Genomic DNA, 178684 nt, shown 5'->3' on the forward strand with positions numbered 1-178684 from the left:
TTCCGGGTAATCGCCCTCCTGCAGATTGACGCTGATGCCCACTCCGGCGATCACGTGCCGCAGCCGCTCGTCCTCCGCATTCGACTCGAGCAGGATGCCGCTGATCTTCCTTCCGTCCACAAGCAAATCGTTCGGCCACTTGATCGCAACCGGCAAGGACGGCTCCAGCTTGCGAATCGTCCGGTTCAAAGCGACGGCGACCAGCAGCGTCAGTTGAGGGGTAAAATGAACCGGAATGTTCGGCCGCAGGACCAGGCTCATCCAGACACCTTTCCCTTTCGGCGAATGCCAGTTTTTCCCCATTCGTCCGCGCCCGGCCGTCTGAACTTCCGCGATCACCAGCGTTCCCTCCGGAGCGCCTTCTTCGGCCAGCCGGTGGGCAATCGTCTGCGTAGAGTCGACAGAATCGTACATTTTGACCGATCGGCCCATAACCGCCGTCGACAGCTCGGCCAGAATGGCCGCTGCGCTCAGCTTGTCCGGCTTGCCCGTAAGCTTATAGCCTTTTCGCGAGACCGCGTCGAACGTATACCCTTGATCGCGCAGGCTGCGGATGTGTTTCCAGACGGCGGTTCGGGTGCAGCCGAGCAGTTCGCTCAGCTGTTCGCCCGATACGTATTCGTTCGGGCGCTGCTCCAGATACGCCAATATTTTATGCTCCATTACATCGTTTCCCGCTTTACTCGATTTTTGGCTTCTTGAATTAAAATATCCCGTTCATTCCGTATTCGCAGCTTGGCCGTTTCCACCAGCAGTTCCTGAAGCAGCGCGCCCAGCCACGGACCGGCTGGTTTGTCCAGCTCGACAGCCAGCTCCGTCCCGTTCACCGCAAGTTCCGTTACCCGATCGGCCGGTATCCGTTCGATCCACCCGGGACCGAGCTCGAGCAGCTGCCGCCAGTTCCGGCCGTCCAACGACTCCGTCTGCCAGGAAGCAAGCTCCAGCCACAGTAAGGCAACCGGCTTCCCGAACATTACGCAAGCGCCGGCCCACGTCTCGAAGCCCGCTTGCTCGTCTTCCATACGGATCTTGTCCAGATGCTGCCGCATCCATTCATCCATCTGCAGCAGCCGGACGATCGCAGCCGATTTTTTGCCGGAAAACTTGAGCCGTTTCATCGCTTCCCGGGCTTGTCCAGAGCTCATCTCCAGCAGGACGAATAAGGCCGTCCACCGTAGCTCGGGCCCTGTTACGCCGGTCAGTTTCACCGCTGCGCACAGTTCCGGTACTAAGTCCCATTCGGCCAGCGGCCAAACTACAGGCTGCTTGAAATGACGGGTTAACCCGCTCTCGGCAAGCAGCTTCACCGCACGATCGGGCGACCGCCCTTCGATCATCTTGTCGAGCTCGGCGCCTACCCGCTCCATCGCCACATGGGCGAGCAGCGGCGCATGACGGAGAAGCGCCTCCCAAGTCGCCTCCTGAAGCGAGAACCCGTATTCGCAAGCGAAACGGATCGCCCGGAGCATGCGCAGCGCGTCCTCGTGAAACCGCTCCAGCGGGTTGCCAACACATCTTACGACTCCCGCCTCCAAATCCGCAGAGCCCCCGAACGGATCGTACCGGGTGCCATGCGCATCCAGAGCCATCGCATTAATCGTAAAGTCCCGGCGGCGCAAATCTTCGTTCAGATCGGAAATAAACTCCACTTCCTTGGGCCGCCGGAACTGCTCGTATTCGGATTCTTTGCGGAACGTCGTCACTTCGAACGTGTGCTGCTCCCGGATAACTGTAACGGTGCCATGGGCAAGTCCGGTCGGGGCGTGACGGGGAAACAGCCTCATCACCTCGTCCGGCAAAGCGGAGGTCGCGATATCGATATCTTTAAGCGGTCGTCCGAGCGCCTTGTCGCGTACGCAGCCGCCCACGAAATACGCCTCGTAACCCGCTTCGCTGAGCGCGCGGAGCACTTCTTTTCCTTCCGTCTCCATCCGTTCCGACATCTCCGTAATGCCCCCGCATCCTTCAGCCGGTCAAGCCCGGCATATTTCGCTCAAATCGATGCTCGGCACCTCGCGCCCCAGCACCCGGTAATAAATCTGCTCGTATTGCGCCGTGATCAAATCGTTGCAGAACGTAAAATGCGCCCGATCGAGACAGGCTTTCGACATCGCCTCATAAAGCTGAGGGTCCGACAGGAGCCGGATCACGTGTTCGGCCATCTGGGTAGTATCGCCGATCGGCGCCAGGTACCCGGTCTCCCCGTGCGTGATCAGCTCCGGAATGCCGCCTGCGTTCGAACCGACCGTCGGAACGCCGCAAGCCATCGCCTCCAGCGCCACAAGCCCGAAGCTTTCCTTCTCCGAAGGAAGCAGCATCACGTCGGCCAGCGAGATCACCTGCGCGACATCGTCCTGCTTCCCGGCGAAGATGACGCGGTCGGTCAGGCCGAGCTCCTTCACCTTGCAGATCGTCTTCGACAGCTCGGGTCCTTCTCCGACGAACAGCAGTCTCGACGGGACCCTTTCGTTCACTTTGGCGAACACGTCCACCACATCGCCGATCCGCTTGACGGGACGGAAGTTCGATATGTGCAGCAGCAGCTTCTCGTCCGGTTTGGCGAAGTCGCGGCGCAGCGTAGCGACATCTCTCGGGTAATATACCCTTTTATCCACAAAATTGTAGGCAAGATCAATCGGCTTCTCGATATGCAGCAGATCGCGGGTCTCGCGGATCAGATCTTTGGAGACCGCCGTAACCGCGTCGCTTCGCTCGATCGCCAGCCTGATCAGGTCGCTGAGCGATTCGTCCTGGCCGAGCACGGTGATATCGGTACCATGCAGCGTTGTGATGATTTTCAGATCCGAGCCGACCATCTCTTTGGCCAAAAAGGCACAGACCGCATGGGGAACCGCGTAATGGACGTGCAAAATATCCAGCTTCTCCATCTTGGCTACCTGGGCCATCTTGCTTGCCAGCGACAAATCGTAAGGCGGGTATTTGAACACGTAGTAGTCGTTAACTTCGACTTCGTGATAAAAAATATTTTTATGAAACTTGCCCAGGCGGAAAGGGATGCTGTGCGTAATGAAATGAACCTCGTGGCCCTTCTCCGCGAGCAGCTTTCCAAGCTCTGTCGCCACGACGCCGGAACCTCCGAGCGACGGATAACACGTAATGCCGATCTTCAGTCGATCGTTTTCCATAGACATCCCCCTCCCCGCGAATCATACGTATACAGGTATTATATTCGATCATCCGTTAAAATAAGTCAACAAGTACCGGAAGCTTGGATACGAACCCTTCGGCATAAGGGATCATCCTTTGCTGGCCGAGCAGCCGGTCTCTCGCCTCGACCCGCTCCAGATACCCCTGGTTCAGCGGAGTCGGCACATAATGATTGCCGGCCGCCGCCGGATCGAACTGGCTCGCATAAGCGCTCAACGCAGCTTTTTTGGCTTCGTATACGCCGCTTACGTCGACCACGATATCGGCTTCGTGCACGTCATTAATGAAATAAAAGTACGTCTGCTGCACCGACACCGCCTCCGAGTCGGGCATATACCGGCGGAGCTTTGCGTTAAATACCGCTTCCTGAACGAGATGGCTGCAGGCGATATGATCCGGATGCCTGTCCTGCCAATAAGGAGCGAACACGATCCGCGGCCGGAACTTGCGGATTTCCAGCGTAATGGCATCGACATAATCCTTCGTCATATACAAGCCGCGGTCAGGCAGCCCCAGATTCGTACGCCCCGCCAGCTTCAGGATCGCTCCCGCCTGCTCGGCTTCCCGGCGCCTTAACTCCACCGTTCCGTTCGAGGACATCTCCGCCGCCGTCAAGTCGCATATAACGACTTTATGGCCGGCCGCCGTATGTTTGGCGATCGTACCCGCCATGCCGATCTCGGCGTCGTCGGGATGCGCTCCGAATATGAGAATATCGGTTTCATAGGACATTTACATCAACCCCGGTTTATATTTATCCACCAGATCCCGCCAGCCGAACTCCCCGCGGTCAAGCGAACGGACAAGCAGCTCCGCCGTAGCGATATTCGTCGCCACCGGTATGCCCTGCACGTCGCACAAGCGAAGCAGCGCGATGATGTCCGGCTCGTGCGGCTGCGCCATAAGCGGGTCGCGCAGGAAGATGACGAGATCCATCTCGTCTTGCGCTACTTTAGCGCCGATCTGCTGATCGCCGCCGAGCGGCCCGGACATGTAGCGGTGTACTTGCAGGTCCGTATTCTCCATAATGCGGGTGCCGGTCGTGCCGGTCGCATACAACGTATGATGCTTGAACACTTCCTCATAGGCGATAACGAAATTGACCATTTCTTCTTTTTTGCGGTCGTGGGCGATTAGTGCGATCTCCATCGGGTTTCCCTCCACTATAGCTGTTGCGTACTGGGACCTCAGCCGGCTTGCCGGCATCAGCCTCCACTTCCGCTAACTAATGTCTGTTCAGTCGATAAAATGCTCGAACCCGTATACGATTCCGGACAGCTCCATCGCTTTTTTGACGGCGATGTTTACCCCTGGCATATACCCTTCGCGATCGTACGAATCGTGACGGATTTTGAGCGTTTGCCCGTAGCCGCCGAAGATAACTTCCTGCTGCGCGAATACGCCCGGGAGACGAACGCTATGTATGCGGAATCCGTTGTACAAGCCTCCCCGCGCGCCGTCGATCGTTTCTTCCTCGTTCGGATTGCCTTGGCGGAATTCCTGGCGATTCAACGCGATCATCTCCGCCGTCTTGATTGACGTGCCGGAAGGCGCGTCCAGCTTCTGGTCGCCATGATACTCGATAATCTCGACATGCGGCATATATTTGGCGGCTTGAGCGGCGAACTTCATCATCAGAATCGCGCCGATCGAGAAATTCGGAGCGATGATCCCGCCGGTTCCGTTATTTTTGCACAGCTTGTCCAATTCCTCGATATCCGCCGGCTTCAATCCGGTAGTTCCGATTACCGGACGCACGCCTTGCCGGATCGCGATGCGGCTGTTGGCCATAACGGAGTGAGGGGTTGTGAAATCGACCATCACATGTGCGTCCGCACCGGACAGTGCTGCCTCCAGATCCGTTCTGACCAACACGCCGCAAGCTTCCTTCCCGACGAGCAGACCGGCGTCGACTCCTTCGTTGGAACGGCTTATAGCCGCCACCAGCTTAAGGTTCGGATCGGTGAGCACCATCTTTACTACTTCTTTACCCATTCTTCCGTTTGCTCCGGCTACTGCTACATGAATGATTGAACTCATCGTCAAATCTCCCTTATCGTTTGCTGCGTCTGCAAATACGTTTTCAGTTGCTGCCGGTATTCCTCGGCAAGTCGCTTGGCGTCCGGATGCTCGGGGTCCAATCGTAACGTCTCGTTCGCCATCTGAACGGCCTTGCCGTATTCCTGCAAAGCCGCATAAGCGGCGGAAAGCATCATATGCGCTTCGACGGACAGCGGATCGAGCTCAATGGCGCGCGTCAAGAGAGGTACGGCCAAATAAGTCCGGTCAGTCCCGTCCAACACCTTCTGTGCATCCTGCATGAGCAGTTTAGCCTGCAGCGTATCCAGATGATAGCTGTATACGTCGCTCTCCGGCTCCAACTGCTTGGCCCGCAACGAATGCTCGATCGCTTTGCCGAACCGGTTGCTTCTCGCAAACGTAACCGACAGCTTATAATGATAATCCGCATTGTCCGGTTCTTCGCGGATTGCCTGCTCAAACCATTCGATCGCCCGCTCGAAATCGGCTTCCAATATCGAAGCGTACGCCTTCTTAATCGGATTGTCGCCGTCCATCGCGTTCCTCCTGATCCATATACGACCGCGCTTGTGCGCCCCGTATGTATGGTTCCGGGGGAGTGCCGCATCCGCCCCTAACCGATAGGTGTGCGGACAGCGGGGAGTTCCTCCGCCCGACTCGATGGTACAGCATATGACGGCTACTCTTGTTCGGTGTTCTTTTTGGTCCAGCGGTCCGCATCGCGCGTACGGAATTTGTTCAACACTTCGTCGTGAGCCTTCGTCAGATCGATCCCCAGCGAATTGGCGAAGCAAATCGTTATAAATAAAATATCGCCAAGCTCCAGCTCGATCGAATTGTCAGCTTCGTCCGGTTTTTTCGGCTTAGGGCCGAATTGATGATTGACCTCCCTGGCCAGCTCCCCGACTTCTTCGGACATCCGGGCCAGCATAGCGAGCGGACTGAAGTAACCTTCCTTGAATTGGGATATGTATGCGTCCACTTCCCGTTGTATCTCTTTTAGCGATTTCTCCGACATAGAGCCCTCCTTTTCACAAATCCGCCAGTCGCAGCGACCGGAACGATTTCCGATCTTGCGTTCTATTTTACATGTTAACGCAAAAGGCAGGCCGAAAACAAATCCTTTTTTCTTCACCCGTCTTCTGAGAATGCTGCCCGCGGTTCCCAACTTGGGGTATACTATTCATTATCTTTACACGTACATCTTATAGTGCGAGTTTAAAAAAGTCTGGTTTTCAGCACCGAGAAGATGGAATAAAGCATAGAAGGGAAAAACGTCGGGAGGGATTCCAACATGAACAAGTATGGCAAAGAGCTTCTGCGGTCCTGGCTGCCGATAACACTCGGAACGGCTATTTACGCATTCGGACTCCATTATTTTATTATCCCGAACGAGCTGATGGAAGGCGGATTGACGGGTATTGCCCTGCTGTTCAACTATTCGCTCGACTTCCCGGTATCCGTCACTACGCTCGTTCTGAATGCCCCGTTATTTTTTCTCGGCTGGAAAACGATCGGCAAAACCGCGATGATCCATACTGTTTTCGGCACGCTGATGCTTGCCTTTTTCCTCCGCTTGATGGAGATTGCGATCCATCGCAACTGGGTCGTCCCGTTTCAGGCAGAAAACGACTTTTTTCTCGCCACACTGTACGCCGGCGTTACGCTCGGGAGCGGGCTCGGCATCGTCTTCCGCTTTGGAGGCACCACAGGAGGAACCGACATCGTAGCCCGGCTGCTCAATAAAACGAAAGGTTGGAGCATGGGGCAAATCATTCTCGTAATCGATGTGCTCGTCATCGGCAGCTCGCTCTTGTACATACCGAAGGAAAAAGTGCTTTATACGCTGGTAGCCGTCTTCGTCGCCTCCAAAACGATCGATTTCATTACCGAAGGCTCGTATGCGGCCATCGCCTTCACCATCATGTCCGACAAAGGAGAGGAGCTGGCCCAGGTGATCACCCGCGAGATGGACCGCGGTGTCACGCTGTTTCTGGCCAAGGGCGCGTATTCGCAAGTGGACAAAAAAGTCGTGTACAGCGTTGTTTCCCGTCAGGAAACGCGAAAGCTGAGAATGATCGTCAAAGAGGTCGATCCGCACGCCTTCATCATCATGTCCGACGTTCACGATGTGCTTGGTGAAGGCTTTCGCGGAAATTGACGGCCCTGTCATCGGCAAAAAGACACGAAGGGAAGGCTTGTCCCTGCGTGTCTTTCCGCATCTATTCGTCTTAATAGCGGTTCTCGAACTTAAATATTCGCCAAGCTGCAAATGCCAGCACCGCGATGATAACCGAGCCGATCGCCATCACCGATGGGAGCGGTACCGGACTGTCGTCTACAGGAATAAACGCCGCCTTGTCCTGCCGGCCGAACAAAGCGTCAAGCGTCAGATGAAACTGGTCGATGCCGCCGCCTGCCAGCTTCGTATCCAGCTCCGGCTTCGACAGCTGACTGCGCAGGAAGGCGAACAGCGAATCCACCTTCTCGACCTCAAACGGCTGCCGGCTGATCAGCAGCGACGGACGGATGATTTCGTACCGTTCGTGCAGCTGATCGAGCTTGGCGGACGCCTCCTGCTTGTCCTTTTTCTGAACGGCCGCTTCCAGCTGACGAGCCGTTTCCTTCATCGATTTATAATATTGAAGCCACATCGGCTGATTGGCATGGGTGAGCGCGTCGGTCGCAAGCCGGATCTTCGCAGCGGCTCCCTTCACTTCTTCCTCAGAGACGTTTACCGCCTGGAAAGACCGCTTAGCTTGTACGATCGCATTCGATAATGCTCCGACCCCTTCCACCGACGTAATTCCGTCGAACCTGATTTGCGTCATCTTATTTCCGACCTCATCCAGCTTATCCCGCGCTTTATCGATGTTGCCGTCCATGATGAACCGGTACATTTCGTCCGCCGTATCATTTAGCCGCTCCACCTGCCGCAATTGTTCCGCCGTGGCCGTCTGGCCCGGACCGGCCGGTTTCTCTTTCCCGCAGCCCGTGAGCAATGCGATCCCCAGGAGCGGGATGAGAATAACGGCCCCTATTCGTTTCTTTCCGAAAACGAACATCGGACATCCCCCCTCGACATCATCTTATGGGGGAATGTCCTCTTTTAGAACAATAGATTACGAGCGACACGATCAAGAAACTGACTGCGGTCAGCATCCACGTGAACAGTTCAATCGCCCTCAGGTCATCGAGCAAAATATCGCGCAACCACGGGTAAATGAGCTCGTTATAGTCAAGAAAATCGTTAAAGAACAGCAAACCTAACGAAATAACAAGATGAGTCGGACGGACACGGAAACGTCCGATAAATAACAACGCTTCAACCGCCATGCCCAGGTGGGAAGCGATCAGCATCCATTCTTCCCATACGAGCGGCTCGCCCTGATAAGCGACGGCCGCGTTCATCGCAACCGCCCATACGCCGTATTTCACGGAAGAGATCGCGCCAAGCGCGGCAATCAGCCCTGCGATATAAGAAAAGGCGGATTTGGGCGCGAACAGTAAAATACCAAGCGACACCGTAAACCATAAGCTTGCCGTCGGACTGTCCGGAACGAACAAGACGAGCCACGGGGGCATAGTCGTAACCGTCTCGACGATCTGATCCCAGTACCAGATGTACCCATATATCGTTCCGAGCACGTTAACTAGAAACACAATAAGCAGAAACGGCCGATAATTCAGCAAAATCCGGTAAAACCAATGCCAAGCGGACAAGTTGCTCCTCCTTTTCCCAGCGGCTGGGGATGAAGCTTAGACGTTCGAGTCGGATGCCGGCTCTCGTATAGTAGCCGTATTTTTTAGCAAAAAGCCTGACCGGCACGATGACGGTCAGGCTTTACGCGGCTGTAACGTTTGTTACTGTTTTTTCTGTTGGGCAAGCCAGTTAGCCAGCGTATCGATATCGGCTGCGGACAAGCCCGCTTTGATGTTGGCATCGTATACAGGAGGCATGCCTGGTGACTTCCCGTTTTTGATAATATCCAAAATCTGATTCTTATCATATTTGTCGCCGATACCGCGAAGAGCAGGCATTCCGCTCTTCCCTTTCAGGTCGGCTGCGTGACAATTCAGGCAAGTCGCTTTTTGGTAGATCGCATAACCCGGATCGTCCTGAGCGACGATCTGCGCGCCTGCGGCCGGTTTTTTCGCTCCGCCGGTTTCGCCGCCGCCCCCGGCTTTTTTCGCCTCTTCCATTTCCTGGTGGCGTTTAATATGCTCGGGGATGATGTTTTTGTCCGTCAATTCTTTTTGATAGTGCGTCCAGGAGACGACTGTCAAGTGAACGACTGCAAGCAGCGACAGGATCATCAGGCTGGCAGCGATCGGACGTCTGTAAAATCTTCTTTCCTTGCCTGTGTCGAGAAACGGCGCAAGCATCAAGCCGCCAAATGCAAGACCCGGAATCGCTAGCGATCCAAGGAAAATTTTGAAATCGTTACCCGAAACGTACGGATATTTCAGCAATTGGTACATAAAGAGGAAGTACCAGTCCGGCATCGGAATAAAGCTCGTATTCAGCGGGTCCGCCGGATACCCGAGCGGTGCAGGCTCCTGCATAACGAGAACGAGTACGCCTACGAGTACGACCGCGCCTACCATCCATTCCTTCAACAGAAAGTTAGGGATGAACGCTTCCGACTTTCCGGGATAGGCCGAATAATCGCGGGGAAGCATCGGATCTCTTTTGCGTACGCGGGAATCCCCGACGTAGACCACTTTTTCGTTTGAATCATGACCGTGTGCCACGCATATGTCCTCCCTTCGATTATAGCGGTCCGGAAATGCCCTGCTTGCGGATCATGAAGAAGTGTCCGGCCAGCAGTGCGAGCAGCGCTCCCGGCAAGAAGAATACATGCAGCGCAAAGAAACGGGTCAAAGTCTGGGCGCCGACAATTTCTCCGCCGTTCACCAGGCGTTGGATGTAATCGCCGATTACAGGCACGGAACCCGCAATGTTAAGCGTAACCTTCGTTGCATAGTAAGCTTTGTTATCCCAAGGAAGCAGATAGCCGGTAAGGCCGAGCCCCAGCATAACGAAGAAAATAAGCATTCCGACAACCCAGTTCATCTCGCGGGGAGCTTTGTACGACCCCGTAAAAAATACGCGAAGGGTATGTAAGAACATCATCACGATTACCAAGCTCGCACCCCAATGGTGCATGCCCCGTACGATTACGCCGAATGCTACTTTGTGCTGCAAGTAATCGACACTCAGGTAAGCATTATTGATATCAGGAACGTAATACATCGTCAGGAACATCCCCGACAAAATCTGAATGACTACGAGGAAGAACGTCAGTCCGCCGAAGCAATACACGAAAGCAGAAAAGTGATGCGCCGGGTTAACGTGCTCCGGAACCTCGTGATCCGCAACGTCTCTCCATAAAGGGGTAATATCGAGACGTTCGTCAATCCAGTTATACATACTCTTAAACATGTGATCGAAGCGCCTCCTTATTTCGTAACTTGCTGGTTCGGCAGCACTTTGCCGAGATACACAAAACCGTTCTCGATTTTAATGTCGTACTCGTCGAGCGGAGCCGGTGCTACCGCCAGATGTTTGCCGCTCTTGGTGTAATGCGCTTCGTGGCACGGACAGAAAAACTCGTTCGGGAACCGCGGATCGGAGTTCCAGTTAACCGTACACCCCAAATGTTTACAAACCGGCGACAAAGCGTAAACTTGCCCTTTGTCATTTTTCATGATCCAAGCTTCAAGCTCGATTTCGCTTTCCACCCAGCCGTCCACTTGATGAACCTGGAACTTGAACGACTTTGGTTCAGCAGTAATTTTGCTTTCTTCCACAACCTTAACAAAGGTTCCTTCTCCGCTCGATTGCAGAACCGGGTCGACGGCAAAACGGATCATCGGAATCGTCATGCCAGCTGCCATGAAAGCGCCTGTTCCACCGAGGGTATACGATAGAAACTGACGGCGGGACATTTCGCGCCGTGTGACCGGTTTGCCGGAAGAGTGCTTGTTGTGAGCGTCATGCATTCGTCTTCTACCCCCTTTTTACGCCATTTATCGCACGTCGTATTACGACATTCATTGCACAACACACTAGGACATACTAATAATAGCCTAGGTCCCTTAGGGCGTCAAGAACGGACAAAGTGCAAAACGGAACCGTTTCGAAACGTTAAAGGCAACATTTAACGAAATTGTCACATCTTCGCCTTACCTATATCGTTCGCAATTTATGGTCCAATCATACGTTCCCGGCACCCGATTCTTCACTTGCCTCCTGTTCCGATTCGGTATTTTTCGTCCCGCTCTGCCACATCGCCTGGACTTCGCGGTTGACGCGGTCGCGGAATTCGGGGCTGCTCTGCACTTGACCGTCCTGTGATTCCGGGCACAGCAGCAGATCCGCATGCCGGATGGCGGCCACTCCCACAGAAGGATGACCCGATATGACGATCACGTAGCGGAAGCCGGCTCCCTTCAGTTTGGCGACTACTTCGCTCACCGCTTCGGCAGCGGCCGGCCCGCCGAAATAATGAAAGGCCGGGTAAGTGACGACCCGCCCCTTATACGGCACCTCCACGCAGTCCATCACATCGCGCAAATATTCGAGCTCCTGCGTCGCCTCCCAAGGCTGCTCCAGACCGGTCAGCCCGGTTACGGGCAGCAGGCACGTGTCCAGATACGGCTTTAAACCGGCCCAGGACGACTTTTCGATATCGCTGAACTTCAAAGCTTGTCCACTCCCTTGATCTTTCTTCTGTCCGGACGCATCAAGCGCCTTCTCTAATTTAGCACAATCGGAGCGGCAGCGCGATAACAGATCCCTTTATTCGTCTATATAAATTGAAAAAAGAAAAGCTTCTAAACGAAGCCTTTGCCACGATGAATGCCCCTGTGTAAGAGGTAGCTAATCTTGATATAGAAACTCGAATTTCTTTTTTGAAGCAACGCTTTGAAGCTTTATTACTTTAGCAAACATAAATTTTCTGGCGATAAAAAAAGACGGTTGAACATAAGTCCACCGTCTGTCTGGCCGGGTCATTCTGCTGGGTTCCGTCACGAACGAAGCTCCTTCAACTGCTGGGTGAGCGTAATAAACGTTTTCTCGTCCCCCCTCGCGAGCGCGTCGTCAATATCCCGGTATAGCCTTTGTTTTTTTTGTTTGACGATTGCTTCATCAAGCACCATTTCGGCGAAAAGCCCAAGCATTGCTGCATAACCGGAAACGTCCATTTTCTCCAAAGGGCAACCCTCCCTAAAGGAAAGCGGGCATTGCAGGAAACGGAAGTTTCAGCCCGGCTGCAAGAATCAGGTGCCGCTCTTAAACTCCATCCCTTTTTGCACGTAGCTTTCCATCGTTCGTTTCATGCGCTGCAAATCTTCTTCCGTCAACTCCCGCACCACTTTGGCGGGCGAACCTAGCGATAGTGTATAAGAGGGGATTTTCTTGTTCTCCGTAACGAGCGAACCCGCCCCTATTAAAGCATATTCACCGATCTCCGCTCCGTTTAGTACGATAGCCCCCATTCCGATTAATGTGCCGCTGCCTATCGTGCATCCGTGAATGATTGCTCCGTGGCCTACCGACACTTCATCGCCTACCAGAAGCGGCTGGCCGGTATTCACATGCCCGACGCAACCGTCCTGAATGTTCGTTCTCCGGCCAATCCGGATCGGGGCCAGATCACCTCTCAATACGGCGTTATACCAGATGGAAGCTTGCTCTCCGATCGCAACGTCTCCGATCAACTGCACGCCCGGGGCCAGAAATACGGTCGGGTCCGCTTGCGGATATCGTTCCTCGTAAGGGTGCATCATGTTCATCGCTCCGTTCCTGTCGTCTATATGGAAATGGAGCGATTGTATCAATGCAGCGTCATGTTGTCAAATTCGATCGGGATCGTCTCCTCATCCGAGACGTATGTTCCCGAGATCAGGCTTTGTCCGAGCCTCGTGACGGCGATCGTTTTGCCTTCCTGCTCGTCCTCGCCGATCCGGATTACACCCAGATGCATCAGCATCTGCAAAATGCGCTGGTCGTAGATCGCCTCCGGCGAATCGTAGTAAAACGGCCGGATCAATTTGCACAAGACGGAGCCGAGCGAAGAGGCGCTGACCCAATCGTCCGCCAGCTTGCCGATCCAGTAGACGAGCGACTGCAGGTTCGGAATCGGCCCCTTGTACAGCTTGAGCCAAAACCGGTATACCTCGGACAAATCCTCGCGTCGCCCTTCCATAACGGACAGCTTGGCTTTATCGGTCAATTCCAGCCTCCCGGGCTGCTCCAACAAGAGATCCTGATAGTAGCAGTAATCGTAGATCAGTGAAAAACGGCTGGGCAAATCGCGGAATTTTCGGCCATAGCCGAATCTCCATCCCCCTTTCGTCACTGGCTCCTCCTTCACGGCCATCCGGTCCAGCAGCTGATGCAGATTGCGCTTATAGATGGAACCGTCTCCGGTAAGGACGACTTCCTCGTGAAACGTATAATGAAGAAAGTGTGCGATATCGTCTACGATCAGCTTATGTTCGTCCCGATAAACGGACGGCTCGTCGGCATAGTTCAGATTTTGGCCGAACGACAGCGCCATCGTATCCGTGAATCGCCTTTTCAGATCAACCGGCAGTTGAAACAAATATTTCGTAGATTGCGAGTAGCCGTTAAACAGCCAGCCTCTGTGCTTGAATTGGGCTATCATCTCCCGCGGATTGCGGCCATCGCCGGGACTGTCGTAATTCGACTGCTGGGCGCGGGCCATCAGCTCCTCCAGACTGAACAGCTCTCTCTTCTCGAATACGAGAGAATTGAGGAACCGGATATCTTCCGTCGACAAAGTGCTTACTTGCCGCTCAAACACGTCTCTCCGGCTCACTCTCGACAAGATCGACTGAATCAGATCGTTTTTGGAGTGACCGTTGCATTCGCATTCGTACGTGCTGGCGATGTTGCTGAGCTGCTGGATATCGGCATAGCAAAGCATGTCGGCCAAATTCATAGCGTACCTCCGTAAATCGGGAAAACGCAGACGGCTTCGAGCTCTGGCCGCGCGACTCCGGTTTACTAACCAGTATCGCTGTTTTTACGAAAAATAAACGTTTTCAGGCAATTTTCGCCAATACAAGCTTCGGATGGGGAAGCAGGAACTCTTTCGATGCCGCCAGGGCTCATAAGAAAAGTCAAAGAGAGAAGGAAAGGAGGAAACGCGGGTAACATCCGGCCGTTCAACTGCATCTTGCAATTGAGCGGCCTTTCGTTTCGAGGTATAAGCAGAATAGACGAGGGTTCATTCCGGCAAATGCGAGGTGCAGTTAAACAAAGGACAAGTCCAGCCGGATTCGGCTTTCTCGAGTACACTGACCGATGTATTCCGCAACGAGCCTTCCGGCATATACGTCAGCAGCCCTTCTATGAGCACGGCAATAAATGCGCCGTGAGAGACGATCAGAATCCGTTTGCCGGCATATTCGGACTCCAGCTCCGCCAGGCAGGCGCTGCCTCTGGCGAATAAAGCCTCGTTCGATTCCACCCCGTGCTCCAGCTGCTTCCAGCCCTCCCCCCAGCAGGCGATCCGCTCTTCCAGGGTAGTGCCGTCCAGCCGGCCGTGAGTCCGTTCGCGGAGACGGGCTTCCAGCGGTACCGGACCCGCTCCCGTCATGGCCGCTATAATGCCGGCCGTCTCCGAAGCGCGCAAAAGATCGCTGCTGACGATCAGATCCCATCGTTCGTCGCGAAGCCTCTCTCCCAGAAGGCGCGCTTGAAGCCTTCCCGCTTCGTTAAGCGGAATGTTGTTCTGTCCTTGGAGCCGGCCTTCCAAGTTCCAGTCCGTCGTACCGTGTCTGATGAATCCGAACGTAGTCAATGCGGTAACCTCCGATGTTCGCAAGCAAATCGAAAGACCTCTGTGAAGAGGTCCGGATTTGGCTGTTTATGCTTTTGTCCGGGAGAGCCAGTTCATGATGAGAATCGTCCCGGTAAGTCCTAGAAACGAGATGACGATCATGTAGTCCGGTACCGAGCGGATGGGGCCGACCGAGATCATATACGGATCTTTCAGACTGGCCGTCATCGTGGATACCGGCATCGTCGATTTCACTTTGCCGCCAACCGTCTGTACGTCAGTCGTCACGCTCGCTACCGGCTTGAGGCCGTACTTGGGAGTCGTGTCCTCCTCGGTCGTCAGGGCAAACAGAAATCCGAACACGAACAGGGTCATGCAGAACGCTACGACAAACGATAAATTACGTCTCATCTTATAGGAAAACGAGTACATCCGCTGGGGAACGGGAATTCTCCACGACTCGTCGGAATAGATCCGTTTCATGACCTGGTTCGAAATCGGCTCGTACATGAGCGGCTTCTCCGGACTTTCCGCCGTGTCGCGGATCAGTTCGGCGCTTTCCGCCCATATTGCAAACTCCTCCCGGCAAGACTCGCAACCGGCGATATGTTCGTCGACAGCCCGGCGCCGTTCGTCACCTTCCGGCATATCCCAGTAGCCGCCCAGCCATTGTTGTACATCTTGGCATTTCATCGCTGATTCATCCCTTCGTACTCTTTAAAGATCGGCTCCATATAAGGCTCGAGCTGTATCTTAACGCTCGCTCTCGCCCGGAACAGAAGCGACTTCACCGAGCTGACGGTTTGGCCTAATATATTGGCGATTTCCTGATAATCCATCTGGTCGTATTCCCGGAGAATCAGCGCAGACCGCTGCTTCTCAGGCAAATTGTTGATCGCTTCCCTAACCATCGACACTTTCTCGTTGCGCAAAACGGTTTGCTCCGGCGTATGCTCCGTCGACGTAAACGTCATGGCGGAGTTCCCTTCCAGAGAAACACTGATACCTTTATTTTTGCGCATCTCGCTTAGTACAGTATTGCGCGCGATCGTATAAAGCCATGTTTTGAACGAGGCTTCCACCTCGCGGAACGAATGCAGGCTGCGGTACGCTTTATAAAACGTCTCGGAACACAAGTCTTCGGCGATCGCTTCCATTTTGGCGCTTTTCAGCAGATGGAAAATGAACGACAAAATTTTGCGCTCGTAACGCCGCATCAATTCCTCATAGTATTGCACGTTCCCGTCCTTGATTTCCCGAATCAGCTGGGAATCGGTCATTACAAGCGCCCCTCCTTGCTTTCCGAGCGACGCTTCCATTCGATAGTCTACTTAGTTTTACTATGACGGAAGCGAAAAGTTGCGCATCGGTTCGTAAAAAATTTATTCCATTATCGGAAATGAAAAATAAAACCTAAGAAGATTATACCATAGGTGGCAGACCTGCTGCTCCCGAATCGCTGTTTGCATCCCTCAGAAATCGTTGGATAATAACATTTCTTCTAATACTAGGAAAACCCCTTCTTGATTCGACAAGAATTTATCCATTTACACAAAAAAAAGACCACCGAAACTCGGTGGTTGCACATAGTGCGATATTTTCGGATAGGAGTGGAGAGAAACCATACTGTACTTTTATTATATGTATACGTTTTCATTTTGTCAACGGTTTTTTTGAAAACGGTTTCTCTTTATTTAGTTTTCAAGACGAAGCAATTCTTACCATTAGACGAAAAAAACGACGAAACGGTTTCATCGTTTCGTCGTTTTTTATAAAAAATTTATTCGCCTACAGCTGTACGGCGTACGAATGCTGTTTCAACAGTTTGATGGACGCGTCCATATCCACCTCATTGCGGAACGACAGCCGGAGAACGCCCGGGACGTCCGCCCTGCTTTCGCTAATATGGAGGTTGCTCAAATTAATCCGGTGGTTGCCGAGCAGCGTGGCGATTTGTCCGATGATGCCGGGGTGGTCCGGAATATCGACGTAGACATCGTAGACAGACGTCAGGACGCCCTTTTTCCTCTCGGGCAGCTGGTTGCGGAAGGCGCCCGCCCGCTCGAACTCGCGCACGATCCCGTCTCCGTCTCCGTTCTCCACGAGAGCGGTCAGCTTGGCGATCTCCGCATTCCAATCGCGCATCAGCTTGAGCATTACGCTGCGGTTGTTCAGCAGGATATCCCGCCACATATCGGGATGACTGGAAGCGATCCGCGTAATGTCGCGGAAGCCTCCGGCCGCCAGGCTCTGATACAGCCCGTCCTTCTCGTTGTAGCCGGCGATCTGGTTAACCAGCGCCACCGCAATCATATGCGGCAGATGGCTGATCGCTCCGACGATCTCGTCGTGCTGCTCCGCATCTACGCGAACGATCTGGGCCCGCGTATACTGCAGCAGATCCGTCAGCTTGTTGTAAGCTTCCTCAGGCGTCGACTCGTCGGGGGTTAATACGTAGAAGGCGTTCTCGTACAAGTTGTAGTCCGCCACTTCCACCCCGGATCTTTCCGAACCGGTCATCGGGTGGCCCCCGATGAAGTGAATGCCGGGTACGGCTCTCTTCCTCGCATGTTTAACGATCGTCGCCTTCGTGCTGCCAACATCGGTTATGATGCATCCCGGCTTCAGACGCATTTGCAGCAGCTCGTCCAGGTAGGGCTCCAGCAGGCTGACGGGGACGCAAAGGAAAATAAAATCCGCGTCCTCGGCTACTTCCTGCATCGAGGTGCTGGCCTCATCGACAACTCCAAGACTCACATATTTCTCAACCTGGGACGGCCGATTGGAGTGTCCGGCCACCCGGATGCCCGGTTTGTCCTTCAAGCATAACGCCAGCGACCCTCCCATTAAACCGACGCCAAATATAGCTACCTTTATCATTTCGAATCACTCTTCATTGTCAAATTTAAGCTTGAACCGCTACCTCGTCCAGCACCTGGGTCAAAGCCGCGATAAACTTGGCGTTTTGCTCCTGGCTGCCGACCGTTACGCGGATTTTGGTCGGAAAGTCGAGCGCATGGCCGCCGCGGATAATAAATCCTTTACGGAGCAAGGCGTCGAACACTTCTTTGGCAGGACGCTGAACGTCTACCATAATGAAATTTCCGTAAGCGGGATAATACGACAAGCCAAGCTTGCGGAATTCTCCGGTCATATATTCAATCCCGGCCGCATTCATCTTGCGGCAGTAGGCGATAAACTCTTGGTCCTTAACGGCTGCTTTGGCGGCCGCTTGAGCGAATCGGCTCGTGTTAAACGGCTCGCGCACTTGGTTGATCGAATGAATGACGTCCGGATGTCCGACGCCGTAGCCGATCCGCAAGGAGGCCAGACCGTATATTTTGGAAAAGGTGCGAAGCGTAATCACGTTTTTATAATGCGGAAGAAGCTCGATTCCGTCAGGGAATTCCTCGGAATCCGTATATTCGATATAAGCCTCGTCCAGGACGACCAGCACATGCTGAGGCACCTGCTGCAGGAAATCGTTCAGCTCTGCGCGGGTAACCATCGTACCGGTCGGGTTGTTCGGATTGCATACCCAGACGATCTTGGTACGTTCGTTGATTTTGGCCAGCATGCCCGGCAAATCGTGCTTGCCGTCTTTTAGGGGAACTTCGATCGATACGGCCCCTTCGATCTCGCAATTGTGCTTGTACTGCGGGAACGTATGAGTCGCCATGACCGTCTCGTCGCCCTTCACCAGATAAGCGCGGGCAATCATCAGGATGACTTCATCGGAACCGGCTCCGAACAAAATCTGGTTCGGCTGAATACCCAGATGGGCGGCCAATGCGGCAGTCAGCTCCACGGCTCCGCCGTCGGGATACAAGCTGACCGAATCGATTTCGGCTTGGATCGCTTCTTTTGCTTTCGGTGAACTTCCGAACGGATTTTCGTTGGAGGCCAGTTTGATAACTTCGCTTAAGCCCAGTTCGCGTTTTACTTCTTCGATCGGTTTCCCTGGCTGGTAAACCGGCAGATGGACGATAGTTGATTTCGGCTGCACGGATTTCACCTCTATGAAAGATTGGATGCTGCTATTTTCGATATAACTAGTATTGTAACGTATTTGAAAGCGGCTTGCTAGTAGAAACGTCAGAGTCGATCCGCCGGCCCCCGTGCAGGCGGCAAAGGAATGAAAAGACCTTCTCCCTGCACGGGGGAGAAGGCGGTTAGAGGAGAGGCGCGCGGCTGTCACGGCTCCAGCTCTCGATTTCTTCACAGAGCGACTGATCGGTGTGCAGACCGCCCCAGTACATTTTCAGTTCTCTGTTCATCCGCGCCAGCTCACCCGCTCCGATGCCCAGCTCGGTAAAAAAGCGGAACCCCGGTATCGTCTCCCGGAACAGCGAGAACCGGGACGGCCGGTACATCGTCTCTTCCCCGACCCATTCGGCGGCAGGCCTTAAGGCGGGCAGACTGTACGTTTGCTTGCGGATGAACGTCTGAGCCTGCTGTGAGGTCAAATAGTGGAGCAGAGCAGCGGCCGAATCTTTCACTTTGGAGCTCCGGTTGACTCCCAGCCCTATGGCCAGCAGCAGCGACCGGGGCGTGCCGAAATGAGGCACCGGGGCGACATCGAACGGGACCCGCTTGTGCTGCAAATAGTTCAAATAGAAAAAGCTGGTGACAATCATCGACGCTTTGCCTTTGGCGAGCAGCATCTCCGATTCGCCCGTCGCTACGCCGTCGGTCAGATGCGCCATATCCCGCTTGATATCCCGGCATGTCCGGAGAATCTCCATCATCCGGGTGCCGGATAAACGTATGGAGCCGTCGGGATTTCGTTCGAACCGGGCATCCGATTGAAGGAGCAGCAGCGGCCAGCGGTTGACCGAATAGAAATCGTAATGGAAGCCGACTCTCTCGTTCGGAACGGCCATCTGCTCCGCCGCGCGAATCAGATCTTGCCACGTCCAGCTGCTGTCCGGCTCGGACAATCCCTTCTCGGTAAAATGCGACCGGTTATAGGCAAGCAGCAGAGGGGAAAAAATAAACGGCTGGACAAGCAATTGCCCTTCCGAAGTAAAAGCGTCGGACAAGAACGGGTACATATCCGGGTTGCGGGGCAGCGGCTCGAGCAGCTCCCTCCCCCCGTTTTCGATGCAATCCCGGAAATCGGTATAGTTCATCATAGCGGCATCCAGAATGCCGCCTTCAAAATAGTTGCCTATATAATGGGAGCTTGTGCTGGTAAGCGGAACGGCTTGCACCCGGACAAACGGATTGTCGGCCTGAAACAGGCCGATCAGTTTCAGCAGGCTCGCTTCGCCGATCACCGACGAGTGAAAGCCGAATTTGACCGTCGTTACGGATTCGTCGGGCGGGGCTATCACTTTGTTGCCGACTCTCGGTATTTTCTCGAGAAGCCCTTCGCCGACAAGCTGCTCCAGCCCTTTGCGGACAGACTGGTTGCTCAGCCCGAACAGCTCGGCCAAAGCTTTCTCGGAAGGCAAATATTCGCCGGACGGCCTCTTGCCGGTAACGATATCGTCACGCAGCCGGTTAACCATATCGCTTAACCGCTCGCGCGGGCTTTTCCGGACTTCCTTATTTTCCATGGGCTACCCTCTTTTGTCGTCGTTACGATTAAGGCTATTATAGCAAGCGTCCTGCAACGCCTGTCAACTTCTGGATCGGGACATTCCGGCCAGCCGGAGAACGTATTTAAGGAAGGATCAGATTACCCTCCGTATGGCGCACCGCTGCGGATTGCTCCGGCAATCCGGACCGGTCGACGCCTTGCTCGATACACGCGGCGTGGAGCATCGAAGAGCCGCCGCCGAATGCAGCCGGGTCTGTCTCGAAGCGCCCGCCCGTAAACTTGGAGCCGACCGCTTTGTAATGATGGCAGCCGCCCCGGATGACGAAATGCGCCATATCGGGCGCCCCTGCTGTACTCGTCAGATTGCCCAGGTTCCATGTCACGGTTTGCGCCGGGTCCGTATGCAGCAGAAACGCTCTGGCGCCGTTTACTCCGCGGAACGCAGCTCCTCCGTCGACGGAGACGGCTTGAGTTCGGCCCGCTCCGGAAGCGGCCACCTCCTCGTTGCCGGACCATCCCCCTGTCAGCTCCAGCCCGCAGTTGACCATACCGCCGCTTTGGATGACCAGCTCGCGGCAGGCGGCTTCCACCTTCCCCGACTCCGTCGATGCCCCGATCAGCCAGCTGTTCTGCAGGGTCAGCTTATGAATGCTGCCTATCGTGATCTGGTCGATATTGCGAATTTCACTATGGACGATTAGCAGATCGGCGTCGACGGGCAGCATTCCGACAGCGGAACCTTCGGTAGGCTTGCGCGCAAGCTCGGCGTGCGGGGTCATCGTAAATCCGCAGCCGTCGATTACATTCGGCCGTTCCGAGCGGGAGGAGCTTCTGGATAACGTGACCGCTCCTTCGGCTGTGCAGCCTCTCATCTGAAGCCCGTCGGCATTGGCCCATATCGAACCGGAATCGGGCAACCCTTCCTTAATATAAGCGCGGCAATCTTCCAATGTCAGATCGGTTAATTTCTTATGAGCGATAATTCGCGAAGCGATATGTTTTCGGACCGTTATCCGTTTGGCGCTGTCCCCCCATGTCGATCCGCTGTTGGCGAACGATAACAAACCCGAATTGCCGGTATAGACGAGGTCGTGCTCAAACTGGCCGTGCGTGACGAAGGGACCATAATCGTCGCCGTCGCCGTGGCAGTTCTCCACCATACAATAGGCGGCGCAAGTAAAATCGTTCAGATGACGGGAATTGCTCGTGTTGCAATCGCGCACATGACCGTACAGGACGTTGATCTGCTGCGTAAGATAGCCGGTTCCTCCCCAGTCCCGTTCTACCGGATTCATCAATTCGCACCGCTCGGTGACGTAAAACGTGTTGTATCTCCTCATAATAACCGGCCAAAACACACCTTCCGCACGAATGTCCGAGACGTCGCATTCAACTGCGAATTCAAAGGCCAGCGGACTCGAGCCGATCTGGTCCCATGTATCGAACGGTCTTACAGTCGTCGAGACGCTGGGCGGTACGGGGACGCCGGTAAACCTCATGTTCCGCACACGGCTGCCGGTGACGGGATTCATTTTTTTGAAGCTGATCGTTCTTCCGGCCTCGAGAGCCCACCCGAGCTTGTAATTTATCCGGATATGGGTCGCATCGATCCGCTCCGTCACCTTCACCATATAGTCCAGCTCGCGCTGGGCGCCTCCGCCCGGTCTACTGTTTACCCGCGCCACCCACCAGTCCCCGACTGCAAAGGCGGCGCTGTCGGCCACCTCCACGACGTCGGTCATTTCGGCCAAATCAGCGCTCAGCGTCACCTGCTGGCTCTCCCCCGACTCAAGACCGCGGAAGCAGATAACGGTTCCCAGCGGATTATCCTTCAAGTTCAGCTCGATTCCTTCGGTCGTAACGGTGTAGCCCCCAAAATCGAGTTCGATCCGGCTGCGGTGAAATACGTGCCTTTTACGGAAATTCAAATTTGAGTGCGCTTCGATGCGGGAAATGGCCGGATTGTTAACCATCGCGTCCAGCGCGTCGTCCGCGGACGATTGTTCGCCGAAAATGCCGAACCAGCGATAATCGCCAATCCCGTTATGCATCGTCTCCCAGCGGCCTCGCTTCTCCGGATCGGAATGCGGATTATGTATCGTGCCTCCGTTATCCGCACTTGCGCTTGTTTCGTTATAACGAACCCATTTCCCCCCGCCGTCGCCTTCTGTATAATAGCCGGCCACATAAACGACCGTCCCGTGCACCCGCTGGTCAGGAGCGAGTTGGAACAAGGCCGGAACGTTCGGAATATGGATCACTGGGTAAACTTCGCCTGCACATACGGTTTGCCGCCCATCTGTATTCATTGCTCTGCCGCAACTCCTTGCTCCCGTTTCATCCGGATCAATGCGATGATGGATTTGTGATTTGAATCTGGTTTGTTTTTGATTATAAGCGCGCCTGCAAGCAGTGTCAACGAAGTTGTAACCCTTTTCCATCTTACTGCCACCTCTTAAAAAAAAGGTCCGTCCGGCCGAAGCCGTCGGGACCTTGAACCATTGCCGGATTATCGAATGAGGATCGAAGCCGAGCTTCCGCCCCAGGCGATGACGACATACTCGCCGGGAGCAAGCTTATCGGTCGGCAGGAACGCCTCTTGCCCTGCAATCGTTTCTACTTTTTTCGCTGTTCCCGATCCGATCGCACGTTCCAAGTCGCCCTTCGTTGCGCTGACTCCCCGTTTGACCAGATACACGTCCGCCGCTTTATCCGTAATGACGGCTATAGGCGACCCTGCCTGAACCGCACCCGGGTTCACGACCGTCAAAGAAGGCCCGAACTCGAAGCTGACCGCCACGTCGTTTGCCAGCGGAACTCCTCTATCATCCGTCAACGTTCCAGCCGGCAAGGTCAGCGTGATCGGGTCCGGCTGACCGGCTGCAAAAGTGAAACGGATTATGGAGTCCATAATCTCGATCGTATCGCCCGCCTCGTACGTATTACTGGTCACCGTGCCTGTTGGCTTGTAGGTGGAATGCGTTACGCTTTTGCCCAAATTCTCCATCGTGCCTAGCGCATTTCGAATCGGCTTATTGAATCCGATATCGACGAACCGGCTGTTGCTGTACACTTGCACCGAGTTTTGGGCAAGCGGCGTTTCCGGCGAGGCGAGAAGGCGAATTTCCTGATCCGGGCTGTAATCGCTCATTAAATAATAACTGTTAACCGCTACGATGACATAGTCTCCTGCAGGGAGCCCCGCCGTATGAAAGGAAACCTTCTGATTGGCTTCCCCAAACGCACGCTGCCCCTGCTTGGCAGCGACCCTATAGTCGAGCATCGAAATATATCGGTCCGTCCCTCCAGGCACCAGGTACAAAAAGCCGCGCTGATCGGCTATCCCGTATACGGTGTCGCCTACCGTGGCGATGCGCAGCTGATTGACATACACGCTTTCGGTTACCGAGCCTTCCAGCGGTATCAGGCTTCGAGGGGAAACTGTACCGGGAGGCGGAACGATTTCGTCGTCGTCGGAGCCGCTGCCCGCAGACGGGCCGGGAACCGGGAGCAGCGGCTTCACCACATCTCCAAGCGTTAATTCTTTGTCGCCGATCTTAATCGGCGTCTGAGCCGTGGCGTCGCTGCCGATCTCGATCCGCTGCGGCTGCTTCTCAAACTGTGCGCCCGGCGCATTGACTACCGCGAGCTGGACGTTTCCTTCGCCGAATACCGACACGGCCGCATGGATGATCAGCGATAAGACATTAGCTTCTTTCCCGATGACAAGCTTCGTTTGTCCGGACAAGCGGTCTATCGTCAGCTTGGAAACCGAACCTTTCGGAATTTCGAGCAAAATACGCTGGGCCAATACTTGAACGGCTTCAAAACTGCCGACCAGCGTAATTTGCGCGTCCGCCGGCAACTGTCCGGTTAACGTCACCTTGCCGACGGCGTGTTCTGTTGTCGCTTCATCGGCTACGATAATAGCCGCCGTATGCAAGCTGATCTCCTGTATGGAGGCCGTTCCCTTCAACACGATGCGAACCGTGCTGATTGTATTGTTGACGGATACGATTCCAAGCACAGTATCGACAAGATGGACGCTGTTGACTCCTCCGCCTAAAATACGGGTTGTGCCGGTCACGGTTACGTTTTTCGGCGTAACGTCGCCCTTGCCGATTCCAGCGGCCAGAATCAGATCGCCTTCGATCTTCATGTTCTGGAGCGTCACTCCGCTTGCCGTTACTTGGATATTTCCTTTTATCGTTTCCGTTCCGCTTGCAGGTCCGTATACTCCAGGTTTATGGTAGATCGGAGAGCTGGAGGCACGATCCAGCATAACGACCGCCTCCGCGCGGGTTACAAGTCCTGCCGGGCGAAAGGCGCCGTCTTCATAACCGTCGACGATCGCATGTTCGGCGAGAATCCCGATCGGAGCACGGCTCCAGTCCGGAATCGAGGCGGCGTCGGCGAATTTCGCAGCGTTGCCGTTCTCTTCTCCATTCATACGGAGCAGCCGTGCGACGATCACCGCCAGCTCCTGCCGGCTCACGCTGGCTTCGACGCGGATGCTGTTATCTTCATACCCTTCGATATTCTTTCACCGCTTTGGCCGCTTCCGCGTATGCCCAGTGATCGTTGGTCAAATCGGCAAATGAGATCGCCGCCGGTTCTTTCCAGCCGTATACCCGGTTGATGAGCGCGAACAGTTCTCCGCGTTTGATCGAATCATCCGGACGCAAACTTCCATCTTCATAACCTTGAATGTACCCTTGATCCAGCCAGGCGGACAGCCGGGCTTGCGCCCAGTGCCCTCGACTGTCGACCGGCGCGTCAGCCGCATAAGCCGATGACCAGCCGGACGTCATCATACTTACGGCAAGAAGTGCGATCGATAATCGCTTTAATCGTTAAAACACGCGTTTGCCCCCCGTTCTTTACGCTAACGTCAAGTTCCCCGTACTATGCCGGATTCCGGCAGCCTCCGCCGGCAAGGACGACCTGTCGACATTTTCTTCGATGACGGAATTGACAAATAAGTAGTTGCCGCCTCCGAAGCCCCCGCCCGATACGGCATACTTCCCGCCCACGAACCGCGATCCGAACGCTTTCAGCTTATGAGTGCCGCCCTCGATATGAAAATGCGCCGTATTCGCATCGGCCGCCGTGCTCGTGCAATCGCCGAAGCTCCACGTAATGACGTTGCCCGGGTCCACGCTTTTCAGAAACGCCTTCTCGCCGTTCGTGCCGCTGAACACCGCGCCTCCGTCGATCGTTATCGACTGGTCCGGCGTATTTTTTGCATTGTTGACGTCGCCGACCTTATCCCACGCTCCGGTGAACAGGAAGCCGCAGTTGATCAGCCCGCCGCCCTGCATGATGATTTCCCGCGTGCCGACCTTCACTTTTCCGCTTACCGGCAAGCCCTTGAACCATGTATTAATCAGCGTCAGCTTGTTGATGCTGCCGAGATTGATCTCTTCCACGTTCGTAAACTCGGTATTGAGGATCGTCAGCTCGCCGTTGCTCGGCGTAAAGCCGACTTGCGTCGTACCGGCACGGATCGGACGGGCCAGCTCGTAGCCTTTCATCATTCCGAACGAGCAGCTGTCGATGATGTTTTTCCGTTTGCCGCGCGACGAGCCTTTGCTGATCGTAATCATTTCTTGCGCCGTACAGCCTCTCATCTGCAAGCCGTCCATGTTGACCCAGATCGATCCGGAGTTGGCCATCTTCGTCCCCGGCTTCGTATACGTAACCACCGCATGGCAATCTTCCAAGGTCAGATCGGTCAGACGTTTGTTCGCCACGATCCGCGAGGCGATATGTTTCTTCACCGTGACGCGCTTCGCGCTGTCGCCCCAGAACGTGCCGCTGTTCGCAAACGACAGCAGCCCCGAGTTGCCGATGTACGTCAAGTCGTGCTCGTATTGGCCGTGCGTGACGAACGGACCGTACTCGTCCCCGTCGCCGTGGCAGTTCTCGACCATGCAGTAGGCCGCGCACGTAAAGTCGTTCAGATGGCGCGCGTTGCTCGTGTTGCAGTCTTTCACATGCCCGTACAGCACGTTGATCTGCTGCGTCAAATATCCGGTGCCGCCCCAGTCGCGTTCCTCCGGGTTGATCAGCGTGCAGCGCTCGGTCAGGAAGTGCGTGTTGTAGCGCCGCATGACGACCGGCCAGAACACTTTCGTCGCGTTAATCCCTGTCGCGTCACACTCTACCGCATACTCGTAAGCGACCGGGTTCGAACCGATCTGATCCCACTCCGGCGTCGGCCGCTGGCTCGTTCCGTTGACCGGCACCGGGATGCCGATGAAGTTCATATTCCGGACATGGCAGCGCACCGCCGGCCGGATTTCCTTATACGTAATCTGACGTCCTGCCGCGAGCTGCCAGCCGGACTTGTAATTGAACCGGACATGGTTGGTCGCCGGGAACACCTCGGTTACCATGATCATGTAATCGAGCTCTTTTTGCGCTCTGCCGCCTGCATTCGCCGAGATGCCTGCATGCCACCAGCTGCCGATCCGGAACGCCGAGGCGTCAGCCACCTGGAACATGTCGGAGTATTCCAGTATGTCCTCAGTTAAAGTGACGGTCTGAGTCGCCCCCGTTGCCGTCCCTTGAAAAAACATCACCGCGCCGAACGGATTGTCCAGCGTGTTCAGCTCCATCCCTTCTGTCGTCACCGTATGGTTGTGGAAGTCTACCTCCAGATTGCTCCGGTGGTACACGTGCCGCTTCGTAAAGTTGAGGTCCGAATGGGCTTCGATCCGGTGGATCGTCAAATCGCCGGCCATCGCGTCCAGCGCTGCATCCGCATTTTGGGTGCTGCCGAATATGCCGAACCAGCGGAAATCCGCCACTCCGCTATGTACGACTTCGAAGCGGCCGCTCATGCCGTTCACGCTATGCACCGTGCCGCCGTTATCCGCCTTTGTGCTGGCGGCGTTCCACCGAACGAGCTTGCCGCCGCTGTCGCCGCTATTATTGTAACCGTTTACAACAACATGCTGGCCATCTTTCAGCAATCCCGGCGGCATGGAGGTCAGCTCGGCTACGCTCGCAACCTGCAAGACGCGCCCTGCCTTCTCGGCATTGGATGGGGGAGCGTCCGCCATCGCCAGCTTGGAGGCGAAAGCGCTGCCTGCCAGCATGGCGCCTCCGATGCCAAGCGTGCGAAGTACGTGTCTTCTGCTGATCGCCTTGTCCTGGCCGGCTACCGCCGCATCCGTCGTTCCCTTGTGTTGCTCCTGATTCATCGCTAACAGCTCCTTTTCATAAGGGGATGGGAATGAAGCAAATCACATCCGTTGTCTTCGTTTCGCCCTACCAATTGACTCGTTTGTGATTTGTTTATAAACCAAAGTTCATCCTTAATATTAAAAAACCACTCGTAAGGTTTAACTCTGGTTTGTTTATTCATTATATCCCCCTCTTGTAAGCGCCGTCAACGATACTTTCTTCGTTTTTCCCCTTAGTTTGCGCGCGTCATTCGAAGAAATGGCATCATTTTCTAATTTGATACTGATTCGTTTTTTGCGATGAAAGCTTCTCTGCTCGAATGCGTGAAGTTAGGCGGACTTGCACCATTTCATAATCCGACCGTACGGGAACGGCTCCCTGCCTTGCAACCGCCTTCAAAAAACTATCGGTTTCCGCGTTGCGGCGCCTTTCTTTTCTTTTGGAATCCCGGGGTATTCATGCTACACTTTTGTAATGGACAACGGCAACCAACCGTGTCATTTCTTGATCCTTTCATAAAAATTGCAATTGAGGAGAAGATCATCATGAACGACTCGAACCAAACCAGACCCGAACACTTGACTTGGACAAAGGAAGATATTTGCGCCCATCTCGGCGATGATTACGACTCTTTCATGGGGGCGATCGTGCCGCCCATTTTCCAGAATTCGTTGTTTACCCGCAAAACGAAAGACCACGGTTATGTTTACACCCGGATCGGAAACCCGACCACCGATATTGCGGAACGCAAAATCGCCGCACTGGAAGAAGGCGAAGCGGCCAAATGTTTCTCCTCGGGGATGGGCGCGATCTCCTCGGCCATCATGTACTGGATGAGTCAGGGAGCGCATGTCGTCTGTGTCCGCAGCGCCTACGGGCCGACACGCGAATTTCTCGGCACTTATCTGAAACGGTTCGGTGTGGAGACCACCTTCGTGACCGGAGACAGCATCGCCGAGTTCGAAGAAGCGATCCGGCCGAACACGAAACTGATTTTCCTGGAAAGCCCGTCCTCCCAACTGTTCTATATACAGGATCTGGAGGCGGTCGCGAAGCTGGCTAGATCGCACGGAATCGGAACGATCATCGACAGCACCTGGGCGACTCCCCTGTACCAGAATCCGCTGCGCTACGGGATCGATATGGTCGTTCATTCCGCGTCAAAATATTTGGGCGGTCACAGCGACATTATTGGCGGCGTCCTCATCGGCAGCCGGGAGAAGATGGAGCAGATGACGCATGGCGAGCGAGCCTTGTTCGGCTCGAATATGGACCCCCACCAGGCTTGGCTGCTGCTGCGCGGACTCCGCACTCTCCCTATTCGAATGAAGCAGCATCAAGAATCGGGTATGCAGGTAGCGGAGTTCCTCGAAAATCATCCGAAGGTGGAGACCGTCTACTACCCGGGGCTCGCCAGCCATCCGCAGTACGAGCTGGGGCGCAACTATTTGTCCGGTTATACCGGTCTGCTCAGCTTCGTTCCGAAAGGAAGCGAACAAGCGATCTCCGAGATGATCCGGCGGCTGCGCTACTTCGAGCTGGGTCCGAGCTGGGGCGGCTTCGAAAGCCTGATCAACACCCCGGGTCTCGGAATCTCGGAAGAAGCCTCCCAAGCTACCGGAATCCCTCACGGACTCGTCCGTATCTCCATCGGACTGGAGCGGGCGGAGTCGCTGATCGAAGATCTCGATCAGGCGCTTAACAGCTTGACATAACCGCATTTTCGATTCGAAAAGTTATACGCACGGACAGCAAACCTGAAGATCCGTTTCCTTTCAAGGCGGGAGGGAAGCGGATCTGTTCCATTCACAGACGATCGCCGAGTGACGCCCGGGAGATGACGCAGCGCATGAGGATACAGACCTTGTACAGACGGCTGAGCGGCTTGTCCATCCAAACGAAAATGAACGTCCTGATTATCGGGCTGTTAGGATTGCCGTTTTTTATATTCGGCCTGCTCTGGTTTCAAAAATCGACCGAAACGATCGAAACGAACGCAAGGCAATATAATCAGGAGCTGATCCGGCAAACGGGAGGCCACCTGGATTCGTACTTTCGCGACCTGGAGCGTTCTACGTTTCCGCTGGTCTCCCATCCGCTGATCCAGCAATTCATGAGCTTGTCCCCGACCGACACATTTGAGCTGGTGAAGATCAAAAGCGCCATCGAGCAAGAACTGCTGCCGAATTTTTTCTTCGGCCGGACAGACATCTACGGCTTCTCGATCGTATCCCGCAACGGAATCTCGACCAACTACGGCAACGCCGGACGAATATTCGCCGCCGAGCTGCTGGACGAGCTGAAGGACGACGAAACGTATAAAGTGATGGGCTTAAGACTCGACGGCTCGACTCCGGTCGTTACGGTCATTCGCAAGTTTTGGGATACACAGGCGTATCAGACCGCCGGCTTCATTATTATCGATTTGAACATGACCCCTTTCTCCAGAATCGTCTCCAACATCAAACTCGGACAAACCGGCCATCTGTCGATCATCGACAGCGAGGGCAAAATCGTGGAGCACACCGATCCCGCCCTCTGGGGCAAGGCGATACCGGAAGAGGAACTGGCTGTGCTCCGCAGCCAAACCGAGGGGTATTACGAGAAAAAAACGGAGCAGGACACGATGCTTGTGATGTATCACCGTTCCGCGTTGAACGGCTGGATTATCGTATCCGAGGTGCCGCTTCGGGAGCTTGCCGGCAAGCTGATCGCGATGCGCAACATTTCGCTGTGGGTCGGCTCTTGTCTGATCGTGTTCGTCCTGCTCGTGCTCGGCGCTTTCTCGCTGCATCTGACCCGGTCGCTCCAACTGCTGCAGCGTTTGATGTACCGGGCTGAAAACGGCGAGCTGAACGTGCTCGCACCGGAGAAGCGCTATGACGAAATCGGCAGGCTGAATCGCAGCTTCAACAAAATGGTCGGGGAGATACGCCGGTTGATCGAGGTCGTACACGCCTCCGAGCTGAAAGAAAAAGAGCTCGAGCTGAGGCAGAAGGAAGCGATGCTGCTCGCCATGCAGTCTCAAATCAACCCCCACTTTTTGTACAACACGCTGGAAGCGATCAATTCGTACGCGGTCGTGGAAGGAGTGCTTCCGATCAGCAATATGACTACGGCGCTTGCCGATCTGTTCCGGTACAGCGTAGGCGATCCGAAGGAAGCGGTCACGCTGGAGGAAGAGCTGCGCCATCTGTCCAGCTATTTCGAAATCCAGAAAGAACGGTACCGTTCCCTGGAGGTGGACATCCGGACGGACGAACATGTGCTTCCCTACGTACGCGCCGTACGGCTGATCGTGCAGCCGATCGTGGAGAACGCCTTCACCCACGGCTACGAGAAGCACAAGCTGAAGCCGAGCTACATCGGACTGCATGGGGAAATCCGGGATAACGGATACGTTCTGAGTGTGGTGGATAAAGGGAAAGGAATGCCGCCCGAGCGCAAAGCGGGGTACGACCGGCTCTTTGCCGGCAACCCAGACGCGGGCGGTGGAGCGCAATATGAGCGGGGGAGCAGCCCCCGAGGCAGCGACGGAGCGTCTTCCGCCGCCCACCCGGCTGCGGGGCGCGGGCGGATCGGCCTGAGCAACGTTCATCAGCGTATCCGGCTAGTATTCGGGGAGCCGTACGGGATAACGATCCGGCAGTCCGGCGAGACAGGCACCCGTGTCGATATTCTGCTCCCGTTTCTTGCCAGGCCTGCCCGTTCGGGAGACGGAATCGGCGGAACCCGCGAAAACAGCGGCAAAGACGGATAACGGACCTAGGAGGAGTTGGAGCATGTATACGGTAATCGTGGCCGACGACGAATATATGGTCAAGCGCAGCTTGTCCAAGCTGATTGAAACGAGCGGCGAGCCGTTCCGCGTCGCCGGTGAAGCGGAGGACGGCCGAGAGGCGCTGGAGCTGGCGGACCGCCTCTCCCCCGACCTGATTATTACCGATATCCGGATGCCGGTAATGGACGGATTGGAGCTGATCGAAGCGCTCAAGCATCGCAAAGGGACCGCCGAGATCGTCGTCCTGTCCGGTTACGACGATTTCGGTTACGCCCAGCGAGCGCTGCGGGCCGGCGTCTTTGACTATTTGCTCAAACCGGTGAAGCCCCAACTGCTCGTCGCTCTGCTTCAGCGCTTGTCGGACAAGCTGGGCAAGAACAGGCACGCCGCGACGAAGCGCAGCGAATGGCTGCAATATTCCCGCAACAAAGCCGGCCCGCTCGCCGAGCGCATCTGGCTGCTGAACCGGGAGGAGGTTCAGGCCGGCCTGTCCGGCCTGCATGCGGACCTTATGGAGGACGAGCCCGAACCGGCCGAGCTGAAGGAACGTTACTCCGATCTGCTGACACTTGTAACGGCGGAGCTGGAGAACCGCAGCGGCGGAACGATCGCCTCGGCCGCCGTCGAACCCATGACGTGGCCCGATGCGGCGGAGCGGATTGCGGAAGCGGTCGTCGCTTATGCCGATGAGGTGATGGAAGAGCTGCGCGCGACAAGGAAGTGGGGGGCGCAGCATTATTTGCACAGGGTGGTCGAGCATATCCGGGAACATTACGCCAAGCCGACACTCGATCTGCAGGAGGTGGCGGACTTGTGCGAGATGTCTCCGTCGTACTTCAGTCGGGTATTCAAGCAGGAAATCGGCGTCAGCTTCATTCATTACTTAACCGGACTTAGGCTCGATCAGGCGAAGGCGCTGCTGGAAGATCCTCGCTACAAAACGTACGAAATCGCCCAGACAGTCGGCTATGAGGATTACCCGCATTTTGCCAAAATGTTCAAAAAACAGATCGGCCTGTCACCGTCCGAATACCGCAAAAGGCTCGGCATCAAATGATGCCGGGCCTCTATTTTGCCTATCCAGCTAGGCTTGATACTTGCGGAACGCTCCTGCTTCCAGAACCGCCGCATACGAAGCGCCGGTGACGCGATCGCGGATCGTGACGGCCGCTTGCCCGGACGAATGATTCAGTACGAGCAATTGCCCGGCGTTCACCGATAATTCAAGCCGGAGCTCCGGACCCTTCGCCTCGGTCACGCTATACCGGCTCACGCAATATCCCGCCCGGAAACCCGGGATCGTACCGGACCAAACGAACGAATCCTCATCCAAGGTTTGTATGCCGTCGTACAGATCGATCGTTCCAAGGGCGTCTGCCGCTTTGCGTACCGACACCGTTTGATCGGATTCGGCGAACGACGCATACACAAACGTCCCTTCCGTCTCCAGCACCGTCAGATCCGACCGGCCCGTATCGTAACGATGCGTCCGGTCGTAACTGGCCGCCGTCTCCTCGGCGGTCCGGTTCGGCAGGGCGACGATCACAGACGGCTCCAGCGTTTGCGGCTGGTCGAACGTCCGGTCGCCGAAATCGTTCAGCACCAGAATATCCTCGACGCCCTTCCATTTCGGATATACGTGACGGTTCACATACCGGACCCCTCTAGTGCCATAGAGCAAATACCCGATCGTGTGGTCCATATTAACATAAGGAACCGGCCCGAACGATCGCACCTCATCCGCTTCCCTGCCGTAAAATCCGCGAAATGTGCGTTCCCCGTCCATCATGTACAAAGTGCGGCTTCCGGGAGCCAGCTCCGGCATAGCTGAATAATGCTCGTTGCGGATGCCGATCGTTCCCGTCTGCCATTCCCGGACGGCACACGCCTTCTGCACCCGGAACCGCTCGACGTACACGCTGCGGCCGTCCGGAAGCGCGACAAAGGCAACATCCTGCTTCAGATCGCCATGACCTCGGGAAATCTCGACCACCGCTCCAAATCCGTCCGTATAGGGGCTGATCTGTTCCTTCTCGACCCCCCGGATGATCGATTCGTTGGTCAAGCTTCCCGGTGACGTTCCGGACGATTCGAGCTTCATCGTTCCCGTATAGCTCGCATACAGCGGCGTAACGTTCCAGACGCCCTTCGCCGGCATACTAAGTCCCATCACGTTATTCCGCCACGTAAAACTCGTAAACGTCGACGGCGTCCGGTGGATGACCGAGCCGCCGAACGGATACAGATGGACACCCGACAGACGCTCGGCCAGCTCCGCCGGCTCGCTCGGGCACGCTCCGGCTCCGCCGAAGACGTGCAGCAGATACGATACGGCGAGATCGTAAGCGGAGCCGTGCTCCAAATCTTTGGCGAATTGCCCGTGGTCCCGGTTAATGACGCATTCCTCGCCGTTTTCTTCGAGCAGCGCCCCGATGCTATTGCTTGCCTGGATGCGCTCAATGCTGTCGAGGGAGGAGCGGGCGAGGCGGGCCGCATCCGGATCGCCGCCAAGCACGTTCAGGATCGTATGGGTCAGCTGCCGCTCGTGCTGGCGGTTGTACCACCAGTCTTGTCCTTGCACGGGGATGTTCAGCCCGTCGAATTGCGACCATATCTTCACGGTCCGTTCATACAAGGGCACGTTGTTGTACAGCGCGCTTTCCATGACCGGCTGTCCGCTCATCAGCGCGAACACGGCATGGATGGCGCGCAGATTCGTCCCCGCGCAATAATAGCTCGGATGCACGAAGGCGTGGTTTTCCGACGTATAATCGGGGTGGAACGTAACGGTCGTTACCTTCAGGCCGTTCGTCTTGTCGATGAGCCCGGACGGATAAGCCAGCCGGTCGCGGTAAGTCGTAACGGCGTTCATCGCCCAATTGGTAAACCCGGCCTGCCACTCCTGCTGATGCGGATGGTCCGGAAACATCCCCATCGCCGCGGAGATGCCGGCCGCCGTCCAGGCATTTTCTTCGCACTGCGTATCGTAATAGACGCCGTTGCGGGGTTCTTCCGCCGCCCACCGGTCGGCGTAGCTCGACGTTACGTTCTGGACGAGCCGCTTCGTCTCTCCGTCCAGCTCGTCCCAGAGCAGCCATGCCGCGCACGCCATTGCGGCAACCGACCGGCCGTTCTGGCTTGCCATGAAAAAGCCGTCGCCGCGGCCTCCCCACTTTTTGCCGCTCGTATAAGGCAGTACGCCTTGTGCCCGCACGCAATCGGCAGGCCCGGTGTCGTGCGTGAAGCCCATGTAACGGATCGCCGAGACAGCCATCCGCTTCAGCTCGCTGCGGGGGACGCCGGCGACCGATTCGTCGTATTCGCCGAGCTTCGACATCGCCGCGAAAATCGCCGACACATGTGCCGAATCGGCCTGATACCAGAACGTGCCGCCGAAAAAGTGGCCGCACTCCGGACGTCCGTCCCAGACGCCGTATTGCTTGACGGCGAAAGGAATCCAGCGCAGCAATACCCCGTAAAACCGGCGGGACATCTCATTCTCGGCCGCCAGCTCCCACCGGACGGGACGCACGTTCCAAACCGCTTCAGCAGGCGTATATTCCATAACTGTCAGTCCCCTTCACTCAGTAGTTGTTTGCGGCAGCGAACGCCAAAGCGTACGCTTTCGGTTTTGTGTCCTTCCGCCGCCGTTGCTTGTTCGCCGCTCCCGACCGGAATCCAGACGACGGCTCCGGGCACTCCGGTACCGCTCGCGATGACGGCGTTCCCGTCCGGACCGATCCCGGAGATCCGGATACGGCGGCGTGTTCTCTCCCATTCGTTGATCCGGCTGCCGGTCCAAAACGTGAAGCCCTTCGCGGCGGCAACCCGGGCATACTCCCGCAGCCAGTCGCGGATGAACGCCTTCCGGTCGATATGAATCTGGTGGAAGACGAAGTGCGCCACCCCTTCGACCCGTGCGGCTTCGTCCAGGAGCGGCCCGATCAGGCTCGAATCGCATTGGAGAAAATCGCCGTAATGAAATCCGATCTGCAGCACGTCGTAAAACCGGTTTTCCTCGTCGGCCCACGATAGGGGAAAATACGGATGCGCAGTGCCGTATAAAAATCCGACGCTCCCCTTCTTGCTGTTCCCGCGCGATTGTTCCGATTCGATGCCGTGACGCTCACACCAGCGGTACAGCTCTCCCCAGCCTTCGATCCGGGTCAGATGGTTTTTGTTCGAGACGATCCGCTCTTTGAAAGCGGACAACTTCATTGCCTCCAGCTGGGCGGCGAATGTTTCCTCGGACCACGCCCCGCCGTCAGCCGGCACAGCGTTATAATGAAAAGCGAGCTCATGCCCTTCGGCCTCGATCCGCTCGTACATGTCCCGGCTGTACCACGGCGCCATCATGCACCAGGTTGCCGGTATGCCGCATTCGCGCAGCAGCCGAAGCGTCGTATCGGCTTCCATATCCTGCGTATGATCGCTGTCGAGCGAAAGCAGCGCTACTTGGCGGACCCCGTCCGGCCAATAACCGACGAACGGCAGCGTAAGCCCCTTCGCAAGAGTGGCGCGGAGCAGCGCCCCGATCAGCATTTCCCGCCAATCATCCGCATAAGCGTGCGGGAAATAACGGTCGCCGGCTTCCGTCGTGCTGCGGTCCCACATCCAATCGATCTCGGCTACGTCGTCGGCCTTACAAACGCCGTCGTTCACCGCAGCGGTACCGTCAGGCGCGGGTACGCCGTCGGCGAGCACAGGCGACAAGCCTTGCTGCAGCCCTACGATCGTATGCGGGATCGGCACCGACCACCGTTCGAGCATGCCGGCTCCGACCGCAAATCGCTGTACGAGCGGACCGGCTTCCTCGCCGTCCGGCCGTCCTCTCAGCAGCTTTCCTTCTTCGGCGGCTATCGTCACCGTCCCGTCGCCGGAGACCAGCGGAATCCAAGGCTCCGCTGACAAAAAGCGCATAGTCCGCCCGCCTTCCTCCGCCGTCAGCCGCGCGTACCCTTTGCCGACTTCGCCGGAGCGGGCGTAACCGAGCTTGCGGGCTAACGCGTTCAGCCCCCCGTAAGCGATCAGCGTGCCGCCTCGTTCGGCATAGGTCCAGAGCGCATCGGCGCCTGGTTGGTCGCTGCCGCAAACGGCGGCGATCAGCAGATCCGGAGCCGCCTCCGCTGCTTCCTGCACACTGGCGTACGTATCGAACGGGATACCCGCATGACCCAATATTTCCACAATAAACCGTTCGAACGTATTGATTCCCAGCGAGTGTCGCTGCCACAGTGCGTTTTCATCCAGAAGCACGCCCAGCTTGGCCATGTTCATCGGTTAGTCCCTCCCGGCAAGACGACGGTTTTGCGGCACCGTATGCCGTATCGGATCGAGTAGGCCCCCTCATCGCTTACGGGAGCTGCGGCACGGTCCCCCTGAACGTGTTCCGGTAACGGAACCCACACTACAGCCGATTTCTCCAGGCTCGTCGGCGCATTTACGGAGCTGGAGCCGTCCGCTTCGACCGTTTCGATTGTAAGGGTCCGCCTCGATCGTTCCCAATCGTTAATTTCTTGACTCGTCCAGAACGGATAGCCGAGCTCCCGGGCCTGATCGGCTAACGTCCGCATCGCGCGGCGCACCTCTTCGCGGTTATGGATATGAATTTGATGAAACAAAAAGTGCGCGACGCCTTCGACCTCCCGGACCTGCTCGAGAAAAGGAGCGATAACGCTGCTGTCCGACCATTTGCCGATATCGAGGTCCTGGGTTAAAAAACCGATCTCCAGCACGTTATAAAACCGGTTGCTCTCATCGGCCCAAGCGATCGGAAAATACGGATGACACGTCCCGAATATAAACCCGACGTTCCCTTTCTTGCTCGGGCCGCGAGTCTGATCGGCTTCGATCCCGTACTTTTCGCACCAGCGGAACAATTCGCCCCAGCCTTCGACCCGCGTCAGATGGTTTTTGTTCGAGACGACCGACGGCGTGCCGGCAGCCCGCTTCAACCAATCCAGCTGGCGCGAAAACTCCGCCTCATCCCAAATTCCCTCGTCCGCTTCAACGGCGTTATAGTGGAAGGCGACCTCATGGCCCTCTGCGCGAATCCGGTCATACATTGGAGCCGAATATCCCGATTCAAGCATGCACCATGTCGAACGGATTCCGCATGCGGCTAGCGTCTCCAGCGTCGATACCGCGTGCTCGTCCCGATTGCCGTCGCTATCGTGGGAGACCAGCGCCACATGGTCGATACCGTCCGGCCAGTAGCCGACGAACGGCAGCGACAGCCCTCGTTCCGCTGCCGCGCCGATCAGGTGCCCGACCAGAACGTCCCGCCATAAATCGGCGTAAGGAAACGCAAAATACGGCATACCCGTCTCCGTCAACAGCCGGTCGGCCGTCCAATCCAGCTCCATGACATCGTCGGCCTTCAGCACCCCGTCGTCGACCGCAGCCGTACCGTCCGGAGCCGGCACTCCGTCTTCCAGTACGGGCTTCAGCCCTTGCTGCAGTCCGACGATCGTCGTAGGGATATCGACCGTCCATCGTTCGATCCGGCCTTGGCCGGCGGTAAACCGCAGCAGCGCCGGTCCGACTCGCTCCCCGTCCGGCCGGCCCGAAGCGAGCGCGCCTGCTTCCGTCGCCGCTATATTACCGCTGTCTGCCATTATTCGCAGCCACGGCTGTGCAGCCAAAAACCGCAGCGGTCGATCCGACGGGTACGGTTCCGGCAATTCGGCGTATCCGGTGCCTGACGACTCGCAGCGGATGAAGCCGAGCCGGTCCGCCATCGCGTTCAGACCGCCGTAGCCGATCAGCGTCCCTCCTTGCTCCGCAAACCGCCACAACCGTTCCGCCGACTGCCGGGTGTCCGCGACCACTGCGGCGATCAGCAGATCATACTTGTCGTTTGTGATCTCATCCAGGCTATGAACCACTTCAAACGGGATACCCCGATGAGCGAGTATCTCGGTTACGAATTTCTCAAACGCATTCAGCCGAAATTGCTGCAGCCGCTCCAACATATGCCGATCCAGCAGCACGCCTACCCGAGCCATCTTCATCTTTCTCACTCCCCCAGCTGTTCGTTATGAACCGTCTTTATGCCGTTTAACCGTACGAATTCATCACTTTACCCAGCGCTTGCGCAATATCGTGCATATCCTGTTCCGTGCCGAGCAGCACGTTTTGGTGCAGCCACAATCCTTCGCGTTCGTCGAATCGTTCGCTGACCGGGCAGCTCGTCTCCCGCTTCTCTCCCGTCCATTTCTCGATCTCGGCGACAACGGCCCGATTGCGGTTCAGCGAGACGTAACCCGGCAGCAGCGGGATGCCTTCCGCATTCACCTTCCGGATGAAATCCGCTTTCCCGATCGTGTCCGCCGCCTCGCTCGTCAGACCGAACATGTACAAATGATGGGCATGCTGCGTCGTTCTGCTGTCCAGCTTCAACGTGCGGAATCCTCCGATCTCGGAGATCAGCCCGGTTAACAGCTTGGCATTGCGGTCTCTGCGCTGCAGTTGCTCGTCGTACCGCGTAAGCTGGGCAAGCAAAATCGCCGCCTGAAATTCCGTCATCCGCAAATTCCAGCCGATCCGCTCGTGCTGATACCAGGCGCCTTGCCGGATACGGCCTACGTTGGCGAGCGACCAGGCGATGTCCGCCAGCTCCTCGTCATTGGTCAAAATGATGCCGCCCTCGCCGGCCGTTACATTTTTGCCCGATTGAAAGCTGAACGAGCCGAAGTCGCCAAGCGCGCCGACCGGCCGGCCGTCCCAGGCTGCGCCCACTCCCTGGGCTGCATCCTCGATGACCCGCAAGCCGTGCTTTGCCGCGATTTCGTTCAAGCCCGTCATATTAACCGGCGCGCCGGCGATATGAACCGCGATGATCGCTTTGGTTCTCGGTGTAATCGCCGCTTCCACTTTATCTAGGTCGAGCAGCAGCGTATCCGGTTCAACGTCGACGAATACGGGAATCGCGCCGAAGAGAAGCGCGGCCGAAGCGGTCGCGATAAACGTATACGGCGGCATGATCACTTCATCGCCGGGCTTCACGCCCGCAGCCTGCAGCGCAACCGTCAGGCCGATCGTTCCGTTCGTGACGGAAACGGCGTGCTTCGCCCCGTGCATGGCTGCAAATTTTTCTTCAAAAACCGGCAGCTTGTTGCGGTTCGTACCGCCCCATTTTCCGGAACGGACTACATCAAGGATGTACAGCTCCTCTTCTTCCCCAAATACCGGCCAAACCGAAAACGGCGTTGTACGCACCGGGCTTCCCCCGTTAATCGCTAATCGTTCCATGTCGGGTACCTTCTTTCTAAGATGGATGATGATTCACGGAGCCGTTCGTCGATTCAGATCGACTCGGTTAACGTGTCCTCGGTCAGCTTGCGGTCCGCCACATGGAGCCGAATCGTTTTGATCTCGAAAGCTCCAAGGGAGACGCGTCGGCTCAACCCGAGGACCGGAATAAACAAATCCGTTTCCCGCGGCTGACCGGTCGGTTCGAATAAACGTATGATAAAATCTTCCGACTGCTCCGCACGCTTGAAAGCCGTCAATTGCACAACGCCGTCGCTAATCTCGGCGGCCGGCAGAGGCCGCTCTCCTTTACCGGACGGAAAATAAGTTAACGTATACGGCTTTTCGTTATGAACCAGCGCATCCCGATCGACCGCGTTTTTTCTCTCTTCCGCCCGTCCGGCTTGGAACCAGAACGAAAAGCGGCGTTCGCCCTGATCGATCCGGGGGGAGAACCGGTCGTTCGGCATCGTATGCTTCTTCTTGCCGCCCGGCAGCGCCGCGTAACCCGGCGAGCGAAGCAGCGTCAGACGAATCTCGCCGTCCGACATGTCGGAGCCGTATATGCCGTCATTAATGCAGGTAAACGCATAATTCGCCGATTCGGAGACGGCCGCCGTCCACTTCTGCGCCACTACCTCGCGTCCGTTATTCGGCAGCTCGTCCACACCGTAAGCCACCTGTCCGACATAGGTGGCATCGCTCCATACGGTAGGAATCGCCAGCTTCAGCAGCTTCCTCTGCTCGTGCCAGTATACGACCACATCAACCTGGAATTCCGCTCCGTGCTTCGGCAGCTTGTAGGTCGTCACTAGCGTCGAGTCCCCGTACTGGAACAACGCTTCGATCACCGTCCGGACCGCTCCGTCTTCGATGACCCGCACGGATGCGATCGGATATCCTTTGACCCCGGATACTTTCGTCCCCTTGGACTTCGACATCAGCTTGAATTCGCCGATCCGGTTCGGGAAGCTTTGCACCGCGCTGCCCCAGGCGTCGTCGTTGTCCGCAATGACGATCGGCCTGAACGCACCCGGCTGCAGGCAGGATACCCCGTCAACGGACAATTCGTCCATCAGTCCGGTAGCCGTATTAATGACAGCCCGCAGCCGCTCCGATTCAAACACGATCGTTCCGTCCCGCTCCTTTAACGACGGCGCCGGTTTCTCGGCAAGCAGCTCTACGGTACAGTCGAACCGGTTCATCGTGCCCGGCTCCAGCTCGGCGTAAAATACCGCTCGTTTCCGCCAGTCGATATACAAGTTGCTTAGTTCCTTCTCGACCTGACACGGGATTTCCCGTCCGTTTGCCGTCAGCACCGGATAGGCGAACTGGTTTTTCGTCGACTTCTGAAGCTGGAATTCGCATTCGAATACACCCTTCACCTTGAACGGGTGCGGGTTGTAGATAAAGATCGGCACTTCGCCTTCCTTGGCTTTCTTCTGGCCGGACGTCAAGGCGAAAAACGACCGGGCCCGCAGCCTGGCCAAAATTTCCCGGCCATGATCCATCAGCCGCAGTCCGTACTCTTCCACCGGCTGAATCGACGAGCCCGGTAAAATATCGTGAAACTGAGCGAGCATCAAATCTTCCAACGCTTCGGTGATAGGCTCGTGCGGATACGCAGCGAGACCGGCCAGCGCCGTATGTGCCGCCATCTTTTCCGTCAGATACAGCTCGTTCTCAAGCTGCCGGTGCTTCTGCTTAATCCGGATTTGCGACGTATAACAGCCGACCGCCCACGGGTTCAGGTCGTTCTCGTACTTGGGCAGCTCCGTGCCCGTCTCTCTCAGCCGTTTGAAATACGCTTCCGGGGTGGAGTGCACGATCCGGTACGATTTCGTACGGTTCTTCAGCTCTTGCAGTTGCTCGAGATCGATCCGCGACGGCCCGCCGCCGTGGTTGCCGATGCCCCAGAGCACCATCCCCGTTTCCCGGCCGATATGATCGCTCATCCAATCCATCACTTTGATATGCGCTTTTCCTTTGCCTGACAAATACGCCTTGTACGCGCGGTGCACGACAATCTCGGACCCGTCGTGCCCGACCCATACGACCTCGTCCCCGGGCAGCTTGCAGTCGTTATCTCCTGGACGGCATACGATGTAAGAGTCGTAACCGGACTTGGCCATAATCTGGACGAGTCCCCGCGTATGTCCGAACGGATCGAAATTAATCGCCGTCGTCGGCCGCACGCCGAACTTCTCCATAAAGTAACGGCGGCCCGTCACGATTTGCCGGACAAACGACTCCCCGCTCGGCATGTTGCAATCCGGCTGCAAGTACCACCCGCCCATAATATGCCATTTCCCGCAACGCACCAGCATGCGGATGCGCTCGAACAGCTCCGGGTCATATTCTTCGATCCACCGGTACAAAATTACCTCATTGTGGTTAAATACGAATCCGTCGTACTTCTCGCAAAAGTCTGCGGCGATCCGGAACGTGGACAGCGCCTCGCCGGCGCCTTCCTCGATTTCCCACAGCCAGGCCGGATCGAGATGGGCATTGCAGATAAGATGAAGCTCGTTCATGTGCGATCTTCCTTTCTAAACAGAAACCCCCGATGTCGCATCGAGGGTTCGCTGTTTAAGCTAATGATGGAACCGCCTGCGAATCCGGACAGATGTCCGCGAACGGATACGCTTCGCTTCGAACTGCAGGTTTCGTTTGCTCTAGCCTGGCGTTACTTTTGTTTCGCTTTATACCATTCCGTCGCTTCTTTCACCAGCTGTTCGCCGCCGCGTTTTTTCCAGTCGGCTACGAACTCGTCGAATTTCTCGACAGGCTCCTTGCCCGTTACCACCTTGGAGGCAAACTCGAGCCACAGTCCGTCGTACTTCAGCTCCGGACGTGCCTGCATGGCGGGCATTACCGGCATCTCGCTTCCGTCATTGACGAGACCTTCGGCCGCAGCGATTTTCATAGTTTCCAAAATTTTGTCGCCGCCCGGCTTGCTCTTAATAAACGTTTCATCGGTCAAATACTTCTTTTGACCGGTAAAGGCGAGCCATCCCTGGTGCATAAATTCCGCTTGCGTTTCTTCCGGCGTAGTCGGAGCCTTATATTTGATTTGTCCGTTGTCGACCGTGTAGGTTTCGCCTTCCAGCCCGTACAGCAGGAAGTTGTCTTTATCCTTGTTGTCCGGATTATAGTACCAGTCCAAAAACTTGATGACGTCGGCCGCATTTTTCGTATCTTTGGGAATGACCCACACATAGTCGGATACCGTCGAGCCGATCTCGTCCGAACCGCCCGGCTTGCCGCTCGGTCCCACCGGGGAAGGAATCGCCGATACTTTAGCCGTAGGCACGGCCGTCTTGACATCGTTCTCCCACTTGTCCGGATACGAAGCGGAGTGCGCCCACATGCCCGCAACACCGGTGCCCTTGATTTTCGCATCCCAGTCTTTGCCCTGCATGACAAAAAATTCGTTGTCGATCAGCTTTTCCTCATACAGCTGCTTGTACAGTTTCAAAGCGTCTTTCATCTCGGGACGGATGAAGTTGGGTACGAGCTGGCCGTCGACCTGTTTCCACAAAGCCGGCGCTACGTCATAAGCTCCGAAAAACGCTTGCCCGAAGGAAAACTTGGCGCGGGACGTGAACGGAATTTCGTCTTTTTTGCCGTTGCCGTTCGGGTCCTGATCCCGGAAGGCGCGAAGCACTTCGATATACTCATCGATCGTTTTCGGCGTTTTCAGCCCCAGTTTGTCCAGCCAGTCTTGGCGGATATAGGTGACCGTACCGTTACGGATCGGGTTTTCCTGCGGAATCCCGTAAATTTTGCCGTCTTTGCTCACTCGCGTCGAATCCCAGGATTCTTTCGGCACGTACTTTTTCAAGTTCGGACCGTACTGGTCGATCAGGTCGTTCAGCGGCATCAGATTGCCGGAATCCACCGCCGGCGCTACTTCAGGCGTATTGATTCCTTTCGTTTGAAGCAAATTCGGCATTTCGCCGCTGGCAAACATAAGAGTCAGACTTTGCGAATAGTTTTCGTGCGGGATCAGCTCGAGATCCAGATCCACTTTGGCCAGTTCTTCAAGCTTTTTCACATATTTGTCTGAATTAATGTCCCGCGAACCGGTCACATACGGCAAATTGCCCGTTCCTAATGCAACGCTGATTTTGGCTGGCTGCCCTGTCTCCGACGGACCTGCAGCATTTTCGTTTTCTTTATCGGTCGAGCATGCGGCCAGCGCCGCCCCCGCCAAAGTTACCGACAGCAGAACCGAAAATGTTTTTTTCATCTTCACAAGAACCCTCTCCTTTTTCCTCTTGATGTATAGTTTATCCTTTAACAGATCCTAGCATTGCACCTTTCACAAAGTGCTTCTGGATCCATGGATAAATAAGCAGGATCGGAATCGTGGCGAAAATAATGGACGCCATCTTGATCCCTTCGGCCGATTGCATCGAGGCCATCGTACTTTGCAGGAGCGAATCGACATCGCTTTCGACAATCATCTGCCTCAGCTTGACTTGAAGCGGATGAAGCGACGGCTTGCGGATATATTGCAACGCTTGCATATAACTGTTCCAATAACCAACGGCGTAAAACAGACCAATCGTAAGCAGAGATGGCAGCGACAGCGGAATGACGATCTGGAACAACGTCCGGTATTCGCCTGCACCGTCGATGCGCGCCGATTCGATCAGCCCCTCCGGAATGTTGCGGAAAAACGATACCATAATGATCATATTAAAGGCGCTGATAGCTCCCGGAATAATAAGCGCCCATAACGAGTTCAGCATGCCGAGCGATTTGACCAATATATAGGTCGGAATCATGGGAGCCTGGAAGATGATGGTGAATACGACCAGCAGCAGGATGATGGAGCTGCCCTTCACATTCCGGGACAACCCGTAAGCCATCAGGCAGGTCAGGAACAGACTGATCGCCGTTCCGAACACGGTGACGAGCACCGTGATGGCGAACGCCCTCCAGATCGCGGGATCGGTGAACACAACTTGATAGTTCGACCAGGTGAAGTCGACGGGGAACACAGTCACTTCCCCGGCCATCAAAGCGCTGTTGCCGCTTAAAGAGCCTGCCAGAATATGAAGCAGCGGAATCAGCATCGTCAAACTCAGCAAGGTCAGAAACATGTAGTTCACAACGGTAAACAGCTTCTGCGGCCATGTTGTCCGAATCATACGTAAGCCGTCTCCTCTCTAGTAAATAGAACTTCCTGTCGTTCTCTTGCTGATCATATTGGCGCCTACGAGCAGGATGAAACCGATAACGGATTTGAACAGGCCGATCGCGGTCGTGTAGCTGAACTGGCCGCCCAGTAGGCCGATCCGATAAATGTAAGTGTCAAACACTTCGCCCGTCTCTGTAACGAGCGGATTGAGCATGCTGTAGATCTGCTCGAAGCCCAGGTCGAGTATGCTGCCGATTCGAAGCAGAAGCATGACCATAATCGTCGGCAGTAGACAAGGGAGCGTAATGTTCCACATTTGGCGCAGCTTTCCGGCGCCGTCCACTTCGGCCGCTTCGTACAGGTCGGGATTAACGCCGGCCATCGCGGCCAAGTAAATAATCGTCCCCCAGCCGACCTCTTTCCAAATTCCTGACGTTACTACAATCGTGCGGAAATAGGAAGGCTCCTGCATGAAGAAAACCGGGTCGCCGCCGAACATCTTCACAATCCCGTTAACCAGCCCTGTGCTAGGCGACAGAAGGCTGATGACCAGACCGCCTACGATTACCCAGGATAAAAAGTGGGGCAGGTAGAGCACGGTTTGAATGGTCCGTTTAAACACCGCCTTGCGCACTTCGTTCAGCAGCAAAGCGAGAATTATCGGAGCCGGGAAGCCGAATGCCAACTGGTAGATGCTGATCAGCAGCGTGTTTTTGAAGATCCGGTAAAACTCCGGGTACGTAAACAAATTCAGAAAATGTTTGGCTCCTACAAATTTGCTCCCGGCAATTCCGTCGAACACATTGTAATCCTGGAAGGCGATAATACTTCCGCCTAGCGGAATATACTTGAATACGATAAAAAAGAGCAAGCCCGGGATGATCATCGAGTATATGGGCCAATGTTTAATTAAATAGCTTGTCTTCTTCGGCCGGTTCCCTATAAGCGGCGGATTCGCACCCGCTTTCATTTCGGTCGCCATCTGCTTCCCCCTCCTTGTTGTCGACTTTAATGATACCGGACATCTGAACGCGCTTACATGTGATTTTTTATGAATTGTTGTGGTTCTTTTACACGACCTTCACAATCGGACCCATGAATTCCCTATACAGGACAGGATTGGGCGGCAGACGTTGGTTCAGACAAAAAAAGAAGGCTTCCTACTAAGAGGAAACCTTCTTGAATGGATAATTCCGGTTAACCGCGAAGCTGTCGGACGAATTCCCGCACCTGGACCAGTCCGTCGGACCGGGAAGATTCGGACAGCAGCAGCGGCGTCGCTTCTTCGATCTTGCGCACGATCGCGCTGCCGACGACTACGCCGTCGCACGACTTGGAGAAATGGACGAACTGTTCGCTGCTTGAGATGCCGAATCCGATCGCGATCGGCAAGTCGGTCGAACGGCGAACCGTCGCGAGAAACTCGTCGATACCGGAGAAAAAGTCGCTCCTGACGCCGGTAACGCCAAGCGAGGACACGCAATAGATAAAGCCGGATGCGCTCGAGACGATTTTGACGATCCGATCTTCCGAGGTCGGCGCCACGAGCGGAATCAGATGAATGTTGAAGCGGTCGGACAACGCCTTGACCGGTCCGTTCTCTTCGAACGGCAAGTCCGGGATGATGACGCCGCTAATATCGTGCTCAGCCAGCAATTCGAAAAACCGCTCCAGCCCGACCTGCAGCACCGGATTATAATAAGTGAACAAAATAAACGGCAGGCTGACGTTATGCTCGCGCGCCTCCTTGGCGATGCGGATACAGTCCAGTATCGTAATGTTGTGCTTCAGCGCCCGCTCGGAGGCGCGCTGGATGACCGGGCCGTCGGCCAGCGGATCGGAGTACGGCACTCCGAGCTCGACGATGTCGGCGCCGGCCGTCTCCAGCTCCCGCAGCAGCGACACCGATACGTCCGGGTTCGGATCGCCCATCGTAATGTAAGGGATCAGCGCGGTTCTGCCGCTTGCTTTCAGCTCGGCAAATTTGGCGTCAATGCGATTCATCCGCGCCACCTCCCAAATATCCCATAATCGATTCGACGTCTTTGTCGCCGCGGCCGGACAAATTAACGACGATAATCTGGTCTTTGCTCATCGTAGGAGCGACCTTGAGCGTATGCGCTACGGCGTGCGAGCTTTCGAGCGCGGCAATGATGCCCTCGGTACGGCTAAGCAGTTGAAGTGCGTCCAGCGCCTCTTTATCGGTAACCGGCACGTATTCCGCCCGACCGGAATCTTTCAGATACGAATGCTCCGGACCGATGCCCGGATAATCGAGCCCCGCCGAGATCGAATGAGCCGGCAGCACTTGACCGAACGGGTCCTGCAGCACGTAGCTGAGCGAGCCTTGGAACACGCCCGGACTGCCCTTCGTCATCGTGGCGGCATGCTCTTCCGTCTCTACGCCGCGACCTGCAGCTTCTACGCCGATCAGGCGGACCGATTCGTCGCCGACGAACGGATAGAAGATCCCCATCGCATTGCTGCCCCCGCCGACGCAGGCGATAACCGCATCAGGCAGACGCCCTTCCTTCTCAAGCATTTGAGCGCGCGCCTCGTCCCCGATAATCCGCTGAAAATCGCGGACCATCATCGGATATGGATGAGGTCCGGTGACCGAGCCCAAAATATAAAAGGTGTCGTGCACGTTGCTGACCCAATAGCGCAGCGTCTCGTTGCAGGCGTCCTTCAGCGTCCGGGTACCGGACGTAACGGGAACGACCTCCGCTCCGAGCAGGTTCATCCGGAATACGTTCAACTGCTGCCGCTTCGTATCCTCTTCGCCCATAAAAACTTTGCATTCGAGTCCGAGCAAGGCGGCGATCGTCGCGCTGGCGACCCCGTGCTGCCCGGCGCCGGTCTCGGCGATTACTTTCTTCTTGCCCATCCGTTTGGCGAGCACAGCCTGTCCGATCGTGTTATTGATTTTGTGGGCGCCGGTATGGTTCAGGTCTTCCCGCTTCAAGTAAATTTTCGCTCCGCCCAAATGCTCCGTCAGACGTTCGGCGTAATACAGCCGCGATGGCCTGCCCGCATATTCGTTCAGCAGAGTTTGCACTTCCTTAATAAAATCCGGGTCTTGCGAATAGTAGCGATACGCTTCCTCGAGCTCGATCAGCGCGTTCATCAGCGTTTCCGGAACGTAACGGCCCCCGAAGGTTCCGAACCGCCCGTGCTCGTCAGGCACTTGCATGCGACTCATGACGTTTCACCCTTTCGACAAATGTAGTTATTTTCGCAATATCTTTCGTGCCGTCCGTCTCTACGCCGCTCGATACGTCTACGCCGTCCAGCGGATAGGACCCGATCAAGCCGGCCACATTGTCCGGATGCAGGCCGCCCGCTACAAGCAGCGGAATGCGGTTCCTGACAGCCCAGGCATGGTAAGCCGGAATCCGGTTCCATTCGAACGTCTTGCCGGTTCCGCCCCCCGCGGTGTCGAGCAGCAGACCGTCGATCTGTCCCGCATACGGGTCCAGAACGTCCCCCAGCTCGCCCGCCTGGTCCGGGCCGGTGTCCATCGCGGAGAATACCCGGTATACGAGAACGCCGAACGTCATCTTCACCCACCTGCAGAAGTCCGGGCTTTCCGATCCGTGCAGCTGGACGGCGTCCAGCGGTGCCTCACGCATCACTTCGGCCAGAAGCTCCCGGGACGGATCGACGAACACCCCAACCGTTAGCGGAACAGGCTGTCCCGCGGCGCGGCGCTCGTGAATTACCCGGATCATCTCCCCGGCTTCACCGGGAGTGACCTGACGTTTACTTTTTGCAAATAAGAAACCGATATGGTCGATCGGCAGATGAAGGATGGCTTCAACCGTCGCCTTGTCCTTCAGGCCGCATATTTTCACCGTAGTCATCATCCTATCGACCGCCTTGAACAGGCAAGCGCCCCATCAATTCGGTTACCGCGTCTTCGATAACGGGCTTGCGCATAAACGTTTCCCCTACCAATACGGCGTGTGCGCCGATCGAGCTTAAGTAGGCGATCTCTTCCGGGGAAGCGATGCCGCTTTCGCTGACGGCCGTCTTATCGCCCGGTATGTGCCGGATCAGCTCCTCCGTCGTATGGAGGTCGGTCACGAACGTCCGCAGATTGCGGTTATTAATCCCGATTAACGTCGCATCCAGCTCGAGCACCCGTTCCAGTTCCTCGCGGTCATGCACCTCGACCAGTGTGTCGAGTCCCAGCTCGCGGGCTGTCGCCAAAAATTGTCTCATCTCGGATGTGGTCAAGATTGCCGCTATAAGCAAAATCGCATCAGCGCCGATCAGCCGCGCTTCATAGATTTGCCGGACGTCGATCGTAAAGTCTTTGCGCAGAATCGGCACGCCGACCGCTTGCCGCACCGCGCTCAAATACTCGTTCGAGCCTTGAAAATAGTCGACGTCGGTCAATACCGATATACAGTCCGTTCCCGCCGCTTCATACGATCTGGCAATGCTCACCGGATCGAAATCGGGCCGGATCAGCCCTTTCGACGGGGACGCCTTCTTCACCTCGGCGATCAGCCCCATGCTCCGCTTCCGTCCGCCCGAGAGGGCCCGCTCGAAGCCGAGACAGGCAGGCATTGCCGCTATTTGGTTCTCCGCTTCGGCTAAAGAAAACGTTTCTTGCAGCCGCTGGACTTCGATTTTTTTGGTTGCTACGATTTTATCAAGAAACATGGCTCAGTTCTCCCGTTACTTGTGCTAGCTGCTCCAGCTTCTCCGCCGCCTTCCCGGAGTCGATGACCGCACCCGCTAATTTTACACCTTCCTGCAGCGTTGAGCAACGTCCGGTCACGTAGAAGCAAGCTCCCGCATTGGCGAGAATGATATCCCTGCAGGCGCCGCCTGCACCGCGGAACACGGAGCGGATAATGTCCGCATTGGCCGCCGCGTCGCCTCCAACGATGTCGCTCATCTGATACGCCTTCAACCCGAGATCGTCCGGGCTGATATCGAACGTCCGGATCGAGCCGTCTTTCAGCTCCGTCACCTTGGTCGCGGCCGATATGCTGATCTCGTCCAGCCCGTCATAGCTCGCTACGACGAGCCCCCGCTTGATCCCAAGCGAGCCGAGCACCTCGGCGATAAGCTCCGTCCGGTTGCGGTCGAAGATGCCGAGCAGCTGCCGGTCGGCCCCGGCCGGGTTGGTCAGCGGTCCGAGCAGGTTGAATACAGTCCGGATTCCGATCTCCTTACGAGGCGCAGCCGCGTGCTTCATCGAAGGATGGTGCGCCTGGGCGAACATGAAGCAGATGCCGATGCGCTCCAGACAGGATGCGGCCTCTTCCGCGGACAGCCCGATGTTGACACCCAGCGCCTCCAGCACGTCCGCGCTGCCGCTTTTGCTCGACATCGCCCGGTTGCCGTGCTTCGCTACGCGAATGCCTCCGGCTGCCGCTACGATGGCCGATGCGGTAGAGATGTTGAACGTATCGGCTCCGTCTCCGCCCGTTCCGCACGTATCCAGCAAATTGATCCGTTCGGCTTTTACCAGATTGGCCTTGCCGCGCATCGTCTCGGCGAAGCCGCCGATTTCGTCCGCGGTCTCTCCCTTCATGCGCAGCGCCGTTACCAGACTGCTGATCTGCGAAGGCGTCGCGTCGCCCTCCATGACGAAGTTCATCGCCAGTTTGGCTTCTTCCCGCGTCAGATGCGCGCCGCTCACCACTTTGGCAATCGTCTGCTGGATCGTTTTGATTTGGTCCATGTCCGTTTCCCCCCTCGAAATAATCGCAGATCAGTAATAGTCCTGATTCGTCAGTACGGCGGCCGCCGGTTTCTTTTCTCCGAATATCGCTTCCGCCAGCCGGATCGCCTTGAGCATCCCCATCGCTTTGTTCACTGTTTCCTTGTACTCCATCTCCGGTACGGAGTCCCAGACGATGCCGGCTCCCGCTTGGATGTACGCCTTGCCATGCTTGAAGATAAGCGTCCGGATCGTGATGCACGTATTCAGATTGCCCGAGAAACCGAGATAGCCGATGGCCCCTGCATAGGCGCCGCGCGCCTCCCGCTCGATCTCCGCGATAATCTCCATCGCACGCAACTTCGGAGCGCCCGATACCGTTCCCGCCGGCATGCAGGATATAAAGGCGTCGAAGAAATCTTTATCTTCACGCAGCTTGCCGGACACGTTGGACACGATATGCATAACGTGAGAATACCGCTCGATCTCCATGTACATGTCGCACTTGACGGAGCCGAATTCAGCGACCCGGCCGATATCGTTGCGCCCCAGGTCGACCAGCATGAGATGCTCCGCCCGTTCCTTCTCGTCGGCCAGCAGCTCCGCTTCAAGCGCCGCGTCTTCCTCCGGCGTTTTGCCTCTTGGCCGCGTTCCCGCGATCGGTCTCGTCTCCACCCGCTGTCCGTCGACCTTCACGAGCGCTTCCGGGGACGTTCCAACGATGACTTCGTCGTCCATTTTCAAATAATACATATACGGCGAAGGGTTCGTCGCACGCAGCACGCGATACACATACAGCGGGGAAATCTCCGTCTCGATATGGAATCGCTGCGAGAGGACGACCTGGAATATATCGCCCGCCCGGATGTATTCCTTGGCCTTATCGACGTTCGCCATGTATTGTTCCTTGGTCAGATTGGAGTGCACCTCTCCCAAATCCACATCGGCCGGAATCGCATTTTGGATGGAGCGCTGGGCGATCGGCTGCTGCAGACGTTCGATCGTGGCGTCGATCTTGGAACAGGTAAGCCGGTACGCTTCGGCGATTTGCGCGTCCGTCGCGTGTTTCCCGATATGAACGTTGCCGATCACTTTCACCTGCTGCTTGAAATGGTCGAACACGATCACCTGATCGCAGAACATAAACTCGATGTCGCTCATATTCAAATCGTCATGCCGATGGGCCGGAAGCTTCTCGTAATGCTGGAGCAGATCGTATCCGAAAAATCCGATCGCGCCGCCTGTAAACGGAGGGAAATCCGGCAGCGCCGGACTCGAATACCCGCGCAGCAGCCCTTTCAACGTCTCGAGCGGCTTGTCGTCCACGACTTGGCGAACGCCGTTCAGTTCGATCTCCATCCGGCCGTGCTTGCCTTTCACCATCAGAAAAGGGTCGGTTCCGATAAACGAATATCTCGCCCACTTGACGCCGCCCTCCACGCTTTCCAGCAGGAACGCCCGCGGTTCCTCGTAAAAATGCTGAAACACCCGGATCGGCGTCTCCGTATCCGCCATCAAATTGCGTACGACCGGGATTAAGTTGTGGGTTTGGGCTAGCCGGATTACCTCATTGAGTTCTGGCGTGTACATATTCGTCATCTCTCCTTCGCCGCAGTTGGCCTGTAGCTATATGAATGCAAAAAAACCTCTACCGAAGTAGAGGTTTGAATATCAATCGGTTGGGGAACAAGCGTTCGTTTCGAAAAATACGCCAAACGAAAACAATTACGGCGACGTTTCACTCCGGGACTTCTTCTCCTGCCAATGAAACAATCGGCTTTTCGCTTGTCGGTCCGCAGGTTCCGCGGGTAACTTCGACCGCTCCCGGTCAAACATCACCCAACCTATGAACATTCTCGAAACAACTGAAGCTACCGGCGGCTCCCGCCTTCGCTTCACTCGGCTGTACTCCACTCATCTCGACTAATTCCTAAACTCTACTGTTCTCGACTTGCCTTGTTCATGCTTTCCACTTACTATACAACAGATCCAAGAAGACCGTCAACCGTTTTCGAAATATAAACAATTAGGACTTGGTCGTCTCGGACAAGTCCGGACGGAGCTTTTTGGCTTCGTTCAAATAAACGTGCTGGATTTCCCGCTGCGATTTGTCGGTATTCACCGATACCATCAGACGGATGCACTTCGGCAGACCGCCCGGTACGGAAATCTCCAGCGCGCACATCAGCGGCACGAGCTCCCAGCCCGGCATCTGACGAATCGCCTTGGCCGGAAAGGCCGCATCCAAATCTTGCGTAACCGTTACGAAGACGTGCGCGATATCGTCCGGCTGAATGTGGTTGTCGGCGACGATTTGACCGAGCAGCTCGATCGTCGCTTTCAGGATTTCCGCTTCCTCGTTGTGTTCCACCGTGATGGCCCCGCGTATTCCCCTAACGAACATGTCCGCTCAAGCCTCCCCTTTCAACCGCTCTACAATTTCTCTGACCCATACGGACGATACGTTCGAATTGATCTCGACCTCGCCGATTGCGGTCGGAATAATAAACACCATGGTGCCTTCCTTGAACTTCTTGTCGTGCATCAGTGCGCTCATGATCGCATCGGTGTCCAGATGGGACGGGATGCGGACAGGCAGCCCGAGCTTGCGCAAAATGCGCTCCGTCTCGACCGCGATCGATCCCGGATTGCCGAGCTTCTCGGACAGCATCGCCGCGCCGACCATGCCGATCGCGATCGCTTCCCCGTGCAGCAGCTCGTCGTACCCGGATACCGCTTCGAGTGCATGGCCGATCGTATGACCCAGGTTCAGGATGGCGCGGAGGCCTCCCTCCCGCTCGTCCTGCGACACGACCGTTGCTTTGACGCCGCAGCCGATGTACAAGGCATGCGCGAGCGCCTCCGAATCGAGGGCAAGCAGCTTGTCGGTATTGGCGTCGAACCATTCGACGAACTCCCGGTCCCATATAAATCCTTCCTTGACGAGCTCCGACAGCCCGGCGCGAATCTCCCGCTCCGGCAGCGTCTTCAGCGTTGCCGTATCGTACAGGACGAATTCCGGCTGATGGAAGGCGCCGATGACGTTTTTGGCCAGCCTGTGGTTAACCGCCACCTTGCCTCCGACACTGCTGTCGTGCGCGAGGATCGTCGTCGGAATTTGCACGAAGCGGATGCCCCGCATATAACTCGCCGCGACGAAGCCGGCCAGATCGCCGACGACGCCGCCGCCGATCGCGATCACCGCCGAGCTGCGGTCCAGTCCCGCTTCCAGCGCTACCGTAATCATATCTTCAAGCACAGCCAGCGACTTGGACTTCTCGCCGGGCGCTACTACAGCGGTTGCGACGCGGTATCCGCCGGCTTCGAGCGAGTCTTTGACCTGTGCCAAATAAAACTTCGCCACGTTCTCGTCCGTAACGACGAGGATCGGCGACTTGGTCCCGATTTTGTGGTTGGCGAGAGTAGCGGCAAGACCGCTAATAATACCTTCGCCGATGTAGATCGGGTACGACCGTTCTCCCAGATCAACCGTCAGCTGCTTCATATTAGTACTGCCTCACTTGCGCGAGGAAATTGTCGTAGTTGGCGCGGATCTCTTCCATCGAATCGCCGCCGAACTTCTCCATAAACGCTCTGGCGACTTCCCAGGCGACTACGCTTTCCATAATAACGCCTGCGGCCGGAACCGCGCACGTATCGGAACGTTCCACCTGAGCGGAGAACGGCTGCTTCGTATCGATATCCACGCTGCCCAAAGGCTTGTACAGCGTAGAGATCGGCTTCATGACGCCGCGGACGACGATCGGCTCGCCGGTCGTCATGCCGCCCTCGAAACCGCCTGCACGGTTGGAGCCGCGGCGGAATCCTGTCTCTTCATTATACAAAATCTCATCGTGCACCTTCGATCCGCGACGCTCGGACGCTTCGAACCCGATGCCGAACTCGACGCCCTTGAACGCTTGAATCGAAACGACGGCTTGCGCGATCCGTCCGTCCAGCTTGCGGTCCCATTGGACGTGGCTGCCCAGACCGACCGGAACGCCCTCGACGATAACTTCAACGATACCGCCAAGCGTATCGCCTTCGGCCTTCGCCTGGTCGATCGCGGCGATCATCCGCTCCTCCGCTTCCTTGTCGACGACGCGAACCGGAGACTCTTCGGTGATCCGGATCAACTCGTCGATCGGCAGCTCCTGGCGGTTGACTTCGATTTCTCCGATCCGAATCACTTGTCCGGCTACCTTAATGCCGAACTGCGCCAAAAACTGGCGGGCGATCGCGCCGACAGCGACGCGAACCGTCGTTTCCCGGGCGCTGGAGCGCTCCAAGATGTTGCGAAGATCTTTCTGGTTATATTTCAGGCCGCCGTTCAAGTCGGCATGTCCCGGACGCGGGCGGTTGACGCGGCGTTTGCCTTCGCTGCCCTCTTCGACGTCCTCGATGCTCATGACGGTCGTCCATGCTTTCCAATCGCGGTTCTCGACGACAAGCGCAACCGGCGCTCCGGTCGTTTTGCCGTGCCGGACGCCTCCTACGATCTGCGCCGTATCTTTCTCGATTTGCATCCGTTTGCCCCGGCCGTGACCTTTCTGGCGGCGTGCGAGCTGCTCGTTGATCGGCTCCCCGGTCAGCGGCATATTGCTTGGCAGCCCTTCCACGATCGCGGTCAGTTGCGGGCCGTGTGTTTCCCCAGCTGTCAAATATCTCATGAACGGTAATCCCCTTTCATCCTGATCCCATACATCCGAACGCTATAGCCGTGCTTTAGCGCTTTTATGTACCGAATTTCCTTTGCTAATTATAGTATAGCACCCCCGGTTTGACAAGGAAATGAGCGTGGTAAGATGACCCGGCCGGGAATGCGGACAGAAGCGACGGAAGCGACGGAAGAAAAACCGTCCGCTAAAAGTGCCCGACCGCTCTTAATCGTTTCCTTCCTGCCTATAAGCAGGGCAAGGCTTACCACTTCACTTAGTAAAATTAAATGGTTAACGACAAAAAGCACGCCCCGCGCGGGGCGCACTTGATCCGTACGATTCGAAAAGGAACTTCCGTCAGCCGTTGACGGGCTGCGGATAGATCCGGGACTTGTCTGCCGGCAGCGGATCGTTCATAATACCCAGAACTTGCACCGAGTCGATGCCGAGTATTTGCGCGCACTCCTGGATCGTTATGAAGCCGCGCCGATATGCCGTAATGACCTTCCGTTTATCCATTAGGGGCAAACCTCCTGATCGAAAGTACAGGTTTAGTATAGGAATATATGGAAGCGGTTATACATGGGCCGCTTTTTTCCGGTATATAAACGTATCGGCCGGCTCGAACTCGTACTGGCCCGGCGAGAAAATCTGCTCGGTGCTGCCGACGAACAAAAGTCCGCCCGGCTTGAGCGCCCGGCTGAACTTATGGTACAGCATATGTTTCGCTTCCTCGGTAAAATAAATCATCACATTGCGGCAGACGATCAGATCGAACTGCGTGTCGAACGGATCGTGCAGCAAATTTTGCTTCGAATACCGGATATGCTTCTTTAACGAATCCGAGACTGAGAACGTCATATCTTTCTGGGTAAAATATTTCTTCACATACGCCGGAGGCACATCGCGAAGCGACCGGTCCGGATAGACGCCCCGCTTCGCCTTCTCCAGCGCCCCTTCATCAATATCCGTCGCTACGAGCTGCGACGATTCGAGCAGGCCCAGCTCCGACATGATCATCGCCAGCGTAAACGGCTCCTCCCCCGTGGAGCAGGCGGCGCTCCAGCATTTCAGCCGGCGGGAACCGCGGGCAAGCTCGGGCAGAAATCGGCTCTCTACGATTTCCCAGCGGTTCGGATTGCGCCAAAATTCGGATACGTTGATCGTCATCCGGTCGAGAAATTCGTAATACAGCTCCTTATCTTTCGCCATCGCATCGAAAAAGGAGGTAAACGACGCAAACCCCTTCTTCGTATACAACGTGGTTAGCCGGCGTTTCATCTGTGCTTCCTTGTACTGGGACAAGTCGATCGCCGAGTAATCTTTCACTTTTTTAATAAACAACGCGAAGTCTTTGTCTTCCACCTGTGTCTCCCCACCTATCCCTATGTACGAAAAGCTTCTAAACGAAGCCGTTTCCGCGATGAAACGCAAAAATCCCGTATGCTACTATAGTTCCATAGCATACGGGATTTTCCTGCCAAATGACGTCGAAAAATATCAAATCCATGTTTGTATCGTCTTCGTATAATCGAGCAGCTCCTGCGGCTCGAAGAAGATGTTGATCTCGCGGACGGCGTTCTCCGGCGAGTCGGAGCCGTGAATGATGTTGCGGTTCGTATGTACGGCGAAATCTCCCCGGATCGTGCCGGTTCCCGCCTCAAGCGTATTCGTCTTGCCCATCATGATCCGGGACAGCGCGATCACTTGATCGCCCTGCCATACCATGGCGAACACGGGGCCGGACGTGATGAAGTTCATCAAATCGTCATAGTAAGGACGGCCGTGATGCTCCGCGTAATGCGCAGCCGCTTTTTCCTTGGACACCATCATCAGCTTGCTGGCGATGAGCGTAAACCCTCTGCGCTCGAAGCGGCCCACAATCTCGCCGATCAGCCCGCGCTGTACGCCGTCCGGTTTAATCATCAGAAACGTTCTTTCCATATCCATTCCCTCCACTCGGCTCCATTGTATCAACCATTGTCGGTTGATTTTCCGCAATCCATACGTTGATATGCCTTGCTCCCTAACCGGCAGCGGTTCCTCAATAAGAACGGTTGCCGATAAAATGGGCGATCTGAACCAGGTCGCGCTTGGCGCGAATATCCGGCAAGCCGGACAATGCCGCTATCGCCCTGTCAATATAATTCGAAGATAGCCTGTCGGCTTCCCCGATGTATGTACCGCTGCGGATGATGCGCAAAAAGGGCGTAACATCCGTCTGACCGTCGACAAGACGGATCCGTTCGATCTCGGCCAGCAGCTCGCTTCGGATCGCCGGGTCGCGCAGCGCGCATAATACCGGAAGCGTGATGTTGCCTTGCCGGATATCGCTTCCCGGGGGCTTGCCGAGCTCCTTCTCCGTACCTGTCAGGTCGAGGATGTCGTCGCGGATCTGAAAGGCCATCCCCGCATTGTAACCGAACGCATACATGCTGTCGCAAACGTCGTCCGAAGCTTCCGAAGCGACCGCGCCGAGCTGGCAACTGATCGCAATCAGGAGCGCCGTCTTGCGCTTGATGCGGAGCAAATAATTGCGCAGCGTCTGGTCAGTCCGGAAAAAGTAGCGGATCTGCTCCATCTCCCCGATGCTCAGCTCCACAAGCGCCTTCGACAAGATCCGGTGGATGCGGGGATCGGACAGCTGCGTTGCGACCGTAAGCGCCTTGGCGAAAATGTAATCGCCGGTGTACATCGCAACCCGGTTGTCCCACTTGGACTTTACCGTCAACTGGCCGCGCCTCGTATTCGCATCGTCGATCACATCGTCATGCACAAGCGAGGCCATATGGATCAGCTCCAGCGGCACCGCGATATGCTTCAGTCTCTGCAGATCATACTTGCCGAACTGGCCGGCAAGCAGGACGAAAACCGGACGAATCCGTTTCCCTCCCGCTTTCAGCAGATGCAGCGACGTTTCCTTAAGCATCGCATGTTCCGAATAAACGCTGCTTTCCAGCTCACGCTCGACGTAAGCGATATCTTTTTTCATTCTGGCGTAAATATCCAATAGTTTCATCAAGTCACCTAGTTACAGAATTATCAGTCCAGATACGGAGCGGCGCATCCTCGGATAGCAGCCCCTGTTCTGCGGCATACCGGAAATACAAGCTCAGCCCCCGCCGCTGATCCGGGCCGAAATCGTGGCTTAGATTGCGGAAATAGCCGCGCCAGTATTCGAGCGTCCCGCCGATCTCGGCCTGCGCCTTCCTCACAATCGGTTCGGGATCTTGGAGTCCTGCCACTTTGCTTCTCAGGAAGGATTCGTGCACGTCGGCCACCAGCTCCGGACAAGCTTCGATCGTCTGCTTGCGGACGGCCCATACGGCGAACGTCATCCATTCCCCGGTATACCGTTTCCACAGTCCGCCCAGATCGGACACTTCGTACGGATGATCGGACCAGCTCGCCCGGATCGCATCGTCGCCAATCAGAAGCGCCGCATCCGCATGTTTCATCATTGTATCCAAAGACGGAGCGGCATACACGTAATGGGGCGTGACTCCCACAAAGCGGTGCAGCACAATTTTAAGCAAATTAACGGTCGTAGCGGACGTTGTGGGCAGCATAACCGTGCAGCCGTCCAGCTCTTCGAGCGGCTTCTTATGAAACAGCAGCAGCGAATTAACGTTGCCGAGCGCGCTTACCGACAGCTCCGGGTACAACTCGTAGCGCTCATGCGATTCGGCATAGGCAAACGAAGAAATCGCCCCCATATCGACTTCTCCGGCCAGCATCGCCCGGTTCAGCCCGGTCGGCACCTGCTCGATCCATTCCAGTCTGGAGCCGAACCGCTCGTGCGGGAAATAATGATAAATGGGCCACACGTTCGTATAGTTGATCTTCCCGATGCGTATCCGTGATTCATGGTGCATAGTCAAGCATCTCCCCATCGTCGGAACATCTCGTTGTCGATTCCCATACTATCCATCACTTTGCCGACCATAAAATCGACCAGCTCGTCCATCGACAACGGCTTATGGTAAAAGGCCGGCATGGCCGGAACGATCCGAACTCCCATACGCGCCAGCTTCAGCATATTTTCCAGATGAATCGCATGAAGCGGCGTCTCCCTCGGGACGATGACAAGCCTCCGTCCCTCCTTCAGCATGACGTCAGCCGCCCGCTCCAGCAAATTGCCCGAGGCGCTTTGCGACAGGCCCGACACCGTTCCCATGCTGCACGGGACGATCGCCATGCCGGCGGTACGGAACGATCCGCTAGCGATCGAGGCGCCGATGTCGGCGATCGGATAATAACGCGGTTTGACCGCGAAACGGCCGAACTTCTCTTCTAGCGTCGCCTGCCGGTGAGATGTGTCCCAGCCGAGCTCCTCCCGCAGCACCCTCCAACCCGCCTCGGTAATGACGAGATGAACCTGCAGCCCGCGCTCCAGAAGCGCTTCGCACAGCCTGACTCCGTAGACGGCGCCGCTCGCCCCGGTAATGCCGACCACCCATCCTTCGCGGCTTGCGCTTTCTACCATAAGTAGCGCACCACCACGTCAAGGAATGTGAAACAAAACACAACCACGCTCAAAACTCCGTTCATCGTAAAGAACGCCGTATTCAACTTGGACAAGTCGTTAGGCGATACGATGAAATGTTCATAAAACATAATAACGTAAGAGATGATCAGTCCGGCGAAATACCACCAGCTTAAATCCGTTATCAGAAAAAGGCTCATCAGTCCGGCAGCGGTGATCAGATGAAACGCTCTTGCGATCATTAACGCTCGTCCGATCCCGAACCGGCTCGGGATGGAGTGCAGTCCTTCGTTGCGGTCGTAATCGGCATCCTGGCAAGCATAAATCACATCGAAGCCGGCCGTCCAGAATGCGACGCTGATATACAGCACCATTGCGGACAAATCGATCGTTCCGGTTACCGCAACCCAACCGCCTAGCGGCGCAAGGGCGATCGTAAGACCGAGGATGATGTGGCAAAGCCAGGTAAACCGTTTCGTGTACGAATAAATAACGGTCATGAAGACGGCGAGCGGCAGCAGCTTCATCGCCAGAGTGCTCAAGTTGGCCGTCGCCCAAAACAGCAGGACGAACGAAATGATAATAAAGAGCAATACTTCTCCGACCGACAGCAGCCCGGCCGGAATCGCCCGGTTCGACGTGCGCGGATTTTTCAGGTCGATCGCCTTGTCGATCAGCCGGTTCAGCCCCATGGCGGCGCTGCGTGCACCGACCATCGCGACGATAATCCAACCGATCTGAGCCCACGACGGCAAATGGCCGTATTCCACAACCGAGCCGAGTACGGCGCCCATAAAAGCAAACGGGAGGGCGAATATCGTATGCTCGAACTTGATCATTTCCAGAAAGACTTTCGTCTTATTCCACATCGGACGTTCCCTCCCGCTTGACGCCGATATGCAAAGCCGCGACTCCGAGGAAAAACGGTTTGACGCGAATGTCGTCCAGCCCGATCTTCCGGAATATGCCGGCAAGCTGGTTGTAATCCGGAAAATGCACGAGCGATTCCGGCAGCCATTTGTACTGCTCGTACTTTTTGGCTATCAGCTTGCCGATCAGCGGCATCACTTTCTGGAAGTAAAAATAATAAATCGACTTAAACGGCTGCCAGGTCGGCTTGGACAGCTCGAGCGAGACGACCAGTCCGCCCGGTTTCACGACACGGCGCATCTCCCGCAGCACTTGTTCCAAATCCGGCACGTTCCGCAGCGCGAAGCCGATCGTGGCATAATCGAACGTATTGTCATCGAAGGGCAGCTCCATCGCATTGCCGTGGACGAGCTCAATCTGATCGTCCCGCTTGAGGCTTGCGATTTTGCGTTCGCCGAAATCGAGCATATTCTTGCTGAAGTCCAGCCCCACGATCCGGCCCGACCCGCTGGCCTCCGCCAGGTCTACCGTCCAGTCGCACGTTCCGCAGCATACGTCGAGCGCGGTCTGCCCGGGTCTGACGTCCATCTGCTTCATCGTATACTTGCGCCAAGCCTTGTGCCGCCTGAAACTAATCAGATCGTTCATCAGATCGTACTTGGGAGCGATGCTTTCAAATACGGAATGGACGAACTGCTCTTTGCTAGTCTTCATCTCCACCTCACACTTCCTCCAATACCCTCGGTGCTGTCAATGCTCTGGCAAACGGCTCCCCGATCTGATACAGCTCGCCGACCAGCTTCTCCGAATCAAATTGCCGGATCTTGTCCGACAGCAGCTTGAACTGCGTCTCCAGCATCTGGAACAGCGTTGCCTTGACGTTGTATTTATGCAGAAGCGAGCGCAGCTTCCCAGGATCGGTATCGCCGTTCTGCAGCTGTTTCCGCTCTTCCTTCGTCCCGATCTGAAGCAAATGCCAAAACGCCCATCCGCAGCGGAAATCCCGTTCCCGCTCGATGCGGCCCAGTTCGTTAAGCAACACTTCACATTGGGTGTAACCGTGGAGCATATCGTGCCAGCTGTTAGGCTTCAAACCTTCAAGCGCCTTGGAAAACGTCAAATACAGCTGCATGCGGATGTCGACGGAAAAACGCATATACTCGTCCGTCGTCATCTTCCACTGGCGCATCCGGCTGTACAAATTCATCTTCAGCCGGTTCACCTCGCAGATCGCAGCCGCGATCCCCCTTGTCATCTCCACCTGGCCGGCCTGCGACAGCAGATGATAAAACCGGCTGCTGAAGTAATCGCCGGCAAGCACCTTCATCTGTCTGGAACGAGCTTCTTTTTTCTCTTTGCGTTCGTTCGTTTCGCTGACCAGATCGTGCGTATCGAGTCCGAGCTGAGCCAGCGATACGACGATCGAGTACAGCTCGCTTTGATCCGCGTAAGACGATTGTTTACGGAGAAACGTATACAAAAGCTGGGTGCGAAAATTGGGAAATTCGGGCAGCTCCGTATGATCCCGGATCATATCGTAATCGGTGTAAGGTTTCGTCGCATCCGCAATCGAGTAAATGTTCATACAAGCCTCCGTACCGCCGACAAGCGTCAATGTGCGTTCATCCTAGAAATCTAAACCATTATATCATAACCGGGCGCACCACGCACATTCTATATGATGCAAATTACGGCAAGGTCCGCAGCCGCAGCCGGCCTCCGCTAATGCTGAAGCCGGTCCATCCATCTGTGGGTGTACGTCAGGTTAAAGCTCGAGACGATATATTGCTCTTTCGTCCCTTTCAGACGGCCGCCGGCGGCAGCTCCGTCCGCATCCGACCGTTTGGCGTCCATAGCCATCAGCAGTTGGGGGACGCCCTTTGCTTGGGACGGGTGCTCCATAAGGCGGACGAGCATCCGCTTTACATTTTTCGTTCCGGCAAATCCCGCTTGCGACAAAACGTACAAATCGTCATATACGGTCTCGGATTTCATTCCATCCGGACCGGATCTCAGATCAACCGACAAGATCGAGTCGCTCCATTCGACATGGGCGATATCCAGTTGAAGCGGCAGCTTGACGAGCAGGTCGACCAGATTGCGGTCGCTCAGCATAACGGCCGACTCCGGGCGAAATACGGGCGTGTCCCCCGCCCCTCCTGCAAGCGATCCGTCAAGCTTCGGCACGATGGACAACAAAGCGGCGATACCAATCGATACGAACGCGACGACGAGAATCCGGTAAACCGACTTCAAGGCACATCCCTCCTGCAGGGGCTCTACCCTGTACATTCGGTGCATTTACACCCCTATCTCATTGTACAAATGAAAAAGGCAGGCTATGCCTGCCTTTTGAAGCCTTATTCGAGGTCGCGCTACTCGTCCGTTTCGACCGTACCGTATCGGGTCATGACGACCGCTTTTCCGCGGATTTTGACGGCGGACGTATGCTCCGTGAACTGGGCGATCATCACTTCGCCTTTATCCAGCTTCTCCGTATGATGGAACCGTGTATCGTGTCCCCGTGTAAGCCCGATCACATGAACCCCGTTTTCTTTCGCCTTGATGACGAAGTAGTCGCCTTGAATCGTCCCGTTTTCTTTGTCCTGGGCCATTCGGAATGTTCCTCCCCTGATCCGCATCGATTGCGGAAGCGTCCGTTTGCTCCTATGATGCGGCAAAACGACCCTGTTGTCAATTCGCTGCCGCTTCGGCTATTGCATGATTCCGGTGCCGACGACCCGGACGCTCGTAACAAGCCGGATATCCGCCTCCGCAAACGATTCCGCCCACCGATCTTTCACTTTCACCCATTCCCTGTACGTGTAAGCCCGGGCGTACATGCCGAAGCCCACCGGATCGACCCGGTGCTTCTGAAGCTTGCGGATCAGGCTCGTAACCTCTTTATCCAGCTCCGCCTGGATGATCGGTCCGATCTGCTCCTCCTGCACATCGGAATTCAGATTCTCCGATATGGCCGCATCGAGACTCAGCTTCACCTGAAACACGAATTTGCCTTTTTCGAAGGTTGGCCGGATTTTCGTCTTCGCCCGTTTAACATAAAAGCTGGCCCGGTTGTTCAGCAGCTGTCCGTTCGTCGAGGCGGCCGGAAGCGGGATCGTCAGCGACGTATCCGCCTTTTTCTCGTTTTGCAGCAATTGGAGCAGCGTCGTTTCTTGAAGTCCGAGTGAAGTGGCATATTTCCCCCGCTCATCAAGCAAAGCCGCCCCCGTTATTTCCAGTTGCCGCTTTTTCTTTAGCTCGGCGACGAAAGGGGTCATTCCCTTATCGAACATTTGTCGATGAAATTCCTGCACAGTCGTCTTAAACGAGATGTTCCGACGGCTGGCCGTATCGATCAGCTTGGCGATATGCTGGGACAATCGCGGCTTATCCTCCGGAGTAAACTCCATAATATCCGCCACGCTCCCGTCGACGGCAATAATCCTGCTGTTAACGGTCATCTTTGCGTCGCGCATTAAGGTGTCCAGCAGCTTAAACCAGCCGGGTTGTTCCAATACTTGCTTCCCAATCAGGATCGATTGGATTTTGCCGCTTTTTGTCATCGCGGTCACCATCGAATCCAGCCTCCCTCGAGCCTGACGAATGGATGTCGCCTTAACGCCGTAATCTTCCGTCTTTTGCTTCGCCTCTTTGCTGAATACCGGACTGGATGTATAGATGAGCAGCTCGTTGTCCTCAACGTCGACACCCAAAGTCAGGGCGAGCGTAATGTCCTCCAGATTCGTCTGGTCGTAGCAGCCGCCCAGAAGCATTGCAAGCAGGGCGAAGGCGATGCCTGAGCGCATTATCCGCATTGGCGCCCCTCCGTCCTCCGTTTTTTTCGGATCAGGTCCGTTACAGCCAGCACGAGGAGTAGGGCAAATGGTGTCACATAAGCCAGTACAAGACCGCTTCTGGACCAAAGCTGTTCCATCAGGCGCAGCCCCTTGACCGCAGGAAAATAAAACACCGATACGGCAAATATCGTCCCCGCTATCGCGTACACGTGCGGCGCATGATCTGCCTGTCCGGTCAGCCGGCTTGCACAATGCCCGGCCAGCATCAGCAGCGGGGTCCAGGTAGTCGACAGCAGGAACAAATAAAACGCCAGAAACACGATGTCGAACCGCTCCAGAAAGTGAAATTCAATTACCTTCAGCAAGCTTAAGGTCGGCCAGGTAAATTCCGCAATCTGGTCCGGGCTGTAAAATAAATTGCTGGAAAAAATAACGAGCATAAACACGATCATGGACAAGGTATTGGCAATGACCACCCCCGTATACGCCCGCTCTTTCCGAAGGAGGAACGGATACAGGAAAAACCCGACTTCAAATCCGAGGAAGGAAGGGGCTGTCAGTTTAACCGCTTGCAGCACGCCTGCCCATTCCCCTTTAATCAACGGGAGAATATGGACCAGGTGGCTGTCCTTGAGCGGCGCGATCAGAAAAAGCGGGGCTGCGAGCGAACAGTAAAATACAAGCTCCGCATAACGGCCGAGTATGCGAATACCGCTGCGGGCCACCATCACGGTCGGCAGCAGAAACAGCAGCACGGTCATATACGCCGGAGTTTGCGAGAGAACCCACACCTTCGTAATCGAAACGGATGTTGCGAGAACAGCCGCAAAGGCAGCCACAAAGTACGCGAGCCAGATGACAGCGGCCGCCCGGCCCGCCCATTTGCCGAACAAACGCCGAATCAGATCGAGAATCGTATCGTCCGGATACCGGCGCATAACCGCGACGATGCACAGACTGGTCGTTACGGCGATTGCCCAGCCGAGCACGATCGCCATCCAGCCGTCGGTGCCCGCGGTTTTTGCCATTTCTCGAGGCAGCGTCAGCAACCCTACCCCGACCTGGCCCCCATGAATGATCGTGATGTATTGCATCAGCGTAATTTCATTGAATCCGTATCGTTTCATTCCCCTTCACCGCCCGGTTCCGGCTCTCCCAGCCTGCGGCTCTGCTTCGTCCTCGTCTCCTTCGGGCGGTCCTTCATGCTCCACAAGGGAAGCCGGATCAGCGTATCCTTCCAATCAGAGAGGCGGACCGGAGCAAAAGGTGTCCCGTACGGGGTGCCCAGCGATTCGAGCGAGATCAGGTGAGCGACCAGGATCATCAGTGCGATCGCAATGCCGATCAGCCCGAACATCGAAGCGACGATCATCACCGGAAACCGGAGCAGACGGATAGCCGACGCCATATCGTAACTGGGCAAAATAAAAGACGCAATCGCAGTCGAAGCTACGATAATCACCATAATGTTGCTGACGATGCCCGCCTGTACCGCAGCCTGCCCGATCACGATCCCGCCGACGATGCCGACCGTTTGCCCGATCGGCGAAGGCAGCCGGATTCCCGCCTCCCGCAGCATCTCCAGCGTGATTTCCATAATCAGAGCTTCGACAATGGGCGGAAACGGCACGCGTTCCCGGGACTCGCCTATCGAGATGAGCAGATCGAGCGGAATGATCTCGTAATTAAACGAGATGACCGCGATATAGATCGCCGGCAAAAACGTAGAAAGAAAAAAGCCCAAGTACCGGAGCAGCCGTATAAAGGAAGCGATCGGCCAGCGGGTGCTGTAGTCGTCGACGCTCTGGAAATAAGAGCAGAAGGTGGCGGGGCCGATCAATACGCTCGGCGAGCGGTCGACGATGACGACGATCCGGCCTTGCAGCAAGTGCGAGGCGGCCGTGTCGGGCCGCTCCGTGGCAATGAACTGGGGGAACGGCGAAAAGGGATTATCCTCGATATATTCGGCAAGCTCTCCGGAATTCAAAATGCTGTCCACTTTGATGTTGCCGAGCCGGTCCGTCATTTCCTTCAGCAGCTCCGGCTTGACAAGATCGGCGATGTATAGGATCGACAGCTTCGCTTTAGCGCGCGAGCCTACGATCATCTCTTTATTTTTTAACTCGCGGCTCTGGATATACCGGCGAATGAGCGCGACGTTTTGGATCGCCGTCTCTACGAACCCTTGGTGCGCTCCTTTCAGAGACGCTTCGAGCTGCGGGTCTTCGATCGCCCGCTGCGGCCAGCCTTGGGTACGGATGAGATACGCCTCGCCGGAACCTTCGACGAACAGCACGCTGCAGCCGTCCAGGATGCTGGTCTCGATGTTGGACCACTGCCGCGTCTTGTATACCGGTCCGGCCGATATGCCAAGCTCCCCGCTTTGTTTCTCTTCCTCGATGAGCGGACGGATGATATGCTGGTCGATCGAAATCTTGTCCGTCATGCCTTCCAGATACACCAGTGCGGCCTGCTTACCGCTTTGTTTGATCACCAGCATCCGGACGACCAGTTCCGGGGTGAGACTGAACAAAGCGTACAGATCCGACAAGTTGGTATTCAGTTGCCGGGCAATCTCGTTCCTGATAATTTGCGCAGCCTGCCGGCTCGATTGCAGCGACGCTTCGCCCCTTAACCACCGCAGCCACTTTGATTTCATGATCCGTTCTCCCCGTTTCGCGAGTTCCGTAACTTACACTCCATAGAATGGAAGCTTAGGAAGATCTCTATTCGGCAACACGGTTTCCATTTCATGCCTGACCGGTCGGGGGAACCGCGGCCTGCCCTTGTTATGTATTGCGGTAATGGTGCGGGACGAAATCAAGTTGTATTACATTCCGCCTATCGTTAAATTATGGCAGAGAGTGCTTTACAAACTGTTAACAGCCCATTATAATGTTACATATTGAACCGAGTTTCTGTCATCGGGGTATAGCGCAGCCTGGTAGCGCGCACCCTTGGGGTGGGTGAGGTCGCACGTTCAAATCGTGTTACTCCGATCGATCAACAAAAAACCGTTTTCTTCCTGCAGCATTGCAGATGAAGAAGACGGTTTTTTTTGTTTAGGAAAAGCGGCGCAGTCGCGTTTGCCGCGAAAACGCCGCATTCATTCAGTCTCCGTAGCCCTGAGGATGTTCCTTATGCCAGTTCCATGCCGTCTCGATGATCGTTTTCAGATCGTTGTAGCGCGGCTTCCACTCTAGCACTTGCTGCGCTTTCCCGGAAGAGGCGATCAGCACGGCCGGATCTCCGGCTCTGCGCGGCGATACCGCAGCTGGTATCGGATGGCCGGTCACTTCTCTGGCCAGCTCGATGACCTGTTTGACGGAGAAGCCCGTACCAGAACCGAGGTTGAAAATATCGCTCGAGTTGCCGGCGCGCAAATAAGCAAGCGCCAGCAGATGAGCGTCCGCAAGGTCCATCACGTGAATATAGTCACGGATGCATGTGCCGTCTTCGGTCCGATAATCGTCACCGAAGATGCCGATCTGCTCCCGCTGGCCGAGCGGCACTTGCAGGATGATCGGGATCAGATGGCTCTCCGGCGTATGATCTTCGCCGATCGTCCCGTCCGGATGAGCTCCGCAGGCGTTGAAATAGCGAAGCGATACGAATTTGATCCCGTAAGCCTGATCGCACCAGCGGAACAAATTCTCCATCGCGAGCTTCGTTTCCCCGTATGGGCTTTCCGGACGGGTCGGGGCGGTCTCCTCGATCGGAACGCGCTCCGGCTCCCCATACGTAGCGGCCGTGGAAGAAAAAACGATTTTGTTCACTCCGTGCCCGGCCATCGCACTGACCAGGGAAAACGTGCCAAGCAGATTATTGTCGTAATACTTGAGCGGATTGCTGACACTTTCTCCAACCAGGGAGCTGGCGGCAAAATGAATGACCGCTTCGATTTCATTTTCAGCGAATACCCGGTTCAAAAAGCTTGCGTCGCGGATATCTCCCTCGTAGAATCGGGCTGCGGCCGACACGGCCGATCGGTGTCCGGTCACCAGATTATCGACAACGACTACGTTCTCCCCGCGGGAGATCAGCTCGGCAACGGTATGACTGCCGATATATCCGGCACCGCCGGTAACAAGAATGGTCATGCTTGAGCTCCTCCTACCTGACTTTATAGCTGCCTCGCGCCGTCTCCGATGTCGCAGACATAAAACGACGGGGTAAGTCCCGTCTTGGCCGTGTAACGCTCGGCGACGATCCGCCGGAACGCCTCAACAGCCTCGTTGCGGACGATGCTGACCGTACAGCCGCCGAAGCCGGCTCCAGTCATCCGCGTCCCGATACAGCCTTCGATCGCGCAAGCTTCCTCGAACAAAGTGTCCAGCTCGAAGCCGGTCACCTCGTACAGATCGCGCAGCGATACATGAGAAGCTTTCATCAGCTCGCCGAATGCGGCAAGGTCGCCTTGCTCCAAACTGGAGCAAGCCTTCAAGACCCGATCGTCTTCCGTGACGACATGCTCCACCCGGCAGCGAATGAGCGGATCGGGAATCGCGTCTTGGACCCGCTCCCACTCGGCCAGCGACAGCTCGCCAAGACTAGAGAGGCCGGGCAGCTTTTCCTGTATCCACTTTAACCCATCTTCACATTGCTGTCTACGCTCATTGTATTTGGAATCGGCCAGCCCTCTCCGCTTGTTCGTATTCGTAATGATCAGCTTGCAGCCTTCGATACGAAACGGAACATACTGGTATTCCAAAGTATCGCATTTCAGCATAACGGCGTGAGCTTCCTTGCCCATACCGACCGCGAACTGGTCCATAATTCCGCAGTTGACCCCGACAAACCGGTTCTCCGCCCTCTGGGACAGCTTCACCAAATCAATCATCGGCAAATTGATCCCGGCCAGAGCCGTCAGAGCAATCGCCGTGACAAGCTCGATCGAAGCTGAGGAAGATAACCCCGCTCCGTTCGGGACGTTGCCGTCGTACAGAACGTCCGCGCCCTGGAACCGGTGAACGTGCGCTCCGCCCTCCAGCTGGAGCAGCTCCGACAGCACACCCTTGGGATAATTCGCCCAATCGTCTTCCTGACGGAACTGCACATTAGCGGTCCGGACGTCGGCTTCCGCCGAAAACTGCATCGAACGGAAACGGTACAACCCGTCGGTGCGAGGCTTGACCAGCGCATACGTGCCGAACGTCAAAGCCGCCGGAAACACATAACCGCCGTTGTAATCGGTATGCTCGCCGATCAGATTAACCCGGCCCGGGGCAAAAAACAGAACGGCTCCCTCCCGATCGCCGAACCGCTCTGCGAACGATTGTTGAAGCAAGCCGATATCGTAAGTCATAACTGTCATTGCAATCTACCGTCCTTTCTCAGGAAGCGTTCATACGCCTCGCGCATGTTCGGCGCCGTCTCCTCCACCGCCATCGGATTCGCGGCCGCCCAGGCTCCCATCTCCGAGGAGGCGTACCACTTCATTTTATCTTTGTCTCTTAGAGGCGGGTAAAACTCGATATGAAAATGATAATACGATTCCGCGTCGTCCCCGTTAACCGGTCTTTGATGGATCACCATCATGTACGGGAACAGCTTGTCGAACAGCTGATCCATCGCTCCGGTCGTATCCCGCAGTATCTCGGCAAGCGCCGTCTTCTCTTCCGGCGTAAAGTCCGGCAGCGCCGTCATATGGCGTTTGCTTACGATAAAGACACCGTATGGATAGTCCGTAAAATACGGCAAATAACATAAGAAATGATCGTTCTCGATGATGACCCGCTGACGGAAAGCCGCTTCTTCCCGGTTCATGTCGCAGAACAGGCAAGTACCGTTCTCCTCATGGTGCAATTTGCAGCTAGCCAGCTCCGTCTTCAGCTTGAGCGGCATATGCGAATACGCGTAAATCTGCCCGTGCGGATGCGGCATCGTTACTCCACACTCCTCGCCGCGGTTTTCAAAAATCATCACGTACTGATGGCGCGGGTCTTTGGACAACTCGGTGAACCGTTCGGTCCATAAATCGATCAGCTTGCCGATATGCGGAACCGAGAGCTCGGGCAGCGTTTTCGTATGGTCCGGCGAGTAAAGCACGACCTCGCATTTCCCGTAAGACTTCTCTGCCTTATACAGCGACGTTGCTACCGGATCGGGCTCCGGCGGATTGGGGCTGAGTGCAGGGAAATCGTTTTCGTACATGTGCACGTCGTACTCGTCCGGCACTTTGCCGGAGCCCGGGCAGAAGGGACAATACCCTTTCGGCATGTGCGGCCGGTTTTGCCGGTTTGAAGCCACCATGATCCAATCCCGCAGCAGCGGATTGTAGCGCAGTTCGGCCATGGAACATCCTCCTTAAGCGAAGTCGGTTAGACTTTATTAATTATTTTAATTAACTATACCCTATGATACTCACACAACCGTATAATTACAATCGAAAAAAATTTTATATCCCTCGAAATTTCGCCTCAATCTCCTTATCTCGCAATTGATTTCCAAAACTTAATTAGTTATTCTAATAAAGAAAGCTTTACACTACTTTATCTCGCAGACAGGATGAATCCGATGATCAAGCCGTTGATCGGCAGCTTTCAGCTGATGAAATCGCTCAACCGCACGCTCGTGCTCACGACCATACGCAATCTCGGACCGATCTCGCGGGCGGACATCGCCAAGAAAACGATGCTGACTCCGCCGACGGTAACGAACATCGTAAGCGAGCTTCTGGAACAAAAATTTATTATAGAAAGCGAGGTCGGAGCGTCCAGCGGAGGCAGGAAGCCGATCTTGCTCAAGCTGAATTCCCGCTCGTTCGCCATCGTCGGAGTTGATGTCGGAATTACGTCGATCAAATCGGTATTGACCGATCTGGACGCCGGCCTCATCCGCGAGCTGCGCTGTCCGCTGCCTCCCCGCCCCGATGCGGACACGTTTCTCGAGCTGTTGTCCCGGTCCGTAGCCGAGCTGATTGCATCGGCCGCAGCGGAGCAGACGGTGCTCGGCATCGGCGTCGGCATGCACGGGCTGGTCAATCCGGAGGAAGGCGTCTCGATTTTTGCCCCGAATTTGAATTTGCGGCTAGTCCCGATCCGCGCTGTGCTGGAAAGCGAGTTCGGACTACCGGTGTATGTGGAAAACGACGTAGTCGCCATGGCGCTCGGAGAGTTATGGTTCGGGGGCGGGCAGTTGACTGATCATTTTATATGCGTCAATATCGGAGTCGGCGTGGGGGCCGGCATCGTGCTGAACCGGCAAATTTTTAGAGGGAGCAGCTACTCCGCAGGCGAGCTCGGCCATACGACGGTCGATCTGAACGGTCCCCGCTGCAGCTGCGGCAATTACGGCTGCCTGCAGGCGCTCGTATCCGGACCGGCCATCGCGGAAAGCGTGCAAAACGAGATCGCTCTCGGGCGCAAAAGCGCGCTGCTTCCGCCGGTTCCTTCGGACCTCGCTTCGATTACCGGCGAGCATGTCTACGAGGCGGCCTTGCAAGGAGACGTGCTGGCGCTGGAAGCGTTCGGCAAAGCCGGCCGTTTGCTCGGCATCAGCTTGACGAACATGATCCATACGCTGAATCCGCAAAAAATTATTTTGGGCGGAGGCGTCGCCCAAGCCGGAGATCTGCTCACCGGTCCGCTTAACGAAACGGTACGATCGCGCGCCCTCGAGTCGTCCGTAACCAGCCTCGTTATCGAGACTTCCCAGCTCGGGGACAGAGCCACGGCGATCGGAGCCGTTACGGCGGTGCTCAGCCGGATTTTCGAGCTGCCGCAGCTTCAGGGCGAAGCAGCCGTCAGCCATTCGGAGCCTTAAGGTATAGCCCAAGCACACGCTGCACGGGAAGTTGCCCAAAAAAGCGAATAAGCGCCGGCACGAATCGTGCCGACGCTTATTTATAGTTGCAGCCTAGCCTTATATCGGATCAGTGCGAAGTTATAAGGAACCTCGCCAAAGCGATACCGTATGACGACTCCGTTATTGGGCGCATACATCCCGCAATTGCTTGCCGGGCTTAAATGCCGGAACCTTGCTCGCCGGAATGTCGATTTCCTCGCCTGTTTGCGGATTACGCCCTTTGCGCGCAGAACGTTCACGAACTTCAAAATTGCCGAAGCCCACAAGTTGAACTTTGTCCCCGCCTTGCAAAGCTTCCGTAATCGCATCGAACACGGCGTCTACCGCTTTCGTTATATCCTTTTTGGACAAGTCGGTCGATTCCGCCACCTTCGCGATCAACTCCGATTTATTCATGCCATTCACCTCCCCCTTCGCGTTCTAATGCTTGTATTCTCTGTGTTCACCGATTCCGATGAAATTATACGTGGGGCGCGAAAATATTCGAAATTAGGTGCAGCAAGGCCAGCCGATCCCGCAAGAAAAACGCGCAAGTCTCTCCAGCCGGAGAAATTGCGCGTTTTGGAATTTAGAGAATAATCGCGATCAAGCCGCCGGAGCCTTCGTTTATAATGCGTCCGAGCGTTTCCTGCAGCTTGTAGCGCGCGTTGTCCGGCATCATCGCCAGCTTGCCCTGGATGCCTTCCCTGACGATCGAGTGCAGCGATCTTCCGAAGATGTCGGATTCCCATATTTTCAGCGGATTGTCTTCGAAATCCTGCATCAGATAACGGACCAGCTCTTCGCTTTGCTTTTCCGTGCCGATAATCGGAGCGAATTCCGACTCGACGTCGACGCGGATCATATGGATCGACGGCGCCGTCGCTTTCAGCCTGACCCCGAATCGGGAGCCTTGGCGGATCAGTTCCGGCTCATCAAGCGACATATCTTCGAGGCTCGGAGGCGCGATCCCGTAACCGGTCGTCTTGACCATCTCGAGCGATTCCGCGAACCGGTCGTACTCGCGCTTCGCGTGCGAGAAGTCCTGCATCAGCTGGAGCAGATGGTCTTTGCCGCGGATTTCCACGCCGACGACTTCCATCAAAATTTTATCGTACAGCTCATCCGGAGCGTACAGGTCGATCTCGGCAACCCCTTGCCCCATATCCATCCCTGCAAGAGCGGCGCGCTCAATGAAATCGTACGTATCGAATTGTCCGACGACCCGGTCGACGTCGCGCAGACGGCGGATGTCCTTGACGGTATTGCGGACCGAATTCTCGAAGTGCGAACGGAGCCAATGGTTCTCGTCCAGCACCATCACCCAGCTCGGTAAGTTGACGTTTACTTCGTGCACCGGGAATTCGTACAGCACTTCGCGCATCACTTGCAAAATATCGTCTTCGGTCATCGCCGCCACGCTGGTGGCCATAACCGGGATATCGTATTTGGCGGCTAATTCATTGCGCAGCTCGATCGTCTCCGGGGCTGTCGGCTTGATCGAGTTGACGATCAGAATAAACGGCTTGCCGACTTCCTTCAGCTCGTTGATTACCCGTTCTTCCGCCTCTTCATAAGAGGAGCGGGGAATTTCCGCGATCGAACCGTCGGTCGTCACGACGACGCCAAGCGTCGAATGTTCCTGAATGACTTTGCGCGTGCCGATCTCGGCGGCTTCCTGGAACGGAATCGGCTCTTCGAACCAGGGCGTCGTGATCATGCGGGGACCGTTTTCGTCCTCATACCCTTTCGCTCCCTGCACGGCATAACCGACGCAGTCGACGACCCGGATATTCACGTTAAGCCCCTCGGCCACGTTCAACCGAACCGCGTTGTTTGGCACGAATTTCGGTTCCGTCGTCATGATCGTCCGGCCCGCAGCGCTTTGCGGCAATTCGTCGGTAGCCCGGACCCGTTCGGCTTCGTTCTGGATGTTTGGCAACACCAATGTTTCCATGAACCGTTTAATAAACGTAGATTTCCCTGTCCGGACCGCGCCTACGACTCCGAGATAGATGTCCCCTCCCGTGCGCTCCGCAATGTCCTTAAAGATATCCACTTTCTCCAATGAGATCCCCTCCCAGCAGGATGATGAACGAAGCAGATGTCGCAACCTCGATTGTTGACGGCTGCCGGCCGAATCACAGTGCGACGATACTCGTACATGCTTTTGAACTAGTAAAAAATATATGTACTAGGATTCGCTTTATGACAGGAACGGAAGAAAAGTTTTTTCACTCCGTCCTGTTTACCGGATGACCGCTCACAATGCCCCTCCTCCAAGCCAATGCCTGCGTCAAACTATCAATCGCCCGGTTATCAAGTCGGTATGCTGCATAGGCAAACCTGATCTTCCCCAAAGAATGGATTCGATAGATCAACAGAAATAGTCTACAAATCTATCTTCTTCCAGCTCCTCTGCGGTAAAGTTACCCTTCAACCACTATATGTAGCCTGCCGGACAGTTATTCGGAACAACTGGCTTCGCCCGGCAATAATTCGCCCGTATCTCCCGCCGTTTCCCGCCCGCTCCGCCGGCCCGGCAAAAAAAGAAACCCCCGACGGGTTTCGGGGGTTCGAACATGGGTGGTGGTTGATTCGTTATTTGATCGGATCGTCCGCGATCTGTTTCTTGATGTCTTCCTCGGCTTTGCGCAAGGCGGTATTCAAGTCGTCCGGCCCGCCGACGAGCCGGTCCACCACCTGACTCATCCGGGAGCGTGCTCCGCCATCATAATACGTGCTGACGATCGGCTTGGCGATTTTCTCCGCCGTAAACGCCTTTATGTTTTTGCCTTGCAAAATCGGCAAATCTTTGCCGAATTCCGCCATCACCTGCTCGCTGCGCAGAACCGATACGCGCCCTTTGCGGGAGTTAGCCGCTTGAATCTCGTCCGATACCAAATACGCGAGCACTTCAAACACTTCTTCCTTATGCTTGCTGGTCGGCACCATCGAGAAAAAAGGCGCGTTCATCTGCGAGCCGACGCCCTTCATGCCATCGAAGTGCGGCAGTGTTACGACGTCCCAGTCCAGCCCTTTCTCCACCGCGGCCGGGAGCAGATCCAGCGGGCTCGGTCCGACCCGCATCGCGAGCGTTTGGCGGTTGAAGAAATTGACGTCGTCATCGCTCGCCGGCTCGTTATTCGGGATCGTGTAAAAGCTCGTCATCGTCTCGACATACTTTTTCCACTGCTCCGTATTGACGGTCGGGGCGAACGTTTTCGGATCGATAAACGTAAGGCCTAGCTGGTTGCGATAAATCATGTTGAGCGCGTTCAGCTTAATCCCCTTGTATTTCGTACCGCCTTCCATCCGGGATATTTGCTTGGTCAAGTCGTAGATCTGCGTCCAGGTCATACCGTCCTTCGGATACGGCACGCCGAACTTATCGAAGATCGATTTATTGTACACCAGCGTCGTATTGTTCAGCTCATACGGCATGAACAATATTTCTCCCTTCGGCGAATACGATTTGATCGATTCCAGCACGCCCGGAGCAAACCGGTTCAGATCGAATTTGCTTTTCTCGATATAAGGCGTAAGGTCGGTCATCACCTGAAACTTCATCGCTTGGAATACGCCGCCCGCCGTCCGCGCCACCGCGTCGAGCTCCGTTCCCGACCCGATGACGTCTTCGAGCGTCGCTCCTTTGGCTTCCATCATCACGTTCAGCTTGATATGGGGGAACTTCGTCTCAATTTTGCTTTTCAACTCGTCAACCAGTTCCTTGGAATAACCGTTGTACAAAAAAGTCAGCGTTACCGGATCACGCTTCTGGGGCTGCGGATCAGCGGGGGCGGCCTCATTTCCCGTGCTTGGCGCGCCTCCGCATGCGGATACGGCAACCGACAGCAGCAGCGCCGCGGCAACCGTCAGCAGCTTGGTTTTTTTCTTTTTCCCGTTCATAACCATCTTCCTCCCCTTTCGATTGCTCTCCTATGTTGTTTGCGCTTTCAATTGTAACCCGGCTTGCCGAAATATACTTGCCTATCTTTGATCAAATGAATGTCACAATATTGATCGCGGCCTTTGCGTCCCCCCTTCGCTTCGTTCACTCCGTCCGACCGTTCGAGCGTTAGACCCTTCGCATACCCGAGTTGCCTACCAACATCTTCATATTCTATAATTCATTACAAGCGGGAACTATTTTGTTTGGGAAAAGGGGATGTATCGTGAAACTAGATCGAGTCCTAATCAATCAGCTGCCCGTATCGAATCCGATCGTCGAGAACAATTTCCGTCGGTTTCCCATTTATTTGAGAAATGAATCGTTGAGGTATCATAGATACAAAATGCACGTTCAGCCGGGCATCGAGATTAATCTGAGCTTGGCGGGAACGGCGGTGTACGTGGTCGGCAGCCGCATCTATAAAACGTCGCCGGGGCATATCCTGTTGTTTCCCGGCCACGTTCCCCACCAGGTGTTCGTCGACAACGCCGACAAGTACAAACGCGTCGTCCTCTGTATCGACGATGCCATGCTGCAGGCGATGGCGGTCAGTCCGGCACCGGCCCATTCGCTGGAATGGTTCGGCAGCGTCCCCTGCCACCATATCCGTCTATCGATGAATATGTTCGCGCTGTTTAAACAGATCGTACAGCTGATGCACACCGAGCTGATGGAGCAACGAAGAGGCTGGGAGCAGATGCTGATGGCCCAACTGACGAGCTTGACCGTCATGATCGGAAGGATGGTCGACGAGCAGTTCGCCGCTTACGAACAATCGCGGGGGCCTTGCCTGCCCGAGGATTTGGCGGACCGGTGCTGCCAATATATCGAATCTCATCTGCACGAGGACTTGTCTCTGCAAAGCGTAGCCGAGTTGTTCCACGTCAGCCCCGAGCATTTGACCCGTACCTTTAAACGTGAAAAAGGCGTCGCCTTTTATCAGTACGTGCTGCTGCAGCGCATTCAGGAGAGCAAACGTCTGATGCTCGCCCGCAAAGACATCTCGCTCACCGATATCGCCTATACGCTCGGGTTCGCCTCGTCATCGCATTTCAGCCGCATCTTTAAAAGCGTCACCGCGATCACCCCGCGGGAATTTCGGCATCGCTCGCAGTCCGGGCTGTAGTCAGCGGCTCAGCGGCGATCATGTATGCGCTTAAACAGCAGCGGAGCTCTGGCACCCTTTATTTTCAGTATTTGTGGACGATGGCGACGAATAAAGGCGGTTATACCCCTTATTTCCAGCCCACTGATGGAAGTATACGGTTCCTTCCCCCGCTTGAAGCAGGGCAGAAGGTCCAAACGGCCACCCGACCGCGATGAACGACTTGCGATACTTGCTGGCTCGACGACGACAAGGAAGGGAACAGCTCTTGACTATACTATGGTGAAGAACTTAAACTTTCTTTTATAAAAAAAGCTTCTAAACGAAGCCGTTTCCGCGACGCGACGAATGCCCCTGCGTAAGCGAAGGCTTTTAGCGAACTTAAACATTCTGACGTTGAAAAAACCGTCCGGCAACATCCGGACGGTTCTTCGGTAATGGAAGATTCAATGAGCGGCCGAGGAAGCTTGCGGCTCGTTGTTGACCCAATAATAAGGAAATGATTTGGCCGGCACGAAAGGCGATTCCGTCACCAGCACCTCGCGAAGATCCGAACCAGCGTCCGCCGACTTTATTCCTTTGCGCTGCATCGCCTGCATAATATCGGCAGCATAATCCACCGCGACCGTCCCCTGCTTGTCGATGACGAAGCCGGCATATTGGCGCGAGTAGACGCTTTGCACTTGCTCCGCCTTGATGCCCAGCTTGGTGAAATCGAGCCGAAACACGTCCTGGCCGGCCGGTTCGCCGGTTGGCACTGCGCCGTTATTCGCCGTTTTGTAGCTATCTACGCGCTTTTGCAAATCGCCGGTTTTCTGGTACGCGATCACATCGATCAGTTTCACTTCCGGCTTTTGTTCCGGATTGACAAGAACGAACAAGTACGATCCCCCGTTCTCGAAAGCGATCGTAGGAATTTGCCCCAAATACGGGCCTTGAATCAGCTTTTTCAGATCGAGCACGTATTTTTCGTACAGCGGCGTATCCGAAACCGAGTTTTTAATCGGCAAAACGCCGGTTTTTTCTTTGTATTGATTCACCGCGTTTTGCACAAGCATCAAACTATCGGAGACGTTCGTCTGGTTTTCTTTACGCATTTCTTTCGGGTACATGCATCCCGCCGCAACCGTCAGCAGCATCGCCACAGCAATAAGGCCGGCCAGTCTACCCAGCAGATTGCGCCAGGCTTTATCCATCGCTTGCATCGGATCTATCCTTTCTGAAAGTAGGCTGTCGTCGTACGGTTACCAGAGGTCGTCCTCGCGCTGTTTGGCCAGTTGAGCCCTTACCGCCGCCTTTAACGGATCTTCCGGAATGATCACTGTGCAGTTCCCCGTTACTTTCGCCTGACATGCCAGCCGGACGCCTTCCGTGAGCTGATTGCCGAGCTTGTGCTTCTCGTTATCGGAAGGTGCGGACAATCCCTCCCCGGACTCGGCCGATACTTTGCACATGAGACAGGCCGCATTCCCGCCGCAGCGGGTACGGATGAGCACGCGCGCCTTCCTCGAGGCGTCCAGCACCGAGGTGCCCGGCTTGACCCGAACCGATTTGTCATCAGGCAAAAAACGGATGTCGAAGGTCATGGCTTACGTACCTCCCAGTCTGCGGGCAATTGAAGCAGCTTGCGTATCCGTTCCGAATAGGCCGGGCCGATCCGGTTGCGGCCAAGCATCACCGCAAGCAGCGGCAGGTGGGCTTCCGGCTGCTCCCGCATGGCGCCTGCAATCGGCTCAAACCGGTCCGCCCGGTCCCGAAGCACGTTAAACAGCAGTTCATGGGCAAGCGGCATAAACTTCACCGGGACGCCGCTGATCCGGCCGGCCCAGGCATAATCGGCCAGCAATTCTTCTACCTGCACTGTATATTCCGCGTCGTCCTTATGGACGGTAAGGCTGCCTACGAGCTCGGCCTGCAAACCTTTTATCGAGTAATGGCTGAGCAGCGAGCCGTACATGCCGGTTTCGCTGTAAGCCTGCTCGTCCGTCGCCAGGTCCGCCAGGCGGCCGTGCAGCTCCGCAGCGAAGCCGGCGTCCGCGTACACGTCCAGGTCCCGCGGGCTGGCATCAAGCGGCACACCCTGCAGCAAAGCGCCGCAACTGCCTCCCACAAGCCATGCCCCTTCGCAGCCTGCCAGCTTTTGTCCAAGAACGGCTATAGCTGCTGTCACATGAGAAGGAACGGACTCCAGTCTGGGCTCAAAAGTAAGGCTTGTTTTGGACGGTAATCGCTCCATCGCTATTCACCTTCGTTTGGCATCCCAGCCGGAATCCTTCCTCTAACTCCTCATCGTCGAGCCCGAGCAGCTCCGCCTTGTTCGGTTCGCTCAAATATTCGATCCCTTCCAGCACCTGGCATCTACAACGCGAGCACGTCCCCCGCTTGCAATTGAAACCCCAGTCGACATCCGCCTGGAGGGCGAGCTCCAAAATCGTCTTGCCCACCTCGGCTTCCACCGTTTTTTTTCTGCTTCGGCCTATCAGCTCAATCAACTTCATTCCCTCCGTCTACTTATAGAATCGATAGTATCATGTACACGACGGACACAAGCAAGATGACGAAAGCAATAATCGTCAGTATGATGCGTACGAAACCTTTGGTTTTGATTCTGGCGAATGTAATAATAAAGGAAGCCAAAATCATCAGCCCCATTCCGATGAAGGAGGCCCACATTTTATCCATGCTGCTCAATTAATATCACCCTATGCCATTAGTTCTATCGTCCCTGATTATAGCATTCCGTCAGTCGTTTGTGAAATTGACGATTTCCCGACATTTCCGGCTTTCCAGCCGTTCGGAACAAAAACGATGCAATGAAAAAGAACCGCTGCGGTCGATCCGCATACGGTTCAGCACAGTATTCATACGTTGGATTACTCGGAAGAATAAGCGTTGATCTCGAACGATACGATGCTCGGGAAGGCGATATAGTCGGTTCTTTGGGCGAACGGACCGCGGTTATTGTCTCCGCGATTGAGCGGATATACGCCCGGCGCTCCCCAGCCGCTCGCCCGGTTGTCGTACCAGGCAACGAATGCGTTCGCTTGCGCCAGCGTCAGATCGTACTCTTTGATCGCGCCGGTGTTCAGTAGAATAACCAGCAAGGCCCGGTCGGGGGCGGGGGCGTAAGGAGTCGCGGCGGCCGATGTGCTTGGCGCGCTTTCTCCGGCCCCGTTAACGGCGGTAACAACGTAGGAATATGTTGTCCCGTTGTTCGTCGTCAAGTCCGTATAATAGCCGTATACGCTGCTGCCCACAGTTGTATAAGTGCCGCCGACGCCTGAAGTCCGCTTCACGTTATAATATACGGCGCCGGTTACGGTCTCCCATTGCAGCATCACCTTGCTGTCACCAGGCACGGCTGTCAAATGAAGCGGAGCCGCTGGGGGCCGAAGCGATGGCACCGCCCAGACCGGCTGCGAATTCGGGCTCTCTCCGAACTCGTTAAAGGCGGAGACGACATAATAATACGGAATGCCGTTAGCGACTGCCGTGTCGCGGTAGCTGGTTCCGTACACCGTTTGTACAACCGAATACGGTCCGCCATAGGAGTAGGGCGATTTTTTTACATGATATCCCGTCGCATACGGTTCGGCGTTCCAGACGAGATCAACCGCCCTGTCGGATGGGGCAGCGGTTAGCCCCGTCGGAGTGGTGGGGACGATCGGCGAAGGCGAGCCGTACAGCTCCAGCTCATATACCTTGACCAGCGTTCCCGGGTCCGCCGACGTCAGGCGGACCGTCTTGACTCCGGATACTTGAATCGGGAAAGGAGCGGTTGGCTCCGTCGTCGTCGCTCCCGAACCGGCTACCCCTGCCCCACGTTCGTCGTACAGATGGAGCTGGGCATGAGGCGAGTCAGCATAAAACAAAAACCCGCTCACATCGACTGGCCGGGCAAAGGTCCAGCTGTATGCGGTCCCGCCCACCGTTTCGTACGTTTGCATCAGCCCGTCGGTCATTTTAAACAAAACCGTTCCCGGAGCAGCCGCCGGCTTGCCCCTCAAGAGCCCCGGAAGCGGCGCACTGGAATCCGCAAACGCGTTCGTCCCTCCAAATAACAGGCTTGCGATCAGCAGCAGCATCAACCAAACTTTTTTCAACCGTTTTCTCTCCTTTTATGAGTATTCGCACGTCATCAGAACGTACGTTCTCATTGTAAGGAGAGCGGTGAAAACGAACAACTTGTCACAATGGACGAAATTTACATTTTGGATAAGAAAACTTTCTATTGAAACCTTTGGAAACAGCCCCCTCTATACTTTCTCGACAAAAAAACGCAAACCCGAACGACCGGATTTGCGTTTTCTTTGCGGCGACCTTACTTTTTGCCCATGATCATTTTCATCAAGGACTCCATATTGTTCGGATTCAAGCCGCTCTTTTGTACGGCACTAATAATCTCGTTGACGGTCGATTCCGAAACCGGTACGTTCACCATTCCGGAAACTTGCTTGATCAGCTGCCGAAGCTGCTTTTCGTTCTGCATCGTGGACGGCTTCACTCCGCTCGCCAGCTTGTAGATGTCCTTTTCCGAGACGGATTTGCCGGTCTTTTTGTTGACGGTGTTCAGAACGTCCTTGGAAATATTTTTCCCGCTCATGCCTGACCTCCTTAAACGGTGACTTACCGTATTGTATGAGGCCGGAGGCTAGAGCGTGTAGGCGGGACGCAACGATTAGAGCGTCCATTTCTCCGCCGATTCCAGAGCGATATCTTCGATCTCATGGGTGCGCAGACGTCCCATCAGGCGGCCGACGGCGATTTGCGGCTCTACGCTGGCAAACAGCACCTCGTGCAGCTGCTCGGTGATCGGCATCGACACTTCATGTTGTTGCGATAAGGAGTAGGTCGCCTTCGTCGTTTTGACGCCTTCTACGACCATCCCCATCGTCTCCAGCACTTCCTGCAGCGGCTTGCCTTGTCCGAGCATATAGCCGGCACGCCAGTTCCGGCTGTGCTTGCTGGTGCACGTTACGACCAGGTCCCCTACGCCGGCCAGCCCGGCAAACGTAAGGGCGTTACCGCCCAAAGCGACGCCCAGTCTGGCGATCTCGGCCAGCCCTCTTGTGAGCAAAGCGGCTTTGGCGTTGTCACCGAACCCGAGTCCGTCCGACAAGCCGGCTCCGAGCGCGATAATATTTTTCAGGGCGCCTCCGAGTTCGACGCCTGTAACGTCCGGATTTGTATACACCCGAAAATACGGGCTTATGAGAACATCCTGCGCACGCTGAGCGGCCTCCAACTGATCGGCAGCCACGACGACGGTAGTCGGCGAGCGCTGAATCAGCTCCTCGGCGTGACAAGGACCGGACATTACCACCAGACGTCCCGGATCGATTTGCGTCAGCTCCTCGGCGAGAACCTTCGTCATCCGCTTCATCGTCTCGGGTTCAAACCCTTTCGTCGCATGGATGACGATGGCGTCCGAATCGAGAAACGGCCGTGCCAGACGAGCGACCTCCCGCGTAGCATGAGACGGGGCGGCGAAAATAACTGCTGTCGCGCCGGTGAGCGCCGTCTCCATCGAAGCGGTAGCCGTGATCCGCTCCGAAAGCCCGAAATCTCCCGTATACTTCCGGTTTTTCCGCTCCCGGTTCATCTGCTCTGCCTGCTCTTCTTTTCTCGTCCATACCGTTACGTCGTATTCATTGTCCGCCAGTAGAGACGCCAGCGCCGTTCCCATACTTCCTGCGACGAGAACCGCCGCCCTGCGCAGACTCATCCGGCTTTCCCCTTTCCTGCGGCCGTTCCGCTTGCTTTTTGTCCGATCTTGCTTTCCTTGCCTTTCACCAGCTTCACAATATTAGTCCGGTGACGAACGAAAGCGAATATAGCGATTAACAAAATCCCCCAGAACACGTCGACCGGATAGTCCATAAGCCAGACGAGAACAGGCATCAGGCCGGTAAACACCAGCGAGCCCAAGGAGACATAACGAGTTGCAGCAATCAGTAAAATAGCGGCTATCCCTGTAATAAGCGCCGGGATAAAGCACAGTGTAGCGGCGACACCGATCGTAGTGGCAATTCCTTTGCCGCCTTTGAATCCGAAATAAATCGGCCAGTTATGTCCTGCGATTGCCGCCAAGCCGGCTAATATCGGGATATAGGATACATCGGAGCCAGCTCCCAGCCATTTGCCGATCCAGACCGCCCCGATGCCCTTAGCCGCATCCAGCAGCAGAACAGCGATGGCCGGCCCCACGCCGATGACGCGCAGCGTATTGGTAGCACCCGCGTTGCCGCTTCCATGCTTGCGGATATCGATTCCTTTAAACCATTTTCCGTACAAAAAACTAAAACTGATCGAGCCGAGCAAATAAGCTACGATTACCGGAACAAACGTGTGCACCAACCATTCTCTCCCTCATGATCCCCGATTCGAGCGAGTCTGCCCGCTCTAACTATTCGGACCTGCTCCGTGCCTGCGAAATTACAGCCCGCCTGGCGAACAGCTTGACAGGGCGGACAAACGTTCGCAGCCAAAAGCAGGGACACTATTTCGAAGGTCCCTACTCGTCGTCCGTCTTCTTGCGCGTAAATAATCGGATCGGCGTACCTTCAAAACTGAAGGCCGCGCGGATGCGATTCTCCAAATACCGTTCATACGAGAAATGCATCAACTCCGGATCATTGACGAACAGCAGGATGGTCGGCGGCTTGACCGATACTTGCGTAGCGTAATTAATGCGCAGCCGTCTGCCCTTGTCGGTCGGAGGAGGATTAAACGCTACCGCGTCGGAGACGACATCGTTCAGCAGATGCGTCTGTACCCGCATCGAATGCTGTTCGCTTACATCGATCACGACCGGCAACAGGCGGTGCAGCTTCTGCTTGGTTTTGGCGGATACGAATACGACCGGGGCATACGTCATAAACAAGAAGTGGTCGCGTATTTTTTCCGTAAACTGTTGCATCGTCTTGTCGTCCTTGTCGACGATGTCCCACTTGTTGACTACGAAAATCGCGGCCTTCCCGGCTTCATGCGCATATCCGGCGATATGCTTGTCCTGCTCGATAATGCCTTCTTCGCCGTTAATGACGACAAGCACAACGTCCGCCCGCTCGATCGCGTGCATCGCTCTCATGACGCTGTACTTTTCCGTCGATTCGTACACTTTGCCGCGCTTGCGCATCCCCGCCGTATCGATCAGCACGAACTTCTGTCCGTCCTTCTCGAAAGGCGTGTCGATCGCATCCCGCGTCGTTCCGGCCTGATCGCTTACAATCACGCGCTCTTCGCCCAGAATCGCGTTGACGAGCGATGATTTACCGACGTTCGGTCTGCCGATGACGGCAACACGAATCGTATCCTCACCGTACTCCTCGTCATCCTGTTCGGGAAGGATGTTCATCACAGCCTCCAGCATATCTCCGATACCGATGCCGTGTGCCCCCGATATGCCGATCGGGTCTCCGAATCCGAGCGAATAAAACTCGTAAATATCATCCTGCCGTTTCATGTTGTCCACTTTATTAACGGCCAATATGACCGGTTTTTGCGCGCGGTACAACATCTGCGCCACTTCCGTGTCCGACGGCGTCATGCCTGCTTTGGCATCTACCATGAAAATGATGGCGTCCGCTTCCTCGATGGCAAGCTCCGCCTGCATACGGACCGACTTCAAAATCTCGTCTTCTCCGTATACTTCAATTCCGCCGGTGTCGATGACGCTGAACGATCTGCCCATCCATTCCCCGACCCCGTATATCCGGTCCCTGGTTACGCCGGGTTTATCTTCCACGATCGCGAGCCGGTCTCCGATAATCTTATTAAAGATTGTCGATTTGCCGACGTTCGGACGGCCTACGATCGCCACGATGGGACGTGCCATGCAGCTTCAACTCCCTAATCCCTAAATTACTCACGATAACCATCATAACAAATTCACCCAACAAAGTGAAGTTGCTCTTGACGCAGGACATGCTGCAATTCCTTTTTGCGTATGGGCAGCCTTCCCTATTTTCTAGTTTCCCTCCAGCGGTCCGCCAAGCTTTTGGATACTTCGCAGACGGAGCCGACGACCGTCTCGGCAGCAGACGACATCAACCGAGCGGAACCGACAGCCAGCCACCATTCGTCCTGGAAAGGAAGTCCTGCAAAAGGCATAGCGGATTGTCCTTTGTGAACATATCCGTACAAGGCGCTTCCGCACAGCAGCGCAAAGCTGAGGCATGCGATCTGATCCTCCGGTTTGCGGACAAGTATCGCAGCTAGAAGCGCCAAAATCAACGCCGCTCCGAATGTGACACGGCTGGGAAGGAAAAAGGGGTCGATGTCGCCCATATGCTTAAGCAAATAATAAACCGATGCAAGGAACAGGCCGAACGACAAGCCGTGCAGCCCACCCAGAAACGAACGCTGCCTCCACAAAGCGGCTCCAATGAGAATCAGCAGCGGCACGATCACCCCGTTCACCGCCCAGCCTTTTCCCATGGATACATCGAATCGGCTCGCCACACACCAGGCTGCAAAAAAAGTCAGGATGGCCTGGTAGGACACGCCCCGAAGCAGGAAGGTTTTCCAGCCGCTCGCCAGCAAAATAAACGTTACCAAAATAAGAATCCAGCTCAGAAAGCCTGCATTCATGCCGCATCTTCCCCCGTTTCCAATGCTCGCCTTACAAAAAAACGCTTCCTCTCGTCTGCTCGGTGCCGCGTTGCCAAACCTCCATACAGCAGCTCGCGTCTGTTTAGTATTTGTAGAGTCCACGCTTTTTAATAAGGTAATCGCAAACGAAGACCCCCGCCATGAAGAGGCTGATTTGGGCGCAGAAAAACAAAAAAACGGCCTCTATGAAGAAGCCGTTTATCGTTTCATTCAGGTCTTGCAAGTCTTACTTGAACTTGCTCAACTTGTCGCCGAAACGCTCGCCCAGCGTCATGTTGAGGCTTTCTCTAGGAGGAATCGGTTCGTTATGGTTGCTGCCGCGGGAACCGCCGCGATCGCCTTTGCGTTCGCGTTCCGGTTTAGCAGGCGCTTCCGGAGCTTCTTCCGTTTCTTTGATGCTGAGGGAAACGCGTTTCTCGGCCGGATTGAAATCCAGTACTTTCACATTCACTTCTTGCCCTTCCTTCAACACTTCATGTGGAGTGCCGATATGGCGGTGGGCAATTTGCGAAATATGAACGAGACCTTCGACGCCCGGAGCGATTTCAACGAATGCGCCGAAGCCGACAAGACGTTTGACGGTACCTGTAACGATCTCGCCGGTCTGGAACTTATCGGCAGCTTGCTGCCAAGGACCCGGCTGGGTTGCGCGAATACTGAGGCTGATCCGGTCGTTCTCCGGGTCCAGCTTCAAGATCTGAACCTTCACCTTGTCGCCTTCCGCTACGACTTCGGAAGGCTGCTGGACATGATGCCAAGCCATCTCGGAAATATGAACTAGACCATCGATGCCGCCGATATCTACGAATGCGCCGAATTGAGTCAGGCGTTGAACCGTTCCGTCCAGCTGTTGGCCAACTTGCAGTTCGCCCATCAATTTTTTCTTGTTTGTTTCGAACTCTTCGTCCAATACATCTTTTTGGGACAGGACGACTTTGTTTTTCTCGCGATCCAGTTCTTTCACTTTCAGGCGAAGCGTGCGTCCTTTGTAGTCGGAGAAATCTTCTACAAAGTGGCGCTCTACCATCGAAGCCGGCACGAATCCGCGAAGGCCTATGTCAACGACAAGACCGCCTTTGACAACTTCCTTCACCTGTGCTTCGATAACCGTGCCCTGATCCAGCTTGGACTGCAGGTCAGCCCACGATTGCTCGCTGTCTACGGCGCGCTTGGACAGAAGCAGCTTCTCTTTGCCGTCGTCCAGGCTCAGCACTTTCAGTTCGATTTCCTGTCCGACTTCCACCGCTTCAGCGGCGTTGTCCAAAGCAACGTTGGACAACTCTTTCAGAGGAACGACGCCATCGTATTTATAACCGATATCGACGATTGCCTGATTATCTTCAATTTTTACGATTTTGCCTTTAACGACGTCGCCTTTCTTGTAGGCCACTACGCTGGACATATCCTGGCTGACGTTTTCTGCATTTTCTTGTACGTTGATCTCTTCTGACATTTGAATACCCTCCTCGACTGACAACCACAAACTGATCATCAAACCATAACTTTAGTATAATTCCAAGATACCATTTCCATACGCCCGAAGCAACGTGCGAGTCATTTTGAAGCGCCGCATGCTCACTTCCGAGCGGTTAGCAGCTCACGTATGGAAGACATAATATGCTCGGTAGCCTGTTCGAGCGAATCCGAACTGGTCGATTCCCGGTAAGCGGACAAGTCGACCGGCTTTCCGTACACAATTTTTATTTTGCTGAACATCTTATAATTCCCAATAATACCCACCGGAATCACAACCGCGCCGGAACGCAGCGCCAGACTGGCGGCACCTTTCTTGCCCATACCGCCGCCCCGGGTTCCTTCGGGAAAAATCCCCATTACGCCGCCTTCTTTAAGCAGCTGCAGGGCGTGCCGGATCGACTCCTTGCTGACGCCGCCCCGTTTGACCGGAAAAGCGCCGACATTGCGGATAATAGTACCCAGCACCGGAACTTTAAACAGTTCCTCCTTCGCCATAAAACGGACGACCCGCTTAAGAGGGGTGCCGACGAGCGGAGGATCAAGCGTACTTATATGGTTGGAGGCCAGTATGACCGCCCCTTGCTCCGGCACGTTCTCCATGCCCGAAACTTCCAGCCGGAAAAACGTGTTGAAAAAGACGCGGCATACGAATCTGCCGAATCGGTACAACTGCATATTATCGGGTCCCCTTGCCTTCGGCCGATTTAGTAAGCTCCAATATCCGTTCCACGACTTGCGGTATGGCAATACCGGTCGTGTCGAGCAGGACCGCGTCACGGGCGCGCACAAGCGGCGATACTTCGCGCTGCTCGTCCATTCTGTCCCTTTCGGCGATCTCCCGCTCCAGCTTCTCGAGCGATACGTCTTCGTTCCTAGCTTTCATCTCCAAGTAGCGGCGCTCCGCTCTTTCCTTCACGCTTGCAGTCAGAAATATTTTAACTTTGGCGTCAGGCAGCACGTGCGTGCCGATATCGCGGCCGTCCATCACGACTCCTTCCGCCTCCGCCATCTCCTGCTGCTTGGCTACGAGAAGCGTCCGAATCTCCGGGATTGCCGATACCGCCGATACGTTCTGATTAACCTCAGGAGAACGAATAAGGCCGGTCACATCGCTTCCGTCCAGCAGCACCTGCTGGCCATGCTCACCCGGAAGCAGCTCGATCCGCAGTTTCGATGCTATCTCCACAAGCTGTTCCCGGTCTTCCGCCGTAATGCCCGACTGAAGCGCTTTCCAGGTAACGGCACGGTACATCGCTCCCGTATCGATATAAATAAAGCCGAGCTCCTTTGCTACGAGACGTGCAACGGTGCTCTTCCCTGCGCCTGCGGGACCGTCGATCGCAATATTGAATTTGTCCAACGGAAAGCGTCCTCCTTGTATCCTTTGCGGGTCGATCGTGAAGAGAGTGAAAAAAAAGCAGGCCGCGCCTGCATCCATTGTAAATTATACCATAGCTGATCCGCCGTTGCAAAGTTAGATGCACGCTCCGGCACCTTAACTACGCCCCGGCGGCCCCGAGCGGGAATCTTTCAAGATCCGGAATTGCGGCCATAGTTCCGCTCGAAAGGAACGCCCTCCAGCTTCTCTACCTTGACCGCCCATTTGCGCACAGCCGGAGACAACAGCAGAAGCTGCGCGAGCAGCAGCGCAGCCAAGCCTGTCCATACCGCTATGCGCAACAGCCGTTCGACCCGGTTCGACACTTCGATGAAAACGGTCTCGTATTCCGTAACGTCCCGTTCCTGAGCTTCGGCCTTCCGCTTGCGCGATTCGCTGCGGCTGATCATACTCCGGCACCTTCCTGTTAAGTCCGTTGGCGACGCCGTGTCGCAATCGGCTCATTCGGATCTGAAACGTCTTGAAGTATGTCCAACCGCTCCCTCTTTTATGCAGCCGCGCCTGAAGTTATCTTTTGCGGACATCGAGCTGCCGCTCGAAGCAGTACCGGATGATGCGCTGCCGCTCGCTGTCCGCTATTTCCGTATACTGCACCATTATGATCAGTTTGCCGTTCTCCAGCGTTTTGATGCGGACGATCTCGCCTTTGAAGCCGGCATGCTCGATCTGCCCGTTGCGAAGCGGAAGCAGCAGCCAGCAGTCCACCATATCGCCCCGTTTGACCGGAACCCGGCTATCGCACAGAAAGGAGACGCCTCCGCCGCCAACGTCATCGGTGAAAGCCGTAAACATCAACTGATCGTTCAGCTTGACAGCCAGTTCAAGCTCGGCCGGAACCCGCAGGAAATTGCGTCGCTGCACTTTCGTAATCTGCTCTTCCACGGGGGCTTTGATCAGAATGAGCCGGATCACTTCTTCCTTGAATCCGAGCACGACGGTATTAAAGTAGTTTTTGACCCCGCCTTCCGTCATAAAATATGCGTTGATCTGGTCGCCCGCATACAATCGTTTCAGCTTGCCCGTCGTAGCATGTATAGGAACTTCAAGCGATATGTAATTCGGAGTCATATCGGCAATCCGCGACTTGTATTCTTGCATGGCTTCTTCAGGGTCGATGGAATTTACCTGTAAATATAAAATCTGGTTCACTTTCGGAAGCAAATTCAGGACCTCCCAGCCATGTGTAGTTCTTTATACCCATTATGATATCGATTAGTCCTATTATAACATGGAGACACCGAACAATTACAAGAAATAATGTTCATTAATCGACGAAAGCCGACAATCCGGCAACGTGCGCACCGGCTCCAGCTCTTACAGCAGTAATCATCATAGTGCAAAAAAGAGAAAGCCGTCAAGCGGCCTTCTCCTCGGTGTCTGCTCTTGGTTCGCATTCAGGTTGCGACATTCGCGTCCGCCTGCTTCAACTGCTCGACCTTCTCCTCGGAACCGGTATCCGCATTAATGTAGATCCGGTAGATGGAGCCGTTGACGCGGCCGGTGAACTGATAACACAACACTTCTTTATCGATGTCGTTTTTAATCAGCGCAAGCGACTGGTCTTCGACGACATAATTCGGATTCAACGATTGTTTCGCTTGCTCGAACGTCAAGGCTGGCGGCTTTATGTCGCGCTTCCTGTGCTCAAACAAATAATCATTCGCCTGCATGCCCGTCACTTCACCGTTGTCGAGCGCTACCATTACAGTGAGCTTGTCCGGGAAAATAGTAACGTCCCCCTGCTTGGCCGCAAACGTCAGGTTCGCCACATTTTGATAGGTGTCATAGTTGATTGCGGTCATATCCGGATAGTCGTGGGAATCAAGAAACGATTGAGCCGCATCCCGGGCTTGCTCCGGTCCCAGCTTCGTTTCGGCTACGTCGCGGGGCGCCATGAACCAGATCAGTCCGCCGCCCTTTTTGGCGAAGTCCATCGACACATCGGTGCCATTCTCGTTTTTGGCCGACAAGCTGAAAGAGCTGTATTCGGTTCCCGCACCGTTCTCGACGACGTTAATATCGTTTAACGTATGTCCGCTCATAAATTGAACCGCTTTTTGCTTCACATCTTCCGCGGTCGTATCGTTTCCGGCAAGCGCCGAGTAGGTCCGCTTCTCGAACATCGCCGCCATCGACGGGCCCCAGTTGACTTCCTCATATTCGCTTACTTTTTTGTCGACCGTCTGGAAGCCGTCGATGATCGTGTTGTCCAGCGCTTTCGCCTCCGTAGCAAGCGCCACCTCCACATCCATCCAGCGCAGGCTGTTGGCGATAACTTTCGACTGCACGTCGCGGAGGTCGGTTGTAATCTGCTTGGAATGCTCGTACAGCGCCGTTAAAGTTTTCATCTCATCGCCGTTCAACGGTTCGTTCGTCAAGTTGCGCACCGCCGCCCGGTACGAGAAGTTGGACATGTTGCTAAGAAATTCTTCGGTCTTATTAAACGGCAGCAGCGTCAGCGGCAGTTGGTTGATTTCGCTCTGCGCCTGACTGGTCAGCCGCCATACGTTGACAAGACCTTTGCGCTGCGACGCTTCGGAAGTTGTGTTGAGTGCCAGCGTATTGCCCAACTCCGTATGCAGCTTGTCCAGGTGGAACGATAAATCGTGAAACGCACGCTGGTACTGATTTTCCGCTTTAATGAGAATCGAGTTTTTCTCCTGGTTCACCTGATATCCCCATACAACCGCTCCGATCAGCAGCAGGGTCATGATCGGGAACATAACGGCGCTCAGCCTTCTATACATGCTTTGTCGGCTCCTTTCCTTTACCAAAACTGAGATTAGTTTTCGTTGAAGGAGAACGCTTTATGCATCCGGTTGTGGAATAATCGGCAAAAAAAGACGCCCCGTCAGGCATTGGCAAGGGCGCCTCTACTCCGTATCGATATCGAAATCGCTGTTGTTGCTGCACAAACATTGCTTAAATCCGGTCTCGATCCGTTCCTTCTCCTTTTTGCCGCGCAACACGAACCGCTCTCCGCAAAGCCTGCAGCGAATCGTTACCTTTACTCGCGTACCGTTCATGGGAACCTCCGATAGCAAATTAGCTCTATCTTCAGTATACCCAATCTTTTACAAATTAATCTCTTCTTCCCGGCGCACGGCGCGAAACGGGGATTTGGCGTTCGCCCGGTTAACCCGCCCCATGCCTTGAATCCACAAATAGATCATTAACGGCAAAATGAACCAGATCCAATTGGTCTTAACCTGAAGCAAAATATAATCGAACAACCCGTGCCAGAAGATCGGATACGCCAGCGACTTGAACAGCAGCAGCCTCTCCTGGGAGGGGTCTCCAAACTTCGCTTTCCCGATATAATACCCCATCACGACCGCAAACAGCGCATGGCCCGATACGGGGAGAAATGCGCGGAACAAAAGCGTCGAGAACGAGAATGGGTTAAGCAACGCATAGATGACATTTTCGAGCGTGGCAAAACCGAGCGACACGGATACCGCGTACACGATGCCGTCATACGGTTCGTCGAATACGGTATGCTTGTAAATCGCGTAATATACGATAAACCATTTGACAAATTCCTCGACGAAACCCGTTATGCCAAATGCGAAAATAAATGAATTCTCGCCTATGCCAAGGACGATGGCTCTCTGAATGACCATGGTCGGAAAAACGAGCAGGACGCCGTACAAAAATACGCGTACGACCATATGAATCGGCTCCGAGTGGTATAAATCCTTCAAATAAAAATATACAAGCAAAGCGATGCCCGGTGCTACGGCAGCAGTGATGACCGCCAACCATTCCATACGGCGTCCCTCCTTTCCATTCGATTTTCGTGAACACGGGAAAAAGCATCCGCAAAAACATCTGTTTTTGAAGATGCTCTATCCGAAGCCGGGGCAGCGTCACGAAACTCGTCTTGTGCATCCGGTCGTCTCATTGGCGGAAATGTTCACACAGACTCTTTACCGCGGACTCGGCGATGATTCGTTTGCCGTATTCGTCCAGAACTGCCGTCGTGACTGAAGTCGCCTCGCCGAATTCGGATAATATGGCGATAAGCGCCTGATCGCGCGACTCATCCGATTCGCTCGGAAGAATTTGCAGGATATACTTATCTTTATAGTGGTAGAGGGCACCGTCGGTAATCCCGATTCCAAATGCTATATGAGACGCCTTCAACAGGTGCTCGAAATCGTGAAATGCATACGAGATCACGTCGCTCTGCTCAAGCGTCACTTCCATCTCGTATACCTCTTCAGCCTCTTCCTCGTCGACCGCATCGGTGCTTTGTACCTTGCCCCGGGTTACGATGACGACCATGCCCTGAGCGGGCAGCTGAAACACTTCTACGGCAAGAGGGCCCGAAGCGTCGAATCCGAGTTCCGTATAGGCTTGCTCCATCATTTCGCTAAACAGTTCATGGACTTTCGGAATTTCGCGCCACATATCTTCTTTCTGGATGCCGCGTTCCGTCAGATCGTCGAATGTCAGGAAAATCCTAATCTTATCTAAACTCAAGCGCTCAATTTTCATGACAGGACCTCCCCTTCCACTCCCACTTCCACTTCTGTGATAACAGAGTATGACGCCTTGCAACGAATGGTGAACCTCGAATGCTGGCTTGTATCATCATGTTACCATGTTTTCAAGGAGGATGCACTATAAAGTTGGCTTTAAGCAATCGTTCCGGGCTTGCTGGAAGCCATTTTCGGCTACTATCAATATAGTCGGAGACGGAGTAAAATAACCCCGTTTTTCACACTTTTCATCGCCCTGAATAGAAGTTTTCTTATGTATATTGGAAAGGAGCGCTTACAGTTCCATCCGGCAACCGAATATAGCGAAAAATCCGGCTCCCTCTGGGGCGCCGGATCTTCCGTTTGCTTTTGTATTTTTAAAAGCGATGTGCCTGCCTGTCCGAAAGGGTTATTGGGTCATGTAGCTGCTCGCGGATTTGTTCAGAATTTCGTCCACTTGGCTTTTTACGGCCGCATCTTGCGCGATCAGTTCCTCGACCTGGCCGAGACCCGACTCGCTGCGGCTGGAATTGGACGAAGACGAAAACTTATCCGAATGACTGCTGCTTGAAGCAAATTTAACCGGCTTGGACGAGGTCGGTTTGCTGAACATGTCGCTCGTCTGGCTCGTAAGACCGGCAAACGACATATGTTTGCCTCGCATATAATAAACGACGGCTGCTGCCCCGACTACGCCGCCCAGCAGGAATGCGCCCATTCTCATTGCTGTCCCTCCCGTTGTTGTGATGAAGAATCGTTTATAGGTTGTCCGAACCGCTTCGCCGGCATCCGTGAAAAAATAGGAAGACCGCGTTTAGGAACGAATCCGCTATGGTACAATAAGTCAGTACATCTGTATTCGACGTCCGGCCGGGCTTGTCCATATTGTCTCAGGAAGGCTTGACGGGCGGCGTTATGCTGCACAATCCAAAACAGGGAGTCGATGCGCACCATGACGATACGAATCTGGAGCAAACCACTGTTGGTTGCGGCCTTGTCCTTGCTTCTGCTATCCATGGCCGCTTGCCGGCAGGCGCCCGGGCCGGAACAACCGCTCTCAACCGCCCTGCCTGCGGACGGCACGGTTACGGAAGACCGGGCAGGGCGACCGAAGGACGAACCTGCGTCCCCTCCTCCGGCAGCGCAACCGTCTTCAGGCGAGCCGGCCGGGGAAGCGGTTACTTCTGTCGTACCAGCTCCCGACGCCGTCAGCAAAACGTATAAGATGAACAAAAATTACGATATCGTGCCCATCGGCCCTGACGGCAACAAAAAGGTCGTCCTGCTGACGTTTGACGACGGACCGAAGGACAAAGATCAGCTGGAGAAGCTGCTGGGCGCGCTGGACAGCCATCACGCCAAAGCGATATTTTTCGTCAACGGTTACCGGGTGCAGAAAAATCCGGAGCTGTTGAAACTGATTCACGAAAGAAGGCAAACGATCGGCAATCATTCGTGGGATCATATCGATTTGAAAAATGAACCGGAGGAACGAGTGAACAGCCAGATCGGAGACGTTCAGCACATCGTAAAAGAGACGGTCGGGACGGTCCCTGCGTTTTTCCGCCCGCCGTTCGGCTCCGCGAACGATTACGTCAAGAAGCAGGCCGCCAAGGAAAATTTGCTGTTCATGACGTGGTCGAACGGCTCGGAAGACTGGCTCTCCACGAATCAGAAGCCGGAAGGCGTCATTAAGCGGGTTTTGGAGCAGCTGCATCCGGGAAGCAACATCCTGATGCACGAACTGCCTTGGACGGCCGAAGCGCTGGGCGATCTTTTGACCGAGCTAGAGAAACGGGGCTATTCGTTTGTAGATCCGGCACAGATCGATACCGGACTGGAGCCGTAGGTTCATGTATGTGGCAATACGCATTTGGAAAAAACCTTCAAATTCCGTTCGGACGGAGCTTGAAGGTTTTCGTTTCATTTGGCATATTCGTCTTATTGGCCGTACATTTGATACCAGAAAATGATGCCGATAGTCAATAAAATTAACAGGATGACCAGACTGGCCTGAAATATTTTCGTCGCTTTGGCGTTGTCCGACGAATGGATCACGCGTCTGGGCGGAAGCCGCATGTCGTCTTCATCAGGAAGCGAGTGCGTCGTGTCGTTTGAAGATTTAGCGTTCTCCATCTACCTCATCCTTCCGATAACGTATCATACACCCCATCACAAAATCGATTATAAAATGCGCGACGATCGGAGCCCAGAGCGATCCGGTAAACAGGTACAAATGGCCCAGACCGTAGCTGATCAGAAAAACCATCCCCGTCATCAGCCAATGCCGCAAGTAACGGACATGGATCGCCGCAAACAGGATGCTGGTCCAATAAGGGCCGAAGGCATACTGAATCGCTCCGCGAAAGAGCAATTCCTCGCAAATTGCGACAATAAGCGATATTACGCCGATATGCCACAAAGGCCGATTGCCGAACAGTTTTTTGTTAATTCCCCCGTCGTCAGTCACGTCCTCCGGCACCCATCTGGCGATCAGCCAGTCAAATACGAGCACCGCTGCGGCAAAAACCGCGCCCCACCCCAGCACCGAGATCCCGCCCGGAAATTTCATCACCTGAAAAAGCGTCTGGGACTGAAAAAAAATGATCAATATGCCGATAAAGAGAGTAATGGCTTGGGTGATATACAAATTAACCAGGAGCATACGGTCGTCCAATTCGCTTGGGTCGACTTTACGGATGCGGATGTTTCTGAAGTTTATTTTTTTCATAGTTCCTCCGGCCTATGCAGTTCACATTTTGGGTACATTCCCCTATACTTTAGGGAGGAAACTGGACAAGGAGTCGTGACATGAATAAGCGTCTTAACCGCTCGGACTACATTTTATCGCTCTTAATCGTCTTTTTACTTGTTTGCGTCTCAGGCGCCTTCTTCTTCGGCGTCAATATCGGAACCAGCCGTGCCGAAGCCCGGTTCGCCGCGCTCCTGGCGGGTCAGGAGGAAGCTTCCAAGAAACCCGGAGCGTACGATCAGCAGCATCTCGTATCGTTTTATCATACGATCTACTCCCCTTATCGCGAATTTACGAACCGCTGGTTCGATCAGTTGAAAGAGCTCGACCAGCCTTCGGTGGACGCCTCCGCGGTCATGAAGGAACTGGCCAAGGCGGCCGATGATAAATACGGCGAAATCTCCAAATCGACGACATCCGAGACGTCCCCTCTGCTCGGCGAAGCTCATCAGAACCTGATGAAAGGGCTGAAGCTGTTCGCCGACAGCGCGAAGATATTTCAATCCAAGGCGAATTCGATGCACCCGAGCGTGCTGCTTACCGAGCTCGATAAGGATGCCTTCATCCGGGAAGCGAAGAAATTTTCGCTGCAAGGCCAGCAGCAATACTATACAGCCATCGTCAAATGGAACGAAACCGTCGATAAGCAGGTTAAAGGGGTCTCTCTGCTCGATCAGCCGGCCCTCACTCCGCAGGACTGGTCGCAGATGAGCCTGAACGTGAAGAACAGCTACATATCCTCGATCTTGTTGAAAGGTATCCGTTTCATGCCGTTGTATCCGCAGGATCTTACGGTACGGATCGATGAGATGATCTCAAGCGGTCAAGTCAAGAAGCTGAACCTCAGCGACGTCCAGTCGATCGTCGATCTGCTCGGCGATACGAATGCGGCACGCAAAGGCGACTTCTTGTCCCGCAAGGATAGATGGTACGGCGGCGAGACGATGCCCCAGCTTCCATTCTTTTACGAAAACAAATAAGGCCGGTTCCACCCTTCCGCTGCCAGGTCAATCGCGATCTGGCAGTTCGTCTGCCCGCACGGATTGTCTCTACTAGAAGATAACGAAAAACACCGGCAAGTTCAAGGGATCGGGCGGTGAAAACCCTGTTTGCCAGTTGTGTCTATTTTATGTCGGCCTGCCCCTCCCGTCACAAATATGTCTCTAAATGATTGACACTCTCAGGCGGTCGTGATACATTAGGAGCAATGAAATGATGGAACGACAATGACGGAGAATAGCATCTACGATCCCTTCAGAAAGCCGGTGGCCGCTGCGAACCGGTGGCGGTCGTGATGTGATCCACTCCCGAGTCGATGCGCGAAATGAGCCGTAACGAAGCGCAGCCGGGCGGACCCCGTTATCAATCCAGGTCAATCGACCAAGCAAGGCTGAGCGCGTGAGCGTCCGGCGAATTAGGGTGGCACCGCGAACCAGACTCTCGTCCCTATATACGGTTTCCGTATGTGGACGAGAGTTTTTTTCATTTCCTGCATCATCATTTGCAAGCAGACAGAGGGAGGAACCTGAACATGTACAAGGTGTTAGTATCCGATCCGATCAGCGATATGGGACTGCAGCAGTTGACGGACGCAAGCGATGTTGAAGTAGTAAAGAATACCGGACTAAGCGAGGACGAGCTCGTGGCGATCATCGGCCAGTTCGATGCGCTTCTCGTTCGTTCGCAGACGAAGGTGACCCGCCGGATTATGGAAGCCGGGACAAACCTGAAAGTAATCGGGCGCGCCGGCGTAGGGGTCGACAACATCGACCTGGAAGCGGCTACCAGCCTTGGCATCGTTGTCATCAATGCGCCTGACGGCAACACAATTACCACTTGCGAGCATGCGTTCGCAATGATGATGGCGCTCGCCCGCCATATCCCGCAAGCGTATATGAAAACCGTCACCGGCGAATGGGACCGCAAGTCGTTCGTCGGGGTCGAACTCCGCAACAAAACGTTCGGCGTCCTCGGACTCGGCCGCATCGGCACGGAAGTCGCCAAACGTGCGATCGCCTTCGGCATGAACGTCCTCGGGTACGATCCGTTCATGACGGAAGATCGTGCCGAGAAGCTCGGCATTAAGCTGGCATCGGTCGACGAGATCGTTCGCAACGCCGACTTCATGACGGTTCATACGCCGTTGACGAAAGAAACCCATCATATGATCGCAAAACCTCAATTCGAGGTTATGAAAAAAGGGATGCGGATCGTGAACTGCGCCCGCGGCGGCATCATCGACGAGCTTGCGCTCGTAGAAGCGATCGACGAAGGGATCGTGGCCGGCGCCGCGTTCGACGTATTCGAGCACGAACCGCCGAATCCGGACCATCCGTTCCTGAAGCATCCTAAAATTATTGTAACCCCGCACTTGGGCGCATCCACGATCGAAGCGCAGGAAAATGTGGCGATCGACGTGTCGGAACAAGTCATTAATATTTTGCGCAACGAGCCGTTCAAAAACGCGGTGAATATGCCGCCGATTCCGGCTGAACTGCTGAATAAGATCCAGCCTTACTTCAAGCTGTGCGAGAAGCTCGGCAGCTCGCTCGCCCAGATGACCGAAGGCGCCGTCCGCGAGATTACGATCAACTATTCCGGCGAGCTGGCGGATCTGGATACGAATCCGCTCACTCGTTACGTGCTGAAAGGCATCTTGTCCCACCATCTCGGGGCCGAGCAGGTGAACGCCGTCAACTCGATGCATCTGGCCAAACAACGTGACGTCAACATCGTCATTCAGAAGTCGTCCGCAACCAAAGGTTTTACAAACCGGATCACGCTCAGCATGAAGACGAAAGCCGAGGAGCGCTGGGTGTCGGGTACGCTGCTGGCCGGATTCGGCGAACGGATCGTCCAGATCGGACCTTACCCGGTCGACGTGCCTACGGAAGGCCATCTGCTCCTTATCTCGCACTCGGATAAACCGGGAATCATCGGTCGCGTCGGCACGCTGCTCGGCAGCAACGATGTCAACATCGCTACGATGCAGGTTGGACGTACCGATATCGGCGGCTCGGCGATTATGGTGCTGACGATCGACAAGAAGGCGCCGAAGACCGTTCTCGAGCAATTGTCGAACTTGCCCGAAATTAAACGGGTGCGCGAGATCGGCCTCGTATAATCGCCGTATATTCGCGATTGTTTCACGTACAACAAGATTTGTCGCGGTCATTCAACACGTTCTACTGAAAAGCGCGGAAAGTCGGGTCCGCCGATTCGGTACGATTCGCCTCCGTTCGATCCATACCGCTTCACGCACAAAAGGCTATCCTCTTCACCGAGGGTAGCCTTTTGTGCGTCTTATACGTGCTTATTGGGCAGTTTTATAGTAAAAGTCGTGCCCTCTCCAAGCTCGCTTTCGGCAGAAATCGTGCCCTGATGGGCGTCTACGATATTTTTGACGATCGCGAGACCGAGTCCCGTTCCGCCGGAAGGGCCGCGGGTTCTCGCTTTGTCGGCTTTGTAAAACCGCTCGAAAATGTAAGGCAAATCTTCGCGCGGAATGCCTTGCCCCCCGTCCTGGATCTCGATCTGCACGATCTCGTTCTTCCTACCGCCGGCCTGGGACACGCCGATGCCGATCCACGAGCCGGAAGGCGTATGGCGCACCGCATTGTCGAGCAAATTCGTCAAAACTTGTTCGAGTCTGTCTTCATCGGCGAGATAAAGCGTGATCGGCTCCGCCGGCATCTCCAGCTTCAAGGCGAGGCCCCGGTCTTTGCACAACGCGGAAAACTTGCGGTGTACCCGCTGGATCAGCGGCTCCAGCTCGAACTCCCGGAAGCTGAGCTCGATATGTCCCGCTTCCATCCGGGCGAGGTCGAGCAAATCTTTGACCAGCCGCCCCATCCGCAGCGACTCGTCATGAATGACCTGTGCCAGCTCGCGGCGTTCTTCCGGCGTCGCCGCGATATCGTCGAGCAGCGCTTCGCTGTAGCCCTGCAGCATCGACAGCGGCGTCCGCAGCTCATGCGATACATTCGCTACGAAATCTTTGCGCAACTTGTCCAGCCGGTGCTCCTCCGTCACATTCCGCAATACCGCAACCGTTCCCCTTAACCCCTCCGGCGAATACAGGGGTGCCATAACGACGGAATACACGTTGTTGCGGACGTGAATATTGGAGATCATGTCCTTGTTGCCTTTAACCACTTCTTCGAACAGCGGCTGAAGTGGCTGCGGAACCGTCGCCCCTTCATCTCCCCCGGCCTGATCCCAGCCGATCTCGCTCCATTCGGCCACCAGCTTCTCGCCCTGCGGATTGGCCAGCAGCAGCCGGCCGTCGGCATCCAGGGTTATAACGGCGTCGGTCATACTTCGCAGCACGCTCGATAGATGCTCTTTCTGATGATTCAACGCATGAATCGTCTCGTCCAGCCGGCCGGTCATATGATTGAAGGCGACGGCAAGCTCGCCGATCTCGTCGGAGGAAGTGACCGGCACCCGGTTTTTATACTCGCCGAGCGTAATGAAATCCGCCGCCTTCTTCATCTGCAGCAGTGGCTGCGTAATTCGGCTCGACAGGAAAAAGGCGAACAGTGTCGTCAGCAGAAAACCGATTACGCCGGCGATGACGAACAGATTTTGAAAATACGCCTGCGTATAATCGAGCGCGATTTGGGCTTGGTACAAAATGATGACACCGTTAATCGTCTCGGTGTTTTTCTCGCGCTGCGGGACGGCTACGGCCAAAAATCGTTTGCCCGACTGCGGATCGTAATAAATGGAAGGAAACGTTCCTCCCTGCAAAACCTGCTCCAGCTTATCTTTGCCGAACAGGTCGAACGCCTGCAGCTTTGGAACCTGGGTGCCCGAAGCTGGCGGAAGGCTATCCTCGAACCTGGAATTTAACGATAGCACCGCCGCATCCTGGGCGTCCAGCAGCTCCGCCACCGCCGTAATATAATGGATGTCTTCGCGATGCAGCGACAGGTCGGCCGATACTTTGTAAGCCATCTTCTGAAGGCTTCGTTCCTGATCCTTCGAGTTGGCGAAGTTGGTAGTGAGAAACTGCCCCATAAAAACGCCGTTGATCAAAAGAACAACGGCGACTAATCCGATAATGGTCATCCACAGCTTGCCGACGACGCTTTTCCACAGTTTCACTTTATTTCGGCACCTCGAGCTTATAGCCTACGCCCCAGACGGTAGTAATCATCGAGGCCGCCTCCGGCGAAACTTTGTTCAGCTTCTCACGCAGCCGCTTGACGTGGGTGTCGACGGTGCGGAGATCGCCGAAAAATTCGTAATTCCAAACGTCTTTTAACAAATCTTCCCGCGAAAACACTTTGTCCGGCGAAGTCGCCAAGTAGTGAAGGAGCTCGTACTCCTTGGGCGTCAGCGCTACCTCTTGTCCGCCCGCCGTTACGCGGTGAGCGTCATGTTCGATGACGAGATGCGGGAATACGATGTTGTTGCTCGCATGAATCGCATCCTTGGCCAGATAAGCGGTCGCCGACGATCGGCGCAGAATCGCCTTGACCCGGTAGATCACTTCCCGCGGGCTGAACGGCTTGACGACATAGTCGTCCGCTCCGACCTCGAAGCCTTGAACCCGGTTGGCCTCTTCCCCTTTGGCCGTCAGCATGATGACAGGGGTCGCTTTCACTTGACGCAGTCTCGCGCACACCTCAGTCCCGTCGATGCCTGGCAGCATGACGTCCAGAAGGATCAGGTCGTAATCGCCCTCCAGCGCTTTCACGAGCGCCGTCTCACCGTCTTCCGCTTCGTCGATCGTGTACCCTTCCTTCTCCAGGTACATCCGCAGCAGTCTGCGAATCCGCTCCTCATCGTCAACTACCAGAATGCTCGCTTTCATATCCATCATGAACCGTTCACTCTCCTTTGGGAGCATCGATTGAAACCATTACACGCCTGCATACGAATGAAGACCGGCTATGATCAGATTAACGCCGATCAGCGTAAACATCACGACGACGAATCCGACAACCGCCATCCAGGCCGATTTGCGTCCCTGCCATCCGCGGGACAGACGGAAATGCAAGTAAGCGGTATAAAACAGCCAGGTGATCAGAGCCCATACTTCCTTCGGGTCCCAGCCCCAGAACCGGCCCCATGCCTCGTGCGCCCAGATCATGGCGAAGATAAGCGCGCCTAGCGTAAAGATCGGAAATCCGATCGCAATCGCCCTGTAGCTGATTTCATCCAGATCTTCAGCGTCCATTCCGCTCATGGCCGGATGAATCGCCGCACCGATCTGCTTGCGGAGAATAAGCCGGAGCAGCATGTATACGATGAATCCGGCCAGCAGCGCCCAGACGAACGTATTCAATTTCCTTCCCGCATTAACCCCGTTCATCCAGGAAGGAGCCGTAAATAACGGTTCTTTCATGCCAAGGAACGGCTGCATGCTCTCGGTCGTACTGTTAAACGGCTTCACGATCGGCGGCAGCACATAATCGACCTTGTTCGTTTCGACATATTCCTTGCCGGTCTGGTCGACCTTCGTTACTTCCTGCATGAAGGACGCTTCGTAGTTGATTCCTTTAAACACATACACACTGACGATAAACGAAACGATCATCAAAACAACGAAGATGACGATTTCGACTCCCCGCCGCTCCCGGCGGTCCGACTTGGACTGCCCGGAATAATTGATGACACGGATCAGGTACATCAGACCGGCCGCAAAGCCGACCGCGAAGAACGCCTCTCCGAGCGCCGCTGTCGTTACGTGAATTTTCAGCCAGTAGCTCTGTAGAGCCGGAATGAGCGGCTGAATATCCGGAGGAAATACGAGCGCGTAGGAGAGGATGATCACGCCGACCGGCATGGCGAACATGCCGAGTACCGCTGTACGGTAGATCAGATAGACGATGATAAATGCAAGTACAATCATCATCGCCAAAAAGGTCATGAATTCAAACATATTGCTCGTCGGAATATATCCGGCCGCATACCATCTTGTAATGAAGAAAACCAGCTGAGCGGCAAATCCGGTAATGGTGGTCGCTAAGCCGATCTTCCCCCATCGCTTCGTATGTCCCTCCGGGTCGCGCTCGCTCCACTTCTTCCCGATGACCGCGATGACGAAGCCGAAAAACGACAAGGTGTACAAGATTAGGGCGATCAATAAAAAAGTTCCGCTGACAGTTTCCATATTAAGCTTTGCTCACCTCATTGGCCAGCTGTTTGGGTTCGACGCCGATGCCCATCTGTTTGAGCATTCCCGCCGTTTCGCCACGCAGTCCGTACCAGTTTTTATTCGTATGTGCGCCCAGCGTCAACCGGTTGCCTTCGTCAAATCGGAGCCAGATACGCCGGTGCTGCCAATAGATGCCCATCACGACACCAATCATGAAGATAGCCGCTCCCGTAAAAATATAAGGCAGCGCAATGTCCTTGCGAATATTCAAATAGCTGGTGTAGGCGGCAATCTCGACGTCTTCCATCGAGTCAACCGAGATGTCCCAGCTTTCGGCGAAAGCGCCGTTAATTTTGTCCTGGCTGAACTTCACCTTATCGATTTCCTTCGGGAAATAGAAGAAAGGCTGCCCACTCTCCGGCAGTTGCGGCCCGGTAATCATAAACAAAAATGCCGGTGCATTCGGTTCGTTCGATACGGTAATCGGCATTCCTTTGTCATTAACGGAGAAGTCGGGGAAATACTCCTTCAGCTCCAGCTTGTAAGGACCAGCCTCGTAAGACATCGCGGGGTTTTTCATCCTTACTTCAAAAGGCCCGTACGATTCCCCGGTCTGTTTGTTTTTGAGCTTCGGATTCACAGCGAGCAGCTTGGGCGTCTCCGCGTAATCGAACTGGTAGACGAGCAGACCTTTGTAGGAAAGCGGATGGTTTACCGTAATATTTTGCCGCGACACTTCCTTAAGCTGAGGCGGCTTGTCCGGGCTGTCACAATCGCTTTCGCATTCGTACAGTACGGCTTTCGTTTCATACAGTTTGGCGACGATTTTGCCTTGCTCGCGGAACGATTCCGTCATCTCCGTCTCGTCATAAAACGACACGTTGAACTGTTCGTTCATTAAATAGTAGTTCGTCTTCGGTATTTTGGTAGGCTCGCCTTCCAGAAATTCGGAATACTGATCCAAATGCCAGCCCGGAAGCCCTCTCATCAGCAGCGCCAGCAAAAAAATAATCAGCCCGATATGGTTGACGTACGGTCCCCAACGGCTGAACCGGTGCTTCTCGGCCAGCAGAGCCGAACCGTCGGTATGAACCTTGTAGCCCTTCTTCCGCAGCTTCTCGGCGCTGCCGGCAACCCAAGCCTCCGGATCGGAAGCGGCTTGCCCTTCCCCCATCGGAACGGTTCCTTCATAGACAACCCTTTGCCTGCGCAGGAAGCTCAGATGTTTGCGGATCTGCTGCTTGCTAAGCGCACGGTACAGCGGGAGCACGCGGTCGAGACTGCATATGACGAGCGAAGTTCCGATCATCACCAGCAGGGCGATAAACCACCACGAGCCGTACGTGTCGGACAATCCGAGCTTATAATACAGATCGCCGGACCAGCCGTACGTACTCTTGTAATATTTCGCCGGGTCGACGTTGACGAACGTGTTCTCCTGCGGGTAAATCGTGCCCAGCATCGAGCCGAGCAAGGTGGCCAGGATCAAATAAATCGCAATCTTGACCGAAGAGAAGAAATTCCACACTTTGTCGAGAATCGACGGATTCGCCTTCTGGGAACGTCTCGCTACTCCGTCGTACCGCATCTCTAACGGCTCATTGTCGTCGCCGTTCTCAAACAGCGGTTTCCCGCACGCCTCGCACAAGACAGTCCCCACATGATTTTGGTGACCGCACTCGCATTTTGTGTTCGCAATCACGGGGTTATCGCTCCTTTATTGCTTCAGCATGGGCTGGATCGTCTGTTCGATAAAATTGTCGTCCATCTCGATGGAGGCAATTTTCACGATCTTTCCTGCCGAGTCAACGAAAAATGTCGTCGGATACGAACGAACGGCATAGCGGTCCCGCATACGAAGCTCCTTGTCGAACAGGACGGGAAACGTCATGTTGTACTGACGGACGAAACTTTGCACCGTCACTTTGCTTTCATCCAGATTCAGAGCGAGCACGACGAGCCCTTTATCTTTCCACTTGTCGTATTGCCGCTGGATCGCCGGCATTTCCCGAACGCATGGCTCGCACCAGGTCCCCCAAAAGTTGACCACGACCGGCTGACCCTTGAAATCGGATAGCGTGTACGACTTGCCGTCAAGCCCCGTTAACGTAAAATCAGGAGCAGCGCTCCCTTCCCGCGGAATCTCGTCCTCGGCGAACAGGCTGCTCCCGATCGTGTACCCGCCGATCAGTAGAACCGCGGTTAATATGATGGCCTGAATCCATCTCCTATGTTGTTTCATCGCGGATCACCTTCGCTTCGTATTGTCAATCCAACTACTCACATTATAGCGAAACTTGACGCTGAAAAAGGGGCGTCAGGGCCGCCCTTTTTGAACATTATGTGACTGGAGCGCGGTTCTGCGAAGTTCCTCCACTTCCGCATTCGTCAGCTTCCTGTATTTCCCTCTCATTAATCCGTCCAGCTGAACCGACCCGAATTGAACCCGCTTCAACCGTTCCACCGGAAAATGAATCGCCTCAAACATCCGGCGCACTTGCCGGTTCCGGCCTTCATGGATCGTGATCGATACGATCGTCTCGTTTTTGTCGGGGTTGATATCTACATATTCGACTTCCGCCGGAGCCGTCATCCCGTCCTCCAGCTGAATGCCCTGGCGCAGCTTGTCCAGCGAGTCTCCATGCGGCACGCCTTTGACGGTCGCATGGTACGTTTTCGCCACATGATGCCTCGGATGGGTGAGCAGGTTGGCCAGCTCCCCGTCGTTGGTCAGCAGCAGCACGCCTTCGCTGTCGTAGTCGAGCCTTCCGACCGGATAGATCCGCTCCTTCACGTCATGTATGTAATCGCTGACGACCTTGCGGCCTTCCGGATCGGAGGCGCTCGTAATGACGCCCTTCGGCTTGTTGAACAGCAAATACGTCATCTGCTGACGGTTGATCGGACGCCCGTCCACTTTTATGACATCGACGGCGGGGTCGACCTTCACCCCGAGCGTCGTTACCGTCTCGTCGTTCACTTCCACTCGACCCGCCGTAATGATCTCTTCGCACTTCCGGCGCGATGCTACGCCCGCTTGGGCCAGCACTTTTTGCAATCGTTCCATTATAATGGTCACCTCAAACCTAATGATAACCATCCTTTGGCGAAATCACAAGTTCGGACCATGGAAAAAACGAGCCGGGACAAACGTCGCTGTGCGACAGCGAATGGTTCGGATCGAACCCGAACGTTTCGGCAAGTCGGAGCACCAGCTTCTGCAGAACGAAAAACTGTTCCTCCATCAGTCCCGCCATCGCTTCCTCCGGACGGGAGAAGTCCCCCTCTACGCAAATATGAATCATCGCCGGATCGGTCGCCTCGGATGCCGGGATAATCGTTCCGCGGCGCGTAATATAAAAGTCGTAGCCCTTTCCGTTAATCGCGGAGCAAACGGAATGATGAATCGTAATGCCGGTCGGCCGCATCCGGCCTCACCTCGCCTTCTCGTGCTACCTTATTATATGTAGGCGGAAGGAAGGGGTGTGCGTATGCGCCCGGGACAGGGTGGATGAGGGAAACCTTTGTCTGCGAGGAGAATAACAGCTTCTGGCACCAAGCCGAGCAGAACGCGTTCAGCAGCTGAAACAAAACGTATACGTTACTAGAGCTTAAAAAAGCCCGCCGCCGAAACGGAAATCTCCGCTTCGCGACGAGCCCGGAATACTTGCTGGTTACCCCGCTGTGCCGAAAATAATCAAACAGATGGCGACGGCCGCCACAAAACCGACCAGGTCGGAAAACAAACCGACCTTTAGCGCATATCGTCCCTTCCGTATGCCTACGGCACCGAAGTAAACCGTAAGAACATACAGGGTCGTATCCGTGCTGCCCTGGATCGTCGAGGCGATTCTGCCGATCATCGAGTCGGGCCCGTACTCGCCGATCAGGTCGGCAGTAAAGGCCAGAGAGCCGGAGCCGGTAATCGGACGCAAAATCGCGAGAGGCAGCACCTCCCCGGGAACCCCGATATATTGAAGCATCGGCTTCATCCAGTTGAGCATAACGTCCATAGCCCCGGAAGCACGAAAGACGCCGATGGCCACCATCATCCCGACCAGATGCGGAATGATTTTGACCGCCGTATCGAAACCGTCCTTGGCCCCCTCGACGAACGATTCGTAGACGGGCACTTTTTTGTATACCGCATACAGCGGAATGAGTACGATCAATACCGGAATCGCCCAGGCGGACAATACGGAGACGAACGTGTACAAGCGCAATCACCCTTTCGGGACAGTTTTGGCGAGCAGCCGCCTTCGGCACCATCTGTCGGCGACGATCGCAGCCAGTGTGGCGACCGCCGTAGCAAGCAGCGTCGTCCCTACAATTTCAGCCGGATTGGCGGAATTGTAGTTCATCCGGATGGCGATCAAAGTAGTCGGAATGAGTGTTATGCTCGCCGTATTGAGCGCAAGCAGCGTGCACATGGCCGGGCTCGCCGTGTCCTTGTCCGGATTCAGCGTCTGCAGCTCCTGCATCGCTTTGATTCCCATCGGAGTAGCCGCATTGCCCAGTCCCAATAGATTGGCGCTCATATTGGACATGATGTAGCCGACAGCCGGATGATCTTTAGGAACGCCCGGAAACAGCAGGCGCACAACAGGGCGCAGCAGCACGGCGATTTTGCGCAGCAGGCCGGAGTCTTCGGCGATCCGCATCATACCGAGCCAGAACACTAAAATGCTGATCAGACCGAAGCTGATCGTCACTCCGCTTTTCGCCCCGTCAAATACGGCTTTCGTGACCGCCTCGACATTCCCCTGCGCTGCGGCGACGGCAAACCCGGCAGCTATAAAAAAGAGCCATATCCAGTTAACGATACCGATCCCTCCCAGTAGAGACGGCCACCTTTATTCCGATAAGACGAACAGCCGACGCACCGTCTCCTTCAACGTCTGCTGCCACAACCCAAGCCCGGTGACCCTGTACTTGTCGCTATCCCTGAAGCTGAAGGCCGACCGGTCTTTCGCTTCCAGGCGCGGGCTGCCTTCCGCATACAGCGGAACCGATCCGATCGGCGTTCCCGACAAATAAAAGAACAACGTCCCCCGCTCCCCCAGCCGGTACTCGGGCGTCGCCGGGTCAAGCAGCACCGCCTCTTTGCGGATCAAGCCGGACTCTTCCTCATACAACGGATAGGAGAACGTCCGGCCGACCGCCACAGGCAGATTCTCGATCTTATCCCCTCTGTGAACGAGATCGCGCAAAGGATAATTCGCAAATCCGTAGTCCAGCAACTTCTTATGGTCGAGCCAATCGTTCGGATCGTTTAAGGTGACGACTGCAATCTGCTGACCCTCGCGGGTAGCGGAGGAGACGAGACACCTTTTGGCCAGCTTCGTATACCCGGTCTTCACCCCGTCCGCGCCTTCATATATCGACAGCATCTTGTTTTTATTCATCCATGTATAGTCCCAATCCTCGTGCGGGTTCGGCGCCGATTTCGTTTTCGTCTTGACGATATCGCGGAATACGGGATTGCGGAGCGCATAAGCGGTCAGTTTGGCCATATCCGACGCTGTCGAGTAGTGGCCTTCCTCGTCCAGGCCGCTCGGATTTTTGAACTGCGACCGGGTCATACCGGCCAGCTCCGCTGTCTCGTTCATTAGATAAACGAACCCCTCGAGCGACCCGCCGACATGTTCGGCAATCGCTGTAGCCGCATCGTTGCCCGAACGGAGCATAAGCCCGTACAGTATATTTTCCAGACTCATCTTCTCCCCGGCTCTCAGGTAGATCGACGAGCCCTCCTTGCCGGCGGCTCTGCCGCTGACCTCGACCTGATCGGACAACGTTCCGTGCTCGATCGCTACGATTGCCGTCATAATCTTCGTCAAGCTTGCGATCCGCATCTGCTTGTCACCGTTTTTGGATACGATCAACCGGCCCGACGTCACGTCGACCAGCGCCGCCGCTTCCGCACTCGTCTGCACGCCGGTCGGCGCGGCCATGGTCCATTGCGGCCATATAAGCAGCAGCGCGAGCGACCCTAAGGCGAAACGCCGCAACATTTTGCGATACCCCTCCATCTTCCGTTTCTCACCCCGATCTTGGCGTTATCCGCCGGTTGGTACAAGTATATGCTTATCCAATTCGGATATGAACGGATTGTCCGGACAATCGCGGGAAAGGAACGGTAAGGCGGTGGCACACATCCGCCCGGTGCGGCTTATAATAGTTAAAATGAATCATGTCCCCGGGAAAAGACGCCATCCGAAACTGATGAAAAAAAGGTTCTGCCGGGCTTGTTATGCGTAATTACGCGCTTTCCGGCACGTTGCGACAGGGTATATTCTGTCAGATGAAAAATAATGGTTTCACATCCTTCTACTTATTGACTTTCCTCCCCAAACATGAATAAATAGTATGGTGACGACTTTACCGGAAAGTGGGAACCCCATTGAACATCATACGCATCGAACGCTCCGGGCCGTTAAGCGGCTCCGTCAAAATACAAGGCTCCAAAAACAGCTCCCTCGCCCTGATGGCCGCGTGCTGCTTATCCGACCAGCCGATTACTTTATCGGGCATTCCCGACATCTACGACATCCGGATCATATGCGACATCGCCGGCGACATCGGGATGGGCACGACGCGGCTCGCGAACGGCGACCTCCAGCTTCTTCCCGGAACGATCCATAACGCCAACATCGACAAAGACAAAGCTTCGTCCTACCGGGCTTCCTATTACTTCGTAGGCGCGCTGCTCGCCAAGTTCGGCAAAGTAAGCATCGGGTTTCCCGGGGGCGACAATTTCGTCTCCCGCCCGATCGACCAGCATATTAAAGGCTTGAAAGCGATGGGCGCCGAGTTTTCGTTTCATGAAGATCATTACACCGTAGAAGCCAAGAAGCTGAAAGGCGCCGATATTTATTTCGATATGATCACATCCGGCGCCACGATCAACTGCATGCTCGCCGCCGTGCTTGCCGAAGGACGCACGGTGCTGCGCGGAGCGGCCAAAGATCCGGAAGTCGTAGATACGGCTATTTTCCTTAACGAGCTGGGCGCCAAAATAGCCGGAGCCGGCACGGATACGATCCGCATCGACGGGGTGCGGTCGCTCGAAGGCGGGCACCATACGGTCATTCCGGACCGGTTGATTGCCGGTGCTTTTCTCATGTCGGCGGGTGTCGCCGGCGGGTCGGTTACCGTAACCGACGTGATCCCGGATCACATAGGCTCCTGTCTCGCCAAGCTGACGGAGATCGGCATGGAGATCGACTACCGGGATCAGAGCATTACCGCGAGTTCAGCCGGCAAGCTGAAGGCGGTCCGCGTGAGGACGGCCATGTACCCCGGCTTCGCCACCGACCTGCAGCAGCCTTTGACCGCCCTGCTTACCCAGGCTTCGGGCAGAAGCATCATCGCCGAGAAAATATATCCGAAGCGGTTCCAGCACGTAGCTCAGCTGCGCCGGATGGGAGCCGATATCGACGTGCGCGGCAGCACGGCTTATATTCGCGGAGGCGCGCCGTTATCCGGCAGTTGGGTACACGCTACCGACATCCGGGCCGGAACCTGTCTGCTGCTGGCCGGAATGGCTGCAGAAGGAACGACGTTCCTTACGGGTGTCGATCATATCGAGCGGGGTTATGAGGATGCGCTCACCGCATTCCGCTCGCTCGGCGCCCATATGAGTCTGGAGCAAGTTGACGCCGCCCACGCCGAAGAGAAGCTTCGCATCGGCAATGCGAAACTGTAACGCGATTCCTTTTTTCCGCTTCATACGAAATAAAGAACCTTCATGCTCCTTTCGGCTTCGAAAGGGAACATGCAAGGTTCTTTTTGGGTTTCGCAGCGAACCGCTCAAGGCGGCCAGCCTATAGCAATTCCGTGCGTGCTATGTATTCGATTCGGATAAGGCCCGGCGCACGACATTTTCAACCTTAAGCAGGTGGGTCCGCATCGCCTCATGCGCCCGAGTCTCGTCCTGCTCCCGAACCGCCTCGAAAATATCGGAATGCTCTCTCAGCAGCCGGGTCGCTTCCGCCCGCTCCCCGTAAAACCACAGCTTTCTCGATTCTCTCATACTGTCGTGAAGACGCTGCGACAACGATTCCATCATCGGGATCAGCAGCGAATTGTGCGTAGCTTCCGCCAGCTTCAGATGAAACCGGACATCCGCCTCTTCGCCTTTCGCTTCATCGTTCAGGTACAGCTCCATCAGCTTCAGCTCGTGCCCGATCGCCTCCAAGTCCTCGGCGCTCCGGTTGCGGGCGGCCAGCGAAGCACAGCCGGTCTCCAATATTTTGCGGACCTCCAGCAGCTCCTGAATCGATTCCGCACTGGCAAATAAAGAGTTGCCTTCGCCCGGCGCCTGTTCCTTCGGAAGCTCGGCGCTGACGTACGTCCCCCCGCCCTGTCGGATTTCCACAAGTCCCATCGCCTTTAATGCGCTTAACGCTTCGCGGATCGTCGATCGACCGACCCCAAAGCTCGCCGCCAGATCAACGACCGAAGACAGCTTCGTCCCGGGTGCGAATTCCCCGTTTCTGATTTTCGATTTGATTTGCTCCATAACGAGCTCATAACCTTTAAGCGGTTTTACCTGGTCAAATGCCATCGGTCCGGTCCTCCTGTTCCTTTGACTATACGGCCCGTGTCCGGTTCGGAGTCAAAAGGGGAAACTTTCACATCTAATGGGCAATTGCTGCGTTGCAAAGCCGATACGGCGAAAAATTCGGTGTTTCCCTTCACTTCATGACGAAAAAGGATATACACACATTCTATAGTAAGCTATAATGAGAGAAAAGTCATCTGATGACCTGATCAATTTCATATTTATAGGAGGATTCGGGATGCTGAATCAATCAATCCGCGCCAAGCTTATCGAGATCGTCGGTGAATCGTGGTTTAAGGACGATATGGAAGCGCTGGTCAGCTACTCTTACGACGCTACGCCGATGCAGCAGGCACTGCCGGACGGCGTTATTTTCCCTTCGACTACCGAGCAAGTATCCGGCATTCTGAAAGTTGCCAACGAGCATCGCGTTCCGATCGTGGGCCGCGGCGCGGGAAGCAACCTGTGCGCCGGCACCGTGCCGCTGGAGGGCGGGATCGTCATGGTGATGAACCGGATGAACAAGCTGATCGAGATCGATACCGAAAATTTGACGGCAACGTTCCAGGCCGGTCTTAATACGAAAATGTTCCATATGGAGGTCGAGAAGCTCGGCCTGTTTTACCCGCCCGATCCGAGCAGCATGATCATCTCGACGCTTGGCGGCAATATTATGGAGTGCGCCGGAGGACTGCGCGGTCTGAAATACGGGACGACCAAAGATCACGTCATCGGCCTCGAGGCGGTTCTTCCGAACGGCGAGATTATCCGTACCGGCGGGAAGCTGTACAAGGACGTTGCGGGATACGACTTGACCAAGCTGCTGGTTGGCTCCGAAGGGACGCTTGCGATCGTCACCGAAGCGACGGTGAAGCTGATGCCTGCGCCCAAGTACCGGAAAACGATGGTCGCGATGTACAGCGACATCTATGCGGCCGCCCGCTCCGTATCGGCGATCGTCGGCAACCGGATCATCCCGGCTACGCTCGAATTTTTGGATAATGCCACGATTCGGGTCGTAGAAGGTTTTAACAAAATCGGACTGCCTATCGATATGGAAGCGATTCTGTTGATCGAGCAGGACGGCTTGGACGAAAACGTCGTCGAGAACGACATTAAGGAAATCGTACGGATCTGCAAGGAGCAGGGGGCCGTAGAAGTGAAGATGGCGGCGGACGCAACCGAAGCCGAGAAGCTGATGCTGGCCCGCCGAAGCGCCTTGTCTACCTGTGCGCGCATCCGCCCGACGACGATTTTGGAGGACGCCACCGTCCCTCGCTCCAAAATCGCCGACATGGTTATCGCGATTAACGAGATCGCCAAAAAATACAATGTGCAAATCTGTACATTCGGCCACGCCGGAGACGGCAATCTGCATCCGACCTGCACGACCGACGCTCGCGATACCGAGGAGATTCATCGCGTAGAGCAGGCGTTCGAAGAAATTTTCGAAGCCGCGATCGGGCTCGGCGGCACGATTACTGGAGAGCACGGTGTAGGCGTCGTTAAGGCGCCTTATCTCGAATGGAAGGTCGGGGCGGCAGGCATCGAGGTGATGAAGGCGATCAAGCATGCCTTCGACCCGAACAACATCATGAATCCAGGCAAAATATTCGCCAAACATACCCGGAAAAGAGTGGTGATTGACAATGGCAGCCGTTAAAGAACCCGCTAATCATTCCCATCATCCGGCGCCGTCCGGTTCGACACCTGAGAAAAAGCCGTTAAACCCGCTTGCCCAAACGATGAAAATGCAGCTCAGCTATGACGAGCTGACCAACTGTATGCGCTGCGGCTTCTGCCAAGCCGCTTGTCCGACCTTTATCGAGACAGGGCTTGAGGCGGCTTCGCCGCGCGGCCGGATTGCGCTGATGAAGGCGGTCGTCGACGGCATTATGGAGCCCGACCAGAAGTTCCAGAATCAGATGGATCTGTGTCTCGGCTGCCGTGCCTGTGAGCCGGTATGTCCCGCCGACGTCAAATACGGCCATCTGCTGGAGGCGACGCGCGATTCGGTGGAGCAGCACGTCGAACACCGCTGGTTCATTAAGGCGGCGCGCAAAGTTGCCTTCAAGCAAGTATTCCCTAAGCAAAACCGGATGAAGCTGGTAGGCAAGCTGCTGCGGACGTACCAAACATCCGGTCTGCAAAAAGTCGCCCACGGCATCGGGGTCATGAAGCTGTTCCCGAAAAATATGAGAGAGATGGAGCCGATCTTGCCGGTAGCGTCCGGCCGCGGCGTATTCGAGACGTTCGGAACGCGCGTCCCTGCCAAAGGCGAGAAAATCGGCACTGTAGGCATGTTCCGCGGCTGTCTGATGGACGTGTTGTTCACGGAAACGAATCTGAACACCGTTCGTCTGCTGACCGAAGCCGGGTTCGATGTCATTATTCCGGAGACGCAAAACTGCTGTGGCGCGCTTCACGCTCATGCCGGTGAGATGAGCCAGGCCAAGGAATTGGCGAAAAAAAACGTGCGCGCATTCCGCGAAGCGAACGTCGATTATATCGCGTCCAACGCGGGAGGCTGCGGTGCGCTGCTGGTCGAATACGATCACCTGCTGCATGACGAGCCTGAATATGCCGACGACGGCAAATGGTTTGCTTCGCGCGTGAAGGACATCAGTTTGCTGCTGCTCGAAAAAGGCCGGCTCCCTTCATTCGAGGAACCCAAAGCGGCACAAGATGACGGCAAGCCGCTGACGATCACATACCAGGATTCCTGCCATCTGCGCAACGTGATGCGGTCGTCGGGAGCTCCCCGCAACCTGATGAACCGGGTCGCCAACGTCAAATTCGTCGAGCTCCAGGGCTCCGACCGCTGCTGCGGCTCCGCAGGCATCTATAACATTGTGCAGACCGATATGGCCAACCAGATTCTGGAGCACAAGATGGAGCATGTCAAAGAAACGAACGCCCATCTTATGATTACGAGCAATCCCGGCTGTCTGCTGCAAATGAAGCTCGGGATCGAACGCGAGAAGCTGTCGGATCAAATGGAAGCCGTTCATATCGTCGACTTTTTGTACGACCGGTTGAAATCGGATGACCGCTCTCCGGAGTCCTCCTCGAAATAAATGAAAAAGCTGCCCACTGCGGGCAGCTTTTTTTGCTATTAATAACCATCAATTACACGATAACGTTCGTCTCGTTGGAAATGATTCCGCTGTCGCTTGTCGGGATTACGCCGCTCATCGTGCTTTTGTTCGCTTTCAGCATGCTCTGGATTTTGTCGACGACATGCGGAGCCGAATCGATCAGCCGTTCATACAGGTGAGTCTGGTTATCCAGCGGAACGACCTTCACTCCGTGCTTGCCGACGACAAGAAACGCGATTGGCGTAATCGATACGCCTCCGCCGCTACCGCCGCCGAACGGAAGCGCCGGCTGCCCGTACGAATCGGTGCGGTGCTGCTGGCCTTGGCCGCCATTTTGGTGTTGTCCGCCTGCATGGTGATGATCCTGGTTGTCGGTGGGTTCGACGGAAAACTCGCTTCCGCCTGCGGCAAAGCCGAATCCAACCTTGCTGATCGGCATGATGACGCTGCCGTCGGGGGTTTCGACCGGATCGCCGACGATCGTATTCACGTCGACCATTTCTTTAATATTTTCCATCGCGGTCTTCATTAGACCTTGAATCGGATGTTCACTCACACGTATTCCTCCTCCGGTTGGCTCTATGCTGATGGATGACGACTTCTCATACAGGCATAGGTTACCCAATGGAGTAACGGTTATGTACCCGGAAACCTTATTAATTCATTCCTCTTCCGACATTATGGCCAGACCGCGGCCTTCCATCAAGACGGCTTGAACCAGATCTTCCTCCAAGTCCGCAGCCCGCCTTTAGCCCGCAATATACGCACCAGCAGCCGGAATGCCGCATATACGGCATACAGCGCCTTCAGCTTGAATTTGCATACCGCCTCCGTCGAGAACATCGTCCGGTTGAACTGGGGCTGAACGTTTAACGACGGTCTGGCTTCGAGACGGACAAAACGCAGCAAATAGCCGAGTATCGATGTTTTAATCCCCCACACCACGCCGGTCGTCACGGCGGTATCCGCCGCGTCTCCGAGTCCGATCCGCGTCACCCAGCTTAGCTCCGTGCAGACGGTACGGGACAACACGGATTTGGTCCATTCCACAAGTTCGGCGGTATGAGCCAGCAGTATTTTCGTTTTTTGAAAAAATTGTTCGATTCTCTCCCGGGTAATAACGGTTTTATGTTCGTCCAGCAGCTCGTTTAATTTGCGGTTCATTTTCTCCAAGCGCAGTCGAAAGCCTCGGCCTTCCCATTCGATCAGCGGGATTTTGTAATGAAGCCGGAGCAAGCCGAACATTCCCCGGATATCGACGGCCAGCGTATCGTCGTTTTCCACCCGCGAATACCGGACTCGAATATGAATATCGCTAATAACGAACAAGAGCATTCCCGCAACGAGAATGCCCGCGACAAGCCATATCCATAACATGGCGCCCGATCCCCCGTCATCCTAAAACTCTGGGCGTCAAATGCGCCCGTGTCAAAGTTTAGTATGACCTTTCCATCGGACCGTATGCGTCAAACGACGGATTGCCGGTACGGCCGAATAAGGGCTTGGCCTCCGTGCGGTCATGCAGCAACAGACGGCCCGTTTACGATCAGCCGTTGCGTTCCACATCGTCGATTGTAAGCTGCTGATGATTGTCCAGCTTCTCGAACAGCATGCGCGTTTCTTCCTCGAGATCGTCCGGATTTTGGAACAGTGCCGCTTCCGGCAGCTCCTGAAGGCCGGCCAGCCCAAAATAATCAAGAAACGACTTGGTCGTGCCGTATAAAATCGGCCGGCCTACCGCATCGGCGCGGCCGACTTCCATGATCAGATTTTTGGCTACGAGCGTCTGCAGCGCCCGATCCGCTTTCACCCCGCGGATTTCCTCCACTTCGATCCGGGTGAGCGGCTGCTTGTAAGCGACGATCGCAAGTGTCTCAAGCGCCGCCTGAGACAAGCTCGAACGGGTAGGCGATTGCGCCAATCGTTCGAAATACGGGGCGTGCGCAGGAAGCGTCGTCAGTTGGTAAGCTCCGGCAATCTCGACGATTTGCACGCCGCGCTCCTCCCGGTGGAAATCCTCGGTCATTTCCTTAAGCAAGCCGGACACCGCCTGAGGCTGCATCTCGACAACCTCGGCAATCTGCTTCACATCCAGTCCTTCGTCTCCTGCCGCGAACAGCAGCCCTTCAATAACCGATTTCATCTGACGGTAATTCAACCGCCGCACCCTCCTCTTTCGCCTGGATCACAATGTCGTCGAACAGCCGGTTTTGAAAACATACGATCCGTTTGGTCTTCATCAGCTCGAGCAGCGCCAGAAACGTAACGACGATCTCTTCCCGCTCCGCGCTATGATCGAACAGTCTGGAGAACAACACTTTCCCTCCGCGATCGACGAGCAGCGTCAGCACCTCGCGCATCCGTTCCCTGACCGATACTTCGTCGCGCCTGATCTTGGCGACCGTGCTGCGGGACTTCGCCTTGCGCAGCGCACGCTGGAAGGCGATTACGAGATCGGCGATATCGAGCCCCTCCACCGGGTTCACTTCGACCTCCCGGACAAACGGGGTCAAATCCTCCGGCTCCCGCGTATAAACCAGGCTGCGTGCCAGCTCCTTATCCCGCAGTTCCTCGGCGATCGCTTTGTACTTGCGGTATTCGAGCAGCTTCTGCACGAGTTCAGCCCTCGGATCGTAGTTTTCGTCCTCGTAGAAGTCGTCCTCCAGCTCAAGAGGCGGCGGTTTGGGCAACAGCATATGGCTTTTGATCGCAAGCAGCGTAGCGGCCATCACGAGAAATTCGCTCGTTACTTCAAGCTCCAGCTCTTGCATCGCAGCCAGCACTTCCATGTATTGTTCGGTTATTTCGCTGATCGGAATGTTATATATATCGATCTCCGACTTGTCGATCAGATGGAGCAACAGGTCGAGGGGACCTTCGAACGTCTCCAATTTGTAATGCGGCTTCATTCCCGGGTCCACCTCATCTTGCGAATGCGAATCTCAGTCTAATACCGGCCGCCGGCTTCCGGAAGCGGTGTTATGCTTCTACCTATGCTTCCAGCTGCTTCGTCAGGTTGGCCATCTCGATTGCGGTAACGGCAGACTCCCAGCCTTTATTGCCGGCCTTCGTTCCCGCACGCTCGATCGCCTGCTCGATCGAATCGGTCGTCAGCACGCCGAATACCGTCGGTACGCCCGTTTTCAGTCCGATTGCTGCTACTCCCTTGGCGGCTTCGTTGCACACGTAATCGAAGTGGGGCGTCGAACCGCGGATGACGGCGCCGAGCGTGACTACTGCGTCGTATTTGCCGCTTGCAGCCATTTTCTGCGCGATCAGAGGGATTTCAAACGCTCCCGGAACCCATGCGATATCGATATCGTCTTCCGCCGCCCCGTGACGCTTAAACGCATCCAGCGCGCCTCCAAGCAGTTTGGACGTAATGAATTCGTTGAAACGGCCTACTACGATTCCGTATTTGAATCCTTGCGAGATTAAGTGTCCTTCAAAATGTGCCATGATCTGTTATCTCCTTTAAGTTAAGTTGGTCCGTTGGTAGAGTTCAGTTGTATGGTTCGGTATAGGCTGATCGATTAGATTCCGGCTCCGGTATCCTGCTGGATGTTCAGCATATGCCCGAGCTTCTCCTGTTTGGTCCGCAAATAGCGCCGGTTGTCCTCGTTGGCTTCCATCTGGATCGGGACGCGTTCGACAATTTCCATGCCGTAGCCTTCGAGCCCGCGAATTTTTCTCGGATTGTTCGTCAACAGGCGGATTTTCCGGACGCCCAAATCTTTCAAAATCTGTGCGCCGATTCCGTAATCCCGAAGGTCCGGGGCAAATCCTAATTGTATATTCGCCTCAACCGTGTCGAATCCCTGCTCCTGGAGCACATAAGCTTTTAATTTGTTGATCAGGCCGATGCCGCGTCCCTCTTGACGCAAATATACGAGAACGCCGTTGCCTTCGTCGCTGATCTGCTGGAGAGCCGCGGCCAGTTGAGGACCGCAATCGCAGCGGTGCGAGTGGAAGACGTCGCCGGTTAAGCATTCGGAGTGCATCCGGACGAGGACAGGACGGCCTTGATCGATCGTTCCTTTCACCAGCGCCACATGCTCCTGGCTGTTCACTTCGTTGGAGTAAGCGATAGCGGCGAAATTGCCGAAGTCGGTCGGCAGCTTGATCTCAACCTCCCGCTTGACGAGCTTCTCCTTCTCGTTGCGGTAATGGATCAGATCTTTGATCGTGATCATCTTCAGCTCATGTTTTGCGGCAATATCGGCGAGATCGGGCACACGTGCCATTGTGCCGTCTTCCTTGATCACTTCGCAAATGACCGCCGCCGGATAAGAACCGCACATCCGGGCGAGATCGACGGCCGCTTCCGTATGGCCCGCCCGACGCAGGACGCCGCCTTTTTTCGCGATCAGCGGGAAAATATGACCCGGACGCCGGAAATCGTCAGGTCCCGTCTGCGGATCGATCATCGCTCGGATCGTATGCGCCCGTTCAAAGGCGGATATCCCCGTCGACGTTCCGGCATGGTCGATCGATACGGTAAACGCCGTTCCGTGATAATCCGTATTTTTGGCGACCATCGGCGGCAGGTCGAGCTCCCCGGCACGCTCTTCGGTAATCGGAACGCAGACCAGCCCGCGGCCTTCCTTGATCATAAAATTGATCACATCGGGAGTCGCCTTATCGGCCAATGCGATAAAGTCGCCCTCGTTCTCGCGGTCCTCGTCGTCCACAACGATAATCACTTTGCCCATCATCAAATCATAGATCGCTTCTTCGATTGTATGCATCTTTACGGGTTGCTGCATCACTTTCACCTCATTATATACATCGTAGTTTATAACACTCCGCGGTCTGTCTGTCCGTCACATAAATCCGTTCTTCGCCAAAAATTCCATCGTCATCCCGCCACCGGTTTTTCCTTGCGGCGAACCGCCCGCTTCTTGACCGCGAAACGACAGCAGACGGTCGATATATTTGCCCAGCAAATCGTATTCGATATTGATCAGATCGCCCGGCTGTTTGTGCTGCATGACAGTTTGCGCGAGCGTATGCGGGATAATCGATACCGTAAACGAGCGATCGTCGACCCGGACTACAGTCAGACTGATTCCGTCGAGCGTAATCGAGCCGTGCGGAATTACGAACTTCATCTGGCCCTGATCTTCCGGCTCCAACCGGAACACAACCGCATTTTCTTCGTTGTGACGAGATACGATCCGCCCCGGCGTATCGACATGGCCCTGCACGATATGTCCGCCGAACCGACCGGTCGCCGGCATCGCTCTCTCCAGGTTAACGCTCGTTCCGGGCTGCATATGGCGCAGCGTCGTTTTCCGGAACGTCTCCGGCATGACATCGACGGTAAAGGAAGCCCCGTCAAAAGCGATGACGGTCAAACAGACGCCGTTAATCGCGATACTGTCCCCAAGATGAACGTCTTCCAGCACCTTTGACGCCTCAACCATCAGCACCATCGCTTGCCCTTGCTTGCCGATCCGCCTCATCCGCCCGATCTCTTCTACAATTCCGGTGAACATTCGGTCTTCCTCCCTTCCGTCCGCTTCGGATATCCGGTAATACAACAATCATCGCCGAACCTTTCGATGCTTACACGCTCCAGCATGACGGCCTCCGACATCTTGGCAAAACCGTCCATGGAGAAGGCGCCGGGCGCATCGGCGCCGCCGACGATTTTCGGAGCCAAAAACAGCACGATCTTATCGATCAGCCCGGCCTCCAGCATCGCGCCGTTCAGCTTGCCTCCGCCTTCGAGCAGCACCGATCCGATCTCCCGCTCGGCCAGGATCCCCATCGCTCTACGCAAATCTACGCGCGGCCCTTCCCCGCAGCGGATCACTTCTACGCCAAAGGCGTTCAGCCGCATCATTTGCTCGATCGATGCCTGGTTCGTCGTGAATACGATGGTCTTCGCTTCCTTATCCTGCACGACACGCGCTTCGATCGGAAGACGAAGCTTCGAATCGATGACGATCCGCACTGGCTGGATCGAAGGAACGTCGAGTCTGGCGGTGAGCTGCGGATCGTCTGCGATAACGGTATCCACGCCGACCATGATGCTTTGGTGACGGTGACGCAGCATATGCACGTACGAACGGGATTCCGTACCGCTAATCCATTTGCTGTCCCCGGTTATGGTAGCGATTTTGCCGTCCAGGGTCGTCGCCGATTTCATTGTGACGAAAGGCAAGCGCGTCGAAATAAACGAATTAAACATTTCATTAAGCGTGCGCGCTTCCTGCTCCAGAACGCCAACGTCGACTTGAATCCCGTGGCTCCTCAGCTTCTCGATCCCTGTACCGGCCACCTGAGGGTTCGGGTCCGTGCAGGCGACGACGACCCGCTTCACCTTCTCCGCCACGAGCCGGTCCGCGCAAGGAGGCGTCCGGCCGAAATGGCTGCACGGCTCCAGCGTTACATAAGCGGTACTGCCCTCGGCTTCCGCCCCGGCCATCAGCAGAGCGTGCACTTCGGCATGATGGGAGCCCCGCTGAAGATGGGAGCCTAACCCGACGATCCGGCCGTCCTTGACGATGACGCAGCCTACGACAGGGTTGATCCCGGTCTGCCCCAATGATTTCTCCGCGAGCTGAAGCGCCAGCCGCATGTAATATTCGTCATTCAACAGTTCCAACTCGATCTCACCGCCTATCCCGATTCGTGCGTGCATTCCAAACAAAAAGCCCCTCTACGCAAGCGTAAAGGGGCGGGAAGTCGGATAGTACGGGCGTAATGCGTCATGAAGACATGCGCAAACAGACGACCCAATCTCGTCTTTTCGGCGGACGTCGCGCACGAGCGCAAACAGTACGCGAAAGGAAAGCCGCAGCTTATTCCAGCAACGGTCCATACGAAATGGGCGCAGCAAACCGGTGTCGATGCATGTGAAAAAATGCACATGTTAGCGACGCCAAATGCGGCAGTTCTGTTATTCCTTTTGCCCGATTCCTTCTCCCATCCAGACTATACTGTCGGTCCCGGATTCACACCAGGTCCACCGGCCAAGCACGCGCTTTAGCACGGGTCACGGACTGATCCGCAAGCAGTCGATTATAACGCAATCGACGCGGAATCACCGCCGGTCGGGATTTTCACCCTGCCCCGAAGGAAAATCGATTCAGTTCCTAGTCTGCCAGTATAATCTTACACCTTCAGCTCCAAAAGCTGAAAGCCTTTAAATTCACCCAGCATTGTATGAATAGTACCACATTGAAATTGATAAATGCAAGGATTTTCATGCTTGCTCCCGCTGAATGCGCCGTCCGCATTGTAAACGAACACGGTTATTCGGGTTCATCCGTGAACACGATCGGGAGTTTCCGTCCATCCGGCTTTGATAATTGGCAAGTTTTCCAGTACAATGGATAAAGCACTTGGACATGATAAGGGAGGAACATTAGACATGACAAAAAAAGGAAGCATCGAGCTGGAAAACGGCGAGAAAGTGTTGATCGATTTTTTCCCTGAGGAAGCGCCGAACACGGTAGCCAACTTCGAGAAGCTGGCAAACTCCGGATTCTACAACGGTTTGACGTTCCATCGCGTCATTAAGGGTTTCGTAGCTCAAGGCGGCTGCCCTAGCGGAACAGGCACCGGCGGACCTGGTTACACCATCGATTGCGAAACGGCCACGAACGTCAGCAAACACGAGCGCGGCACGCTGTCGATGGCCCACGCCGGCCGGAATACAGGCGGCAGCCAGTTCTTCATCTGTTACCAGCCGCAGCCTCATCTGGACGGCGGACATACGGTATTCGGCAAAGTCGCCAAAGGGATGGAATTCATCGATGCGGTCAAGCCGGGCGACAAAATGAAAGAAGTAAAAGTTTGGGACGAGTAGAATCACAAGTTCAGGAAAGGGCCGGTTTCCCCGGCTCTTTCTTATCATAGAGGGGCGGTCCCAACCGTTTTTCTATTTGTTTGAGCCCCGCTTCAACCGTTTTCCTTGTGAAAAAAACCTCAATCTCCGCTTTGCAGTGGAAGTTGAGGTTTTTTCGTTTGGAAATCGGGCCGTTCCCGCATCAGGCGAACCCTATGGGGACAACTCTTATCTCGCTGTTGATCGATCGCATGCGAGGACGGGAGCTTCCTTGCCGTACAAATTACCATTACGTTGTACTCCGTCCGACAAGAGATGGTCTTTGCAGGTGAACGACAATCAATCAGCCGTACCTGCTGTTCGATGATGGACTGCACCGTCTTACGCCAGCTGCCGCAATGTCCGGCTTCCCATACCGCCTGTGAAGCTCTTGCGGAAGTTTCACTTCCGTTATTTGTTGCTATCAGCGGGAAATGGGCATATAGCGGAAGTTTTTGTGCCGTTATTTCCAGCAATCCCCCTTCTAACCTCTAAAAAATCCAATATAAAGGAAACCAATCTTCCGCTATCGCACGATCATGACGTACACGGCTGGAATAGAGGAAATGACTCTTCCGTTATGTCTGCTTGTCTGCGGCTAACTCTGGATTTCTGACCATATGCGTCTAGCACAGCTTAGTAAAACAGCTACCCAAGCAGCTAGCCAGCTCAGCTCACACGCAGGAACCAAAAAAGCCTCCCGACCGCTGCTAAAACAGGCGGGGCAGGAAGCTTTGTTGCTTTCATTCCTTTTTATCCATCAAAGCCAGCTCAGCTTTTGGCGACCGGCTGTTTTTGCATTCTTTCGGGAATGACGTCTTTACCGGCTACGTCCTCGAACGTCTCGCGGCGCACGACAAGATCGGCTTCGCCGTCATGTACGAATACGACCGCAGGGCGGCGCAGACGGTTGTAGTTGCTCGCCATCGAGTAGTTGTATGCGCCAGTACAGGCAACGGCCAAAATATCGCCCGGAGCCGTCTTCGGCAGCTCCAAGTCGCGGATCAGCATATCTCCGGTCTCGCAGCATTTGCCGGCGATCGATACGGTCTCTTCGTTCGGGTCGTTGGCACGGTTGGCGAGAAACGCCTCGTACTTTGCATCGTACAGTGCAGGGCGCGGATTATCGGTCATCCCGCCGTCGACGGCTACATATTTGCGTACGCCCGGGATGTCCTTCGACGATCCGATGGTGTACAGCGTCGTACCCGCGTCGCCGACGATGCTGCGGCCCGGCTCGATCCATATTTCCGGAAGCGGATAGTCGTGCTTGGTGAAATTCGATTTGATGGAGTCGGTGATCGCCTGCACATACTTGGCAAGCGGCAGCGGAGAATCTTCCTCCGTATACCGGATGCCGAAGCCGCCGCCCAGATTGATGACCGAGAACGTAACGTCCAGCTCCAGCCGGACGTTCTGGGCGAATTCGGCTACCCGGTCGGCGGCGAGGCGGAATCCGTCAACCTCGAATATTTGCGAGCCGATGTGCGAATGAACGCCCAAAATCTCGACATGCTCCAGCTCCTTCGCTTCGCGGATCGCGCGGAAGGCCGAGCCGTTGCCGATGTCGAAGCCGAACTTCGTGTCCGTCTGCCCGGTCGAAATAAACTCGTGCGTATGCGCCTCGACGCCCGGCGTTACGCGAAACAAAATTTTAACTTTGACGCCCTTCTCCTTGGCGGTCTCGTTAAGCATATACAGCTCGGTAAAATTGTCGACGACGACGCAGCCGATCTTGGCGTCGATCGCCATCTCCAGCTCCTCGAGTGTTTTGTTATTGCCGTGGAAGTGGATGCGCTCGGGCGGAAACCCGGCTCTCAGCGCCGTGTACAGCTCGCCGTCGGATACGACGTCCAGCGACATTCCTTCCTCCTCGGCGATCCGGCACATTGCCATGACGCAAAACGCTTTGCTGGCGTAGGCCACCTGGTACCGCATTCCGGTAGCCCGGAATGCCTCTACGAACTCCTTGCAGCGCCGCCGGATCAGCGCCTCGTCGAACACATAAAGCGGCGTACCGAATTTTGCGGCGAGCTCCGCGGTGTCGCATCCCCCGATTTCAAGTCGTCCGTCCGAATTGATTTGGCTAGTTCCGTGCAAATACATATCTGGTTCCTCTTTCCTTCTATCGATTGTGGATGTCTCAGGCTCGCTGGCTTTCTTCTAAATTACCACAGCTCCGAGCCGATGACAATACGCACGAACAGCCCCTCATGCACAGCAAAAGCCCATGAGTGTCGCTCACGGGCTGCCTCTTTATCGTCATTCGACCGGTTGGCGCGTCTTATCGATCGGATTGGTGATGCTCGGACGAAATTTGTTGGCCAAAATCGGACGGCGCACGAGAATCGAGAATAACGCCTTCGCATGGAACGGGATGAACGGCCACATGTACGGCGTATTGTACGATCTGGTCACCGACAAAGCGACCAGCCAAACCGTCACGCCCAGCACCAATCCGGGGATTTTGAAGGCGGCCACCAAAATGAGCAGCGCCATCCGGACGAGCCGGTTGGCCAGACCAAGCTCGTAGCTCGGCGTCGCAAACATTCCTACTGCGGCGATCGCCATATACATGATGACCTCGTTGATGAACAATCCCGTCTTCACCGCAATATCCCCGACCAGAATAGCGGCTACCAAGCCCATCGCGATCGATAAGGGAGAAGGGGTATGGACGGCGGCCATCCGCATCAGGTCGACCCCGACTTCAACGAGCAGAAACTGGATAAGCAGCGGAAGCTCGCCTTGCTTCTGGGGTCCGAGAAATTCGAGACCGGCCGGCTTCAGCTCCGGATTTTGCACGAGCAGGAACCACAAAGGCAGCAGGAACAACGAAGTCATAATTCCAAGAAACCGGACCCACCGCAAATAACTGCCGACAAACGGCGCTTGCCTGTACTCCTCCACATGCTGCACCAGATGGAAAAACGTAGTCGGCAAAATCATGACGCTCGGCGACGTATCGGCAAAAACGATCACATGTCCTTCAAGCATATGTGAGCTGACTACGTCAGGCCGTTCCGAGTAACGGACGGACGGATACGGATTCCAGCCTTTACTGATGATCGCCTCCTCGAGCTGCTTGTCGCCGAGCGGAATCCCGTCGATGTTGACCTTGCTGATCTTGTCGCGCAACGATTCGACGAGCCGCGGATCGGCGATATCGCTTATGTAGCCGATACACACGTCCGTCTTCGTCCGCTTCCCTACTCTCATAATCTCCAGCTTCAGTCTCGGGTCGCGGATGCGGCGTCTCACCAGTGTCACGTTGGTCATCAGCGTCTCGACGAAGCCGTCGCGGGAGCCCCGCACGACGCGTTCGAGGTCCGGCTCCTCAATCGAGCGGACCGGGAAGCTTTTGGAGTCTATGACAAGCGCGGCCCCGCTGTTTTCGACGAATAAGACGGTAGAGCCCATCAGCGCAAACTGGACCGCCTTGTCGAAATCGTCCTCGGTTTCAACCTGGATATGCGACACATACTTGTTCAGCAGGCTGCTTAGCGTGTCCGGTACGAGCTGTTCCCGGTCCAGATGGGTGAGGCGGACGATAATGTCGGTCAGCACCGTATCTTTGGCGAAACCGTTCGCGTAAAAAAACGCCGTCCGTTTCGTGCCGAATTCCATCACCCGGAAGACCAGATCGAAGCTGACGCCAAGCCCGACCTTTTCCTCCAGCGCCCGTTTGATTTCTTCCAGCTTGCCCGGAATTTCCTCCATCCGGATCAAGCCAAGTTCTTCATCGGTCAGCAGATCTCTGGCGTCGATGCTGCCATCGTTTCGGCCGTCTGCTCCTCCTCCGTCTTTCCGTCCGTGTCTTCGATCTCTTAAACCGGTACCCATCTATGCGTCCCTCCTGCCGAATATCGTTCATGTGCGGAAGATGATCCATTCAAAAAGCGAACCGGCTACTTTCCCGAGCACCATCGCCATCAGCAGCCAAATAATATAGGGGCCCAGACCGAGCCGTTTGGCCATGATCGGCAGCACGTTCAGCACTTCCGTCAAAGCTCCGGCCAGCATCCCGACGAAGCAGCCTGCGATAAAACCGACCACGGCGGTAACGACGGGGGCCAGCGTTATTTGCCAATCCATAAAGTCGGCTACCGTCCAGACCATCACCCCGGTCACGATCGCCCCTTCGAACGTATGCACGCGGTCGAACGCCCGCGTCATCTGCGCCAGCCTCGGCAAAATGTCCAGGACGACCAGGAACGCAACCATTCCGCCGCCAACCGCAATTCCTCCGGACAATCCGACGATAATGACCGCTACAATGCCAATGAACACGCTCATGGCGAATCGCCGTCGTTTCGGTTCCCGGGCGGAGCCTGCCCGTCTCCGCCGTTTGCTTCCGCCTGCGCGGCCGGCAGCATCTTTTTGTACTCCTCGGTAATGACGTAATGATTCAGGCTTTCCTGATACGAGAACATCTCCACCTCTAGCGGGCTTGGCTCCTCGCTTAACCGTTTCTTGAACAGCTGGTTGAAAAAGACGACCATCCCTGCACCCAATCCGAACGAATACGGGATCTGAAGCCAGTACGGATGCTCGGCGCGGCGTCCGGTAATCATCTCATAGATGCGCTGATGCACTTCCATCATGCTGACGTCTTCATGAAAGTTCATGATCGCCATTCCCGAGCCGATGAACAGCAGCACCCAGACGACGGCAAGCGCCGCGCGGTTCGGCGGCTTGGATCGGGTCTGAATATCGATCAGCACATGAGGTTCTCCGAAGTGCTCCACCTGAAGCCGCGCATACAGGGAACGGACCGCCGCTACGATCTGCATCATGTCGATCAGAACAACATGACCGTCGCGTTCGGAAAGCTTGCAGATCGGCAGCTCCAGCAGCTTTTTCTCCATGTCCGGCTCCGTCATCAGATGGGCGACCTTGCCCAGCGTCACCGTTTCCCCCGGGGCGGCGGTCACCCGCTTGCGGAGCCGGATATACAAGATCGGCACGAACGAGCGGTTCACCTTGATCCCTCTCCTTCATCATCTTTCCTGTAGTATGCGATACGAAAAATCGCGGTAACCGCTCTATTTTTTGGCAAAAAGAAAAACCGCCCCCACCTCGTCAAGGCGGAAACGGTCTTAGCCTAGAGTCTTTCCTTTACTGAGCGATTTGCTCGCGGATCGACTGCAATATTTTTTTCTCCAGCCGGGAAACCTGCACCTGCGATATGCCAAGCCGGCTGGCCACCTCCGACTGGGTCTGATCCCGGAAGTACCGCAAGTACACAATCAGCCGTTCGCGCTCCGTCAACGTGCCGATCGCTTCGTTCAACGCCAGCTTGTCGAACCATTTCTCCTGCCCTTCGTCGGCGATCTGGTCCATCAGCGTAATCGGATCTCCGTCGTTCTCGAACACCGTCTCGTGAATCGACGACGGGGGCTTGTTCGCTTCTTGCGCGAATACGACGTCCTCCGGCGTAATGCCGAGGTCTTCGGCCACTTCTTTAATCGTCGGCATCCGGCCGAGCCTTTTCGACAGCTCGTCTTTTTTCTTGCGCACTTTGTTCGCCAACTCTTTCAACGAGCGGCTCACTTTGACCGTACCGTCGTCCCGTAAAAAGCGCTGGATTTCCCCGATTATCATCGGCACCGCGTACGTGGAAAACTTCACGTCATAAGATAAATCGAACTTATCTACAGACTTCAACAGGCCGATGCACCCGATCTGAAATAAATCCTCCGGCTCGTAGCCGCGGTTTAAAAAGCGCTGAACGACGGACCAGACGAGACGAATGTTGCAGCTTACTAGCGTTTCCCGGGCGATCGTATCCCCGGATTGGCTGAGGGCAATAAGCCGCTTGACTTCGGTATCGTCCAGATACGTATGAGAGGCATGTTTCAACTCGCTATCCATATCGCAAAACCCCTAGTTAAACAGCGCTTTTTTGGATTCTATTCGTTTCACCATGACGACCTTCGTTCCTTCGCCCCGCCGGGTCACGATCTCGACCTCGTCCATAAAGTTTTCGATAATCGTAAAGCCCATGCCGGATCTTTCAAGTTCAGGCTTCGAGGTATACAACGGCTGGCGAGCCAGCTCAACGTCCTCGATGCCTTTGCCTTGGTCCTCTACCGTTAAATAAAAGATGCTCTGCTCGATTTTGGCCGTTATCGTAATAACGCCGTCCGGCGAATTGTCATACCCATGAATAATCGCATTGGTTACGGCTTCCGACACCACGGTTTTGATATCGGTCAGCTCATCCATCGTCGGATCGAGTTGGGAGACGAAGGCCGCTACGGTTACACGGGCAAACGACTCGTTCTCGGAAATGCTGGCAAAGCGGAGCTCCATATGATTGTTACGGCTCATGAAACCACCTCCAGACTGGAAAGGGCGAGTCTTTCATTGTCTTGAATCGATAGAATCTTGAACAGGCCCGACATTTCGAAAAGCCGGTACACCGCCGGATTGACGTCGCAAACGACCATTTTGCCGCCTCTGGACGTAATCAGCTTGTACCGCCCCAAAATGACTCCTAGACCCGAGCTGTCCATGAAGCTCAAATCTTTCATACTGAGCACGACATGATTAACGTCCCCTCTTAAAATCGCTTCTTCCATCTTTACTTTCACCGTTTCGGCGGTATGATGGTCAAGCTCTCCCTTTAATCGGACAATCAGCGTTCTCCGTTGATGCTCCAATTCGATATGCAAACTCAAGTCTGGCTCACTCCCTTTCGCGTTGTGTCTACCATTTCTACGAAATGAATGGGAATTCCTGCAAGCCGACAAAACTAGAAGAAAACTGCCATAATAAGAACGTAGATGATATATTTCAACATAATATCCCCGGATTCGCGGGAATTTGCCGTTTGCCAATGTGTAAGGAAGGTCCCCGGCACCGTTGTCGGTACGACCGGGGACGTGGTGCGGCGGATATTAGTCCGCCATGAACAGATGCATCGTGGTCCGCTTGAACAGCTTCCACCAGCCCGCCTTCTTCACTTCGACCGGAGATTCGATCGGGAATTCGGAGACGATCCGGTCGCCTTTGTAGACAACCAGCTTGCCAAGCGGCTGCCCTACGGCGATCGGCGCCTTCAAGTTCGGCTTCAGCTGCAGCTCGTGACGGATATCGTCGTCGGCATCGCCTCTTCTCATCAGTACGCTGTACGGATGAGTCGCCGTAATGTCCAGTTGGGGCACTTCGCCCTTCTCGACGCGAATCGTACCGATCACGTCTCCGGCTTTGAAGATCGGCAAGCTTGTATATTGGGAAAATGCATAGTCGAACATTTTCGTCACTTCGGCGTTGCGGGTTTTCGTATTCGGTTCGCCGAGCACGACCGCGATGACCCGCAGGTTGTCGCGTTTGGCCGTGGCTGACAAACAAAATTTCGCCTCGCTCGTATATCCGGTCTTCAGCCCGTCCGCCCCTGTATAAAACCGGACCAGCTTGTTCGTATTCACGAGCCAGAACGGCTTTTCCGTATCTTTACGCAAATAATCCTGGTATTGCCCTGTATATTTCGTAATTTCCTGGTGCTTCAGCAGTTCACGCGACATGATCGCGATATCGTGGGCGGAGGTGTAATGATTGTCCGCCGGAAGACCGTTCACGTTGACGAAATGCGTATCTTTCATGCCAAGCTCCTTCGCCCGCGCATTCATCATACTGACGAACGCCTCTTCGGTTCCGGCGATTTTCTCCGCCATCGCCACAGACGCGTCGTTTCCGGACGCCATCGCGATCCCTTTCAACATCTCGTCCACGGTCATTTCTTCGCCCGGCTCGAGAAAGATTTGCGAACCGCCCATCGATGCCGCATATTCGCTCGTGCGCACTTTCTCGTCGGATTTGAGTTTGCCTTGAGCCATCGCCTCCATGATCAGCACCATCGTCATAATCTTCGTGATGCTGGCCGGAGGCAGCTTTTGATTTTTGTTTTTTTCGTACATGACGGTACCGGTGTCGGCATCCATCAGCACGGCCGATACGGCGTTAGGAGCCAGATCGACTTGCGGAGCCTGCTCCTGCGCCTTTTCCGTTTTCTCTTCGGCGTATGCGGCAGCCGGCATAACAAGAGCCAGTGCCAGCATGGCGCAAATGAAGCGCGTCAACCCTCGCTTGAACATAAGATTTAACCCCTCCTGGTCCATGGTGAACTGTTCCATTTCCAAATACGCTTCAAAGGATGGAATCGCTTCTAACCATTATTGACAGAAAAGGGGAAAATTAAACGGCCGGGGCAACCGAATCATGTGTATAAGGCTTCTGTTTTTTAGACTTCATTCGCGGGTTGTCTTACAATTAGAGAAAGAGAATCGATAGATAGAGGATAGGGACGTATTACCCGAGAGGACTGAGAAGTTATGCATACGACAACTAGTAGCAATCCGGCCGGAGAGCCGGGTAAAGAAGGACAAGATGAAGCGCTGCTTGCACACCGCGCGGCGCTAAGGAAGCGGGCGGAAACTATCGAAGCCGTTGCCGAAGGTTAATCGCTCACGATCGAAGAGTACGAGCCTTCTACCGGGAGAGTCCGAACAGGAGGACGATATCTGAAGCAGCATGGGAGGAAGTAGCCGTGCCGGCTGACGAGCCGGCGGCCGCCTCCGAACCGGATGTTCTTCGCTGGGCCGGTCACGATCCCGGGCAATACGAGCTGCTGCGTCAGGCGGAGATCGACGGCAAAACAGGCTTCGTCTGGCGAAGAACCGATTATACTCCCGCTCCCCGCGTGCAGGACGATCTGTCCATAAACTCGTTTTTCCATAACCGCAACGAGCAGACGATTAAAGCGATGCTCGATCCTGAGAGCGGAAGACTCGTTTCCTTTATGCGGTTCGACAAAGCCTCAGGCCTGTTATGTCTTTCGCGGATGAGTTTCGGCTGCAGATCGGAGGAGTCCAACTGGAGACGGATAGAATCCGGATCTGCATCAACAAAACGACAGGTCAACCCGACCAGTTCATAGGGTTGTCTGTAGGGCCCGGGCAGTTGGCCGGTTTCGACCCCGCTCCCGAGCGCCGCTATAAATTGACGTATCGGCTCGTTCATCGTTTAACCGGCCGGCAAGTGAGACTGATTGATGCCAACAGCGGCGAGCCCCTATGCTTTTAAAGGAACATTATGCTTTGTAACGGATGTGCTTTGCCTTACGATGGATTACCGTTTAGTCAGATTGGGAGTGCCGCGCAGCTCGGACAAGTTTGCCGCACCGATGCCGAACATGGCGGCACGCAGCTCAAACGATATACGCTGCAGCGCCAGGTCGGTCTCCTCGGGCGAACCGACCGCCGGGCCTAGCAGCGAGCGGCCGAAGCCTGCGAGATCGGCGCCCAGCGCGATTGCTTTAGCAGCGTCAACACCGCTGGTCAAACCGCCGCTCGCTATCAGGCTACAGCCCGGCGCAGCCTCATGCACTTCGGCGACGCATTGGGCCGTCGGGATGCCCCAGTCGGCGAACGCTTCGGCAGCGGCGCGCCGTACCGGGTCCTGGAGCCGGTACTTCTCCACCTGGCTCCACGAAGTGCCCCCCGCTCCCGCGACATCGACAAACCGGACGCCGGCATCAGCGAGCAGCCTCGCCGTATCTCCGCCGATCCCCCAGCCGACTTCCTTGACGCCTACCGGTACCTGCAACGATCGGCATACGACCTCGATTTGCCGCAGCAAATCTTTAAAATTCGTATTCCCTTCCGGCTGAAACAGCTCCTGCATCGAATTCAGATGCAGCACAAGTCCGTCCGCTTCCGCCACATCGACCGCCCGTTTGCATTCTTCCGCGCCATAGCCGTAATTCAGCTGAACGGCGCCGATGTTGGCGATAACCGGAATCGTCGGAGCTGCGTCCCTGACCCGGAACGTATGGGCAACAGAAGGGCGCTCCACCGCGGCGCGCACCGATCCGACTCCCATCGCCCATCCTTGCCTCTGCGCCGCTTCGGCCAAGTTCCGGTTAATGCGCAGCGCTTCTTCCGTGCCGCCGGTCATCGAACTGATCAGCAGAGGTACGCTTACCGGTTTGCCGAGAAATTCGCAGGTCGTGTCGATTTCGGCAAAATCAATCTCCGGAAGCGCCCGATGCCTGAACCGGTAGTCGGCAAAGCCGCTTCCCTCAGCTGTGCTGCTCACATTTTCCTCTAGGCATATTCGGATATGCTCCGCCTTGCGCCGTTCCGTACTCAATCCAATTACCCCCTGTATTCCCGAATGAGTCTTTCCGCTACCAGTTGTCCACAAGCGGTCACGACCGGAGTCCCGCCTCCCGGATGCGTAGTCCCTCCGACAAACCACAACCCGTCAATGTCCCGGCTGCGGTTGCCAGGCCGGAAAAAGGCTTGGCGGAACGAATTGGACGATATTCCATAGATCGCCCCCCGGTATGCTCCCGTGTCTTCGCGCAGCTGTTCGGGAGTATACACGAGACGAACTTCCATATCGGCCCGTATACCGCACAAACCGACTCTCTCCAGTTTCTCTGTCACTTGTTCGACATATGCCTCCCGTTTTTCCTGCCAATCCCACGCCGATTCGCATAAATAAGGCGCGTTAACAAGCACGAATAAAGCACTGCAGCTATCCGGGGCCGTAAGTTCCCCATCCGCCCCGTTCCAGCAAATATACAGAGCCGGGTCGCGAGGCGGAACTTTCCGCTCAAACAAGTCTATAAATTCTTCTTCGTAACGCTCAGGGAAAAAAACGGTATGATGGCTTAGCTGCTCATATTTTCGCTTTACTCCGAGCATCAGCACCAGACCGGAATGGGAAGGCTCGTAACCGGCTATTTTCCTGTCGGGCAGCGACGGCCGCTCCTCTTCGTCCAGCAGCGCACGTGTCATCGTCAGCAAGTCGCCTCCGGCTACGACCACATCCGCCGCATAATCTCCGCAAGCTGTGGAAACCCCCGATACTTTCCCGGACGACGTTCGAATCTTGACAACCTCTTCCCCTAAATGGATCGATACACCCAGCTCCTCCGCCAGTCGACCGAACGCGCGAACAAGCTCATACGTTCCTCCCCGGATCCCGACAATTCCCTCGCCCGCCTCCACATGAGCGAGCATGGCAAATACGGCCGGAGTGCGGTACGGAGAGGAACCGATATAGGTGGCATAACGCCCCAGCATCATACGGGTGTTGGGATGCTCGAAGTATCGTGCCAGCAAGCGGTCCAGCGTCGTAAACGGCCGAACGGACAGCAGTCCGGCCAAAAGGCGGGGATCGGCCAGGTCAAGCGGGTCGGCCAAAAGCCGATTTAAAAATCGGCTGCGGGATATGGAGTATAAACGTTCCGCTTCCGCAAGGAACGTTTCGTATCGGGACGCGTCTTTGGCGCTGTAACGCGCAATCTGATCAGCTGTAGCTGCCGGGTCTCGGGTCAAATCAACCTGATGGCCGTCGGCAAACCGGTTGCGGGTATAAACCGGCAGCTTGTAAAAAGATACGTAATCTTCTATTCTTCTCCCTGCGGAGGTAAACACTCGTTCGAACATGGAGGTCATCGTAATCGTGCTCGGTCCCCTGTCGAATGAATACGGTCCGGCTTCCACCCGCTGCAGCTTGCCCCCCAGCGCCCGCTGACGCTCGATCAGCCTGACCTGGAAACCCGCAGTTGCCAGCCGGATGGCGCACGAAAGTCCGCCCAGCCCCCCTCCGATTACGATCACCCGTTTCATGTATACCGTCTCCCCTTCCACTCATAAGTGTTGCCTGTCGCCGCTATTGTCCAGGAAGCGACTCCGATCGCTATTAACAGACATATGGCAGCCGGAAGCGTCCAAGCGTATTTTGGCGATACGCCGCTGGAGCGGTCCACAATCGCCTTCAATCCGAAACCCAGCGCCAAGGCCAGTATCGAGGGCAGAAACAGATCGGGATGTCCTATCGAGGAACATAGCGTCAACAGCGGAAACAGATATAGAAATGCATACGAAAAAAGCACACCGAATAAAAGAAGTCCGTTGCGTCCCAGTCCCGGAAATACGTTCTTGGCATACCCTTTCCAAACTTGTGCCGCGTTTTCGTACATCCGCATATACACAAACCGGTGTATGTTGGCGAGCCGAACGGGATGCCCAGCACGCTTAACTCTTCTAGCGAGCGACCGGTATGACGGCCGTTTGCGGACAACGGCATAACAGAGCGCCTACACCGCTTTGAAACGCAATCGGCCGTTTCTCCTGATGCTCGATGGCGCCTTGAGGGAACAACCAGACGGCTCGCCCCTGACGCATTAGCGAAGAAGCGTAGTCCAGCGAAGCGGTTATGCCGCCAAGAGACGATTTATCGATGGAGAAAGCGCCGAGCTTGCGAAAAAACGGATAATGCGTGAGCTGTTCCCGGTCCATCATCATATAATGGTCGGCGAGCGAGCAGTTTTGGGTCGCATGATAGACAAGCAGGCCGTCCCACCAGCTGCAATGATTCATGATGTACAGAACGGACGCACCCGGCTCCGCGTCGACCGGGCCAACAGCTTCAATCGAATGAAAAAAGCGCGGGAGCAGCCAATGCTTGTTGTACAAATAAAACAGCTTATTAAACCACTTTTGTTTGTCCGCGAGGATTAGCTTCCCTTCGCCCGCCGCCCTTAGCCACCTTTCTCCGGGCATCATACAGTCTCCCTTCCGCCGCCGCCGTGATCAGGATAGCCGCAAAGCCTGCTGCCGAAAGCCCCGCCTTCCATGCCAATATCCCGAACAATACAACAAGCGCCTGGTACAACCTGAAAGGAGCTGCGGAAATGCTCGGACCGCATGCCTTGTCGCTCCGTCGTGGCGGATACAGCAGCCAGGCCAGGACGAACGCAATCACGAACCAGGAGGCAAAGTTTTGCCAAGGTATCCCGTAATAAAACCCAGAGTCGCTCCACTTCCAAAATCCGCTGGCTTCCGACGCAGGGTCGAGCACGAAGTCAAAGCACATCGCCCACAATCCCGTTTGCACCGCGCTCCACAGACGGCTCGCCGACGCAGACATTGCCGAGCATACCGAAACGACCCCAACCCATGCGGCGCCAATTGCCAGCGGCACTCCCCATGCCGTTATACCGAGCACCGGCGTATAGTCGTAACGGCCGAACGGAATAGCTGTCGCGACTCCGTACGCTTCGATCAGCATGGTCGAAATGAAAACGACGGACGCCCTGGCGTATAGATATAAAGCGGAGCCCGACCCGCCCAGCCGGCTTACCCTGATCTCCATCGATATAGCGTACATGGCAAAAAACAACAGAAAAAGGCCGTTGGAAAATCCAAGAAAATGCGGCACCCGATAAAACACGAGCAGCCCAAAACCGACGGCATACCAGAACCAGAACAAGTATCCCATTTACGATACAGCCGTTTCTTCCGGAGCTGGGGCAAGTCCGATATATTTCACCCGTATGGCGGATGCCAGCGCCAGCTTGCGGGCGCCTCCGACAACGGCTCGTTTGGTAAACACATCGTAGCCGTTTTCTTTTACCCCATCCAATATCGCCTCGTAATAACGGGCCGCGATTTCGATACAGCAGGCGCTTTCCCGCGGATACGTTTCCAACCCATTCAGACCTCGGGCAAACCAGTCCCGGGCCAGCCGATCGAAAGCGCCGATCAGCCTGACGAACGATTCGTCGATTATGCCGCTATCCAGCCGCCCTTCGCAGTAACCCGCTCTGTCCATCCATTCCTTCGGAATGTACCGCCTTCCCCGTCGCCGGTCCTCGCCAACATCCCGGACGATATTGACGATTTGCATCGCTTTGCCGAGCATGATGCCGGCTTCCGTTACTTTCTTGTCCGGATTGTCATGGAGTACGGGGAGCAGCATCTCTCCTACAGTACCGGCAACCAGATAACAGTACCGGTCCAATTGTTCCATCGTTTCGTATTGAACAACATCCAGGTCGGTTTGCTGACCCTCCATCTGCCGGTAAAACGGCTCTTTGCCGAGCGCCGGAAACGTTTGAAACAGCCACCGCAGCGCCGGCCAGATGAAATGCCCGCCTGCCTGCTCGTACCGGTCGAACTGCTCCTTCAGCTCACCAAGCGTATAGGGAGACTGCTCCGGCTCGTCGACGGCATCGTCGATCATCCGGCAGAACGCGTAGATCACGTACACCGCCTGGCGGCGGGGGCTAGGCAGAGACCGGAACGCGCTGTAAAACGTCAGCGACCCTTTCGCAATCATCGCTTCACACTGCTTTAAGCATTCCATCTAGATCGCTCCTTCATCAATTGGTCGCATAACAGTTTGGCGCCGTGCATAACGATCGGAACGCCTCCCCCCGGATGGACGGAGGCCCCGAGCGCGTGCAGGCCTTCGATCGGATACGGCTTCTGCTGCGGACGGAACGGCCCGGATTGCAGCCATGTCGGAGCGATTCCGAAGCTGCCTCCCCCAAATAACCCTTCCGCCTCCGCATCCTCAGGTGTTTTCACAACCAGATGCCGGATCGAGGCCGTCAGACCGGGCGCCGCTCTTCGTTCGGTCTCCGACAGGACATAATCGACAATCGCCTGCTTCTCCTTCTGCCAATCCATGGTCGAGCCTGTAGGAACCGGCACGAGAAAATAAAGGACCGAGTGGCCCTCGGGGGCCGCCTCCGGCTCCAAGGCCGTAGGGGAAAATACATAAAAAGACGGGTTAGCGGGGACTTTCCGCTGCTCGAATATCAGACGCCAATGATCGGATAACGGAGTTGCCGGCAAAAAAAACTGATGACCGGCCAGCCGGGTCCACCTTTTGGCTGCAGTCGCGTACAGCAGCAGACAGCCGGATGAAGGGACGAACGCTGCGCGTTTGGACGGCTTCGCTCCCCCGGGAAGCAATCTAGACAGATGAGGGAAATCTCCGTTGAAGATGACTTGGTCGTGCGGAACGACGCTGCCGTCCGACAGCTTGACGCCGCTGCATCGCCCCTCGCCGATTTCCAGTCGGTTCACCTCGCTGTTCAGCTTGATCCGAACGCCTCTGGAGCGGAGGATGCGCTCGAGTTTCTCTACGAGCGTCGCGTAGCCTCCCGGCATATACCATACGCCGAACGCATGCTCCGCATAGGACACAAAGGAATAAAGGGAGGGCGTGGCGGAGGGAGATCCGCCGATATACAGCGTTTGCAGGGAAAACGCATCGACGAGCTTATCGTTGGTAAAGTAGTCTGCGGCCAAGGAACGCGCACTCTTGTACGCCTTGACGGCGGCCAGCATCCGCAGCGTATCGGAATGAAGCAGATGCCGTTTGCGAAGCAGCCTTCGGTTCAGTATTTGCCTCTCCCCGATGGAGAACGCTCGATTCATATCGGACATGTACTTGAGAAACCCCCGCTCCGAGCCGGGTGCGAAGCTTTGCAGCTCCTCCAGCTGCCTGCCGGTATTCCGCCATTTGTTCAGCACGGTACCGTCTCCGTAATAAATCCGGTACATCGGGCTGCATTCCAGCAGCGGAACTTCAGAACGGTCGAGGCCCCCTTCTTCAAGTACCGACAGCAGCATTTCGGGAAGCAGCACGATCGTCGGCCCTTCGTCTATCCGACATCCGTCCTCCAGCCTGCGGAAAGCGAGTCTGCCGCCGAGCTTGCCGGCTTTCTCATAAATCGTGACCGCGATCCCCCGCTGTGACAAGAGTAGCGCCAGGGTCAATCCGCCGATTCCTCCACCGACTATACCTACATTCATGGGAACACCGCCTTTGCGTGAAGTATGTTTGCCCGGAACAGGGTCACGGGCGGAGTCCTTGAGCCGCTACGCTGGCGGACAGGCCGAACGGTTCCTTGCCGTCTCGAGCCGCCATCATCGATGCCGTAATGCGCGCCGATTCCCATATGGTGGGCAGCCCGCTTCCCGGATGCGTCCCTCCGCCTACAAGCCAGCAGCGATCAGCATCCTCGAACCGGTTGTGGGGCCGGAACGCCATCATCTGGCTGAGCCGGTGCGACAGATTAAAGGTGGCTCCCCTGTATACGTTAAGCTGCTGTTCCCAATCGCGGGGAGTGGCGATCAGCTCGGTTTCGATATCCCGGGTAATACCTGCGAGCTCCGATTCCTGTTCGAGCTTGCGAAGCACGGACTCACGGAAGCTGCCTGTCGTCTCCTCGTTCCACTCCATAGCGCAGCCGGTGTTGGGTACGGGGACGAGCACATACAGCGAAGACTTGCCCGGCGGCGCCAGCGTAGGGTCCAATGCAGACGGGTTATGGACATAAAAGGAAAAATCGTCGGATACGACGCCGTACCTGCACACCTCCTCCGTATTGCGCCGATAGTCCCGAGCGAAATAAACGTTATGATGGTGCAGACGGACGGGACGGTTCACCCCCATATACAGCATGAACGCCGAGCATGAATAACGGAGACGAGAAACTTTGTCGGGCGAATATTTTCGCAGATCGCCCGGTGCGAACAACCGGCTTGCCGCCGTACCGAAATCGGCGTTGATGACAATATCGTGGAAGGCAAGCTCCTCCCCGTTCTCAAGCAGCAGCCCAACCGCTTTCCTCTCCCGCACCCGCACCTGCTTGACGCCGCAAGACGTATGCAGTTGACCGCCCAGTCCGCGAAATACGTCTGCCATTGCCTCGCAGGTCCGAAAAACGCCGCCCATTGGATGATATAAGCCGTACCGGTGCTCCATGAAGGACAGGATCGTAAAAGCGCCCGGACATTCCCACGGCGACATTCCCAAATATTTCGCCTGGAACGAAAAGGCGAACCGCAAACGTTCATCCTTGAAATAACGGGCCAGCCGGCTGTACACCGTGTCGCCAAGACTCAGCTTCGGCAGCGCGCGAAGGACATCGCGACGGGCATAGTCAAGCACCCCGTTAAACGGCCTCCTAAGCAGCGGCTCGAGCATCTTGAACTTGTTCTCTTCCTCCAGCATAAACCGCAGGTAACCGTCGCCGTCCCCGGGGGAGAACGAGTCGATCCGCTCCTTCATCCGTGCGGGGCTCCGCGTCGCCATCAGCTCCTGTTCCCCGAACACTAACCGGTACATCGGGTTCAGCTCGACAAGGCGCAGCTGCTGATGCAGATCGGCGCCGGCGTAAGCGAACAGTTCCTCGAGCAGATGGGGCATCATTAAAAAAGTCGGACCGCGATCGAATGTGTATTCGCCCAGTTCAAGTCTGGACGTACGCCCTCCCACCGAGTCATTTTTTTCGAACACCGATACATGGTACCCCCTGCTTGCGAGCAGCATGGCTACCGCCAGCCCTCCCGGTCCTGCACCTACAACGGCAACGGTCGATTTCTTTTTTTCCGGCAAAAGACGCTCACCTCCGAAATACAATTCCATTCCCTTTATTTATACAAATACTATACAATACATATACAAAACTGTCACGATAAAAATGTACCGTCCGGAATATTTCTTTTGATCACCTCATTTTTCACAACCTGAAAAGGCCTTTTCGCATAAGCGAAAAGACCCGTATTCTCCACGATTTGCAGCTTTACTTCCCTACCTGATCCTTAAACCAGCTTTCCCATTTGGCGGGATCACCGCTTAACACAAATCCAGAGTACGGATGCCCGCCGCCGCTAAACGCACTGCCCCCCAGCACGAAACGGATATCCGGAAACTCGTCCACTATGTGTCGAAGCATCCCTAGCGCGGCATTCAGATTGCAATCCCCGGTCAACGATACGCAAACGAAGCGGATCTGCTTGCTCTCGATCACATGCAATACGCCGTCCAGGGGCATGTCGGTCCCCAAATATACGACCTCCATCCCCTTTTTTCGCAAAAACAACACGAAGAGCAGCAAGCCGAGCTGGTGATGCTCACCCGACGGGCAAAAAGCGACCGCCTTCGGCATATTGGACTGGACCGGCAATACACGGAAGAAATAATGAAACCGTTGATACAACATATTGCTTGTGAAGTGCTCCTGGGCGACACTCACCTTGCCACTTTCCCATTCTTCTCCAATTCGATACAAAATCGGTACGAGCACATGATGAAACATATCCTCGTAGGCATACAACGCAAAACCCATATCGATCAAGCTGTTTGCTTCCTCGGTCCGGTACTGGATCAGAGTATCGTATAACGAAGCCTGTAGCTTGTCGAATGTTAGCTGGCGGATATCCGGCGCCAGTGCCGGCTCATTGTCCGCTTCCGGGACCAGCTCCTGACGTCCCGCTTCGTCGCGGCGTTCCGCGTTGGTCTGCTTCAACAGCTTCGCAGCCTGGCTGATGTTCATTCCTCTCTCGTCAACCTGTCGCTTCAGCCAGCGCAAATCCTCGACATCCCGCTCCGAATACACCCGATGACCACCGTCGGTCCGGCCCGGCTCTACGACACCGTAACGGTTTTCCCATGCACGGATCGTGACGGCCGGAATGCCTACCAGCTTGACGACGGTTTTGATGTTGTACATGACGCGCGCTCCTTCCTGTACAGAATGACGTTCAAATTTTATACAAACACTATACAATATTTCGGTTTTGTTTACAAAACGATTTTCCCGTTGCGTTATTCGCAAATCCACGGAATTTTACCGAACTGCTGCTGCCCCTAGGGAAACGAAAAGAGCACAGCCCTCCCGATCAGGAAGGCTGTGCTTCTGTGTGGACACAAGGGAGCCCGAGGTGCAAGCCGGATTTGCGTACACGACCCGCGCGTCCGGCGACCGGCCGGTTATTGGACGACTCGGTGGACGACCGGAACTTCATCGGGACGGTCCTCGCCGATCGTATAAGCGTCAAGAATTTTGCCGGAAATGTCCTGATTCTGGTCTTTGTTGCTGTGAATAACCGCCAAAACGTCTCCGAATCGGACCGGATCGCCGACCTTTTTCCGAAGCGAAATGCCGACCGAATAGTCGATCGCGTCTTCCTTCCTCGCACGGCCGGCTCCAAGCAGCATGGCGGCGACGCCGATCGATTCCGCATCGACGGCTTGTACGTATCCTTCCTTTTCAGCCCGGACGCTTATCTGAAGAGCGGCCTGCGGCAGCAAGCCCGGATCATCCACGATCCCCGGATCTCCGCCTTGCGCTTCGACGAACTTGCGGAACGTCGCCAAGCCCTGTCCCGACTCCAATATTCCTTCGAGCGCTTCACGGGCTTTCTCGAAGCTAGGATACGCGCCGCCGGCTACGGTCATATGCGCAGCAAGCACCAGACAAATTTCTTTCAGCCTGGCTTCCCCGCCGCCGCGCAGCACCTCGATTGCCTCGGCCACTTCCAAAGCGTTGCCGACTTCAGTCCCGAGCGGCTCGTTCATATCGGACAAAACGGCGATCGTTTTACGGTTCAAGCTTTTGCCGATCGACACCATCGTGGCAGCCAGCTGTTCCGCTTCCTCCAGCGATTTCATAAACGCCCCGGAGCCTACTTTGACGTCAAGCACGATGGCATCGGCGCCGGAGGCGATTTTTTTGCTCATGATCGAGGAGGCGATCAGCGGAATCGAGTTGACCGTCGCTGTCACGTCACGCAGTGCATACAGCTGCTTGTCCGCAGGCGCCAGATTGCCGCTCTGGCCGACGAGCGCCATTTTGTTGTCGTTGACGTTGCGGATGAACTGCTCGCTTGGCAGCTCGATGCGGAAGCCGCTAATCGATTCCAGCTTGTCGACGGTCCCTCCGGTATGGCCGAGGCCGCGGCCGGACATTTTCGCCACGGGGACGCCAGCAGCGGCTACGAGTGGCACGACGATCAGACTTGTCTTGTCGCCGACGCCGCCCGTTGAATGCTTGTCGACTTTTACGCCGCGAATGCCGGCCAAGCTGACGGTATCGCCCGAGTTCGCCATCGCCATCGTCAGATCGGCGATTTCCTCCTCGTCCATCCCCTGGAAATAAATCGCCATCGCCATCGCCGACATCTGGTAATCGGGGATCTCCCCCTTGGTGTAGCCTTGAATGGCAAAGTAAAGCTGTTCCCGCGTCAGCCGTACGCCGTCGCGTTTGTTTTGTATCAGATCGACCATTCTCATGACCGTTCCTCCTTAAGATAAGCCGCTCAGACGGGTACGGCGCGCACGAACGATTTGACTAGCAGGGTAAATCTCGGCTTGGTCCGGTTCGCCACTTCCATCACCTGCTCGTGGGACAGCGGCTCCAGCTCCTCCCCGATCGCCATATCGGTTATGCACGAGATGCCCAGCACCTCGAGACCGCAATGTCTCGCCGCGATCACCTCGGCCACGGTGGACATGCCGACCGCGTCTCCGCCCAGCCTGGCAAGCATCTTGAGCTCCGCCGGCGTCATATAAGGCGGTCCGCTGATGCCGCAATACACACCTTCCTGCAGCTCCAGCGAGTCCCCGTCGTCAGAACGGATCAGGCTCGACAGCCGGTGAGCCAGTTCCCGGTACGATTTGTTGTAGGCTTCGGACATGTCCGGGAAGCGCACGCCCAGCCCGGCATCGTTTGTGCCGATCAGTGGATTGTCCCCCGTCATGTTCAGATGATCGCAGATCAGCATCAGATCGCCCGGACGGAACGCCCGATTCATCCCCCCCGCCGCGTTCGTGATGACGGCGGTTTGGACGCCGAGCTTGCGCATCACGTAAATCGGGGCCGCGACCTTGCGCATCGGGTAACCTTCGTAGTAATGAAAACGGCCTTGCATGACGATAACCGTTTTCCCTTCAAGCGTTCCGATGACGAATCGGCCCGCATGTCCTTCCACCGTGGACACCGGAAAATGCGGAACTTCGGAGAAATCGATGGTAATCGCATCCTCCACCTCGCTTGCCAAATCCCCCAGTCCTGAACCGAGCACAAGTCCGACGACGGGCTCGCGCCCGGCGATCCTGCCGCGAATATAGGCCGCAGCCTGATTGATCTGATCTACGTAGGTCAACTCCATGAACACAACAACCTCCTGAGCCAATAAGTTATAAAAGAGGATGTTCAAAAAGTCCACTTTTGATCACGATGCAGATCAGGAAGGCCTACTCGACATCGAATATGGGATTCAGCCGGAACTTCCGGTGCTCACGTAGCTGCCACTACGCTCCGCTCCTCATTTCCTAGCTTCATCCCATCTTCTCGGTGCTGAAAACCGGACTTTTTGAACTCGTATTAAATGTAAACGGATAATCCGACCAGACCGTTACAGTTTGGGTAAAACGGCCGATACAAGCTCCAGGAAGCTTTCCTTCACCCGTTCCGCAGTTTCCACCACTTCCGCATGGGAGAGAGGCTGATTCAAAATGCCTGCGGCCATATTCGTAATGCACGAGATGCCGAGCACCTCGATTCCCGCATGGCGCGCCGCAATCACTTCGGGTACGGTCGACATGCCGACGGCATCGGCGCCAAGCGTCCGGAGCATCTTGATCTCGGCCGGCGTCTCATAGGACGGGCCGAGCATTCCGGCATATACGCCTTCCTCCAGCCGGATGCCCAGTTGATCCGCCGCCTCTCTAGCGGCCTCGATCAGGCGGGCGCTGTATGCCTGCGACATGTCCGGGAACCGGACGCCGAGCGCCTCTTCGTTGCGGCCGATCAGCGGATTGCGGAACATCAGATTGACATGATCGTGAATTAGCATAAGGTCGCCGGGACGGTACCCGGTATTGACTCCGCCCGCCGCATTGGTGACAAGCAGCGATTGGACGCCAAGTGCCCGCATGACGCGCACGGGGAAAGCTACCGAAGCGACATCGTAACCTTCGTACAAATGAAAACGGCCCTTCATCAGGACGGCCTTCCGGCCTCCGATCGTGCCGACGAGCAGCTCGCCTGCATGACCTTCCACGGTGGACACCGGAAAAAACGGAATTTCTTCGTAATGGATGACGGTTACGTCCTCCATCAAATCCGCCAGCACCCCGAGTCCCGAACCGAGAATCAGACCGACCTCCGGGGCGTACGGAATCTCTTCTTCGATAAAGCGGACGGCTTCCGCGATCCGCTGTTCCATCGTGCTTGCGTTCATACAGCACCTCCGCTATTCGTGAAGCTCGGATAAAAAGCTGCTGCCGTGCTCCGGCGCCGGCAGGCCGAAGTTCTCCGCCACCGTCGCTCCCACATCGGCAAACGTCGCTCGTACGCCAAACGAAGCGGGCGACTTCAACTTCGGACTCCAGACAAGCAGCGGCACATACTCCCGGGTGTGATCCGTGCCCGGATGAGTCGGATCGTTGCCGTGATCGGCCGTGATCACCAATAGATCTTCCTCGCCGAGCCGTGCCATAATATCCGGCAGACGGGCATCGAATTCCATCAGCGCCTGCGCATAACCTTCGGGGTCCCGCCGATGACCGTATAACGAGTCGAAATCGACCAGATTCGTAAAGACCATGCCGCGGAAAGGCTGCTCCAGCGTCCGGATCGTCTCTTCGATGCCGTGTTCGTTGCTCTTGGTCGGCAGCGAGGCGGTTACACCTTCGCCCGAAAAAATATCGTTGATTTTGCCGATCGCGATACAATCGTATCCGGCATCCTTCAGTCGGTTCATCACCGTCGGCCCAGGCGGCTTGACTGCGTAATCGTGACGGTTCGCCGTCCGCTTGAACGAGCCGGGCTCCCCCATATACGGCCGGGCGATGACGCGCCCTACGGCGTATTCGCCCAGCGTAAGGCTGCGGGCGATCTCGCACGCCCGGTACAGCTCCTCAAGCGGAATCACTTGTTCGTGCGCGGCGATCTGGAAGACGCTGTCCGCTGACGTATATACGATCCAGGAGCCGGTACGTTTCTGCTCTTCGCCGAGCTCCTCTATAATTTCGGTTCCCGAGGCGGGCTTGTTGCCGAGTACGCCGCGGCCCGTGGCCTGTTCGAACTTGCGCAGAAGCGGCTCGGGGAAACCTTCCGGGTACGTCTGGAACGGGATCGTCACCTTAAGTCCCATCAGTTCCCAATGACCGGTCATCGTGTCTTTGCCGGCGGAAGCTTCGGCCATTTTGCCGTAATAGGCGGCAGGCCGATCCGCAGGGCGAAGATGCATTAGCGGCGCAATGTTGGCAAGCCCCAGCTTCTCCAGGTTCGGCAGCGCTAGAGCGGGCACCCGCTGAGCAATATGACCAAGCGTATGCGCTCCGGCGTCGCCAAAGGACGGGGCGTCCGGAAGCTCGCCAATGCCGACGCTATCCAGTACGATCAGTGCTATCCGTTTGAATTTCATAAGGATCCTCCGTTATGCAGGTGTACGGGGCAAATGTTTTCCATATTATCTCACGACCCCGGGACGAATGCAAAAGAGCCCCGGATCGCCCGGAGCTCAAGGGATGTTCGGTTGCGTATTGTTCCTTTTGCCGTATGCCGCAGCCTCTTCGACCCGGCGGACCGGATCGGATTGTCGTTATACAGGAATCGGCTCGTACGTATTGCTGTCCACAATTGTCGTTCCGGTTATTTGCGTGCCATCCGGCAGCGTAGCCAAACAAGTTCCTTTCTTGACCGAGACGAGAGCATCCAGGTTATAGCTGGCGGTTCCTCCGTTTTTGACGCTGTATTCCGCGACCCTGGCGGGGTCGCTCATCCGCAGCAAGAACGAGTTGTTATGGACATGGACGCTGCTTCCTTGGGACGGTCGGAAAAAGCGGACACCCAGCTTGTTTTGCGCCGTGCATATAAACGAATTTCCTTCGATCACGATATGACGTATGTCGCCGACGTCGTCGCAATCGAGGTAGATTCCGTAAGCGCTTCCAGTTCCACTGGCCGAGTAATCCTTGATCGTATTGCCCCGGATGACGATACCGGAATAGTCACCCCGCATTTGGATCGCCCGGTTGTATCCTTTCAGTACGTTGCCTTCGATTGTGATGTCGAAGTTCGAGCTCTTCCTGCCGCTGATCAGAACCGTCTTCAGATCAATGCCGGTTGGGGCTTTCATTCCTTCGAGTATGTTGCCTTTAATGATACCGCTGTTCGCTTGATTGAAAATAGCGATGGAGAAAGCGATATCGTTTTTGACGACATTGCCCTCGACCAGGAAATCCTGGGTTCTCTGAGTCACATTGACGCCGTTGCCGAATCCCTGGATGGAAAAACCGTCATAATTATGATCGAGTATATTTCCAATCGCAACGGGTTTTCTCGCGCCGCATAACCGTACACCGTGCTGGGAGCTGTATTTGACGATATTGCCCACGATCAGACAGTCTTCGCCCCGGATCACTTCAATCCCCGAACCTTCCGCCGTATTTGCAACATAGTTGTACATCACCTTCGTTCCCGCGGAATTTCCGGTAGAGCTGTAACCAACACGTATGCCCGCATCATCGCAGTTATCGAACCGGCAATATTCGATTATCGAACGTTTGGCATTTGCAATCACGATGCCGTCCACTTCCGAGTCTCCCCCGAAATATGTATTGGGACTGCATACGTTTTTGAACTGCAGATGGCCGACATATACATCGTCCGCGCCGTTTCCTATACTGATTCCTTTCAAGCCCACCGCCTGATATTGCAAAATCGTCGACACGGCGCCTTCGCCGAGCAGCGAAGTTCCCTTCTGCGCCGTCAGCCCGGCGGCCAGCCGATAGGTTCCCGCAGGAATATGCAGCGTTTCGCCGATAGCCGCATTCAGTGCAGCCTGCAATGCCGCAGAATCGTCGTGCCCGACATAAACACCTGACGCTGCTGAAACCGCAGGATGGGAAAGCGTAATCACATTGCCCGATATCGCTTCAATTTTCGCCAGCAGGTAGCTTCCGAACTGGACCGGTTCGATTCTCCCTGCGATTCCTGTAGAACCGAAGCTGACGCTTGCCAGTTGTCCGTTCTGAGCTCCGTTTGTTTTGGCGATATAAAACAATACGTTGGAGTTCGGATAACCTCCGGTCTGCCAATTCACATACGTTTTCTGCTTAAAGGCCGCGACAATTTCCTTCACTCCGGTTCTCGTTCCTTTGGTCATAGTCGCCGAGGCTTGCACCCCGGTCCCTTGGCCGAAATAAAAGGAGTCTCGCTTCTTGCCCGGTTCTATCGCCTGCAAAATAACGGTTGCCGAGCCGGAAGCTCCGCCGTTCGTCCAGTCCTCCATGTACCAGCCTCGGATCCGGTCGGCAATCTGCACAGCGCTTTCCCCAGCCTCAACCGGAATGAGAAACTGAACGGAATCAAGGACGAGTGCAATCGTTCCGGATTGCGAACAGCCGGACGTTACCGTGATTTCAACGGTCTCCTTGACGGCCGCAACCGTCACGGACTGCGCAGGTTCTCCGGGAAGCTCGACTGTAATCGTCCCTGCAGCCGCCGCTTCCTCTTCCAGGACGAGAGTCAGCACCTCGCGCTTCGGCGCACCGGCTCCTGCTATCAGAATCCCTTGTCCTGTCTCGAAATCGATCGGCGATGCGACGGTCAACTGATTGCTGCCAGCGGTCAGCGAACCTGTCGTTGATTGGGCCGATCCCGACACGGGGAATTCTCCCACTGACAACGCACCGGCTGCTCGGGCGCCAACTATCCGCTTGAATCTTTTGCCGTCCGCGCCTACCAGGATACGGTCTCCGTCGTCGACCGATGTAAGGTCGACAGGATCGTATCGGTAATGCCGTCCCGAATCTCGGACGAAATAAATGTAACCCGGATCGGGATCCGAATTCGTCTTCAGTTCGCTTAAATCGGTGGCGACAACGAAATCAATTCTCCGCAGATCGGGCAATCTTCTTCTCCCGCTAAGTCCGTAAACGGAGTCGGTCACCCCTGAATCTGAAGCGCTTACAAGACCGGCTGAAGCTAAAGCCGCCCCGGATAAAGTAAGTCCCATTGAAGCCAGCATTTTTCTTCTGCTAATTCTACTTCCGGATTGCGGGGTCCCCTCCGATGGATTTGCGGAATGACGGGGGTCTTGACGATCAGACATTATTACATCCCTCCTACATTGGATATGGAGCTGATTAGCTGATTGGCGTGCCGCGATCGCGCTCCTTTCCTATTGTATCATAATATGAAATCGATTACTTCAACAACTTTCAGACAACTCCTGCTTTGAGACGGCAGCTGCTGGCATGGCGAAAACAGCTGCCCGGCGACAAGATGACGCCCGTCGCTTTGGCGTTCATTTCATTCCTGCGCGCGGATGCGCACGATCATAAATTTCTTTCATCCGGGCCTTGGTGACCTGCGTGTACACCTGCGTCGTCGAGATGTCCGCATGGCCGAGCATTTCCTGCACCGCCCGCAGGTCCGCCCCGTTCTCAAGCAGATGGGTGGCGAACGAATGCCTGAGCGTATGCGGCGTTATTTCCTTATCGATGCCCGCTTCCCGGGCGTATCGTTTAATAATTTTCCAAAACCCTTGGCGGGTCAGGCGGGTACCGAGATGGTTAATAAACAGCGCGTCCTCGTCCTTCGACTGGCGTAGCAGCTGGGGACGCATCGACTCCGTATAATTGTCTAACCAGTGAGCGGCGATTTTGCCGAGAGGGATAATCCGTTCCTTGCCTTTGCCGATACAGCGGACAAAACCCATCGTCGGGTTCACGTCGTCGACGCCGAGCGAGATCAGCTCCGATACACGAATGCCCGTCGCATAGAGCAGCTCCAGCATCGCCTTATCGCGCATGCCGCCGGGAACCGTCGTCACCGGCGCTTCCAGCAGCCGCTCAACCTCTTCGACCGTCATCACCTTCGGCAGACGTTTTTCCAGCTTGGGCATTTCCACATCGAGAGACGGATCTTGGGTGATCGTTTTCTCCCGCAGCAAGTATTGGTAGAATGCCCGGATCGACACGATGTTGCGGGATACGGTCGTCGGCGCCCGTCCGAGCTGTTTCAGGAAAAGCAAATAATTCACAATGTGGGACTTGGCCGACTCCTCGATGGACGTTACACCTAGTCCGCCGATATGTTCGAGGTAATGGGTAACGTCGCGTGAATAAGACTCTAACGTGTTGCGCGACAGACCGCGCTCGACGGAGAGGTATTGGATAAACGATTGCATATGTCTCTTCATCGCCAAATGTTGATCCCCCAGTATGTCGTTCCTCATGTACAACACATATTCAACACCGGGATCGAATTTCCTGCCGGACCGAAGGATAAACGCAGATCAGCGACTCTTTCCACCCTTACTCCCCGTACTTGTAAAAAAACAGCAGCCGCTCCAGCATCGTATCCGGCTCCGTTACGCCGGCTTCGTCGCGGAATACTTTCACTGCTTTGCCTGTTGGCTCCTTATACCGCCCTGCCGGCTCGAACCAGCCCCCGAAAAACCGGAACAACTCGAACAGCATAACCGTCAAGATAACGAAAACGGCAATAAACTTCGTCCGAACCCACCATTTTCTCAACGAAACGACCATGGCCTGTCCTCCCTGTCCCAACATTGTTCAAGTCCCCACCCTTAACCTATGAGCCGATGGCGCGAAATATGCCCGTCAAACCATAGGGACAAACGGCAGATTGACCGCTTCCGCCACTGCCTGGTGCGTAATCCGGCCGGCATACGTATTCACTCCGAGCTTCAAAGGCGCATTATCATGAACCGCACGTTCGAATCCTTTGTCGGCCAGCTCGACCACATACGGCAGCGTAGCGTTCGTCAGCGCGATCGTAGACGTTCTCGGAACGGCTCCCGGCATATTGGCGACCGAATAGTGGATGACGCCGTGTTTCTCGTAGATCGGATCGCTATGTGTAGTAACCCGGTCGATCGTAGCAATCGTACCGCCTTGATCGATGGCGACGTCGACGATGACGGACCCTTTCTTCATCTGCCGGACCATATCCTCGGACACGAGCTTCGGCGCCCGCGCGCCGGGAATGAGCACCGCTCCAATCAGCAGATCGGCGGTTCGAACCGCTTCGGCGATATGGAACGGAGTCGACATGAGCGTCTTCACCCGTCCACCGAAGATGTCGTCGATGTATCGCATCCGGTCCCCGCTGCGCTCCACGATTACGACGTCGGCGCCAAGACCGAGCGCCATTTTGGCAGCGTTCGTCCCGACGATCCCGCCTCCCAGTATAACGACCTCTGCAGGCGGCACGCCCGGCACGCCGCCAAGCAGGACACCTCTTCCTCCGTAGAACCGTTCGAGAAAATGGGCGCCGATCTGGACCGACATCCGCCCGGCCACTTCGCTCATCGGCGTCAGCAGAGGGAGCCCTCCGTTAGGAAGCTGAATCGTCTCGTACGCAATTCCCGCTACCCGTTTTTGCACGAGAGAGTGGGTGAGATCAAGCGCAGCGGCCAGATGCAAATAAGTGAACACGATCTGATTTTCACGAAAAAATTCGAATTCCGAAGGAAGCGGCTCCTTGACCTTTACTATCAGATCCGCACGCTCCCATACGCCCGCCGCTTCCGGCACGACGATGGCGCCCTCGCGGGAATATTCCTCGTCCGTAAAGCCGCTTCCGGCGCCGGCTCCCGCTTCGATCAGCACTTCGTGCCCCGAATGTTTCAGCACGCGTGCGCCTCCGGGCGTTAGCGCAACTCGAAATTCGTTATTTTTGATCTCTTTCGGTACTCCTATCGTATAACGGTTAGCGCCCGTCATAATCCTCGCCTCCACAACTGCAGCATAAAATATTCGCTTCATGCTTAGCATGCGTTGGGAGAAATGAAAGTATCCGGGGGGCGGCTTGCACGAGCACAGCAGGCCCACAATGCAAAAATCCCCAAGCAGCGCTCTGCTGCCGGGGATCCGTTTAATTCCGCTCCGCATCGTTCGAATTTTCCTTATCCTTGCACCTGTGACAGATGCCTTGGAAATCGAGCCGATGGTCCAAAACTTTAAAATTATATTCCCGCTCCAATCTTTCTTCCAGCGGAGTCAACCAATCTTCCATGATCTCGTCGACCGCACCGCACTGCACGCATATCAGATGATGGTGATGGTGATGATTGCTTTCACTGCGCAAATCGTAACGGGCAACCCCGTCGCCAAAATTCATCTTCTCCACGACATGCAATTCGCTCAACAGCTCGAGCGTGCGATATACGGTAGCTAGCCCGATTTCGGGTGCTTTATCCTTGACGAGCAAAAAGACATCCTCCGCGCTCAAATGGTCTTCTTCATTCTCCAGTAAGACGCGTACAGTCGCTTCACGCTGGGGCGTCAGCTTGTAGCCTTGTGACTGCAGTTGCTGCTTAATTTTTTCGATACGCGCTTCCATGTTCCTCCCCCTCTTGAGCGCATTGGCGAGATGATCTAACCGTCGGATACAGCGCCCGGCGGAAATTGCCGCCATCCTCATTATAGGGGGAGCAACCATACAAGTCAAACTTTTTAGAATCATTTTAATCGAGAACGTTTTTCATACTATTTGGCGTTTTTGCTATTGTATTCCTGTATTTTTTTAAGGGCAGCCTCTTCCGCATTCCGCAATGCGGTGTTCAGATCCGCCTTGTCCAGCGCAATCTGATTGCCGAATGAGACGTACTGGCTGACCAAGGCCGCGTCATAACCCGCCTTGGCTGGAATCGGAGCGAACTTATTGTAGAATATCGCGTTCCAGTTCCGGTCCTTGTACGGCGATTCTTTGCCAAGCTCCTTACGGATCGAATCGCTTTGCAGCACCGGCATAATTCCTTTGCGGGCCAATTCGCTCTGGAATTCGTCAGAGATCATATATTTTAGCACTTCCGCAGCGGCTTCTTTATTACGCGCCATGTTCGTAATACCAAAGTAAGACGGGTACGACTGCGTTCCGATTCCTTTCTCCACGGTCGGGAACGAGACGATGTCCCAGTTAAGCGATTTCAGTTCCTGCTCCCATACATAGATCAAGCTTGACAAGTAACCGTACATTCCGACGGATTGTTCTTTGACAAACATGTTGATATCCGGGATTTTGTTCAGTTTTTTCATGCCATCCAAATATCCGGGAACACGCATCGGATCGAGATAGTAGGTCTGGAAATATTTTTTCCACCGGTCGTCCTTATTGATTGTCGGTGTGTCCGTTTGAATATCCGCATTTGGAATCGACAGCGGGTTCATCCGCATCATATGCGACGGCGAATGGGTGAATCCAAAATACTGGGTGTCGCCCTCGGTCCGGGTCAGCTTACGGGACAAGTCAACCATTTCACTCCAGGTAATACCGTCCTTCGGATAAGGAACCCCGAACTTGTCAAACAGTGTTTTGTTATAGTACATGATCAGATTATTTGTAAATACGGGAATTCCGTAAAGCTTGCCGCCCGAAGCTTGCTTGACCGCATCAACAACTGTAGGGTCAAGCCGGTTCAGATCGATTTTTTGCGACTTGATCAGCTCCGTCATATCGTACTGAATACCCGCAGGGAATGCGTTCGCCTCGAAATTGCCGATCGACTGGAAGAAAATATCGAATCTGGTGCCGTTCGCAATTAAATCCTCGAGCTGAGTGCCCGCACCTGCCCGCTGAATATATTTAATCGTCCAGTTCGGAAACTTTTTACGTATCGAATTACCGAACCGGTAATCGAAGCTTTCAACAGGGTCGCCGTTGTTGGAGTAAAACACGATTTCGGCAGGTTCTTTCGTGATATCGACGGCAGGGACTTCTTTACCGCCCGAATCAGCTCCTTCCGTACCGCTATTCCCGCAGGAAGCCAGCAGTACCATGCTCAGTGCAGCGGCCGTCAACGTTGTAAACGATTTACCTCTCATTCCAATTACCCCCTATACCTATTGATTTGATTTGTTGCAACTGTCTGAAGAAGAACTACAATAGAAATCGATTTCCATAGAAGTGAGGCTTGCCCTTGCAAATATACCTCGCGCCAATAATGAGTTGTCACCGTTGGATGCAGACACCAGCTGCCCGAAGTTAGCATGCGCTTTCAACCCATTGACGATCGCAACGATTCGATTCTGGACGTCACTCCTCTCTCTCGAAGCGGCAAGTTACTCGAGCAAGCATTCTTGCAAGCTGATTTGACTCCCCTCCGTTCCTCTTATTCCCATAATAAAGCGATTACATGTAATTGTAAAGAGAATACTTAATATTTTTGTATTAATGTAACTATTACATAAATTACGCAACTTTTAATATGCATCATTCCATGTTACAATATCGATATACAGCTGCGTATAACTCATATGGAAGGAATACGATTATGGCCACTTTAAAAGATATCGCTCATGCTGCCGGAGTTACGACGGCGACCGTTTCCCGGGCGCTGAACAACGAACCCGGCGTCAAGGAAAGCACTCGTCTCAAAATAATTGGGTTGGCTAAAGAAATGAATTACGTCTCCAGCTTATCCGCCAAACTGAAGTCCGAATCTCATTTGAGCAGCATCGGGATTATTTGGTCTCCGCCTGCAGGGCTGTTTTTCAACCATTTATGCAACGAGATTCAGCAGCAGGCTTCCAAACGCGGACATTATACGCTAGTTTCGTTTGCGCCGCCGGATGAAGCGATGCGACATTTTAACGACCATCATATCGAGAATATTGTGTTTTGGGCAGGTTCGGGCTGGACGCCGAGTCTAGGTTTTTTACATGAGAAACAGCGGTTCGAGGGAACCATGCTTGTTATGGGCGGCGCGAGCGCAGAAAATTCCCATCGACTCGGGATCGATCGGAAGGAGGCGATCATGAAGGCGGTCGAGCATTTGGCAGAGCTTGGCCATAAACGGATCGCTTACATTGGGAGATCGTCAGATAAGTTTATGGGGTATACGATGGGGCTGCTGGAGCATCGGCTGACATATGATCCGGATTATATTATTAATTCCTTGTCCGACCCTACGGCGGAACAGCAAGTTCTGAGAGTGCTAGGCAAAGAAGCGGGCTTCAGGCCAACGGCCTTTATAGTCGACAGCCACGGCGTCCTGATTGAATTCAATCATCTGATACGCAAGCTTGGGCTTCGCGTCCCGATAGATTTGTCGGTGGTCGCGTACGAGAGCATTCCCGAAATGACGAAGCTGTTTGAAGTTCCGCTCACCTCCATCGGACCGGGCATTCACCAGATGGCGGAACAGGTGATCTCGATCCTGCTGGACGAATCCGCATCCGTTCCCGAAGGCGAATATGTTGATCGTATGCTGTCTTGCGAGTTGATCGTCGGCCAGTCCGCGGCACCTCCTGCCGATGCCTAGCGGTCCTTCCGAAAAATAACGGAAAGTCGTGAGTCATCCGGCTTCGGCGATCAGCATCGGAGCTACCCACTTGATCATCACCGGCGACATGTAGGCTTCGAACATAGCGGCACCGAAGAGCAAGGCAGCCATACATAGCGTAAGGGACGTATAGCGGACGAACGTCGGATACAACGTGCCCCGTTTTTGGGCAAACCTGTTTTTGACGAGATATAGGGAGAAGGCGCAAGCGGAGACGCTGCACAAGACGAGCGCGGGAATCACGATCAGATTTTGGGGAGCGATCGAGACGAACGCGAACAGCATCCCTTTCCACGACAGCTGGCCGACCAAATATCCGACCGAGAACCCGACCAGCACGCCCTTCAAAAAGTCGAGCAAAAATATAAACGGAAGTCCGATCACGGACAATCCCAATATCCATATGAGCCCGATCCATTTCAGATGAAGCGAGATCGAATCGCGGAACGTCGTCTGGCCTCCGAGCTCGTCTCCCTGATGGACGATCTGAATAAAGCTGTTGACATGCCGCGCCATCTCCTCCTTCTGACCCGGCGACAGCGCGCCGACCATCAGCGCACCGAAAATGACGCCCATGACGAACAATACGGAGACAAACAAATACAACGGCAAATGTTCCTTCATATACAACCGCATCCGGTAGTTCCAGTTCATGACGGCTTCCTCCCCTTGTCCAGCTCGATTCATTCTATGAACCGGCAAGGAAAACTATGACTGAACTCTACGAAAAGAAGGTATCGTTAACGCGACACCTTGCCGTATTTCCCTCCGCCTCCGACCTGTAAAGCCAGCGTTCCGGCGCGCGCCTGCATCAGATAACCTGCGATCTCGTCTCCCGCCGCTTGCCGTAGCTCGTCTTCGCCGACCCGGTGCAGGATGTTCATCTCCGTCCCTAATAACTCCAGCAGCCGGGCCAGCTTCTTTTTGCCCAGCCCCGGGATAAATTCGAGGGGAACCTGGAACCGGTAAGGCGGATGATGCGCCGCGATGTTCGGCTCGGTCCGGTCGGCGATCGACTGGATGCGGTCCATCACCCCCCTGACGATTTTGCCGCTGCCGCAATACAAACACCGCTCGCTCGCCACTTCCCGCTCGTCCAGTACCGATTCGCAGACGCCGCAATACGTCCGGTGGTATTTGCCGAGCCGCGGGTTCAGCCCGTAATTGGCAGATACTTGGCGTCCGCCTTCCCGGGCGAGCGCCAGTCTGAGTTCCTCGAAGCTCGGCTCAAGCATATCGATCCGGTTATACTCCCGGCCGATTTTGCCGAGCGAATGCGCATCGGAATTCGTGACGAACGAGTACCGGTCGAGCTCCGACAGGCAGCTCGCCATCTCGGTATCGGCAGATAAGCCGAGCTCCACCGCGGCAAGCCGATCCGGATCGAGCATATTGTCCAGCCGGGTCGTCGCGCTGCCGTATACGCTTTTGTAAGGCGTAAATATATGAGCCGGGATCAGGAAGCCTCCGCGTCCGACGACTTCGTCCTGCAGATGTCGTGCAGGGACATACAGACGCTGGGAGCTGAGCTGCACGTTTTTCATATAAGGCCGCATCCACTCGGTAAACGCCCGCATCGAATCCAGCGTAGGCATATAAGCGAGCAGGTGAGCCGGCCCCATCCCCTCGTCCTTCACTTCGATCTCGCTGCCCAGCATTACGATCGTCCGGTCATACCGGATGCCCCCGCCCTTCTGCTCCTCCATGTCACCTTTCTCCAAATAAGCCGTAATTTCCTCCTGTACCCCCGGCGACTGGCAATCGATGATGCCGATAACCTCGATGCCTTTGCGGTCGGACGCTTCTTTGGCGATATTGTAAAAGGTCAGGTCGCGGCTGCCGCTAATTTTGACGGGCGCCCCTTTCTCCGTCCGGCCGATATGAACGTGCAAGTCTACGAAATAAGAATTCATAGCGTATACGAACCCGTCAGCCGGTGAAGCTGCCAGGCGTATACGGCGGCGATCGTCTTGGCGTCGCTGATCCGCCCTTCCGCGATATACCGTTTGGCCGTCTCCAGTGAAATCACTTCGCAGTCGAGAAACTCGTCCTCGTCCGGATTCGCTTCGCCCGCCGATAGCCGATCCGCCACGAACAGATGCAGAATCTCGTCGGCAAAGCCGGGCGACGTATAAAAGGAACTTACCGGCCTCACCTCATCGCACCGGTAGCCGGTCTCCTCCTCCAGCTCCCGCTTCGCCGCCTCCATCAAATCTTCGCCCTGCTCCAGCTTGCCTGCCGGTATCTCCACCTGGCTTCGTCCCAGCGCCTTGCGGTACTGTTCGACGACGATCATCTTGTCGTCCTTGATTGCCAGCACCGCCACAGCTCCGGGATGCTTCACGACTTCCCGCGTCGCTGTCTCCCCGTTCGGCAGGCGGACATGATCGACTTGGAGAGAGATCACTTTCCCTTGAAAGATGGGCTCCGTTTTTATCGTGATTTCCTCGTATTTGTTATTCATTTTCATTCACTCCCGATTCTCGGTTCGAATTCGCACCGGATGCATGGCATAGCTTGTCCCATCGGTGCATACATTTGAAAGTATACCAGACTTTCATTCGGAAGAAGAGGACGGGATGAAGATGAAAAGTTATGTAAGCGAGACACAACTTCGCATGGTTGGCAAGGGCTGGGAGATCCGCGAACGGCTGCGCAAGCTGAAAGAATCGGCCGGAGGGCCGGCGGAGCTCGCTACTCTTCTGCCGCAGTTGATCGGCGAGTGTGGACAAGCCGAGCCCCTACGCGGGCGGCAGCGCACACAGCCGCAAAAAATGGCGGATCGTCGCGTAATCCCTTTCCCATCGTTCTGATTTCCTCCGGATACAGACTCAGCCGGTCCCCGATCTCCTCCAGCCGGACCCCGGACACCCGGACAATCTCATGGCGGCTGGCGCAGCCCGAGCGCTCCAGCTGACGTTCCAGCAACTCTCTCTGCTCCGCATCGTCCAGCTCAGGCAGCGGAACGGTCGCGCGGGCCAAGGTCAGCTTGCCGAGCGTCTCCAGCAGATGGTGACTGATCCCGCGATGACGTGCCCGCGAGTCGGCAAAGCTGATCCGCGGTATTACGACCGGCTCTCCGCCCAGCGCACATACCGCATGAATCAGCTCGGCCATCTCCGTCGCCGTATGGCCGTACGGCGTCCCGGTTCCTGCGATGCCCGGCCCCATCACCGCAATCGCGATATCCGCCCGCTGGACGTGACGCGCCGCGAGCAGTGCCGTATATTTATTGACCGCCTCCAGATCTCCGCCATACGCATGCCCGTAGGTGACCGTCCCTGCCAGCCAGCCGAGGCCGTTAAGCCGTGAAACATGCCGGCTATAGCCAAGCGGAAGCGCTCCTCCGTCGGACATCACGTACGATACGCGCAAGGCACGGCAATCCGGTCCGCCCTCCAAACGAATCCAGGACAGGGCGATCGGCAGCATGCTGTGCAGCTCCCCGATTAATACCGGCATTCCATCGAGCGAACGCGGCTCCGCAAATAAGGCATGGTGCGGGCTTTCCGGCTCTTCGACGGACAATACCGCTCGCTGCAGCCCCGTGTAACGAAGCTTCATCAGGTGCCCTTTACCCAACCGGCCGTAAGCCGGATCAGTGACTACCCGATCGTCCGCTCCGTCAGTTATGTCGATGACAAAGTGGTATCCTCCGCTGCCGAGCCCCAGCTCTACCGCGGTAGTGTTCAGTTTCACGCGGTCTCCTTCCTTCAGCTTCGGTAAAGTATCCGTATAATGAATGGCGGACTGCCTGTGCCCGTCGTCCGTTAACACCTCCGCCTCCTGAATGCCGTGGCGCTCGCGGATAATCCGTACGACGCTCCCCTTTTTCCATCGAATCATACTTTCCCTCCCGGCTGGCCGCAACCTCAGCGTTATGATTTATCCTATGACCTCCCGTTGTTTTCATGAACGTCCTCTTCCGGCCTGGTTAACGGACATAAGAAAAAAACCGCCTTCCTGATCCGAAGACGGGTAGCGATTATATAGGAAAAGCATCAGTCAGGCGGGAACAGCAAGCGCATCACCGTTCGCATCGATTCGTTCTCCGGCACCCACAGCCGCAATTCCCGGGGAATAGGAGCCCGCTCCAGCAGTTCGCATCCCAGCTCCATCATTTGTCCAAGCGTCGCGCTTTGCTCCAGAACCGGCCATCGTTCCACCGGCACGAACAGAATGGCGGCCACATCGTCGTCGGGGTTGATTCGAGCCTCATCCGTCTCTGCGCGATACAGTCCGAAATAGACGTAAGGCCCTGTCGGCAAACCCGGCTTGTAAGGCTCGTCCGGATTGCTGCTAGTTATCCTTTGAAGCAGAAACGGCGGAGTTTCGTCTATACAGGGCACCTGTACAACTTCATCCGTATCCATATTGTGAAAATAAGTGGCGGTTGATGAAAGGAGACGTACATTCGGGTTGCCTAACTCCTCCTGCGCCTCCCTGAGGGCGCACTCCGCGATCGTCTCGCCGGGCTCTTGACCGCCGCCGACTCCGCCGACCCGCATCACCCGGCCTTCGAGCGCATCCGGGATGCCGTCCGTGTTCAGCGTAATCGCGACCTTCCCGTCCCGGACCCAGACGACTCCTGCGCAAAACGGCTGATGATCCGTCACTGCCCCCACATGCAAAGATTGCATAAATCGCTCTGTCATCAAACTCCACTCCCGGTCTGATTTATAAAACTGCCTTTTCAGTTTCCCGATTTTCCGATACGATAGGTAAAGAATCCCATTATTTCGAGGAAACGGAGTTGATTCAACAAATGAAGCTGAGAAATGGATCGCCTGAAGACGCGGGCATGTCGTCCGGACGTATCCGACATGTCGAGGGACTCGTGCAACGATGGGCGGATACGCAAGTCTCGCAAGCTTTTGTAACCGTCATCGCGCGCAAAGGTTTCATCGTCTCCCATCAAGCGGCAGGCACGACGTCCCCCGGACCGGATTCGTCCCCGCTGAAGCCGGACACGCTGTTCCCGCTCGCCTCGATCACGAAGCCGATCACCGCAACGGCTGCGATGATTCTCGTCGAGAAAGGCTTGTTGTCGTTAAGCTTCCCGGTTTCCTATTACATCCCCGAATTCGTCGGAGAAGGCAAACATCAAGTGCTCGTTCATCAGCTCATGACCCATACATCGGGCATGCGCAATAACGAGATCGGCGAACATTCGCGCCAGAAGGAGGCGCTTGTCGACATTCCTCCCGCGGACGTCAACCAGCATCCGATGATCCATAAAAAATTGTTTCTCGGTTATGACGCCCCGTTATGGAAACCGCCGGGAACCGAGATGTCCTACTGCGGCTACGGGGTCGAGCTGCTCGGGGAGATCGTGCGCCGGGTGAGCGGGCAGACGCTCGAGTCTTTTTGCAGGGAGCATATCTTTACTCCGCTCGAGATGAACGATACTTACTTTACCGTGCCGGAGGCGTTGTATCCCCGGGTGATCCGGAGACCGGAAGACGCGCCGGGCGGGAGATGGTACCATACACCGGAAGCGATGAGCTCGCCTTCGGCGGCGGGCGGAGCATACTCCACCGCTCTCGATATCGCCAAATTCGGCCAGATGTTTCTGAACAAAGGCTACTACGGAAACGAGCGGATTCTGGGCGCACCCGCCGTCGCCGAAATGACGCGCAATCATATTCCCCACATCTCTTCGACTTACGGCGCACAGTTTTTCAAGGAAGCTTCCTACGGCTACTGCTGGCCGATCAACCATAATAAAAAAGACAGCGGCGACTTGTTCTCCCCGAAGGCGCTGGTGTGCGGCGGTGCGGGCGGCGTGAATATTACGATCGATCCGCATTATGCCACCGTCCAGGTCATCTTCTCGGTCGAGAGCAAAAGCAACGACGGTCACAACGTATGGTTTCCTTGTATGAATTTGTTCAACAATGCCGGGATCGCGGCGATTGAAGCGTAGTCCCTTACGAAAAAAAGCTGCCGGTCGCTTCGATCGGCAGCTTGTTCTCATGGAGGATGCGGGGGCGCCAAGCCCGGTTAGGCTTGCGCCTGAGCCGCCGATTCCTTAACGATCGCGACGACGAGTTCGGCGATCTTGACCAGCTCGGACACCGGCATCTGCTCTTCGGTCGTATGAATATTCTCATAGCCGACGGCCAGATTGACGGTCGGAATCCCCATGCCGTTAAACATGTTCGCGTCGCTTCCGCCCCCCGTATGGAACGTGGACGGCGTCCGTCCGACCGATTCGATCGCCTTCATCGCCAACTTCACGACCGGGGCGTTCTCGTCATACTTGTACGCCGGATATATAATCTCGCTTATAAACTCCGCTTTGGCGCCCATATCGCTCGCCGCCGACTCGCAGGCTTCCTTCATGGCGGCCAGCTGGCGGTCGAGCTTCTCCTGGACGAGGCTTCTCGCTTCGGCGGCAATATCAACCCGCTCGCAGACGATATTCGTAGCGCCGCCGCCGGCGAAGCTGCCGATATTCGCGGTCGTCTCGAAATCGATCCGGCCCAGCGGCATCCGGGAAATCGCCTTGCTTGCCACCTGGATGGCGCTGATGCCGTCCTCCGGATTAACGCCGGCATGCGCCGAACGTCCTTTAATTGTAATTTGGATGCGCGCCTGGGTAGGAGCGGCTACCGCAATCGCTCCGACTTGCCCGTTGGAATCGATCGCATAGCCGTATGCCGCTTCCAGCTGGGCCGGCCGATTATTCGCCATCGCGCGCGAACCGAGCAGTCCCGATTCCTCGCCGGCCGTAATGACGAACAGCAGTTTTCCATGCGGAATGTTCTGCTCCTTCAAGACGCGAATCGCTTCGATCAGGGCGGCCACACCGGCCTTGTCGTCGCTGCCGAGGATCGTCGTGCCGTCGCTGCGTATGTAGCCGTCGTCGTCGAGGCGGGGCTTGATGCCTTTGCCTGGCGTTACGGTATCCATATGGCAAGTAAACAGCACAGTCGGGACATGCGCCTGACCTTCGGACGCTTCCAGCGTAAAGATCAGGTTGCCCGAGCCGTGTCCGGTTACAGCCGCCGTATCGTCTTCGAACACGTTTAATCCGAGCTCCGCGAACAATTTCTGGAGAACTTTGCTGATTTCCTGCTCATGTCTCGTCTCGCTGTCGATCCGGACCAGCTCCATAAACTGTTCGATCAGCCGATTTTGTTGAATCATGACTACTTTCCTCCCGGACATGGATTAAGGTACAATGTAAATATGCCCTACTATGAACCCAGTATAACCTTTTTTGAGGAGATGAAAGCTTATGTTTAGCAAAACGTTCGTCAAGGTCGTCGTATATCTGATGCTCTTCGCTATGGCCTCATCGGTCGTTCTGTACGGGATCGGAATGTTTTTCGGTTAACGGATTCGGCCCGCTTCAAGCCTTCCGCGCTTTGGCGGGCGCGAGGCGTATGCGCGTCGGGGCCTAGTACAGCTTCGTGTCCAGCGAATAACTCTCCAGATTTTCTTTCACCCGCTGCAGGAAACGGCCGCAGATCACCCCGTCCAAAATCCGGTGATCGAGCGACAGGCAGATGTTCGCCATCGAGCGCACCGCGATCATATCGTTGATCACGACCGGACGTTTGACGATCGATTCGAACGTCAAATTAACCGCCTGCGGGTAGTTGATGATCGGATACGACAGGATGGAGCCGAACGAACCCGTGTTGTTCACCGTTATCGTGCCGCCCTGAATGTCGTCCAGCTTCAGCTTGCCGGAGCGCGCCTTGCGCGACAACTCGTCGATTTCGCGGGCGAGACCGGCGATATTTTTCTGATCGGCCTTTTTGATGACGGGGGTTATTACCGAATCTTCCGTACCGACGGACAGCGATATATTAATGTCCCGCTTGACGATAATTTTGTCGACAGCCCATACCGAGTTCATGATCGGATAATCTTTGATCGCGTTAACGACGGCTTTCAGCACGAATGCCAGATACGTCAAGTTGATCCCTTCTTTTCTCATGAACTCGTCTTTGATTTTGTTGCGCAGCACGACCAGATTGGTGACGTCCACCTCGATCATCGTCCAGGCATGCGGAATTTCCGCTACGCTTTGACGCATCCGGGTCGCAATCGTGTTGCGGATCGGCGTCACATCGATGATGTATTCGTTTCTTCCGCCGTCTCTCGAGCTCTCGACCTCAATCTTCGGAATCGGCGGTTCTTCGGACAAATGAAGTCCCGTCGAACGCACCGGCAATTTGGGCGCTTCCTGAGGCACCGCAGGTACGGCGGCGATAACCGCCTTGGCATCCGAAACCGCCGGGGCCGGCCGGCCGTTCTCCAAGTAGGCGAGCACGTCCTTGCGGGTAATCCGCCCGCCCATGCCGGTTCCCGTGATCGCCCTAAGATCGATGCCATGCTCGCTCGCAAGCGTCTGTACGGCGGGCGAATACCGGCTGCGCATCGAACCGTCTGCCGCCGCTTGTCCCTCTGCCGGTTGAGCGGTTGCCGACTCGCCGCTGTCAGCCGATTGGCTTCCGCTCTCCTCTGCGTTCGTAGTGCCTGCGCCGTCTGCCGACGTTTCCGCGATCAGCGCGACCACCCCGCCCACCGGAATCGTCTCGCCCTCCTGGGCGATAATTTCCAGCAGCGTCCCTTCGACCGTCGAGGGCAGCTCCGCATTCACTTTCTCGGTGATCAGCTCGCAGATCGGCTCATATTGCTCCACGTAATCTCCCGGCTTTTTCAGCCATTTGCTGATCGTAGCCGATACAAGCGATTCGGCGAGCTGCGGGATGACGATCTCCGTCCCTTGCGCCTTCGTTCCTTTCATATGCTCTTCAACCTCCCGCGACTTTCATTTGCTTATAAACTCCTTAGTACAACGCCAAGTTTTTCATCGCTTCTTTTACTTTGTCCTTATTCAGCATGTAATGCTTCTCCAGGACGGGGCTGATCGGCATCGCCGGCACATCCGGGCTGCACAGCCGCATAATCGGCGCGTCCAGCTCGAACAGCAGCTCCTCGGCTATGATCGCGGACACTTCCGCTCCTACGCCGCCCGTCTTGTTGTCCTCGTGGATAATCAGCACTTTGCCGGTTTTGGAGGCGGCGGCCAGGATCGCTTCGTTGTCCAGCGGCTGGATCGTGCGCAGATCGAGCACAAGCGCGCTGATTCCTTCCTTCGCCAGCTCCGCCGCCGCCTCCAGCGCAAAATGGACCGTCAATCCGTACGTAATGACGGTAATATCCGTCCCGTCCCGTTTGACGTCCGCTTTGCCGATCGGCACGATATATTCTTCTTCCGGAACTTCCCCTTCCGCAAGCTGGTAACATTTCTTATGTTCGAAGTATAAGACCGGGTCCGCATCGCGGACCGCCGCTTTAAGCAGTCCTTTGGCATCGTACGGGGTGGACGGAAACACGATTTTAATTCCGGGCGTCCCGAAAAAGATCGATTCGGTGCATTGCGAATGGTACAACCCGCCAAATATGCCTCCCCCGATCGGAGCGCGGATGACGATCGGACACGACCAGTCGTTATTCGAGCGGTAGCGGATTTTGGCCGCCTCGCTGATGATCTGGTTCGTCGCCGGCAGCATAAAGTCGGCGTATTGCATCTCCGCGATCGGCTTCATGCCGTACATGGCCGCTCCGATCGCCACGCCCGCGATCGCCGATTCCGCAAGCGGCGTATCGAGCACCCGGGCTTCTCCGAACTTCTCGATCAGCCCTTTCGTCGCGGTAAATACGCCGCCCTTGTACCCGACATCTTCCCCCAGCACGAACACGTCGCTGTCCCGCGCCATCTCCTCGCTCATCGCATCGCGAATTGCGGTTAAGTAGTTCACGACCGCCATCGGTTACTCGCCTCCCTCTTCGGCATACACATACCGGTACAGATCATCCGTTGCCGGGAACGGCGCCTTATCCCCGAACTCGGTCGCTTCTTTGATATCTTTCACCAGCTGATCGATTAGCTGGGCATCCTCATCTTCGCTCCATATCCCGCACTCGATCAGGTACGCCTTAAACCGCGGAATAGCATCCTTGCCCCTATGCAGATCGACTTCTTCCTTCGTGCGGTAAGCCAGATCGTTGTCCGATGTGGAATGCGGCGAGATCCGGTACGTAATCGCCTCGATCAGCGTCGGTCCTTCGCCGCGGATCGCCCGCTCGCGGGCTTCTTTGACAGCCTTGTATACGGCGAGCACGTCGTTGCCGTCCACCTGAACGCCCGGGAATCCGTAACCTGCCGCACGGTCCGCTACCGGAGCCGCGATCTGCTTATGCAGCGGAACGGATATCGCATATTGATTATTTTCACACATGAAAATGACCGGCAGCTTGTGCACGCCGGCGAAATTGCACCCTTCATGAAAATCGCCCTGGTTGCTGGAGCCGTCGCCGAACGTAACGAAAGAGACAAGCGATTCCTCTTTCATTCGGGCTGCGAGCGCAATGCCCACGGCATGAGGAACTTGCGTCGTCACTGGCGAAGACCCGGTTACGATGCGCAGCTTCCTGTGCGAGAAGTGTCCGGGCATCTGGCGTCCGCCGCTGTTCGGATCTTCCGCCTTGGCAAACAGCGAGAGCATCAGATCGCGCACGGTCATACCGACGGACAGGACGAAGCCGTAGTCCCGATAATACGGCAAAAAATAATCGCGGTCCCGGTCAAGTGCGAAAGCGGCGCCAACCTGGGCCGCCTCTTGTCCGATACCGGATACGTGGAAATTGATTTTGCCCGCTCTCTGGAGAAGCAGAGCTCGTTCGTCGTACTTTCTGGCAAGTAGCATAAATTTGTACATCTCGAGAGCTTGCTGATCGGAGATGCCAAGCTGCTTATGAGTAGTCAATTGACCAATGGACATGGGACTTCGACCTCCTGGTCAGCAGACGGCCAACGCTGGAGAAGCGCCGCCGACCGCCGGAATATGGGATGACAATTGACGAAGTTAGAATTAATACCTGGTCTTAAGAGTTACCTCTATAACCCTATTATAGTCCCTTTTCGTCCCAATTACAATTTGATGGGCATCCTAATTTGGATAGCCTGTCATCCTCCGATCGATAACCCATCGATCGACATCATCGCTTCGCCCAGCGCTTCGGACAAAGTCGGATGCGGATGGATCGTGCCGCCGACCTCCCAAGGCGTCGCGTCGAGCATCTGCGCCAAGGCGGCTTCGGAGATCAGCTCGGTCGCCTGCGGCCCGATGATATGGACGCCGAGTATGTCGTTCGTCGCCGAATCGGCGACTACTTTGACGAAACCGTCGCTTTGTCCGTATACGAGCGCCTTGCCGAGCGCTTTGAACGAGAATTTTGCCGTTTTTACGGCAAAGCCCTGGTCGGCCGCCTGCTTTTCCGTCCAGCCGACAGAAGCGATCTCCGGACTCGAATATACGCAGCGCGGCACGAGATGGGCCGCATAAGCATGCGTGGTTTTGCCCGCCGCATGCTCGGAGGCGACCACTCCTTCGTGTCCGGCTGCATGGGCAAGCTGAACTCCGCCGTTCACGTCGCCGACCGCGTAAATGTGCGGTTCTGTCGTCTGCATCGAACCGTTCACCCGGATCACGCCCTGATCGACGCGAACATCGGTATTCTCAAGCCCGATACCGTCCGCATTGGCGATCCTGCCTACACACACCAGCATCGTTTCCGCTGCCAAAGCTTCGGTGCCTTTGGCTGTCTCCACGCTCATTTTGACTCCGTCAGCAAGCGCCTCGACCGATTCGACTTGCAGCTTGGCGCCCGTCATTATGCGAATGCCGCGTTTTTTGAACAGCCGCTCGAGCTCCCGCGATACGTCTTCGTCCTCGGTCGGCAAAATCCGGCGCTCTCCTTCGACAATCGTCACGCTGACGCCGAATTCGTGAAGCATCGCCGCCCATTCGACCCCGATCACACCGCCGCCGACGATGACGATGGAAGCAGGCAGACGTTCCATATTCAGCGCATCGTCGCTTGTCATAATTCGGGTTCCGTCCGGCGTCAGTCCGGGCAGCATACGCGGCCTCGATCCGGTGGCGATGATCAGTTGGCCCGGCACGAGCGTCTCCATCTCGCCGTCTTCCAGCTCGACGGCCACGGAGCCGCTTCGCGGCGAAAAAATAGAAGGCCCGATAATGCGGCCGTTGCCTTTTACAACGTGAATCTTATGTTTGGTCATTAGAAATTGCAGCCCTTTATAAAGCTGCTCCACAATAGCTGCTTTGCGCGACTGCGCTTTCGCCAAATCAAAGGAAACGGAATCTGCGAACACTCCGAACTCGCCGGCCCGTTTCATCGTGCCATATACTTCGGCGCTGCGCAGAAGCGCCTTGCTTGGAATGCAGCCTCGATGCAGGCATGTCCCTCCAAGCTTGTCCCGCTCGACGACAGCGACCGACTTCCCGAGCTGCGCTGCGCGGATCGCAGCGGTATAACCGCCAATGCCGCCCCCTAGAATTACGATATCAAATGTATTGGACAATGTATGTTCCTCCCGTCTGCGGAATCGATGCCTCTATTGTACCAAAAGCGAAATGGACATCAAATACAATTCGGGATAAGATAGAAGGACAGACTATTAGAGGTTGTTCAAAAAGTCCGCTTTTGATCACGAAGCTGATCAGGAAGTCTACTCGACATCGAATATGGAATTCAGCCGGAACTTCCGGTGCTCACGTAGCTGCCACTACGCTCCGCTCCTCATTTCCTAGCTTCATCCCATCTTCTCGGTGCTGAAAACCGGACTTTTTGAACTCGCACTATTACCGAATGCAAAGTGAGGTCGCTTCGATGAGAGAGAAAGTGCAGCGTTTTATCGCCATTATGCTGCTGATTATTCCCGGTTTTGCCGCTACATACGGTTTTCTTGCGATGAAGGACGCCTGGTTCGCGCAGTTCGGACCCGAAGAGAGCGACCCGCATATTTTATGGGGCAAAATGGTGGTCGGCATCGTGTTATTTGTCGCCGGAGTCGCGTTTATCGGCGGCTGGATTTTTTTCCGCGACCGCAAGCGCAACTACGTCGCCCCCCGTTTCCGGGCAAAAAAAAGACGGCCTTAAGCCCGTCCGAATCGGTCCAGCCAGCGGACCCATTTATGTTTGTCGATCCAGGCGGTAATCGAATCTTTCTCCGCTGTCCGGTGAATGGCCGCAAGAAAGAGCAGATATACCGTCTGCAGCCATAACGGGAACGAATCCGCAATCGCGCAGCCGAGCGCGAAGCCAAGCAGGTTCGCACCGCAGTCGCCCAGCATATGCTTGCCCCTCAGATCCCCCGGCATCAGCGCCAGTCCGCCGGCGATCGCCGGCAGCAGCCAGACGTTTCCGCTCCATCCCGGTTCTGCGGCCGCCACGGCCATTGCCCCGGCATAAAACCCTTTCCACGCCCTGCCCGGCCGCACATCTAACAAATTCAGCGCATTCGCCGTCATCGCGATAGCCGCCCAGCCGATGCAAGCTTCCCACCAGGTCCGGCTGCCGTCCGCCACCATCCATAATGCGGCAAGTCCGATCGCGGCCGCTTTTACCGCCCCTGTAGTAAACGTCCGCGTTTCCCGCCAGCTTCGGAAATGACCTCCCATTCCTTTGACGCTCCGCTTGCCGACCATATCGTCCGTCCATCCCGCTGCGAATACGAGCAGAAAAGCGGGAAAATAAGCTGAAGTGGTCGAAACGGTACTTCCGGATAAGCCCCAAGCCGCCTTTAGTTGCAGCATTCCGTACGACGCCATATATAAAACGATCAAAACCGCGCCGGTTCCGACCGGAATTATTTCTCCTTCGTAATTCGGTACGGTCATACCGTGACTGCGCAAAAACCGGACCGCCGGCGGAAGCATAAACAGCCCGAGTATCGCAAGCGCACCAATCCATCCGATCGTCCCGGTCATGGCACGAAACGTCCCCGCCGCAGCCACATCGTTTTGGCGATAGCCGCCAGTTGACCGCCGCGGTGCCAAAATCCGCGGATCGTCCTGCCCGTTTCCCGGTGGGAAAGCGGCAGCGGCACTTCGCATATGCGATAGCCTAGGCGTGCGGCATCGATCGTCAGGCCCACCTCTATGCCGAACCCTTGAGGCGAACGCACGAGGCGTTTCAGCACCTCGCTGCGCACCGCCCGCTGACCGGATAAGGGAGCGGCGAACTGTTGTCCCGTCAGTTGGAAAATCCCTCTTCCGGCGATCCGCCTGACGATCCCGAATCCTCCGCCACGAAGCGTCCCGGAGAACGCGGCGATCGACATGTCCGCCTCATCGTTCAGAATCGGCGAAAGCAGACCGGCCAAATGCTCGGCCGAGCTTTCCAGATCGGCATCGGCGAACAGGATGATGTCTCCGGCCGCGTTCGTCCAGCCTGTGCGCATCGCAGCGCCTTTCCCCAGTCTGACGGCATGCTCGATCACGGTCGTCGCCCAAGGCGCCGCTTCTTCCGCAGTACGGTCGGAGCTTCCGTCGTCGACGACGATCAGCTCGTCCCATAACCGGCTGCCGTCATGCCTCGTCATCCGATGGAGCGCTTGCAGCGTCTGCCCGACCGACCTCTCTTCGTTCCATGCGGGCACCACAATCGATACGGAAGGACGAGTTCTCATAACCGCCCCCCTCCTTCCACAGCTTGAACGAGACCGGGCATGATATGAAGCTGATGTTTTTTCGGCATCATCCACCGGTTCGCTCCTTTGGCATCCACGAGTTTATGGCCGATCAGCATCCGGACAAGCAGCGTACTGGCCATTCCGCCCCGTCCTTTCTCCATAAAATCCACGGGATGACTGTGGGAACCGACCACGACGATATGATCCGCTCCTTGCTCGTAGGCGATCCGCATCGCGGCGTCTTCGCTCGTTCCAGGCGCGGCTACCCGTTCCGCGCACAATCCGAGCTGCCCGAGCCGCTCCATACCGGGAGCCCGTCCATCCTCATAGGCATGTACCAGCAGCTGTGCTCCGCAGTGCAGCGCCGCATCCGATACGCTGTCCATATCGCCGATGATCAGATCCGGCCGGATTCCTTGGGCGATCAAAGCGTCCGCCCCGCCGTCCACCCCGATTAGCACCGGCCTGGCTTCTGTGATATATTCCGACAAGGCGACGAGGTCTTCCTTGTACCCTTTCCCCCGTGCGACAATCAGCGCGTCTCTTCTCCATAACGGGACACGGAGCGGAGGAATCGGAATCGGCTTGGCCAACTGCTGCAGCTCGCAGGCGGCGTAATGAAGCGTATTAGCGGCAAAGTCGCGCAGGGTGGCTGCATAATTCCGCTCGGCGGCTTCAAGCGAGCTTCGCATGGACTCGTAAGTAAACGCACGGACCGGAATCGACAGAAGCCGAGTAGTCAATACTTCCGGGCGAAGCGACACGATTTCACCGTTCGTAATGTCGCCGAACCGCTCCTCATCGATTTCAAACAAAGGTACGCCTGCTTGCAGCAAACAGGTTGGACCTTCATGCGGAAACGTACCGCTCATCGTTCGGGATGCGTTAATGACGGCTCTCACCCCCGCTTCGAGCAATCCTTCGGCCGCCGCCTCATCCAGGTCCGGATGACGAATCAGGGCGATTTCTCCGGGGCGGATCGACCGCAAGAGCCGTTTCGTATTCGGATCAGCCCTTACAGCCCCTTCGAGATTAGCTTTGAGCTGCACGGATTTCGCGATCATAACGTGTTCCCCCGAACTTGTACGACATAGTCTGACTTTATACTAGTTTAGTCATTTCGTCGGCATCCCATGCGGAAAAACGACAAATACCCTCCGCCGAACGGAGGGTATTGCGGAGAGCTCCTGTTTATCACCTGTATGTAAGTAGCTGCTGCTTCTGGGTACTTAGATGCATTTTCGTAAACTGAACCAGAAACTCGTCCAGCTGCTGGCTCATCTCCAGCACTGTGTCGTCGGCGAACGTTCCTTTCTCCATCGCCAGAGCTACCAAATCGCCTCGAAGCTGCTCAATCGTTTCCGCTTCATCCAATAGAACCGCATTCATTTTGCTTCATTCCTCTTTCTTTCTGAGCTTTTCAGTTGTTTTTCATTTGCTTTTCATAATTGCTATTATAATACGACCCAGGGGTCATTGTTTGTCACTTCTTGTCACGGTCAAACTATTTTTTGTGAACTTCGGACACAATTGTTCAACATTCCGCTTCTATCGACCGAATTCATTTTAATCTGAAATTAAGGTATTATGGATCGCATTCTGGTATAGTTTGAAAAGTCAGCTACAGCACGATAAATATACAAATCGAAAGGGGCATATTTGCCGATGAGGCAGCAGAAACAGAACAAGACGTGGATGATTACTTCACTCGTACTGCTCGTTTTGCTTGCGGGCGTATCGATTTATGCGTTTACGAAAAACGGAGGCGGCGGCGATGAGGCGGTTGCATCCGTCAACGGCGTCAAAATTGGAAAAAGCGAGCTTTTTGACCAATTGATCCTGAACGGGGGGTCGCAAATCCTCGATTCGATGATCACCGAGGAACTCATCAAGCAAGAAGCGGAAAAAGCCGGTTTTAAAGTAACCGACGCCGACCTGGAACAGGAACTCGCTTCCTTCAAAAAAGGATTCAGTTCCGATGAAGAATTCAATATGCTGCTTATGCAAAGCGGTATGACGCTTGATGAAGTCAAAAACAAATTTATGCCGATGCAAGTGAGACTCAGAAAGATTCTGGGACCTCAAATTACAATTACCGATGACGACATGAAGAAATATTACGAAGAAAACAAAGAGATGATGGCGACGCCGGAGCAAGTCAAAGCTTCCCACATCCTGGTCGCTACCAAGGAAGAGTCGGAGGCGATCCTCGCTCAGTTGAAAGGCGGAGCGGACTTCGCCACGCTGGCCAAAGAAAAGTCCACCGATCCGGGCTCGAAAGAGCAAGGCGGCGATCTCGACTATTTCGGCAAAGGCATGATGGTGAAAGAATTTGAGGATGCCGCGTTTTCGCTTCCTGTAGGCGAGCTCAGCAATGTGGTTCAGACGTCCCACGGCTTCCACATCATCAAAGTAACAGACAAAAAGGCGGCAACGACTCCGACTTACGATCAGAAAAAAGACGATATTAAGGAAGAGCTGACCAGCCAAAAAATCCAGGAGCTGTCCGGCCCTTGGATGGAAGAGATCAAAGGCAAAGCCAAAATCGAGAATAAACTTCAAGCTAGCTGATCGCAGCAGCATGAAGGGATATATTAAGAAAAAGAAACCGGCCTCTCGCAGCCGGTTTTCTTTGTTTTTCTATTACCAATTCGATTAAATTACCAATTCGAGTCAGCTTGACTTATAACGTGTGGCGTGCGTTGCGGGCCGAGATAATACAGAATACACAAAATATAAGAGTCTCTTGCACCCTCTATTTTCGGAATCTGGCGACGTTAGGGAGAAATAGAGGCGGTTTGCACCCCTTATTTCAGCCAACTAAGTGGGTTCGCAGCCTCTTGGCAGATAATAGCAGCTTCTAACCGCTCTTAATTTTCCATTCAAGCGGGTTTTGGACAAAATAGAAGGTACAAACCGCTCTTATTCCATTTTTCCCCTGTCTACTAGGTTGGGGGTTTCGCTTTTGGCCTTTCGCTTTTGGGCTTTTGACTTCTCGCTATCCAGGCTCTAGCCTTTAGCAACGTCAAACCTCCGTTGAAGTTAAAATAAAAAAATAAAACGCCCTTTCCCATAGGACAAAGAGCGTTTAATCCAAAAATGAATGTTTATTGTTTTGTATGCGAACAAACGTTTGTAATTTTCCCCCATTTCGTATACACTTAAAGTATGCACCAGCTGCCAATTCTATCGAAGAGAACCGGGGGTGAATTCGCGTATTGAGTTGATTTCGTGGAGAGCCGCGCTGAAACTTATCGGAACGATGGCCGTCGGAAGCCGATAATTTCGCGCTGGTTCACAGGTAAAACCCTGACTTATTTTTACTGGCATGCTGGCTTAATTTCCCGGCAGCGCATGAAGTACAGCAGCAGAACTATTTAAGAAACTTTATGCTCGATCCGCAGCTTGTCCGCCACCATCGCGATAAACTCGGAATTCGTCGGCTTCGACTTGCTGATGTTGATGGTGTAACCGAACAAGTGGCTGATGCTGTCGATGTTGCCGCGCGTCCAAGCGACTTCGATCGCATGGCGGATCGCCCGTTCAACACGGCTCGGGGTCGTTTTGTATTTTTCGGCAATGGCCGGATAGAGCGTTTTTGTAATGGCGCCGAGAATTTCGATGTTGTTATACACCATCGTGATCGCTTCGCGCAAGTATTGGTACCCTTTGATGTGAGCCGGCACGCCGATTTCGTGGATGATGCTCGTAATATTGGCGTCCAGGTTTTTGCCTTTTGTAATCGGCACGACATTCGGCTTGGATGCGACGGAAGACGTCATCGGGCTCGAATTGGACACGAGCTGACGAATCCGGTTCGTCAAAATTTCCATATCGAAAGGCTTCAATATATAATAGGAAGCTCCCAATTGAACCGCTTTTTGAGTAATATTCTCTTGCCCGAACGCAGTAAGCATTATAATTTTCGGCTGCGGGTTGAGGTTCATCTCGCGAAGCTTCTCCAACACGCCGAGACCGTCCAGATGCGGCATAATAATATCCAGAATGAGGACGTCGGGCACTTTCTTGTTTTGTTCGATGTAAGACAGCACCTCGTTGCCGTTATAAGCGACGCCCGCCACCACCATATCGTCTTGCTCGGAAATGAATTCCGATAATAAATTTGTGAATTCTCGGTTGTCGTCGGCCAATAGCAATTCGATCTTTTGCAACTTCATATCCTCCTTCGATTGTAACGCAGAAAGTGTTGGTAGATTGCTCCACTACTAAAGATTTTCGACACGGCGATCGTTTTTCCTTCTGTCGAAAAATTTTTTTCTTTCTTTTTTTCAACAAATCATCTATAATAATATTTTTCTTCCCGATACGCGATCGTTCGACAAAAAGCGAAAAATCTTAAGGCGGATTTTACCCGGCCTTAAGATTTTTTTGTTCGTTCGAACCGATCACAACCCCTGCATCCTGCAGCATCCACTCGATAAAGCAGCCGTATCCCGACGTCGGGTCGTTCACGAATACGTGTGTGACGGCTCCGATCATTTTTCCGTTCTGAATAATCGGACTTCCGCTCATGCCCTGGACAATCCCGCCGGTTTTCTCCAGCAGACGCGGGTCGGTTATTTTAATAACCATGCCTTTCGTCGCCGGGAACTCCTGCTTGGACACATGAACGATCTCGATATCGAACTTCTCCACTTTCTGACCGGAGATGACGGTGTAGATATGAGCCGGCCCTTCCTTGACTTCCTCCGCGAAGGCGACTGGAATCGCTTCTTTCGCTAAAGCATGATCCGGAGCGTTGTACATTTTACCGAAAATGCCGAATGCCGTATTTTTTTCAATATTGCCCAGCTCTTTGCTTTCGTTGAAGAAATTGGCCCGTTTCTCGCCGGGTTCGCCGTTATGGCTTTTGGAGATGGACGTTACGTTGGAATGGACGATATGACCGTCCCCGACGGGAATCGGAGTTTGCGTGTCCATATCGGTAATGACGTGGCCCAGCGCGCCATACACGCCTTGATCCGGTGCGTAAAAGGTCAATGTGCCGACGCCGGCCGCCGAATCCCGGATATACAACCCGAGGCGGTACGTTTTATCAAACATATCATAAGCCGGTGTAATGCTCGTGGTAATTTCTTGATTGTTGCGGCGGATTTTCAGCGCGAGCGGCTTTTTTTGCTCACCCGCCTTTTTGACGATATCGGCCACTTTGGAGACATCGTTGATGTACGTCCCGTCGATTTCCCGAATCAGATCGCCCACCATAATTTTCGCTTCCTCGCCAGGGGACACTTTTTTATTCTCCGCCACCTGGATGAGGTGATGACCGACGACCATGATGCCGTCCGACTTCATCTTCACACCGATCGTTTGACCGCCGGGAATGACTTTCAGATCCGGCATCACATTCACTTTCACGGTTTTTAGCGGAATTTTCCCGAATAAGCGAAGCTGCAGATCGGTTTGCCCGCTGCCCGCCGATTCAAGCGAGATTGGGCGGTTTAAATCCACTTGAAACGAATGCTCGGCCACTCCGTTAACTTTCACAATTTCCGGATTAACCGTAACCTGCGCGTGGACCGGCATCGACAGGTGTAGCTGTCTGTCCTGACCGGTAAACATCCTTAATTCGTCGGGGAACGAAGCGAAGCTTTGAAAAGGAGTGGAAATGCAACCCAAACAAACGAAGAAGACGAGAATAAGTCCCATCAGTCTTTTTCTGCCGGTACCCAAATCGATCACGCTCCCTTTTCCATGCTGCCTGACTAGGCGATTCGCCGATTGCGTACCTATAAGGTAACCGTGCCCCGATCGTTTTATAACTGCAAATGATGCCACGTTTTGTGGCTATTTTCACGGAATGGCGTTCATTTTCTTTTCATTCGCCAGGGAAATCATTTCACGGGCGTGATCAAGCGTTTTTTCCGTTACCTCCACACCGCCGAGCATACGGGCCAGCTCCCTCACCCGTTCCGAATCGCGCACATCGTCCACTGAGGTGAAGGTCCGGTCCGCCTGAATTGTCTTAAGTATTAAATAGTGCGAATCCGCCATGCAGGCCACTTGCGGCAAATGTGTAATCGAGAACACCTGGCAATATTGCGACAGCTCGGACATTTTCTCGGCGATCGCCTGAGCGGCCCGTCCGCTGACTCCGGTATCGACCTCATCGAAAACAAGCACAGGAATACGGTCTACCCGCGCAAAAATCGATTTCATCGCCAGCATAATCCGCGACATCTCCCCACCGGATGCGATCTTCGCGAGAGGGCGCAGCGGTTCTCCGGGATTGGCCGAAATTAGAAATTCGACCTGATCCAGGCCGTTTCGCGTGAAGCTCGGCGATTCCAGATCCTGTCCGCTCCGCAGAAACTGTACTTCGAACCGGGTCCGTTCCATATGAAGCGCCTTCAACTCGGCTTCGATGCTGTGGCTTAACCGTTTGGCCGCATGCTGCCGAAGCTTGGACAATTTGTCGCCTGCCGTGAGCAGCTGATCTTGGACTTGCTCGGTTTGTCTCGTTATCCGTTTCACCGCTTCGTCCTTGTTTTCGATTAGCTCCAACTGCTGCGAGATCCGTTTGCCGTGCTCGATAATCTCGGCTACATTGTCCCCGTACTTGCGGCGGAGCATTCCGATCATATCGAGCCGCTGCTCGACATGCTCCAGCCGGGCCGGGTTGAATTCAATCCCGTCACGGTAATCCCTTAACTGAAAGGCCGCATCTTCGAGTTGATAAAAAGCCGACTGCATCTGCTCCAGCAGCGGATTCAGCTTGGCCGTGTCCACCGCCGACACATCGGATATGCGTTGAATCGCTTTCGAAATCGCCGATAACCCTTTGGAGCCGTATAAAGCGTCGTATGAGTCCGCCACGTTCTGAAACAGCTTCTCCGCATTCGCTAGTTTGCGCTTTTCTTCCGATAACGATGCATCCTCGCCGATTTTTAACGATGCCGCCGAGATTTCCTCGATTTGGAACCGGTACAGATCTGCCATCTGCAGCGCCTGTTTCGTCGATTCCTCCAGCTGCCGCAGCTCTTTGCGGAGTTCCGTATACCGGTCATACACTTCCTCATAATGGGTGCGAGCCGGTACGATCGTTTCGGCATCGAACATATCGAGCCAGTGAATATGCGCCTCCGCCTTCATCAGCGACTGATGCTCGTGCTGGCCGTGAATATTGACGAGACATTCGCCCGCTTCGCGCAGCATCGTTAAATTGACGAGCTGGCCGTTGATCCGGCTCGAACTTTTCCCTTGCGCCGATATTTCCCTGCGGATAATCAGCGGTTCGTCCCTGTTGGCGTCGATGCCGATCCGCGCCAGCACGTCCCAGACCGGGTGTCCGTGCGCCAACTCGAACCCCGCTTCAATTTCCGCCTTCTCGCATCCGTAACGGACGAGTTCCGCGGAGCCGCGCCCTCCCGCAATAAGTCCGAGCGCATCGATGATGATCGATTTCCCCGCGCCCGTCTCTCCGGTCAACACCGAAAAACCGTTCCGGAACGAAACGGTGACTTGTTCGATAACAGCCAAGTTGCGAATGGTCAATACTGTAAGCATACGCTTTCCTCCCGCCGGAAAAAATCGGTTATCCGAGCATTCCTTTAAACTGGTTTACCACTTTCCCGCTCTGACTTTTGGTGCGGCATATGATCAATATCGTATCGTCACCGCATATCGTCCCCATGATTTCACTCCATTCCAAACTGTCAATTAACGCCCCGAGCGTATTCGCCGTACCCGGCATACATTTCATAACGACCAAATTTTCCGCGTAGTCGATATGTACGAAATGATCGTGCAAGGCGCGCTTCAGCCTGGGCAGCGGATTGATTTTTTGCTCAGCAGGCATTGAATATTTGTAGCGGCCGTCCTCCAGCGGTACTTTGATCAGCTGCATTTCTTTAATATCCCGGGAAACTGTGGCTTGCGTCACTTGGTAGCCGGCGAGTCCCATTTCCTTCACCAGGTCGTCCTGGGTTTCAATTTCTTTGCCGGTAATAATTTCCCTAATTTTGAAATGCCGTTGGGCTTTCATGCAAATGTAATCCTCCTATTTAGTCCGTTCGACTTCGAACGTAATTTTCCGGATCGAGCCGATCGCCGGATCGACATAAAGCACCCCGGCCGCTTCCGGGTACAGCAAACTATACACCAGCAGCCTCTCCCGGATCGCGCTGCCCGTCATCTCCAGAGGCATCCGCTCCCGGGCCAGCTTCACGACATAAAACCGGTCTTCGTCGTCCATTACGTACGCATCGACAAATATACGGCTCTCCAGCAGCTGATCGTCCATCGTCATCGTAACGGGAAGTTTATGCTTGCCCGCCACTATCTCATATCCCCTTGCATTCAGCAGCATCACTGCTTCTTCGGAAGGCAAATACAGCTCGTCCTGCCGGGGAATCGCAAGCGCCGCTCTCGGCTTATCGTACCATTTGCGTCCCCGCGCGTAAAACCAGATGACAAGAACGGCGATGAGTAACAGAATTACAAAAGAGTCACCGGTACGCATCTAGCGTCCCCTCCATCCTGGAGCAGCTTCAGCTTCCGCATTCGTCCGGATTTCCGGCCATGGAGAACACATTCTAGCACGTACCGGGAAAATCCTCTCTCATATACAAAAAACTCATCTCGCGGATGAGTTTTTCGCATGTGCTTAAAACGACCGGTTCGCCGTCTCCACCGTCTCCTGAATGGACGACTCCAGCGCCGCCTTGGACATGACGCCGGGCGTACCGGCGTTCATCGTCAACAAGACGAGAAATTCGATGTTACCTTCTCCGCCGGTTATCGGGGAATAAGTCAATCCTTTGACACCAAACCCGATCTCCTGCGCAAACTGCAGCACGCCTTCCAGCACTTCCCGGTGAACATGTGGATCGCGCACGACGCCCGACTTCCCTACTTTGTCCCGTCCCGCCTCGAACTGGGGCTTAATCAGCGCGGCTACCAGCCCTTCCGGGGCCAGCAGTTGCCGCAGAGGAGGCAAGATGAGCTTCAGAGAAATGAACGATACATCAATCGACGCAAATACAGGCGGCTCTCCCGGCAAGTCGCCGGGCTGCATATGCCGGAAATTCGTCCGCTCCATTACATGAACGCGGGGATCGTTGCGCAAACTCCAGTCCAGCTGGTTATAACCTACGTCAACCGCATGCACATAGGAAGCTCCGTGCTGGAGGGCGCAGTCGGTAAATCCGCCGGTCGAAGCCCCGATATCGATCATAATCGCTCCGTTCAGATCGAGTCCGAACGAACGGATCGCTTTCTCCAGCTTCAGGCCGCCGCGGCTCACATACGGGTGCACCGCGCCTTTGACTGTGATGGACGCCTCCCGGGGTATTTTCGTCCCAGCTTTGTCAATCTTGTCGTTATCGACCAATACGAGACCGGCCATAATCGCCGATTTCGCTTTTTCCCTGCTGTCGTAAAATCCTTGTTCGACCAGAAGCACGTCGAGCCTTTCTTTATTAGAAGACATGCAAACGCTCCTACCGTTGTTTAAGAGGTTGTTCAAAAAGTCCACTTTTGATCACGAAGCAGATCAGGAGGCCTACTCGGCATCGAATATGGAATTCAGCCGGAACTTCCGGTGCTCACGTAGCTCCACTACGCTCCGCTCCTCATTTCCTAACTTCATCCCATCTTCTC

General features: G+C 55.3%; 173 protein-coding genes, 1 tRNA gene, 1 pseudogene and 1 riboswitch (1 of these 176 cut by a window edge). Of the genes and pseudogenes, 22 read left to right on the plus strand and 153 right to left on the minus strand.

Annotated elements, in window-relative coordinates:
- From IDH45_RS04520 to IDH45_RS04555, 8 genes are all read right to left on the minus strand, one after another.
- Positions 1-663, minus strand: partial view of a biotin--[acetyl-CoA-carboxylase] ligase gene (locus IDH45_RS04520; RefSeq protein WP_190925103.1) — the 5' portion only. Its footprint begins 300 nt before the window's first position; 663 of the gene's 963 nt are visible here — the first part of the coding sequence; it begins with the start codon at positions 661-663; its stop codon lies off the left edge, out of view.
- Positions 663-1943 carry a CCA tRNA nucleotidyltransferase gene (locus IDH45_RS04525; protein ID WP_190925105.1) on the minus strand — a complete coding sequence of 427 codons (1281 nt, stop codon included), beginning with the start codon at positions 1941-1943 and terminating at the stop codon, positions 663-665. The genes IDH45_RS04520 and IDH45_RS04525 overlap by 1 nt, the downstream gene beginning before the upstream one ends.
- A 30-nt stretch (positions 1944-1973) precedes the next feature.
- Positions 1974-3146: an N-acetyl-alpha-D-glucosaminyl L-malate synthase BshA gene (bshA, locus tag IDH45_RS04530; protein WP_190925107.1), complete on the minus strand. Its 1173-nt coding sequence runs from the start codon at positions 3144-3146 to the stop codon at positions 1974-1976.
- Between the two features lie 55 nt (positions 3147-3201).
- Complete coding sequence (gene bshB1, locus IDH45_RS04535) at positions 3202-3900, minus strand: bacillithiol biosynthesis deacetylase BshB1 (RefSeq protein ID WP_190925109.1); 699 nt, start codon at positions 3898-3900, stop codon at positions 3202-3204.
- Entirely contained in the window at positions 3901-4317 is a 417-nt protein-coding gene (gene mgsA / locus IDH45_RS04540) for a methylglyoxal synthase (RefSeq protein ID WP_190925111.1), read from the minus strand.
- Positions 4318-4404: 87 nt separating this feature from the next.
- The gene (dapB, locus tag IDH45_RS04545; protein ID WP_190925113.1) at positions 4405-5208 is read right to left on the minus strand and encodes a 4-hydroxy-tetrahydrodipicolinate reductase; all 804 of its coding nucleotides are present in this window, start codon (positions 5206-5208) and stop codon (positions 4405-4407) included.
- A 2-nt stretch (positions 5209-5210) separates the two neighbouring features.
- Positions 5211-5744 carry a tetratricopeptide repeat protein gene (locus tag IDH45_RS04550; protein ID WP_190925115.1) on the minus strand — a complete coding sequence of 178 codons (534 nt, stop codon included), beginning with the start codon at positions 5742-5744 and terminating at the stop codon, positions 5211-5213.
- Positions 5745-5887: 143 nt separating this feature from the next.
- Complete coding sequence (locus IDH45_RS04555) at positions 5888-6226, minus strand: nucleotide pyrophosphohydrolase (RefSeq protein ID WP_190925117.1); 339 nt, start codon at positions 6224-6226, stop codon at positions 5888-5890.
- Positions 6227-6502: 276 nt separating this feature from the next.
- Between IDH45_RS04555 and IDH45_RS04560 the strand changes: the two genes are divergently transcribed.
- A complete protein-coding gene (locus IDH45_RS04560) occupies positions 6503-7369 on the plus strand; it encodes a YitT family protein (protein WP_190925119.1) in 867 nt (288 codons plus the stop codon).
- A gap of 70 nt (positions 7370-7439) precedes the next feature.
- Here the strand turns inward: IDH45_RS04560 and IDH45_RS04565 are convergent, their stop codons facing one another.
- From IDH45_RS04565 to IDH45_RS04655, 19 genes are all read right to left on the minus strand, one after another.
- The gene (locus tag IDH45_RS04565) at positions 7440-8273 is read right to left on the minus strand and encodes a sporulation protein YpjB (protein WP_190925121.1); all 834 of its coding nucleotides are present in this window, start codon (positions 8271-8273) and stop codon (positions 7440-7442) included.
- 19 nt (positions 8274-8292) lie between these two features.
- Positions 8293-8931, minus strand: coding sequence for a DUF1405 domain-containing protein (locus IDH45_RS04570; RefSeq protein WP_190925123.1), 639 nt, complete (start codon positions 8929-8931; stop codon positions 8293-8295).
- A 141-nt stretch (positions 8932-9072) separates the two neighbouring features.
- Positions 9073-9963 (minus strand): c-type cytochrome, encoded by an 891-nt coding sequence (locus tag IDH45_RS04575; protein WP_190925125.1) that lies wholly within the window; start codon positions 9961-9963, stop codon positions 9073-9075.
- Between the two features lie 19 nt (positions 9964-9982).
- Positions 9983-10654 carry a menaquinol-cytochrome c reductase cytochrome b subunit gene (gene qcrB, locus IDH45_RS04580; RefSeq protein ID WP_190925127.1) on the minus strand — a complete coding sequence of 224 codons (672 nt, stop codon included), beginning with the start codon at positions 10652-10654 and terminating at the stop codon, positions 9983-9985.
- Between the two features lie 17 nt (positions 10655-10671).
- On the minus strand, positions 10672-11214 hold the full coding sequence (locus IDH45_RS04585) for a ubiquinol-cytochrome c reductase iron-sulfur subunit (protein ID WP_190925129.1): 543 nt from the start codon (positions 11212-11214) through the stop codon (positions 10672-10674).
- Between the two features lie 214 nt (positions 11215-11428).
- Positions 11429-11917 (minus strand): DUF2487 family protein, encoded by a 489-nt coding sequence (locus IDH45_RS04590; RefSeq protein ID WP_190925131.1) that lies wholly within the window; start codon positions 11915-11917, stop codon positions 11429-11431.
- A gap of 326 nt (positions 11918-12243) precedes the next feature.
- Complete coding sequence (locus IDH45_RS04595) at positions 12244-12420, minus strand: IDEAL domain-containing protein (protein ID WP_379210333.1); 177 nt, start codon at positions 12418-12420, stop codon at positions 12244-12246.
- Positions 12421-12495: 75 nt separating this feature from the next.
- Positions 12496-13005, minus strand: coding sequence for a gamma carbonic anhydrase family protein (locus IDH45_RS04600; protein WP_190925419.1), 510 nt, complete (start codon positions 13003-13005; stop codon positions 12496-12498).
- Between the two features lie 47 nt (positions 13006-13052).
- Positions 13053-14183: a hypothetical protein gene (locus IDH45_RS04605; protein ID WP_190925135.1), complete on the minus strand. Its 1131-nt coding sequence runs from the start codon at positions 14181-14183 to the stop codon at positions 13053-13055.
- A 288-nt stretch (positions 14184-14471) separates the two neighbouring features.
- The gene (locus IDH45_RS04610; protein ID WP_190925137.1) at positions 14472-15047 is read right to left on the minus strand and encodes a histidine phosphatase family protein; all 576 of its coding nucleotides are present in this window, start codon (positions 15045-15047) and stop codon (positions 14472-14474) included.
- 66 nt (positions 15048-15113) lie between these two features.
- Entirely contained in the window at positions 15114-15719 is a 606-nt protein-coding gene (locus IDH45_RS04615; RefSeq protein WP_190925138.1) for an anti-sigma factor family protein, read from the minus strand.
- Positions 15716-16306, minus strand: coding sequence for an RNA polymerase sigma factor (locus IDH45_RS04620; RefSeq protein ID WP_190925140.1), 591 nt, complete (start codon positions 16304-16306; stop codon positions 15716-15718). Before IDH45_RS04620 ends, IDH45_RS04615 begins: the two co-directional genes overlap by 4 nt.
- 508 nt (positions 16307-16814) lie before the next feature.
- On the minus strand, positions 16815-17906 hold the full coding sequence (locus IDH45_RS04625; protein ID WP_190925142.1) for a prephenate dehydrogenase: 1092 nt from the start codon (positions 17904-17906) through the stop codon (positions 16815-16817).
- 25 nt (positions 17907-17931) lie between these two features.
- The gene (hisC, locus tag IDH45_RS04630; protein WP_190925144.1) at positions 17932-19032 is read right to left on the minus strand and encodes a histidinol-phosphate transaminase; all 1101 of its coding nucleotides are present in this window, start codon (positions 19030-19032) and stop codon (positions 17932-17934) included.
- A gap of 166 nt (positions 19033-19198) precedes the next feature.
- Positions 19199-20587 carry an extracellular solute-binding protein gene (locus IDH45_RS04635; RefSeq protein WP_190925146.1) on the minus strand — a complete coding sequence of 463 codons (1389 nt, stop codon included), beginning with the start codon at positions 20585-20587 and terminating at the stop codon, positions 19199-19201.
- Positions 20588-20693: 106 nt separating this feature from the next.
- The gene (locus tag IDH45_RS04640; protein ID WP_223836374.1) at positions 20694-22880 is read right to left on the minus strand and encodes a hypothetical protein; all 2187 of its coding nucleotides are present in this window, start codon (positions 22878-22880) and stop codon (positions 20694-20696) included.
- Positions 22881-23080: 200 nt separating this feature from the next.
- Positions 23081-25045: an S-layer homology domain-containing protein gene (locus tag IDH45_RS04645; protein WP_190925148.1), complete on the minus strand. Its 1965-nt coding sequence runs from the start codon at positions 25043-25045 to the stop codon at positions 23081-23083.
- Positions 25046-25094: 49 nt separating this feature from the next.
- Positions 25095-25382 carry an S-layer homology domain-containing protein gene (locus IDH45_RS04650; RefSeq protein WP_190925149.1) on the minus strand — a complete coding sequence of 96 codons (288 nt, stop codon included), beginning with the start codon at positions 25380-25382 and terminating at the stop codon, positions 25095-25097.
- A gap of 69 nt (positions 25383-25451) precedes the next feature.
- A complete protein-coding gene (locus IDH45_RS04655) occupies positions 25452-27779 on the minus strand; it encodes a peptidase C14 (RefSeq protein ID WP_190925151.1) in 2328 nt (775 codons plus the stop codon).
- 528 nt (positions 27780-28307) lie between these two features.
- Between IDH45_RS04655 and IDH45_RS04660 the strand changes: the two genes are divergently transcribed.
- The 3 genes from IDH45_RS04660 (at position 28308) to IDH45_RS04670 (ending at position 32600) form a co-directional block, all read left to right on the plus strand.
- Positions 28308-29477 carry a trans-sulfuration enzyme family protein gene (locus tag IDH45_RS04660; protein ID WP_190925153.1) on the plus strand — a complete coding sequence of 390 codons (1170 nt, stop codon included), beginning with the start codon at positions 28308-28310 and terminating at the stop codon, positions 29475-29477.
- A 134-nt stretch (positions 29478-29611) separates the two neighbouring features.
- Entirely contained in the window at positions 29612-31522 is a 1911-nt protein-coding gene (locus tag IDH45_RS04665; RefSeq protein WP_190925155.1) for a cache domain-containing sensor histidine kinase, read from the plus strand.
- Between the two features lie 22 nt (positions 31523-31544).
- Positions 31545-32600, plus strand: coding sequence for a response regulator transcription factor (locus IDH45_RS04670; protein WP_190925156.1), 1056 nt, complete (start codon positions 31545-31547; stop codon positions 32598-32600).
- A 27-nt stretch (positions 32601-32627) separates the two neighbouring features.
- Here IDH45_RS04670 and IDH45_RS04675 read toward each other — a convergent pair whose 3' ends face one another.
- The 31 genes from IDH45_RS04675 to IDH45_RS04825 form a co-directional block, all read right to left on the minus strand.
- Positions 32628-35108, minus strand: coding sequence for a hypothetical protein (locus tag IDH45_RS04675; protein ID WP_190925158.1), 2481 nt, complete (start codon positions 35106-35108; stop codon positions 32628-32630).
- Between the two features lie 5 nt (positions 35109-35113).
- Complete coding sequence (locus IDH45_RS04680; protein ID WP_190925160.1) at positions 35114-36820, minus strand: polysaccharide deacetylase family protein; 1707 nt, start codon at positions 36818-36820, stop codon at positions 35114-35116.
- Entirely contained in the window at positions 36817-38556 is a 1740-nt protein-coding gene (locus IDH45_RS04685; RefSeq protein WP_190925162.1) for a hypothetical protein, read from the minus strand. Before IDH45_RS04685 ends, IDH45_RS04680 begins: the two co-directional genes overlap by 4 nt.
- A gap of 46 nt (positions 38557-38602) precedes the next feature.
- Entirely contained in the window at positions 38603-39796 is a 1194-nt protein-coding gene (locus tag IDH45_RS04690; protein WP_190925164.1) for a DegT/DnrJ/EryC1/StrS family aminotransferase, read from the minus strand.
- Positions 39797-39849: 53 nt separating this feature from the next.
- Complete coding sequence (locus IDH45_RS04695) at positions 39850-42330, minus strand: glycoside hydrolase family 38 N-terminal domain-containing protein (RefSeq protein ID WP_190925166.1); 2481 nt, start codon at positions 42328-42330, stop codon at positions 39850-39852.
- A 152-nt stretch (positions 42331-42482) separates the two neighbouring features.
- Positions 42483-44048: an extracellular solute-binding protein gene (locus tag IDH45_RS04700; protein ID WP_223836401.1), complete on the minus strand. Its 1566-nt coding sequence runs from the start codon at positions 44046-44048 to the stop codon at positions 42483-42485.
- A gap of 40 nt (positions 44049-44088) precedes the next feature.
- Complete coding sequence (locus IDH45_RS04705) at positions 44089-44955, minus strand: carbohydrate ABC transporter permease (protein WP_190925170.1); 867 nt, start codon at positions 44953-44955, stop codon at positions 44089-44091.
- Positions 44956-44973: 18 nt separating this feature from the next.
- Positions 44974-45927 (minus strand): ABC transporter permease, encoded by a 954-nt coding sequence (locus IDH45_RS04710; protein ID WP_190925172.1) that lies wholly within the window; start codon positions 45925-45927, stop codon positions 44974-44976.
- A gap of 215 nt (positions 45928-46142) precedes the next feature.
- Positions 46143-46949 carry a tryptophan synthase subunit alpha gene (gene trpA / locus IDH45_RS04715; protein ID WP_190925174.1) on the minus strand — a complete coding sequence of 269 codons (807 nt, stop codon included), beginning with the start codon at positions 46947-46949 and terminating at the stop codon, positions 46143-46145.
- Entirely contained in the window at positions 46936-48147 is a 1212-nt protein-coding gene (gene trpB, locus IDH45_RS04720) for a tryptophan synthase subunit beta (protein WP_190925176.1), read from the minus strand. The genes trpA and trpB overlap by 14 nt, the downstream gene beginning before the upstream one ends.
- On the minus strand, positions 48125-48808 hold the full coding sequence (locus tag IDH45_RS04725; protein WP_190925423.1) for a phosphoribosylanthranilate isomerase: 684 nt from the start codon (positions 48806-48808) through the stop codon (positions 48125-48127). The genes trpB and IDH45_RS04725 overlap by 23 nt, the downstream gene beginning before the upstream one ends.
- Positions 48809-48812: 4 nt before the next feature.
- Complete coding sequence (gene trpC, locus IDH45_RS04730) at positions 48813-49616, minus strand: indole-3-glycerol phosphate synthase TrpC (protein ID WP_190925178.1); 804 nt, start codon at positions 49614-49616, stop codon at positions 48813-48815.
- Positions 49606-50646, minus strand: a complete 1041-nt coding sequence (gene trpD / locus IDH45_RS04735) for an anthranilate phosphoribosyltransferase (RefSeq protein ID WP_190925180.1) — start codon at positions 50644-50646, stop codon at positions 49606-49608. Before trpD ends, trpC begins: the two co-directional genes overlap by 11 nt.
- A gap of 30 nt (positions 50647-50676) precedes the next feature.
- On the minus strand, positions 50677-52215 hold the full coding sequence (gene trpE / locus IDH45_RS04740; RefSeq protein ID WP_190925182.1) for an anthranilate synthase component I: 1539 nt from the start codon (positions 52213-52215) through the stop codon (positions 50677-50679).
- A gap of 436 nt (positions 52216-52651) precedes the next feature.
- Positions 52652-53029: a chorismate mutase gene (gene aroH / locus IDH45_RS04745; protein ID WP_190925184.1), complete on the minus strand. Its 378-nt coding sequence runs from the start codon at positions 53027-53029 to the stop codon at positions 52652-52654.
- Between the two features lie 6 nt (positions 53030-53035).
- The gene (aroB, locus tag IDH45_RS04750; protein ID WP_190925186.1) at positions 53036-54130 is read right to left on the minus strand and encodes a 3-dehydroquinate synthase; all 1095 of its coding nucleotides are present in this window, start codon (positions 54128-54130) and stop codon (positions 53036-53038) included.
- Position 54131: 1 nt separating this feature from the next.
- On the minus strand, positions 54132-55295 hold the full coding sequence (aroC, locus tag IDH45_RS04755; protein ID WP_190925188.1) for a chorismate synthase: 1164 nt from the start codon (positions 55293-55295) through the stop codon (positions 54132-54134).
- 345 nt (positions 55296-55640) lie between these two features.
- Positions 55641-55802 carry a hypothetical protein gene (locus IDH45_RS04760; RefSeq protein WP_190925189.1) on the minus strand — a complete coding sequence of 54 codons (162 nt, stop codon included), beginning with the start codon at positions 55800-55802 and terminating at the stop codon, positions 55641-55643.
- A gap of 57 nt (positions 55803-55859) precedes the next feature.
- Positions 55860-56648 (minus strand): CheR family methyltransferase, encoded by a 789-nt coding sequence (locus tag IDH45_RS04765; protein ID WP_190925191.1) that lies wholly within the window; start codon positions 56646-56648, stop codon positions 55860-55862.
- Positions 56649-56783: 135 nt separating this feature from the next.
- Complete coding sequence (ndk, locus tag IDH45_RS04770) at positions 56784-57227, minus strand: nucleoside-diphosphate kinase (RefSeq protein WP_190925193.1); 444 nt, start codon at positions 57225-57227, stop codon at positions 56784-56786.
- 100 nt (positions 57228-57327) lie between these two features.
- A complete protein-coding gene (locus tag IDH45_RS04775; RefSeq protein WP_190925195.1) occupies positions 57328-58302 on the minus strand; it encodes a polyprenyl synthetase family protein in 975 nt (324 codons plus the stop codon).
- A gap of 4 nt (positions 58303-58306) precedes the next feature.
- Entirely contained in the window at positions 58307-59158 is an 852-nt protein-coding gene (locus IDH45_RS04780) for a menaquinone biosynthetic enzyme MqnA/MqnD family protein (RefSeq protein ID WP_190925197.1), read from the minus strand.
- Between the two features lie 2 nt (positions 59159-59160).
- Positions 59161-59769, minus strand: coding sequence for a UbiX family flavin prenyltransferase (locus IDH45_RS04785; RefSeq protein ID WP_190925198.1), 609 nt, complete (start codon positions 59767-59769; stop codon positions 59161-59163).
- Complete coding sequence (locus IDH45_RS04790) at positions 59763-60638, minus strand: UbiA-like polyprenyltransferase (protein WP_190925200.1); 876 nt, start codon at positions 60636-60638, stop codon at positions 59763-59765. Before IDH45_RS04790 ends, IDH45_RS04785 begins: the two co-directional genes overlap by 7 nt.
- On the minus strand, positions 60628-61353 hold the full coding sequence (locus tag IDH45_RS04795; RefSeq protein ID WP_190925425.1) for a demethylmenaquinone methyltransferase: 726 nt from the start codon (positions 61351-61353) through the stop codon (positions 60628-60630). Before IDH45_RS04795 ends, IDH45_RS04790 begins: the two co-directional genes overlap by 11 nt.
- A 7-nt stretch (positions 61354-61360) precedes the next feature.
- Positions 61361-62224 (minus strand): heptaprenyl diphosphate synthase component 1, encoded by an 864-nt coding sequence (locus IDH45_RS04800; protein ID WP_190925202.1) that lies wholly within the window; start codon positions 62222-62224, stop codon positions 61361-61363.
- Between the two features lie 137 nt (positions 62225-62361).
- Entirely contained in the window at positions 62362-62895 is a 534-nt protein-coding gene (locus tag IDH45_RS04805; RefSeq protein ID WP_190925203.1) for a hypothetical protein, read from the minus strand.
- A gap of 119 nt (positions 62896-63014) precedes the next feature.
- Positions 63015-63254: a trp RNA-binding attenuation protein MtrB gene (gene mtrB / locus IDH45_RS04810; protein ID WP_190925205.1), complete on the minus strand. Its 240-nt coding sequence runs from the start codon at positions 63252-63254 to the stop codon at positions 63015-63017.
- A 99-nt stretch (positions 63255-63353) separates the two neighbouring features.
- The gene (locus tag IDH45_RS04815; RefSeq protein WP_190925207.1) at positions 63354-64457 is read right to left on the minus strand and encodes a Ger(x)C family spore germination protein; all 1104 of its coding nucleotides are present in this window, start codon (positions 64455-64457) and stop codon (positions 63354-63356) included.
- Positions 64448-65566 (minus strand): GerAB/ArcD/ProY family transporter, encoded by a 1119-nt coding sequence (locus IDH45_RS04820; protein ID WP_190925209.1) that lies wholly within the window; start codon positions 65564-65566, stop codon positions 64448-64450. The genes IDH45_RS04815 and IDH45_RS04820 overlap by 10 nt, the downstream gene beginning before the upstream one ends.
- On the minus strand, positions 65563-67098 hold the full coding sequence (locus tag IDH45_RS04825; RefSeq protein ID WP_190925211.1) for a spore germination protein: 1536 nt from the start codon (positions 67096-67098) through the stop codon (positions 65563-65565). Before IDH45_RS04825 ends, IDH45_RS04820 begins: the two co-directional genes overlap by 4 nt.
- 266 nt (positions 67099-67364) lie before the next feature.
- Between IDH45_RS04825 and IDH45_RS04830 the strand changes: the two genes are divergently transcribed.
- Positions 67365-67438: transfer RNA gene (locus tag IDH45_RS04830), tRNA-Pro, on the plus strand.
- Positions 67439-67549: 111 nt separating this feature from the next.
- On the opposite strand, the gene galE is transcribed toward IDH45_RS04830, so the two are convergent.
- Genes galE through galT form a run of 3 tightly spaced genes read right to left on the minus strand, consistent with a single transcriptional unit; the run spans position 67550 to position 70733 of the window.
- Entirely contained in the window at positions 67550-68539 is a 990-nt protein-coding gene (gene galE / locus IDH45_RS04835; protein ID WP_190925213.1) for a UDP-glucose 4-epimerase GalE, read from the minus strand.
- Positions 68540-68562: 23 nt separating this feature from the next.
- Entirely contained in the window at positions 68563-69753 is a 1191-nt protein-coding gene (locus IDH45_RS04840; protein ID WP_223836375.1) for a galactokinase, read from the minus strand.
- Positions 69750-70733, minus strand: coding sequence for a galactose-1-phosphate uridylyltransferase (galT, locus tag IDH45_RS04845; protein ID WP_190925215.1), 984 nt, complete (start codon positions 70731-70733; stop codon positions 69750-69752). The genes IDH45_RS04840 and galT overlap by 4 nt, the downstream gene beginning before the upstream one ends.
- 222 nt (positions 70734-70955) lie before the next feature.
- Here galT and IDH45_RS04850 point away from each other — a divergent pair, with 222 nt between their 5' ends.
- Positions 70956-72203, plus strand: coding sequence for an ROK family transcriptional regulator (locus IDH45_RS04850; protein ID WP_190925217.1), 1248 nt, complete (start codon positions 70956-70958; stop codon positions 72201-72203).
- 162 nt (positions 72204-72365) lie between these two features.
- On the opposite strand, the gene IDH45_RS04855 is transcribed toward IDH45_RS04850, so the two are convergent.
- The 3 genes from IDH45_RS04855 to IDH45_RS04865 all read right to left on the minus strand — a co-directional run bounded on the left by IDH45_RS04855 (position 72366) and on the right by IDH45_RS04865 (position 76133).
- Positions 72366-72641, minus strand: a complete 276-nt coding sequence (locus IDH45_RS04855; protein ID WP_190925219.1) for an HU family DNA-binding protein — start codon at positions 72639-72641, stop codon at positions 72366-72368.
- Between the two features lie 172 nt (positions 72642-72813).
- Positions 72814-74292 carry a stage IV sporulation protein A gene (spoIVA, locus tag IDH45_RS04860; RefSeq protein ID WP_190925221.1) on the minus strand — a complete coding sequence of 493 codons (1479 nt, stop codon included), beginning with the start codon at positions 74290-74292 and terminating at the stop codon, positions 72814-72816.
- A 533-nt stretch (positions 74293-74825) separates the two neighbouring features.
- A complete protein-coding gene (locus IDH45_RS04865) occupies positions 74826-76133 on the minus strand; it encodes an ABC transporter substrate-binding protein (protein WP_190925223.1) in 1308 nt (435 codons plus the stop codon).
- 266 nt (positions 76134-76399) lie between these two features.
- On the opposite strand from IDH45_RS04865, the gene IDH45_RS04870 reads away from it, so the two are divergent.
- Positions 76400-77302: a helix-turn-helix transcriptional regulator gene (locus IDH45_RS04870; protein WP_190925225.1), complete on the plus strand. Its 903-nt coding sequence runs from the start codon at positions 76400-76402 to the stop codon at positions 77300-77302.
- Positions 77303-77727: 425 nt separating this feature from the next.
- Here the strand turns inward: IDH45_RS04870 and IDH45_RS04875 are convergent, their stop codons facing one another.
- The 21 genes from IDH45_RS04875 to IDH45_RS04975 form a co-directional block, all read right to left on the minus strand.
- Positions 77728-78486, minus strand: coding sequence for a DUF3939 domain-containing protein (locus tag IDH45_RS04875; RefSeq protein ID WP_223836376.1), 759 nt, complete (start codon positions 78484-78486; stop codon positions 77728-77730).
- Between the two features lie 39 nt (positions 78487-78525).
- On the minus strand, positions 78526-78867 hold the full coding sequence (locus tag IDH45_RS04880) for a 2Fe-2S iron-sulfur cluster-binding protein (protein WP_190925227.1): 342 nt from the start codon (positions 78865-78867) through the stop codon (positions 78526-78528).
- Positions 78864-79517, minus strand: a complete 654-nt coding sequence (locus IDH45_RS04885; RefSeq protein ID WP_190925229.1) for a nucleotidyltransferase family protein — start codon at positions 79515-79517, stop codon at positions 78864-78866. The genes IDH45_RS04880 and IDH45_RS04885 overlap by 4 nt, the downstream gene beginning before the upstream one ends.
- Positions 79480-79773, minus strand: a complete 294-nt coding sequence (locus IDH45_RS04890) for a 2Fe-2S iron-sulfur cluster-binding protein (protein WP_190925230.1) — start codon at positions 79771-79773, stop codon at positions 79480-79482. The genes IDH45_RS04885 and IDH45_RS04890 overlap by 38 nt, the downstream gene beginning before the upstream one ends.
- A 19-nt stretch (positions 79774-79792) precedes the next feature.
- A complete protein-coding gene (locus IDH45_RS04895) occupies positions 79793-79963 on the minus strand; it encodes a DUF2768 family protein (RefSeq protein ID WP_317891148.1) in 171 nt (56 codons plus the stop codon).
- A 191-nt stretch (positions 79964-80154) separates the two neighbouring features.
- Positions 80155-81384, minus strand: coding sequence for a fibronectin type III domain-containing protein (locus IDH45_RS04900; RefSeq protein ID WP_190925234.1), 1230 nt, complete (start codon positions 81382-81384; stop codon positions 80155-80157).
- 218 nt (positions 81385-81602) lie between these two features.
- Positions 81603-81884 carry a stage VI sporulation protein F gene (locus IDH45_RS04905; protein ID WP_190925237.1) on the minus strand — a complete coding sequence of 94 codons (282 nt, stop codon included), beginning with the start codon at positions 81882-81884 and terminating at the stop codon, positions 81603-81605.
- Positions 81885-81959: 75 nt separating this feature from the next.
- Entirely contained in the window at positions 81960-83006 is a 1047-nt protein-coding gene (locus IDH45_RS04910) for an NAD(P)H-dependent glycerol-3-phosphate dehydrogenase (RefSeq protein WP_317891144.1), read from the minus strand.
- On the minus strand, positions 83003-83638 hold the full coding sequence (gene plsY, locus IDH45_RS04915; RefSeq protein WP_190925239.1) for a glycerol-3-phosphate 1-O-acyltransferase PlsY: 636 nt from the start codon (positions 83636-83638) through the stop codon (positions 83003-83005). The genes IDH45_RS04910 and plsY overlap by 4 nt, the downstream gene beginning before the upstream one ends.
- Positions 83639-83795: 157 nt before the next feature.
- Entirely contained in the window at positions 83796-85118 is a 1323-nt protein-coding gene (gene der, locus IDH45_RS04920; protein WP_190925241.1) for a ribosome biogenesis GTPase Der, read from the minus strand.
- Between the two features lie 125 nt (positions 85119-85243).
- Positions 85244-85873 (minus strand): hypothetical protein, encoded by a 630-nt coding sequence (locus IDH45_RS04925; protein ID WP_190925243.1) that lies wholly within the window; start codon positions 85871-85873, stop codon positions 85244-85246.
- 247 nt (positions 85874-86120) lie between these two features.
- Positions 86121-87347, minus strand: coding sequence for a 30S ribosomal protein S1 (gene rpsA, locus IDH45_RS04930; RefSeq protein ID WP_190925244.1), 1227 nt, complete (start codon positions 87345-87347; stop codon positions 86121-86123).
- A gap of 122 nt (positions 87348-87469) precedes the next feature.
- Positions 87470-88045 carry a lysophospholipid acyltransferase family protein gene (locus tag IDH45_RS04935; RefSeq protein WP_190925246.1) on the minus strand — a complete coding sequence of 192 codons (576 nt, stop codon included), beginning with the start codon at positions 88043-88045 and terminating at the stop codon, positions 87470-87472.
- A gap of 1 nt (position 88046) precedes the next feature.
- Entirely contained in the window at positions 88047-88730 is a 684-nt protein-coding gene (cmk, locus tag IDH45_RS04940; RefSeq protein ID WP_190925248.1) for a (d)CMP kinase, read from the minus strand.
- Positions 88731-88900: 170 nt separating this feature from the next.
- Positions 88901-89158: a hypothetical protein gene (locus IDH45_RS04945; protein ID WP_223836377.1), complete on the minus strand. Its 258-nt coding sequence runs from the start codon at positions 89156-89158 to the stop codon at positions 88901-88903.
- A gap of 118 nt (positions 89159-89276) precedes the next feature.
- On the minus strand, positions 89277-89930 hold the full coding sequence (locus tag IDH45_RS04950) for a flagellar brake protein (RefSeq protein ID WP_190925250.1): 654 nt from the start codon (positions 89928-89930) through the stop codon (positions 89277-89279).
- 233 nt (positions 89931-90163) lie between these two features.
- Complete coding sequence (gene ypeB, locus IDH45_RS04955; RefSeq protein ID WP_190925252.1) at positions 90164-91516, minus strand: germination protein YpeB; 1353 nt, start codon at positions 91514-91516, stop codon at positions 90164-90166.
- Between the two features lie 126 nt (positions 91517-91642).
- A complete protein-coding gene (locus IDH45_RS04960; RefSeq protein ID WP_190925254.1) occupies positions 91643-91795 on the minus strand; it encodes a hypothetical protein in 153 nt (50 codons plus the stop codon).
- 48 nt (positions 91796-91843) lie between these two features.
- Positions 91844-92539: a glutamic-type intramembrane protease PrsW gene (gene prsW, locus IDH45_RS04965; protein WP_190925256.1), complete on the minus strand. Its 696-nt coding sequence runs from the start codon at positions 92537-92539 to the stop codon at positions 91844-91846.
- 130 nt (positions 92540-92669) lie between these two features.
- Positions 92670-93269 (minus strand): genetic competence negative regulator, encoded by a 600-nt coding sequence (locus IDH45_RS04970; RefSeq protein WP_190925258.1) that lies wholly within the window; start codon positions 93267-93269, stop codon positions 92670-92672.
- Between the two features lie 393 nt (positions 93270-93662).
- Complete coding sequence (locus tag IDH45_RS04975) at positions 93663-93977, minus strand: hypothetical protein (protein WP_190925260.1); 315 nt, start codon at positions 93975-93977, stop codon at positions 93663-93665.
- A gap of 228 nt (positions 93978-94205) precedes the next feature.
- On the opposite strand from IDH45_RS04975, the gene IDH45_RS04980 reads away from it, so the two are divergent.
- Positions 94206-95102: a polysaccharide deacetylase family protein gene (locus IDH45_RS04980; protein ID WP_223836378.1), complete on the plus strand. Its 897-nt coding sequence runs from the start codon at positions 94206-94208 to the stop codon at positions 95100-95102.
- A gap of 92 nt (positions 95103-95194) precedes the next feature.
- On the opposite strand, the gene IDH45_RS04985 is transcribed toward IDH45_RS04980, so the two are convergent.
- On the minus strand, positions 95195-95389 hold the full coding sequence (locus tag IDH45_RS04985; protein ID WP_190925262.1) for a hypothetical protein: 195 nt from the start codon (positions 95387-95389) through the stop codon (positions 95195-95197).
- On the minus strand, positions 95376-95984 hold the full coding sequence (locus IDH45_RS04990) for a type II CAAX endopeptidase family protein (RefSeq protein ID WP_190925264.1): 609 nt from the start codon (positions 95982-95984) through the stop codon (positions 95376-95378). Before IDH45_RS04990 ends, IDH45_RS04985 begins: the two co-directional genes overlap by 14 nt.
- An 80-nt stretch (positions 95985-96064) precedes the next feature.
- On the opposite strand from IDH45_RS04990, the gene IDH45_RS04995 reads away from it, so the two are divergent.
- Both IDH45_RS04995 and serA read left to right on the plus strand, forming a co-directional pair.
- Positions 96065-96985, plus strand: a complete 921-nt coding sequence (locus IDH45_RS04995; RefSeq protein WP_190925266.1) for a hypothetical protein — start codon at positions 96065-96067, stop codon at positions 96983-96985.
- 551 nt (positions 96986-97536) lie between these two features.
- Complete coding sequence (serA, locus tag IDH45_RS05000) at positions 97537-99129, plus strand: phosphoglycerate dehydrogenase (protein WP_190925268.1); 1593 nt, start codon at positions 97537-97539, stop codon at positions 99127-99129.
- A 179-nt stretch (positions 99130-99308) separates the two neighbouring features.
- On the opposite strand, the gene IDH45_RS05005 is transcribed toward serA, so the two are convergent.
- The 10 genes from IDH45_RS05005 to IDH45_RS05050 all read right to left on the minus strand — a co-directional run bounded on the left by IDH45_RS05005 (position 99309) and on the right by IDH45_RS05050 (position 109127).
- Positions 99309-101114 (minus strand): ATP-binding protein, encoded by a 1806-nt coding sequence (locus IDH45_RS05005; RefSeq protein WP_317891145.1) that lies wholly within the window; start codon positions 101112-101114, stop codon positions 99309-99311.
- Between the two features lies 1 nt (position 101115).
- Positions 101116-101835 carry a response regulator transcription factor gene (locus tag IDH45_RS05010; RefSeq protein ID WP_317891146.1) on the minus strand — a complete coding sequence of 240 codons (720 nt, stop codon included), beginning with the start codon at positions 101833-101835 and terminating at the stop codon, positions 101116-101118.
- Between the two features lie 39 nt (positions 101836-101874).
- Positions 101875-103128 (minus strand): cytochrome c biogenesis protein CcsA, encoded by a 1254-nt coding sequence (gene ccsA, locus IDH45_RS05015; protein ID WP_190925270.1) that lies wholly within the window; start codon positions 103126-103128, stop codon positions 101875-101877.
- Between the two features lies 1 nt (position 103129).
- Complete coding sequence (gene resB / locus IDH45_RS05020; protein WP_190925272.1) at positions 103130-104815, minus strand: cytochrome c biogenesis protein ResB; 1686 nt, start codon at positions 104813-104815, stop codon at positions 103130-103132.
- Between the two features lie 15 nt (positions 104816-104830).
- Positions 104831-105355 (minus strand): thiol-disulfide oxidoreductase ResA, encoded by a 525-nt coding sequence (resA, locus tag IDH45_RS05025; RefSeq protein ID WP_190925273.1) that lies wholly within the window; start codon positions 105353-105355, stop codon positions 104831-104833.
- 75 nt (positions 105356-105430) lie between these two features.
- The gene (locus IDH45_RS05030) at positions 105431-106180 is read right to left on the minus strand and encodes a pseudouridine synthase (protein ID WP_190925275.1); all 750 of its coding nucleotides are present in this window, start codon (positions 106178-106180) and stop codon (positions 105431-105433) included.
- Positions 106181-106199: 19 nt separating this feature from the next.
- Positions 106200-106541 carry a peptidoglycan recognition protein family protein gene (locus IDH45_RS05035; RefSeq protein ID WP_190925277.1) on the minus strand — a complete coding sequence of 114 codons (342 nt, stop codon included), beginning with the start codon at positions 106539-106541 and terminating at the stop codon, positions 106200-106202.
- A 246-nt stretch (positions 106542-106787) separates the two neighbouring features.
- On the minus strand, positions 106788-107330 hold the full coding sequence (locus IDH45_RS05040; RefSeq protein WP_190925279.1) for a spore maturation protein: 543 nt from the start codon (positions 107328-107330) through the stop codon (positions 106788-106790).
- Positions 107331-107336: 6 nt separating this feature from the next.
- Positions 107337-107936: a nucleoside recognition domain-containing protein gene (locus IDH45_RS05045; RefSeq protein WP_190925440.1), complete on the minus strand. Its 600-nt coding sequence runs from the start codon at positions 107934-107936 to the stop codon at positions 107337-107339.
- A 30-nt stretch (positions 107937-107966) separates the two neighbouring features.
- A complete protein-coding gene (locus IDH45_RS05050; RefSeq protein WP_397326978.1) occupies positions 107967-109127 on the minus strand; it encodes a D-alanyl-D-alanine carboxypeptidase family protein in 1161 nt (386 codons plus the stop codon).
- Between the two features lie 389 nt (positions 109128-109516).
- On the opposite strand from IDH45_RS05050, the gene murA reads away from it, so the two are divergent.
- On the plus strand, positions 109517-110821 hold the full coding sequence (gene murA / locus IDH45_RS05055; protein ID WP_190925282.1) for a UDP-N-acetylglucosamine 1-carboxyvinyltransferase: 1305 nt from the start codon (positions 109517-109519) through the stop codon (positions 110819-110821).
- Positions 110822-110959: 138 nt separating this feature from the next.
- On the opposite strand, the gene IDH45_RS05060 is transcribed toward murA, so the two are convergent.
- A complete protein-coding gene (locus tag IDH45_RS05060; RefSeq protein WP_190925284.1) occupies positions 110960-111682 on the minus strand; it encodes a FadR/GntR family transcriptional regulator in 723 nt (240 codons plus the stop codon).
- Positions 111683-111917: 235 nt separating this feature from the next.
- On the opposite strand from IDH45_RS05060, the gene IDH45_RS05065 reads away from it, so the two are divergent.
- Together IDH45_RS05065 and IDH45_RS05070 are read left to right on the plus strand one after the other, a co-directional pair.
- Positions 111918-113342 carry an FAD-binding oxidoreductase gene (locus IDH45_RS05065; RefSeq protein WP_190925286.1) on the plus strand — a complete coding sequence of 475 codons (1425 nt, stop codon included), beginning with the start codon at positions 111918-111920 and terminating at the stop codon, positions 113340-113342.
- Positions 113329-114756: a (Fe-S)-binding protein gene (locus tag IDH45_RS05070; RefSeq protein WP_190925288.1), complete on the plus strand. Its 1428-nt coding sequence runs from the start codon at positions 113329-113331 to the stop codon at positions 114754-114756. The genes IDH45_RS05065 and IDH45_RS05070 overlap by 14 nt, the downstream gene beginning before the upstream one ends.
- 52 nt (positions 114757-114808) lie before the next feature.
- On the opposite strand, the gene ytfJ is transcribed toward IDH45_RS05070, so the two are convergent.
- The 8 genes from ytfJ to ribD form a co-directional block, all read right to left on the minus strand.
- Positions 114809-115333 (minus strand): GerW family sporulation protein, encoded by a 525-nt coding sequence (gene ytfJ, locus IDH45_RS05075; RefSeq protein ID WP_190925290.1) that lies wholly within the window; start codon positions 115331-115333, stop codon positions 114809-114811.
- A gap of 146 nt (positions 115334-115479) precedes the next feature.
- A complete protein-coding gene (locus IDH45_RS05080) occupies positions 115480-116154 on the minus strand; it encodes a DUF2953 domain-containing protein (protein ID WP_190925291.1) in 675 nt (224 codons plus the stop codon).
- Positions 116155-116323: 169 nt separating this feature from the next.
- On the minus strand, positions 116324-116935 hold the full coding sequence (gene scpB / locus IDH45_RS05085) for an SMC-Scp complex subunit ScpB (protein ID WP_190925293.1): 612 nt from the start codon (positions 116933-116935) through the stop codon (positions 116324-116326).
- Positions 116904-117686 (minus strand): segregation and condensation protein A, encoded by a 783-nt coding sequence (locus IDH45_RS05090; RefSeq protein ID WP_190925295.1) that lies wholly within the window; start codon positions 117684-117686, stop codon positions 116904-116906. The genes scpB and IDH45_RS05090 overlap by 32 nt, the downstream gene beginning before the upstream one ends.
- A gap of 82 nt (positions 117687-117768) precedes the next feature.
- Positions 117769-118236 (minus strand): 6,7-dimethyl-8-ribityllumazine synthase, encoded by a 468-nt coding sequence (gene ribH / locus IDH45_RS05095; RefSeq protein WP_190925297.1) that lies wholly within the window; start codon positions 118234-118236, stop codon positions 117769-117771.
- A 74-nt stretch (positions 118237-118310) separates the two neighbouring features.
- Entirely contained in the window at positions 118311-119543 is a 1233-nt protein-coding gene (locus tag IDH45_RS05100) for a bifunctional 3,4-dihydroxy-2-butanone-4-phosphate synthase/GTP cyclohydrolase II (protein ID WP_190925299.1), read from the minus strand.
- A 57-nt stretch (positions 119544-119600) separates the two neighbouring features.
- Complete coding sequence (ribE, locus tag IDH45_RS05105) at positions 119601-120275, minus strand: riboflavin synthase (protein ID WP_190925301.1); 675 nt, start codon at positions 120273-120275, stop codon at positions 119601-119603.
- Positions 120257-121390 (minus strand): bifunctional diaminohydroxyphosphoribosylaminopyrimidine deaminase/5-amino-6-(5-phosphoribosylamino)uracil reductase RibD, encoded by a 1134-nt coding sequence (gene ribD / locus IDH45_RS05110; RefSeq protein WP_223836379.1) that lies wholly within the window; start codon positions 121388-121390, stop codon positions 120257-120259. The genes ribE and ribD overlap by 19 nt, the downstream gene beginning before the upstream one ends.
- A gap of 308 nt (positions 121391-121698) precedes the next feature.
- Positions 121699-121869, minus strand: a riboswitch (FMN riboswitch).
- 289 nt (positions 121870-122158) lie between these two features.
- Here ribD and IDH45_RS05115 point away from each other — a divergent pair.
- The gene (locus tag IDH45_RS05115) at positions 122159-122596 is read left to right on the plus strand and encodes a peptidylprolyl isomerase (protein WP_190925305.1); all 438 of its coding nucleotides are present in this window, start codon (positions 122159-122161) and stop codon (positions 122594-122596) included.
- Positions 122597-123385: 789 nt separating this feature from the next.
- On the opposite strand, the gene lysA is transcribed toward IDH45_RS05115, so the two are convergent.
- The 8 genes from lysA to IDH45_RS05155 form a co-directional block, all read right to left on the minus strand.
- A complete protein-coding gene (gene lysA, locus IDH45_RS05120; protein WP_190925307.1) occupies positions 123386-124720 on the minus strand; it encodes a diaminopimelate decarboxylase in 1335 nt (444 codons plus the stop codon).
- 156 nt (positions 124721-124876) lie between these two features.
- Positions 124877-126457, minus strand: coding sequence for a spore germination protein (locus tag IDH45_RS05125; RefSeq protein ID WP_190925308.1), 1581 nt, complete (start codon positions 126455-126457; stop codon positions 124877-124879).
- A 27-nt stretch (positions 126458-126484) separates the two neighbouring features.
- Entirely contained in the window at positions 126485-126910 is a 426-nt protein-coding gene (locus IDH45_RS05130; protein WP_190925310.1) for a stage V sporulation protein AB, read from the minus strand.
- Positions 126907-127596: a stage V sporulation protein AA gene (locus tag IDH45_RS05135; protein ID WP_190925312.1), complete on the minus strand. Its 690-nt coding sequence runs from the start codon at positions 127594-127596 to the stop codon at positions 126907-126909. Before IDH45_RS05135 ends, IDH45_RS05130 begins: the two co-directional genes overlap by 4 nt.
- Before the next feature lie 136 nt (positions 127597-127732).
- Positions 127733-128488 carry an RNA polymerase sporulation sigma factor SigF gene (gene sigF, locus IDH45_RS05140; RefSeq protein WP_190925314.1) on the minus strand — a complete coding sequence of 252 codons (756 nt, stop codon included), beginning with the start codon at positions 128486-128488 and terminating at the stop codon, positions 127733-127735.
- 12 nt (positions 128489-128500) lie between these two features.
- Positions 128501-128947 (minus strand): anti-sigma F factor, encoded by a 447-nt coding sequence (gene spoIIAB / locus IDH45_RS05145; protein WP_190925316.1) that lies wholly within the window; start codon positions 128945-128947, stop codon positions 128501-128503.
- Positions 128944-129297, minus strand: coding sequence for an anti-sigma F factor antagonist (gene spoIIAA / locus IDH45_RS05150; RefSeq protein ID WP_190925317.1), 354 nt, complete (start codon positions 129295-129297; stop codon positions 128944-128946). Before spoIIAA ends, spoIIAB begins: the two co-directional genes overlap by 4 nt.
- Positions 129298-129516: 219 nt before the next feature.
- Positions 129517-130713, minus strand: a complete 1197-nt coding sequence (locus tag IDH45_RS05155; RefSeq protein ID WP_190925319.1) for a D-alanyl-D-alanine carboxypeptidase family protein — start codon at positions 130711-130713, stop codon at positions 129517-129519.
- Positions 130714-130950: 237 nt separating this feature from the next.
- Between IDH45_RS05155 and IDH45_RS34600 the strand changes: the two genes are divergently transcribed.
- Together IDH45_RS34600 and IDH45_RS05160 are read left to right on the plus strand one after the other, a co-directional pair.
- The gene (locus IDH45_RS34600) at positions 130951-131079 is read left to right on the plus strand and encodes a hypothetical protein (RefSeq protein WP_263364783.1); all 129 of its coding nucleotides are present in this window, start codon (positions 130951-130953) and stop codon (positions 131077-131079) included.
- Positions 131080-131165: 86 nt separating this feature from the next.
- Positions 131166-131555, plus strand: a complete 390-nt coding sequence (locus tag IDH45_RS05160) for a hypothetical protein (protein WP_190925321.1) — start codon at positions 131166-131168, stop codon at positions 131553-131555.
- A 191-nt stretch (positions 131556-131746) separates the two neighbouring features.
- Here IDH45_RS05160 and fni read toward each other — a convergent pair whose 3' ends face one another.
- The 19 genes from fni to IDH45_RS05255 all read right to left on the minus strand — a co-directional run bounded on the left by fni (position 131747) and on the right by IDH45_RS05255 (position 153079).
- Positions 131747-132769, minus strand: a complete 1023-nt coding sequence (fni, locus tag IDH45_RS05165; protein ID WP_223836380.1) for a type 2 isopentenyl-diphosphate Delta-isomerase — start codon at positions 132767-132769, stop codon at positions 131747-131749.
- Positions 132770-132774: 5 nt separating this feature from the next.
- Entirely contained in the window at positions 132775-134259 is a 1485-nt protein-coding gene (locus tag IDH45_RS05170) for a phytoene desaturase family protein (RefSeq protein WP_190925323.1), read from the minus strand.
- The gene (locus IDH45_RS05175) at positions 134256-134618 is read right to left on the minus strand and encodes a hypothetical protein (RefSeq protein ID WP_190925325.1); all 363 of its coding nucleotides are present in this window, start codon (positions 134616-134618) and stop codon (positions 134256-134258) included. Before IDH45_RS05175 ends, IDH45_RS05170 begins: the two co-directional genes overlap by 4 nt.
- 58 nt (positions 134619-134676) lie before the next feature.
- Entirely contained in the window at positions 134677-135195 is a 519-nt protein-coding gene (locus tag IDH45_RS05180; protein WP_190925328.1) for a lysophospholipid acyltransferase family protein, read from the minus strand.
- Complete coding sequence (locus IDH45_RS05185; protein WP_190925330.1) at positions 135122-135913, minus strand: carotenoid biosynthesis protein; 792 nt, start codon at positions 135911-135913, stop codon at positions 135122-135124. Before IDH45_RS05185 ends, IDH45_RS05180 begins: the two co-directional genes overlap by 74 nt.
- Positions 135914-136780, minus strand: coding sequence for a phytoene/squalene synthase family protein (locus IDH45_RS05190; protein ID WP_190925332.1), 867 nt, complete (start codon positions 136778-136780; stop codon positions 135914-135916).
- Positions 136768-138240, minus strand: coding sequence for a phytoene desaturase family protein (locus IDH45_RS05195; protein WP_190925333.1), 1473 nt, complete (start codon positions 138238-138240; stop codon positions 136768-136770). The genes IDH45_RS05190 and IDH45_RS05195 overlap by 13 nt, the downstream gene beginning before the upstream one ends.
- Before the next feature lie 43 nt (positions 138241-138283).
- Positions 138284-139828, minus strand: coding sequence for a phytoene desaturase family protein (locus IDH45_RS05200; RefSeq protein WP_223836381.1), 1545 nt, complete (start codon positions 139826-139828; stop codon positions 138284-138286).
- A 187-nt stretch (positions 139829-140015) separates the two neighbouring features.
- Positions 140016-140945, minus strand: a complete 930-nt coding sequence (locus IDH45_RS05205; RefSeq protein WP_190925336.1) for a MerR family transcriptional regulator — start codon at positions 140943-140945, stop codon at positions 140016-140018.
- Between the two features lie 260 nt (positions 140946-141205).
- Entirely contained in the window at positions 141206-142507 is a 1302-nt protein-coding gene (locus IDH45_RS05210) for a pyrimidine-nucleoside phosphorylase (RefSeq protein ID WP_190925338.1), read from the minus strand.
- Between the two features lie 26 nt (positions 142508-142533).
- Entirely contained in the window at positions 142534-143385 is an 852-nt protein-coding gene (locus IDH45_RS05215) for a purine-nucleoside phosphorylase (protein ID WP_190925340.1), read from the minus strand.
- A gap of 246 nt (positions 143386-143631) precedes the next feature.
- The gene (locus IDH45_RS05220; RefSeq protein ID WP_190925342.1) at positions 143632-144459 is read right to left on the minus strand and encodes a purine-nucleoside phosphorylase; all 828 of its coding nucleotides are present in this window, start codon (positions 144457-144459) and stop codon (positions 143632-143634) included.
- Between the two features lie 12 nt (positions 144460-144471).
- On the minus strand, positions 144472-145647 hold the full coding sequence (locus IDH45_RS05225) for a phosphopentomutase (protein ID WP_190925344.1): 1176 nt from the start codon (positions 145645-145647) through the stop codon (positions 144472-144474).
- 177 nt (positions 145648-145824) lie between these two features.
- Positions 145825-148254: a right-handed parallel beta-helix repeat-containing protein gene (locus tag IDH45_RS05230; RefSeq protein WP_190925346.1), complete on the minus strand. Its 2430-nt coding sequence runs from the start codon at positions 148252-148254 to the stop codon at positions 145825-145827.
- Positions 148255-148533: 279 nt separating this feature from the next.
- Positions 148534-149430: a site-specific tyrosine recombinase XerD gene (gene xerD / locus IDH45_RS05235; RefSeq protein ID WP_190925444.1), complete on the minus strand. Its 897-nt coding sequence runs from the start codon at positions 149428-149430 to the stop codon at positions 148534-148536.
- A 115-nt stretch (positions 149431-149545) separates the two neighbouring features.
- Positions 149546-149779, minus strand: coding sequence for a DUF4227 family protein (locus IDH45_RS05240; RefSeq protein WP_190925348.1), 234 nt, complete (start codon positions 149777-149779; stop codon positions 149546-149548).
- A gap of 75 nt (positions 149780-149854) precedes the next feature.
- Positions 149855-150979, minus strand: a complete 1125-nt coding sequence (ald, locus tag IDH45_RS05245; RefSeq protein WP_190925350.1) for an alanine dehydrogenase — start codon at positions 150977-150979, stop codon at positions 149855-149857.
- 151 nt (positions 150980-151130) lie between these two features.
- Positions 151131-151598, minus strand: coding sequence for a ferric iron uptake transcriptional regulator (gene fur, locus IDH45_RS05250; protein ID WP_190925352.1), 468 nt, complete (start codon positions 151596-151598; stop codon positions 151131-151133).
- 146 nt (positions 151599-151744) lie between these two features.
- Complete coding sequence (locus tag IDH45_RS05255; protein ID WP_190925354.1) at positions 151745-153079, minus strand: ABC transporter substrate-binding protein; 1335 nt, start codon at positions 153077-153079, stop codon at positions 151745-151747.
- Between the two features lie 449 nt (positions 153080-153528).
- Here IDH45_RS05255 and IDH45_RS05260 point away from each other — a divergent pair, with 449 nt between their 5' ends.
- Positions 153529-154518 (plus strand): LacI family DNA-binding transcriptional regulator, encoded by a 990-nt coding sequence (locus IDH45_RS05260; RefSeq protein ID WP_190925356.1) that lies wholly within the window; start codon positions 153529-153531, stop codon positions 154516-154518.
- Positions 154519-154551: 33 nt separating this feature from the next.
- Here IDH45_RS05260 and spoIIM read toward each other — a convergent pair whose 3' ends face one another.
- The 3 genes from spoIIM to IDH45_RS05275 all read right to left on the minus strand — a co-directional run bounded on the left by spoIIM (position 154552) and on the right by IDH45_RS05275 (position 157003).
- Entirely contained in the window at positions 154552-155193 is a 642-nt protein-coding gene (gene spoIIM, locus IDH45_RS05265; protein ID WP_223836382.1) for a stage II sporulation protein M, read from the minus strand.
- A gap of 86 nt (positions 155194-155279) precedes the next feature.
- Positions 155280-156452 carry an endonuclease Q family protein gene (locus tag IDH45_RS05270; protein ID WP_190925358.1) on the minus strand — a complete coding sequence of 391 codons (1173 nt, stop codon included), beginning with the start codon at positions 156450-156452 and terminating at the stop codon, positions 155280-155282.
- Complete coding sequence (locus IDH45_RS05275; RefSeq protein ID WP_397326980.1) at positions 156449-157003, minus strand: NUDIX hydrolase; 555 nt, start codon at positions 157001-157003, stop codon at positions 156449-156451. Before IDH45_RS05275 ends, IDH45_RS05270 begins: the two co-directional genes overlap by 4 nt.
- A 121-nt stretch (positions 157004-157124) precedes the next feature.
- On the opposite strand from IDH45_RS05275, the pseudogene mciZ reads away from it, so the two are divergent.
- Positions 157125-157193, plus strand: a pseudogene (mciZ, locus tag IDH45_RS35175) (Z-ring formation inhibitor MciZ); the annotation flags it as partial.
- 40 nt (positions 157194-157233) lie between these two features.
- Here the strand turns inward: mciZ and IDH45_RS05280 are convergent.
- Complete coding sequence (locus IDH45_RS05280) at positions 157234-158385, minus strand: DUF3866 family protein (protein ID WP_190925361.1); 1152 nt, start codon at positions 158383-158385, stop codon at positions 157234-157236.
- A gap of 155 nt (positions 158386-158540) precedes the next feature.
- Positions 158541-159194, minus strand: a complete 654-nt coding sequence (locus IDH45_RS05285) for an NUDIX hydrolase (RefSeq protein ID WP_223836383.1) — start codon at positions 159192-159194, stop codon at positions 158541-158543.
- A gap of 110 nt (positions 159195-159304) precedes the next feature.
- Between IDH45_RS05285 and IDH45_RS05290 the strand changes: the two genes are divergently transcribed.
- The gene (locus tag IDH45_RS05290) at positions 159305-160465 is read left to right on the plus strand and encodes a serine hydrolase domain-containing protein (protein WP_190925363.1); all 1161 of its coding nucleotides are present in this window, start codon (positions 159305-159307) and stop codon (positions 160463-160465) included.
- Positions 160466-160542: 77 nt separating this feature from the next.
- Here IDH45_RS05290 and IDH45_RS05295 read toward each other — a convergent pair whose 3' ends face one another.
- Positions 160543-161691 carry a M20/M25/M40 family metallo-hydrolase gene (locus tag IDH45_RS05295; protein WP_190925365.1) on the minus strand — a complete coding sequence of 383 codons (1149 nt, stop codon included), beginning with the start codon at positions 161689-161691 and terminating at the stop codon, positions 160543-160545.
- A gap of 91 nt (positions 161692-161782) precedes the next feature.
- On the opposite strand from IDH45_RS05295, the gene prli42 reads away from it, so the two are divergent.
- Positions 161783-161881: a stressosome-associated protein Prli42 gene (gene prli42 / locus IDH45_RS05300; RefSeq protein WP_190925367.1), complete on the plus strand. Its 99-nt coding sequence runs from the start codon at positions 161783-161785 to the stop codon at positions 161879-161881.
- A 63-nt stretch (positions 161882-161944) separates the two neighbouring features.
- Here the strand turns inward: prli42 and IDH45_RS05305 are convergent, their stop codons facing one another.
- The 4 genes from IDH45_RS05305 to lpdA form a co-directional block, all read right to left on the minus strand.
- On the minus strand, positions 161945-163303 hold the full coding sequence (locus IDH45_RS05305; protein WP_190925369.1) for a dihydrolipoamide acetyltransferase family protein: 1359 nt from the start codon (positions 163301-163303) through the stop codon (positions 161945-161947).
- 43 nt (positions 163304-163346) lie between these two features.
- Positions 163347-164330 (minus strand): alpha-ketoacid dehydrogenase subunit beta, encoded by a 984-nt coding sequence (locus IDH45_RS05310; protein WP_190925371.1) that lies wholly within the window; start codon positions 164328-164330, stop codon positions 163347-163349.
- A gap of 3 nt (positions 164331-164333) precedes the next feature.
- Entirely contained in the window at positions 164334-165344 is a 1011-nt protein-coding gene (locus IDH45_RS05315) for a thiamine pyrophosphate-dependent dehydrogenase E1 component subunit alpha (protein WP_190925373.1), read from the minus strand.
- Positions 165345-165529: 185 nt separating this feature from the next.
- Positions 165530-166951 (minus strand): dihydrolipoyl dehydrogenase, encoded by a 1422-nt coding sequence (gene lpdA / locus IDH45_RS05320; RefSeq protein WP_190925375.1) that lies wholly within the window; start codon positions 166949-166951, stop codon positions 165530-165532.
- A gap of 308 nt (positions 166952-167259) precedes the next feature.
- Between lpdA and IDH45_RS05325 the strand changes: the two genes are divergently transcribed.
- On the plus strand, positions 167260-167529 hold the full coding sequence (locus IDH45_RS05325) for a DUF2627 domain-containing protein (protein WP_190925377.1): 270 nt from the start codon (positions 167260-167262) through the stop codon (positions 167527-167529).
- On the opposite strand, the gene IDH45_RS05330 is transcribed toward IDH45_RS05325, so the two are convergent.
- The 4 genes from IDH45_RS05330 to IDH45_RS05345 form a co-directional block, all read right to left on the minus strand.
- Positions 167526-168359 carry a hypothetical protein gene (locus tag IDH45_RS05330; protein WP_190925379.1) on the minus strand — a complete coding sequence of 278 codons (834 nt, stop codon included), beginning with the start codon at positions 168357-168359 and terminating at the stop codon, positions 167526-167528. The two genes, IDH45_RS05325 and IDH45_RS05330, sit on opposite strands and share 4 nt — an antisense overlap.
- Positions 168356-169060: a glycosyltransferase family 2 protein gene (locus IDH45_RS05335; protein ID WP_190925381.1), complete on the minus strand. Its 705-nt coding sequence runs from the start codon at positions 169058-169060 to the stop codon at positions 168356-168358. Before IDH45_RS05335 ends, IDH45_RS05330 begins: the two co-directional genes overlap by 4 nt.
- On the minus strand, positions 169057-170127 hold the full coding sequence (gene steA / locus IDH45_RS05340) for a putative cytokinetic ring protein SteA (RefSeq protein ID WP_190925383.1): 1071 nt from the start codon (positions 170125-170127) through the stop codon (positions 169057-169059). The genes IDH45_RS05335 and steA overlap by 4 nt, the downstream gene beginning before the upstream one ends.
- Positions 170128-170257: 130 nt before the next feature.
- A complete protein-coding gene (locus tag IDH45_RS05345) occupies positions 170258-170452 on the minus strand; it encodes an aspartyl-phosphate phosphatase Spo0E family protein (RefSeq protein WP_190925384.1) in 195 nt (64 codons plus the stop codon).
- 276 nt (positions 170453-170728) lie between these two features.
- Here IDH45_RS05345 and IDH45_RS05350 point away from each other — a divergent pair, with 276 nt between their 5' ends.
- Positions 170729-171634 (plus strand): foldase protein PrsA, encoded by a 906-nt coding sequence (locus IDH45_RS05350; RefSeq protein ID WP_190925386.1) that lies wholly within the window; start codon positions 170729-170731, stop codon positions 171632-171634.
- An 806-nt stretch (positions 171635-172440) separates the two neighbouring features.
- Here IDH45_RS05350 and spo0A read toward each other — a convergent pair.
- From spo0A to IDH45_RS05380, 6 genes are all read right to left on the minus strand, one after another.
- The gene (gene spo0A / locus IDH45_RS05355; RefSeq protein WP_190925388.1) at positions 172441-173235 is read right to left on the minus strand and encodes a sporulation transcription factor Spo0A; all 795 of its coding nucleotides are present in this window, start codon (positions 173233-173235) and stop codon (positions 172441-172443) included.
- A 196-nt stretch (positions 173236-173431) separates the two neighbouring features.
- A complete protein-coding gene (gene spoIVB / locus IDH45_RS05360; RefSeq protein WP_190925449.1) occupies positions 173432-174733 on the minus strand; it encodes a SpoIVB peptidase in 1302 nt (433 codons plus the stop codon).
- A 144-nt stretch (positions 174734-174877) separates the two neighbouring features.
- Complete coding sequence (gene recN / locus IDH45_RS05365) at positions 174878-176590, minus strand: DNA repair protein RecN (RefSeq protein ID WP_190925390.1); 1713 nt, start codon at positions 176588-176590, stop codon at positions 174878-174880.
- 28 nt (positions 176591-176618) lie between these two features.
- Positions 176619-177068 carry a transcriptional regulator AhrC/ArgR gene (gene ahrC / locus IDH45_RS05370; protein WP_190925392.1) on the minus strand — a complete coding sequence of 150 codons (450 nt, stop codon included), beginning with the start codon at positions 177066-177068 and terminating at the stop codon, positions 176619-176621.
- 15 nt (positions 177069-177083) lie between these two features.
- Positions 177084-177545 (minus strand): hypothetical protein, encoded by a 462-nt coding sequence (locus tag IDH45_RS05375; RefSeq protein ID WP_190925394.1) that lies wholly within the window; start codon positions 177543-177545, stop codon positions 177084-177086.
- A 144-nt stretch (positions 177546-177689) separates the two neighbouring features.
- Positions 177690-178514 (minus strand): TlyA family RNA methyltransferase, encoded by an 825-nt coding sequence (locus tag IDH45_RS05380; protein ID WP_190925396.1) that lies wholly within the window; start codon positions 178512-178514, stop codon positions 177690-177692.
- Positions 178515-178684: the final 170 nt, after the last annotated feature.

This window comes from Paenibacillus oceani, from assembly GCF_014705615.1.
Lineage (GTDB): Bacteria > Bacillota > Bacilli > Paenibacillales > NBRC-103111 > Paenibacillus_AB > Paenibacillus_AB oceani.

What these genes read in the sequence shown, in the direction of transcription:
- IDH45_RS04525 (WP_190925105.1), bottom strand. Translation starts at nt 1,943, where the DNA reads ATGTCGGAACGGATGGAGACGGAAGGAAAAGAAGTGCTCCGCGCGCTC.
- bshA (WP_190925107.1), bottom strand. Translation starts at nt 3,146, where the DNA reads ATGGAAAACGATCGACTGAAGATCGGCATTACGTGTTATCCGTCGCTC.
- bshB1 (WP_190925109.1), bottom strand. Translation starts at nt 3,900, where the DNA reads ATGTCCTATGAAACCGATATTCTCATATTCGGAGCGCATCCCGACGAC.
- mgsA (WP_190925111.1), bottom strand. Translation starts at nt 4,317, where the DNA reads ATGGAGATCGCACTAATCGCCCACGACCGCAAAAAAGAAGAAATGGTC.
- dapB (WP_190925113.1), bottom strand. Translation starts at nt 5,208, where the DNA reads ATGAGTTCAATCATTCATGTAGCAGTAGCCGGAGCAAACGGAAGAATG.
- IDH45_RS04550 (WP_190925115.1), bottom strand. Translation starts at nt 5,744, where the DNA reads ATGGACGGCGACAATCCGATTAAGAAGGCGTACGCTTCGATATTGGAA.
- IDH45_RS04555 (WP_190925117.1), bottom strand. Translation starts at nt 6,226, where the DNA reads ATGTCGGAGAAATCGCTAAAAGAGATACAACGGGAAGTGGACGCATAC.
- IDH45_RS04560 (WP_190925119.1), top strand. Translation starts at nt 6,503, where the DNA reads ATGAACAAGTATGGCAAAGAGCTTCTGCGGTCCTGGCTGCCGATAACA.
- IDH45_RS04565 (WP_190925121.1), bottom strand. Translation starts at nt 8,273, where the DNA reads ATGTTCGTTTTCGGAAAGAAACGAATAGGGGCCGTTATTCTCATCCCG.
- qcrB (WP_190925127.1), bottom strand. Translation starts at nt 10,654, where the DNA reads ATGTTTAAGAGTATGTATAACTGGATTGACGAACGTCTCGATATTACC.
- IDH45_RS04585 (WP_190925129.1), bottom strand. Translation starts at nt 11,214, where the DNA reads ATGCATGACGCTCACAACAAGCACTCTTCCGGCAAACCGGTCACACGG.
- IDH45_RS04595 (WP_379210333.1), bottom strand. Translation starts at nt 12,420, where the DNA reads ATGGACGTTTCCGGTTATGCAGCAATGCTTGGGCTTTTCGCCGAAATG.
- IDH45_RS04600 (WP_190925419.1), bottom strand. Translation starts at nt 13,005, where the DNA reads ATGATGCACCCTTACGAGGAACGATATCCGCAAGCGGACCCGACCGTA.
- IDH45_RS04605 (WP_190925135.1), bottom strand. Translation starts at nt 14,183, where the DNA reads ATGAATTTGGCCGACATGCTTTGCTATGCCGATATCCAGCAGCTCAGC.
- IDH45_RS04615 (WP_190925138.1), bottom strand. Translation starts at nt 15,719, where the DNA reads ATGAAATGCCAAGATGTACAACAATGGCTGGGCGGCTACTGGGATATG.
- IDH45_RS04620 (WP_190925140.1), bottom strand. Translation starts at nt 16,306, where the DNA reads ATGACCGATTCCCAGCTGATTCGGGAAATCAAGGACGGGAACGTGCAA.
- IDH45_RS04625 (WP_190925142.1), bottom strand. Translation starts at nt 17,906, where the DNA reads ATGATAAAGGTAGCTATATTTGGCGTCGGTTTAATGGGAGGGTCGCTG.
- IDH45_RS04635 (WP_190925146.1), bottom strand. Translation starts at nt 20,587, where the DNA reads ATGGAAAATAAGGAAGTCCGGAAAAGCCCGCGCGAGCGGTTAAGCGAT.
- IDH45_RS04640 (WP_223836374.1), bottom strand. Translation starts at nt 22,880, where the DNA reads ATGAATACAGATGGGCGGCAAACCGTATGTGCAGGCGAAGTTTACCCA.
- IDH45_RS04650 (WP_190925149.1), bottom strand. Translation starts at nt 25,382, where the DNA reads ATGACGTCCGGCTGGTCATCGGCTTATGCGGCTGACGCGCCGGTCGAC.
- IDH45_RS04655 (WP_190925151.1), bottom strand. Translation starts at nt 27,779, where the DNA reads ATGAATCAGGAGCAACACAAGGGAACGACGGATGCGGCGGTAGCCGGC.
- IDH45_RS04660 (WP_190925153.1), top strand. Translation starts at nt 28,308, where the DNA reads ATGAACGACTCGAACCAAACCAGACCCGAACACTTGACTTGGACAAAG.
- IDH45_RS04665 (WP_190925155.1), top strand. Translation starts at nt 29,612, where the DNA reads ATGAGGATACAGACCTTGTACAGACGGCTGAGCGGCTTGTCCATCCAA.
- IDH45_RS04670 (WP_190925156.1), top strand. Translation starts at nt 31,545, where the DNA reads ATGTATACGGTAATCGTGGCCGACGACGAATATATGGTCAAGCGCAGC.
- IDH45_RS04675 (WP_190925158.1), bottom strand. Translation starts at nt 35,108, where the DNA reads ATGGAATATACGCCTGCTGAAGCGGTTTGGAACGTGCGTCCCGTCCGG.
- IDH45_RS04680 (WP_190925160.1), bottom strand. Translation starts at nt 36,820, where the DNA reads ATGAACATGGCCAAGCTGGGCGTGCTTCTGGATGAAAACGCACTGTGG.
- IDH45_RS04685 (WP_190925162.1), bottom strand. Translation starts at nt 38,556, where the DNA reads ATGAAGATGGCTCGGGTAGGCGTGCTGCTGGATCGGCATATGTTGGAG.
- IDH45_RS04690 (WP_190925164.1), bottom strand. Translation starts at nt 39,796, where the DNA reads ATGGAACGATTAGCGATTAACGGGGGAAGCCCGGTGCGTACAACGCCG.
- IDH45_RS04695 (WP_190925166.1), bottom strand. Translation starts at nt 42,330, where the DNA reads ATGAACGAGCTTCATCTTATCTGCAATGCCCATCTCGATCCGGCCTGG.
- IDH45_RS04700 (WP_223836401.1), bottom strand. Translation starts at nt 44,048, where the DNA reads ATGAAAAAAACATTTTCGGTTCTGCTGTCGGTAACTTTGGCGGGGGCG.
- IDH45_RS04705 (WP_190925170.1), bottom strand. Translation starts at nt 44,955, where the DNA reads ATGATTCGGACAACATGGCCGCAGAAGCTGTTTACCGTTGTGAACTAC.
- IDH45_RS04710 (WP_190925172.1), bottom strand. Translation starts at nt 45,927, where the DNA reads ATGGCGACCGAAATGAAAGCGGGTGCGAATCCGCCGCTTATAGGGAAC.
- trpA (WP_190925174.1), bottom strand. Translation starts at nt 46,949, where the DNA reads ATGAATCGCATTGACGCCAAATTTGCCGAGCTGAAAGCAAGCGGCAGA.
- trpB (WP_190925176.1), bottom strand. Translation starts at nt 48,147, where the DNA reads ATGAGTCGCATGCAAGTGCCTGACGAGCACGGGCGGTTCGGAACCTTC.
- IDH45_RS04725 (WP_190925423.1), bottom strand. Translation starts at nt 48,808, where the DNA reads ATGACTACGGTGAAAATATGCGGCCTGAAGGACAAGGCGACGGTTGAA.
- trpC (WP_190925178.1), bottom strand. Translation starts at nt 49,616, where the DNA reads ATGTTTCTTGATAAAATCGTAGCAACCAAAAAAATCGAAGTCCAGCGG.
- trpD (WP_190925180.1), bottom strand. Translation starts at nt 50,646, where the DNA reads ATGGACCAAATCAAAACGATCCAGCAGACGATTGCCAAAGTGGTGAGC.
- trpE (WP_190925182.1), bottom strand. Translation starts at nt 52,215, where the DNA reads ATGTACACGCCAGAACTCAATGAGGTAATCCGGCTAGCCCAAACCCAC.
- aroH (WP_190925184.1), bottom strand. Translation starts at nt 53,029, where the DNA reads ATGTTCGTTAGGGGAATACGCGGGGCCATCACGGTGGAACACAACGAG.
- aroB (WP_190925186.1), bottom strand. Translation starts at nt 54,130, where the DNA reads ATGAAGCAGCTGACGGTTGATCTGGGAGAACGGTCGTACCCGATCTAC.
- aroC (WP_190925188.1), bottom strand. Translation starts at nt 55,295, where the DNA reads ATGAGATATTTGACAGCTGGGGAAACACACGGCCCGCAACTGACCGCG.
- IDH45_RS04760 (WP_190925189.1), bottom strand. Translation starts at nt 55,802, where the DNA reads ATGGATAAACGGAAGGTCATTACGGCATATCGGCGCGGCTTCATAACG.
- ndk (WP_190925193.1), bottom strand. Translation starts at nt 57,227, where the DNA reads ATGGAAAGAACGTTTCTGATGATTAAACCGGACGGCGTACAGCGCGGG.
- IDH45_RS04775 (WP_190925195.1), bottom strand. Translation starts at nt 58,302, where the DNA reads ATGAAACTATTGGATATTTACGCCAGAATGAAAAAAGATATCGCTTAC.
- IDH45_RS04780 (WP_190925197.1), bottom strand. Translation starts at nt 59,158, where the DNA reads ATGCACCATGAATCACGGATACGCATCGGGAAGATCAACTATACGAAC.
- IDH45_RS04785 (WP_190925198.1), bottom strand. Translation starts at nt 59,769, where the DNA reads ATGGTAGAAAGCGCAAGCCGCGAAGGATGGGTGGTCGGCATTACCGGG.
- IDH45_RS04790 (WP_190925200.1), bottom strand. Translation starts at nt 60,638, where the DNA reads ATGTGGAATAAGACGAAAGTCTTTCTGGAAATGATCAAGTTCGAGCAT.
- IDH45_RS04795 (WP_190925425.1), bottom strand. Translation starts at nt 61,353, where the DNA reads ATGAAGACTAGCAAAGAGCAGTTCGTCCATTCCGTATTTGAAAGCATC.
- IDH45_RS04800 (WP_190925202.1), bottom strand. Translation starts at nt 62,224, where the DNA reads ATGAACATTTACTCGATTGCGGATGCGACGAAACCTTACACCGATTAC.
- mtrB (WP_190925205.1), bottom strand. Translation starts at nt 63,254, where the DNA reads ATGGCCCAGGACAAAGAAAACGGGACGATTCAAGGCGACTACTTCGTC.
- IDH45_RS04815 (WP_190925207.1), bottom strand. Translation starts at nt 64,457, where the DNA reads ATGCGGATAATGCGCTCAGGCATCGCCTTCGCCCTGCTTGCAATGCTT.
- IDH45_RS04820 (WP_190925209.1), bottom strand. Translation starts at nt 65,566, where the DNA reads ATGAAACGATACGGATTCAATGAAATTACGCTGATGCAATACATCACG.
- IDH45_RS04825 (WP_190925211.1), bottom strand. Translation starts at nt 67,098, where the DNA reads ATGAAATCAAAGTGGCTGCGGTGGTTAAGGGGCGAAGCGTCGCTGCAA.
- galE (WP_190925213.1), bottom strand. Translation starts at nt 68,539, where the DNA reads ATGACCATTCTTGTTACCGGCGGTGCCGGATATATCGGCAGTCATACC.
- IDH45_RS04840 (WP_223836375.1), bottom strand. Translation starts at nt 69,753, where the DNA reads ATGACAGTTATGACTTACGATATCGGCTTGCTTCAACAATCGTTCGCA.
- galT (WP_190925215.1), bottom strand. Translation starts at nt 70,733, where the DNA reads ATGGCCGAACTGCGCTACAATCCGCTGCTGCGGGATTGGATCATGGTG.
- IDH45_RS04850 (WP_190925217.1), top strand. Translation starts at nt 70,956, where the DNA reads ATGATCAAGCCGTTGATCGGCAGCTTTCAGCTGATGAAATCGCTCAAC.
- IDH45_RS04855 (WP_190925219.1), bottom strand. Translation starts at nt 72,641, where the DNA reads ATGAATAAATCGGAGTTGATCGCGAAGGTGGCGGAATCGACCGACTTG.
- IDH45_RS04865 (WP_190925223.1), bottom strand. Translation starts at nt 76,133, where the DNA reads ATGAACGGGAAAAAGAAAAAAACCAAGCTGCTGACGGTTGCCGCGGCG.
- IDH45_RS04875 (WP_223836376.1), bottom strand. Translation starts at nt 78,486, where the DNA reads ATGCAAGCGATGGATAAAGCCTGGCGCAATCTGCTGGGTAGACTGGCC.
- IDH45_RS04880 (WP_190925227.1), bottom strand. Translation starts at nt 78,867, where the DNA reads ATGACCTTCGACATCCGTTTTTTGCCTGATGACAAATCGGTTCGGGTC.
- IDH45_RS04885 (WP_190925229.1), bottom strand. Translation starts at nt 79,517, where the DNA reads ATGGAGCGATTACCGTCCAAAACAAGCCTTACTTTTGAGCCCAGACTG.
- IDH45_RS04895 (WP_317891148.1), bottom strand. Translation starts at nt 79,963, where the DNA reads ATGGATAAAATGTGGGCCTCCTTCATCGGAATGGGGCTGATGATTTTG.
- IDH45_RS04905 (WP_190925237.1), bottom strand. Translation starts at nt 81,884, where the DNA reads ATGAGCGGGAAAAATATTTCCAAGGACGTTCTGAACACCGTCAACAAA.
- IDH45_RS04910 (WP_317891144.1), bottom strand. Translation starts at nt 83,006, where the DNA reads ATGAGTCTGCGCAGGGCGGCGGTTCTCGTCGCAGGAAGTATGGGAACG.
- der (WP_190925241.1), bottom strand. Translation starts at nt 85,118, where the DNA reads ATGGCACGTCCCATCGTGGCGATCGTAGGCCGTCCGAACGTCGGCAAA.
- IDH45_RS04925 (WP_190925243.1), bottom strand. Translation starts at nt 85,873, where the DNA reads ATGAATGCAGGCTTTCTGAGCTGGATTCTTATTTTGGTAACGTTTATT.
- rpsA (WP_190925244.1), bottom strand. Translation starts at nt 87,347, where the DNA reads ATGTCAGAAGAGATCAACGTACAAGAAAATGCAGAAAACGTCAGCCAG.
- IDH45_RS04935 (WP_190925246.1), bottom strand. Translation starts at nt 88,045, where the DNA reads ATGCAGTTGTACCGATTCGGCAGATTCGTATGCCGCGTCTTTTTCAAC.
- IDH45_RS04945 (WP_223836377.1), bottom strand. Translation starts at nt 89,158, where the DNA reads ATGATCAGCCGCAGCGAATCGCGCAAGCGGAAGGCCGAAGCTCAGGAA.
- ypeB (WP_190925252.1), bottom strand. Translation starts at nt 91,516, where the DNA reads ATGTATAGAAGGCTGAGCGCCGTTATGTTCCCGATCATGACCCTGCTG.
- IDH45_RS04960 (WP_190925254.1), bottom strand. Translation starts at nt 91,795, where the DNA reads ATGAACGGTACGCGAGTAAAGGTAACGATTCGCTGCAGGCTTTGCGGA.
- prsW (WP_190925256.1), bottom strand. Translation starts at nt 92,539, where the DNA reads ATGGAATGGTTGGCGGTCATCACTGCTGCCGTAGCACCGGGCATCGCT.
- IDH45_RS04970 (WP_190925258.1), bottom strand. Translation starts at nt 93,269, where the DNA reads ATGAAAATTGAGCGCTTGAGTTTAGATAAGATTAGGATTTTCCTGACA.
- IDH45_RS04975 (WP_190925260.1), bottom strand. Translation starts at nt 93,977, where the DNA reads ATGAGAATGGGCGCATTCCTGCTGGGCGGCGTAGTCGGGGCAGCAGCC.
- IDH45_RS04980 (WP_223836378.1), top strand. Translation starts at nt 94,206, where the DNA reads ATGACGATACGAATCTGGAGCAAACCACTGTTGGTTGCGGCCTTGTCC.
- IDH45_RS04985 (WP_190925262.1), bottom strand. Translation starts at nt 95,389, where the DNA reads ATGGAGAACGCTAAATCTTCAAACGACACGACGCACTCGCTTCCTGAT.
- IDH45_RS04990 (WP_190925264.1), bottom strand. Translation starts at nt 95,984, where the DNA reads ATGAAAAAAATAAACTTCAGAAACATCCGCATCCGTAAAGTCGACCCA.
- IDH45_RS04995 (WP_190925266.1), top strand. Translation starts at nt 96,065, where the DNA reads ATGAATAAGCGTCTTAACCGCTCGGACTACATTTTATCGCTCTTAATC.
- serA (WP_190925268.1), top strand. Translation starts at nt 97,537, where the DNA reads ATGTACAAGGTGTTAGTATCCGATCCGATCAGCGATATGGGACTGCAG.
- IDH45_RS05010 (WP_317891146.1), bottom strand. Translation starts at nt 101,835, where the DNA reads ATGATGGATATGAAAGCGAGCATTCTGGTAGTTGACGATGAGGAGCGG.
- ccsA (WP_190925270.1), bottom strand. Translation starts at nt 103,128, where the DNA reads ATGGAAACTGTCAGCGGAACTTTTTTATTGATCGCCCTAATCTTGTAC.
- resA (WP_190925273.1), bottom strand. Translation starts at nt 105,355, where the DNA reads ATGAAACAACATAGGAGATGGATTCAGGCCATCATATTAACCGCGGTT.
- IDH45_RS05030 (WP_190925275.1), bottom strand. Translation starts at nt 106,180, where the DNA reads ATGGAACGATTGCAAAAAGTGCTGGCCCAAGCGGGCGTAGCATCGCGC.
- IDH45_RS05035 (WP_190925277.1), bottom strand. Translation starts at nt 106,541, where the DNA reads ATGCGGCCGACCGGCATTACGATTCATCATTCCGTTTGCTCCGCGATT.
- IDH45_RS05050 (WP_397326978.1), bottom strand. Translation starts at nt 109,127, where the DNA reads ATGTTGCGGCGTTTCGCCTTAGGGTCGCTCGCGCTGCTGCTTATATGG.
- IDH45_RS05060 (WP_190925284.1), bottom strand. Translation starts at nt 111,682, where the DNA reads ATGGCATTTGACCAGGTAAAACCGCTTAAAGGTTATGAGCTCGTTATG.
- IDH45_RS05065 (WP_190925286.1), top strand. Translation starts at nt 111,918, where the DNA reads ATGCTGAATCAATCAATCCGCGCCAAGCTTATCGAGATCGTCGGTGAA.
- IDH45_RS05070 (WP_190925288.1), top strand. Translation starts at nt 113,329, where the DNA reads ATGGCAGCCGTTAAAGAACCCGCTAATCATTCCCATCATCCGGCGCCG.
- IDH45_RS05080 (WP_190925291.1), bottom strand. Translation starts at nt 116,154, where the DNA reads ATGTTATGGATATGGCTTGTCGCGGGCATTCTCGTTGCGGGAATGCTC.
- IDH45_RS05090 (WP_190925295.1), bottom strand. Translation starts at nt 117,686, where the DNA reads ATGAAGCCGCATTACAAATTGGAGACGTTCGAAGGTCCCCTCGACCTG.
- ribH (WP_190925297.1), bottom strand. Translation starts at nt 118,236, where the DNA reads ATGGCACATTTTGAAGGACACTTAATCTCGCAAGGATTCAAATACGGA.
- IDH45_RS05100 (WP_190925299.1), bottom strand. Translation starts at nt 119,543, where the DNA reads ATGCAGCAACCCGTAAAGATGCATACAATCGAAGAAGCGATCTATGAT.
- ribE (WP_190925301.1), bottom strand. Translation starts at nt 120,275, where the DNA reads ATGTTCACCGGAATTGTAGAAGAGATCGGGCGGATGAGGCGGATCGGC.
- IDH45_RS05115 (WP_190925305.1), top strand. Translation starts at nt 122,159, where the DNA reads ATGACAAAAAAAGGAAGCATCGAGCTGGAAAACGGCGAGAAAGTGTTG.
- lysA (WP_190925307.1), bottom strand. Translation starts at nt 124,720, where the DNA reads ATGTATTTGCACGGAACTAGCCAAATCAATTCGGACGGACGACTTGAA.
- IDH45_RS05125 (WP_190925308.1), bottom strand. Translation starts at nt 126,457, where the DNA reads ATGGGTACCGGTTTAAGAGATCGAAGACACGGACGGAAAGACGGAGGA.
- IDH45_RS05130 (WP_190925310.1), bottom strand. Translation starts at nt 126,910, where the DNA reads ATGAGCGTGTTCATTGGCATTGTAGCGGTCATTATCGTCGGATTGTCC.
- sigF (WP_190925314.1), bottom strand. Translation starts at nt 128,488, where the DNA reads ATGGATAGCGAGTTGAAACATGCCTCTCATACGTATCTGGACGATACC.
- spoIIAB (WP_190925316.1), bottom strand. Translation starts at nt 128,947, where the DNA reads ATGAGCCGTAACAATCATATGGAGCTCCGCTTTGCCAGCATTTCCGAG.
- IDH45_RS05155 (WP_190925319.1), bottom strand. Translation starts at nt 130,713, where the DNA reads ATGTTCAAGCGAGGGTTGACGCGCTTCATTTGCGCCATGCTGGCACTG.
- IDH45_RS34600 (WP_263364783.1), top strand. Translation starts at nt 130,951, where the DNA reads ATGCATACGACAACTAGTAGCAATCCGGCCGGAGAGCCGGGTAAAGAA.
- IDH45_RS05170 (WP_190925323.1), bottom strand. Translation starts at nt 134,259, where the DNA reads ATGAAACGGGTGATCGTAATCGGAGGGGGGCTGGGCGGACTTTCGTGC.
- IDH45_RS05175 (WP_190925325.1), bottom strand. Translation starts at nt 134,618, where the DNA reads ATGCGGATGTACGAAAACGCGGCACAAGTTTGGAAAGGGTATGCCAAG.
- IDH45_RS05180 (WP_190925328.1), bottom strand. Translation starts at nt 135,195, where the DNA reads ATGCCCGGAGAAAGGTGGCTAAGGGCGGCGGGCGAAGGGAAGCTAATC.
- IDH45_RS05185 (WP_190925330.1), bottom strand. Translation starts at nt 135,913, where the DNA reads ATGGGATACTTGTTCTGGTTCTGGTATGCCGTCGGTTTTGGGCTGCTC.
- IDH45_RS05190 (WP_190925332.1), bottom strand. Translation starts at nt 136,780, where the DNA reads ATGGAATGCTTAAAGCAGTGTGAAGCGATGATTGCGAAAGGGTCGCTG.
- IDH45_RS05195 (WP_190925333.1), bottom strand. Translation starts at nt 138,240, where the DNA reads ATGAATGTAGGTATAGTCGGTGGAGGAATCGGCGGATTGACCCTGGCG.
- IDH45_RS05205 (WP_190925336.1), bottom strand. Translation starts at nt 140,945, where the DNA reads ATGTACAACATCAAAACCGTCGTCAAGCTGGTAGGCATTCCGGCCGTC.
- IDH45_RS05210 (WP_190925338.1), bottom strand. Translation starts at nt 142,507, where the DNA reads ATGAGAATGGTCGATCTGATACAAAACAAACGCGACGGCGTACGGCTG.
- IDH45_RS05215 (WP_190925340.1), bottom strand. Translation starts at nt 143,385, where the DNA reads ATGGAGTTGACCTACGTAGATCAGATCAATCAGGCTGCGGCCTATATT.
- IDH45_RS05220 (WP_190925342.1), bottom strand. Translation starts at nt 144,459, where the DNA reads ATGAACGCAAGCACGATGGAACAGCGGATCGCGGAAGCCGTCCGCTTT.
- IDH45_RS05225 (WP_190925344.1), bottom strand. Translation starts at nt 145,647, where the DNA reads ATGAAATTCAAACGGATAGCACTGATCGTACTGGATAGCGTCGGCATT.
- IDH45_RS05230 (WP_190925346.1), bottom strand. Translation starts at nt 148,254, where the DNA reads ATGCTGGCTTCAATGGGACTTACTTTATCCGGGGCGGCTTTAGCTTCA.
- xerD (WP_190925444.1), bottom strand. Translation starts at nt 149,430, where the DNA reads ATGAAGAGACATATGCAATCGTTTATCCAATACCTCTCCGTCGAGCGC.
- IDH45_RS05240 (WP_190925348.1), bottom strand. Translation starts at nt 149,779, where the DNA reads ATGGTCGTTTCGTTGAGAAAATGGTGGGTTCGGACGAAGTTTATTGCC.
- ald (WP_190925350.1), bottom strand. Translation starts at nt 150,979, where the DNA reads ATGACGGGCGCTAACCGTTATACGATAGGAGTACCGAAAGAGATCAAA.
- fur (WP_190925352.1), bottom strand. Translation starts at nt 151,598, where the DNA reads ATGGAAGCGCGTATCGAAAAAATTAAGCAGCAACTGCAGTCACAAGGC.
- IDH45_RS05255 (WP_190925354.1), bottom strand. Translation starts at nt 153,079, where the DNA reads ATGAGAGGTAAATCGTTTACAACGTTGACGGCCGCTGCACTGAGCATG.
- IDH45_RS05260 (WP_190925356.1), top strand. Translation starts at nt 153,529, where the DNA reads ATGGCCACTTTAAAAGATATCGCTCATGCTGCCGGAGTTACGACGGCG.
- spoIIM (WP_223836382.1), bottom strand. Translation starts at nt 155,193, where the DNA reads ATGAACTGGAACTACCGGATGCGGTTGTATATGAAGGAACATTTGCCG.
- IDH45_RS05270 (WP_190925358.1), bottom strand. Translation starts at nt 156,452, where the DNA reads ATGAATTCTTATTTCGTAGACTTGCACGTTCATATCGGCCGGACGGAG.
- IDH45_RS05275 (WP_397326980.1), bottom strand. Translation starts at nt 157,003, where the DNA reads ATGAATAACAAATACGAGGAAATCACGATAAAAACGGAGCCCATCTTT.
- IDH45_RS05280 (WP_190925361.1), bottom strand. Translation starts at nt 158,385, where the DNA reads ATGATTCGATGGAAAAAGGGGAGCGTCGTACGGATTATCCGCGAGCGC.
- IDH45_RS05285 (WP_223836383.1), bottom strand. Translation starts at nt 159,194, where the DNA reads ATGACAGAGCGATTTATGCAATCTTTGCATGTGGGGGCAGTGACGGAT.
- IDH45_RS05290 (WP_190925363.1), top strand. Translation starts at nt 159,305, where the DNA reads ATGAAGCTGAGAAATGGATCGCCTGAAGACGCGGGCATGTCGTCCGGA.
- IDH45_RS05295 (WP_190925365.1), bottom strand. Translation starts at nt 161,691, where the DNA reads ATGATTCAACAAAATCGGCTGATCGAACAGTTTATGGAGCTGGTCCGG.
- prli42 (WP_190925367.1), top strand. Translation starts at nt 161,783, where the DNA reads ATGTTTAGCAAAACGTTCGTCAAGGTCGTCGTATATCTGATGCTCTTC.
- IDH45_RS05305 (WP_190925369.1), bottom strand. Translation starts at nt 163,303, where the DNA reads ATGAAAGGAACGAAGGCGCAAGGGACGGAGATCGTCATCCCGCAGCTC.
- IDH45_RS05310 (WP_190925371.1), bottom strand. Translation starts at nt 164,330, where the DNA reads ATGGCGGTCGTGAACTACTTAACCGCAATTCGCGATGCGATGAGCGAG.
- IDH45_RS05315 (WP_190925373.1), bottom strand. Translation starts at nt 165,344, where the DNA reads ATGTCCATTGGTCAATTGACTACTCATAAGCAGCTTGGCATCTCCGAT.
- IDH45_RS05325 (WP_190925377.1), top strand. Translation starts at nt 167,260, where the DNA reads ATGAGAGAGAAAGTGCAGCGTTTTATCGCCATTATGCTGCTGATTATT.
- IDH45_RS05330 (WP_190925379.1), bottom strand. Translation starts at nt 168,359, where the DNA reads ATGACCGGGACGATCGGATGGATTGGTGCGCTTGCGATACTCGGGCTG.
- IDH45_RS05335 (WP_190925381.1), bottom strand. Translation starts at nt 169,060, where the DNA reads ATGAGAACTCGTCCTTCCGTATCGATTGTGGTGCCCGCATGGAACGAA.
- steA (WP_190925383.1), bottom strand. Translation starts at nt 170,127, where the DNA reads ATGATCGCGAAATCCGTGCAGCTCAAAGCTAATCTCGAAGGGGCTGTA.
- IDH45_RS05345 (WP_190925384.1), bottom strand. Translation starts at nt 170,452, where the DNA reads ATGAATGCGGTTCTATTGGATGAAGCGGAAACGATTGAGCAGCTTCGA.
- IDH45_RS05350 (WP_190925386.1), top strand. Translation starts at nt 170,729, where the DNA reads ATGAGGCAGCAGAAACAGAACAAGACGTGGATGATTACTTCACTCGTA.
- spoIVB (WP_190925449.1), bottom strand. Translation starts at nt 174,733, where the DNA reads ATGGGACTTATTCTCGTCTTCTTCGTTTGTTTGGGTTGCATTTCCACT.
- recN (WP_190925390.1), bottom strand. Translation starts at nt 176,590, where the DNA reads ATGCTTACAGTATTGACCATTCGCAACTTGGCTGTTATCGAACAAGTC.
- ahrC (WP_190925392.1), bottom strand. Translation starts at nt 177,068, where the DNA reads ATGAAAGCCCAACGGCATTTCAAAATTAGGGAAATTATTACCGGCAAA.
- IDH45_RS05375 (WP_190925394.1), bottom strand. Translation starts at nt 177,545, where the DNA reads ATGCGTACCGGTGACTCTTTTGTAATTCTGTTACTCATCGCCGTTCTT.
- IDH45_RS05380 (WP_190925396.1), bottom strand. Translation starts at nt 178,514, where the DNA reads ATGTCTTCTAATAAAGAAAGGCTCGACGTGCTTCTGGTCGAACAAGGA.